This is a genomic window from Pseudomonas sp. App30, from assembly GCF_047947025.1.
Classification (GTDB): Bacteria; Pseudomonadota; Gammaproteobacteria; order Pseudomonadales; family Pseudomonadaceae; genus Aquipseudomonas.
This window is the reverse complement of the sequence record NZ_CP133165.1, coordinates 1308198-1534520: the sequence shown is the minus strand read 5'-3', so window position 1 is coordinate 1534520 and position 226323 is coordinate 1308198. Positions and strand designations below refer to the sequence as shown.

The window sequence follows — 226323 nt, the reverse complement described above, 5'->3', positions numbered from 1 at the left end:
GGGTGATCGCCGGCATCAAGGATAAACTGGCCGAATCCAAGGCGGCCTTGCCCGACAACCTCAAGATCGATTTCATCGGCGACCAGTCGCTGTTCGTCCGCGCCGCCATCAGCAGCGTGGCCCGCGAGGCGGTGATTGCCGCAGCGCTGACCAGCCTGATGATTTTGCTGTTCCTGGGCAGCTGGCGCTCGACGGTGATCATCGCCGTGTCGATCCCCCTGGCCATCCTGGCCTCCATCGCCACCCTGGCGGCGCTGGGGGAAACCCTGAACATCATGACCCTGGGCGGCCTGGCCCTGGCCGTGGGCATCTTGGTGGACGATGCGACGGTGACCATTGAAAACATCAACTGGCACCTGGAGCAGGGCAAGCAGGTGCGCGAAGCGATCCTCGACGGCGCGGCGCAGATCGTCACCCCGGCGTTCGTGTCGCTGCTGTGCATCTGCATCGTGTTCGTGCCGATGTTTTTCCTCGACGGCATCGCCCGCTTCCTGTTCGTGCCGATGGCCGAGGCGGTGATGTTCGCCATGATCGCCTCGTTCATCCTGTCGCGCACCCTGGTGCCGACCATGGCCAACTTCCTGCTCAAGCCCCACGAAGCGCACGAGGAAGGCGCGCACAAAAAGCCCTCGCGCAACCCGTTGGTACGCTTCCAGCAAGGCTTCGAGGCGCGTTTCGAACAGATACGCGAGGGCTACCATGGCCTGCTCGAACGGGTGCTGCACCGGCGTGGATTGTTCCTGCTGGCGTTTTTCGCCTTCGTGCTGCTGTCGTTCGGGCTGGCGCCGTTCCTGGGGCGGGACTTCTTTCCCAGCGTCGACTCCGGGCAGATCCTGATGCACGTCCGCGTCCCGGTGGGCACCCGCATTGAAGACACCGCACAGGTGATCTACCGCGTCGAGCAGGCCGTGCGGGGCATCGTCCCCGCCGAGGAGCTGGGCGCGGTGGTGGACAACATCGGGCTGTCGGTGAGCGGCATCAACACCGCCTACAACAACACCGGCACCGTCGGTTCCCAGGACAGCGACGTGCAGATCTCGTTGAACGAGGGCCACCGCGCCACGGCCGACTATATCCGCCAGATGCGCGAGCAACTGCCCCAGGCGTTCCCCGGCGTGGTGTTCTCGTTCCCGCCCTCGGACATCGTCGGGCAGATCCTCAACTTCGGTTCGGCCGCGCCCATCGACCTGCAGGTGTCGGGGGCCAACCTGGCCGGCAACTTCGCCTACGCCAACAGCGTGCTGCGCGAGATTCGCCGGGTGCCGGGGGTGGTGGACGCGCGGCTGCAGCAGTCTCGGCAATTGCCCAGCTTCAAGATCAACGTCGACCGTACCCGCGCGCAACTGGTGGGCATCACCGAGCGCGACATCACCAATAGCCTGGTGGTGAACCTGGCCGGTTCCAGCCAGGTGGCGCCCACCTATTGGCTGAACAACGCGAACGGCATTTCCTACCCCATCGTGCTGCAGACGCCGCAGTACAAGCTGGACACCCTGGGCGCGCTGCATGACCTGCCGCTGAGCGCCAGCGGGCAGGGTGCCAACGGGCAACTGCTGGGCGGCCTGGCGACGTTCGAGCGCAGCCAGAGCAATTCGGTGCTGACCCAGTCGGACATCCAGCCGGTGGTGGAGGTGTACGCGTCGATCCAGGGGCGCGACCTGGGCGCGGTGGCGGCGGATATCCAGGCCGTCATCGATGCCCACGGCAAAGACCTGCCCAAGGGCTCCAAGGCGACGCTGCAGGGCCAGGTGCAAACCATGAACAGCGCGTTCAACGGCATGTTCTTCGGCCTGCTGGGGGCGGTGGTGCTGATCTATCTGCTGATCGTGGTCAACTTCCAGTCCTGGCTCGACCCGTTCGTGATCATCACCGCCCTGCCGGCGGCCCTGGCGGGTATTGTGTGGATGCTGTTCGCCACCCACACCACGCTGTCGGTGCCGGCGCTGACCGGGGCGATCATGTGCATGGGCGTGGCCACCGCCAACTCGATCCTGGTGGTGAGCTTCTGCCGCGAGCGCCTCAACGAACATGGCGACTCGCTGAAAGCCGCGCTGGAGGCCGGCTACACCCGCTTCCGGCCGGTCTTGATGACGGCCCTGTCGATGATCATCGGCATGGCGCCCATGGCCCTGAGCCTGGGCGAGGGCGGTGAGCAGAACGCACCCCTGGGCCGGGCGGTGATCGGTGGGCTGGCCTTCGCCACCTGCGCCACGCTGTTCCTGGTGCCGGCCATTTTCAGCATTGTCCATGCCCGTGACGGGCGCGAGGCCGTTGCCCAGCGCAGCGGCCAGGAGGCCTGACATGTCAGCGCAGCATTCGGCAAGCTCCCGGCGCGGCCGCCTGGCACTGATCGGGGGGGTGGTGCTGGTGATTGTGGTGGTGGTCGCCGGGGTCAGCACTCGCGCCACCGAGTCGCGCAACCTCAAGGCCTGGACCGACACCCAGGCCATGCCCACGGTGGTGCTGATCGCGCCGAGCCGGCCGGACAAGGGCCCGGTGCTGAACCTGCCGGGGCGCCTTGAAGCCTGGTCGCGGGCCTCGATCTTCGCCCGGGTCAGCGGCTACCTGAAATCCTGGACCGTGGACATTGGCGGCAAGGTCAAGGCCGGGCAGTTGCTGGCCGAGATCGATGCCCCGGAGCTGGACCAGCAGTTGCTGCAGGCCCGGGCCCAGTTGGCCACCAGCCAGGCCAATGCGCAACTGGCGGCCACCACCGCCCACCGCTGGCAGGTGATGCTGGCGTCCGATTCGGTGTCGCGCCAGGACGTCGATCAACGCGTGGGAGACCTGGCGGCCAAACAGGCCGAAGTCGCCTCCGCCAAGGCCAACGTCGACCGGTTGCTGGCCACCAAGGGCTTCCAGCGGCTGGTGGCGCCCTTCGATGGCGTGGTCACCGCGCGCGCCACCGACGTCGGCGCGTTGATCAACGCCGGCAGCGGCGGCACCGGGCCGGAGCTGTTCGCGGTGTCCGACATCAGCCGCCTGCGCGTGTACGTGCAGGTGCCCCAGGCCTTTGCCGCGCAGGTGCGCGAAGGCACCAGCGCCAGCCTCACCGTGCCCGAATACCCCAAGGACAGCTTCCAGGCCAAGGTGGTGGCCCGTGCGGACGCCATCAACCCGGCGTCCGGCGCCACCCTGGTGCAACTGATGGTCGACAACAAGGCCGCGCGGCTGATGCCGGGGGCGTTCGCCAACGTGCGCTTCGACCTGCCGACCCAGGCCGACACCCTGCGCCTGCCGGCCAGCGCGCTGCTGTTCGATGACCAGGGGCTGCGCGTGGCCACCCTGGACGGCAACGATCACGTCAAATTCAAGACCGTGACCATCGCCCGCGATTTCGGCGACACGGTGGAGATCGGCTCGGGCCTGGCGCCGAATGACCGGGTCATCGACACCCCGCCCGATGGCCTGGCCGACAACGACGCGGTGAAGATCAGCCCGCCGCCCCAGCAGGGCAGCAACCATGGTTAAGCGCCTTGCGGCCCTGTGCCTGGCCGTGTTGCCCTGCGCCTGTTCGCTGGCGCCGCCTTATAAAGTGCCACCCATCGACACCGCGGCGCAGTACCGCAACGTCGGGCCCTGGGCGCCGGCGCAACCGGCCGACCAGATGAACCGCGACGGCTGGTGGACGATTTACCACGACAGCCGCCTGAACGCCCTGCAGCAGCAACTGGCCGCCAACAACCCCGACCTCAGCGCCGCCGTCGCCCACTACGCCCAGGCCCAGGCCTTCCTGGCCCAGGTGCGCTCCGACCTGTTCCCCACGCTCAAGGGCTTCGCCAATCCCCAGCGTATCCGCCAATCCGACACCCGCCCACTGCGCGCCACCGGTGGGCCCAGCGACTACAACTCGGTGACCGTGGGCGTGGAGCTGGACTACGAGGTCGACCTGTGGGGGCGGGTGCGCAACTCGGTCGACGCTGGCGCCGACGAGGCCCAGGCCGCCGCTGCCGACCTGGCGTCGGCACGGCTGAGCCTGCAGACCCAGCTCACCGACGACTACATCCGCCTGCGCGGGCTGGACCAGCAGACCCAACTGCTCAGCGCCACCACCGACGCCTTCGCCAAGGCCCTGAACCTCACCGAAGGCCTGCATGGCGGCGGCATCGTCTCCGGCCTGGACGTGGCGCGGGCGCGCACCCAGCTGTCGTCGGCCAAGTCGCAATTGTCGCAGAACCAGGCCCAGCGGGCGCTGATGGAGCACGCCATCGCCGCCCTGGTCGGCGCCCAGCCGGCGCAGTTCAGCGTGCCGGTGGACACCGCGCGCATCGAGCTGCCGGTGGTGCCCGCGGGGGTGCCGTCGGCGCTGCTGCAACGCCGCCCCGACATCGCCGCGGCCGAACGCCGGGTGGCCGAGGCCAACGCCAAGATCGGTATCGCCCGCGCCGCCTATTTCCCCACCATCACCCTCAGCCCGCAAATCGGCTACCAGAGCGACCAGTACGCCGGCCTGCTGGCGGCGCCCAACCTGTTCTGGTCCATCGGCCCCTCGCTGGTGGCCACCCTGCTCGATGGCGGCAAGCGCAAGGCCGGCGTCGACGCCGCCCGCGCCGCCACCGACGAAGCCGCCGGCCACTACCGCAGCACCGTGCTCGGCGCCTTCCAGCAGGTGGAAGACAACCTCACCCTGATCGCCGGCCTGGGCAGCGCCCTGCAGGACCAGCGCGACGCCGCCAGCGCCGCCCACGACTCGGAAAACCTCGCCCTGTCGCGTTACAAGGACGGCGCCGTGGGCTACCTCGACGTGGTCGAGGCCCAGACCGCCGCCTTGCAGGCGCAAAGCGGCGTGCTCGACCTGCAGACACGCCAGTTGAGCGCCAACGTACAGCTGGTAAAAGCCCTCGGCGGCGGTTGGAGCACACCCCTGTAGCAGCAACTGTCTTGAAACCGCGCTGCCTGCATCGCGACTAAAGTCGGCTCCTACGTCGTCCGTGGTAGGAGCCGGCCTTGGCCGCGATGCAGACGACGCGATCGAGGAGGTACGTGCCCCTGTAGCAGCGGCCGCAGGCCGCGTCCGGGGTTGAATGCGGTGCCCAGGCATGGCGGCGGCGCCTGTGACGCGGCCTTTGGCCGCTGCTACGGGCACTTCCTGGGCGGGGGGAGGGTCAATAGCTCAAGTCCCCCCGTGAAGGCCCTTGCAATGAACGCCTGGTGGCATGAAGCCTGGAACACCCTGGTCGCCGAATTCGCCGACATCACCGACGCTTCGCAACTGACCCGCGTCGCCGTGCGCCTGCTGATGGCCGGGGTGCTGGGTGGCATTCTCGGTTTTGAACGCGAGCACAAGGGCAAGGCGGCCGGGGTGCGCACGCACATGCTGGTCTCCCTGGGCGCCGCGCTGTTCATCCTGGTGCCGCAAATGGCCGGTGCCGACCCAGCGGCGATCAGCCGGGTGGTGCAGGGGCTGGTGGCGGGCATCGGCTTTCTGGGCGCGGGGACGATTCTCAAGGGCCATGCCGAGGATGCCCATCACGTGAAGGGCCTGACCACCGCGGCGGGCCTGTGGATGACTGCCGCCATCGGCGTCGCCGCCGGCATGGGGCGCGAGGCCACGGCGTTGCTCAGCACGCTGCTGGCGCTGGGCGTGCTGGCAGTCATGCCGATCGTGGTGGGGCGCTTTGAAGCCAAGGACCCTTCACCCCGCGACCCGTAGCAGGAATGTCTTGTGGGAGCTGGCTTGCCAGCGAGCTTTTATGGCCCCAACAGCTCGCTGGCAAGCCAGCTCCCACAGGACGCAGCCTGCGGGGGAGCGCGTTGTCGGGAAAAATTTCATGACCTGACAGTCACGCTTATTCCCGGCGCATCTATGCTCTCTAGTCGCTATCGCGAAAAAATCCGTTCACGTCCGTTCACAGCTGCGCCGGCGGCTCCTGGCTCGGTGGATCGCCCACGGTAGGCGGCACGGTGGGTTTCACCGGCAGCTCGTCCGGGTCCACGTTGGGGTCGGGCGGCGGCAGGGTCGGGTCGTCGATGTTGGGGTCCGGCGTTTCGGCGGGGATAGGGATATTCATGGGGTTCCTCGCAGTTTTCGGGGTACTCAGGGATCTGGACAGCAGGCAGCCGCCGATGACTCCCGGGCATCACTGCTGCTGAACTTTCAGCACCCCCATGGCTCGGAACTTAAGTCAGGCGTTGGCACCCCTGTGCCGGCGTTAACGGTAATGGATGAGCGTCCTTGGGGCGTGGAGGAGATGCTCGATGACCGCGGATCAACCCTTCGAAACCGGCCAGGCGGCCGAGCAGAGCAATGAACAGGCGCTGAGCCTGTCCCAGGCCCTGCTGTTGCCACGAATCGTGATCGAAAACACCACGCCCGCCATCGACGGCGGCCAGTTTGCGGTGAAGGCCGTCACCGGCCAGACCCTGACGGTGAACAGCAAGGTCTACGCCGACGGCCACGACAAGCTGGCCGTGGTGCTGCGCTGGCGCGCCCTGGGCTCGGACAGCTGGCACAGCGTGGGCATGAAGGACCTGGGCAACGACAGCTGGCAGGGCCACTTCAGCGTCGGCCAGGTGGGCCGCCATGTGTTCAGCATCGAGGCCTGGATCGATCACTTCGCCAGCTACCGCTACGAGCTGGAAAAGAAATACGCCGCCGGCGTGCCCATCGGCCTGGAGCTTGAAGAAGGCCGCCTGCACCTGGTGCACAGCGCCGAGAAAAGCGAGGAGGGCCTGCGCCGCCAACTGCTGCACCTGCACGATCAGTTCCAGGGCCTGGACCCGGACGGCCAGGTGGCGCTGCTGCTGCAGAAAGACACCGCCGCGCTGATGAGCCTGGCCGACCCTCAGGCCTACCTCAGCAAGAGCCAGCTGTTCCCGGTGGAAGTGGAGCGCGAGCGCGCCCAGTTCGCCAGTTGGTACGAGCTGTTCCCGCGCTCGATCACCGACGACCCGGCCCGCCACGGCACCTTCAACGACGTCCACGAACGCCTGCCGATGATCCGCGACATGGGCTTCGACGTGCTGTATTTCCCGCCCATCCACCCCATCGGCCGCAAGCACCGCAAGGGCCGCAACAACTCCCTGGAGGCCGGCCCGGACGACCCCGGCAGCCCGTACGCGATCGGCAGCGCCGACGGCGGCCACGACGCCATTCACCCGCAGCTGGGCAGCCGCGAGGACTTCCGCCGGCTGGTGGCCGCTGCCGCCGACCACGGCCTGGAGATTGCCCTGGACTTCGCCATCCAGTGCTCCCAGGACCACCCCTGGCTGGTGGAACACCCGGGCTGGTTCAGCTGGCGCCCGGACGGCACCATTCGCTACGCGGAAAATCCGCCGAAGAAATACCAGGACATCGTCAACGTCGACTTCTACGCCGCCGACGCCATTCCCAGCCTGTGGCTGGCCCTGCGCGACGTGGTGGTGGGCTGGGTGGAGCAGGGCGTGAAAATCTTCCGCGTCGACAACCCGCACACCAAGCCGCTGCCGTTCTGGCAATGGCTGATCGAGGACGTGCGCCGCGACCATCCCGAGGTGATGTTCCTCGCCGAGGCGTTCACCAAGCCGGCGATGATGGCGCGCCTGGGCAAGGTCGGTTACTCCCAGAGCTACACCTACTTCACCTGGCGCAACACCAAGGCCGAGCTGACCGAGTACTTCACCCAGCTCAACCAGCCGCCGTGGGCCGACTGCTACCGGCCGAATTTCTTCGTCAACACGCCGGACATCAACCCGTTCTTCCTGCATGAATCCGGGCGCGCCGGCTTCCTTATCCGCGCCGCCCTGGCCACCATGGGCTCGGGCCTGTGGGGCATGTATTCGGGCTTCGAGCTATGCGAGTCGGCGCCCATTCCCGGCAAGGAAGAGTACCTGGACTCGGAGAAGTACGAGATCCGCCCGCGCGACTACACCGCGCCGGGCAACATCATCGCCGAGATCGCCCAGCTCAACCGTATCCGCCGGCAGAACCCGGCGCTGCAGACGCACCTGGGCCTGCAGGTGCTGCAGTGCTGGAACGACAACATCCTCTATTTCGCCAAGCGCACCGCCGACCGCCGCAACTACATCCTGGTGGCCGTCAGCCTCGACCCCTACAACGTGCAGGAGGCGCACTTCGAACTGCCGCTGTGGGAGTTGGGCCTGGACGACAACGCCGCCACGTCGGGCGAGGACCTGATGACCGGCCACCGCTGGACCTGGTACGGCAAGACCCAATGGATGCGCATCGACCCCGGCTACCAGCCGTTCGGCATCTGGCGCATCAGCGCGGCGCTCTGAAAAGGACCTGACCCATGGCGAAGAAACCCCGCACGGCCGCGTTCATCAACGACCCCCTGTGGTACAAGGACGCGGTGATCTACCAGGTGCACGTGAAGTCGTTCTTCGACTCCAACAACGACGGCATTGGCGACTTTCCCGGCCTGATCGAGAAGCTCGACTACATCGCCGAGCTGGGCGTGAACACCATCTGGCTGCTGCCGTTCTACCCCTCGCCGCGCCGTGACGATGGCTACGACATCGCCGAATACAAGGCCGTGAGCCCCGACTACGGGACCATGGCCGACGCCCGGCGTTTTATCGCCGAGGCCCACGAGCGCGGGCTGCGGGTGATCACCGAGCTGGTCATCAACCATACCTCCGACCAGCACCCCTGGTTCCAGCGCGCCCGCCACGCCAAGCCCGGCTCGCGGGCACGGGACTTCTACGTGTGGTCGGACACCGACGACAAGTACGACGGCACCCGGATCATTTTCCTCGACACCGAAAAGTCCAACTGGACCTGGGACCCGGTGGCCGGCCAGTACTTCTGGCACCGCTTCTACTCGCACCAGCCGGACCTCAACTTCGACAACCCCCAGGTGATGAAAGCAGTGCTGGGGGTGATGCGCTACTGGCTGGACATGGGTATCGACGGCCTGCGCCTGGATGCCATTCCGTACCTGATCGAGCGCGACGGCACCAACAACGAGAACCTGCCCGAGACCCACCAGGTGCTCAAGCAGATCCGCGCCGAGATCGACGCCAATTACCCCGACCGCATGCTGCTGGCCGAGGCCAACCAGTGGCCCGAGGACACCCAGCTGTACTTCGGCGACGTCAAGGGCGACGACGGCGACGAATGCCACATGGCCTTCCACTTCCCGCTGATGCCGCGCATGTACATGGCCGTGGCCCAGGAAGACCGTTTCCCCATCACCGACATCCTGCGCCAGACCCCGGAAATTCCGCGCAACTGCCAGTGGGCGATCTTCCTGCGCAACCACGATGAACTGACCCTGGAAATGGTCACCGACCGCGAGCGCGACTACCTGTGGAACTACTACGCCGCCGACCGCCGCGCGCGCATCAACCTGGGCATCCGCCGGCGCCTGGCACCGTTGCTGGAGCGTGATCGGCGGCGCATCGAACTGCTCAACAGCCTGCTGCTGTCCATGCCCGGCACGCCGACGCTGTATTACGGCGACGAGATCGGCATGGGCGACAACATCTACCTGGGCGACCGCGACGGCGTGCGCACGCCCATGCAGTGGTCCATCGACCGCAACGGCGGCTTCTCGCGCGCCGACCCGGCCAGCCTGGTGCTGCCGCCGATCATGGACCCGCTGTACGGCTACCAGTCGGTGAACGTCGAGACCCAGTCCAACGACCCTCATTCGCTGCTCAACTGGCACCGCCGCCTGCTGGCCGTGCGCAAGCAGCAGAAGGCCTTTGGCCGCGGCACGCTGAAAATGCTGTCGCCCAGCAACCGCCGCATCCTGGCCTATATCCGCGAATACACCGGGCCCGACGGCAAGACCGAGCTGATCCTGTGCGTGGCCAACGTCTCGCGCGCCGCCCAGGCGGCCGAGCTGGACCTGTCCCAGTACGCCGGCATGGTGCCGGTGGAAATGCTCGGCGGCAGCGCCTTCCCGCCCATCGGCCAACTGAACTTTCTGCTGACGTTGCCGCCCTATGGTTTCTACTGGTTCTTGCTGGCGTCCGCCGCGCAGATGCCCAGCTGGCATGTGGAACCGGCGCAGCCGTTGCCCGATTTCCTCACCCTGGTGTTGAAGAAACGTATGGAAGAGCTCCTGGAAGAACCGTCGCGCAGCAGCCTGGAAACCAGCGCGCTGCCCCAATACCTGCCTAAACGCCGCTGGTTCGCCGGCAAGGACAGCGCCATCGAACAGGTCCGCATCGCTTACGGCGTGCGCTTCGGCACGCCTTCCGCCCCGGTATTGCTCAGCGAGATTGAAGTGCGCAGCGCCGGCACCGTCAGCCGTTACCAGTTCCCCTTCGGCCTGCTGGGCGAAGACCAGCCCAGCAGCGCGTTGCCGCACCAGCTGGCGCTGTCACGGGTGCGGCGCAACCGCCAGGTGGGGCTGATCACCGACGCCTTCGTGCTGGAAAGTTTCATTCGCGCGGTGGTGCAGGGCCTCAAGGCCAACACCGTGCTCACCTGCGACGAGGGCGAGATTCGCTTCGTGCCCACGCCGGAGCTGGCGCGCCTGAACCTGGCGGACGAGCCGGAGATTCGCTACCTGTCCGCCGAGCAGTCCAATAGCTCGGTGGTGGTGGGCGGCAGCATGGTGCTGAAGATGATCCGCAAGGTCAGCGGCGGCATCCACCCGGAACTGGAGATGGGCGCCTACCTGACGGCCGCCGGCTTCGCCAACATCTCGCCGTTGCTGGGCTCGGTCAGCCGCGTGGACCCGGAAGGCCTGCCGCACCTGCTGATGATTGCCCAGGGCTACCTGAACAACCAGGGCGACGCCTGGGCCTGGACCCAGAACAACCTGGAACGCGCGGTGCGCGACGACATGGCCATGGCCCGCTCTGACCAGGAACAGCACTACAACGCCCTGGGAGAGCTGGCCGACTTTGCCGGCCTGCTGGGCCAGCGCCTGGGCGAGATGCACCAGGTGCTGGCGGCGCCCACCGACAACCTCGACTTCAAGGCCAGCCCCAGCCGCAAGGCCGACGGCCAGGCCTGGAACGCCAGCGTCGGCGGCCAGTTGAAGCGAGCACTGCAGCTGCTGGAGCAGCATTACGACGAATTGGTGGAAGACGACCGCGGCCTGGTGGACGACCTGCTCAAACAGCGTGAGTCGCTGCTGGCGCACATCGAGCACCTCAGCCAGCAAGCCGTGGGCGGCCTCATCATGCGCGTGCATGGCGACCTGCACCTGGGCCAGGTGCTGGTAGTGCAGGGCGACGCCTACCTGATCGACTTCGAGGGTGAACCGGCGCGGCCGCTGGAAGAGCGCCGGGGCAAATACAGCCCCTACAAGGACGTCAGTGGCGTGCTGCGCTCCTTCGACTACGCTGCCGCCATGGCCATGCGCGGTGCCGAGGAAGTGGACGACTCGGTGGAAGCCGAACAGGCCCGCCAGCGCGTCGCCAAGCGTTATTTGCATGAAGCCCGTCACGCCTTTATCGAGGCCTACGGGTTGGCTACCGCCAGCCTTGCCCATGCCTGGCAGCACAGCGACGGCGAACGCGCCGCGCTGGAGCTGTTCAGCCTGGAGAAGGCCTGCTACGAAATCGCATACGAAGCCGAGAATCGCCCGAGTTGGCTGGCCGTGCCTTTGCATGGGCTATTCGGGTTACTGAGCACCAGGGGAGAGTAGTCAATGAACGCGCACAAGGAACAGGGCAAGGTCGGGGCTTTTCCGCACAAGGCGGACATCGAGGCGCTGATCCGTGCCGACCACCGCGACCCGTTCGCGGTACTGGGCCCGCACCCGGACGGTGCGGGCGGGCAATATATCCGTGCCTACCTGCCTAATGCCCTTAGCGTGCAAGTGCTCGACAAGGACAGTCAGCAGGAACGTGGCGCGCTGGAACAGGGCGAGGTGCCCGGGTTCTTCGTCGGCCATTTCCACGACCAGCGCCCGTACCTGCTGAAGGTGCAATGGGCCGGCGGTGAACAGGTCGCCGAGGACCCCTACAGCTTTGGCGAGCTGTTGGGCGAGATGGACCTGTACCTGTTTGCCGAGGGCAACCACCGTGATCTGAGCAGTGCGCTGGGGGCCCAGTGCGTCACCGTGGACGGCGTCGACGGCGTACGTTTTTCGGTGTGGGCGCCGAACGCCCGGCGCGTGTCGGTGGTGGGTGACTTCAACGTCTGGGACGGCCGCCGCCACCCCATGCGCCTGCGTCATCCGTCGGGGGTGTGGGAGATTTTCGTGCCGCGCCTGCAGCCGGGCGAGACCTACAAGTACGAGGTGCTCGGCCACGACGGCGTGTTGCCGCTCAAGGCCGACCCGCTGGCGCTGGCCACCGAGCTGCCGCCGTCCACTGCTTCCAAGGTGGCGCGCCCGCTCAGCTACCACTGGGGCGATGACGACTGGATGCAGCGCCGCGGCGAGCACCATGGGGTCAACAAGCCGCTGTCGATCTACGAGTTGCACGCCGGTTCCTGGCAGTGCGAGGTCAACGAAGAGGGCGCCATCCGTGCCTACAACTGGCACGAGCTGGCCGAGCGCCTGGTGCCCTACGTGCAGCAGCTGGGCTTCACCCACATCGAGCTGATGCCGATCATGGAGCACCCGTTCGGCGGCTCCTGGGGCTACCAGCCGCTGTCGCAGTTCGCGCCGTCGTCACGCTACGGCTCGCCGGAAGACTTCGCTGCGTTCATCGACGCCTGCCACAAGGGTGGCATTGGGGTGATCCTCGACTGGGTGCCCGCGCATTTCCCTACCGACACCCACGGCCTGGCGCGCTTCGACGGCACCGCGCTGTACGAATACGACAACCCCCTGGAGGGCTTCCACCAGGACTGGGACACGCTGATCTACAACCTGGGCCGCACCGAGGTGCACGGCTTCATGCTGGCCTCGGCGCTGCACTGGCTCAAGCATTTCCACGTCGACGGCCTGCGCGTGGACGCGGTGGCCTCGATGCTGTACCGCGACTATTCGCGCAAGGCCGGAGAGTGGATTCCCAACCGCTACGGTGGCCGCGAGAACCTGGAAGCCATCGACTTCCTGCGCCACCTCAACGACGTGGTGGCCCTGGAGGCGCCCGGCGCCCTGGTGATCGCCGAGGAGTCCACGGCCTGGCCGGGCGTGAGCCAGCCGACCCAGCAGGGCGGTTTGGGCTTTGCCTACAAGTGGAACATGGGCTGGATGCACGACACGCTGCACTACATCCAGAATGACCCGATCCACCGTACCCATCACCACAATGAAATGAGCTTCGGGCTGATCTACGCCTATTCCGAGCATTTCATCCTGCCCATTTCCCACGACGAGGTGGTGCACGGCAAGCACTCGCTGATCGACAAGATGCCCGGCGACCGCTGGCAGAAATTCGCCAACCTGCGCGCCTACCTGACGTTCATGTGGGCGCACCCGGGCAAGAAGCTGCTGTTCATGGGCTGTGAGTTCGGTCAGTGGCGCGAGTGGAACCACGACACCGAGCTGGACTGGTACTTGCTCAAGTACACCGAGCACCTGGGGGTGCAGAAGCTGGTGGGCGACCTTAACCGGCTGTACCGCGAGTACCCGGCGCTGCACGAGCAGGACTGCGTGCCCCAGGGCTTCCAGTGGCTGATTGGCGACGATGCGGCCAACAGTGTGTTTGCCTGGTTGCGCTGGAGCAAGTCGGGCGAGCCGCTGCTGGTGGTGGCCAACTTCACCCCGGTGCCGCGCGAGGGCTACCGCATCGGCGTGCCGTTTGCCGAGCGCTGGGAAGAGGTGCTCAACAGCGACGCCGAGATCTACGCCGGTTCCAACGTCGGCAACGGCGGCGCGGTGGCCACCGAGCCGGTGCACAGCCATGGGCAGCCGCTGTCGCTGTCGCTGAATTTGCCGCCGCTGGCGGTGCTGATCCTGCGTCCGCAGGTGTCATAGCGTCGACCCCATCGCGGCCAAGGCCGGCTCCTACGCCAATCGTGGTAGGAGCCGACCTTGGTCGCGATGGGCACAACGCGGCATCTCCCGCGTCACCAGCGCACCTTCACCCCCAGGTCACCAATCAACCCGTTCAGGTCATTCTGGTCGCTGGGGCTGCTGTAGTCGGCCGTCACGAAGAAACTCACCGTGGGCGTCATCCGCGCCACCAGCCCCAGGCCCACTTCCACGGTGGACGAGTTGCGGCTGCTGGTGATCTTGTCCACCGGCGCCAGGGCCACCGGGCTGTCGTTGCTGAAGGTGTAGGTCAGGCTGGTGCGCACGAACGGCTCGACGCTGGTGCTGCCCAGTTGGTAGTGGCCGGCCAGCCGCGCGCCTACCCGGCCGCTCCAGCTCGGCTCGCTGTCGTCGCTCAGCAGCCGGGGCCCTTGCCCGGCGGCACCGGGTACCAGCTGCTGGTTGATCAACTGCGCCTGGGGCTCGAACGACCAGTTTTCCCCCAGCACGAACGCCACCGTGCCGCCCAGGGCCACGGCCATGGCGCGGGCGTTGTCCGGGCGGCCGCTGTCCTGCACCTGGGAGCTGACGCTCCAGGCCACGCCCATGCCCTTGGCGAACACGGTGTACTGGCCGCCGTTGCTGGCGGGGTTCGACACGCCGGTGCTGGTGAAGGTGCGATTGCTCAGGTCCAGCGGCCCGAGCGGGTCTTCTGCGGGCTCCGCCGCTACCGCACGGGCGGGGGCGGCCAGCAGCATGGAGGCGCAGGCGGCGAAGAGGAAACGCTGTTGGAAGGTGTGCATGGCGTGGCTCCAGTGTCGTGGGTCTGGCAGGGGAGTCGCCGTGTGCGTCGCATCAAGGGCAGGGCAGCCGAAGCCAGCGCCCCAGGCTCTGCTGGGCGCGCTGAAAGGCGCGGAACAGAGGCTTGGGGCGGTGTTTTTTTGTTGTGTTGTGTTACCTGTAGCTAAGGAGAGGAGGGGGCCAGCGTCAAGAAAGCGGGGTTTTTCCTTAGCTTGCTAATCAGCGCCGGCAAGTGTTTGAAAAACCGCCGCTAATGAAATTGCTAAGCAGCTGAATATCTATGCGCGCGCCGCGCTATTCCAAAACAATCCCTACAGATGCACTTCCACCGTCAATGGCAGATGATCGGACAGATGCGTCCAGGGCTTGTTGCCCAGGATTACCGGCTCATGGCTGGTGGCGTTGCGCAGGTACACCCGGTCCAGGCGCAGCAGCGGGAAGCGCGCCGGGTAGGTGCGTGCCAGGCTGCCGTGGTGCTGCTCGAACGCCTCGTGGAGGTCCTGGGCGCGGGTGAGCGTGGCGTTGCCGCGCAGCTTCCAGTCGTTGAAGTCGCCGGCGATGATCACCGGCGCGTCCTCGGGTAGCGAGTCGAGCAGCTGGCGCAACAGCCCCAGCTGCTGCTGGCGATGGCTCTCCAGCAGCGACAGGTGCACGCAGATCGCATGCACCTCGTCATGCCCCGGTACCTGCAACACGCAGTGCAGCAGGCCACGGCGCTCGGGGCCGGTGATCGACACGTCGAGGTTGCGGTAGCGCAGAATCGGGTATTTCGACAGCAGCGCGTTGCCGTGGTGGCCGTCGGGGTACACCGCGTTGCGGCCGTAGGCGTAGTCGCTCCACATGCTGTCGGCGAGGAACTCGTACTGCGAGGTCTGCGGCCAGTTGTGGTGGCGCTCGGCGTGGCCGTCGTGCTCGCCCAGCACCTCCTGCAGGAACACCAGGTCGGCGCCGGTGCTGCGCACCGCTTCGCGCAACTCGGGCAGGATGAAACGGCGGTTGAAGGCGGTGAAGCCCTTGTGGGTATTGACGGTCAGGATACGCATCCGGTGCACCGCCAGCGGCTGCTCGGGGGGGCGGTTGCGGCGGGCCTGGCCGGTGGGGTCGGCGGTCACGGTCACTCCTTGGATCGGTGGGGCTTATTGGTTGGGACCGATGGTGTTCCTGCTCGGTTCCCCTTGCGCCACCGCGGCGCCTGCGGACGCGTTGTTTTACCCGCGTAGCAGCTGCCGCAGGCTGCGTCCGGGCGGCGCCGCGGTGTGTCTGGGTGACTGCGGCGCCTGTGGACGCGGCCTGCGGCCGCTGCTACGGGGGCGCGTTGTTTTACGCGCGTAGCAGCAACTGTCTTGAAATGGCGTCGTCTGCATCGCGACTAAAGTCGGCTCCTACACTATTCGTGGTAGGAGCCGGCCTTGGCCGCGATGCAGGCGACGCGGTCTATGGGGTATCCGCATTCGCGTAGCAGCTGCCGAAGGCTGCGTCCGGGCGGGGCCGCGGTGTGTCTGGGTGATGCGGCGCCTGCGGACGCGGCCGGCGGGGTTATCGCAGGCCTTCGTGCTCGGCCACCGACAACGGGTCGCGGCTCCACAGTTGCAGCACGAAATCCTTTTCGCGGTGTTCCAGCAGCGCGGTCATGCCCAAGCCCTCGTCCAACTGCCGGTGCACGCCGTCGCCGTCCAGGCTGCAGCCATCAATGGGCGCACGCCAGTGGCAGGCCAGCAGCTGGCCGTCGGCGGTGAGGCTGTGGCGGCAGGCGCGGATCAGTTGGGCAAGGTCTGCCGGGTCGAGGTAGTAGCACAGCTCGTTGAGCACTATCAGGTCGAAGCGCTGGGCGGGCCATTGGGCGGGCAGGCGCCATTGTTCGACGCGGGCGTGGGGGGCGTCGGCCAGTTGCTGGCGGGTGAGGGCCACGGCGCGGGCGGCGGTGTCGCAGCACAGCAGGCGGTCGCAGCGGGCGGCCAGCACCTGGCTGGTGGCGCCGTTGGCGCAGCCGGGTTCGAACACGCTGGCGTAGCGGGCGCGTGGCAGGCAGGCGGCCAGCAGGGCGCGCTTGCGCTGTTCGTACCAGCGCTGGTGCATGGCCCAGGGGTCGTCGTTGCCGGCGAACAGCTGGTCGAAGACGCTGTCGTCGACGCTCACAGGAACACCACTTCAAAGGGCTGCAGCAGGCGCTCCAGCACGTCCGGCGGCAGCACCGGCGCCAGGCCGATGGCGGCGTCGCCTTCCAGCTGGCTGGTGAACGCCTGGGCGGCGTGGCGCTTGCGCGCGACCATGGCCGGGCTCAGGGCGATCTTGCGTGCCCGTTGCCAGGGCACTCGCGGGTCCTGGGGGCGGGCCCAGTGCCAGGTCCAGATCGGCACTTCGTGGCAGCACGCGCCCACGGCCTCGGCGGCGGCGCGGCTGGCCTCGCCCACGGCCTCGTGGTCGCAGTGGCCGTCGTGGCGCCAGGTGGCGAACACCACGTCGTCGGGTTGCAGGTGCGCTTGCAGGAAGGCCTGCAGCTGAGTGCGGGCGGCGGGGACCTGACTGTCGTCCAGGCCCACCCGCAGCCAGCTCAATTGTTCAGTGTCGGCGCCCAGGCGGCGCAGGGCCTCGGCGCTTTCCAGCGGGCGCTCGGTGCCCAGCCGGGCCACCGGCCAGCGCTGCGAGCCGGGGTGGCTGGCGGTGCCGTCGGTGACGGCGACCAGCAGCACCGGCCGGCCCAGGGTGATCAGGTGCTGCAGCAGGCCGCCGCTGCCCAGCACTTCGTCGTCGGGGTGCGGCGCGACGATGACGGCCCGCGCGCCGGTCGGCACCAGGCGGTCCACTTCAATGCGCGGCAGTTGTGCCAGCAGCGGGCAGGCCTGCCAGGCGGCCAGCGGCGTGCCGTGGCCGACAATGGGATTGGCGTTCATAGGTTCCACTCGCTGGACAGGGCGTGGCGGGTCAGTTCGCCCAGGGCCGCCAGGTCACGTTCGGCGTGGCTCTGGCGCAGGAACACCGGCAGGTCGGCGGCCAGCCGGGCGAAGTGGCCGTCCTTGCAATAGGGGCTGGCGCCCAGGGCGCGGCCGACATGGCCCAGCACCTGTTCGCAGCCGTGTTCGATGACGGCGCGCGCGCGGCGTGCCAGCCATTGGCAATCGTCGGTGGGAGCGGTGTCAATGGTGCTGGCAGCCTGCTGCAGCACCGCGCGCATGGCCGCCAGGGCCGTGTCCACCGCACCCAGGTGCGCCAAGGCATGCGGGTCATCGCGTTGCAGGCAGTGGCCGTGCAGGCGCTGGGCCAGTTGCTGCGCGGCGCCGTACCAGCAGGCGGCAATGCCGATGCCGCCCTGCCAGAACCCCGGCCGGGCGATGTATTGGCCGGGCGCGCCCACCGGGGTGCCCTCGGCCTGCTCGAACAGCACCTCGACGCTACCCGTGGCGGCCATGCCCACGGCGTCCCAGCCCAGGTCGGTGACGGTGACCCCCGGTTGCCTGAGGGCCACCGCCACCAGTTGCTGTTCACCGCCTTCGTCCCAGGCCGTGAGCAGCGCATGGCTGAGCTGGCTGGCGCCCGAACACCAGGCCTTGCGCCCGTCCAGCCAATAGCGCCCCTGATGATGCCGCACACTCAGGCGCGCGCTCGGCGGTTCGGCGGCCCACATGCCCCAGGTGGTGTTGGGCGCCGGTTGCAGCGCCGCCAGCTCGGCCATGATCGCCAGGGCGTCGGTGTGCCCTTCGTACAGCTTGCACAGCCCCAGGTCCTGCCCGGCCACCCAGGCCAGGCAGCGCCAGCGCTCCAGGGTGCGACCCGTGCCGGGGCGCGGCAGCTGGTCGAGGCCCTCGGCCACCAGGGCGGCGAGGGCGTGGTGCAGGGCACTGGCGTCGAAGTAGCCCCCGGGCGGACGCTTGAGCGTCGCCGCCAGCACCCGGTTCATTCCTCCACGTCCCGGTGCAGTTCGAACAGCAGCAGCGAGCGGCCGGTGACGAGGAAGTCACTGCCGAACGGCAGTTGCTCGCGCTCACGCAGTTCGGGGCGGTTGGTGTCGATCAGGCACGTCCAGTATTGCCCTTCCGGCACCTCGGGCAGCACGAAGTTGACCACGTCGTGGTGGGCATTGACGATCAGCAGCAGGGTGGCGTCGGCCCCCGGCTTGCGGATGCCGCTGGGTTGCGCGCGGCCGTCGAGCAGCATGCCCAGGCAGCGGCCATGGCTGTCATGCCACTGCTCGGTGGTCATCTCGCTGGCGTCGGGGGCCAGCCAGGTGACGTCCTTGACGCCGATGTCCTCGTTGTAGGTGCCCACCAGGAAACGGTTGCGGCGCAGGATGGGGTAGGACATGCGCAAGCGGATCAGCCGGCGCACGAAGCGCAGCAGGCCCTTGCCGTCCTCGTCCAGGTCCCAGTTCACCCAGCCGATCTCGCTGTCCTGGCAGTAGGCGTTGTTGTTGCCGTTCTGGGTGCGGGCGAACTCGTCGCCGGCGACGATCATCGGCGTGCCCTGGGAGAACAGCAGCGTGGCGAAGAAGTTGCGCATCTGCCGCAGGCGCAACTCGACGATCTCGCGGTCGTCGGTGGGGCCTTCGACGCCGTGGTTCCAGGACAGGTTGTTGTTGCTGCCGTCCTGGTTGTTCTCGTCGTTGTCCTCGTTGTGCTTGTCGTTGTACGACACCAGGTCGCGCAGAGTGAAGCCGTCGTGGGCGGTGATGAAGTTCACCGAGGTGTAGGGGCGGCGGCCGCGCTGGTTGAACAGCTCGCCGGAGCCGGTCAGGCGCCCGGCAAAATCGGCCAGCTGGCCGTCGTCGCCTTTCCAGAAGGCGCGGGCGGTGTCGCGGAAGCGGTCGTTCCATTCCGCCCAACCGGGGGCGAAGCCGCCCACCTGGTAGCCGCCGGGGCCGCAGTCCCAGGGCTCGGCGATCAGCTTGACCTGGCGCAGCACCGGGTCCTGGCGGCAGGCCACGAGGAAGCTGTGGCGTTCGTCGAAGCCCTCGTGGTAGCGGCCCAGGATGGTCGCCAGGTCGAAGCGGAAGCCGTCCACGTGCATCTCGGTGGCCCAGTAGCGCAGCGAGTCGGTGACCATCTGCAGCACGCAGGGGTGGCTCAGGTCCAGGGTGTTGCCGGTGCCCGAGTCGTTGATGTAGAAGCGCTTGTTGTCGGGCATCAGCCGGTAGTAGCTGGCGTTGTCGATGCCGCGCATGGACAGGGTCGGGCCCTGCTCGTTGCCTTCGGCGGTGTGGTTGTAGACCACGTCGAGGATCACCTCCAGGCCTGCGTCGTGCAGGTGCGCGACCATCTCCTTGAACTCGGCGATCTTGCCGTTGGCCAGGTAGCGCGGGTGCGGGGCGAAGAAGGTAATGGTGTTGTAGCCCCAGTAGTTGTTCAGGCCCTTCTGCAGCAGGTGCTGGTCGTTGACGAAACCGTGGATGGGCAGCAACTCGATGGAGGTCACGCCGAGCTTTTTGATGTGCTCCACCACGTCCGGCACCATCAGGCCGGCGAAGGTGCCGCGCACGTCCTCGGGCACCGAGGGGTGGCGCATGCTGATGCCGCGGGTGTGGGTCTCGTAGAAGATGGTCTTGTCCCACGGCACGTTGACGCGCTGGTCGCGGCCCCAGGTGTAGGCGGGGTCGATGACCCGGCACTTGGGCACGAAGGGCGCGCTGTCGCGTTCGTCGAAGCTGAGGTCACCGTCGGGGTGGCCGATGGTGTAGCCGAACAGCGATTCGGACCATTTCAGCTCGCCGACCATCTGCTTGGCGTAGGGGTCGATCAGCAGTTTGTTGTGGTTGAAGCGGTGGCCGTTTTCCGGGTCGTACGGGCCGTACACGCGGTAGCCGTAGGTCAGCCCCGGGTGGGCGTCGGGCAGGTAGCCGTGGAAGATCTCGTCGGTGTATTCGGGCAGTTCGATGCGTTCCAGCTCGTGCTCGCCGCTGGAGTCGAACAGGCACAGCTCGACCTTGGTGGCGTTGGCCGAGAACAGCGCGAAGTTGACCCCCAGGCCGTCCCAGGTGGCGCCGAGCGGGAAGGGCAGGCCTTCACGAATGCGGGTCGGGTCGGTGCCTGGGGCGGGGGTAAAGGCTTTTTGGCGGGTCATGAGAAGGTCCTTGCACTGCGAATTCAGGGCGATAGCGGGCCGTGCCGGTACAGAGCCCGGTGAACGGGGGCGTTGAAGAGGTGGTGCACACGGGCACCCCGGGCAGCGCGTGGGCGCTAGCCGGGGGCCGGGAGCGTTGGCTGGATCAGCTGGCTGGCGGCTTTTTCGCCGCGGCCCGGGGCTTTTTCTCGGCCGCAGGCTTGTCGGCGGCGGCCTTCACCGCGGGCGCGGGCTTGGCTTTGGGCGCGGCGGCGGCAGCGGGTTTTGCAGCGACCGGCTTGGGCGCGGCAGCAGGCTTGGCCTTGGCCTCGGTGGCGCTGCCAGCCTTGGGCTTGGCGGTGGCGGCCTTGGCCTTGCCCGGCTTGGTGGGGGCCAGGGCTTCGGCTTCGGCGAGCTTGCGGGCCATTTCCCAGTGGCGCTCTTCATGCCCTTCGGGTTTGCCTTCCGATTCCCATATCTGGTAGGCGAATTCACGTATACGTTTGTCGTCAGCACTCATTTCAACGCTCCTGATCACAAGTCACTTTGTACTAAGAGATTGACCGGAAAATCCTTCAGCGCAGCGTTCAGCCACACTTCCTTATTGGGTGTGACTGCTACGTCCGAAAAAAGTCCCTTAAATGTAGGCAGAGTGTAGTTAGTCGGTAGCACCACGCGGGTATCTCCCCACTTGGGTGCCTCGATGAGCGGCTGGGCGGTGTCCCCCAGCAGCTCGCTGGCCAGGCGTGGCACGATGACGATGGCCAGTTCACCGGCATGAATCCGGGCGAAGGCCAACACGCGGTCGGCCTGTTCGCCCTGCACGGGCAAGGGTTGGTAACGGCCGCGGGCGAACAGCTCGACGTGTTCGGCGCGACGGCGCAGGGTGCGGGCAATCAGTTGCTGCTTGATATGGCCGTTGGCCCACTCCTGCACCAGCTGCGCCGGGCTGGGGTTGGCCTGCAGGGCCTGCTCACGGGCAGCGTAGTCCACCGGGCGGCGGTTGTCCGGGTCCACCAGGCTCAGGTCCCAGAATTCGGCGCCCTGGTACAGGTCGGGAATGCCCGGCACGGTCATGCGCAGCAGGGTCTGCACCAGGCTGTTCAAGGCGCCGGCGGGGCTGATGCGCTGCACCGCGGCCACCAGCGAGGCGCGCAGCTGCTGGCATTGCGGGTCCAGCAGGAGCGTTTCCAGGTAGGCCTTGCAGGCCTGTTCGTAGGGCTCGTTGGGCGCGCTCCAGCTGCTGGCCAGCTTGGCCTCGCGCAGGGCTTTCTGCTGCCACTGGTACAGGCGTTCGGCGTAGGCCTCCAGGCCTTCACGGTCGTCGGCAGTGAGCCCCAGCGGCCAGCTGCCGAGCAGCGCCTGGAACAGGATCAGTTCATCGCCAGGGCTGGGCGCGGGGTTGTCGCCGACGCTGCCACGCAGCGGTTCGGCCAGCTCCAGCCAGTGGTTGACGCGGCCGGGGTACCAGCTGCTGCGCTCGCTGAGCACTGCCAGGCGCGCGCGGCTGTCTTCGCCGCGCTTGTGGTCGTGGGTGGCGGTGGCCAGCAGGTTGTCGGGGAAGTGCGCCAGGCGCTGCTCGCAGGCCTGGTGGAAGACCTGGGGCGGGGCGCTGAAGTGTTCGGCGTCGAAGCCCACGTCGTTGCGCGACAGCAGCACCGCGGAGCGATAGAACGCGGTGTCTTCCACGGCCTTGGCGGCGGTGGGCGAGGTCAGCTGCTGGAAGCGCACGCAGGCATGGCGCAGCAGCTTGCGTGGGCGCCCCGGCGGCAGGTCGCGCCAGGGTTCGCCGCCGAGCCAGCGCGCCAGGTAGTCGAGCACCGGCCAGTCGGCCTCGCTGAGGCTGGCGCGGGCGCCTTCCAGCGCCTGCTGGAAGAAACCCTCGTCCTGTGCGGGGCGCCCGCAGGCGTTGATATAGGTGCGGTACACCGGGTAGTGCACCACCAGCGCCTGCAGGGCGCGGCGGATGGCGCCCAGGGTCAGGTCGCGGCTCATCAGGTCGCCACGGGCGACCTGCAGCAGGGCCTGGGCCACCGACTCGCAGTCGCCGGCCAGGGTGCCATTGATCACCAGGTGGCGGGCGGCGCGGGCCTCTTCCTCGAACACCGCCGGGCGCCCGCTGAGGCTGCTCCACAGCTCGGCCAGGGGCTCGGCGCCGGCCGGGTCGTGTTGCAGGCGCGAGACCTGGTTCATGAATTCGTAGCCGGTGGTGCCGTCCACCTGCCAGTCGCGGTGCAGCTGCTCGTCGGCGCCGAGGATCTTCTCCACGTAGATGGGGAAGTGCGCCAGGGCGGCCTCCGGCGGGCGCGCCGCCAGCAGCCCGTCGACCCGTCGGCGCAGCTTGCGGCAATAACCGCGCGGGTCGGCCAGGCCGTCCACGTGGTCGATGCGCAGGCCGTCGATCAGGCCCTGCTGCACCAGTTCGAAGATTTTCGCGTGGGTGGCGTCGAACACGGCCGCGCGTTCCACGCGCAGGCCGCCCAGCTCGTTGACGTCGAAGAAGCGCCGCCAGTTGATGTCATCGGCGGCGGTGCGCCAGCTGGCCAGGCGGTAGTGCTGTTTCTCCAGCAGCCGGTGCAGGCGCTTGAAGCCGTCCTCGGTGGTGGCGTCGAAGCGTTGCAGCAGGGCGTCCAGCGCGGCCTTGTGGCTGTGGCTCAGGGCCGCCAGTTCGCCGCGCAGCTCGATGGCCTTGTCGTAGGCGTGCGGGTCTTGCTCCAGGGCGCCGAAGCGGCCGCCCAGGCTGCTCAGCACCGGGTCGTCGGCAGGGCTGAGCAGGTCGGCATAGTCAGGCGGCGACACCGGGAAGCGGTGTTCGTAGTGCTCGATGTAGAACTGCCCCGCGCTCGCATCCAGGCGCACCGGGATCTCGCCGGCCTGCAGGCAGGCGCCGTAGTCGTTGCCCAGGAACGGCAGCAGCAGCTGGCCTTCGAGCAGCGGGTCGGGGGAGTGCCACTGGATGTCGAAGAACTCGGCGTAGGGGCTGCGCCGGCCCCATTCCAGCAGGTCCAGCCACCAGGGGTTGTGGCCGCCGCCGACGGCCATGTGGTTGGAGACAATGTCCAGCACCAGGCCCATGTCGTGGGCGCGCAGGGTCTGCACCAGCCGCCGCAGCGCCGGCTCGCCACCCAGCTCGGGGTTGATGCGGGTGGGGTCGACCACGTCGTAGCCGTGCATGGAGCCGGGCCGCGCCTTGAGGATGGGCGAGGCGTAGATGTGGCTGATGCCCAGCTGCTTGAAATACGGCACCCGGGCCGCGGCGTCGTCCAGGGTGAAGTCCTTGTGGAACTGCAGGCGAATGCTGCCGGTCATGGCCTTCATCGGTCACGCTCGCTGGCTTGTTGGCGGGCGCAGGCAAGCAGCTCCAGGCGCCGGGCGGCGTCTTCGTCGTCGAGCAGCGCCTGGCTGTCGCCGTTGAAGCGCCGGCGCCAGTTGGGGTGGCTGTCGATGGTGCCGGGCAGGTTGGGCTGTTCCTCCACGCCCAGGGCGTCCTCTACCGGCAGCAGCACCAGCGGCGCGCGGGTGTGGCCGAGGAAGCGCACGCAGGCATCGATGACCTGGTCGGTCTCTTCACCTTCCCCGCTGAAGTTCTGGCTGTCCTGCGCCAGCACATGGCGCAGGCCGCGGCGCTCGTGCTCGCGGGTTTCGCGCCAGTGGCGCTCGGTGTGTTCGTCGATGAGGTTGAGCTTGTGGTTCCAGTCGATGTCACGGGCCTTCCACCAGCCATGCAGGGTCGACAGGTCGTGGGTGGTGCTGGTGGCCAGGGCGTTGTCGGGCCAGTGCAGCACGGGGTGGAAGTGGCCGGGGTGAGCCTGTTCGAACAGCAGCACGCGCATGCCCAGCATGTGCCGGGCGCTGAGTTTTTCGCGCAAGCCGTCGGGCACGGTGCCCAGGTCTTCGCCGAGGACGATGGCCTGGTGGCGGTGCGACTCCAGGGTCAGCAGGCGCAGCAGGTCGTCGATGGGGTAGTGCAGGTACGCGCCCTCGCTGGGCAACGAGCCCATGGGGATCACCCACAGGCGCTGCAGGCCCATGACGTGGTCGATACGCAGGCCGCCGGCGTGGGCGAAGTTGGCCCGCAGCATTTCGATGAAGGCGCGGAAGCCGTTGCGCACCAGGCCTTCGGGGCTGAACGCGGAGATACCCCAGCCCTGGCCGGAGCGGTTGAGGATGTCCGGTGGCGCGCCCACGGTGAGGTCGGCCAGCAGCTCGTCCTGGCGGCTCCAGGCCTGGCTGCCGGCGCCGTCGGCACCCACCGCCAGGTCGGCGATCAGGCCGATGCGCATGCCGCTGGCCCTGGCGGCGTTTTGCGCGCGCTCCAGGCTGCGCGCCACCAGCCATTGGCAGAAGGCGTAGAAGCTGACCTGATCGCTGTGCTCGCGGGCGAACTCGGCGATGGCGGGGCTTTGTGGGTCGTGCCACTCGGCGGGCCACTGGCGCCAGTCCTGGCTGGCACCGCGGGCGGCGCAGTCGGCCTGCAGGGCCTCGAACCGGCAGTGATTTTCCAAGGCTTCGCCGCCAGCGTGGCGGAAGCTGGCGAAGTCGGCGGTCAGCGGGTGGTCGCCGTGGCTGAAACCGTTGTACAGCGACCGCAGCAGGGCAAACTTGGCATCGGCGGCCGCCGGCCAGTCCACCAGCGGCAGCTGCTCGAGGTGGCCGAGGGTTTCCGCCAGGCCGGCGTCATCCAGCGCCACGCGCAGCGCGCGCTCGCCCAGAATGGCGCCGGGCGCGGCGTACAGGCAGTTGAGGAACAGCCGGCTGGACGGCGAATAGGGGCTGTAGCGGTGGGCGTCGCTGCTGAACATGGCGTGCATGGGGCTGATGGCCAGGGCGTCGCAACCGCGCTCGCCAGCGCTGCGGGCAAAGGCTTCCAGTGCCTGGGTGTCGCCGAAGCCGCCGTCGCCGCTGCGCCGCAGGCTGTACAGCTGCACGCTGAGGCCCCAGGCCCGCGGCGCGGCTTCGCCCACGGCATCGCCGACGCTGTAGCAGCGCTGCGGGGCCACGGCCAGGGTGAACTGCTGGCCTTCGATGCGCACGTCCTGGTAGCCGGGCGGCAGCAGGCCGGGCAGGGCGGCGTGGGCGTCCAGGCGCAGGTCCAGGGTGGCGCCGTCTTCCAGGAATACTTGGCACGGGGTGTGGGCCGGGAAGTAGCGGCCCAGGTCCAGCGGCTGGCCGTGGTCCACGGTCAGCAGCGGCGGCAGGTGCGTGTCGCGGCGCACCCGGTTCAGGTCTTCAAGGCTGGCCGCCACGGCCTCGTCGGTGTCGGCAGGGTGGCCGAGGCCGGCCAGCACCTTGCGCAGCACCGGGTCGGCCACGGTTTGTGGCCGGCCGTTGGCGTCGGTCCAGTGCACGGCCAGGCCAGCGTGTTGCGCCAATGTCCGCAGTCGCTCATCAGTCATGCATCATCTCCGGCAGGGGTCAGGCTGACCAGGGCGCTATAAGGGGGAAGGCGGTGTGCCGGGGCCGATTCGGCGGCCGCCTGGCGGCTGTCGAACAGGCGGTGGCGTGGGTCGGGCAGTTCGGCGGCCACGGGCTCGGCGCTCAGGTTGAGGTCGATGCGCAGTTCGCTGCCATCGTTGAGCTGCCAGCGCGCGCTGACCGCGCCTTCGGCGAGCACCTGCGCGCCCAGCGAGCGGCTGCCGGGCAGGTGCTCGGTGAGGTACTCGCGGCGCAGGCCCAGCAGGGTCCGGTAGAGCACCGGCCAGGGCGCGTCCACGTCGGGAAAGCTGGGGCGCGAGGCGGCGAAGGTCTGTTCGGCGTTGGGGTCGGGGATGTGTTCGCGTTTTTCTTCGTCGGCGAATACCGCGAAGCTGGCGAACTCGTTGCGCCGCCCCTCCCGCACCGCCTTGGCCAGCTCGCCGTGGTGGTCGGTGAAGAACAGGAACGGCTCGCTGGCCGCGCCTTCGTCGCCCATGAACAGCAGCGGCACCATGGGCGACAGCAACAGTAGGGTGGTGGCCGCGCGCAGGGCGTCGCTGCTGCACAGCTGCGACAGACGTTCGCCGAAGGCGCGGTTGCCGACCTGGTCGTGGTTCTGCAGGAACAGCACGAAGGCGTTGGGCGGCAGGTGGCCGCTGGGCTCGCCACGGGGCTCGCCGTGGCGGTTGCGCTGGCCCTGGTAGATGAAGCCCTCGCTGAGGCAGCGCGCCAGTTTCTGCGTGGGCTGCTCGGCGAAGTCGCCGTAATAGGCCTCGGTCTCGCCGGTCAGCAGCACGTGCAGGGCGTTGTGGCCGTCGTCGTTCCACTGCGCGTCGTAGCCTTCTTCCAACAGGTGCGCCTGGTTCAGCTCGTTCTCCAGGGTCAGCCACACGTGGCGCGGGGCGTCGACCTGCTGGCGAATGCGCGCGGCCATCTGCTTGAGGAAATCGGGGTCTTCGATGGCGTGCACGGCGTCGAAGCGCAGGCCGTCGAAGCGGTATTCCAGCAGCCACATCAGCGCGTTGTCGATGAAGAAGTCACGCACCTGCGGGCGGCGGAAGTCGATGGCGTCGCCCCACGGGGTCTTCTGGTCGTGGCGGAAGAAGCCCTTGGCATAACGGCCCAGGTAATTGCCGTCAGGCCCGAAGTGGTTGTACACCACGTCGAGGATCACCATCAGGCCATGGCCGTGGGCGGCGTCGATCAGGTGCTTGAGCTGCTCGGGCGTGCCGTAGGAGGACTGTGGTGCGTAGGGCAGCACGCCGTCGTAGCCCCAGTTGCGGGTGCCGGGGAACTGCGCCAGGGGCATCAGTTCGATGGCGGTCACGCCCAGCTCGGCCAGGCGCGCCAGGTGTTTCTCCACGCCGGTGAAGCCGCCCAGGGCGCCCACATGCAGTTCGTAGATCACCGCCTCGTGCCAGGGGCGGCCGGCCCACTCGGTGAACTGCCAGGGGTAGGCGTTGGGGTCGACCACCAGGCTGGGGCCGTGCACGTCGCCCTGCTGGGCGCGGGACGCCGGGTCGGGTACGCGCAGTTCGCCGTCGATCTGGTACTGGTAGGCCGTGCCCGGTGGGCAGTGCGCCTTGATCACGAACCAGCCGTCGTCCTGGGGCAGCATGGGCAGTGACTGCCCATCCCCCAGTTCGACGCTGACGTGGAAGGCGTCGGGCGCCCACAGCGCAAAGCGCGTGAGGCCCGAATCCAGAAGCAGTGCACCATGTGACCAGGTTTCAGGTGTCGGTAGCGGCATCGATGAAACCTCTTCCGTTAGTGTCTACCTGATACGGCCACCGATTTGTGCACGAGTTCCGAGTAAAGCTTGGCGTAGGGTTCCACCGCCTGACTCCAGTTGAACGGCTGGGTCATGGACAGGCAGCGCATGGCGTTGAGCAGGTCGGGCTTGCTGAACACGTAGAAGGCCCGGCTCAGGGCTTCTTCGTAGCTGGCCACGGTGGACTCGTTGAACAGGAAGCCGGTGACGCCGTCCTCGATGGTGTCGGCCAGGCCGCCGGTGTTGCGTGCCACCGGCAGCGAGCCATAGCGCTGGGCGTACATCTGGCTCAGGCCGCAGGGCTCGTAGCGCGAGGGCATCAGCAGGAAGTCGCTGCCGGCGAACATGCGCCGGGCGTCGGTTTCGTTGAAGCCGATGCGCACGCTGATCTTGCCCGGGAAGCGTTGGGCCAGCTCGCGCATGGCCTGTTCCTCTTCCGGCTCGCCGCGGCCGATGATCGCGATCTGGCCCCCCTGGTTGACGATGTATTCGGCCACGCCCTGGGTCAGGTCCAGGCCTTTCTGGTACACCAGGCGCGAGACCACGGCGAACAGCGGGCCGTCGGAGTCGTCCAGCTCGAACAGCTGGCGCACGTGGTCGGCGTTGACCTGCTTGCCTTCCCAGTCGTTGAGGCTGAAGGGGCAGATCAGGTGCGGGTCGGTGGCCGAGTCCCAGCTGTCGTCGATGCCGTTGGGAATGCCGCCCAGCAGGCCTTGGTAGGCCTTGCTGCTGAGGAAGCCGTCAAGGCCGCAGCCAAATTCCGGGGTGGTGATTTCCTCGGCGTAGGTGGCGCTGACCGTGGTGATGTGGCTGGAATAGGCCATGCCCGCCTTGAGGAACGACAGCTTGCCGTAGAACTCCATGCCTTCCTGCTGCAGCGCATGCTCGGGCACGCCCAGCTCGGGGCAGCAGGCACGGCTGACCACGCCCTGGTAAGCCAGGTTGTGGATGGTGAACAGGGTAGGGGTGCTCAGGCCGCGCCAGTGCATATAGGCAGGGGCCATGCCGGCGGGCCAGTCGTGGGCGTGCACCAGGTCGGGCTTCCAGTGCACCATACCCAGGCCGGCGGCGATGTCGGCGGCGGCCAGGCCCAGGCGGGCGAAGCGGATATGGTTGTCCGGCCAGTCGCGGCCGTTGTTGGCGCCGTAGGGGGTGCCGTCGCGCTCGTACAGCTCGGGGCAGATCAACACGTAGATGACCAGCCCGTCCTTGAGGTCCATGCGCCCGATCTTGCACGGCGGCAGGGCCGCGTGGCCGCCCAGTTCGCCGACGATGTGGATGGGGTTGTCACTGTTGAGCACTTGCGGGTAACCGGGGATCAACACCCGCACATCGTGCAGGGGGCTCATGGCGCGGGGTAGCGCCTGGGAAACGTCACCCAGGCCACCGGTCTTGACCAGATCAGCGATTTCCGACGTGACGAACAATACTTTCTGGCGCTGAGAATCATGACGTGCTTCGGGTAGAAGTACCTTGCCCGTCGATGCGATCTGCGCCAGTTCAGTCGGTTCGCTTTCCTGCTGTTTAAAACGCTCTCCATGGATTTCGACAGCGGCACTGATCATTGTTCTCTCCCGTGCATTAATGCATGTGTGGCAAGCACCTGATTTTGATCCAGCGACCCCACGGCCAAGCGCACAAGCGCGACGCACGCCGGCGATCCTGCCGGTGGCGAATTGACGGGGTGGGGTTGGCCAGCCGCTGAAATGCACTCCATATCCGCGGCCTACCTTTAACCTGACCTGCCGCTAATACGGAAGTTTCGACTTTTTACGGTCGCGCCTCCCGAGCGGTGTGCGGGCTGAGTTTTGAGTGTAGGAAAAAATTCAGACTCCGTGGTCACGGCACGACTGACGGAAGGTCGGGATGCTGTTGTGGGGTGGAGCGGTTGGGGGCGGGGCCTTGAAATACGCGGGTTTGGCGGGGTGGCGGGGTTAGAATGAAATTTCTAGAAACACATCAGAACGTTGGGTTGTACGACGTTGTTGTGGGAGCTGGCTTGCCAGCGAGCTGTTGAGGCCCTAAAAGCTCGCTGGCAAGCCAGCTCCCACAAAGACATCAGCCCTGGGGCATCAGCGACGAATGATGGCTGCCGATCAGCCACTGCTTGCCGTCCCAGTCCCAGGTGTAGCTGTAGCGCGCCTGCACGGTTTCGCCGCTGGCGGCGAAGGTGAACTCGTAGACCCCGGCGTCCAGCAGCGTGTCGCACTGGCTGCGCACGCTGCGGCTGATGACGCGGCCGCTGGGGCGTTTCTGCAGGAACTGCTGGAAATATTCCAGCCGTTCGGCCTGGGTCAGGCGCACCTGGTTGGACAGGGTGGGCAGCAGCACCGCGTCGATCTGGTAGGTGGCTGCCACCAGGCCAGGGTCGCCGCTTTGCAGGGCGCCGTTCCAGCGCTCGAACAGCTGCGCAGCGTCCGCCTCGCTGGCGGTCTGGCAGGCCTGGGCGGCAACCGGGGTCAACAGCAGTGCAACCAATGCGAATCCTTTCACGTACCAATCCTCTGCAACTGGCGGCCGCCGAATGCGGCGCGCCGGGGCCAGGCACTCTAGGTGCGGGGCAGGCAGGGTTGATATCAGGAAAGGGTTCCAGCGTTGGCCGGCAGGGCGAAACCCTGCCGGGACGGGGAGGGACAGCGAATCAGGCGATCTTGGCCTGGGCGCCACCGGCAAGGCCGGTGTCCTGCTGGGACTGCAAGAGCATCATGGTCAGGTGGGCGACCTTTTTCTGCAGCTGGTCGCGTTCTTCTTTCAATTCGCGCAGTTCGTCACGACGCACCGTGACATAGAGGGTTTGGGGGGGTGTTGCTGGCAGTAAAGTTCCCATTGCTCACCTCGCAAATGGCATGTCTCACAGTGAGGATAGCCGACCTTGAGCGTTTGCCAGGCCTGTCTGTACCTCTGTCGGCGCGGATTTTGATTTCTTTTGCGCGCCAAGGGAACTTTTTTATTTTTCATGGTCGGCGTGTCTTTTTCTTCATGTGCCGGCAAGTGCCCGCAGACGTTGAAGAACGCTTGATGACAGTAGGTTTGAAGAAAAAAGTGCAGCGACGAACGGCTAAAGTCGAAACTAACTCTGGCAACCCTGTACTAAGCTTTGAGACCATTAGCGCTTTGAAGGTGTGACACACCTATTTACGCATCAGTGGAGCACCGGCATGCAATTGGGAATCGTGGGACTGGGCCGCATGGGCGGCAATATTTCGAGAAGACTGATGCGCGGAGGCCATCAGACCGTGGTCTGGGACCGCGATCAGTCTTCCGTGGCAAAACTGGGTGAAGAAGGCGCCGTGACGGCGACTGACCTGGCAGACCTGGTGCGTCAGATGGACGCACCCCGTGCAGTCTGGGTCATGCTGCCTGCGGGCGCGCCAACCGAGGACACCATCCAGCAGCTGGCTGACCTGCTGGAGCCCGATGACGTGATCATCGACGGCGGCAACACCTTCTACAAGGACGACATCCGTCGCGCCAAGCAATTGGCCGAGCGCCAGCTGCACTACGTCGACGTCGGCACCTCCGGCGGCGTATGGGGCCTGGACCGTGGCTTCTGCATGATGATCGGTGGCGAAGCCGCGATCTTCCAGCGCCTGGACCCGCTGTTCGCCTGCCTGGCCCCCGGCGTGGGCGACATCCTGCGCACCAAGGGTCGCGAAGGTGAGCACAACAACGCCGAACATGGCTACATCCACGCAGGCCCGGCCGGTTCCGGCCACTTCGTGAAGATGATCCACAACGGCATCGAATACGGCATGATGCAAGCCTTCGCCGAAGGCTTCGACATTCTGAAGACCAAGAACAGCACCGCGCTGCCGGAAGACCAGCGCTTTGACCTGAACCTGGCCGAGATCGCCGAAGTCTGGCGCCGCGGCAGCGTGGTCTCCTCCTGGCTGCTGGACCTGACCGCCGACGCGCTGGTCGGTGACCCGGCGCTGGATGGCTACTCGGGCTCGGTGTCGGACAGCGGTGAAGGTCGCTGGACCATTGACGCGGCAGTGGAGCAGGCAGTACCGGTACCGGTGCTGGCAGGTTCGCTGTTCGCACGTTTCCGTTCCCGCCAGGAAAGCACCTACGGCGACAAGCTGCTGTCGGCGATGCGCTTTGGTTTCGGCGGTCATATCGAGGTTCCTAAATGACACGGGCAAAGTCCAAGGTAGACGCAGCACCCCCCACTACGCTGTTTCTCTTTGGCGCCCATGGCGACCTGGTCAAGCGCCTGCTCATGCCGGCGCTGTACAACCTGAGTCGCGACGGTCTGCTGGACAATGGCCTGCATATCGTCGGTGTCGACCACAACGAGGTCAGCGATGCTGACTTCGCTGCCAAGCTGCACGATTTCATCATCGAGCAGGCCCGCGCGAAAAACCCGGAGGGGGCCGACAAGGCCCTCGACCCGGCGCTGTGGGCCAAGCTTGCCAAGCGCATCAGCTACATCAGTGGCGATTTTCTCGACGATGGCACCTACCAGGCGATTGGCGAGCGCATAGCCGCCAACCGCACCGGCAATGCCGTGTTCTACCTGGCCACCTCGCCGCGCTTCTTCAGTGAAGTGGCGCAGCGTCTTGGCCACGCCGGGTTGCTCCAGGAGCAGCCCGACGCCTTCCGCCGCGTGGTGATCGAAAAACCCTTCGGTTCCGACCTGCCCACCGCCGAGGCCCTCAACGCCTGCCTGTTGAGCGTCATGAGCGAGAAGCAGATCTACCGGATCGACCACTACCTGGGCAAGGAAACCGTCCAGAACATCCTCATCAGCCGTTTTTCCAACGGCATCTTCGAGGCCTTCTGGAACAATCACTACATTGACCACGTGCAGATCACCGCGGCGGAGACCGTCGGGGTAGAGACACGGGGCAATTTCTACGACAGCACCGGCGCCCTGCGCGACATGGTGCCCAACCACCTGTTCCAGCTGCTGGCCATGGTCGCCATGGAGCCGCCGGCCGCCTTTGGCGCCGATGCGGTGCGTGGCGAGAAGGCCAAGGTGGTGGGTGCCATCCGCCCCTGGTCCAAGGCCGACGCGCTGAAGAACTCGGTGCGCGGCCAGTACACGGCGGGCGAGGGCGGCAAGCCCGGCTACCGCCAGGAACCCAAGGTCGACCCGGAAAGCCGCACCGAGACCTTCGTCGCCCTCAAGGTGATGATCGACAACTGGCGCTGGGTGGGCGTGCCGTTCTACCTGCGCACCGGCAAGCGCATGAGCGTGCGCGACACCGAGATTGCCATCTGTTTCAAGCAGGCGCCCTACGCGCAGTTCCGCGATACCGAGGTGGAGCGCCTGGCGCCCAACTACCTGCGCATCCAGATCCAGCCCAACGAGGGCATGTGGTTCGACCTGATGGCCAAGCGGCCCGGGCCGGCGCTGGTGATGGAGAACGTCGAGCTGGGCTTCGCCTACAAGGATTTCTTCCAGATGCAGCCGTCGACCGGCTACGAGACGCTGATCTACGACTGCCTGACCGGCGACCAGACCCTGTTCCAGCGCGCCGACAACATCGAGAACGGCTGGCGTGCGGTGCAGCCGTTCCTGGACGCCTGGCGCGACGGCGGCAAGATCGACACCTACGCTGCCGGTGAAGACGGCCCGGAGTCGGCCGAGGAACTGCTGGCCCGTGATGGCCGCTCCTGGCATAGCCTGGGATGAGTGACGCGCCGAACGACCTCATCCGCCTGGTGCTCAGCGACATGGACGGCACCCTGTTGCTGCCCGACCACAGCGTCGGCGACCGCGTGCTGGCCGCCGTCCGGCAACTGCGCGAGGCGGGCATTGCCTTCAGCCTGGCCAGTGCGCGGCCGCCGCGGGCCATGCTGGCGATCGTCCAGCAGTTGGGCATCGACGTGCCCTTTGCCGCCTTCAACGGCGGCACCCTGGCCAACCCCGACGGCGGCGTGGTGGCGCAGCACTGCGTCGACCGCCGCGCCGTGGAGACCAGCCTGGCACTGTTCGCCCAGCACCCGGTGGCGGTGTGGCTGTTCGCTGACGACGAGTGGTACCTGACCAACCCCGACACCCAGTACCTGGGCAAGGAACTCGATGCCCTGGGCTACGGCTACGTGCAGGTCGATGACTTCACCCCGTACCTGGACCGCGTCGACAAGATCGTCGCCACCTGCGCCGACTTCGACCTGCTGGCGCGGCTGGAGCAGCAGCTCAGCGGGCTGATCAAGGGCCAGGCCCTGGCCGCCCGCTCGCAGAACTACTACCTGGACGTGACCGCGCTGCTGGCCAACAAGGGCGAGGCCCTGGCCGAACTGGCCGAGCACCTCAAGGTGCCGCTGGCGCAGACGGCGGTGCTGGGTGATGGCGGCAACGACGTGGCGATGTTCAAGCGCGCCGGGCTGTCCGTTGCCATGGGCCAGGCCGAGGACGCGGTCAAGGCCCACGCCGACCACGTCACCGCCAGCAACCGCGAGCAGGGGGTGGCCGACGCCATCCGTGACCTGATCCTGCCGAGGGCGCCGCACACCCGCTGAATTCTCCCGCACAAGGTTGACCCCACCATGGCCGCATTGATTGAAGACTATGCCTTGCTCGGCAATTGCAGGACTGCCGCGCTGGTCGACAAGCAGGGCTCGCTGGACTGGTTGTGTTTCCCCCGTTTCGACGCCCCGGCCTGCTTCGCCGCGCTGCTGGGCGATGAGCACAACGGCCGCTGGCGCCTAGCGCCCAGCGAGCCGTTCGAGGCCAGCCGCGCCTACCGCGACGGCACCCTGGTGCTGGACACCACCTTCACCACTGCCAACGGCCAGGCGCGGCTGATCGATTTCATGCCGCCGGGCGAGCACAGCAGCGTGGTGCGCATCGTCGAAGGGCTGAGCGGCGAGGTGGCGTTCGACATGGAGCTGATCATCCGCTTCGACTACGGCAGCAGCGTGCCGTGGGTGGAGCAGGCCCATGCGCAGATTCTCACCGCCGTGGCCGGCCCGGAAATGCTCGTGCTGCACAGCGCCACGGCGCTGGAGGCGGTGGACCACGCCACCGGCAGCCGCTTCAGCGTGGCCCCTGGCGAGCGCCGGGTGTTCGTGCTGACCTACCAGGATTCCATCCTGCCGGTGCGCGAGGCCTTCGACGGCGAGGCGGCGCTGGCAGAGACCGAGGCGTTCTGGCGGGCGTTCTCCGACCGCTGCCCCGACGTGGGGCCCTACACCGCGCAGGTCAAGCGCTCGCTGATCGTGCTCAAGGCGCTGACCTTTGAGCCCACCGGCGGCATCGTCGCCGCCGTCACCACCTCGCTGCCGGAGTTCCTGGGCGGCGAGCGCAACTGGGATTACCGTTTCTGCTGGCTGCGCGACGCCACCATGACGTTGCTGGCGTTCATGAACCTGGGCTATTTCGAGGAGGCCAGCGCCTGGCGCGAATGGCTGATGCGCTCGGTGGCCGGCAACCCGGAGCAGATGCAGATCATGTACGGCCTGGGCGGCGAGCGCCGCCTGCCCGAATACATCCTGCCATGGCTGAGCGGCTATGAAGGCTCGCAGCCGGTGCGCATCGGCAACGCGGCGGCCACCCAGCTGCAGCTGGACGTGTACGGCGAGGTGGCTGATGCCTTGACCCAGGCCATTCGCGGCGGCCTGCCACGGCACCCGCGCAGCCGGGCGATTTTCCAGGTGGTGATGCCGTACCTGGAAAGCATCTGGCAGCAGCCCGACGAAGGCCTGTGGGAGATCCGCGGCGAGCCACAGCACTTCGTGCACTCCAAGGTCATGGCCTGGGTGGCGTTCGACCGCTCGGCGAAGCTGCAGGCCGGCGACGGTGGCGATGCCGAGCGCAGCCAGCACTACCGGGCGGTGGCGGACCGCATACATGCCGACGTCTGCGCCAAGGGCGTGGACCCGCGGCACGGCGGCTTCGTGCAGGCCTACGGCTCCGGCCAGACCGATGCCAGCCTGTTGCAGATCGCCCTGACCGGCTTCCTGCCGGTGGACGACCCGCGCTTCCTGGCCACCCTGGCGCAGATCGAGCAGCGCCTGATGCGCAATGGCCTGCTGCTGCGCTACGACACCGCCACCGGCTGCGACGGCCTGGAGCCGGGCGAGGGGACCTTCCTGGTCTGTTCGTTCTGGCTGGCCGACGTCTACGCCATGCTCGGCCGCATGGACGACGCCCAGGCGCTGTTCGCACGCCTCAGCGGCCTGTGCAATGACCTCGGCCTGCTGGCCGAGCAGTATGACCCCCATGGCGGGCGCATGCTGGGCAACTTCCCCCAGGCGTTCAGCCACATCGGCATTATCAATACTGCACTCAACCTGCACCGTGCCCAGTGCCCGGCCCAGGAGCGCGCCAAGGCCTCATGAGCCCAAATGTGGGAGCTGGCTTGCCAGCGAGCTGTTGAGGCATTCAAAAGCTCGCTGGCAAGCCAGCTCCCACAACAGGGCATTTCGGCCAACCTGTGGAGCACGCTTTTCCTGACGCATTGTCTTGGTATAGTCCTACCCATCAATAACAAAGGACGCCCGCCATGACCGAGTACCAGGCCTTCCACGTCGAACTCAAGGGCCACGTCGCCCACGTGCAGATCAACCGCCCCGACAAGGTCAACGCCATGAACGCGGCGTTCTGGCGCGAGATCATCGAGATCTTCCAGTGGGTGGACGACACCGAGGCGGTGCGCGTGGTGGTGCTCAGCGGCGCCGGCAAGCATTTCTCCGCCGGCATCGACCTGAGCCTGCTGGCCTCGGTGGCCAGCGAACTGGGCAAGGACACCGGCCGCAACGCCCGCGCCCTGCGGCGCAAGATCCTCGAGATGCAGGCCTCGTTCAACGCCGTGGACCGCTGCCGCAAGCCGGTGCTGGCGGCGGTGCAGGGCTACTGCATCGGTGGCGCCATCGACCTGATCGCCGCCTGCGACATGCGCTACGCCGCCGCCGACGCGCACTTCTCGATCAAGGAGGTGGACATGGGCATGGCCGCCGACGTAGGTACGCTGCAACGTTTGCCACGCATCATCGGTGATGGCATCCTCAGGGAATTGGCCTACACCGGGCGCAAGGTCGATGCCGAGGAAGCGCGCAGCATCGGCCTGGTCAACCGCGTGTACCCCGACACCGCGAGCCTGCTCGATGGCGTATTTGCCATCGCTGCCGACATTGCCGGCAAGTCGCCGATCGCCATCGCCGGCACCAAGACCATGATCGGCTACATGCGCGATCACAGCATTGCCGACGGCCTGGAATACATCGCCACCTGGAACGCGGCGATGCTGCAGAGCACTGACCTGCGCGTGGCCATGGCCGCGAGCATGAGCAAACAGACACCGCAGTTCGATGACTGACATTCGATAAGGAGCCCCTGATGTCTCAACGCTGGACCACCGCTGTACTGGATACCAGCCTGTCCGGGGGCTGGGCCGTGGCCCGCTGCGCCCAGGGCTTTGCCTTCGACGCCAACGGCGTGCTGTTCCCCCGTGAATGGCTGAAGAAACAGGGGCTGGACGTGCTGGCCGAGCACGGCATCGGCCACTTCGACGGCGAGCCGGTGTACCTGCTGGAGCTGCACGGCCCCGCCGACATCGACGGCGTGCAGTGGCAGGGCCTGCGCCAGTTCATGCTGCAGGGCGACTTCGACACCTACAAGCTGCTGGCCTACGCCGCGCAGATCGGCACCTGGGCCCGCGAGCACCGCTTCTGCGGCAGCTGCGGCCAGCCCATGAGCCAGATCCACTGGGAACGCGCCATGTACTGCCAGCCGTGCGACCTGCGCAGCTACCCGCGCATCTCGCCGAGCATGATCGTGCTGATCACCCGTGGCGACGAGATTCTGCTGGCGCGCTCACCGCGCTTCGTCACCGGCGTCTACAGCACCCTGGCAGGCTTCGCCGAGCCGGGCGAGTCGGCCGAGGACTGCGTGCGCCGCGAGGTGATGGAAGAGGTGCAGGTCAAGGTTCGGAACATCCGCTACCTGGGCAGCCAATGCTGGCCGTTCCCGCACTCGATGATGCTGGGCTTCCACGCCGAGTATGAGAGCGGCGAGATCGTGCCCCAGGCCGACGAGATCGAGGACGCCCAGTGGTTCAACGTGCATGAACTGCCGCCGCTGCCGGCGTCGCGGTCGATCGCGCGGTACTTGATCGACCACTACGTGGCAGAGCGTTTAGGCCTGGCTGAACCAGTGCTGCCAGGCTAGCCGCACGGTCAGCCCCAGCACTACGGTAATGAACACCGGGCGAATGAACTTCGCCCCACCGCTGATGGCGCTGCGCGCGCCGAAGAAGGCACCGACCATCAGGCAGGTGCCCATGCTCAGGCCGATCAGCCAGTCCACGCTGCCATTGATGATGAACACCGCCAGCGCCGCCGCGTTGCTGACGAAGTTCATGGTGCGCGCCACGCCGCTGGCGCGGACCAGGTCGATGGGGTACATCAGCATCGAGCTGACCGTCCAGAACGCGCCCGTGCCCGGGCCCGCCACGCCGTCGTAGAAGCCCAGCGCCAGGCCTTGGGGCACCTGGCGTTTCTGCTTGATCTGCGCGTGGCTGTCCACCGGCCCCTTGGGCGTGCCGCCGAACAGCAGGTACACACCGCAGGCAAAGACGATCACCGGCAGCATCTTGTTCAGCCATTCCGAGGGCATGTAGTGCGCTGCCACGGCGCCCAGCAGCGAGCCCACCAGGGTAAAGATGATGGCAGGCCACCATTCCTTGGGGTGGAACAGCTTGCGGCGGATGAAGGTGAAGCTGGCGGTGGCCGAGCCGAAGGTGGAGCTCAGCTTGTTGGTGCCCAGCACCAGGTGCGGCGGCAGGCCGGCGGTCAGCAGGGCCGGGGTGGTCAGCAGCCCGCCGCCGCCGGCGATGGCGTCGATGAAGCCGGCCACGAAGGCGACCACGGCAAGGATGGCGAGGGTGGTGGGGTCGGTGCTCAGTTCGAAAGGCATGGGGCAGATCGTTGTTTTTGGCAGGGCGCGCATTTTAGCCCTTTGAGTCCCAAAAAGCTCGCTGGCAAGCCAGCTCCTACCTTTGTGGGAGCTGGCTTGCCAGCGAGCTTTAACAATCTGAAGCACAACCGATGTTTCCCGCACCGGGCACCTGTGGTTACCGTTGCCATTTTTCCCAAGGAGGCAATGGAATGCCTTGTTCAGTGATATTACGCAAAGGCCGCTTTTCAGGAGAGGGGCAAATCTACGTCTTGACTACCAATACCTTTGACCGCGAAGCGTTCTTCGCTGATTGGCGGGTGGGGCGACTGGTAGTGCGTGAGCTGATGCGAACCGAGGAAGAAGCGTGGCTGGATTCTTTGGCATGGGTGGTGATGCCGGACCATTTTCATTGGCTGGTTCAATTGCGTACAGGCAGTTTGGCGGCAGTCATGCGCAGGACTAAGTCACGATCAAGCCAGGCTGTAAATCGATTGCTGGGTCGCTCGGGGCAACTTTGGCAGCAGGGGTTTCATGATCGGGCTATTCGCAAGGAGGAAGATCTGCTGGCTTTGGCACGGTACATTGTCCGAAATCCAGTGCGGGCGGGGCTCGTGAGTCGCGTTGGGGACTACCCGCTGTGGGACGCGGTGTGGGTTTAGGAGCTCGCTGGCAAGCCAGCTCCCACAAGGGCCAGTGCAGCCTGCTGGTCTGGTGTGAATGATTGGCTCGCAGGATAGCTCTCTTACCAAGGCCAGTGCAGCCTGCCAGTTTGATGTGAAGCGCTCGCTGGCAGTGCGCCCATGTGGGAGCTGGCTTGCCAGCGAGCTGTTGGGGTCAGGACAGGAAGCCGCCGTCCACGTTCAGTGCCACGCCGGTGGTGTAGCTGGAGGCGTCGCTGGCCAGGTACAGCACGGTGCCGGCCATCTCGCTGGGGGCGGCCACGCGCTTGAGCGGGATCTGCGCCAGGGCGGTGTTGAGGATGGCGTCGTTCTTCACCAGCGCCGAGGCGAACTTGGTGTCGGTGAGGCCCGGCAGCAACGCGTTGCAGCGGATGCCGAACGGCGCGCATTCCTTGGCGAACACCTTGGTCATGTTGATGACCGCGGCCTTGGTGACCGAGTAGATGCCCTGGAACACGCCCGGCGACACGCCGTTGATGGAGGCGACGTTGATGATGCTGCCACCGCCGTGCTCGCGCATCAGCTTGCCGGCTTCCACCGACATGAAGAAGTAGCCGCGGATGTTGACGTCCACGGTCTTCTGGAACGCGCCCAGGTCGGTGTCCAGCACGTTGCAGAACTGCGGGTTGGTGGCCGCGTTGTTGACCAGGATGTCCAGGCGGCCGAACTCTTCGCGGATGCGGCTGAACACCTGGTGGATCTGCTCCATCTCGCCGATGTGGCAGGCGATGGCGGTGGCCTTGCCGCCGTCGGCGATGATGGCGTCCGCCACCTGCTGGCAGCCGTCCAGCTTGCGGCTGGAGACGATGACATGGGCGCCCTGTTGGGCCAGCAGTTTGGCGATGGCCTCGCCAATACCGCGGCTGGCGCCGGAAACGAAGGCGATCTTGCCGTCGAGGTCGAACAATTGCGTCTTGGACATCTCGGTTTCCTTACAGGGTGGAGTGCTTGATGACGTTCAGGCTCATCTGTTCCAGCAGCTTGTTCATGTGAATGAACTGGGCGAAGCGCTTGTCCTGGGTCTGGCCGTGGAAAAAGCGGTAGTAGATCTGCTGCACGATGCCGGCCAGGCGGAACAGGCCATAGGTGTAGTAGAAGTCGAAGTTGTCGATGCGGATGCCCGCGCGCTCGGCGTAGTAGTCGACGAACTCGCGGCGGGTGAGCATGCCCGGCGCGTGGCTGGGCTGGCGGCGCATCAGTTGCACCGGCGCCGGGTCGTCGGCCTGCACCCAGTAGGCCAGGGTGTTGCCCAGGTCCATCAGCGGGTCGCCCAGGGTGGTCAGTTCCCAGTCCAGCACGCCGATGATCTGCATCGGGTCGCGGGCGTCGAGGATGACGTTGTCGAAGCGGTAGTCGTTGTGGACGATGGCCGGCCTGGCGTGGTCGGCCGGCTGCTTGTCGGCCAGCCAGGCCTTGACCGTGTCCCAGGCCGGCGCGTCAGGGGTGCGGGCCTTGTCGTAGCGGTCGCTCCAGCCGCTGATCTGGCGGGCCACGTAGCCCTCGGGCTTGCCCAGGTCACCCAGGCCGCAGGCCTGGTAGTCCACCTGGTGCAGGTCGACGAACTTGTCGATGAAACTGTGGCAAAGGGCGCGGGTCTTGCCGGCGTCCAGGCCCAGTTCGGCGGGGATCTCCGAGCGCAGGATGACGCCGTTGACCCGCTCCATCACATAGAACTCGGCGCCGATCACTGCCTCGTCGGTGCAGTGCACGTAGGCCTTGGGGCAGTACGGGAAGCCGGCGTTGAGCTGGTTGAGGATGCGGTACTCGCGGCCCATGTCGTGGGCCGACTTGGCCTTGTGGCCGAACGGCGGCCGGCGCAGGACGAATTCCTGTTCGGGGTATTTCACCAGGTACGTCAGGTTCGACGCGCCACCGGGGAACTGGCTGATCACCGGTGTGCCGGCAAGGCCGGGGATGTGCGCCTTGAGGTACGGGTCGATACGTGCGGCATCGAGCTCTTCACCGCTGCGCACGGCAGTGGACTGGTCGGTAAGCGCCATGGTTATCCCTTTTGCTTATTCTGGAGGCGTCAGATCATTGAACAATCTAATGCGCGGCAGGGCAGGGGACAAGGGGAGGAGGGCGTTATAGGCGGGGGTGTTGCAGGGGGATCAGTAAGGCAGATTGTGGGAGCTGGCTTGCCAGCGAGCTTTTCAGGGGCAACTAAAAGCTCGCTGGCAAGCCAGCTCCCACAATGGCCCCTGCCCAGAGGGAGGGGCCGGTGCAGGGCTTAGTTCAGGCCCAGCTTGCCACGCAGGGTGGACAGGTCTTCGGCCAGGGTGTTGACCGGGCCGATCAGCGCCTTGCGGTCAGCGTCCTTGACCTTGTCATAGGTCTCGTAGCCGCCGTCCTTGGTCTTGTACTTGGCCAGGATCTTGTCCACGGTGGCGAAGTTCTTGTCGACCTTGCTCACGAAGGCCGCGTCTTTCTTGGCTACTTGTGGGCGGAACAGGTCGAAGATTTTCTTCGCGCCGTCAACGTTGCCCTGGAAGTCGTACAGGTCGGTGTGGCTGTAACGGTCTTCTTCGCCGGACACCTTGGTGGCCGCCACTTCTTCCATCAGTGCGGCAGCGCCGCCCACGACTTTCTCAGGCGGGAAGGTCAGGCCGGCCACACGGGCCTGCAGGTCCTTGACGTCGGTGTTCAGCTTGTCGGCCAGGCCTTCCAGGCCCTTGGTGGTCTTTTCCGAGTACAGGCTGTATTCCAGGCGGTGGAAGCCGGTGAAGTCTTCGGCGGTCACGCCTTTCTCGTGGTCGTCGACGCGGGAGTCGATCGAGGCGTCGAGGTCGCTGAACAGCTCGGCGATCGGCTCGATGGACTCATAGTGCACGCGAGTCGGGGCGTACAGCTTCTTGGCCGTTTCCAGGTCGCCTTTCTTGATGGCGTCGGTGAACTTCTGGGTTTCGGCGCCCAGTTTGTCCAGCTCTTCGGTCACGTAGATCTTGTAGTCCGAGATCGGCTGAACCAGGTCCAGCGGGGAGTTGTCGGCGGCGAAGGCCGAGACCGGTGCGTGGAGCAGGCCAAGCGACAGCAGCAAAGCGAGTGGCGACTTCTTCATGAAAGGGATCCCCGATGGTGTCAAAGACTTAAGCGTTTTTGGTTTTGGTAGCTTGCAGCAGCGAACGACCGATGTAGTCCTGGTCGTCTTTTACCCCCGGCAGGGTGAAGAAATAACCGCCGCCCATGGGCTTGAGGTATTCCTCCAGCGGCTCGCCGTTGAGGCGGGTCTGCACGGTGATGAAACCTTTTTCCAGGTTGGCCTGGTAACAGATGAACAGCAGGCCCATGTCCAGCTGGCCGTTCTTGTTCACGCCGTTGGAGTAGTTGAACGGGCGACGCAGGATCAGGTTGGCCTGGGACTCGGGGGTGCGCGGGTTGGCCAGGCGGATGTGCGAGTCCAGGCGCGTGAGCTTGCCGGCCGGGTCCTTGTGGTAGTCGGGCACGTCGTGCTCGGTGGCGCCGTCGAACGGTGCACCGGTGGTCTTCTTGCGGCCGAAGATGCTTTCCTGTTCCTGCAGCGGGGTGCGGTCCCAGCGCTCGACGAAGTTGCGGATCAGGCGCACGGCCTGGTAGCTGCCGTTGGCGGCCCAGGCCGGCTCTTCGCTGCCCGGTTGCACCCAGACAATGGCGTCCATGGCCTTGTTGTCGTTGGAGTCGGGGTTGGCCGAGCCGTCGCGGAAACCGAGGAAGTTGCGCGCGCTCTCGGCGGGGGCATCGGCCTTCTTCGGCGCCTGTGCAGGCACGGTGCCTTCTTGCTTCCAGCGCACCAGCAGCAGGTCGGGCATGTTCTTGACGATGTCACGCAGGGCGTGGATGTTGGTGTCCGGCGTGTTGGAGCAGAACTGCAGGGTCAGGTCGCCGTGGCACAGGCCCGGCTCCAGGGCGTCGTTGGGGAAACCGACCATCTGGATCAGGTGCTTGGGCTTGGCGTGTTCCAGGCCGAAGCGCTCGTCGAACAGCGAAGCGCCCACCGACACGGTGATGGTCAGGTTGTCCGGGGTCACGACCGGGCCGAGGATGCCCGAGTCCACCGGCGGCAGCTTGGGGTCTACCTGCTCGACTTCGCCGCCGGTCATCAGGAACTTGATGCGGCTGTCCAGCAGCTTGAACATCCGCTCCAGGTCCTTGCGGTCGCTGGCCAGCACGTCGAAGGCCACCATCATGCCAGCTGCCGGGCGCGGCGTGACGATGCCGCTCTGGTGCTGGCCATGGTAGTCGTGGCGGTCCTGGGTCTTTTCGCTTTTCGGCGCTTCGGCCACCTGCGCCTGGGCGGCGGCCATGGCCGGGCAGCTCAGGGCGCTGCCGGCCAGGGCGACGCCGGCGGCGCCCATGCCCATCAGCACGCGACGGCGTTGCGCGTCGACCGGGGTGTTGCTGTTCTTGGTATCGCTCATCAGTGTCGTCGTCTGTCTTTACAGGGCCGAAAGGCCGAGGGCGGGATCGATTCCGTCGAGTGCGTCGGCCAGTGCCTTGGCCTTGTCGGCGATCTGCTTGCGCTGATCCGGGCCGACCTTGTCATACGAGAGGTAGCTGTCGCCGTCGCGCAGGCTGGCCAGCTGGCTGTCCAGGTCAGCGGAAGCGGCGTCAATCTTCACCAGCAGGTCGGCGGCGGACTTGGCCAGCACCGGGCGTAGCAGGTCGACCACCTTGCGGGCGGCAGCCAGGTTGGCGGCGAAACCGTTCAGGTCGGCGTGGCTGTAGCGCTCTTCCTCGCCGTTGGTGCGCACGTCGGCCAGGCTGTGCAGGTTGCGCGCAACAATCCCGACAAGCTGCTCTGGCGGCAGGTTCTGCGCCAGCAGCTGGGTTTTCAGCTCGGCGACGTCGCTGGCCAGCTTCTGCGCCACCGGCGCCAGGCCGTCCAGGCTCTGCTGCTGGAACAGGCCGTATTCAATGCGGTGGAAGCCGCCGAAGCCTGGGTCCTGCTCGCGTTTCTCGTAGTAGTCGGCGCGAGCGTTGATGCCGTTGTCCAGCTCGGAGAAGCGCTGGGAGGCGGCAGCCAGGCCCTGGTAGGCAACGCGGGCCGGCACGTAGGCGGCGCGGGCCGCGGCCAGGTCACCGGCGGTGATGGCCTGGTTCAGGGTGTCCACGGCGCGCACCAGGGCGCTGCCCTGCAGGCTCAGGTACACGCGGAATTCGGACAGCGGGCCGACGAACGCCACCATCGACGGGCGGGCCTTGGCGTTGGCGTCGGACTCGGCGGTAGGGGTGACCTTGAGGGTGCCGCGCGGGTTGCTAAGCAGGCCGCAGGTGATGGCGTAGTCGCCGGGCGCCAGGTTGGCGTTGATCACCTGGCTCATGCCCGGGGTGATGTTCTCGCGCTCTTCCACCACCAGCACGCCGTCGAGAATTTCCCATTCCACGGCACGTTCCGACTTGTTGACGATGCGGAAGCTGGCGCGGCCGGCCGGCACGGTCAGGGCGTTGGGCTCGCAGCTGTGCGGGTGAATGTTGACGACGATTTCGTCATGGTTGGCCTGGCGCTTGGACGAGGCCACCTGGGAGGCGTAGTAGAACAGTGCGCCGGCGGCGAGCATCACCACCACGGAGCCGGCCACGGCCGCGCGCAGGACGCGCGGCGACAGGCCTGGGGCTTGATTGGACATTGACTGAAAAAGCCTTAGGAGTGAGTAGCGGGAGCTGGCTTGCGGCCCACGGGGGCGCTGGCCGGCAGGAAGAAGATCACCAGGGCGAAGACCAGGTAGAACAGGTAGGCGCCCAGCACGCTGACGGTTGGCGCGTCCTGGTAGCCGAACATGCCGGCCAGCACCGAGCCGGTCGGGCCGTCCATGGGCAGGATGGCGCTGATGTCGAACACCACGTCCTGCAGGTGGTTCCACAGGCCGGCCTCGTGCAGCGAGCGCACCGAGTTGGCCAGGATGCCGGCGGCCACCACCAGGATGAACAGGCCGGTCCAGCGGAAGAACATGGCCAGGTTCAGGCGCATGCTGCCGCTATAGATGGCCATGCCCACGGCCACGGCGACGATCAGGCCCAGCAGGGCGCCCAGTGGCGCGCCGGCGCCTTCGCTCTGCTGGAACACGGCCAGCAGGAAGAACACGGTTTCCAGCGATTCACGCGCCACGGCGAAGAACACCATGGCGATCAGGGCGAAGACCTGGTTGTTGGAGCCGGCCAGGGCCTGGTCCAGGGACTCGTGCAGGGCGTGCTTGATGGAGCGGGCCACCTTGCGCATCCAGAACACCATGGAGCTGAGGATGGCCACGGCCACCAGGCCGACCACGCCTTCGAACAGCTCCTGCTGCTTCTGCGGGAACTCGGCGCTGACCATTTCCAGGCCGCCGCCGACCAGCAGCGCCAGGGCAGCCGCCAGGAACACGCCGATCCACACGGCAGGCATCCACTGACCGCGACCGGTCTGCTTCAGGTAACTGGCAATGATGCCAACGATGAGCGCGGCTTCAATCCCTTCGCGCAGCATGATCAAAAATGGAACCAGCACTTCGCACCACAATCTTAAGAAGGATGCTAACTTGTAACATAATGAGACTTATTATTGAATACAGGGGCCATCATTTTGGATAGTTTTCCCCGAAAATTTATCTCCGCAATTGGCAAAGCCCTTGCATTGAAATGCGCCCCGTAGCAGCTGCCGCCAGGCGGCGTCCGCTGTTTTTCATGCCCGAAATATCGGGGTGGAGTGCTGGAGAGTGACGCAGCCTGCGGCAGCTGCTACGCGGTTGTGGCAGGCAAAAAGAACCCGGCTATTGAGCCGGGTGCTTTTTTGTTACCAGAGATGTATCAGCCTGGAAACAGTTCGCTCAGTTTCATCGCCAGCATCATGTCGCCTTCGGCGCGCAGCTTGCCGCCCATGAAGGCCTGCATGCCGTCGGTCTCGCCGCTGACGATGCCCTTCAGGGTTTCCTCGTCCATCACCAGGGTCACCTGGGCGTCAGGGTTTTCGCCCTGCAGCAGTTGGCAGGTTTTGTCCTTCACCACCAGCGAGAAGTTCTTGGTGTCGTCGATGCGGAAGCCGAAGACCAGGTCCAGGCCGGCAGCGGCGGACGGGTCGAACTTGGCCTGCATTGCTTCTTGGGCTTTCTCTAGGGTGCTCATGCTTCGATCCTTTTTCTCAATGGGGCTAACGACAGGTATTGCAGTGGGCCGGGCTCATCGGTAGGTGATGAACTCCGGCGCCTTCAGCAGTTGCAGGTGAGTGTGACTGTTGAAGGAAGCCAGGGCTACCTCGCGGCCGCGGAATTTCAGCTGGCTGAGCGAGGTGTTGACGATCTGCCAGTTCAGCTCGAAAGCCTGGGCGGCAGAGACGCCGGTAATCAGGTGCAGCAGGGCGGCGATGGTGCCGCCCGAGGTGAACACGGCGATGTTGGTGCCGCTGCCGGCCTGGGCCAGCAGGCACTGCAGGCCGGCCTCGACGCGGGCGACGAAGGCCGCCCAGCTTTCGGTTTCCGGGGTGGGATGCTGGCCGCCGTGCCAGCGGCCCATCAGCAGCGCGAACAGGCGCTGGAACTCGCCGCGGTTGTGCGCCGCGTTGCGCAGGATGTGCAGCGCCTCGGGCTCGTCGGGCAGCAGGTCGGGCAGCAGCGCGCGGATCACCGCCTCGGCGTCGAATTCGTTGAAGGCCGGGTCGGTCTCCACCACCAGGTCGGCCACGCCCATGGCTTCCAGCGCCAGGTGCGCGGTGGCCTGCTGGCGCCGCAGGCTGCCAGCCACGCAGCGGTCCAGGTGCAGGCCCAGGTCGGCCAGGTGCGCGCCCAGGACCTGCGCCTGGCGCATGCCCAGCGGCGACAGCACGTCGTAGTCATCGGCGCCGAAGCTGGCCTGGCCATGTCGAATCAGATAGATGCTGCCCACGTCCGCGTCGTCCCGGTACGTTGAAAGTGCCTTGGAGGTTATGAGGATGCCGGGGGCCTGTCAATGAAAAAACATACGCTTGTTTGAATTGCCATTCTGCAGCCCCTACGCCAGGCAATCACAGGCGGACAAGGCAATGCCAAGGGCATGACTGGCCCGAAACAAACGGTAGGAGCCGAGCTTGCTCGCGATGCGCCGCGCGGGCGGCGCTCGATCTTGAGATCGCCACAACAACATCGACAGGCACCTCTGGAATCCTCCGTCGACGGCAGCGGCGACAGGCTGCATGTCTTGGGTTTGCTCGGCGCTCTCGAGACCGCGCGCCGCCCGCGCGGCGCATCGCGACCAAGGTCGGCTCCTACGGTCTGTTTCGGGCCAATCCATGCCTGTGGGATCACCTCGTACGCCTTTGTTTGTCCGAGCGAAGATTCGCGTCGCGACCACCTGATTCCAAGAGTTAGACACCCGCCAGATCCTCCCCGTAGAATGACCCTTTGAAGCCTTTGAGGTACCCCCCGTGGAGTTTCTCTCCGAGTACGCGAGTTTTCTCGCCAAGACCGTCACCCTGGTCCTGGCGATCATCGTGGTGTTGACCGCCATCGCCGCCCAGCGCGGCAAGGGGCGCCGCAAGACAGCCGGCCAGTTGCAGGTAAGCAAGCTCAACGATTTCTACAAGGGCCTGCGCGAGCGCCTGGAATCGACCCTGCTGGACAAGGACCAGCTCAAGGCCCTGCGCAAGCAGGAAGCCAAGGCCGAGAAAAAGGGCAAGAAGAAAGCCGAGGCCAAGCCGCGGGTGTTCGTGCTCGACTTCGACGGCGACATCAAGGCCTCGGCCACCGAGAGCCTGCGCCACGAGATCACCGCGCTGCTGACCCTGGCCACGGCCAAGGACGAAGTGGTGCTGCGCCTGGAAAGCGGCGGCGGCATGGTGCACAGCTATGGCCTGGCCAGCTCGCAACTGGCGCGCATCCGCCAGGCCGGCGTGCCGCTGACCGTGTGCATCGACAAGGTGGCCGCCAGCGGCGGCTACATGATGGCGTGCATCGGCGAGAAGATCATTAGCGCGCCGTTTGCCATCCTCGGCTCGATTGGCGTGGTGGCGCAGTTGCCCAACGTCAACAAGCTGCTGAAGAAGCACGACATCGACTTCGAAGTGCTGACTGCCGGCGAATACAAGCGCACCCTGACCGTGTTTGGCGAAAACACCGAGAAGGGCCGGGAGAAGTTCCAGGAAGACCTGGACATCACCCACCGCCTGTTCAAGAACTTCGTGGCCCGTTACCGCCCGCAGTTGCCGATCGACGAAGTGGCCACCGGTGAAGTGTGGCTGGGCGTGGCGGCGCTGGAGAAACAGCTGGTGGACGAACTCAAGACCAGCGACGAATACCTGGCCGAGCGCGCCAAGCAGGCCGAGGTGTTCCACCTGCACTACGCCGAGCGCAAAAGCCTGCAGGAACGCGTAGGCCTGGCGGCGAGCCATTCGGTCGAGCACGTGGCGGGGAAGGTGTGGGAGAAGGTCAGCCAGCAGCGGTTCTGGTAAACGTCCGCTTGTGGTAAAGCCGGCCTTGGCCGCGATGTGCGCTTACGGGCGTCATCGCGGCCAAGGCCGGCTCCTACCGGGGGTGTTGCGGTCAGCGACGACGGAACAGCGGCAGCGGTTCGTCAGTGGCGGCCTGGTAGGTCACCGAGAAGTCTTTCAGGCTTTCCAGCGCCTCGTACGGGTCTTTGTCCGCGCGCAGGGCGAAGGCATCGAAGCCGCAACGGGCCAGGTAGAACAACTGGTCGCGCAGCACGTCGCCAATGGCGCGCAGCTCGCCCTTGAACTTGTAGCGGTCACGCAGCAGGCGCGCGTTGGAGTAGTTGCGCCCGTCGGTGAAGGCCGGGAAGTTCAGGGCAATGACCTGGAACTGGTCGACGTCCTCGCCGATTTCCTCGGCTTCTTCATCGCTGTCCAGCCACACGCCCAGGCCGCCGTCGCGGGCCTTGAGGGCGTGAGCGTGCTCGCGCCACAGGGCCAGCGGCACGATCAGGTCGTCGCAGTTGCTGATGCCGTCCAGCGTCGCGTCCTTGGGCAGCAGGTGCCAGGTTTCGTCGACGACGGCGTTGTTCTTAATGATTCGCTGCATAGACGCGTTCCTTGAACAGATCGATACCGATGCGCTGGTAGGTGTCGATGAAGCGTTCATCTTCAGTGCGTTGTTCGATGTAGACGTCGATCAGCTTGCTGATCACGTCGGGCATGGCTTCCTGGGCGAACGAAGGGCCGAGGATCTTGCCCAGGCTGGCGTCGCGGCTGGCGCTGCCACCCAGGGACACCTGGTAGAACTCCTCGCCTTTCTTGTCCACGCCCAGGATGCCGATGTGGCCCACGTGGTGGTGACCACAGGCGTTCATGCAGCCGGAGATGTTCAGGTCCAGCTCACCGATGTCGAACAGGTAGTCCAGGTCGTCGAAGCGGCGCTGGATGGATTCGGCGATCGGGATCGACTTGGCGTTGGCCAGCGAGCAGAAGTCGCCGCCCGGGCAGCAGATGATGTCGGTCAGCAGGCCGATGTTCGGCGTGGCGAAACCACCTTCGCGCAGTTCCAGCCACAGTGCGTGCAGACGGCTCTGCTCGACGTCGGCGAGGATGATGTTCTGCTCGTGGGAGGTGCGCAGCTGGCCGAAGCTGTAGCGGTCGGCCAGGTCGGCGACGGCGTCCAGCTGCTTGTCGGTCAGGTCGCCAGGGGCAACGCCGGTTGGCTTGAGCGACAGGGTCACGGCCACGTAGCCGGGCTTCTTGTGCGCCAGGGTGTTGCGCACGCGCCAGCGGGCAAAGCCTGGGTGCTCGGCGTCGAGGGCGCTCAGTTCGGCGGCGAAGTCAGGCAAGGCCTTGTACTCGGGGTCGACGAAGTGCTTGGCCACGCGTTGCAGTTCGGCTTCGGTCAGCGTGGTGCTGCCGCCGCGCAGGTGTTCCATTTCGGCATCGACCTTCTGGGCAAACACCTCGGGGGTGAGGGCCTTGACCAGGATCTTGATGCGCGCCTTGTACTTGTTGTCCCGGCGGCCATAGCGGTTGTACACGCGCAGGATGGCGTCCAGGTAGCTGAGCAGGTCTTGCCAGGGCAGGAATTCGTTGATGAACGAACCCACCACCGGGGTACGGCCCAGGCCGCCACCCACCAGCACGCGGAAGCCCAGTTCGCCGGCTTCGTTGTGCACCGGCTCAAGGCCGATGTCGTGCACTTCGATGGCGGCGCGGTCGCTGCTGGCGCCGTTGACGGCGATCTTGAACTTGCGCGGCAAGTAGGCGAATTCAGGGTGGAAGGTGGTCCACTGGCGGACGATTTCACACCATGGGCGCGGGTCGATCACCTCGTCCGCGGCGACGCCGGCGAACTGGTCGGTGGTGACGTTGCGCAGGCAGTTGCCGCTGGTCTGGATGGCGTGCATCTGCACGGTGGCCAGCTCGGCCAGGATGTCGGGGATGTCTTCCACCGCCGGCCAGTTGAACTGCACGTTCTGGCGAGTACTGATGTGGGCGTAGCCCTTGTCGTAGTCGCGGGCGATCTTGGCCATCATGCGCGTCTGGCGCGAGGTCAGCTGGCCGTAAGGCACGGCCACCCGCAGCATGGGCGCGAAGCGTTGGATATAGAGGCCATTTTGCAGGCGCAGCGGGCGGAACTCTTCTTCGCTGAGCTCCCCGGCCAGGTAGCGTCGGGTCTGGTCACGGAACTGCTTGACGCGGTCCTCGATGATCCGTTGATCGTACTCGTCGTAAACGTACATAGGTGTCCTGTTCTCAGGCTGCTTACAGCAAATCTGCGCGCACGGCCGCGCACTCCCAGCGGAGCCGACGAAAGATACCAGTTTCGGGTTATGCGCAAAAGTGATGTTTGAATATAAGGAAAGAACCAAAAGTACTAACCTTAGTACTTTAGTCTCAAGTCCTTACTTGCCGTGGGGGCAAGGCTGAACTTTACTGCACAAGCGTCCTGATAAAAATCATAAAGAGGCGAACGCACCATGAGCAACCCCGTGAAAAGCCGCAAACCCGACAGCAGCGTCGATGCCTGGGCGATTCTGTTTTTGATTATCCTCGTTGTTTCTGCCGCCGTGTTCTGGGTAAGCCACCAGTAACTTCCCCGTAGCAGCTGCCGCCAGGCGGCGTCAGGGCCTGGACGCGGCCTGGCGGCCGCTGCTACGTGGCCAGGTGGATTATCAGCTTTACCAGGCCGAACAACGCCAATGCGAACACCGCCGTGCAGACGATGCCCAGCGCAATGAAGTGCGCAGGCTTGCCGTGGGTGAAGTCGCGTTCGCGGTTCTTGTGGCTCTGCACGCCGAAGGCGGCAGCGACGATGCTGTGCAGCATCTGCCAGAGGGTAGGGGGCTTGGAGTCGGCCATGACGGGCATTCCCGGACGGATATGCCCAAGCGTAGCAGCAACTCTCCTGTGGGAGCTGGCTTGCCAGCGAGCTTTTAGGGCCTCAACAGCTCGCTGGCAAGCCAGCTCCCACACCTGTAGCAGCTGCTACAGGGGAGCGGGGCTTACGCGTCGTAGCCCAGGTTCGGCGACAGCCAGCGTTCGCTGATGGTCAGGTCCTGGCGCTTGCGGGCGCTGTACGCCTGCACCTGGTCCTTGTCGACCTTGCCCACGGCGAAGTACTGCGCCTGCGGGTGGGCGAAGTACCAGCCGCTGACGGCCGCCGCCGGGAACATGGCGAAGTGCTCGGTCAGTGTCACGCCGCTCTGGCCGTTGTGGTCCAGCAGCTCGAACAGGGTGCCTTTCTCGGTGTGATCCGGGCAGGCCGGGTAACCCGGGGCAGGGCGGATACCCTTGTACTGCTCCTTGATCAGCGCCTCGTTGTCCAGCGCCTCGTCCTTGTCGTAGCCCCAGTGCTCCTTGCGCACCTGCTGGTGCAGCCACTCGGCGCAGGCCTCGGCCAGGCGGTCGGCCAGGGCCTTGACCATGATCGAGTTGTAGTCGTCGCCCTTGTCCTGGTAGGCCTTGGCCACTTCCTCGGCGCCGATGCCGGCGGTGGTGATGAAGCCCCCCACGTAGTCGGTCACGCCGCTGTCCTTGGGCGCCACGAAGTCAGCCAGGCTGAAGTTCGGCTTGCCGTCGGGCTTGATGGTCTGCTGGCGCAGGTGGTGCAGGCGCGCCAGGGCGCGGCCGTCGTCGGCGTACACTTCGATGTCGTCGTGGTCCACCTGGTTGGCCGGCCAGAAGCCGAACACCGCGCGGGCGCTGATCAGCTTCTCGTCGATCAGCTTGCGCAGCATCACCTTGGCGTCTTCATACAGGGCCGTGGCCGCTTCGCCGACCACCTCGTCGGTGAGGATGCGCGGGAACTTGCCGGCCAGGTCCCAGGAGATGAAGAACGGCGTCCAGTCGATGTACTCGGCCAGCACGTTGAGGTCGATGTCATCCAGCACCTTGGCACCGGTGAAGGTCGGCTTGACCGGCTGGTAGCTGGCCCAGTCGAAGGTGGCCTTGGCGGCGATGGCCTGTTCGTAGCTCAGGCGCTCGGTGCGGGCGCTGCGGTTGGCGGTGCGCTCGCGCACGTCCACGTAGTCCAGGCGGGTGCGCTCGACGAAGCCGGGCTTGAGTTCCTTGGACAGCAGCTGGGTGGCCACGCCCACGGCGCGCGAGGCGTCGGTGACGTAGACCACGGCGTCGTTGCTGTACTTGGGCTCGATCTTCACCGCGGTGTGCGCCTTGGAAGTGGTGGCGCCACCGATCATCAGCGGCAGGTGGAAGCCCTGGCGCTGCATCTCGCGGGCCACGTGGACCATCTCGTCCAGCGACGGCGTGATCAGCCCGGACAGGCCGATGATGTCGCACTTCTCTTCCTTGGCCACCTGCAGAATGCGTTCTGCCGGCACCATCACGCCCAGGTCGACGATGTCATAGCCGTTGCAACCCAGCACCACGCCGACGATATTCTTGCCGATGTCGTGCACGTCGCCCTTCACCGTGGCCATCAGGATCTTGCCCTTGGCCTCGGGCTTGTCGCCCTTTTCCGCTTCGATGAACGGGATCAGGTGCGCCACCGCCTGTTTCATCACGCGGGCGGACTTGACCACCTGGGGCAGGAACATCTTGCCCGAGCCGAACAGGTCGCCGACGATGTTCATGCCCGACATCAGCGGGCCCTCGATTACCTCGATCGGGCGCTTGAACGACTGGCGCGACAACTCGGTGTCTTCGACGATGTGGGTGGTGATGCCCTTGACCAGCGCGTGTTCCAGGCGCTTGTTGACGTCCCAGGTGCGCCACTCTTCGGTCTCGGCTTCCTTGACGCTGCCGTCGCCCTTGTACTTGTCGGCGATGGCCAGCAGGGCGTCGGTGCCTTCCGGGGTGCGGTTGAGCACCACGTCTTCCACGGCGTCGCGCAGTTCCTGCGGGATCTGGTCGTAGATTTCCAGCTGGCCGGCGTTGACGATACCCATGGTCAGGCCGTTGCGGATCGCGTACAGCAGGAACACCGAGTGAATCGCCTCGCGCACCGGGTTGTTGCCGCGGAACGAGAACGACACGTTGGACACGCCGCCGCTGCTCAGGGCATAGGGCAGCTCGTCACGAATGAAGGCGCAGGCGTTGATGAAGTCGACGGCGTAGTTGTTGTGCTCCTCGATGCCGGTGGCCACCGCGAAGATGTTCGGGTCGAAGATGATGTCTTCCGGCGGGAAGCCCACCACATCCACCAGGATGTCGTAGCTGCGCTTGCAGATCTCTTTCTTGCGCGCTTCGGTGTCGGCCTGGCCGGCTTCGTCGAAGGCCATCACCACCACGGCGGCGCCGTAGCGCTTGCACAGCTTGGCGTGATGAATGAAGGCCTCTTCGCCTTCCTTCATGCTGATGGAGTTGACGATGCCCTTGCCCTGGATGCACTTGAGGCCGGCTTCGATCACTTCCCACTTCGAGGAGTCGATCATGATCGGCACGCGGGAGATGTCCGGCTCGCCGGCGATCATGTTGAGGAAGGTGACCATGGCCTTCTTCGAGTCCAGCATGCCCTCGTCCATGTTGATGTCGATCACCTGGGCGCCGGCTTCGACCTGCTGCAGGGCCACTTCCAGCGCCTCGGTGTAGTTTTCTTCGCGGATCAGGCGGGCGAACTTGGCGGAGCCGGTGATGTTGGTGCGCTCGCCGACGTTGACGAACAGCGAGTTGCGATCGATGGTGAACGGCTCCAGGCCCGACAGGCGGCAGGCCCGCGGGATGTCCGGAATGGCGCGCGGCTTGTGCTTGGCCACGGCCTCGGCGATGGCCTGGATATGGCCCGGGGTGGTGCCGCAGCAACCGCCGATGATGTTCAGGAAGCCGCTGGCAGCGAACTCCTCGACCACCACGGCCATCTCGGCCGGGGTCTCGTCGTACTCGCCGAAGGCGTTCGGCAGGCCGGCGTTGGGGTGCGCGGAGACGTGGGTGCCGGCCTTGGTCGACAGCTCTTCCAGGTACGGCCGCAGGTCCTTGGCGCCCAGGGCGCAGTTCAGGCCCACCGAGATCGGGTTGGCGTGGCGCACCGAGTTCCAGAAGGCTTCGGTGGTCTGGCCCGACAGGGTACGGCCCGAAGCGTCGGTGATGGTGCCGGAGATCATGATCGGCAGTTCAAAGCCGATTTTCTCGAACACGCCCTGCACGGCGAAGATCGCCGCCTTGGCGTTGAGGGTGTCGAAGATGGTCTCGATCAGGATCAGGTCGGCGCCGCCCTCGATCAGGCCTTCGGTGGCCTCGGTGTAGTTTTCCACCAGCTCGTCGAAGGTGACGTTGCGGTAGCCGGGGTCATTCACGTCCGGGGAAATCGAGCAGGTGCGGCTGGTAGGGCCGAGCACGCCGGCGACGAAGCGCGGCTTGTGCGGGGTTTCCAGGGTCTTGGCGTCGGCCACTTCACGGGCGATGCGCGCGCCTTCCACGTTCAGCTCGTACACCAGCGATTCCATGCCGTAGTCGGCCTGGGACACTTGGGTGGCGTTGAAGGTGTTGGTCTCGAGGATGTCGGCGCCGGCGTCCAGGTAGGCCTTCTCGATGGCGGCGATCACGTCCGGGCGGCTCAGCAGCAGCAGGTCGTTGTTGCCCTTGACGTCGCTGGGCCAGTCGGCGAAGCGCGTGCCACGATAGTCGGATTCCTCCAGGCGGTAGCTTTGGATCATAGTGCCCATGCCGCCATCGAGAATCAGGATGCGCTCTTTGAGGGCTTGCTGAAGTGCTTGGAGACGAGCGCTGCGGTCAGACATAGGGCTACCTGTCAGGACAAAAACAAAAAGAAAGCGGATAGATAAGGTGCGAAATCATAACAAACCTGCGCGCTTTTAAACGCTTCTACCTTTTACATGAATTCGGCTCATGTTGAAGGGGCGCCGCCACAGGTAGAATTGCCACTGCTATTACACAATCAGGACACCGCCACATGGTGCATCGCCTCCTTGCCGCCGCAGTCATCTTTTTTGCCTGCCTGACTGCCCACGCGCAAGCCCCCGTCGCCAGCCCGGCGATTTCGTACACCCGTGACATCCAGCCTATCCTCACCGAAAAGTGCGTGGCCTGCCACGCCTGCAACGACGCCGCCTGCCAGCTCAACCTGGGCAGCGCCGAAGGCGCCACCCGTGGCGCCAGCAAGGTGCCGGTGTACCAGGGCGACCGCAGCACGGCCGTGGCGCCGTCGCGGATCTTCTATGACGCCCAGGGCGAGGCAGAGTGGCGCCGCAAGGGCTTCTATTCGGTGCTCGACGCCCAGGGCAGCCAGGCCGCGCTGATGGCGCGCATGCTGGAGTTGGGGCACAAGAACCCGCTGCCGGCCAATTCCAAGCTGCCGGACAACATCATGCTGGGCCTGAACCGCACCAACATGTGCCCCATGCCCGGCGAGTTCGACGCCTACGCCGCTGCCCACGTGCACGAAGGCATGCCCCTGGGTGTCACCGGCCTCACCGACGCCCAGTACGCCACCGTGCAGCGCTGGATCGCCGCCGGCGCGCCGGTCGACCAGCAGGCCGTGAAGGCCAGCCCGAAAGAGGCCGCGCAGATCGCCGAGTGGGAAGCGCTACTCAACCGCCCTGGGTCCACCGAGGCCCTGGTGGCCCGCTGGCTGTATGAACACCTGTTCCTGGCGCACATCTATTTCGTTGGCGGCGAGCCTGGCCATTACTTCCAGTGGGTGCGCTCGCGCACGCCCAGCGGCAAGCCCATCGACCTGATCGCCACCCGCCGCCCCGACGACGACCCCGGCGCCGTCTTCTATTACCGGCTGATGGCGGTGCAGGGCGTGATCGTGCACAAGACCCACATCACTTACCCCATGGGCCCGGCCAAGCTGGCGCGGGTCAAGCAGCTGTTCTACAGCGGCGACTGGCACGCCACCTCGTTGCCCGGCTACGGCCCGCGCCACCGCGCCAACCCGTTCGAGACCTTCCAGGCCATCCCGGCAGTGGCGCGCTACCAGTTCATGCTGGATAACGCCGAATACTTCGTGCGCACCTTCATTCGTGGCCCGGTGTGCCGCGGGCAGATCGCCACCGACGTGATCCGCGACCACTTCTGGGCGCTGTTCCAGGAGCCGGCCCACGACCGCTACGTGACCGATGCCGTGTACCGCGCCAAGGCCACGCCGTTGCTGGAGATGCCGGGCCAGGACGACAACGTCGGCAGCATCCTGTCGCTGTGGCTGGCCTACCGCGACAAGCGCAACGCCTATGAAGACCTGCGCCGCGACGCCTACGCCGACATGCCGCCGCCCAGCTGGTCGACCCTGTGGGCCGGCAACGACAACGCGCTGCTGACCATCTTCCGCCACTTCGACAGCGCCTCGGTGAACAAGGGCCTGATCGGCGACGTGCCGACCACGATGTGGCTGTTCGACTACCCGCTGCTGGAGCGCACCTATTACCAGCTGGCGGTGAACTTCGACGTCTACGGCAACGTCGCCCACCAGGCGCAGACCCGGCTGTACTTCGACCTGATCCGCAACGGCGCGGAAATCAACTTCCTGCGCCTGATGCCGGCCGACAAGCGCGGCAAGCTGCTGGACAGCTGGTACCAGAACAGCGGCAAGGTGAAGATGTGGCTCGATTACCAGAAGATCGACACCAGCACGCCTAGCGCCATGAAGCTCAGCGAGCACGACCCCAAGCGTGATTTCGGCCTCAAGCTGATCCAGCGCGCCGGCAGCCTCAACGCCAGCCCCGACCCGATCAACCGTTGCACCGGCGCCTACTGCTCGCGCGAGGGCATCAGCGAGGAGTTCAAGAACGTCGAGCAGTCGCTGAGCCGCCTGGTCTCGCGCCCCGAGGCCGGCCTGCCGGTGATCGAGCGCATGCCCGAGGCCACCATGTTGCGCATCCAGGGCAAGAGCGGGCGCATGGTCTACAGCTTGCTGCGCAACCGCGCCCACACCAACGTGGCGTTCCTGCTGGGCGAGGCCTACCGCTACATCCCGGGGCTGGACACCCTGACCCTGTGGCCCGGCGTGCTGAGCAGCTACCCCAACTTCATGTTCAACGTGCCGGCCGACCAGGTGCCGGCGTTCGTCGATGCCATGCAGCAGTCCAGGGACCAGGCCAGCTTCGACAAGATCGTCGAGCGCTGGGGCGTGCGCCGCACCAACCCGCAGTTCTGGGATTTCTTCCATGACCTGACGCGCTACATCCAGGAGACCGAGCCGGTGGAGGCGGGGGTGCTGGACATGAACCGCTACGAGAACCTGTAACGTCTTGAAATCGCGTTGCCTGCATCGCGACTAAAGTCGGCTCCTACGCCGTCCGTGGTAGGAGCCGGCCTTGGCCGCGATGCAGGCGACTCCATTTCAGGGCAGTTGCTGCTCCGGGGATGGTGCAGACCGCCCGTCAATCCGGATGACCTTTGCCCCTTTTTTGAAGTCCGACCCTTTGAGAGTGCACCGAAAGTGCGCACGGTCAGGTTCCAAAAAAGGCGGTAAACAATGCTGATTTCGCTTCAAGCCCTCCGGGCACTGGCAGCCTGGACGGTTGTCTGCCATCACTTCATGCAGATCTTCTTCGACTTCCATGCCAGCGGCCCCATCGGCCAATTCTTCGTTGATCGCGGCGCCGTCGGCGTGGACATTTTCTTCGTCATCAGCGGCCTGGTGATCTACCTCTCCACCCAGGACAAGGACATGCCCGCCGGGCGTTTCCTCCTCAACCGCGCCATCCGTATCGTGCCCGCGTACTGGTTCTACACCCTGCTGATGGGACTGATGATCGTCGCCGTCGGCCAGCAGATGCCGCACCAGGTGGTGGACCTGCCGCATTTCATTCTGTCGCTGCTGTTCATCCCCTCGGAGAACCCCGGCGGCTACGGCCTGTACCCCACGCTGAACGTCGGCTGGACCCTGAACTACGAAATGTTCTTCTACCTGATGTTCTCGCTGGTGTTCGTGGTGCCCAAGCGGCATCGTCCTTTAGTCGTAGGCCTGGCGCTGTTCGCGGTGTGCGAAATGGTCAGCCACTATGGGGTGCTGAGCCGCTTCTACGCCAACAACATCATCTATGAATTCCTGCTCGGCATCGCCATCGGCTGGGCCTACCGTCGCGGCTGGATCGCCCAGGCGCTGTGGGTGCCGCTGCTGGTGATCGGCGCCTCGCTGGTGGCCATCTACAACCTGCCGGCCAGCGACCGGCTGTTGAACTGGGGCGTGCCCAGTGCCTTGATCGTGCTGGCCTGCGTGGCCATGGAGCCGTGGTTCAAGGGCAATCGCGTGCTCAAGACCCTGGGCGACTGCAGCTACTCGGTGTACCTGATTCACGTGATGGTGCTGTACACCGGCTGGTTCGCCAGCGAGCGCCTGAACATCAATCCGTACCTGGTTTTCGCCGTTTGCGTGCCGGTCATCGCCCTGGCTTCGTGGGCCAGTTACGTGTGGATCGAGACCCGCCTGTACCGCCGCATGAAGGGCTGGGCGGAGGCGCGCCTGGCGCCGGTGGAACGCCCCTCCATAACCTGACAAAAATACTGGGACTTTGTGCCGCGCCCGGTTTGGCGTAAACTGCCGGCAAGTCTGTGAGGAACTTACATGAGCGCCATAACGATTACCGACGCGGCACACGATTACCTGGCCGATCTGCTGGAAAAGCAGAACACCCCGGGTATCGGCATTCGCATTTTCATCACCCAGCCGGGCACCACCTACGCCGAGACTTGCATTGCCTACTGCAAGCCGGGCGAAGAGAAGCCGGAAGACACCGCCATCGGCCTGAAGAACTTCACCGCCTGGCTGGACGCGGTCAGCGTGCCGTTCCTGGAAGATGCCGTGGTGGACTACGCCACCGACCGCATGGGTGGCCAGCTGACCATCAAGGCGCCGAACGCCAAGGTGCCGATGGTCAATGAAGACAGCCCGATCAACGAGCGCATCAACTACTACCTGCAGACCGAGATCAACCCCGGCCTGGCCAGCCACGGCGGCCAGGTGACGCTGATCGAAGTGGTCGAGGACGGCATCGCCGTGCTGCAGTTCGGTGGCGGCTGCCAGGGCTGCGGCCAGGCCGACGTGACCCTGAAGGAAGGCATCGAGCGCACCCTGCTCGAGCGCATCCCGGAACTCAAGGGCGTACGCGACGTGACCGACCACTCGCAGAAAGAAAACGCCTACTACTAAGGCGTACGCTGCGAACCCGAAAAACGGCGCCCCGTGAGCGCCGTTTTTTTATGCCTGCACGCCGAAGCGCTCGGCGTAATCCTGCGGGCTGACGCCCAGGGCCTTGTGAAAGCTGCGGCGCATGCTCTCGGGGTGGCCGAAGCCGCACAGCCGCGCCACGCTCTGCACCGAGGCTTGGCCGCCTTGCAGCAGGGCGCGGGCTGATTCCAGGCGCACCTGCTCGACGTAGCGCGCCGGGGTGACCCCCAGTTCGGCCATGAACACCCGGTACAGGGTGCGCGGGGCCATGCACGCCCGTGCCGCCAGGGCTTCCAGCGACAGGTCGCCGCCCAGCTGCCCGGGTATCCACTCCAGCAGCGCGCCCAGGCGCGGCGCGCGGCAGGCCTGGGGCGCCAGGTGCGGGCTGAACTGCGCCTGGTCGCCGGGGCGCTTGAGGAACATCACCAGGCGCCGGGCCACGGCCAGGGCGATAGGCCGGCCGAGGTCGTCTTCCACCAGGGCCAGCGCCGAGGTAAAGCGCTGGCGGCTGGCGCGGCTGTAGGTGTGCAGGCGTTCGCCCTGTACATCGATGGCCGGGAAGGCCTTGAGCGCTTCCACGTCGGCCCAATGGGTGGTGGCGCGGTGGCCATCCAGCAGGCCGGCGTGGGCCAGGATCAGCGCGCCGGAGCACACCGAGCCCAGGCGTTGCACCTGCGCGGCGGCGCGGCTGAGCCAGGCCAGCAGCGGCTGGTTGGCGAATTGCGCCGCCTCGCCGCGCCCGCCGGGCACCAGCAGGGTGTCGAGGCTGGCGGGGTCGGTGTCGTGGTAGCGCTGCTCGGCATACAGGTTGAAACCTGCCGAGGTCGCCACCGGGCCGGCCTGTTCCCCCAGCATCAGCAGGGTGTAGGCGGGCGCCCGGCCCAGGCGCGCCAGCTCCTCGTTGGCCGAGGCGAACACCTGCATCGGCCCGGTGACGTCCAGGCTCATCACCTCGGGATAAATCAAACAGGCAATCCGGCGCATAAAAACTCCTGGCTCAATTCTCCGTAGCAGCGGCCACCTGTGGGAGCTGGCTTGCCAGCGAGCTTTTAGGGCCTCAACAGCTCGCTGGCAAGCCAGCTCCCACAGGGCTGCCGCTGCTACAGGGGTTGTCTGTAAAGGTGCGCGTGGCCGGCGCGGTAGAGCGCCGACTCGCCGAAACAGTCAGTGTCCAGCACCCGCCCGACGAGGATCAGCGCCGTGCGGCGGAAACCCTTCGCCGCTACCTTGGCTTCAATGTCCGCGAGGCTGCCGGTGACCCAGTCCTGGTCCGGCCAGCTGGCCTTGTGGATCACGGCGATGGGGCAGTCGGCACCATAGTGGGGCAGCAACTCCAGCACGATTTTCGACAAATGCTGCACGCCCAAATGAATGGCCATGGTCGCGCCGTGGCGCGCCAGGTCGTGCAGGGCTTCGCCTTCAGGCATCGGCGACTTGTCGGCATATCGGGTCAGGATCACCGTCTGCGACACCCCCGGCAGCGTCAGCTCGGCGCCCAGCAGGGCTGCGCAGGCGGCAGTGGCGGTGACGCCAGGGATGATTTCGAAGGGAATGCCGCGTGCGCGCAGGCAACGGATCTGCTCGCCGATGGCGCCATACAGGCTCGGGTCGCCCGAATGCACCCGCGCCACATTCTGGCCGCGGGCGTGGGCGGCGGCCAGCAGGTCGATGATCTGCTCCAGGTGCAGCTCGGCGCTGTTGACCACCTGTTCGGCCTGGTGGCCTTCGAGCACGGCGGCGGGAACCAGGGAGCCGGCGTAGATTATCACCGGGCACTGGCGGATCAGCCGCTGGCCCTTGACGGTGATCAGTTCCGGGTCGCCGGGGCCGGCGCCGATGAAGTAGACGGTCATGTGCAAATCCTGAAGAAAACGAATGCTGCTTGAGCGAAATTCAAGTGCGAGGCGGTGATTATCCGGGAATCGGGCCCGCTTGTGCCAACGCCAGGGTGGCTTTGGCGTTCTTTTGCCGGCTGACGCGCAGCTGGCTGCCGGCCCCGGCCAGCGCCAGCGCGGCGCTTTCGGCCACGCCGTGGCAGCCGGTGTGGCTGAAGGCGACGGCGGAGCGGTGGGTCAGCCGGGGCTCGAAAGGCGCGAGCTGCGCGGCGCTGAAAAGCGTCAATGGCACGTCCAGCGCCTGCGCCAGTTCCAGCAGCCCGGCCTCGTCGGCCTTCAGGTCAATGCTCGCCACGCCCGTCACGTCGCCGCGGCTCAGGCCGTGGTGGGCGAGGGTGGTGTCGAGCAGGTCGGCCAGCACGCTGGCGGGGCAGCCGCGCTGGCAGCCGAAGCCGGCGTAGAGGTCAGGCATGGGAGGCGTCCGCACATTGCAAGCCACCACTATACCCGTAGCCGCTGCCGCAGGTAGCGGCTACGGGGCGATGTTGACCTTGCCCCCCACACTGCGTAGCCTTGCACCTTCGAGGTTCTCCGCCACGCGGAGCCAAGATGGGAATGCGGTCCAAGCCGCAGCTGCCCCCGCAACTGTAAGCGGTGCGCGCCCCGGCAATGCCACTGCGTTCCACGCGGGAAGGCGCCAGGGTCGGCTTTCTAGCCCACGCCGCAAGCCAGGAGACCTGCCTCGACAGACTTCCACTACAACCGGGCGGGGTGATCCGGTGGCGAATGCACCCGCGTGCCCGGCACCCGCGGTTCTCGTCCCGTTTGCCCGCCATATTGCCAAGGGCATCCGATGAAAACACTGGCCAAGCTTCCCGTCACCATCGTCACCGGCTTCCTGGGCTCGGGCAAGACTACCTTGCTGCGCCACATGCTGGACAACGCCCAGGGCCGCCGCATCGCGGTCATCGTCAACGAGTTCGGCGAGCTTGGCATCGACGGCGAAATCCTCAAGCAGTGCACCATCGGCTGCACCGAGGAAGAGGCCACCGGCCGCGTCTACGAACTGGCCAACGGCTGCCTGTGCTGCACCGTGCAGGAAGAATTCTTCCCGGTGATGCGCGAACTGGTGGCCCGCCGTGGCGACCTCGACCACATCCTCATCGAGACCAGCGGCCTGGCCCTGCCAAAACCGCTGGTGCAAGCCTTCCAGTGGCCGGAAATCCGCAGCGCCTGCACCGTCGACGCGGTGATCACCGTGGTCGACAGCCCGGCCGTGGCCGCCGGCACCTTCGCCGCCTTCCCGGACCAGGTCGACGCCCAGCGCAAGCTGGACCCCAACCTGGACCACGAATCGCCGCTGCACGAGCTGTTCGCCGACCAACTGGCCAGCGCCGACCTGGTGATCCTCAACAAGGCCGACCTGATCGAGCCCGAGGCCCTGGCCGCCGTGCGCCGCGAAGTGGCCGAGGAACTGCCGCCGGCGGTCAAGGTCATCGAAGCCAGCAGCGGCCGCCTGCCGCTGGACGTGCTGCTGGGCCTGGGCGCCGAGTCGGAAGAGCACATCGACGGCCGCCTGACCCACCACGATCATCACCACGACGACGATGATCACGACGACCACGACCACGATGCCTTCGACTCCATCTCCATCGAGCTGCCCGAAGCGCCGGAAGCCCAGCTGCTCGACGCCCTGACCACCCTGGTGGTCAAGCACGGCATCCTGCGGGTCAAGGGCTTCGCGGCCATTCCGGGCAAGCCGATGCGCCTGCTGATCCAGGGCGTGGGCACCCGTTTCGACAAGCACTTCGACCGCGCCTGGCGCGCCGAAGAAGCGCGTAGCACGCGCCTGGTGCTGATCGGCCAGGAGCTGGACGCGGCCCTGCTGGAAAGCCAGCTGCGCGCTGCCCTGAACGGTTAAGCCATGCACCTGCTGAGAACCCAGCCCGGCGGTTTCGTGCCGGACGACAGCATCGCCGACCTGGGCCAGACACCGGCCGAGCTGGTGATTCTCTGCAGCGGTGACTCGCACCTGGCGCTGCTGGCCGAGGCCGCCCGGCAACTGCCGGACGACTTCCCCAGCCTGCGCCTGGCCAACCCCATGCAGGTACAGAACCACGCCTCCGTGGACCTGTACGTGGACGAGGTGTTGCGCCACGCCAAGGTCATCCTGATTTCCCTGCACGGCGGCATCGGCTACTGGCGCTACGGCGTCGAGCAGCTGGTGGCGCTGGCGGAACGCGGCGTGCAACTGATCCTGGTGCCCGGCGACGACCGCCCCGACCCCGAGCTCAGTGACCTGGGCACCGTGGGCCGCGAGGTGGGCGAACGCCTGTGGCACTTCCTGCGCCAGGGCGGCATGGGCAACGCGTTGTCGTTGTTCAACTGCCTGGCCAGCCAGTTTCTCGGTCGCGACTACGCTTGGGCAGAACCCCAGGCGCTGCCGCGCACCGCCATCTATCATCCGGCCCACCATGATGCCAGCCTGGCCCAGTGGCAGGCCGACTGGCAACCCGGCCAGGCCGTGGTGCCGCTGATTTTCTACCGCTCGCACCTGCAGGCGGCCAACACCGGTTTCGTCGACGTGTTCTGCCAGCGCCTGCTGGCGGCCGGCCTGAACCCGCTGCCCATGGCCGTGGCCAGCCTCAAGGAGGCCGGCTGCCTGAGCCAGGTGCAGGCTTGGATGGACGAAGTCGGCGCGGCGGTGATCCTCAACACCACCGGCTTTGCCCAGTCCAGCCCGGAAGCGCCGCACCTGCGGCCGTTCCGCCGCGACATCCCGGTGATCCAGGCCATCTGCGCCCAGGACAACCAACCCGGCTGGGAGGCCAGCGAGCAGGGCCTGGGCCCGCGCGACCTGGCCATGCACATCGCCCTGCCGGAGCTGGACGGGCGCATCATCAGCCGCCCCATCAGCTTCAAGGACCTGGCCTGGCGCAGCGAGCGCAGCCAGTCCGACGTGGTCTGCTACCGCGCGCACCCCGAGCGCATGGATTTCGTCGCCGAACTGGCGCGGCGCTGGGCCGAGCTGGCGCGCCTGCCCAACGGCCAGAAGCGCATCGCGCTGATTCTGGCCAACTACCCGACCCGCGACGGCCGCATCGGCAACGGCGTGGGCCTGGACACCCCGGCGGCGGCGCTGAACATCCTGCGTGCCCTGCACGTCGAGGGCTACCCAGTGCAGGGCCTGCCCGCCAGCGGCACGGCGCTGATCCAGCAGTTGCTGGGTGGCGTCAGCAACGACCTCGACAGCCTCGACCTGCGCCCCTGCGCCCAGAGCATGGCCATGGACGACTACCTGGCGGCGTTCGCGCGCCTGCCGCTGGCCAACCAGCAGGCGGTGCGCGAGCGTTGGGGCGAGCCAAGCGCCGACCCCATGTGCCGCAGCGGCCGCATGATGGTCGCCGGCCTGCGCTTTGGCCTGACCTTCGTCGGCATCCAGCCGGCTCGTGGCTACCAGCTGGACCCCAGCGCCGTGTACCACGACCCCGACCTGGTGCCGCCCCACGGCTACCTGGCGTTCTATTTCTGGCTGCGCCACGCCTATGGCGCCGACGCCGTGGTGCACGTGGGCAAGCACGGCAACCTGGAGTGGCTGCCGGGCAAGGGCGTGGGCCTGTCCGAGCACTGCTGGCCGGACGCGCTGCTGGGGCCGATGCCCAACGTCTACCCGTTCATCGTCAATGACCCGGGCGAGGGCGCCCAGGCCAAGCGCCGCACCCAGGCGGTGATCATCGACCACCTGATGCCACCGCTGACCCGTGCCGAAACCTATGGCCCGCTGCGCGACCTGGAGCGCCTGGCCGACGAATACTACGACGCCCAGCTGCTGGACCCGCGCCGCGCCCGCGAGCTGCAACGCGAGATCCTGGCGCTGGTGCGCGACGCGCAGATCGACCGCGAGCTGCAACTGGATGCCGGCTGGGACAGCGACGCCGACGCTGCGCTGTGGCTCCCGCGCCTGGACACCTACCTGTGCGACCTGAAGGAATCGCAGATCCGCGACGGCCTGCACATTTTCGGCGAGTCGCCCACCGGGCGCCTGCGCATCGACACCCTGGCGTCGCTGTTGCGCATCCCGCGTGGCGATGGCCGCGGCGCCCACGCCAGTCTGATCCGCACCCTCGGGCGGGCGCTGCAGCTGGGCTTCGACCCGCTGGACTGCAACCTTGGCGACAGCTGGGACGGCGCCCGACCGGCCTGCCTGCAGGCGGTCAGCGCGGACAGCTGGCGCACCGCCGGCGACACCCGCGAACGCCTGGAGCTGTATGCCGCGCAACTGATCGAACAGGCGCTGCACACGCCTGCTGCCACCGGTTGGGCTGACGTCGACCTGATTCTCGACGGCCTGCGCGACACCGTGGCGCCACGCCTGGACGCGTGCGGCCCGGCCGAGATCGGCGGCCTGCTGGCGGCCCTGGGCGGGCGCTTCGTGCCTGCTGGCGCCAGCGGCGCGCCCAGCCGGGGCCGCCTGGACGTGCTGCCCACCGGGCGCAACTTCTTCTCGGTGGACGTGCGCAACCTGCCCACCACCACCGCCTGGCGCATCGGTTTCGCCTCGGCCAACCTGATCCTCGAACGCCACCTGCAAGACCACGGCGACCACCTGCGCCAGCTGGGCCTGTCGGTGTGGGGCACCGCCACCATGCGCACCGGCGGTGACGACATCGCCCAGGCCATGGCGCTGATGGGCGTGCGCCCGGTGTGGGCCACTGGCAGCCAGCGCGTCGACGACTTCGAGATTCTGCCGCTGAGCCTGCTCGACCGCCCGCGGGTGGACGTGACCCTGCGGGTGTCGGGCTTCTTCCGCGACGCTTTCGCCAACCTGCTGCGCCTGTTCGACGCCGCCGTGCAGGCGGTGGCCGCGCTGGACGAACCGGACGACCTCAACCCGCTGGCGGCCAAGGTGCGCAGCGAGCAGCAGGCCCTGCTGGCCCAGGGCATCGACGCCGAACAGGCGCGCCGCGAAGCCGGCTGGCGCATTTTCGGCGCCAAGCCCGGCAGCTACGGCGCCGGTGTGCAGGGCGCCATCGACGGCCGCCTGTGGCAGACCCGCGAAGACCTGGCCGAGGCTTACCTGAACTGGGGCGGCTACGCCTACGGCGGCACCGACGACGGCACGCCGGCGCGGGCGCAGTTCGCCCAGCGCCTGGGCCAGGTGCAGGCCGTGGTGCAGAACCAGGACAACCGCGAGCACGACCTGCTCGATTCCAACGACTACTACCAGTTCCAGGGTGGCATGCTCGCGGCTGCCGAAACCCTGGCCGGCAAGGCGGCCGCCAGCTACCACGGCGACCACAGCCAGCCCGACCTGCCGCGCATTCGCACCTTGAAGGAAGAACTCAACCGCGTGGTGCGCGCCCGTGCGGTGAACCCCAAATGGATCGACGGCGCCAAGCGCCACGGTTATAAAGGAGCGTTCGAGCTGGCGGCGACGGTGGACAACCTGTTCGCCTTCGACGCCACCACCCATTTGATCGACGACCACCAGTACGCCTTGCTCGCCGATGCCTACGTGCTGGACGCCGACACCCGAGGTTTCATGCAGCAGCACAACCCCCATGCCCTGCGCGACATCACCGAGCGCCTGCTGGAGGCCCAGCAACGCGGCCTGTGGGGCGAGCCGGGCGACTACCGCCAGGCCCTGGAAGAACTGCTGCTGGATATAGAAGAAGATGCCTGACATGCGCGATACCCCGCATTTTCCCCTGGCTGCCGTGGTTGGCGCCGACTCGCTGAAACTGGCCCTCTGCCTGAGCGCCATTGACCCGAAAATCGGCGGCGTGCTGATTGAAGGCCCGCGCGGCATGGCCAAGAGCACTTTGGCCCGTGGCCTGGCCGACCTGCTCGCCAGCGGCCAGTTCGTCACCTTGCCCCTGGGCACCACCGAGGAACGCCTGGTGGGCACCCTGGACCTGGACGCGGCGCTGGGCGAGGGCCGCGCGCAGTTTTCCCCTGGCGTGCTGGCCAAGGCCGACGGCGGCGTGCTGTACGTGGACGAGGTCAACCTGCTGCCCGACCACCTGGTGGACCTGCTGCTGGACGTGGCCGCCAGCGGCGTCAACCGCGTGGAGCGCGACGGCATTTCCCACCGCCACAGCGCACGCTTCGTGCTGATCGGCACCATGAACCCGGAGGAGGGCGAACTGCGCCCGCAACTGCTCGACCGCTTCGGCCTCAACGTGGCCCTGGACGGCCAGCCGGCCCCCCAGGAGCGCAGCCAGATCATCCGGCGGCGCCTGGCGTTCGACGCCGACCCCTACGCGTTCTGTGACGAGTGGGCCAGCCGCCAGGACGCCCTGCGCCAGCGCTGCCAGCTGGCGCGGGAGGTGTTGGAGGAGGTGCCGCTGGACGACCAGGCGCTGGCCGTCATCACCGAACGCTGTTTCGCCGCCGGCGTCGACGGCATGCGCGCGGACCTGGTGTGGCTGCGCGCGGCACGGGCCCACGCCGCCTGGCGCGGGGCCCTGGGTATCGAGGCCATGGATATCGATGCAGTGGCCGAGTTCGCCCTGCGCCATCGCCGTCGCCAGCCCCCCGAGGCGCCCCAGGGCGAGCAGCCGTCGCCTGCCGGCGCGCAAGCGCCCCAGGCCGCCAGCGGCGAAGGCCAGTGGGGCGGCCTGCCGCCCCAGGCCACGCCCATGGGCGCGCGGCGTGACGTGCCGAGCTGGCCAAAAAAGCCCTGAGCATTCGCCCGCGCCCCGGGGCGGGTGCCAGACCCCAGGCCGGGCAGCAGCAGGGGCGCCGTGGCGCCGCGCGGGCTGCGGCTTTCGGCCGGGTGGACTGGGCCGCCACGCTGTTGCAGGGGCGGCCACGCAAGGCTGTCGACCTGCGCTGGCAGCAGCGCCGGGCCAGCGCCCATGAGCTGTGGCTGGTGGTCGTCGACGCCTCGGCGTCCACCCGCAAGCACCAGGCCCTGGCCGACGCCAAGGGCCTGCTGGCCGAGCTGTTCGACCAGGCCTACCGCCGCCGCGCGCGCCTGGCCCTGCTAACGGCCAGCGGCGAGCAGCCGCGCTGGCAGCGCCATGGCCTGAAAGCTTCCCAGGCCTTGCAGCCCTGGTTGCAGGCCTTGGGCGCTGGCGGCGGCACGCCGCTGGTGGCCGCGCTGGCCCAGGCGGGTGAGTTCCTGGTGCGCCGGGCCAAGGCCTTCCCCCATGAGCAGCAGCGCTGCCTGGTGATCACTGATGGGCGTATCAAGCGCGCAGAGGGTATCGAGCCGCTGCCGTGCCCGGCGCTGCTGATCGATATGGAAAGGGGGGCGATTCGCCTGGGCCGTGCCGTTGAATTGGCGAAACAGCTAGGCGCGGAGTATCAGCATATAGACAGTTTGCCAGGCACTTTATAAGTGCTGCGCTGTTATGCCGCAGGCAAGGCAACTCGGATTTTAATTAATTAGCCAGCTATCCGTAGTTGCCACTACTGCCACGGTGCAAAGTGACACTTATTGTTGTGGCATGCTCCAGGGTTGCAGGTCGTAACCGTCCTGGCGCAGTTCGGCGCGTACTTCTTCGAGCAGGTGGGCCCATTGCGCAGGGTCCGAATAAGTGCTGCTCGGTACTTGCTTGCGACCAATGCTGTTGCGGGTGCGGTCTACCACGGTCAGGCTCAGTTCGCCGTTGCCATCCTGTGGGGCCCAGGCCACGCACTGGAAGGGTTCGAAGGCGTGGCCGGCAATCAGAAGTGCTTCGTTGACACGCAGTGGGGCGTTCATGGGGTCAGTCTCTCTAGTGTGCCCGAAAAAGTGTGCAGGGCGGCGGCAAGGTCATTACCGATTGCGTCTGCTTGTCTGTACTGATGCTGCCAACCGGGCAACAAGTCACACGCGGGCAGGAAAATGATCAAACTTTTTTTCTCATGGGCTTTTTAGCGTTCGTTTTGACGTTGAAAAATCAACGAAATTCCCGATCGTAAAAACGTGTAACAGTTTTGTAGACCAACGGTCCTTGGCACCGTCAAGTTAATTGCTACTGTTACAGACGGGGTCGCCAACTCGCTGTTTCTAATAACTTTTATATTATTGGCGCCAAGGAGCCGGTCATGCTCGATATGGCAAACACGCGACGCCTGCTAATTGTCGACCCTTGCGACGACTGCCATCAGTTGTTGCCCGGCCTGCGCACCGTGGGCTGGGAGGTGGACAGCTGCGAGCTTGACCAGGCCTGTGACCACCCTTGCGACGTGGGCCTGCTGCGCCTGCAACCCTTTCACCTGGAGCGCCCGGAGGCGGTCAAGGAGCTGATCAGCCGCAGCAACACCGAGTGGATCGCGGTGCTCAACCAGGACGTGCTGCGCATGCAGAACGTCGGTGATTTCGTCTGCGAGTGGTTTTTCGACTTCCACACCTTGCCGTTCGACGTGTCGCGGGTGCAGGTCACTCTCGGCCGCGCGTTCGGCATGGCGCGCCTGCGCGGGCAGGGGGCGGTGCACGTCAACCAGCCCGAGCACGAACTGCTGGGCGACAGCCGCCCGATCCGCGACCTGCGCAAGCTGCTGAGCAAGCTGGCGCCCACCGAGTCGCCGGTGTTGATCCGCGGCGAGAGCGGCACCGGCAAGGAGCTGGTGGCGCGCACCCTGCACCGCCAGTCCCAGCGCCATGCCAAGCCGTTCGTGGCGATCAACTGCGGGGCGATTCCCGAGCACCTGATCCAGTCGGAGCTGTTCGGCCACGAGAAGGGCGCGTTCACCGGCGCCCACCAGCGCAAGGTCGGGCGCATCGAGGCGGCCAACGGCGGCACGCTGTTCCTCGATGAAATCGGCGACCTGCCGCTGGAACTGCAGGCGAACTTGCTGCGCTTCCTGCAGGAAAAACACATCGAACGGGTGGGCGGCAGCCAGCCCATCGCCGTGGACGTGCGGGTGCTGGCGGCGACCCACGTCAACCTGGAGTCGGCCATCAGCGCCGGGCGTTTCCGCGAAGACCTGTACTACCGCCTGAACGTGTTGCAGGTGGTGACTGCGCCGCTGCGCGAGCGCCATGGCGACCTGGCGATGCTGGCCAACCACTTCGCCCACTTCTACAGCCAGGAAACCGGCCGGCGGCCGCGCAGCTTCAGCGAGGACGCGCTGATTGCCATGGGCAAGCATGACTGGCCGGGCAACGTGCGCGAGCTGGCCAACCGCGTGCGCCGTGGGTTGGTGCTGGCCGAGGGGCGGCAGATCGAGGCCCAGGACCTGGGGTTGGCCAGCCAGACCGCGGTGGTGGTGCCCATGGGCACGCTGGAGGACTACAAGCACCGTGCCGAGCGGCAGGCCTTGTGCGACGTGCTGAACCGCCATTCCGACAACCTCAGCATTGCCGCGCGGGTGCTGGGCATCTCGCGGCCGACGTTTTACCGGTTGCTGCACAAGCACCAGATTCGTTGAGTGTGCCGGGACGCGGCCTGTGGCCGCTGCTACGGGGTTTCGTAGCAGCGGCCACAGGCCGCGTCCATTACCATCAGAAGTAATACGGGAATTTCAGGCTGAAGGTGAAGTCCGGCGCGTCATCGGTCATGCCGATGGACAGGTTCGGCACGATGGTCAGCGCATCGGTGGCCGCGATGGTCATGCCGATGTTGAAGTACCCGGCGTTGGCGTCGCTGGACGGCACGCCCTGCCAGTCGCCACCGTCCTGCTTGATCTTGGCGCGGCGCTGGATCAGGTCGGACAGCGAGAACGACATGCTCATCTTCTCGTTCAAGGCGAACGCCACGCCCATGCCTACCTGGAAGCTGTCGCCCAGGTCCACCTTGCCGCCGATGCTGGTGCCGACGTTGGGGTCGATGTCGCCGAAGCTGTTCACGAAGTTGTGGGTGTAGGAGAAGCTGCCGAACAGCACGGCCGGGTCGAAGCTCTTGATCAGCGAGATGCCCGGGGTGACCGACCACATGCCGTTGCCGGTGGGCAGTGAGTCTGGCACGGCAAGGTTGTCGTTGTTCGCCGATTTTACCAGTTTGATGCCGTATGGGTCCTTGCCGGTAGGTGCTTTCACCCGCACGCTGAATACCGCGTCGGGGCGGTAGGGGCCCTCGTCCATGAATTTGTAGGCAACGCCGGCGTTGATGTCGCCGATGGTGGGGTCGCGGCTGACCGATTCCTGGGAGATGGCAGTGGTGGAACCGCCTGCGCCTGCGGACTGGAAGGTGGAATCGCGGTAGATGACCGGCACGTTGACGTCGAACTGCCAGCGGTTGTTGATGTTGTAGCGGCCGGTCACGTCCAGGGTCCAGCTGTCGGCCTTGATGCGGTCGATGTTGATGTTGCCGAGGAAGATCGAGTCCAGGGCCAGGAAGCCGTTGAGCACCAGTTGCCGGGTGTCGTAGTGCGAATAGGTGATGCCGGTCTCGAGGCTGAACTTGCCGCCGCCGAAGAAGCCGGTGTTCTCATCGTACAGGTTGTTGACGCTCTGGGCCGGCGTGGAGTCGTCCTTGAGCGACTGGCCGTACGACGCGCCGCCTGCGGCACCACCACTGCTGGTGCCCGGGGCGCCGGTGGCGATGGTCTGGGCCTTGCTGGGCTCGGCCGGCGACTTGCTCAGGCGCTTGGGCGGTGGCGTGCCCGGGGTTTCCTCGACCTGCTTGACCCGTTGTTCCAGCACCATCAGTGCCTGTTGCTGTTGATCGTAACGTTGCTTGAGTTGCAGCAGTTCTGCCTTGAGTTCCTCGACCTGGGGGTCGGGGGCTGCCTGCAAAAGCGTTGCGGGAAGCAGAGCGCTTAAGCAGACAACCGCATTGAACGAAAACGATCGTTGCATGGTGAGCCGTCCCTGTTGACTGCATTATTTTGAGACGAAGCGTAGTCCAGATTTTCATGCAGCGTAGGTCAGTACCCCATGTTACGCAGGCCCCTGAGCTGGCTCAGGCCCGAGTCGATATTGCCGCTGGCGGGCACGTTGTTACGCATCACCACGTTGAGCTGGGTCAGGTTGCTGACCTGGTTGGAGCCCCCCAGCAGGGTAGTCAGTTGCGACAGGCCGCCCTGGCCCAGGGCTTGGCTGGTGGTGCCCTGGTTGTTGTTGGCCTGGATCGACATCTGCACGCCGCTGCCATTGCTGGCCACGGTCAGGCTGCCCGCCCCATTGGTGCCGGTAATGGTGCTGCCCGGGGCCAGGACCTGCCCTTGCGGCGCCGCCGGGGTGGGGGCGGCGCTCGCTTGGGAGACGTTGATGTCGACGTTGTTGTAGGCGCTGTTGTTATCGCCTGCGGCGCGCACCGACTGGGTCACGCCCTGGGTGGTGGTCAGGCCGGCGCCCCCGGTGACAATGCCGGTGCCGGGGTTCTGCGCCAGGTCAGCGGTGCCGCTGCCCTTGCTATTGAAGGTTTGCACGTAGAACTGCGGGGTGACGGTGGTGGACTGCACCTGCATGTTCGCCCGTGCGCCCAGCATGTCGCCGTTGGCGTTCTGCCAGGTGGTGGACATCACCACGCCGAAGCTGATGATGCGCCCGGGCATGACAAAGCGGCCGCGCAAGGTGGAAAGCTCGGAGTCCTTGACCTCTATCGGTTGGAATGCCGGCGCGGCGTGCACCGGCACACTGGCAGCCAGGCACACGGCCAGCAGCCACTGTTGAGTATTCATCGGGTGCTCCTGGAGCTTCATGCCCCTATTTATTTAGAAGAAATCACTCTGGATGAAGCCAAAGTCCATGAGATCCGCGTCTTGCACGGGCTTGAACTGATCCAGCTGGCCCTTGGCAGTCAGTGGCACGGGCGGGGTGAGCAAGGTGTTGGTCTTGTCGTAGCCCTGGCCAATGACGGCGAAAATGATCCCGTTCCAGCCTTTCACGAAGTCTTCACGGGCGTAGCGCTTGTGGCCCAGCACCGGGTCGCCGACGTAGACCCAGTCGCGTTGCACGCGCTGCATCACAACGAAATGCTTGTAGCCACGAATGTCCATCAGCACCACGACGGGAATGTTGACTTTGTCCAGGCTGTCGGCGGGTATGCGGTAGCCACGGGCACGCATGCCGATGCTTTCCACATACTTCTTCATGTCCAGCATGGAGAAGCCCTGCACCTTGACGGTGTCCTGGTCGGAATGGGCGAGCATGCCTTCGATCACCTGTTTCTCGTCGACGTCCAGCCAGTAGGCTTGGCGCAGGACCGTGGCCAGCGCGGCGGCGCCGCAACTGAAGTCGGTCTTCTGCTGGACCAGGTCGGAAAAGTGCCGCTCACGCATGCTCTGGATCGACTTGTGAATCACCGTACCGCCAGGCAGGGCAGGTATGGACATGTTCGAGGCCCAGGCAGGGCCAGCCAACAGCAGCAGTGTCAGGAGGGCAGAAGTGCGCATGGTCGAGTCGCCTTGCTTGGTGGAGCTGAAAAAGAGCCCCCTTGCGGGGGCCCTCGAGACCGTCGTGATTACATGCTGGTTTTGCCGGCAGCGATCGACAGCGAGTTGCTTTGTTGGTTGCCGATACCTGCCGAGACGTTGGCGCCGACGTTGCCGGACACGTTGTTCAGCGAGTTGTTCAGCGAAGCGGTGTTGGTCACAGGGTTGGCCCAGCCGCTTGGGGTCAGCACTTGATAGGAGGCTACGCCGCCCAGCTCGAAGCTGCCGCTTTCCTTGAATTTCAGAGGCTCGACCTTGTCGTGGTCCCTGCCGCCGCGGTTGTCCCAGCCGCCATGGGAGTCGTCGCCCACGGTGCCGGTGCCGGTGCCTTTGTAGGAGCCAGTGGCACGGAAGGAGGCGGTGAGGGTGTCCTTGGTGTAGGTACGGTCGGCGGCGTTGGCCACCACGGTGCCAGTCGAAGTCTGGTTGGCCGAGGCGCTGGCGCCGGCTACACGACCGCCGGAGACGGCGATGGCCAGGTTGTTTTTCTGTTGGTTGTAGTCGCCCGAGGTCACGTTGATGCCAATGTTGCCCGAGCTGCCGTTGGCGGTACCGTTGAGGCTGGTGTTGGTGCTGGTGGAGTAGTTGGCCACGGCGTTGCCGGTGTTGCTTTGAGTGGCCGAGGTTTGCGAGAGGGCGCTGCCGAAGATGAAGCTTTCATCGGCGGTGGCGATGGCAGCGGCGTTGTCTTGTTGGTTGGCGTCGCCGCCAGCCACGTTGATACCCAGGTTGCCGTTCGAGCCGCCAGCGGAGCTATTGACCGATGCCGAGTTCTTGGTGCCTTGGTTGACCACGGTATTGCCCGAGCTGGTTTGCGCGTCGGACACCACGGCTGCAGCACCAGCGGTCAGCTGGATTTGCAGCATGGGATCGGGTTGCTGCTGATGACCACCATGGTGCGGATCGCCATGCCCACCTTGGTTGCGATCGTCGCCCGCGTGAGCGGCGACGGCCATGACGGCAGCAAGGGCGAAGACCAGAGGCTTGAGGGCCATTGTAGGTTTCATGGTGTTTCTCCGTACTTATTTTATTTTAGTTAAGTGTTGTTTCTGTCTTGGAGGGTCAGTCAGCGACCCTTACGCTCAGGGTGTTGCCCATGCGGTTCCCCACCCCGGCGCTCTGGTTCAGCTGGATCAGTCCACGGCTTCCGGTGAAGGCCTGGTCATCGGTGTTGACCTGGCGGGAGCCGAGTGAACCTGCTGAGTCGGAGCCTCTTGCCAGCGCCACGTTCTGTTGTGACAGGGCGCTGTCGTCAACGCTGAGCGGCTGCGCACTGGTGGTCAGGCGCATGGCGTTGGCTTGCTGGTTGTTGGCGCCGGCGGTCTGGTTGATGCCCAGGGCGCCGTTGCCGTTGCTGAACGAGTTGCCCTGTATCGACGACCGGGCGTTCATCACCGGGTCGACCACGGCCTTGGAAACCTGCTTGATGTGCGTGGTGGCGCTGGCCTGGGTGCCGCTGGCGATGGCCCGGGCGTTGGCCTGCTGTTGCTGGTCGCCGGCGGCCTGGTTGACGGCCATGTTGCCGTTGTAGCCGACGCCGGCATTGCTGATCACGGCGTTGTTGACCACGGGCACGCTGCTGTCGGCGAAGGCGCTGGCGCAGCCCAGCAGGGCGATGAAGAGCAGGGTAGGTTTCATCTCACTTGCCTCCGGTCATCATCTGCAGCGGGGCCAGGCCCTGGCTGAGCGCCGAGTTCACGGTGTTGGAGATACCGCCGCCAGCGCCGCCGGAGTGGCCGGCGGAGACGCCCGGCAGGGCGCTGCCGGTGACTGCGCTGAGGCCGCGCAGGTTGCCATCGGGCATCATCAGGCGGGTGACGCTGCTGCCGGTGTTGATGCCGGCGATGTCGCCGTCGCTCAACTCGGTGTTGACCGCAGCGTTCACTTCGCGGGACATGTTGGTGTTGACGGTGACCGGGTTGGGGTCGGGGCGCATGGTCGGGCGTGTGGCGATGCGTGGCTGCACTTCGCGCTGGATGACGATGACGCCGTCGCCAGCGGCCTGGGCCGCCAGGTTGTAGCAGCATCCCAGCAGGAGCAGGCAGGCAATGCCTTGTTTGGTAGTCCCGATCATGGCCATCCCTCTTCTTGTGTTCGCCGGCCTTGTTGGCGTTGCGAGGAAGAGAGCAGGGCGTGTGCCAGTTTTGAGAATGGCTGTTAAATCAAGGTGTTGGCCTTTTAAGCGGGCAGTGCCGGATTTTTGCTGTAACAGCGCTGAGACAGTTCCAAATGAAAAGCGGTCTCAGACAATGGCCAGTGGCCGTTGTTCCCCCCAAACCTGGGTGTAACGCTGGCCTAACAAGTGGGCTGGCGTTTCGCTGCAACCCCTGCCGGCGGGCCTTGCACCTGCGGCATGTGTTTCAGAAGTGGACACTTGTTGCCGTCAGCCCAGCAATCTTTCCACTCGGGCACTGGCGGCGGCCAGCCGTTGTGGCCAGTCTCCCTCGATGACGGCGTAGGGACGCTGGTGAGCTTCCAGCCACTGCTGGCAGTCGGCGAAAAACGCCAGGCGCTGCTCCAGGTCAGGCTGACAGCGCTGCCCATCATCCACCCAAGTGATGCCCTTGGGCGACAGCAACAGGTGCAGGTGGTAGTCGCGCTCCAGCAGCGCGGGTTCGATCCAGGCCGGGCAAGCGCCGAACAGGGTGTGGCTCCACAGCAGGTTGCTGAGCAGGTGCGTGTCGAGGATCAGCAGCGACGGTTGCTGGGCACGGGCGGCATCCTCCCAGGCCAGCTGGCCCCGGGCGATGGCGGTGATATCGGCCAGGCAGGTGTCGCGGCCGCCCTGGCTGTCGATGAAGTGGCGCACGTATTCGCCCACCACCAGGCCGCCGAACCTGGCCTGCAGGGCCTGGGCCAGCACGCTCTTGCCGGTGGATTCGGGGCCGGTCAGTACCAGGACTTTCATGGGCCGGCGGACCGGCGTGGGCGTGGGGTGGGGAACATTTACCGATTCCGTGGGACAAACGTGGCGATTGTAACCGTGGCCGGGCCAACGAGGCAGGCTTTGCTCGCACCTTGATACACGAAAGTGCGGCAATAGAGCGGTTTTCATCGATTTGTCAGCGGAGTGGGCTACTGTCTTCTGATAGCATTTCGCCGCTTTTTCGGCGTGTTGTTTCACTTATAAAGAAAATCAGGAACCTGCCCATGAGCAGGCGTCCATTTGGGGGAATTGATGGATTTATGGACCGCCGCACAGGCATTGATTCTAGGGATAGTCGAGGGGCTCACGGAGTTTTTGCCCATTTCCAGCACCGGGCACCAGATCATTGTCGCTGACCTGCTGAACTTTGGTGGTGAGCGGGCCATGGCCTTCAACATCATTATCCAGTTGGGTGCCATCCTGGCGGTGGTCTGGGAGTTTCGCCAGAAGATCATCGAGATCGTCACCGGCCTGCCCACCCGGCCCCAGGCGCGGCGCTTTACTGCCAACCTGCTGATTGCCTTCCTGCCGGCGGTGGTGCTGGGGGTGATCTTCGCCGACGCCATCCACCAGTACCTGTTCAACCCGGTGACCGTGGCGGTGGCGCTGGTGGCCGGCGGTATCGTCATGCTGTGGGCTGAAGAGCGGGAGCACGTGGTGCGCGTGGAGCACGTGGACGACATGCGCTGGCACGACGCGCTGAAAATTGGTTTCGCCCAGTGCCTGGCGATGATCCCCGGCACCTCGCGTTCCGGTTCCACCATCATCGGCGGCCTGGTATTCGGCCTGTCGCGCAAGGCCGCTACCGAGTTTTCGTTCTTCCTGGCCATGCCCACCATGGTCGGCGCAGCGGTGTATTCGGGGTTCAAGTACCGCCACCTGTTCCAGGCCAGTGACCTGCCGGTGTTCGCCCTGGGCTTCGTCACCGCGTTCGTGTTCGCGATGATCGCGGTGAAGGGCTTGCTGAAGTTCATCGCCAACCACACCTACGACCTGTTCGCCTGGTACCGCATCGGTTTCGGCATGCTGATCCTGGCCACCTGGTGGTTCGGCTGGATCGATTGGGACCATGTCCAGCCGTAGTGCCGGCGCCCAGCGGGCGTCGCAACCGGTGAAGGGGCCTGGGGTGCGTTACCTCAAGTTGAAGCTGCTGGCGCTGGTGGTGCTGTGTGCACTGCCGGCCAGCGGCGTGGTGATGCAGTGGCTGCGCGGTGGCCGGCCGGTGGTACTGTTGGTGTACCTGGTAATGAGCCTGGTGACCTTCGGCCTGTACTGGCGCGACAAGCACCAGGCCCGCCGCGAAGGCCAGCGCACCCCGGAGAAGCTGCTGCATGCCGCCGAGCTGCTGGGCGGCTGGCCCGGCGCCTTGGTGGCGCAGCAAGCGTTCCGGCACAAGACGCGCAAGGTCAGCTACCAGGTGGTGTTCTGGCTGATCGTGGCGGCCCATCAGCTTGGCTGGTTGTACGTATTCACCCAGCACGCGCTGTGACGCCGCCTTCGGCAGCTGCTACGCGTCGTGTGCATCGCGGCCAAGGCCGGCTCCTACCACGCACCGCGTAACGCGGTTGCTGTAGCAGCGGCCGCAGGCCGCGTCCCAATCGCCGCCGCGTCACAGGTCCAACAACAACCCCACCTGCGTCTTCTTCGGCAACCGCCGCACCACCAGTTGGTGCGAGCGGCGCAGCAGCTCGCGCACCTCGTCGTCGCTGACCACCAGCGGCAGCGCCAGGCTCACCCAGTGTGCCCGTGCCAGGTAGGGCGCCGGGCGAAAGCCGGGGCGGTCGACATAGCCCAGGAACAGCTCCTTGCCCACCTTCAACGACAGGCTGTCACCGGCCAGGCCGAACACCGCGAACATCTTGTTGCCGGCCACCGACAGCACGCGAATCCCGCCCCACTTGTAGTCTTCCTGCGCGCCGGGCAGGCCCAGGCAATACGCGGCCAGCTGTTGCTCGTTCATCATATGAAGCGCTCCCCACATTCCTCGAGTGTCTTCACCAGGTGGTCAATCCACGCCCGCACTGCCGGCAGCACGCCGCGCCGGTGCGGGTACACCGCCTGCAGCCAGCCACCGCCCAGCGACCAGTCGGGCAGCAGTTGTACCAGCTCGCCGCTGGCCAGCTCCGCCTCGCAGTGCATCAGCGGCAGCATGGTAAAGCCCAGGCCGGCGATAGCGGTGGCCTTGCGCACCACGAAGTCCTCGATGCCCAGCCGCGCCTCCAGCACCAGGTCGCGCTTGTTGCCCTGTTCGTCCAGCAGGCGCAAATGGACCATGCGGTCGGCCTCCAGCGCGCCCATGACCGGCAGCACCACCAGGTCGTCGGGGCTGGCGATGGTGTTGCCGGCCAGCAGCGCCGGGCTGGCCACCAGTATGGCGCGGGCCTCGCGCAGGCGCCGGGTGACCAGCCCCGGGTCTTCGTCCCACGGCTCGCGCACGCGCAGAGCCACGTCGATGCCCTCGGTGATCAGGTCGACCCGGCGGTTGAGCAGCACCATGTCCAACTGCACGTGGGGGTATTCCTGCAGGAAGCTGCTGATCACCTTGGGCAGGAACTCGTGGGCCAGGCCCACCGGGCACGACACCCGCAGGCGCCCGCGCGGTTCACTGGACAGGCTGGCCACCACCTCGTCGGCCATCTCCGCCTCCAGCAGCATGGCCTGGCAATGGCGCAGGTAGCGCTCGCCGACGCTGGTGAGCTTCAGTTGCCGCGTGGTGCGTTGCAGCAACCGCGCGCCCAGGCGCTCCTCCAGTTCGGCGATGCGCCGCGACAGGCGCGACTTGGGCACGCCCAGCTGGCGGCCGGCGGCGGCGAAACCGCCGGCCTCCACCACCTTGGCGAAGTAGTACAGGTCGTTGAGATCTTGCATGGGGCGTTTTCCCGACTGTCTCATGTGTGGGACAATCTAACGCATATCAATGGACTAATCATCTATTCCACTTCCCGGTAGGATGATCACCATTCCAGCTGCCACGGCGGCTTCATAGACAGGAGATTTCCATGAAACTGTTGCACATCGATTCCAGCATTCTCGGCGACAATTCCGCTTCCCGTCAGCTGAGCCGCGCCGTGGTCCAGTCCTTCGAAGGCGCTGAAGTCACCTACCGTGACCTGGCTGCCGAAGCCCTGACTCACTTCTCGTCCGCTACCCTGGCTGGCGGCGAAGTGGAAGCCAAGCTGTCGGCTGACACCCTGGGCGAGTTCCTGGCTGCCGACGTGGTTGTGATCGGCGCGCCGATGTACAACTTCTCCATTCCTACCCAGCTGAAAGCCTGGATCGACCGCATCTGTGTGGCCGGCACTACCTTCCGTTACACCGAAGCCGGCCCTGAAGGCCTGTGCGGTGGCAAGAAAGTGGTGATCGTCTCCACGTCGGGCGGCATCCACGCTGGCCAGCCATCGGGCGTGGCCCACGAAGAGTTCCTGAAAGTGCTGCTGGGCTTCATCGGCATCACCGACATCGAAATCGTTCGCGCCGAAGGCCTGGCCTACGGTGACGAAGTTCGCACCAAGGCCCTGGCCGGTGCCCAGGCCAAGATCGATTCGAAATTGTTCGCTGCCTGATTACAACGAAACACGCTGAACCCCGGCGCCCGTGGCTGCTCAAAGCACCACGGGCGCTTTGTTTTGCGCGGCATTCGCGTATGATGCGCGGCTTTTGGCCCGGGTTATGCTTGTGCATAGCTGACTAACCTTTCATTCGGTGGCGGCCCAGACTGGACGTACACTGTGATCACTGCGAAAGGTTCCTATCAGGCGGGTAGCAAAGGTGGGCATCCCATGATGCGTCTTTGTGCAAATCTTCTCATGTGCCTGGCCATTGGCCTGGTTTCGGTGCAAGTGTCCGCGGCCCCTCCTGTGCATTGGAGCGTGGGCTTCCATCGCCTCACGTTCCTCGACCCGCTGGACCACAAGCCCATGCAGGCGCTGGCCTTCTACCCGTCGAACCAGCGCGAGCAGGTCACGGCCATCGAAGGCTACAAGGTGGAGGCCACCGAGGATGCGCGCATCGCCATGGGGCGTTACCCGCTGCTGATGCTCTCCCATGGCAACGCCGGCACGCCGCTGGCGCTGCATGACCTGATCACCGCGCTGACCCGCAAGGGCTTCGTGGTGGTGGCCGTCTACCACCCCGGTGACAATTACAAGGACCACAGCCGCCTGGGCGCGGTGAGCAACCTCTACGGCCGGCCGCTGCAGATCTCCGAGGCCATCACCTCGGCGCTGTCGGCGCCGATGCTGTCGCCCTTCATCGACCCGGCCCAGATCGGTGTGATCGGCTACTCGGCAGGTGGCGAGACTGCGCTGATTCTCTCCGGTGCCCAGCCCAACCTCGACCGCCTGCGCAAATACTGCGCCGAATTCCCCAACGACGCTGACGCCTGCCAGACCCATGGCGAGCTGGTGGTGGACCGCGACGACCTGCACGCCGCCGCCGACCCGCGGGTGAAGGCGCTGCTGCTGATGGCGCCGCTGGGCCTGATGTTCAACCGCCAGGCGCTGTCCCAGGTGCAGGTGCCCACGCTGATCTACAGTGGCGACAGCGACAAGCTGCTGGCCTTGGACAAGAACGCCGCCGCCCTGGCGCGCAAGCTGCCCAAGGTGTCGGATTACAAGCTGTTGGCCGGGGCCGGGCATTTTGTCTTCATGGCGCCCTGCGATGACGAGCAGAAAGCGCGCATGCCAGGCCTGTGCAACGACGCCGAGGGCGTCAATCGCGTGGACATCCACCGCGACCTGGTGCGCCAGGCCGGGCAGTTCTTCAGCCAGACCCTGAACGAACCGAGCCACGCCGGCATGCAGACCGCCGATCAGTGAGCCGCTGAGCGGCGCGCCAGCAACAGCACCAGGCCCAGGCCGCCCAGCGAGAGCAGCGCTGCGCAGCAGAAGATCCACGGGTAGCCCAGGTGCAGGGCGATCATGCCCATCAAGGGCCCGGCCAGCGCCAGGGCCAGGTCGAAGAACACCGCGAACGCGCTCAGCCCGGCCCCTCGGCTGGTGCTGGGCACCTGGCTGATGGCCAATACGCCCAGGGCCGGGTACACCAGCGACAGGCCGAACCCCGCCAGGCAAGCGCCCAGCAAGGTGACCGCCGTCGATGGCGCCAGCCACACCAGGGCCAGGCCCAGGGTCTCGATGGCCATGCAGGTGACCGCCACGGTAAACCCGCCCAGGCGGTTAATGGCGTTGATGAACACCAGCCGCGATACGATAAAGCTCAAGCCGAAGGCGCTCAGGCAATAGGCGGCGCCGGTCCAGCCGCGGTCCAGGTAGTACAGGGTGATGAAGGTGGTCAGGGTGCCGTAGCCGATGGACGCCAGGGTCAGGCTTACCCCATACGGCGCCACCCGGCCGAACGCTGCCCAGAACGGCAGGCGCTCGCCGCGCACTACTGGCACCGAGGGCTTGCGGCGGATGCACAGCAGGGCCAGCACCGCCAACGCTGACAAGGCCACGCCCAGGGTATTGAAACCGCCGATGTCGACCATCCACACCCCTAGCGGCGCACCCAGGGCGATGGCGCCGTAGGAGGCGATGCCGTTCCAGGAGATCACCCGCGCCGTCTGCTCGCTGCCCACCTGGCCGATGCCCCAGCTGATGGTGCCCACGCCAATCAGCCCCTGGGCGATACCCAGCAGCACCCGCGCCAGCACCAGAATACCGAGGCTGGCCAGGGGCAGGGCCTGCATTAGCGTCGACACCAGGGTCAGCAGCCCGCTGACGGCAATGCCGCCCAGCCCCAGCACGATGGCGCGCTTGGTGCCCAGGCCGTCGGCGGCACGCCCGGCCATGGGCCGGCTGAGCAGGGTGGCCAGGTACTGCGAGCCAATGGTCAGGCCGGCCACCACGGCGCTGAAGCCCAACTGGTCGTGGACATAGCCGGGCAGCACCGCGATCGGCAGGCCGATGCAGAGGAAGGCGATGAAGGTGTAGAACACGATCGAGACGATCTTGAGGGTGATGCTGAGGTTGCTGGCGGGCGGGAGCGGTTCGGCGGCAGTCATGGCAACTCGTTCGCGGGCGGGCGGTTGGAGAGTTGGATCATGATGGCGGGGTGGGGCAGGAAATGGAAGCAGGCTAACGAATCAAGCAGTGTGGGAGCTGGCTTGCCAGCGAGCTTTTGGGGTGGCCCAAAAAACTCGCTGGCAAGCCAGCTCCCACAAACGGCTTAGAAGGTCACGCCCTGGCTGCGCAGGTAGTCGTCGTAGGTGCCGCTGAAGTCCACCACGCCGCTGTCGCTCAGCTCGATGATGCGGGTGGCCAGGGACGACACGAACTCGCGGTCGTGGCTGACGAAAATCAGCGTGCCCGGGTAGTTCTCCAGCGCCAGGTTCAGCGCCTCGATGGATTCCATGTCCAGGTGGTTGGTCGGTTCGTCCATGATCAGCACGTTCGGCTTCTGCAGGATCAGCTTGCCGAACAGCATGCGGCCTTGCTCACCACCGGAGATCACCTTCACCGACTTCTGGATCTCGTCGTTGGAGAACAGCATGCGGCCCAGGGTGCCACGGATCATCTGCTCGCCCTGGGTCCACTGGCCCATCCAGTCGAACAGGGTGACGTCGGCTTCGAAGTCGTGGGCGTGGTCCTGGGCGTAGTAGCCCAGCTCCGCGCTTTCAGTCCATTTCACGGTGCCGGCGTCCGGGGCCAGCTCGCCCACCAGGGTACGCAGCAGGGTGGTCTTGCCGATGCCGTTCGGGCCGATGATGGCTACGCGCTCGCCGGCTTCGACGGTGAAGCTGAAGTTCTTGAACAGGGTCTTGCCGTCGAAGCCCTTGGACACGTGTTCCAGGGTCACGGCCTGGCGGTGCAGCTTCTTGGTCTGCTCGAAGCGGATGAACGGGCTCACGCGGCTCGATGGCTTGACCTCGGCCAGCTGGATCTTGTCGATCTGCTTGGCGCGGGAGGTGGCCTGCTTGGCTTTCGAGGCGTTGGCCGAGAAGCGGCTGACGAAGGTCTGCAGCTCGGAGATCTGCGCCTTCTTCTTGGCGTTGTCGGCCAGCAGCTGCTCGCGCGACTGGGTGGCCGCGGTCATGTATTCGTCGTAGTTGCCCGGGAACAGGCGCAGCTCACCGTAGTCCAGGTCAGCCATGTGGGTGCACACGCTGTTGAGGAAGTGACGGTCGTGGGAAATGATGATCATGGTGCTGTTGCGCGCCGTGAGGATCGTTTCCAGCCAGCGGATGGTGTTGATGTCCAGGTGGTTGGTCGGTTCGTCGAGCAACAGCACTTCCGGGTCCGAGAACAGCGCCTGGGCCAGCAGCACGCGCAGCTTCCAGCCTGGCGCCACTTCGGTCATCGGGCCGAAATGCTGTTCCAGGGGAATGCCCAGGCCCAGCAGCAGTTCACCGGCGCGGGATTCGGCGGTGTAGCCGTCCATCTCGGCGAACTCGGTTTCCAGCTCGGCCACGGCCATGCCGTCTTCTTCGCTCATTTCCGGCAGCGAGTAGATGCGATCGCGCTCGGCCTTGACCTTCCACAGCTCCTCGTGGCCCATGATCACGGTGTCGATCACGGTGAATTGCTCGTAGGCGAACTGGTCCTGGCGCAGTTTACCCAGGCGCACGTTCGGCTCCAGCATCACCTGGCCAGCCGACGGCTCCAGGTCGCCACCGAGGATTTTCATGAAGGTCGACTTGCCGCACCCGTTGGCGCCGATCAGGCCGTAGCGGTTGCCGTTGTTGAATTTGACCGAGACGTTCTCGAACAGCGGCTTGGCGCCGAACTGCATGGTGATATTTGCTGTGGAGATCAAAGGGCTTACCTATCAATAGCTTACGGAACGCTGGTTTGAGCTGATACCGTTTTGATACCAATTTGGAGCTTTTCCAGCTCGCTCCAGTCCGAGCTTGAGTTAATCCAACGCGCATACGTTGACAGCAGCATCTGCACGCTATGGCCGAGCTGCTGGGAGATGAATGCGGGGTTCAAATTCGACATTAAGCATATTGTCGCATAGGTGTGACGGCAGTTGTATGGCGGTCTGTACCGGATTCCCAGCGTTTCGAGGGTCGGGCCCCACTGCTTGTGCACGTCAGAGGTCTGTTTTACGTACTCGCTGTTCTTAGAGGGCGGGAATACGTAGGGGGTGGTGAGGATCTTGCCGGCGCCTTTTTTCCGACGTTCTGCATACTGGCGGGCGAATTCCAGGGCGTGCAGCGCCCGGTCGTTGAGCAGCACGAATCGATCCTTGCCGGTCTTGGTGCGCTCCTCTATCTCGCCCAGGGCTACCGTGCGGCACACATGTGCGTGCTTTTTGTTGAAGTCGATTGCATCCCAGCGCAGCGCTAGGGCCTCGGACAGCCGCAGCCCGGTGAAGAAGGCGAACTCGAAGAAGGCGGCGTAGATGGTGCTGGGCCATTGCCTTGCAATCCTCCTTACTCAGGCCTCGCTCGATCATCGGTGCGATCACTGGGCGGTCAGGATTGCGCTCGCGGAAGTCCTCAAAACGCCAGGCCTCTTCGGCGGTATATCCGAACACCATCACGTCATCTGGCAGCTTCCAGGTGTCTAGCAGGCGGCGCTTGAGCAGCTTGGTGCAGGGCGCGCCGTACTGGTTTTTCATGAACCGCTCACGTCGGAACACCTCGATGATGTCGGCGCCGTATTTCTCGTCCCGCAACACCGTCACCGGCCGGCCAAACCAGACTTCGCAAGCCGCCAGGAAGCGTCGATTGTCTTCGTGCTCATTGGCCAGGAAGGCATTGATGATCTGTACATCGTGGGTTGCGCCGTATTCTGCAAGGGCCAGTTTCGTGGCTACGGCTGATGCTGCGCCGCAACTGAACTGGCAGACGATACGGCAGTTTTCTGTGGGCATGGGGATACCTTCTACCTATGGCGCTTTGCCTGCATATGTTGTATTCAGTGCGTTCAGTTGATGCACATGGAGTGGTTCAGATGGCTGATGGGGCCGGTAAGAAAGCGCAGAACTGGGCGAGCAATCGCGTTAAGCACGCATTGCACCTCCCTGGCTGGGTGTTTAAGAGAGAAAACGAAACGGTATTGCGCGCTAGCGGCACGCAAGTACTTGTTTCCGAGTATGAGGCGGAAATGAAAGGCAGTATTTTCTGTCCGGAATGTTGCTGTCCCCTGTTCAGGTCTCCAGCGAAGGAAGATGCCAACAAGCGGGGGAAGAACGCTCATTATGCCCACCAGCGGAACACTGTCACAGAATGCGGTCTAAGGAGTAAAAAGGCTGAGGGTAAACGCTACGCCACGGAAGAAGATGCGGCACAGGCCATCGTTGACGGTAAATTAGTTGTTGTCGAGAGCTTCCTTAAGGACCGTCCTGTCACGCCTGAGAAAGACGCTGAAATTTACGATCAAACGGTCGTGGAGGATCAAGATGGACAGATTGCGAGCGTGCCCATCGCTAGGCATAGAGGAACGAAATTCAATCTTCCTTCCAAAATCACAACTGTGCGTGGGCTTTGCACGAAATTCGACGAAAACCTCTACAAGTATTACGTTTTCCCTGGCGCTCAGCATGCTCACTTGCTGGCTGATGCTATCCGCAACGTGGATACCTTGTCTGGTATCACCGAGATGCCAATTCTCGGGTATGGGCAGATCGTGGGTATTTATGAGCCTGGGAAGTACGCTCATAGTACAAGGTTCATCAAATTGAAGTTTGGTCATAAAGGGGGGTACGGCGACTTCTCGATCATGCTGTCGCAAGAGGAAGCTGATAAACACAACCTAAATGCAAGCTCCGTGGGGCGCTTCGCAATGTTCTACGGTCGAATTAGCGTCAACGGCACAGGGTTGAGCGTGAAAAGCTTGGGCTGGGGGGAGGTCTCACTGGTTCCGAAGAAATATGATAAATATCTAACTGAGTGAGGGCTTCAGATCAGCGCTGTTTTTTCGGGATTGAAGATTAGGCCCGGCGTACCTTGAAGCCGAACATGCACTCGATGTCGTGGTACTCGCACCGCTCGTAGGCCTTGTACTTGGCCTGCAAGGGCGTGCTGGCTAATACATCGACGATGGTGCGATTGGTTATGTCCCACCAGCCCCAGCCACTAACCAGCACCTGGTAGCGCTTCAGCGGCAGCTTTTCGGCCATCTCGCCGTACTCGATTCCGTCTTCTGGGTGGTACCGGCCTGGCTGACGCTTCGTACTCCCATCAAGCACGATGCCAATGTAGTGGCCGAAGTCTGCGGTGATGATGCCAGGCTTGCCGTAGGCGATGACTTGGCGCCCGATGCAGGCGGGAACGCCGTAGTACTTCTGCACGTATTCGCAGGGGGGGCCGATCATGGCCTTCCCTTGGTCAGGCGGCTTTCGCTTCGGTCTGCTGGGCGACTATCGCCTTGGCGGCGTGGTTGATCAGATACAGCCGGTTGATGAGGCTTTCGCGCGGCTTGTCGATGGTGATCTCCCAGTAGTCGCAGCCCAGGCCCAGCTCTTCGTAGTTATCACCCATGAAGGTACGGGCTTCCTCGGTGTAGCCGACATATCCAGCATCGCTCACTCGATCCTTCAGACCGTCCCAGAAGTCGTAACCATCCTCTCCATACTCGATAACCTCATGCCTCGCCTCGACGAATTCGCAAAGTTCGTCCCAGCGACCTGACTCCCCCATGCCGCCGTCGTTACGCATCCATTCGGGCAGAGCTGCGTACTGGTCGTCGTCATGGGTGTTCTCGCTGATCCGGTTACAGACGCCCGTCACAATCGCGGCCCGGAAGGCCTCCTCATCGAACTCGCGTTCGCGGCAGTGCTCTTCGAGCTGGGAGTGGATATAGTAGCCGATGTCATCCCCGGCCAAGAACTCAATGCCGTAGGAGAGGCCGACGCCGAAGGTCAGGCCGTCGATATCGCCGACAGTGGCGATGCCAAAGCGAGTTATGAGGATATCGAACGCGTAGCAGGTAGTGCCTGGTGCTTTGCAGCGCCACGCCTTCAGCTGATCGGTGTCAGCCAGGACTGTGTATTCGAGGTCCTTCAAGCATTTCGCCGCACGCTCGCGGCGCTTGGCTTTCTCGGTGTTGCGCTGCGCAATCCATTCCTGGTGGCGTTGTTCGTTGCTCATGGCAATCTCCATTGCATGCGCCGCCCTCCGTGGCCGGATGGTGGCAATTTGATTTGGGAGGGTCTATACGTATTGGCCGGCAATAGGCCGGAACAAGGAGTTTTAAATGGAAAAATCGGAAGCCGTTTCAATTATTGAGAGCTTGATCCATAGCCTCAAAACCGAGCCAGGTCAGTTCAATATTGAATTGAAAGTCGTTGGCCAGACCGTTTCAGTTACCAACGGAGGCATTGGCCAAATCAATGCCGTTACTGGAGGTGCTGCTGGATCTACAACTATCGGCAATAAAGTGGTGGTTGATGGCTCGTCAGTCGAAATTGCTCGCGCACGCGCGGGACAAGCGCTTGATGCTCAAATGTCAGGATTGGTGGATGCGCTTGAGAAAGTCGCTGCTGAATTCCGCTCTGAGAAGCCGGATAAAGGCGTCATTCAATCGGTAATAAAGGCAATCGGCGAGTCCTGGGTTCCCCCGCTAATTACAGGCGTAGTGAAGACTGTAGCTGGGATTTTTAGTTAATCATCCCTGCCTATCCGCAGCGCTTCACGCTGGTAGGCCAGTTCCAACCTCCGCGCCACGGCCGGCGACACCGTGATTTCGTGGCGCGGCGGTTCCAGCAACGGCAGCGCACCGGCCGGGCCCAGTTCATGCAGCCGATGAATCATCAGCGTCATCGCCTCGCCCTGTTCCTCGATCCCGGCCCATTTCATCAGTTCAGCCAGGGCCTGCTTGGTGCCAGGGCGAACCTTCAGCCTCAGATCCTCTTCCTGTAGCGCTGCTGCCTTGGCGTGGCGGCGTTCGTCACGCTGCTGCTGAGTCAGTGCCATGCTGATCTCCATTTCTCACGAAGGTGGTGCCCGGGCCGTATTCCATCAGGTCGCAAAGCCGGTTGATGATGCGCAGAGCGGCGTCGAATACCTCAGCGTCGTCCGGCTCGCGGGCCAGACGCCGCATGTTTGGCTGGTGCTCCAGACAGACCTTGTCCACCAGGCGGTAGGCCGGCGCGCGGAGTTCATCGGCGCTGTCGTGGAAGCGCAGACTCAGCGCGAACGCCAAAGCCACATCATCAGGCTGGTACTGGCCGCCGCTCCGGGTGTTGTAGAGCTTCTTCACCGACTTCATCCACGACGGAAGGGTCACGACTCCAGATGCTGTCTTTTGCATGTTGGTCTTCCTGCAGCCCACTGGGCGGTAAGTAGAGTTGGTCTTGCCGGCGGCGCTGGCGCACTCGGTTATTCAGTCGCTTCAAACCCGGCGCCCGGCGTAGGCCAGTTGCATCTGGTACTTGGCGGCGATCTGCTCTATCTGGGGTGTGGTCAGCTTCTCGCCGAGGGTGCGCAGCTTGTTGCGCAACTGGATGGCCGTGCGTGTCACCGGGCCGTGGGCCGTGTCCATAACGGCATGGGCCCGAATGAGGCCCCGCCAGATCCCGCTCCTTCTGCATGAACTCGCGGCGCGCACCGGCCCGCTGGGTCATGGCGGTGTTCCAGGACAGCGGCCGGCGGGGATGGGTTTCGCTCAGGCCGCACTGCTGGACCTGCCCGCCAGACATGAAGAAGGCCGCTTTTGCGGCCTCCAGTTCGGCTTGGCGCTGGGCGCCTGCCAGGATTTCATGATCGATCATGGGCACCTCAGAACGGTATGTCGTCGTCGAAGCTGTCGAAGTCTTGGGCTGGCTGGGCAGCGCCCTGTGGCGCGGGCCGTGATTGCTGGGTGCGCGGCGCCTGCTGCTGAGTGCGCTGCTGTTGCGGCGCCGGTTGCTGCTGGGCGGGCGGCGCGCCGGCGAACTTGATGATGATCACCGTGCCGGTGAGCTTGATACCCTGGCTGCCGTCACCTTTGGTGTAGGTCTCGACGTGGGCATCGTCGATGGTGAAATGCAGTTGCTGCCCCTTCAGCAGGTAGGGCGCCATGGCCTCGGCCTGCTTGCCCCAGAGCGTTGCGTCAATCCACTGGGTGGGGCGCTTGCCGTCCTGGCCCTTGCGGCCGTATTCGCAGGCCAGAGCCAGGTTGCACACGGCGTCGCCGTTGGGGGTATAGCGCAGTTCAGCGTCTCGGCCCAGCCGGCCGATATCGGTAAGAGTTGGCATCGTGATTCCTTGAGTTATGCGGCCAGGCCGAGCACCTTGTTCATGCGCTCGTCGAGGATTTCGTAGAAGGTGGCAACCCGTTCGGTCAGCTTGCGGATCAGCACTTCGTCGCGGTAGACGCTTGATGAACAGCGGCATGCCGGGCCAGTAGCAGACGAAGTCGATCCACTCGCGCTCGGAGACCCACAGACCGCCCTGGCACTGGGCGATGTGCTCCTTCGGGATCTCGCCGCCCAGGATCACCTCAACCTGCAGCTTCGGCAGCTTGGTCTTGATCTCGGTCAGGCCCTTGTCGCCGATGAGCGAGTCGGGCGAGTAGCCGATGCCGTGGTTCAGGATGATGCCCACCTGGTGAGCCTTCACATCCTCGCGGCTTTCGTACAGGCCGCGGGCGATGCCCTCGTACTCGTGGCCGCGCTCGGTGTGGCGGTTGCCCTGGAAAGGATCGGCGGCTTCACCGGTGATGCGCTCACCGATGAGGGTGTTCATGTAGGTGAAGGCCCCGGCGCCGAAGCCCGCTTCACCCTTGCCGTTCACCAGCAGGCTGTCCAACTCGCTGCAGGTGATGATGCCCAAGCGCAGGTCCATCCACGCTTGGGTTGCTGGCACTCGGCGGATGCGGATCCCAGGCAGTTGTACCGCAGACAGTAACGGTGGCGGCGGGGTGCCCAGCGCCTCCAGCGCCGCCGGCCTGGGCGATGCAGGAACAGTTGAACTCAGTGGAGAAGCTGGACAAGCGGTTTTCGATCTTCGCGCCGACCTCATCCGAGAGCGCTCAGCCCTGAGGGCGCTGCAGAATTATGCGAAGGTGTGCCGCCCTGGATAGTTGCGCGCCAACAACAGTAAACCATTCGAAGCTGGCTTTTCGGCACGGTTCGCATAAGAGGCTTTTCTTGTGCGCTGGAAGTGTTTGACTTCAGCTAAACTATGCCTTTATTTTAAATATATCCACTCAGGGTGGGAGTGTTGAAGATTCAAGCGCCTAGGCAGAGCAGCATGCGCATCATCCCTTAGGTCTGTGCGGGAGTTTCACCCCGGTCAAATGCATGCGGCTACATTGCGACGTTAATAGTTCTCGCCAATATGGCCATACATCTGTTATCACATGGATAAATGCAAATTCATCAAGGATAGACTGCTCGACTTGCTCCTTTACTAAATATTCGGCGACAAATAGTCCCTCAATAATTGCACAAATATCCATTTCTGGCTCTTCAACTTCTGAGTTTCTCGACCAGCGGACACCGAAATTTACCTTGACTTTGAATATTCCGTAATCTTCATCGTCACATAACTCAAAGACTTCAGATGTGTCAATGTATGATCGCGTCTGAATGTGAAGTGAGAATAGATCTGTCTCATATTTAGGGTCGAAGTCTCCCAAAATGTTTGACGTTAGGTTGGCAAGATATGCATCATGAAGCTCTAGTCTCTGGCTATGCTTAGATGCTGTGCTGATCATATGCAGCCTCACTATACTCGCGGGAAAGATAATGCTTCGAGTTTTCTTCCTCTCCATATACTCGAGGTGGCTTGCTTGGAGTGGACGCAATATTTTTTTCTGGGTATGACTCAATATTAGCCTCGGTCATATAATAATCCTGGCAAATTATGTCGTCTGTGGTGTGAATCTCTATTGTGAAGTCTCGTATGATGTGTGCTCTTGGGGCGTTAGCGTCAATGGCTGTTTCACTCGCGAAGATGCCATATGCATGGGCTTGTGTTATTGGCTGTGCATGCTTAGGTATCACATCGAAGGTCTTGGGTTTGAATATCGAAATGAAAGGATGGTCTAAATCAGGGCGCGACAATAGCCATTCTCGCGCGGAGGGGACGGACGCAGCTAGTCTAATCAAAGTATCCATTGATTCAGACTGGGTGATGTCATCATTTTCATATTTAGAGAACGCAACTGGCCCCCCCCCGAAAACATCAGCTGCTCTTGCTTGCGTCAGGTTCATAGCTGCTCGTAGGTTGGCGATCTCACGACCAGTCAGTAGCCCGTCAGCACGCTTCTTGAAAGCTGTTACTGATCTTTTGTTTATTCGGGATTGAGCAGCAGACGCCTGATCGGATCCGCAGATTGTGCACTCGGAGAAAACCATTTTGACCTCGCCTGAGCGACCCTTGTACTCGACAATCTCAAGCGATTCGCGTTCGCAGAGGTTCCCTTCGCCGCAGACGGGGCACATCTCAGCATGCGTAGTCATTTGGTTCTCCGAAAATCTTCTAGGTGACATGAGGCTACGAGCAAAATTGATCCGGTTTTTCCAATACAGAATTTGACGTAGTAAGGGCAGAGCAGTTCCTTGTGCATAGCCTCTATCCATTCGGGCCGGTTCACTGCGTAAGCATCGCATGCAGCCAGCGGGCCATTGGGTTTGTTGGTGCACCACTCTGATCCTAAGAAGGTGCCGGACCTCAGGGCATAGCTAATCAGAGCTGCGACGTCGGCGCCCTCAAAGCCAAGCTTAGCGGCATCACCGATGCATTTGGTCGACCAGAGGGTAATGTTGGGCCGGGATGCATCTACCAATGCAAGCACGTCTGCTGGCGCGTACAGAGGGCCTCCGGCTATTGCCCTATCTCCGTCATCAACGACAGGCGAGCCTTGAAAACGACTTACAATTGTACGACTTACCATCGTGGTAAGTCTAGCGCAATGCTAGCCCTGTCAGGCCATACACCTGGTACTGATGGCAAGATGACGCTCCAAATAGTGACGAATCCGGACCAATGCCTTGTACTCGGAGTCGGCATGGCGATTATGGTGTATTGCTATCCTACCCAAGGACTAGTTATTGCTCTACTAGATGGATCCGAAAAGTATTAATTTTTTGGGGGGGAGCGACGGTGCCGTGGCCGGTGAACCTCTATGTCCGCAGCATGGAGGCTCGCCGGGATCTGTGCGCTGCCCGGCAGCGTAGCGCCAGGCTGGTCATGCAGGCTGAAGAACTGGGGCGGAAGTGAGACGGACCGCGCGCCGAACCGGGCAATGTGCGGGTGCCCGCTGATGCGCAGGCTGGCCATTCGGCGGCGCCACCTGAACGTGGCGTTCGATACGAAGGTGCTCCGCGACGTGAAGCCGGTCAGTTTCGTCATTGATGTGATGGACGAGCAGGTCCCGCTGTTCAACCGCCAGTCACGGGTTGCCAGAACCAGTGCCGGCTGGCCCCTGGAGTCGTCACCGCTACCAATGCTGATGGATGTTACGTGACTCTACCGGCTTCATCCTGAAGGAGGTGGACGGCGCGCTGGATGCTCAGTCGTGGTGGTGCCGGGCGCCGTAGTCAGCCTTCTTTGCCGAGCTCTTCGAGCTCGTTACCGATCAACTTGATGTCCTCGTCCAGGCCATCCAGTGCATCTCAGGCTTTCGCCGCGGCATCATTGCCACCATTCTGCTCAGCCCAGATCGCCAGGTCTTCTATAGCAGCTCCAAGCGCCAGGTTGGATTTGACCTGAGCGACCATCAACTTCGGAAGCATTTGGATTGTGGTCATCGAATACCCTCCGTTGGTGTTCGAAGGGTAGCAGTTCAAACCGTGGTTTTGATTGAGGTTGGCACGACGGCGGGAAGGGAGTTATGCAGATTCGGCATGGAACAGCAGACGCACCGTTGATACCATTTTCGATACCAATGGGCGATTTTGGCCGGTCGTATCTGATCGTTTGTAATCATTTGGCCCAGCAAATACTGATCATCCGTAACCACCCATCGCCATTTAAGACTGCATGGTGATGTTGGCTGTGGAGATCAAAAGACTTACCTATCAATAACTTGGGGCGCAAACGTCAACAGCAGCATCAGGCCGTGGGGCCGAGCTGCGGGAAGAGGAGTGCGGGAGTCATACCGGACGTTGTGGCCATTGTCTCATAGCTGGGGCGTCAGCGCAGCGCCTGCCGAGCGCAAATGTGCCGGACGTGAGGCCGGATCAACTCACGGGCAGCGGTCAATTTCCTTGTGGGTGCCGATTCGCCGCAGCTCGGCCGTCGTTCCGACCAACTCGAAGCTGAGCTTGTGGCTGTGATTCGCGGTGATGTGGATGGTGTAGATGCCTGGCCGTTTCAGGCGGAAAGCTTTTCAAGCCGAAGCTTTTTGGGCTGCGGGTCGGTCATCAATTGCCGATAGGCTTGCTTGAATGCTGCTTTTACGTCATCCGGAAGCCCGCGGTAGGAGTTCTGGAATGATGTCCGGCCGACGTCAATGGCGGTGATGTTCAGCCTCACAGCGAGTCGAGAAAACTGTCTATTTCCTCAGGTTTACTGAGCACCTTGGGGGTATGACCCGTTTCAGCCTCTGCGTTGCTCTCCAGCACGCTCCAGCGCAGCGTTTCGGTGGCGCTATTAAGGGCGTCAAGCGCTTGGAGCAGGGCGGCGTACGCGTCGGCAACGCCATCTTCGTCACAGAGTCGCGGGTCCGATATCGCAGCCTTCATCTTGCGTGTGCAATCGGCATGCGACGCGACGAGGCTGTTCTGCAGTTTTTCCAGCACGGGGATGAGCTCTGCTTCGGGAATGACGTTTTCCGAGCTTCCCGACTGAATCGCATGGGTGATGTTCGTGAACGCCTGCTGGGCCGTTTCGAACAGCCGAGTGTGGTGCAGGAGGCTGTCGAGGGTGCCATCGATGACCCGGAGCAGGTCCAGTGAACGCACCGCTCCGGCGCCCATTAGCTCTGCGGTAGAGAGCGCATAAGCCAGTGGGTGGTGGTTTGCCGGATTCATCGTTGGCTCCTGGGGTATCCGTAGGGCTGGACCGCGATTATGGATGACTGAGGGGTAGTGTCAACGCGATTGCCGCGCCACGACACGTCTGGTCACTCATTTTATTGCAAGGTGATAGCCAGAGTTTAGATGGTCTTGGCCGTGACGCGGCCTGGCGGCCGCTGCTACAAAGAACCTGTAGCAGCGGCCGCAGGCCGCGTCCAGCACGCAGGCCTCAGACGAACGGCTGGGCGTTCGCGCTGCCGCGCGGCAGGCGGCAGGTGTTGGGCAGGGCGGTCAGGCGCTGGCGCCAGTTGGCGTGGAAGCAGAAGCCGGGCTTGGGCTGGGCCTTGGCGGCGGCCTGGGCCTGCATGCGCTGCTGGCGGATCTCGGCCAGCGAGGGGGTGGTGTTCTTCGCCGCCTTGGGCGCTGCATCGGTCTTGCCCAGGGATTTCAGGCAGGATTTGCAGGAAACTTCCTCAGGGTTCGCGCAGCTGACGACGTTGGGGGTGTTGCGGCCACAGGCGATGTCGCTGCCGTTCGGTGAGTAGTGTGTAACCAAACCGTGTTTCTCCAAGCATTTGAAATCAATGCTGATTTTCTCACATAAAGAGGTCGCCTGCCGAGTCGGGCGTGCTCAACGGTGCAATCAGCCCGGGGCCTTCGTTGCGCACGTTGCCTACCTCGCGGCCCACGCGGTACCACTGGAAGTCAGCCACGGGGCGGCCTTCGTGGCGCAGCAGGGCCTCGGCCTGGGCGGCGTCGAGCCGGGGGTCGAGCCAGGCGCGGGCGGCGTCGGGGGCCAGCACCACGGGGCGGCGGTCGTGGATGTCGACCATGCCCTGGTCGCTGGCGTCGGTGATGATGACGAAGCCGTCATGGTCGCCGCTGACCTGCGCAAGGCCGGCGAAAAACAGCGGCGCGCCGTTGTTCAGGCGGATGAACCAGGGTTGCTTGAGCTTGGGCTGCGCGGGGTTCTTCACCCATTCGTACCAGCCGTCGGCGGGCACCAGCACGCGGCCGGACGGCCACAGGGCCTTGAAGAAGCGGCTGCTCGCGACGGTCTCGACGCGGGCATTGATAGGGGCGGGGCGCTTGTCGGCTGCCCAGGCCGGGGACCAACCCCAGCGGGCAGTGTCGATGTGCAGCCCTTGCGCGTCGGCGCGCAGCAGTGGCACCCGGGTGGTGGGCGCCACGTTGTAGCGCGCCGTGGCCGGCGGGTCGCCGTGCACGGCGCGGGTGATGAATTCCAGTTCCAGCAGGTACTGGTCCATCCGTGCTGCCTGTGAGAAACGTCCGCACATCGCCTGGGCCTCCTTTATGGAGTCAAGCGTAGCAGTGCGGCGCGTCGTTCAGAGTCAGGGGTTCAACGAAACGCCTTGGCTGGCGCCCTTGGGCTGGCGATACAGGTCCAGCAGCGCCTGGTCCAGCACCGAGGACGCGCCCCAGGGTTTCGGGTCATTGAGGATGGCGACGACTGCCCAGGTGTTGCCGTTGTCGTCGCGGCTGAAGCCGGCGATGGCGCGCACGGTGTTCAGGGTGCCGGTCTTGACGTGGCCTTCGCCGGCCAGCGCGGTGGTTTTCAGGCGCTTGCGCATGGTGCCGTCGGTGCCGATGATCGGCAGCGAGCTCATGAACTCGGCGGCGTAGGGGCTTTTCCAGGCCACTTGCAGCATGGTCGCCAGCTCGCGGGCGCTGACGCGCTCGCCACGGGACAGGCCCGAGCCGTTCTCCATCACCAGGTGGCTGGCGGGGATGCCCTTGCGCGCCATCCAGGCGCGAATCACGCGTTGGGCGGCCTTGGCGTCGTCAGCGTCGGCATCGGTGCGGTAGCGCGCGCCGATGGTCAGGAACAGCTGCTGGGCCATGGTGTTGTTGCTGTATTTGTTGATGTCGCGAATGATCTCCGCCAGGTCCGGCGAGAACGCCCGTGCCAGCAGCTTGGCATCCTTGGGCACCACGGCCTCGCGGTCGCGGCCGGCGATGCTGCCGCCCAGCTCGTTCCAGATGGCGCGCACGGCGCCGGCGGTGTAGGTGGGGTGGTCGAGCAGCGACAGGTAGGTCTGCGAGCTGCAGCCTTCGCCCAGGTTGCCGCTGACCACCACGCTGATGCCGTCCGGCGCGGTCACTGGGTTGTAGCGTACGTCGCCGCCGCAGTCCTTGCTGGCCAGGGCCTTGACCTGATTGTCGACGTGGATGCTGGCGATCGGCGGTTCCACCGACACCGACACCTTGCCGCCGTCGTTGCGGGCCACGAAGCGCAGGGCCTTGAGGTTGACCATCAGGGCGTCCGGGCGCACCAGGAACGGCGCGTTCTCGTCGCCGCCGTCGTCGTCGAACACCGGCAGGGTCGGCTGGATGAAGTAGCTGCGGTCCAGCACCAGGTCGCCGGTGACCTGCTGCACGCCGTTGGCGCGCAGGTCACGCATCAGCAGCCAGAGCTTTTCCATGTTCAGCTTGGGGTCGCCGCCGCCCTTGAGGTACAGGTTGCCGTGCAGCACGCCGTTGCTCAGGGTGCCGTCGGTGTAGAACTCGGTCTTCCACTGGTAGTTGGGACCCAGCAGTTCCAGGGCGGCGAAGGTGGTGATGGTCTTCATGGTGGAGGCCGGGTTCACCGACACGTCGGCGTTGAACACGGTGGGGGTGCCGGGGCCGTTGAGCGGCACCATCACCAGCGACAGCGAGTTGTCGCCGATCTTGCTGGTCTTCAACGCCTGGGCCACCTTGGGCGGCAGGGTGGTGTTCAGCGCGGCGGCGTGGGCGGGCAGTGCCAGGGGCAGCATGAGACCTGCGAGCAGAAGGGGGCGGAACGATTTGATCATGACGAAAAAGACCCTGCGGGCGAGGGGTGAAAAAAATGAGGGCAGGAAAAGATGAAGGCCCCCGGACATAAAAGTGTCGGCATTATGCCCCAAGGTTTTAGTGCGTTGGCCCGGGCTGACCGCTAATTCATGTTTTTTTCGACGCTTGGGCGGGTTTGGCCGCAGGAAACGGGGCAGGCGGCTGCCGAAACTGGTAAAGTGCCGCGCGTTAATACTCAAGAGGATTGTTTCATGGCCACTAACCGTTCCCGCCGTCTGCGCAAAAAACTCTGCGTGGATGAATTCCAGGAGCTGGGTTTCGAACTGAACCTGGGCTTCAAGGAAAACCTGGACGACCAGGCAATCGACGCTTTCCTCGACGCCTTCCTGGCTGAAGCCATGGACGCCAACGGCCTGGACTACGTCGGTACCGATGACGTGGGCCTGGTATGCACCGTTCAGCGTGGCTCGGTCAACGAAGAGCAACGCGCTGCCGTTGAAGCCTGGCTCAAGGGCCGCGACGAGCTGACCACCATTGAAGTCAGCCCGCTGCTGGACGCCTGGTACCCGGAAAAGCCGATCAACCCGGTCGCCTGATCCGAGTCAACGAAAAAGCCGCTGCCAGCCAGCGGCTTTTTTGTGCCTGGCGTTTGCCTGCCCTTGGCCGCGACGGGGTACACGCATTCGCGTAGCAGCTGCCGCAGGCTGCGTCCGGGTTCACCGCAGCGCCTTGGACGCGGCCTGCGGCCGCTGCTACAGGCGTTTTGCGTAGCAGCTGCCGCAGGCGGCGTCCGGGTTCACCGCGGCGTCTTGGATGCGGCCTTGGCCAAGATCTGCTCGATGTCGACGCTGTCCAGCTGCTGCGCCGGCAGGTATTCGCGGGCGTAGTCCAGGTACACGCCGCTGCGCAGGAACAGCTCGAACAGCTCCGGGTCAATGTGCGCGTCGCGGCACATGAAGGCCATGATGTTCAGCGCCTCGCCCAGGGTCTTGCCCTTTTTGTAGGGGCGGTCGGCCGCGGTCAGGGCTTCGAAGATGTCGGCGATGGCCATGACCCGCGCCGGCAGGCTCATCTGCTCGCGGGTGAGGCCGCGCGGGTAGCCGCTGCCGTCCATTTTCTCGTGGTGCCCGCCGGCCATTTCCACCACGTGCTGCAGGTGGCTGGGGAAGGGCAGGCGGCCGAGCATGAGGATGGTCTGCACCATGTGGTGGTTGATGATGTAGCGCTCCTCGGCAGTCAGCGTGCCGCGGCCGATGCTCAGGTTGTACAGTTCGCCGCGGTTGAACTTGTAGGCCGGCACCTGCATGTTGAAGCCCCAGGGGTTGTCGGCGGGCATGCGTTCGCTTTCCGGGCGCTCGAACAGGTGCTCGGGGCGGTCGGCCAGCAGCGTCTCGCGTACCGGCAGCACAGGCGCCGGGCTGCGCGCCTGGCGGTGGTTTTCTTCCCAGGACACGCCCAGGCGGTCGTCCAGGGTGCGCAACCAGCTGCGCTGGGCGATGCGCGCCAGGCGTTCCAGGCTGGCGGCGTCCATGAACTCACCGCCCAGGTTGCAGCGGGCGACGAAGGCGAAGTCGTCGTCCAGCGCCTGCAGCTCGGCATCGCGGGCGCTGGCCAGCGCGGGTTCGTCGCCGCCCTCGGCGCGTTGCTGCCAGTAGCTGATCCAGGCATCGCGCTTGAGCACCTCGAAGCGGGTGCGGATCTCGTGGATGCGGTCGTACAGGGTCTCCAGCTTGGTGGCCTTGTCCACCACGTACTCGGGCGTGGTGACCTTGCCGCAGTCGTGCAGCCAGGCGGCGATGTGCAGCGCCTCCCACTCTTCCTCGCTGGGCTGGTAGGCGGCGAACGGCTCGGCCTGGCTGTCGGCGGCGGCGCGGGCGAGCATCTTGGTCAGCACCGGCACGCGCTGGCAGTGGCCGCCGGTGTAGGGGCTCTTGGCGTCGATGGCGCCGGCGATGATCTGGATGAACGCGTCGAGCAACTGCTGCTGGTGCACCTGCTGGCGCTGGCCCTCGATGCTGGCGGCGGCCACCCCCGACACGGCCTGGATGAAGGCGATGCGGTCGGGGCTGAACTTGGCCAGGTCGCTGCGGCTGCCGGTGTCGCGGTGCAGCAGCACCAGCACGCCGATGGTCTCGCCGCGGCGGTTGTGCAGGCGCACGCTGATCAGGTCCAGGCGCGGGCTGTCGAGCTTGAGCATGACCTGCTTGAGCTCGCCGGCCTGGTCGAAGCCGATGGAGGTCACCACGCTGTCGCGCTCGCTGCCCAGGGTGCGCAGCCATTCGGGGGTGTCGTCGGCGGCAAGGGCGTGGGCGCCGAGGCCGTAGTTGGCCAGGTTGCGGCGCTTGTCGTTGATGATCAGGCCGCTGGGACGCACCTCGCCGCTGGCGCTGTCATACAGGTAGATGATGCCGGCCTGGGCGCTGCTCAGGCTCACGGTTTCCTGCAGCACGCGCTTGAGCAGCGGCTCGAAGCGGGTCTCGGCGGACAGGCTGGCGGTGATCTCGAAGAAGCTGGCCAGGGTCTGCTTCATGCGGTGCATGGAATCGGTCAGTTGGTCCACCTCCAGCACCGGCGAGCGGCGCGGCGGCGGGCGCTTGAAATCGAAGCGGCGGATGGCGTCGGCTTCCTTGACCAGCGCGTACAGCGGTTTCACCAGCAACCGCGAGGTCAGCCAGCCCACCGGCAGGCACAGCAGCAGAATCGTCAGGGTTACCAGCGCGCCCTGCCAGCGTAGGCGATAGGCGTCGGCCAGCAGCTCGTCCTCGGGCACCAGCAGGGCCAGTTGCAGGCCGTCGGGCGCACCCTGGTCGATGCTGCTGCGCGCCACCACCCAGTCGCGGCCACTGGCGTGCAGGCGATTGCCGGTGCCGCTGCCGTTGGCCAGCAACGCCGCCAGGGCCGGGTCCAGGTCGGCGACCTTGACCAGCTGGGCGGTGCCGCTCTGGGTGATCAGGCGCTGGTTGTCGGGGTAGGCGACGGCGTTGCCTTCATGGTCGAACAGCGCGATCTGGGTGTGCGGCGTGACCCGGTGCTTGGCCAGGGTGGCGCTGAGGTCGTCCAGGGTCAGGTCGGCGCCGATCACCGCGTGGTCGTTGACCCGCAGCGCCAGGGTGGTGCCCACGGCGTGGCTGGAGAAAAACACGTAGGGGTCGGTGGTGATCTGCGCGCGGTCGGTCAGCGCCCGGCCAAACCAGTCGCGGCTGCGCGGGTCGTACGGGTCGTCGGCGATGTCGTGGCGGCTGATCAGGTTCAGCGCGCGGTCGAACATCAGTGACTGCGAGTGGGTGGCGCCGGTGCCGTCGTGCTCGATGCTCCACACCTGGTACAGGGCGTCGGGCGGGGCGGCGAAGTGCTGGCGCAGGGTGTCGGTGCGCAGCGGCCGCACCATGAAGAAGTCGCCGTTGCCGTAGCCGATGTACAGCGACGCCAGGTTGGGGTTGTCGACCAGCGACTGGGCCATGGGCTCGAGCAGCGCCAGGCGCTGTTCCAGGGTGGGCGTCTGCGCCGCGTCGTTGAGGGCCAGCAGGCTGAGCAGGTGGCGGATCGGCAGGTAGGTGTGGTCGATGTCCAGGCGCACGTCCTGGTCGATGCGCGAGAACAGCGCCTGGCTGCTGGCCAGGATGATCTGCGAGGTTTGCCGGTAGTTGAACAGGCCCAGCACGGTGCCGGTCAGCACCAGCAGCAGGGTGAACATGGCGCTGATGTGCACGTGCAGCGGGAAGCGGCGGTCTGTGAGCCTGGGCATCATGAATCACTCCTTGAGGATGCGTGCACCGCGTGCCCGGCAGCCGAGGCACGGCGGTGTGCAGAGCCTGATCACCGCAGCCCTTGCGAGCCGATAATGGCGAACCGGATAACGCTTTACAAGCCCGGCGCGTCAGCGCTGTGACGGGTTGGCCAAATGGTGCGCGAGGGCCTTTTCGAGCATGTCCATGGCCCGTATCACCTGGTTCGGCGAAACGTGCGGGTCGCGGTGCTTGCACGCCGCTTCCAGGGCTTCGCAGGCCTGGGTGAGGGCGCTGGCGGCAACAATTCGCGCGGCGCCCTTGATGCGGTGCGCCAGGTCGAACAGCGCGGCGTTGCCCTTGGCGGCCAGCAGGGCCTCGCGGTCGTCGATGCAGCTGCGCCGCACCTGCTCGAGCAGGCGCCGCTCCATGGCAGGGTCGCCGCCAGTCAGGGAAGCCAGTTGGCTCAGGTCGATGATGTGGTCTCGGGCGTTCACGGTCATGGTTTCCAGTGCGTGGGAAAGGTCGGTGAGGCTGATGGGCTTGAACAGGCAGTCATCCATGCCGGCGGCCAGGCAGCGTTCGCGCTCCTGGTGCTGGGCGCTGGCGGTGTAGCCCAGGATCACCCGCGGGTGCTGGCCGTGGCTCTGCTCGTGCTGGCGCAGGCGCCGGGTCAGCTCGTAGCCGTCCATGCCGGGCATGTTGCAGTCCACCAGCAGCACGTCGAACGCGCTGGCCAGGGCGGCCTGCAGGCCGGCTTCGCCGTTGTCGGCGGTGGTGGCGCTCAGGCCCAGGAAGTCCAGCTGCTGGGTCATCAGCAGGCGGTTGGCGGGGTGGTCGTCCACCACCAGCACGCGCAGGCCGTGCAGTTGGGCGGCCGGTGCCGGGGTAGGTGCCGGGGCGCTGGCCAGCGCGGGCAGCTGTTCGGCCACCAGGGTCAGGCGCACCTGGGTGCCCTGGCCTGGCTGGCTGTCGAGGGTGAGGCTGGCGCCCATCAGCTCGCCGAGGCTCTTGCTGATCATCAGCCCCAGGCCGGTGCCGCTGCGGGCCCGGCGGCTGCCGGGGTCCACCTGCACGAAGGGCTGGAACAGCCGCTCCAGGTCGGCGGCGGCGATGCCGATGCCGGTGTCGCTGACCAGCACCTGCACCTGGCGGGTGCCGGGGCGGGGGCCGGGGTCCATGCGCAAGTCGATGGTCACCTGGCCGCGGTCGGTGAACTTGATGGCGTTGCTCACCAGGTTCGACAGCACCTGCTTGAAGCGCAGCGGGTCGAGGGTGACATCCGGCTGCTCGCCCGCCGGCACCTGCACCAACAGTTGCAGGCCCTTGTCGCGTGCCAGGCCCTCGAACACCCGCGCCACGTCGCTGACCAGGCGCATGGGCTGGGCGCGCGCAAGGTTGAGCTCCAGGTGCCCGGCCTCGATGCGCGACACGTCGAGAATGTCGCCGATCAGCGCCAGCAGGTCACGGGCCGAACCGTAGGCCACCTCGATGGCGCCGCGGTCCAGCTGGTTGTGCTCGGCGCGGCGCAACGCCAGCTCCAGCATGCCGATCAGGGCATTCATGGGCGTGCGGATTTCGTGGCTCATGGTGGTCAGGAAGGTGCTCTTGGCACGGTTGGCCTGGTCGGCCTGGTCCTTGGCCTGGCTCAGGTCGTCGAGCAGTTGGCGGCGCTCGCTGATGTCTATCCAGCCGCCGATCACGCCTTGTACCTGGCCTGCCGAATCGCGGTACGGCAGTATCCAGTGGTAGATGCTCAGGGTGCGTTCGCCCAGGCGCAGCGGCCGGTCCATCAGCAACGGCTCGCCCTGGGCCATCACCTGCAGGTAGTCGAGCTGGTAGGCCCGGGCCTGCTCGGCGTCCAGCAGCACGCCTTGCTCCACGGTCTTGCCGATGACGTCTTCACGCCGGGCGTCGAAGGTCTGCAGGTAGCTGTCGTTGCAACTGAGCAGGCGCCCGTCGCGGTCGCGCACGTAGATGGGGTGCGGGGTGCCGTCGACCAGCGCGCGCATGAACTGGAACTGGTCGCCCAAGGCCCGTTCAGCGGCCACGCGCTGGCGGATCTGCCGGCGCATGTAGAGAATCCACAGCATGGACAGGGCCAGCAGCCCACCCGCCGCCGCGACAATCTGCAGGATCAGGCGGTGGTAGTTGCGCCAGTAGCCGTTGCCGGCCGGCTGCGCGTTGCGCCAGCGCGCGGTGATGGCGGTCATCTCCGCCGGGCCGATGCCCAGCAGGGCCTTGTCGAGGATGCTGCCCAGTTCGTGCGCGTCCAGTGCCGTAGCCAGGCTGAAGGTGGCGGGCACCGTGCCGACGGTGCTGCGCATGGCCAGGCGGTCCTGAAACAGCGGCGAGGCCAGCAGGTGACGGGCCACCACCAGGGCGCTGACCGCGGCCTCGGCCTGCCCCTGGGCCAGCAGGTCGAGGCTGCTAAAGGCGTCGTCGGTCTGCACCAGGCTGGCCTGCGGGTAATGCTGGTGCAGCCAGGGCACCAGCGGGTTGCCGCGGGTAATGGCCAGGCGCCCGGTGAAGGCGCCCAGCTCAAAGGGGCCCTTGGCATTGGCGGGCGTCACCAGCACATAGGAATTGCTCAGGTACGGACGGCTGAACTGCACGGCCTGCTCGCGCTCGTCACTGGGGATGATGGCGGCGATGATGTCGGCGCGGCCCTGGCGCACCCGCTCGAGCATGTCACCCACGCCGGTGGCACGCTGGATCTCGAACTGCAGCCCGGTGCGCAGGCGGATCAGTTCCAGGACGTCGGCGCTGATGCCGCGCAGGTTGCCGTGGCGGTCGAAAAAAGTCAGCGGTGCGAAGGATTCATCCACCACCACCCGCACGCTGGGGTGGGCCGCCAGCCAGCGCTCCTCGCGGGGGCTGAGCTGCAGCTTGCGGTCGGTGAGCAGCAGGTCGCTGGCTCCGCTCCAGCGCTGGAAAATGCTTTGGCGCTGCTCCAGGCTGATGGCGGCCAGGGCGCTGTTGACCTGGTTTCGCAGCGTTTGGTCGTTGCCGCGCAAGGCGAAGCTGAAGCCCGTGGGTTCGTCGCGGCTGAAGTTGGCCATGCGCAGGTTGTTCAGCAGCCCCTGGTCCATCTGGTAGTGGGTGGAGATGGTATCGCCCAGGAACACGTCCGCCTGCTCGAACGACACCGCGTTCAGGGCGTTCTGGTAGGAGGGGAAATACTGCACCTGGGCCTTGGGGTAATGCGCCTGGATGTAGCTGGCCGGCAGGTAGTGGTTGACCACGCTCAGGCGCCGCCCCGCCAACTGTTCGTCCAGCGGGCGGTCGTCGTCCACGCGGGTCACCAGCACCGGGCGGTCCAGCGCGTAGGCGGTGGACAGCGCCAGCCCGCTGCGGACCGCTTCGTAGCCGTTGGCGCTGGCCAGCAGGTCGATGCGCCCTTCGCTTAGCGCCTGGATGGCCTGCTCGCGGCTGGAGTAGCGCTGCACCGTCAGCGGGCGGCGCAGGCCCTGGGCCACCAGGGCGGCGTAGTCGGCGCTCAGCCCTTGGTATTCCTGGGCGTTGCTGATATCGAACGGTGGGTAGTCAGGGGCGGACACACCCAGGCGCAGGGGCGTCCCCTCGTTGTTAGGCAGCGCAGGCCCCAGGCGCACGTCATTGTGATCGAGCAGCACCAGCCGTTGGGTGTCCTGCGCCGCAGCCCCGGTGGCGAGGCAGCACAACATGCCGATCACGGCCAGGCGACGGGGCAGGGCATTCATACCAGGTAATTACGCTTGGCAATATCGATCAGGTCGACGAGCGAGGCCACCTGCAGTTTTTGCATCAGGCGCTTTTTATAAGTGCTGACGGTCTTGTTGCTGAGGAACATGCCTTTCGCGATTTCCTTGTTGGAGTGGCCCTGGGCAAAAAGTTGCAGCACCATCAACTCGCGGTCGTTCACCCCCTTGAATAATTCAATTTCGTCGCGCTGGCCTTCTTCGACCTTGGGTGAACTGAGCACGGTGCTGGGGAAATAACTGTACCCGGTCATGACGGCGGCCACGGCGCTTTTCAATTCCGCCAGCGCCTCGCGCTTGCACACGTAGCCGGCAGCCCCCGACTGCATGCAGCGGTGGGTGAACAGCGGCGGGGTCTGGGCGGTGAGCACCAGGATCCGCGAGCCGATGTTCATGGTCTGGAAGCGCGCCAGCACTTCAAGGCCGTCCAGCCTTGGAATACTGATGTCGAGGATGATCAGGTCCGGCGGGTTCTCGCGGATCATCTGCATGGCATCGACGCCGTTGTTGCATTCACCGATCACGGTGTAGCCCTGCTTTTCCAGGATAAAGCGAACGGCGAGGCGTATGACCGGGTGGTCGTCAACTATAAAGGCAGTGCTCATATATAACTTCCCATACAGGCGATGAAGAAAAGGCGCACATTAGCCCAGTTGCTGGGGGTGGCATATAAGCAACCACGCCATCCGCGCTATATAGGAAATTTCCTACAGAGATTGAAGTTTTAGGATACGCCAGTTTATGAGTTTGTGAAGTGTCAAGGGCGTCATTGGTTCGTCTTGTTGCAGTTTGAAAGTATGTATTTAGGGGTGGTTGTGATGATAATTAATATACGGCTTTAATGCTTCTTACACTGTTTGGGTAACTTTCCTTACAGGTGCAGATGATTATTCCCCTAACCGGCAGTTGGTGGGGAGCAGACGATTCCGAAAGTCTTGTAGGCTTTTTCCGAGCCACCCAGCCCTGAGCAGCTGCCGCCAGGCGGCGTCCGGTGCCCGCAGCTGCACCGCAGGGACCGTGACGCGGCCTGGCGGCCGCTGCTACGGTGGGCCCCCAGGTTTACAGCGGTGCGGAGCGGCCGGTCATCTCCCGGGCCATTTCGCTGGCGTAGCTGTCGGTCATGCCGGCGATGAAGTCGATCATGCGCATGAACGAGCCATGCAGCGAGCCCGCCGGGTCGGGGGCGCTGTTGCCCAGCAGGTCGAGGATGCGCCGGTTCTTGAACGACGGGGTCTTGCCGCCATGCTGCTCCAGCGCTGCGCCACACAGGGCGTTGAGGAGGATTTCCAGGGTGGTGTAGGCGCCGATTTCCTGCAGGGTCTTGCGCTTGTCCTGGAAGATCTTCTTGCGCGCCATGTCCTTGGCGCTGAGCACGCAGCGCTTGGCCGGGCCATGCATGTGCTCCACCAGGTCGCCGTGCAAGGTGCCGGCCAGCAGCGCGTCCTGCTGCTCGACGAAGGCGCGCGCGGCGGCGTTGGTCAGGTGCTCGATGGCCTTGCCGCGCAGGATCGCCAGCTTGCGCCGGCGCGAGTCCTCGCGGCCCAGCTGGCGGTAGGTCTCCGGCAGGTCGTCGCCCACCAGCCCCAGCAGCAGCGACTCCACCTCGGCGTAGTCCAGCAATTCCATCTCCAGGCCGTCTTCCAGGTCGATCAGCGCGTAGCAGATGTCGTCCGCGGCCTCCATCAGGTACACCAGCGGGTGGCGCGCCCAGCGCTGTTCTTCCAGCTGCGGCAGGCCCAGCTTGTGGGCGATCTGCTCCAGTAGCGGCAGTTCGCTCTGGTAGCAGCCAAACTTGTGCTTCTTGTAGCCCAGGGAGTCGGCGTGGCGCGCGGTCCAGGGGTACTTGAGGTAGGTGCCCAGGGAGGCATAGGTCAGGCGCATGCCGCCGTCGAACTGGTGGTATTCCAGCTGGGTGAGCACGCGGAAGCCCTGGGCGTTGCCTTCGAAGTTGAGGAAGTCCTGCTGCTGCGCCGCGGTCATGCCGTCCAGCCAGCCGCGCCCGGCGGCCTGCTGGAACCAGTGGCGAATGGCGTCTTCGCCGGAGTGGCCGAAGGGCGGGTTGCCGATGTCGTGGGCCAGGCACGCCGACTGCACCACCATGCCCAGGTCACTGGGCTCGCACCAGGCCGGCAGGCGCTCGCGCAGGGTCTCGCCCACGCGCATGCCCAGGGAGCGGCCCACGCAGCTGACTTCCAGCGAGTGGGTCAGACGCGTGTGGATGTGGTCGTTGCTGGTGACCGGGTGCACCTGGGTCTTGCGCCCCAGGCGGCGGAAGGCGCCCGAGAAGATGACCCGGTCGTGGTCCTTGTGGAAGGGGCTGCGGCCCAGTTCCTCGGGGCTGTGGAGGATCTTGCCAAGGCGTTCGCGGTTGAGCAGGGTAGGCCAATCCAAGGCGGTTTCTCCTGAAAGCATGGTTGGCCTTGAGCTTCGGGGTTTATCGCGCGCGCTGCAAGCCCCGTGTCAGGCTTTCGCAGCCCTGGCCTGGCGCTGGCTGAACCACTCATAGCCGCTGACGCAGAGGATGCCGGCGGTGACCAGCGCCGCGCCGACCAGGAAGTTGGCCTCCAGCGGCTCGTCCAGCAGCCATACGCCGAAGCCGATGCCGTACAGCGGCGTAAGGAACGCCAGCACTCCCAGGCGCGAGGCCAGGTAGTTGCGCAGCAGCCAGAACCAGGCGAGCAGGCTGGCGAACGACATCACCAGCACCTGGTAGGTCAGGTTGGCGATGACCGTGGGGGTGACGTTGACGCTGGCCTGGTGCAGCACCAGTGCCGCGGCCACCAGCAGCACGCAGGCGCCCACCAGTTGATAAAGCAGGGTCTGGCTGGCCGGCGCGCTGGACAGCCGCGTGGTGCGCACCACCACCGTGGTGGCGCCCCAGGCCGCGCCCGCGGCCAGGCCCAGGGCGTCACCGAGCAGGGTGCTGGCGCCGCCATGGCCGCTGAACGCTACCACGATACCCAGGAACGCCACGGCGATGCCGCCCCATTGCGCCGGTTTCAGGCGCTCGGCGGGCAGCTTCCAGTGCAGGCCCAGGGCGGCGAAGATGGGCGAGGTGTAGAGGAAAATCACCATGTGCGAGGCGCTGGTGTGGCGCAGGCCTTCGCCCACCAGCAGGTATTCCAGGCCGAACAGGCCGCCGATGGCCAGGCCCGGCAGCCACGCGGTCTGCCCGGCCTTGGGCTGTTCGCGGCGCCAGAACATCACGGCGGCCACCAGCAGCGCGGCCACGCCGGAGCGCACGCCAATCTGCAGGATGGGCGCGATGTCGCTGGCAATCGCCTTGATGGCCACCTGCTGCAAGCCCCAGATCGCGCACAATACCAGCATCATGCCGCTGGCCCGGCCGTCCAGCGCGCTGCGCTGTTGCATGGAGTTTCCCCTGTCGTCGGAAGTAGTGGTGGGCATTATGAGGCTGGCGGGTTTTATTGATATAGTTTTTATCTGACAGCCTATAGCTGTACTCCGCCACGTCTTGCCAGGTTGCCACCATGAAGCGCGACATCGCCCAACACCTGCAGCTGGCGCCGTTCGACTACGCGTTGCCGGCGCCGGTGTTTTTCCGCACCGCGTGCATGCCGGCGCACGCCACCTACCCGCGGCATAGCCACGCCTGGGGGGAGTTCGTCTATTCGTTCAGCGGCGTGATGGAAATCGAGATCGACAACCACCACTACCTGGCGCCGCCGCAGTACGGCATCTGGCTGCCGCCGGACGTCGAGCACATGGGCTTCAACCGCCACGAGGCCTGCCATTGCTCGGTGTACGTGGCGCCGCAGCTGTGCGCGCGGATGCCGGTGCGGCATTGCGCGCTGACGTTGGGGCCGCTGGTTCGCGCGCTGCTGGAGGAGTTGCGCCATGAGCCGCCGGGCTTGCCGCAGACCCCCGAGCAGGAGCGCCTGCTGCAGGTGCTGGTCGACCGCCTGGCTCGCGCGCCCCATGCCGGCAGCTACCTGCCCGGTTCCAGCGACGCGCTGCTGGGCCCGGTGCTGCGGGCGCTGGAAGCCAACCCGGCGGACCCGCGCTCGCTGCCGGAACTGGCGCGCACGGTGAACACCACCGAGCGCACCCTGGTGCGGCGCTGCCAGCGTGACCTGGGAATGACGTTCGCGGAATGGCGCCAGCGCCTCAAGGTGGTGGAGGCGCTGGCGCAACTGGAGCAGGGCCACACCGTGGAAGCCATCGGCCTGGACCTGGGCTACAGCAGCGCCTCGGCGTTCATCAGCATGTTCCGGCGCATGACCGGCTCCACCCCGGACGAATACCGCAAGGGCAACGCCCCGGGGCTGCTGACCTAGCCGCTACGGATTGGCGACGACCAGGGCCTTCAGCGAGGCGTCGAACTGGGCGTCCGGAGCGTGCAGCTGAGTGATATAGGTCAGGTTGGCGTCGAAGAACTGCGCCTGCACCAGGCCGCCGCTGCGGGACGCGGTCTTGAGCACCACGATCACCTGTGGGCGGGCCATCATCACCCGGTCCAGGCTGGGGTAGAACTGCACCGAGGCAAACTGCTGCTGCAGCGACCCCCGCACCGCTTCCAACGCCTTGCGGGTAGCGACGTCGTGGTGCATCAGGGCCGCCTGGGTGGTTTCGTTGAGAATCACCCCCACCGATTGCGAATGCTGCAACGCCACGTTCGACACCTGCGTCGCCGGCCTGAACATGCCTTCGTCGGCGGCCATGGCAGTGCCAGTGGCCAGGACGAGGGCGAGCAGGGCGGCGAGGGGACCTTTCATGGCATGTACTCCTGGAATGCTTGGGTGTGAGGCCATGGTGAACCTGATCGCCGGGTCAGGGAACCTGTGATTGTCAATGGTCGCTATTGACCAGGGTGATGACCGGCAACGGCTACGGGTTGCTGGCCACCAACGCCTTCAGCGAGGCATCGAAGCGTTGCAGCGCGTTGACCTGCACCTGGCGCTGGGCGTTCACCTGGTCGGCGATTTCCGGCGCACGCTTGGTGTGGGTCCACACCGGGGTCATGTTGCGGCCGTCCATGCCGCGCGCCTCGCCAATGTAGGTGAGGTTGGCGTCATAGAACTGCGCGCGCACGCTGGCCTGCACGTCGGAGCTGCGTTCGGTGGCCAGGGTGCTGCGGGTGTCCAGCACCATGATCACCTCCGGCCTGGCTGCCATGGCTGCATCCAGGTTGGGGTAGAACGCCACCGAGGCAAACTGTTGCTGCAGCGAACTGCGCACGGTGTCGATGGCCAGGCGTGGGTTGGAGCTGTCGATATAGGCCTGCTGGATCGGCGCCTGCAGCTGGTTCTGTTCCAGGCCGTTGCGGGCCTGGGCGTTGTAGGCGGCGAGGTAAGCGAGGTCGGCCTGGGTGTTGGCGTTGAAGATCACTGCCACGCGTTGCGAGTGCTTGAGGGTGAGGGTGGACACCTGGGTGGCCGGTCGCAGCATGCCGTCGGGGTTGTCACTGTAGCGCGGGGCGCCGGGGACCGAGCAACCGGCCAGGGTGATGACAAGGGCGAGCAGGGCAGCGCTTTGACCTTTCATGATGCGTGACTCCCAGGGCTTCATCAGGTGCAATCATGGTGAACCTGATTCCCGGGTCAGGGAACATGTCGTTATTGATGGTTGCTATCAACCAGGATGATGGCCAGTGGCAGTGGTAGAGTCTATGCACCGCCCACCTGTCTCAGGAGCCCTGTCATGAGTAACGTTCAATCCATTCCCGTCACCGCCATCGACGGCCAGCCACAGACCCTCAAGGCCTATGCCGGCAAGGTACTGCTGGTGGTCAACGTCGCCTCCAAGTGCGGCCTGACCCCGCAGTACGAAGGCCTGGAAAAGCTCTATGAAGCCCACCGCGCACAGGGCCTGGAAGTGCTGGGCTTTCCCGCCAACAATTTCAAGGCCCAGGAGCCGGGCACTGATGAAGAGATCAAGGCGTTCTGCAGCCTGACCTATGACGTGCAGTTCCCGCTGTTCTCGAAGATCTCGGTGGCCGGCGACGACAAGCACCCGCTGTACCAGGCGCTGACCCAGGCCATTCCCGCCGCCACCGGCGAGGGCCCGTGGCGCGAGCGCCTGACCGGCAAGGGCATCCCGGTGAACCCGGTGCCGGAGGTGCAGTGGAATTTCGAGAAGTTCCTGGTCAGCCGCACCGGCGAGGTGGTCGGGCGTTTTGCCCCGGATGTGGCGGCGGATGATCCGCGCTTGCTGCAGGCCATCGAGGCCCAGCTGGCGGTGTGAAGTTTTTTGTGGGAGCTGGCTTGCCAGCGAGCTTTTGGTGGGCCCAAAAAACTCGCTGGCAAGCCAGCTCCCACAACTTCAAGCGCCGCGCCGCACATCGCAGCGGTAAAAAATGGTCGGGTCGGCCTGCGCCTTGTTCAGTTCGCCCGCCCGCGCCGCGCACTTCTGCGCCCGGGCTTCGTCATTGAGGAACTTGGGCGCCATCCACAGAAACTGGGCAGGCATGCAATTGTCGTGGGCCGGCGTCGTGCAAACCACTGCATTGAGAAAAAAGGCCGGAAGGTTCATCGCTCACTCCTTGTGATACTGGCAACCCCTGAGAACCGCTCTAGCCCGCAGGGTTCAAGAATTTCGTGTAGCACTGGGTACGACGCCGCTTACCGTCCTGACATCACGTCGCCGGTGCCAGCAGCCGCAACATCGCATCGGCCAGCCGCGGCGCCTCCACCTTCAAGGCGTAGCTGTCGGGGTTGAGCAGCCAATGGCTGATGGTGCCTTCCACGCAGGCAATCAGGCTGCTGGCCGCCAGGGGCAGGGGCGTGCCGGGCGCCAGTTGGCCCTTGAGCCTGGCCTCTTCAAGCAACCCTTCCAGCTTGCGCTGCGCCTCGCGCTGGCGCGCGCAACGCTGCGCACGCAAATCGCAACTCTCCACAGTCAGTTCACATTTGTGCAATAGGATTTCAAATATCCGCTGGGTCCGGGCGTCGCTGGCCACTCGCTGCAGCAGCGCCACCAGCAGGGTCCGCAGGCAACCCAGGGGGTTGTCGCGGCGGGTATCGGCCGAAGCAGCCAGCAGGTGGTCGATGGGTTCGTCCAGCGAATCCAGCAGGGCCTGCACCAGGCCGGCCTTGTCCTTGAAGTGCCAGTAGATGGCACCGCGGGACAGCCCCGCGTGCTGGGCAATGTCCAGCATCGAGGTGGTGGCCAGGCCTTTCTCATGGAAGACGCATTCCGCAGCGTCAAGGATCTGCGCACGGGTGAGGAGCGCTTCTTCCCGGGTTTTGCGAACCATTAAAAATTCCTCATGTTCGCTGCATCTTTATGTTTTTTCGACACAAAACGCTGCTCTGTAGTGATTTTGATTCGGATTCGTACTTTACATACGTTCATGGATGTAAGTATATTTGTTAGCAAGCTATCTATCTAGTCGCAACGAGGACCTTTCATGAAACTCAAGCCTTGCGTGACCACACTGGTCTCGGCGGCGGCCCTTGCCTGCCTGCTCGCCGGCTGTAACAAAGAGGCGGCCGCACCCGCCCAGCAGACGCCCCAGGTCGGCGTGGTGACCCTTCACCCGCAGCCCTACGCCCTGACCACCGAAGTGCCCGGCCGCGTCACCGCGTTCCGCGTCGCCGAAGTGCGCCCGCAGGTTGATGGGGTCATCCTCAAGCGACTGTTCAAGGAGGGCAGCGACGTCAAGGCCGGGGAGCAGCTGTACCAGATCGACCCGTCGGTGTACGAGGCCACCCTGGCCAGCGCCAAGGCCAGCCTGGCCTCGGCCAAGTCCCTGGCCGACCGCTACCAGCAACTGATCGCCGAGCAGGCCGTCAGCCGCCAGGAATACGACAACGCCAAGGCCACCGAGCTGCAGGACGAAGCCGCGCTGATGACCGCGCAGATCAACATGCGCTACACCAAGGTGCTGGCGCCGATCGATGGCCGCATCGGCCGCTCCAGCGTCACCGAAGGTGCGTTGGTGACCAGCGCCCAGACCGACGCCATGGCCACCATCCAGCAGCTGGATCCCATCTACGTCGACGTCACCGAGTCCTCGGCCAACCTGCTGAAACTGCGTAAGGAGCTGGCCAGCGGGCAACTGCAGAAGGCCGGCGACAACGCCGCCAAGGTCAAGCTGACCCTGGAAGACGGCAGCAGCTTCAACCAGGACGGCACCCTGGAATTCTCCGAAGTGTCGGTGGATGAAAGCACCGGCTCGGTGACCCTGCGTGCCAAGTTCGCCAACCCCGACCACACCCTGCTGCCGGGCATGTTCGTGCATGCGCAGCTGCAGGCCGGCGTCGCCGCCACCGCCATCCTGGCGCCACAGCAGGGCGTGACCCACGACCTCAAGGGCACGCCGACCGCGCTGGTGGTGAATGCCGACAACAAGGTCGAGCTGCGTGAACTGAAGGCCGACCGCACCGCCGGCAACGACTGGCTGATCCAGGACGGCCTGCACGACGGCGACCGCATCATCACCGAGGGGCTGCAGTACGTGCACCCGGGTGACACGGTGAAAGTCACCGCGGCCAGCAACGTCGAGGCCCCGGCGAACGCCCAGGCCAGCGTCGCGGCGAAAGGGGAGTAACCCATGTCCAGATTCTTTATCGACCGGCCCATCTTCGCCTGGGTAATCGCCCTGGTGATCATGCTGGTCGGCGCCTTGTCGATCCTCAACCTGCCGGTCAACCAGTACCCCAGCATCGCGCCGCCGGCCATCGACATCACCGTGACCTACCCGGGCGCCTCGGCGCAGACCGTGCAGGACACCGTGGTGCAGGTGATCGAGCAGCAGCTCAACGGCATCGACAACCTGCGCTACATCTCCTCGGACAGCAACTCCGACGGCTCGATGACCATCGAGGCCACCTTCAACCAGGGCACCAACCCGGACATGGCCCAGGTGCAGGTGCAGAACAAGCTCAACCTGGCCACCCCGTTGCTGCCCCAGGAAGTGCAGAACCAGGGTATCCGCGTGACCAAGGGGGTGAAGAACTTCCTGATGGTGATCGGCCTGGTGTCCACCGATGGCAGCATGACCAAGGATGACCTGGCCAACTATATCGTCTCCAACATGCAGGACCCGATCTCGCGCACCAGCGGCGTGGGTGACTTCCAGGTGTTCGGTGCCCAGTACGCCATGCGCATCTGGCTCGACCCAGCCAAGCTCAACAAATACGCGCTGACCCCGGCCGACGTCTCCACCGCCATCACCAACCAGAACGTGCAGGTGTCCTCGGGGCAACTGGGCGGCCTGCCGTCGGTGGCGCACCAGGAACTCAACGCCACCATCATCGGCAAGACCCGCCTGCAGACCGCCGAGCAGTTCAAGAAAATCCTCCTCAAGGTCAACACCGACGGCTCGCAAGTGCGCATCGGCGACGTCGCCGACGTGGGCCTGGGTGGCGAAAGCTACAGCATCAGCTCCGAGTACAACGGCAAGCCCGCCTCGGGCATGGCCATCAAGCTGGCCACCGGCGCCAACGCCCTGGACACCGCCAAGGCCATCCGCGAAACCGTCAACCAGCTGCAACCCTTCTTCCCGCAAGGCGTGAAAGTGGTGTACCCGTATGACACCACCCCGGTGATCACCGGCTCGATCCACGGCGTGGTCGAGACTCTGGTGGAAGCCATCATCCTGGTGTTCCTGGTGATGCTGCTGTTCCTGCAGAACATCCGCGCCACCCTGATCACCACCATGGCCGTGCCCGTGGTACTGCTGGGCACCTTCGGCATCCTCGCCGCCGCCGGTTTCAGCATCAACACCCTGACCATGTTCGGCATGGTGCTGGCGATCGGGCTATTGGTCGACGACGCCATCGTCGTCGTGGAAAACGTCGAGCGGGTGATGGCCGAGGAGGGCCTGTCACCGAAAGAAGCCACGAAAAAATCCATGGGCCAGATCCAGGGCGCCCTGGTGGGTATCGCCATGGTGCTGTCGGCCGTGTTGCTGCCCATGGCCTTCTTCGGCGGTTCCACCGGCGTGATCTACCGCCAGTTCTCCATCACCATCGTCTCGGCCATGGCCCTGTCGGTGCTGGTGGCGCTGATCTTCACCCCGGCGCTGTGCTCCACCATCCTCAAACCGATCGCCAAGGGCAGCCACGGCAAGACCACCGGTTTCTTCGGCTGGTTCAACCGCACCTTCGACCGTGGCGTGCACCGTTACGAGCAGGGCGTGATCAGCATCCTGCGCCACAAGGTGCCGTACCTGCTGGCCTACGCGCTGATCGTCGGCGGCATGATTTTCCTGTTCACGCGCATTCCGTCCTCGTTCCTGCCCGAGGAAGACCAGGGCGTGCTGTTCTCCCAGGTCACCACGCCACCGGGCACCCCGGCCCAGCGTACGCAGCAGGTCATCGACCGCATGCGCGACTACATGCTCAAGGATGAATCGGGCGCTGTCAGCTCGGTATTCACCGTGACCGGCTTCAACTTCGCCGGCCGCAGCCAGAACTCGGGCATGGGCTTCGTCATGCTCAAGCCGTGGGACCAGCGCGACGCCTCCAACAGCGTCAGCGCCCTGGCGGCCCGTGCGCAGAAACACTTCGCCAGCTTCCGCGACGCCATGGTGTTCGCCTTCGCACCGCCTGCGGTGATGGAGCTGGGCAATGCCACCGGCTTCGACGTGTACCTGCAGGACCGTTCCGGCGTCGGCCACGCCAAGCTGATGGAGGCGCGCAACAAGTTCCTCGCCGCCGCCGCCAAGAGCCCGATCCTGTCCCAGGTGCGCCCGAACGGCCTGGACGACGAGCCGCAGTACCAGCTGGTGCTGGACGATGAGCGCACCGAGGCGCTGGGCGTCACCGTCGCCGACGTCAACGACACCCTGTCGTATGCCTTCGGTGGCAGCTACGTCAACGACTTCATCGACCGTGGCCGGGTGAAGAAGGTGTACATCCAGGGCAAGGCCGACTCGCGCATGAACCCTGAAGACCTGAACAAGTGGTACGTGCGCAACAGCGCCGGCACCATGGTGCCGTTCTCGGCCTTCGCCAGCGGCAAGTGGGTGTATGGCTCGCCGAAGCTGTCGCGTTTCAACGGCGTGTCGGCGGTGGAAATCCTCGGTGCCCCGGCCCCGGGCCACAGTACCGGTGAGGCCATGGCCGAAGTGGCGCGCATTGCCGCCACCCTGCCAAGCGGCATCGGCTATTCCTGGACCGGCCTGTCGTATGAAGAGAAGCTGTCCGGCTCCCAGGCGCCGGCCCTGTACGCGATCTCCATGCTGATGGTGTTCCTGTGCCTGGCGGCGCTGTATGAAAGCTGGTCGATCCCGATCGCGGTGATGCTGGTGGTGCCCCTGGGGATCATCGGTGCGCTGCTGGCCACCACCCTGCGCGGGCTGTCCAACGACGTGTACTTCCAGGTGGGCCTGTTGACCACCATCGGCCTGGCGGCGAAGAACGCCATCCTCATCGTCGAGTTCGCCAAGGAACTGCACGAGCAGGGCCGCAGCTACACCGAGGCGGCCATCGAGGCCTGCCGGATTCGTCTGCGGCCCATCATCATGACCTCGCTGGCGTTCATCCTCGGCGTGGTGCCCCTGGCCATTTCCCTCGGCGCGGGCGCCGGCAGCCAGCACGCCATCGGTACCGGCGTGATCGGCGGCATGCTCACCGCCACCACCCTGGCCGTGTTCTGGGTGCCGTTGTTCTTCGTCACCATCTCGTCGCTGTTTGGCGACAAGCGCAAGGCCAAGGACGAGCCCGCACCTGCCATTGAAGAGGAGACCGCACAATGATTCGTCCCCTGACGTGCCTGGCCCTGGCGGCGTTCATGCTCGGCGGCTGCTCGCTGATCCCGCACTACGACCGCCCGGCCGCCCCGGTGGCCGCGCAATTTCCCCAAGGGGCGGCCTACGCCCCGGCGCAGGAGGCGGCGGCCCAGGCCGCCGCCGAGCAGGGTTGGAAACAGGTGTTCCGTGACCCGGCGCTGCAGGCGGTGATTCACACCGCCCTGGACAACAACCGCGACCTGCGCGTGGCGGCCCTGAACGTCGAGGCTTACCGTGCCCAGTACCGGATCCAGCGGGCCGACCTGTTCCCGGCGGTGACCGCCGGCGGCACCGCCGAGCGCACCCGCACCCCGGCTGACCTGAGCACCACCGGCAAGACCGCCGTGGGCGGCGAATACACCGCCACCCTCGGCGTCAGCGCCTATGAGCTGGACTTGTGGGGCCGCGTGCGCAGCCTCAGCAAGGAGGCTCTGGAAACCTACCTGGCCAGCGATGAAGGTCGCCGCTCCACGCAGATCAGCCTGGTGGCCAGCGTCGCCAATGCCTGGTTCACCCTGGAGTCGGACAAGGAACTGCTGAAGCTGACCCAGGACACCCTGGCCACGTACGAGCAGAGCTACAAGCTCACCGCCCACAGCGGCGAGGTGGGTATCTCCACCGCGTTGGACGTCAGCACCGCGCGCATTTCGGTGGAAACCGCCAAGGTCAGCCTGGCCAAGTACCAGCGCGCCGTGGCCCAGGACATGGACAACCTGGTGTTGCTGCTGGGCACGCACCTGCCGGACAACCTGCCGGCGGCGCAACCGCTGGCCAACGACCTGGTGGCCGAAGTGCCGGCGGGCCTGCCGTCCGACCTGTTGCAGCGGCGCCCGGATATCCTTGAGGCCGAACACACCCTCAAGGCCGCCAACGCCAACATCGGCGCGGCGCGCGCAGCGTTCTTCCCCAGCATCACCCTCACGGCCAGTGCCGGTTCGGAGAGCGCCGACATGGGCCATCTGTTCAAGGGCGGGCAGGGTACGTGGACGTTCGCGCCGAGCATCAACATTCCGATCTTCAACGCCGGCAGCCTGAAGGCCAGCCTGGACTACGCGAAGATCGAGAAGGACGTGGACGTGGCCAGCTACGAGAAGGCCATCCAGACCGGCTTCCAGGAAGTTGCCGACGGCCTGGCCGCGCGCCAGACCTACAAGCAGCAGTTGCAGGCGCAGAAGGACCTGGTGCAAGCCAACCAGGACTACTACCGCCTGGCCGAGCGCCGCTACCGCACCGGCATCGACAGCAACCTGACCTTCCTCGACGCCCAGCGCTCGCTGTTCAGCGCCCAGCAGTCGGCGATCACCGATCGGTTGTCGCAATTGACGGCCGAGGTGAACCTGTACAAAGCCTTGGGGGGTGGTTGGAAGGAGTGACCATGGCCTGACGCCGCCTGCGGCCGCTGCTACGGAAGGGCGTAACGCTGATCTTCGTAGCAGCGGCCGCAGGCCGCGTCAGAGGCGGGTGGAAAGCGTCAGTTGCCGCTCGCCGACCCCTGGGTGGTGGTCGACGTGGTGCCGTAGTCACCGCTGTCGCTGGTGTCGCTGTCGTCACTGCTGGCCTGGTCGTACAGGCCGCCGGTGTTGACGGTCGACTCGGTCACTTGCGTGGCCTTCAGCGCCGCACGTGGCAGCGGGTTACTGGTGGTGGTCGACAGCTCCTGGCGGAACGGGTTGACCAGCTTGGCGTGCAGGCGAATGTCCTGGGACGAGGCGCCCAGCGACAAGTCGAAGGTGTCGGCATCGACCACCCACTGCTTGCTCTTCTCATCGAAGTAGGCCAGCGAGCGATCGTTCAGCTCGATGGTCACGCGCTTGTGCTCACCCGGCTGCAGGAACACCTTCTTGTACCCCTTCAATTCCTTCACCGCGCGGTCCACGTGCGGGTGCTGCTGGCCCACGTACAGCTCGGCCACTTCGGCGCCGGCGCGCTTGCCGGTGTTGGTCAGGTCGAACGACACCTTGATCGGCACATTGCCCACCGCGGTCCCCGGGGTGACCTTGATGTTGCTGTAGCCGAAGGTGGTGTACGACAGGCCGAAGCCGAACGGGAACAGCGGCTGCGTGTGCTTCTTGTCGTAGCCGCGGTAGCCCAGGAACAGGTCGTCCTTGTAGCTGATCTCGGTCAACGAGCCGTTGTTGTCGTAGTTCGGGAAGTCCGCGTACAGCGGGTTGTCCTGAATGCTGCGCTCGATGCTGATCGGCAGCTTGGCCGACGGGTTGACCTTGCCGAACAGAATCTCGCCCAGCGCCTGGCCGCCGTTCTGGCCCGGGTAGAAGGCGTGCAGCGCCGCGCCGACGTTGTCCACCCAGTCAGCCATCTTCAGCGCGGTGCCGCCGTGCATGGCCACCACGGTGTTGGGGTTGACCTTGGCGATGCTGTTAATCAGCTCGTTCTGGTACTCGGGCAGGTCGAAGCTGTGGTCGAACCCTTCGCCTTCGTATTCGTTGCTGTTGCCCACGGCAACCACCACCGCGTCGTACTTGGACAGGTCCTGCGGCGCCGCCAGCGAGGCCCAGGCCATCTGCACGCCGACCATGCCGCCCATGGTCGACAGGTAGCCGTCGCGGCGCGAGTACTCGAGCTTCACGTCATACGCCTTGCCGGCTTCCAGCTTGATCTTGCCCGACACCGGAATGGTCGGCGGGATGCTGTTGTCGGGCAGGTGCGTGCCGTCGCCGTTGTTGATGATCTCCTGGCCGTTGACCCACAGGCGCACGGCGCCGTCGGCACGCACCTTGAACACCTGGTCGCCGCTGGTGGTGGGCGTGACCTGGCCGGTCCAGCGCACGGAAGTGTTGGCGGTATCACCGTTGGTGGGCAGGTCGGTGTCGCTGGACCAGTCCATGTTCACGTGGGTGTCGGTGCGGGTGGCGGCTGCGGTGCCCGACCAGGTGGCGTTGGTGAAGAACTCGGCGGTCAGGCCGGTGGCGCTCTTGCCGGTGCTGCTGTCGGTGTGGGTCCAGGCCGAGGCGGTCGGGTCCAGGGACAGGCCGTCGAGGAACTCGACCTTGGCGTTGGGCGCGGTCTGGGCGATGCCCGACAGCTCGCTGATGTACTGGGTGGCCTCGACGTTGGCGCTGCCGAAACCGGTAGGCGGGGCATACTTGGCCAGGTCGCCGACCACGGCGATCTTCTTCACCTTCTTGGCGTCCAGTGGCAGCAGGCCGCCCTTGTTCTTCAGCAGCACGATGCCTTCGCGGGCGACGTTCAGCGCGGTCTTGTTGCTGGCGGCGCTGTTCATGTCGTGGGCGGTGGACGGGGTCTTGCTGTCGAACTGGAACAGGTACACCTGGCGCAGCATGCGGCGCACTTTTTCGTCGACGGTGGTCATGCTCAGCGCGCCGCTTTCCACGTACGGGGTCAGGGCGGTGGCGTTCATCTGGTAGCCCATCATGTCCAGGTCGGTGCCGGCGTTGGCGGCCGAGAGCCCGGTGATGATGGCGTTGTAGTCGCTCTGCACGAAGCCCTTGTAGCCCCATTCCTTCTTCAGGATCTGGGCGATCATGTGCTTGCTTTCGCAGGCGTAGTCACCGTTCACCTTCTGGAACGAGCACATCATCATCGCCACGTTGCCGTTCTTCGACGCCGATTCGAAGGTAGGCAGGGTCATCTCGCGCAGCACGCGCTCGGGGATGGTCTCGTTGAGGGTGAAACGGTTGGTTTCCTGGTCGTTGGCGGCGAAGTGCTTGGCCTCGGCCCACACGCCACGGGACTGGATGCCGTTGATCAACGCTGGGCCCAGGCTGGCGCCCAGGAACGGGTCTTCGCCGGACAGGTATTCGAACGCGCGGCCGCCGTACGGGGTGCGGTACAGGTTCATGCCCGGGCCGGTGACGTACTGGTAGCCACCGCTGGCGGTGTCATAGCCCAGGGCGCGGCCGTAGTCCATGGCGCGGCGCGGGTTCCAGGTGGCGGCGATGTTGGGGCCGGCGGGGTAGACCACGCCCTGCTCGTTGCCGTTGCTGGTGTAGCGCACGCCGGCGCCGCCGTCGGCACCGTAGATTTCCGGCACGCCGTACTGGGTCAGGGGCTTGAGGTCCCAGCCGCCGGTGCCGGCCAGGTAGTTGAGTTTCTCTTCCTGGGTCATCTTCGCCAGGGTCTGTTGGGCCGCCTTGTCGGCCTTGGCTTCCAGGGCCTGCTGCCGGGCCTGTTGTTGCTGAACCGAGTCGGCCGCATGCACTTGCGAAATGGCCAGGGCCAGCAGGGCGAGCGCCGACTGCGCACCCAGGTGTCTACGTGTGTTCATGTGTTACTCCAACAGCCAATGGTGGTCCATTTGCGGCGGTACACGGCAGGCTGCCGCGTACTTTTCTCCAGACAAAAGTTGGCCGTGGCCGAAACTGCTTAGTTGCAGTAACGGCTAACTGATGGCCATGTTTCAATCACGTTTAATTATCGTGAAAGTTTGTTCTGTCTATATAGGAGGTGCCATTATTACGCTATCGTTTGTACCAGGATGGGGCGGCGATAAGCGGCCAAATTAAGACAATTGTTGCCTGAACTTGTCAATCGAAAGGTTTTTTTCGCGCGTTTTTGCGATTTTGTGTCCGGATGTGTGAACCTTTGCAAAACCTACTGGTCGATGGGTTTAGCGAATTATGGCCCCTGTGCCGGGTTCGCAAGTTAAATTGTCATCCGCTGTGCGCTATTGTCGCAGGCATCTTTAAAGTGATGGCAATTTGAACTTTCAAACTTTCCCGTTGATGGAGTTACTTGTGATGAAACTGTCTTTCGCGGCCGCCTGTGCCGCCCTGAGCCTGTCGTTCGCCGGCGCCACCTTTGCCGCTGATGCCACCGACACCGCCTCGGGCGCCAGCGACTCCACCGTCATGACCCAGAGCCACGACGCCAAGGCCACCCAGAAGCACAAGAACGAATCGAAAAAGGGCGGCCGCCCGCTGAGCACCACGGCGAAGAAAACCGCCAACTGATCCTTCTCAGGCTTCACCCCGGAAGGGGCATCGCCTGATGCCCTTTCCCCGGTTCATGTAGTAGCGCACCGTGCCCGATACTCCCCTCACTGCCCCCGACGACGCCCTGGTCTGCCAATGGCTGATGCGCCATTCCGGCCTCAAGCCGGTGGACCTCGACCGTGCCCGGCGCCTGGCCGCCGAAGACGACGACAGCGAACTGCCGGCGTTGCTCACGCGCCTGGGCCTGGTCTCGGAACTGGAACTGGCCCGCGCCTGGTCGGCGCTGATGGACGTGCCGCTGCTGCTGGCCGAACAGGCACCGGCATCGCTGGACCGCGTGCCGCCACTGACCGAACGTTTTCTGCGCCATTACCGCGTGGTACCGGTGGCCTGGGACGAGGCGGGCGTGCACCTGCTGACCGCCAACCCCGGCGACCCGTACCCCTTCGAAGCCGTGGCCCACGCCTGCGACGCGCCGGTGCGCCTGGCCATCGGCCCGGGCAACGAGGTCGACAGCCTGATCGAGCGGTATTACGGGCAAGGGCGTTCGGCCATGGGTAGCCTGATCGAGACCCTGGACGAAGACAGCGGCGCGCTGGAAGACATCGAGCACCTCAAGGACCTGGCGTCCGAGGCGCCGGTGATCCGCCTGGTCAACCTGATCCTGCAGCGCGCGGTGGAACAGCGCGCCTCCGACATTCATATCGAGCCGTTCGAAAGCCAGCTCAAGGTGCGCTACCGCATCGACGGCGTGCTGCACGAGGCCGAGGCGCCGCCGGCCAGTTCGTCGGCAGCGGTGATCAGCCGGGTGAAGATCATGGCGCGCCTGGACATTGCCGAGCGGCGCCTGCCCCAGGACGGCCGCATCATGCTGCGCATCCAGGGCAAGGAGCTGGACCTGCGGGTGTCCACCGTGCCCACCAGCTTCGGCGAGTCGGTGGTGATGCGCCTGCTCGACCGCCAGACCGTGAGCTTCGACTTCCAGAGCCTGGGCTTCGATGGCGAGCGCCTGGAAGGCTTCCTCGACGTGCTGGAAAACCCCCACGGCATTTTGCTGGTGACCGGGCCCACGGGCTCGGGCAAGACCACCACCCTGTACACCGCGCTGTCGCGGCTCAACACCGCCGAGCGCAAGATCATCACTGTCGAAGACCCGGTGGAGTACCAGCTGGAAGGCATCAACCAGATCCAGGTGAAGCCGGCCATCGGCCTGGACTTCGCCGGCGCGCTGCGCTCCATCGTGCGCCAGGACCCGGACGTGATCATGATCGGCGAGATGCGCGACCTGGAAACCTGCCGCATCGCCATCCAGTCCTCGCTCACCGGCCACCTTGTGTTGTCGACGCTGCACACCAACAGCGCCGCGGCCAGTATTACGCGGCTGTTGGACATGGGCGTGGAGAGCTACCTGATCGCCTCGACGGTGAAGGGCATCCTCGCCCAGCGCCTGGTGCGGCGCCTCGACCCGGCCACGCGCATTCCTTTTGAAGCGCCGCCGGAACTGATCGCCGAGCACGGCCTCGACCGTTTCACCGAGCAGCGCCCGATCATCCTCTACCAACCTGCGGCGTCCGCCACCGGCAGCGGCTATTTCGGCCGCAGCGCCATCACCGAGCTGCTGGTGATGAACGAAGAACTGCGCAGCCTGCTGATGCGCCAGGCCGATGCCTCGACACTGGAGCAGGCGGCCCGCCGTGGCGGCCTGCGCACCCTGTATGAAGAGGGCTTGCGCCAGGCGGTGGCCGGCATCACCTCGCTAGAGGAGGTGCTGCGCGTCACGCGCGGCGAATAACTCATGGCCTATTTCAAATACCGCGCGCTGGACGCCGAGGGTGCCAGCCAGCAGGGCAGCATCGAGGCCAGCGATCAGCAGGCCGCCGTCGCGCTGCTGCAGAAGCGTGGCCTGCTGATTCTGCAGGTGGAAGCACTGGGCGGGCCGGGCCTGCGCCGGGCGCTGAACCGCGGTGCGTTGAACGGCGCGGCCTTGGTCAGTTTCACCCAGCAACTGGCGACCCTGCTGGGCGCCGGCCAGCCGCTGGAACGTTCCCTTGGCATCCTGCTCAAGCAGACCCAGGAAGCCAAGGCCCGTGCGCTGATCGAACGCATCCGCGAACAGGTCAAGGCCGGCAAGCCGCTGTCCCAGGCCCTGGAAGAAGAGGGCGGGCAGTTCTCCACGCTGTATATCAGCATGGTCCGCGCGGGCGAGGCGGGCGGTGCGTTGGAAAATACTTTACGGCAGCTCAGCGACTACCTGGAACGCAGCCAGACCCTGCGCGGCGAGGTCATCAACGCGCTGATCTACCCGGCGTTCCTGGTGGTGGGCGTGCTGGGTTCGCTGGCCCTGCTGCTGGCCTACGTGGTGCCGCAGTTCGTGCCGATTTTCCGCGACCTGGGCGTGCCGATTCCGCTGATTACCCAGGTGATCCTGGCCATGGGCGAGTTCCTCAGCGCCTGGGGGCTGGTCGTTCTCGCCGGCCTCATCGTCGTCATCTGGGGCAGCGCCATCGCCCTGCGCGACCCGGCCCGGCGCCAGCGCAACGACCTGCGCCTGCTGAAGATAAAAATCATCGGCCCGCTGCTGCAACGCATCGAGGCCGCGCGCCTGGCGCGCACCCTCGGCACCCTGCTGAGCAACGGCGTGGCGCTGTTGCAGGCGCTGCTGATCGTGCGCCAGGTGTGCAGCAACCGCGCCATCGTCGCCCAGGTGGAGCAGGCCACCGACTGGGTCAAGGGCGGCGGCACCCTGGCCAGCGGCCTGAGCCAGGAGCTCTCTGTGGGAGCTGGCTTGCCAGCGAGCCTTTCAGGGCCCCAAAGCTCGCTGGCAAGCCAGCTCCCACAACGCAGGTCGCAATTGCTGCTGCCCGAATTGGCCATCCAGATGATCGACGTCGGCGAACAGGCCGGCGAGTTGGACGGCATGCTGCTGAAAGTCGCCGAGGTGTTCGACGTCGAAGCCAAGCGCGGCATCGACCGCCTGCTCGCAGCGCTCGTGCCCACGCTCACGGTGGTCATGGCGGTGATGGTCGCCGTGATCATGCTCGCCATCATGCTGCCGCTGATGAGCCTCACCAGTAACATTTAAAGGACCACACCCCATGAAAACCATGAACACGGGCCGCCGCCAGGGCGGTTTCACCTTGCTGGAAATGCTCGCGGTGATCGTGCTGCTGGGCATCGTCGCCACCATCGTCGTGCGTCAAGTTGGCGGCAACGTCGACAAGGGTAAATACGGCGCCGGCAAGGCGCAACTGGCCAGCCTGAGCATGAAGGTCGAGAGCTACGCCCTGGACATGGGCGCGCCACCGGCCAACCTCAACCAGCTGGTGACCAAGCCTTCCACGGCGGGCAACTGGGCCGGCCCCTACGCCAAGCCGTCGGATTTGAAAGACCCGTTCGGCCATCCGTTCGGCTACCGCTTCCCCGGCGAACACGGCAGCTTCGACCTGATCTTCTACGGCCAGGACGGCCAGCCGGGCGGCGAAGGCTACAACGCCGACCTGGGCAACTGGGAATAACCATGCAGCGCGCCCGCGGCTTCACCCTGCTGGAAATGCTCGTGGTCATCGTGCTCATCGGCGTGGCTGCGGGGCTGGTGGGGTACGGCTTGCAGCGTGGGCTGCACAGCGCCGGCGAGCGCAAGGCGGTGGTGCAAGTAGTGGAGGCCCTGCGCGCCACCCGCGTGCGCGCCATCGTCACCGGGCAGCCGGCGCGCACCCAATTCGACCTGGCGGCGCGGCGTTTCCAGGCGCCGGGCAAAGCCATCGAGGCGTGGCCGGCGGACCTGCAGGTGCAACTGCACACCGCTGCCGAACTGGGCTCGGCGTTCGAGTTTTACCCCGATGGCGGCGCCAGCGGCGGCCACCTGCTGCTCAGCGATGGCGGCCAGCGCTGGCGCATCGACGTGTCGTGGCTGACCGGCACGGTCAACCTGCAGGCGCTGCGATGAAGGCGCAGCAGGGCTTCACGCTGCTGGAAATGCTCGCTGCACTGACCATTCTGGCCGTGTGCAGCGCCGTGCTGCTGATGGCCTTCGGGCAGGCGGCGCGCTCGCTCAAGCAGGTGCAGGCCAGCGACCGGCTGACCGCCGCCGGCCGCTCCATTCTCGACCAGCAGGCCGACGGCGAGTTGCAGCCGGGCAGCCGCGACGGCACCTGGGCGGGGATCCGCTGGCACCTGGACGTGCGCCAGCTGCCGGCGGCCAACCATCTGCGTCTGTTCCAGCTGGACCTGCGCGTGCGCGAAGACCAGCGCCAGGCGCACTTCGCCACGCTGACCGTGCGGGGGGCGCAGCCATGAACCGGCGCCAGGGCGGCTTCACGCTGCTGGAAATCCTCCTGGTGCTGAGCCTGCTGGGCGTGCTGCTGGCGCTGGTGGGCGGGGCGATCCTGGGCGCCAACCGCGCTGTGGCCAAGGCCCAGCACTACACCGAGCGCCTGGACGAAGTGCGCGCGGCGCAGGACTTCCTGCGCCGCGCCATCGGCCAGGCGCTGCCGCTGGACGACGGCCAGCAGCGAGTGTTCGCCGGCAGCGCCCAGGCCATGGCGTTCATGGCACCGTTTTCGGCCAATCTCGGCGGCGGCATCGTGCTGCACAGCCTGGCCCTGCATGGCCAGCGCCTGGAAGTGGCGTTGAGCCAGGGCGGCCAGCCCTGGGGCGAACCCCAAGTGCTGCTGCACCAGGTGCGCAGCCTGCAATTCACTTACCGCGGCTATTCGCCCAAGGGCGAGCTGAGCACCTGGCTGGCCACCTGGCCGTGGCCGGGGCGGCTGCCACGCACGGTGCAGATCGACGCGCAGCTGGGTGGCCCGGTGCCGTGGACCGCGGAAAGCGTGACCCTGCGCCTGGACCTGTCGACGGTGGCGGGCCAATGAAGCAACAACAAGGCGTGGCGTTGCTGCTGGTGCTGTGGGTGCTGGCGCTACTGAGCATTCTGCTGGCCGGGTTGGCCGGCTGGGTGCAGCTGGAAAGCCGCCAGGCCCTGTGGCAGCGCCAGCACACCGAGGCGCTGTTGGCCGCCGAGGCTGGCATCAACCTGACAGTGGCGGCCCTCAGCGACCCGGCGCAGAAAAACGCCTGGCCCGCCGACGGTCGTCCCCACGCGCTGGCCTTCGAGCGCGCCACCGTGCAGGTAAGCCTGTTCAGCGAACGCGGCAAGCTCGACCTCAACAGCGCCAGCACCGCCGACATCGCCCGGCTGATGCAGGCGTGCGGCGGCGCGCGCGGCGTGGCAGCGGCCCTGGACCAGCGCCGTGGCAACGGCCAGCCACCGCTGCGGGTGGTGGAGGAACTGCGCCAGCTGCCCGGCATGAACCGCAGCGTGTTCGCCTGCGCCGCCCCGCAGGTCACCTTGTGGAGCGGCCAGGAGCAGCCCGACCCGGCGTTCGCCACGCCGCTGCTGCGGCGGTTGCTGAGCCTGCCCAGCCTCAAAGTCAGCGGCGCCGACCCCGGCCCCATCCTAACCCTGGCCAGCGTCGCGCAGTTGCCTGGCGGCTTCAACGCAACGCTGGTCGTGACCCTGCTTCTCAACCCTTCCACGGAGGGGGCCCGACCGTATCGGGTCCTGCATTGGCAAGAATGAACCTGAACACCTATTACGCCCAAGGGCGCGCCGCCTTGCAGCGGCACTGGCGCGGCAGCGGCGCCCAGCGCCTGTGGCAGGCCTGGTTGGCCGAGTTGCTGGGCCTGTTGCCGCCACGCTGGCGCGCACGGCTGGCCGGCGGTGCGCCGTTGCAGGTGCTGCACTGGCCGCTGGACGAGCCGGCCGACCCCACGCCGCCGCGGGTGCTGGTGCTGCCGCGCAGCGAGGTGCTGGTGCAGACCCTGAGCTTGCCGGCGGCGGCCGCCCGCGACCTGCACAACGTGCTGGGTTTCGAGCTGGACAAATACACCCCCTACCGTGCCGAACAGGTGAGCTTCTGCGCCCAGGTGCTGGGGCAGGCCGGCAACACCATCAAGGTGCGGCTGGTGGTGATCGTGCGCGAGCGCCTGGAGCAGATCCTCGCCGCCTGCGCCGGCTTCACCCTGCACGGCGTCGACGTGCGCGACGGCGAGCGCCTGGGCATCAACCTGCTGCCCGATGCCTTGCGGCCGCAAGCCAGCAGCGGCGGGCGCCTCAACCGTGGCTTGCTGCTGACCTGCGCCGGCCTGCTGTTGACGGTGATGGTCATGTGGCTGCAATCGCGCGAGGCGCTGTTGATCGAAATGCAGGCCCAGGTGCGCCAGCAGCAGGCGCAGATCGGCCAGTTGCAGCAGGTGCGCGAGACCCTGGCCAACACCCAGGGCGCGGCGCGCTACCTGATCCAGCGCAAGGCCGCGCAGCCGGCGCTGGCCAGCGTCATCGCCGACCTCAGCCACTGCCTGCCCGAGGGCACCTGGCTGGAACAGCTGGAAGTGGACGACGGCGGCCAGGTCACGCTGACCGGCCAGAGCACCCAGGCCAGCGCCCTGATCGGCCAGCTGAAGACCTGCCACAGCCTCGACGACCCGCAGTTCCAGGGCGTGATCCAGCCCGACGGCGACACCGGCAAGGACCATTTCAGCCTGCGCGCCCACCTGCATCAGGAGGCCGCCCATGGCTCGTCCGCTGACTGAACGTGAGCGCCGTGGCGCCGCGCTGATCGCCCTGGCGCTGGTGCTGGCGGCGCTGTACTGGCTGCTGGTACAGAGCTGGTTCGCCGGCCCGCTGGGCGAGGTGAACACGCAGATCGAGCAACTGCGCGAACAGCAGCAGCGCTACGCCGGCCAGCTGGCCCAACGGCCGTTGCTCGACAAGCAGCTGGCCGCCGCCCGCCATGACCCTGCCAGCAGCCTCAGCCTGCTGCCCGGCAGCGACCCCAGCGCCGTGGCCGCCGACCTGATGCAGCGCATCGCCGACCTGATCAAGGCCAAGGCCGACGACGGCGCCGGCTGCGCGCTGACCCAGCGCATGCCCATCACCCCTGAGCAGGACAGCGCCCAGCCGTACCGGCAGATCAAGGTCAGCCTGACCCTGGAGTGCAGCATTGAGCCGCTGATGGCGCTGCTGCACACCCTGGAATTCCACCGGCCGTTCCTGTTCGTCGACAACCTCAGCGTGCGCCGCGCCAGCAGCGCGCCGGCCACGGGCGGCGCGGGGCGGCTGACCGTGCACCTGCTGGTGCGCGGCTACCTGGCCAAGGCAGCTGCGGCGCAAGGGGAGGCGCCATGAAGCTGCGCCTCACGCCGCTGCGCGCGGCGCTGCTCCTGTGCGCCGGCACTCTGGCCGCCACCGCCGCCAGCATTGCCGGCGGCCTGGGCAGCGCGCCGGGCTGGCTGCCCCCTGGGCCTGCGCACCCGTTGGCGACAGCCCATGTGGCGGCCAGCGAGCTGCCGCAGGTGAGCCTCGACAGCCTCGACGCCGCCTGGCACACGCCGCTGTTCAGCCCCAACCGCGCCCCGGACCAGAGCGCCCAGGGGCCCAGCGCCGACCTGGCCGGCCTGGTGCTGACCGGCGTGGTGGTCAACGGCGACCTCAAGCTGGCGCTGCTGCGCGACGCCAGCGGCCACCCCCTGCGCGTCCACCAGGGCCAGGCCCTGCCCAACGGCTGGACCCTGCAACAGCTTTCTCCCCTGGAGGCGCAGTTCGCCTACCAGGGCCAAACCCGCAGCCTGCGCTTGCCGGCGCCGCGTCTTCCAGCCCCTTCACGCGCGGCCATGCTCACGCTGCCGCCGGTAACCGAACCTTGAAAACACTGTTCCCTGGAGTCACACCGTTGCGCACCCCCTTGCTCTGCCTGGCCACCGCCGTCGCCCTCGGCGGCTGTGCGACCGCGCCCCACACCTTTGAAAATGACCCGGCGCTGATGCACGAGGCCCTCAACGGCACCGGCGACCAGCGCCAGCCCGTGGCCGAGGCGCCGGTGGCGCAACCTGCCAGCAACAACGCCGCGGTGATGCCCAAGCGGCAGATCATCAGCGGCAACCAGCGCTTCGTACGGCCGCCGGCGCCGGTCAAGGGCGAGGATGAACAGGGCAGCGGCGACATCGTCTTCAACTTCACCAACCAGCCCATCGAGGCGGTGATCAACACGGTGATGGGTGACCTGCTGCACGAGAACTACAGCATCGCCCAGGGCGTGAGCGGCGACGTCAGCTTCTCCACCTCCAAGCCGGTGAACAAGAAAGAAGCGTTGTCGATTCTGGAGACCCTGCTGTCCTGGACCAACAACGCCATGATCCGCCAGGGCAACCGCTACGTGATCCTGCCCGCCAGCCAGGCGGTGGCCGGCAAGCTGGTGCCGGAGATGACCGTGTCGCAGCCGTCCAACGGTCTGTCGGCGCGGCTCTACCCGCTCAAGTACATCTCGGCCACCGAGATGCAGAAACTGCTCAAGCCCTTCGCCCGTGACAACGCCTTCCTGCTGGTGGACCCGTCGCGCAACGTGTTGAGCATGTCCGGCACCCCCGAGGAGCTGGCCAACTACCAGGACACCATCGACACCTTCGACGTCGACTGGCTCAAGGGCATGTCCATTGGCGTCTACGGCCTGCAGCGCGCCTCGGTGGCCGAGTTGATGCCGCAACTGCAGAAAATGTTCGGCCCCGACAGCGGCATGCCGTTGGCGGGCATGGTCAAGTTCCTGCCCAACGAACGCACCAACTCGGTGGTCGCCATCTCGGCCCAGCCCGAGTACCTGCGTGAGGTGGGTGACTGGATCAGGACCATCGACGAGGGCGGCGGCAACGAACCGCAGATGTACGTGTACGACGTGCGCAACATGAAGGCCACGGACCTGGCCAAGTACCTGCGGCAGATCTACGGCAACGGCCAGATCAAGGACGACAGCGCCGCCAAGGTCGCGCCCGGGTTGCGCACCACCACGCTATCGTCGCTCAATGGCAGCAACAGTTCGGGTATCGGCAGCACCGGTACCACCGGGCTGACCACCACCGGCACCCAAGGCCTGAGCGGCGGCAACTCGCTGAACAACAACTCCCTGCAAAGCCCTGACGAGGACAGCGACGAGGGCGCGGACGACACCGGCAGCGCCAGCGGCGGCCAGCAGAAGAGCCTGGACGACAGCACCCGCATCACCGCGCAGAAGGCCAGCAACCAGCTGCTGGTGCGCACGCGCCCGGCGCAATGGAAAGAGATCGAATCGGCCATCAAGCGCCTCGACAACCCGCCCATGCAGGTGCAGATCGAGACGCGCATTCTGGAAGTGAAACTCAGCGGCGAGCTGGACCTGGGCGTGCAGTGGTACCTGGGCAAGCTGGCAGGCAACTCCTCCAGCACCACCGTGGCCAACACCAAGGGCAGCCAGGGTGCGCTGGGCAGCGGCGGGGCTGGGCTGGGGTCCACCGACACGGCGTTCTATTCCTTCGTCAGCAGCAATTTCCAGGTGGCGCTGCATGCGCTGGAAACCAACGGCCGCACCCAGGTGCTGTCGGCGCCGTCGCTGGTGGTGATGAACAACCAGCAGGCGCAGATCCAGGTGGGCGACAACATCCCCATCAGCCAGACCACGGTGAACACCAGCACTTCCGACACCACCCTGAGCAGCGTCGAGTACGTGCAGACCGGCGTGATCCTCGACGTCACCCCACGCATCAACCCGGGCGGCCTGGTGTACCTGGACGTGCAGCAGCAGGTCAGCGATGCTGACACCAGCAACGAAACCAGCACCCAGACCAACCCGAACATCTCCACCCGTTCGGTCTCCACCCAGGTGGCGGTGCAGAGCGGCCAGACCGTGCTGCTGGGCGGGTTGATCAAACAGGACAACAGTGAAACCGCCTCCAGCGTTCCCTACCTGGGCCGCATTCCGGGCCTGCGCTGGCTGTTCGGCAGCACCACCAAGTCGAAGGATCGCACCGAACTGCTGGTGCTGATCACCCCGCGCGTGGTCACCAGCAACAGCCAGGCCCGGCAGGTGACCGATGATTACCGGCAGCAGATGCAGCTGCTCAAACCATAACCCCGTGGCGCCCTCGGACGCGGCCTGCGGCCGCTGCTACGGGGGTTGCGGCGTAGCAGCTGCCGAAGGCTGCGTCCGGGTCAGGGGCGGGTGTCGATCATGCGCTGTACCTTGCCCACCAGGTCGCTGATCTGGAACGGCTTGATCACCAGGTCCATGCGCTCGCCGAGGAAATCCTGGCGGCTGACAGCGTCCTCGGCGTAGCCGGTCATGAACAGCACCGGCAACTCGGCGCGGTAGCGGCGGGCGATGTCGGCCAGGTCGCGGCCGTTCATCTGCGGCAGGCCGACGTCGGTCAGCAGCAGGTCGATGCTGCCATCCTCCTGCAACAGGCTCACGGCGTGGTGCACGTCGTCGGCCTGGGTGCAGCGGTAGCCGTTGTCTTCCAGCACCTCGGTGACGAACAGGCGCACGGCCGGCATGTCTTCGACGATCAGGATGTGCTCGCCACTGCCCGGCCGCGTCGGCAGCAGCGCCGGCAGGTCGGGGTGCTGGTTGGCCAGGCCGGCCGGCAGCAGCAGGGTGACCTCGGTGCCATGGCCGACCACGCTGCGAATCCGCGCGTCGCCCCCCGACTGGCGGGCAAAACCATAAATGGTCGACAACCCCAGCCCGGTGCCCTGGCCCAGCGGCTTGGTGGTGAAGAACGGGTCGAAGACCTTGCCGATCACCCCATGTTCGATGCCCACGCCGTCGTCCTGCACGCTCAGCACCACGTAGGCACCGTCGGCCAGTTTCATGTCGCCGTGGGAGTGGGCGGCGAAGGTGCTCAGGCGGATGTGCCCGCCCTGGGGCAGCGCGTCGCGGGCGTTGATCACCAGGTTGAGCACCGCGCTTTCCAGCTGGATGGGGTCGACGAGGGCGATGGCGGCCTTGCTGGTCAGCTCCAGGGTCAACTGCACCCGCTCGCCGATGGTGCGCCGCAGCAGGTCTTCCAGCGACAGGATGTGCTCGTTGACGTCGGTGGGGCGGGTGTCCAGCGGCTGCTGGCGGGCGAAGGCCAGCAGCCGGTGGGTCAGCGAAGCAGCGCTGGTGGCCGAGCCCAGGGCGGCGTCGGTGTAGCGCAGCACGGCGTCGCTGCGGCCTTCGCTGACGCGTTTCTTGATGAGCTCAAGGCCGGTGATGATGCCGGTCAGCAGGTTATTGAAGTCGTGGGCGATGCCGCCGGTGAGCTTGCCCAGGGCGTCCATCTTCTGCGCCTGCAGCAGCTGCGCCTCGGTGCGTGCGCGTTCGGCCACCTCCTTGGCCAGCTGGTCGTTGGCGCTGTCCAGTTCCTGGCGGTGCGAGCGTTCGCGCTGGCGGTGCTCGGTGACGTCCTCGATGAACACCAGGCTGTGGCCTGGGGTGCGGTACGGCGAGATCTGCCATTCGGTCTCGCGCAGCACGCCCTCCACCAACATGTTCAGGGTGCCGCGCCAGCGCTCGCCGATGGCCAGGCGCAGGCGCAGTTCGGCCAGCACCCCTTCCTGGTCAGGAGCGAAGCAGCCCTGCAGCTGTTCGTTGGTGCGGTTGTCCTGCACCAGGTCAGTGAAGGCCTGGTTGCATTCGATCACGTTCAGCGCCGCGTCCATCACCGCGATGGGCGCGCCGATGTTGACGAAAATCTCCCGGAACCGCGCCTCGCTCTCGCGCAGCGCGTGCTCGGTGTCGCGCACCCGCAGCAGGGTGCGCAGGGTGGCCAGGAGTACATCAGGGTCCACCGGGTGGGTCAGGTAGGCATCGGCGCCGTTGTCGAGGCCGGTGATGATGTCGCCGGTCTGGATCGACGCCGCCGACACGTGGATCACCGGCAGCAGCGCGGTGCGCGGTTCGGCGCGGAGCTGGCGAACGATGTCGAAGCCACTCATGTCCGGCAGGTTGACGTCCAGGATCGCCGCGTCGAACAGCTGCTCGGCCAGCAGCGCCAGGCCCTCGGTGCCGGTGCCGGCTTCAAGGATGCGGTAGCCGTGGCGCTCCAGGCGCCGGCGCAGGGCGTAGCGGGTGGCCGCGTTGTCATCGACGATCAGCAGGCAGCTGTCAGCCTTCATCGGGGGTGTCCTGGGCCAGGGCCAATGGGATGATCACGTAGAAGGTCGAGCCCACGCCCGGCTCGCTGGCGACGCCCACGCGCCCGCCCAGCAGCTCGGCGAAGCGCTTGCACAGTGACAGGCCCAGGCCGGTGCCGCGCAGGCGTTTCTGCAGCGGCGAGTCGACCTGGCTGAAGTCTTCGAACAGGGTGCCGTGCATTTCCGCGGGAATGCCGATACCGGTGTCGTTCACGGCGAAGCGTATCTCGTGCTCGTTCTCCAGGCTGGCCGACACCCGCACATGGCCGCGCTGGGTGAATTTCAGCGAGTTGGAGATGAAGTTGCGCAGGATCTGCGCCAGCTTCTTGTCGTCGCTGTACAGCCGCGGCAGGCCCACCGGCTCCTCGAACACCAGGTCCACCGCTGTGGCGTCGACGATGGGGCGGAACATGCCGCGCAGGGCCGAGAACAGGTCGAACATGTCGAACCAGGCCGGCGAGATGGTAATGCGCCCGGCTTCGATCTTGGCCAGGTCCAGCAGGTCGTCGACCATGTCGCTGAGCTCGCGGGCGGCGCCGCTGACGAAGGCCACCTGCTTGTGCTGCTCGGCGCTCAGCGGGCCGTCGAGTTCGTCCTTGAGCAGGCTGGTGATGCTCAGGATCGAGCCCAGGGGCGTGCGGAATTCGTGGCTCATGTACGACAGGAAGCGGCTTTTCAGGTCCGAGGCCTGGCGCAGTTGCTCGGCCTGGTTGTCCAGCTCCGCATACAACGCCAGCACGCCCTGGTTGGTCTCTTCCAGCTCGACCCGCAGGGCCTCGGCTTCGCGTTCCAGTTGCGCCACGCGCGCGGCCTGGGCGTTGGCGGCCAGGGAGGTGAGGTCAGGCATGGGGCATCTCCAGGTCTATGACCAGCACGGTGACGTCGTCTCTGCCGCGGCAGAAGTCACGGTGCAGCACCGTGGCAATCACGGCGGGGTGGCGGAAAATCAGGCCCGGGTAATCGTGCAGGTTCCAGCGCGATTGCAGGCCGTCGCTATACAGAATCAGGATATGGCCGCTGACCTGAGCATAGTCGAAGCTCTGTGCCTTGCGGAACTGGGCGCCGACGATGCCCGGGTGCGAGGCCAGGCCGCGGCTGCGGTCATGGCTGCGGCTGAGCAGGCTGGCACCGATGTTGCCGATGCCGATGAAGGCCAGGCGGTCGGCGCCCGGGTTGAACTGCGCCACGGCCACGGCGCCGCCGCGGCTGCCGGTCATGGCCTGGTGCAGGTCGTCCATCAGCAGCGTCGGGCTGGCGAACGGCGCCAGGGCGAAGGCGCGCACCCCGGCGCGGGCGGCGCGTTCGGCGTCCTCGCCGTGGCCCAGGCCGTCGATGACCAGGGCGCTGATGCCCTGTTCACCGATGTTGACCTGGAAGGCGTCGCCGCAGGCCGGGTCGTTGTGCAGCGAGTGCTGGGTGACGCCCACGGCCAGGTCGCGGGCCTTGTCGCCCCGGCAAAAGAAGCGCGCCAGCAGCACCGCGCCGCGGCTGTCGGCGTGCACGTCGAACACCTCGGCCTGGCGCGCCACGGCGCCCAGGCCAATGCCTTGGGTGCCGCCGGTGGAGTAGCCGTCGGTGAGGCAGGCGTGCACGTCGAAGCCGTTGCCGCGGTCCACGGCAATGGCTTCAAGGCCCTGGCCTTCGGGCCGGGGCAGGGTGCGCAGGTGCAGCTCGCCGTGGCTGGCGTGCTTGAGGATGTTGCTGCACAGCTCGGTCACCACCAGGGCCACGCGGCCGGCGTCGGCGTCGTCGAAGCCCAGGCGCTCGGCGAGCTTCTGGGCGGTGCGGCGGGCGTGGCCGATCTGGCTGCTGTCTTCGATCAGTAACACTTGAGTGATCGAACTCGGGAAGGTCAGGTCCATCGCGTGATGGTCACCCGTGTGCCCTTGCCCGGCGCGGTGTCCAGCTCGAAGTCGTCCACCAGGCGCTTGGCCCCGGTCAACCCCAGGCCCAGGCCGCTGCCCGAGGTCCAGCCGTCGGTCATGGCCAGCTTGATGTCGGCAATGCCCGGGCCTTCGTCGCGAAACACCAGGCGCAGGCCGGTGCGGTGGTTCTCTTCGACGATTTCCCAGTCCATGTCGCCGCCACCGCCGTAGACCATGGTGTTGCGCGCCAGCTCGCTGACCGCCGTCACCAGCTTGGTCAGGTCGATCAGGCGCATGCCGCAGTCCTGGGCCAGCTTGCGCGCGGTCTGGCGCGCCAATACCACGTCTTGCTCGATGCGAACCGGTTGGGTACCGCTGCTGAGCTGGGTCATTGCAGGTCCACTCGTTCGCGCAACAGCTTCATGCCGCGTTCCACGTTGAGGGCGGTGCTCACGCCGGGCAGGGTCAGGCCCAGTTCCACCAGGGTGATGGCCACGGCCGGTTGCATGCCCACCAGCACGGTCTCGGCGTCCATGATGCGTGACAGGCCAGAGATGGTGCCGATCATGCGGCCAATGAACGAATCGACGATGTCCAGCGCCGAGATGTCGATCAGCACGCCGCGCGCCGAGGTGCGGCTGATGCGCTCGGAGAGGTCGTCTTGCAGGGTAAGGGCGAGCTGGTCATGCATGTCGACCTGGATGGTCACCAGCAGGCAGTTGCCCATTTGCAGGATGGGGATGCGCTCCATGGGCTTATACCGCCTTGCTGACGGTCATGCCCAGGCGGCGCAGGGCCAGGGCCAGGGCGTCCGCCAGGTTGGCCTTGGTGACCACGCCTTGCAGGTCCAGGCCCAGGTGCACGATGGTCTGGGCAATTTGCGGGCGCACGCCGCTGATGATGCAGTCGGCGCCCATCAGGCGGATGGCGGTCACGGTTTTCAGCAGGTGCTGGGCCACCAGGGTGTCCACGGTGGGCACGCCGGTGATGTCGATAATGGCGATTTCCGACCCTGTGTCGACGATGCGCTGCAGCAGCGATTCCATCACCACCTGGGTGCGCTGGCTGTCCAGGGTGCCGATCATCGGCAGGGCCAGCACGCCTTCCCACAGCTTGACCACCGGCGTGGACAGCTCCAGCAGTTCTTCTTGCTGGCGCTTGATCACCGCCTCGCGGGACTTCTGGAAGGTGCGGATGGTGTGCAGGCCCAGGCCGTCCAGCAGCTGCGAGATCTCCCAGGTCTGCTCGGCGAGGGTGGCGGGGCTGTCTTCGTATTCACGCTGCAGCAGGGCAAACAGTGGGCCCTTGAGGGCGAAGATGAAGGTGGCGGTCTGCTGCGAGTCCTGGCCGGCCATGGCGCGGGTGTGGGAAAGCTTTTCGAGGAACTGGCGGGTGGCCTCCCAGTTGCCGGCGCCGAGGTTTTTCGAGTCGCCGTTCTGCGAACCGCTGACCAGCAGGCTGAGGAATTCGCCCTGCTGCTGGCGCACGTCCTCGTCCTTGAGATTGCGCGTCGCGCCGCTGGCTTCCTGTTCGCTGAACCACTGGGCCAGCAGCTCGGCGTGAGCCTTGTTGAGTGCGTCGAGGGTACGTTGCTGCAGTGCTGCCATGTCCATGTGCTCCAGAATGGTTTTTTCTTTTCGGTGGGCGCCGTGCGCCGCACTGATTATTAGTCAAACAGTGACAGTTGCGTGGGAAATTAGTTGTAGGGTACACAGAAAATTCCGTAGCAGCGCCCGAAGGGCGCGTCCTGGCCGCTGCGGCCCTCCAGGCACACCGCCGACGCGGCCTTTGTGGGAGCGGGCTCTGCCCGCGAAGGCCACACCGCACAGTACCTGATGTCGCGCGGCGCCCTTTTCGCGGGCAGAGCCCACTCCCACAGAAGACAGTTGCTGCTACAGGGCGGCGAGGATGGCCTTGGGTTCCAGGAAGGCCTCCAGGCCGTAGGTGCCGTATTCGCGGCCAATCCCCGACTGCTTGAACCCACCAAACGGTGCCGCCGGCTCATGCTCCAGGGTGTTCACCTGCACGCGCCCGGCCTCCAGGCGCGCGGCCACGGCGCGGGCACGCTGCGGGTCGGTGCCGAACACGTAGGCCTGCAGGCCGTAGACGGTGTCGTTGGCGATGCTGATCGCCTCTTCCAGGTCCCGGTAGGGAATGATCGCCAGCACCGGCCCGAAGATCTCCTCGCGGGCGATCACCATATGGTTATGCACGTCGCTGAACACTGTCGGGCGCACGAACCAGCCCGCGGCCACGCCATCGGGGCGGCCTTCGCCACCGGCGATCAACCGCGCCCCTTCGTCGAGGCCCTGGCGGATATAGCCCTGCACCCGCTGCCATTGCTTGCCGCTGACCATGGGGCCCACGCTGGTGTGCGGGTCGCGCGGGTCACCGGCCTGGATGCCGGCCACCTCGGCCTGCACCCTGGCCTCGAACTCGGCCAGCCGCGCGGCGGGCACCAGCAGGCGCGTGCCGGCGATGCAGGCCTGGCCGCTGTTCATGAAGCCGGCCTGTAGCGCCATGGGCACGGCGCTGTCGAAGTCGGCGTCGTCGAGGATCAGCACCGGCGACTTGCCGCCCAGCTCCAGGGTCACCCGTTTCAAGGTCTCGGCCCCGGCGCGGAGGATGCCCTTGCCCACGGCGGTGGAGCCGGTGAACGACAGCTTGGCCACGTCCGGGTGCGCGCTGATCTGCGCGCCCACCGTTTCGCCCCGGCCGGTGACAATGTTGAACACCCCGGGCGGCAGGCCCGCCTCGTGCAGCGCCTGGGTCACCACTTGGGTTTGCAGCGCGCTCAGCTCGCTGGGCTTGACCACCGCTGTGCAGCCGGCGGCCAGGGCGGCGGCCAGCTTGCCGCAGATAAAGCCGGCGTTGCTGTTCCAGGGCGTGATCAGCCCGGCCACGCCCAACGGTTGCATGATCACCTCGGCGCTGCCGGCGCGACGCTTGAACGGGTAGTCCTGCAGCACCTTGGTGGCTTCCAGCAGCACCTGGCTGGCGTGGCGGGCCATCCAGCGGCCGCGGGACACGGGGGCGCCGTACTCCAGGGTAATGGCCTCGAACAGTTCGTCTTCGCGGGCAGCGACGGCATGGTGCATGGCCATCAGCCAGTCGATGCGCTGCTGCCGGCTGGTCCGGGAAAACCCTGGGAAGGCCTGCTTGGCCGCCGCGATGGCGGTGCGCGCGTCCTCGGCGTCGGCCAGGCGCACGCGGCCCAGTAACTGCTCGGTGGACGGGTTGATCAGGTCGAACCATTCCTCGCCGTGCGGGGTGACGAACTGGCCATTGATGTAGATCGTGTCGATAAGGTGCATGGGGCGAAGTCCTGTGGGTTAGGTGCAACCACCATAGGCGCGGCGCATTGCCCGGACTAGCGGTACAATTGTGGATGAATCATTGAGTGAATCAGGACAATGAAAACCTCCGGCCTTGCCGAACTCGAAGCCGTGCTGGCCGTGGCCCGCCACCGCAGCTTCCGTGTTGCCGCCCAGGACCTGGGCCTGTCCACCTCGGCGCTCAGCTACGCGGTGGCCGGCCTGGAAGCGCGCCTGGGCGTGCGCCTGTTCAACCGCACCACGCGCAGTGTGTCGCTGTCCCAGGCGGGCGCGCAGTTCGTCGACAGCGTGGCGCCGGCGCTATCGACCATTCGTGACGCCATCGACCAGGCCGGCAGCCTGGGCGCCACGCCGTCCGGCACCCTGCGCCTGAACACCTCGGCGGGCGCGGCGCGGCAGGTGATGCCAGTGCTCATCGACTTCCTGCAGCGCTACCCGGCCATGCACCTGGACCTGGTGACCGAAGGGCGGCTGGTGGACATCGTCGCCGACGGCTTCGACGCCGGCATCCGCCTCAACGACATCGTGCCCCAGGACATGATCGCCGTGCCGTTCGGCGACCGGCAACGCTTTGCCGTGGTCGGCAGCCCGGCGTATTTCGCCCGCCACGCGGCACCCCGGACGCCGTTGGAACTCCATCAGCACCGCTGCATCCGCGCGCGCCTGCCCAGCGGCCTGCTGTATCACTGGGAGTTCGAGCGTTTCGGTGAAACCCTGCGCATCAACGGCGAGGGCGCCGTGACCCTGGATGAGCCGGAATTGATGTTGGCGGCAGCGCGGGCAGGGCTGGGCCTGGCCTACCTGACCGAATGGAACGTGGCCGCGGACCTGGCCGCCGGCACGCTGGTGCGGGTGCTGGAAGAGTGGACGCCACCGCTCGATGGCCTGTGCCTGTACTACCCGGGGCGGCGGCATGTGCCGGCGGGGCTGCGTGCGCTGATCCAGGTGATCCGCGAGCACGCGGAGGCGCGGCGGGCCTGAACTGCCCGGCCGCCGCGCACGGGGTCACGCCAGTTCGGACTTGATCATGGCGATCTTGGTGTTGATGTCCTGCTGCGCTACCTGGGCCTTTTCCTTGGTCAGGTCCGCCACCTTCTTGTCGACTTCGGCTTTTTGCTCCGGCGTCATGGCGTCGTACTCTTCCTTGGACACCCCGGTCAGCTGCTGGCGGGCTTTTTCCGCGTCGCTCTGGCTCATGTAGTCCGAGAACTCCTGGGCGGCGGAGGACGCGGTGGTGGTGCTGCTGCCCGACAGGTCGGAGGCGGCAATGGCCACGCTGGCCGAATTGGCCTGCGAGTCCGACGTGGCGGCGGTGCTGGTCGCCGTGCCGCTGTTGTCCGCTGCCGCCACGGCCGAAGCCACCGACGCCGTCGCCGCCTGGGTGGCGGTGGCGTCGTCGACGGTGCTGGCCATCGCTGCCTTCAGATTCACCATCATCCGGGCGAAGGCTTCGTCGTAGGAAGAGCTGTCGGTGCTGGACTGCGACGACGAATCGGTGCTGCTCGACGTTGCCGCTACCGGCGTGGCCGAGGTGGCGATCGTGGTGTATTGATCCGGCTGCTGCGACGACAGCGACGCAATGGCCGGCGTGACGGTTGTTGCGGTGGTGCGGTTGGTACTGTTGATAATCACCGTTCACCTCCTGTTGAGTGTAGGTGGTGGGGATTTACAGCAAGATGGGTGCCAGGGGCTGGGGCAGGGCGCAAAGGCCAATGAATACGGGGCTTGTGCTTGCGCGACGGGCATGCGAGCCGCCAAGTGGGGCGGCAGAAGCTGGCCGTTGCCGAACAGGGATTGCCGCCGGTGGGCCGCGCCAATCCTTCGTTATGCGCCAAAGGCTGCCAACGCCGATCCCAAAGCCCCTAGAACCAATACCACCGCCTCGGTTTTTCTGCGTGGGGAATACAGAGCGCTTGAAGCAAGCTGCCAACAAAAGCTGACCACCTCACGGGCTCATTTGCCAGGAAGGTATTGCTGGTAGGGTCAAGGAACAAAATCGATCCGTTGCGCGCGGTATTAAGCTGAACCATGCCCCAGAAAAACGTGACGCTTATGCTCAGCCAGTACCATCCGGTGGAGGCTTTGGGGCCTGACAGCACAATCGAGAGCCACCGGCAGCCTGCGAATCCTGCGATCGATAAAGTCAGGTAGAAGGCTGCCGTGATGAGTTCACTGCTTGTCACGTTCGTTAGCGCTCATAGGGAGCGGCCCACAGGGCAAGGCTGCTCAGGTTATGTCCTCCTTCGCTACTAAACGAAGGGTGGCGGCTGTGCGACAGTTTAGTAGACCGGGGATACTTCAGGAACCCAGCGCACACGAGGTGCCCTGCGCACAGCCACCATGACACGGAGGCATTTGCACTGAAGTCGCTCGGGCTACTAAACCCGGCCGCTGAAGGCAGCGGCGAGCGGAGAGTAGGAGTAGCAGTGGTTCAGTACAAGCGGCGAAATGTATCGGCGAATTTGAAATATCTTGTAAGTATTTCAATGCTGTAGGGTGATTATCGCAGACTTTGTGGGATGTTTCCTAGGCAGGGGTTGTTGCCTCTTGGCTGCGCTACTTATGTAGCGCCATACACCAAGGCTGGCGACACCAATCCCACAGGCCATGGCATGTTGCAACAAATGTAGATGCTGCCGCCAGGCTGCGTCGCGCCGCGCGGGCGGCGCTCGGTCTTGAGGGCGCCGGAGAGGCAATGGCATGCGCCTGGTGGCCTTGATGCAATTTTGCGACAGGCCGCCGGGCCCCCCGCAAAAGTCCGCGTAGCCGCTGCCATCAGGCTGCGCTGGCCCTGTGCCTCGCTGTAGATCTCCAGTGCACACCATGGCAGCAGCTACGGGACTGCGGTGTGGCGTGCAGGTGCATGTCTTGGGTGTTTTGGTGCGCTTGAGATCGAGCGCCGCCCGCGCGGCGCGACGCAGCCTGGCGGCAGCATCTACATTTGTTGCAACGTGCCATGGCCTGATGGATCGGCGTTGGTGGCCTTGGCGCATGGCCTAAGACCGAATGGCTGCAATTGTTACGCCTTTGAAAACAATGTTTTACCGAATGTGTAACCAAATCTTTCCTGGCCTGATGGCACTTTCCTATACACTCGCGACACTCTGCCGCACACAACCGCGCGGCAGCTGGCTGGATGCCACCTCACACCCCAAGGACGACCTGCCCGGAGACCCGTGCAGGTTTTTTTTGGTGTGTGTCTGAAACCGGTTTCAGACCAGATAAAACAGAGCTCGACGCAGCCGTGCACTGCCTGACAGGAAAAAAACCATGCAACCCCTTGATCCCGATCCTTCGCAACCTTCCCCGTGGCATGCGCCGCTCAAACGCCGCACCGTGCTCACCGCCCTGGCGGTGGCCGCCGTGCAGGCCGGCATGGCCAGCACCCTAGGCTGGTCGCCGCTGGCGCTGGCCGATGGGCCGGACGTGGACGCGCAAGGCTTCTTCACCTTGTCCCAGGTGCTGACCGGTTACGACGACCTCGACCCGCTGATTGCCGGGCGCATTGCCCGCGCGTTGATTGCCAGGCAGCCGGCCATGGCCGGTTCGCTGGCGGCGTTGTGCAAGCTGGCGGCCGTGCCGGCCAACCGTGACAGCGCCGAGGCGCTGCTGGCCTCGGCGAAGGGGATCAACGAGGGTGACGCCGCGCTGGCCGTGGTGGCTGCCTGGTTCAAGGGCACCGTTGGCCATGGCCAGGACGCGGTGCTGATCACTTACAAGGATGCGCTGATGTACCGCCCCGCCAGTGACGGGCTGATCGTGCCCACCTACTGCGGCAACGGCCCGCTGTGGTGGACCGCCGCTGTACCTGACGCGAACGCATCCATCTATGGCCCGAGGAACGCAGCATGAGAAAGCCCGTATTTGACGCCAATGGCGACGTGACCGCCGACGTGGTGGTGGTAGGTTCCGGCGTGGCCGGGGCGCTGATCGCCAACCAGCTGGTGGCCGAAGGGCACTCGGTGCTGATCCTCGAAGCGGGCCTGCGCATCCAGCGCGCCCAGGCCGTGGAGAACTGGCGCAACATGCCGTTCGACAACCGCATCGGCTCCGACTTCCAGGGCCTGTACCCGCAGGCCGAGCACGCGCCGGCGCCGCTGTACTTCCCGAAGAACAACTACGTGGGCCTCAGCGGCCCGAGCGGCAGCAGCTTCCAGCAGGGCTACCTGCGCACCCTGGGCGGCACCACCTGGCACTGGGCGGCGTCGTGCTGGCGCCACCTGCCGGTGGACATGCGCATGCAGTCCGAATACGGCGTGGGCCGCGACTGGCCCATCAGCTACGACGAGCTGGAACCCTATTACTGCCGCGCCGAGGAAGCCATGGGCGTGGCCGGCCCCAGCGACCCGGACATGCAGAGCCCGCGCGAGCGCAGCCAGCCATACCCCATGGACATGGTGCCGTGGGGCTACGGCGACAAGCGTTTCGCCGAAGTGGTCAACGCCCACGGCTACAAGCACATCCCCATTCCCCAGGGCCGCAGCACGCGCCCGTGGAAAGGCCGGCCGACCTGCTGTGGCAACAACAACTGCCAGCCGATCTGCCCGATCGGCGCCATGTACAACGCCATCCACACCATCGAGGAAGCCGAGCGCAACGGCGCCCTGGCACTGACCGAGGCGGTGGTCTACAAGATCGACACCGACGAGGGCAACCGCGTCACCGCCGTGCACTGGCTGAGCCCCGACGGCAAGTCCCACAAGGCCAGCGGCAAGGTCTTCGCCCTGGCCTGCAACGCCCTGGAAACCCCGCGCCTGTTGCTGCTGGCAGCCAACGAACGCAACCCCCACGGCATTGCCAACTCCTCCGACCAGGTGGGGCGCAACATGATGGACCACTCCGGCTTCCACTGCTCGTTCATTGCCAACGAGCCGCTGTGGATCGGCCGCGGCCCGGCGCAGAGCAGCTGCATCGTCGGCCCGCGTGACGGCGAGTTCCGCGCCAAGTACTCGGCCAACAAGATGATCCTCAACAACATCACCCAGGTCGCCAAGGCCACCGAGCAGGCCCTGGCCATGGGCCTGGTGGGCAAGGCGCTGGAGGCCGAGATTCGCCGCCGTTCCACCCACGGCGTCGACCTGTCGATCAGCCTGGAGCCGTTGCCGGACCCCAACAACCGCCTGACCCTGAGCACCACCCGCAAGGACCCCCACGGCCTGGCCTGCCCGGACATCTACTACGACGTCGGCGACTACGTGCGCAAGGGCGCGGAAGCGGCGCATGCGCAGCTGGAACACATCGGCAGCCTGTTCGGCGCCACCGAGTTCAACATCACCACCAGCCTCAACGCCAACAACCACATCATGGGCGGCACCATCATGGGCAAGGACCCGCGCGATTCGGTGGTGAACGGCGACTGCCGCACCCACGACCACGCCAACCTGTGGCTGCCCGGTGGCGGCGCCATGGCCTCGGCCAGCGTCGTCAACACCACCCTGACCATGGCGGCGCTGGCGATCAAGGCCGCCGACGACATGAGCAAAGCACTGGCGCGGGGTTGAGCGAATGACTTTCTCGATCAAAGCCCACCTGTTGGTGGCACTGCTGGCGGCCGGTGGCCTGGCCCAGGCTGAAGAAACCGTACCGGCGCCGGCGGTAACGCCGGTGGGCGGCGTGCTGTCCCAGGAAGAGCAGGGCCGCCGCCTGGCGGTGGCCGGCGACTGCATGGCCTGCCACACCGTGCCCGACAGCGGCAAATCGTTCGCCGGCGGCTACGCGATCAACTCGCCGTTCGGCTCGATCTACTCCACCAATATCACGCCGTCGAAGACTGCTGGCATCGGCCACTACACCGAGGCGCAGTTCGCCCACGCGGTGCGCGACGGCGTGCGCGCCGATGGCAGCTACCTGTACCCGGCCATGCCGTACACCTCGTACGTGCACATGAGCGACAGCGACGTGGCGGCCCTGTACGCCTACTTCATGCACGCGGTGCAGCCGGTGGACACCCCGGCGCCGACCACGGCGCTGAACTTCCCGTTCAACATTCGCCTGTCCATGGCCGGCTGGAACCTGCTGTTTCTCGACAGCCGCACCGCCACGCCAGCACCCATGCCCACCCCGGAACTGGTGCGCGGCGAGTACCTGACCAACACCCTGGAGCACTGCGGCGCCTGCCACACCCCGCGCAACCCGCTGATGGCCGAGATCAAGGACAAGGCCCTGTCCGGCGGCATGGTGGGCCCGTGGTACGCACCCAACATCACCTCCGACAAGGTCAGCGGCATCGGCGGCTGGAGCAACGACGAGCTGGTGCAGTACCTGCGCACCGGCCACGCCGAGGGCAAGAATCAGGCCGCCGGCGGCATGGCCGAAGCAGTGCAGAACAGCCTGCAGTTCCTGCCCGACAGCGACCTGGCGGCCATCGCCGCCTACCTGAAAAGCACCGCGCCGGTGCGCAGCGAAGGCGAAGTGCGCCCCGCCTACGAGTTCGGCGCCAAGCACAGCGGCGAAGACCAGGTGCGCGGCTTGGCACCCTCCAACGCCCATGACAGCGTGAACACCGGCGCCCAGCTGTACAGCGGCTACTGCGCCAGCTGCCACCAGCCGGGCGGGCAGGGCAGTGCCAACCAGGCCTACCCGTCGCTGTTCCACAACACCGCCACCGGCATGGCCAACTCGGCCAACCTGATCGCGGCGATTCTCTACGGCGTGGACCGCCAGGAGGCCGGGCACCACGTGCTGATGCCGCGCTTCGACGAGGTCAGCTACGTGGCGCAGTTGAACGACCAGCAGGTCGCCGACATCGCCAACTACGTGCTGCGCAACTTCGGCAACCCGTCCCACGAGATCAGCGCCCATGACGTGATGATTGCGCGCCAGGGCGGCGAGAAGCCGTTGCTGGCCGTGGTGCAGCCGTACATTGTGCCGGCGATGGTGATTGCGGTGCTGGTGCTGCTGGGCCTGATAGTCCTTTGGCGCCGCCGCAATCGTTGATTCCGAACCAACCGCAATCCCGTAGCCGCTGCCGCAGGCTGCGCTGGCCCCACGCCACGCTGGAGATGTGCAGCGTAAACGATGGCCAGCGCAGCCTGGCGGCAGCGGCTACGGGGTCCGTGTTGTGTATTATCCAGATGCCAACCCCGGCTGATGGGATTTGCCCGTGGATTACTTCGCCGCACTCACTGCCTTCGTCGAGGCCGCCGAAGGCAACAACTTCTCCCGCGCCGCCGAACGCCTGAATATCAAGGCCTCGACGGTGTCGCGCTACATCAAGGAGCTGGAGCATGACCTGGGCATTGCCCTGTTCAACCGCTCCACCCGCACCCTGCATCTGACCGAGGGCGGCCAGACCTTCCTGCACCACGCCCGCCGCGTGCTGGCGGAACTGGACCAGGCGCGCGCCGCCACCTCGGCGCTCAACCAACAGCCGCGCGGCCTGCTCAAGGTCAGCGTGCCACCGGCCTTTTCCCGCCACCATGTGCTGCCCTGGCTGGGCGACTTCCTGCAGCGCTACCCGGACATTCGCGTGGAACTGGTGCTGGACGAGGCGCGGGTCAACCTGATCGACGCCGGCATGGACCTGGCGATCCGCATCGGCACTTTGCCCGACTCGGGCCTCAAGGCGCGCAGGATCGCCGATCAGCAGTGGGTGCTATGCGCGGCCAAGGGCTTCGCCGCGCCACCGACAGCCCCGGCAGCGCTGGGTGATTTCCCGGCGATACTGGGCAGCCGTGATGAAGTGCTGCTGCGCAAGGGCGACCAGCACGCGACGGTCACCCTGCAAGGCGCGCTGCGCCTTAACGACCTGGACGCCCGGCGCCTGGCCGCCGAGCAGGGCCTGGGTGTGGCCCTGCTGCCGCTGTGGCTGGCCGCCGACGGCCTGCGCAGCGGCACCCTGCAACGCTGGCTGCCAGACTGGCAGGTCGCCGACGCCGAGGCGGCGTTGTGGTTCGTCTACCCGCCCAAGCGCATCGTCTCGTCGAAGGTGCGCAGCTTCATCGACTTCATGCTCGAGCGCATCGGCACGCCGCCTTACTGGCTCAGCTGAAGCGGATGTCCAGGGCGCGCAGGTGGGTTTGCAGGCCGGCGTCCTGGATCGGGATCAGGTAGGCCTCGCGCCCCGACTCGTTGTAGTGGGCGTGCCAGTAGCCGGGCGGGGTGACGAAGGCCAGGCCCGGGGTCCAGTCCACGCGGGTGGGGTTGCGGATCTGGCCGTCGTCGTCCAACTCGGTGCCCACCAGGGTGTAGCAGCCTTCGGGCGCATCGATGATGAAATCCAGGGCGATGGACTGGTGGCGATGGGGCTTCTGCACCGAACCCGCCGGCAGGATGCCGTACATGGCCCACAACACGTGGGTGACGGTGCGGGTCTGGGGAAAGTGGCGGTTGCCCAGCAGGATGCTGATGCGGCTGCGGTCCTGGGCGCGCGGGTCATCGGCGGCCTCGCGCAGCTTGGCGTTGGCCACCTCGGCGGGGTACAGGGTGGCGGTGAAGCGGTCCTCGGCCGGGCGCACGCCCAGGTAGCGCAGCAGCGGTTCGTCGTGCACGTAATAGAAGCGGCTGTCCGCGCGGGCGGTCAGCACGGTGGGCTGCAGGCCGGGCAGGGCGATGAAGCAGCCGCTGTTCCAGGCGAACTGGCTGTCGCCCTGCTGCAACTGGCCGTCGCCGGCAATCACGTACAGCACCTGGGAGGTGGCAGTGGGCGCCAGGCGCAGGCTGTCGCCGGCGTTCAGGCGAATGAAGTTGGCGCACAGGCCGGGGCCGGTGGCCGGCCCCTGGCACCCCAGCGCCTCGCTGAGGTCCAGCGGCACTACCCGCGACGGGCCGTCGGCGTACAGGGCGGCGGGGAAGCTGTGGTAGGGCACGCGGCTGATCAGCTTGGCGCTGATGGGGTTGGCCGCCTTGCTGTACTCGAAGTACTCGGCGTCCAGGGTGGCATCGGGCTTCACGGCGCTGTTCATGGGCATGGCTCTTGTTGTGGGAAGATGGGGCCACTATACGAACGGCGCGCCGCGAGAATAACCGCCCGGGCGGCACAGCAGTTATGCGAAAAAGGGCATGTCCGAAAACCCTCGGTGGTTGTCCGCTGCGCCTATCCCGTTGCCCGTCGCCAGCGCGCAAACTGGGCGCTCTTCCAAGGAGCCGTCCCCATGAGCAAGCAAGCCCTGATCCTCATCGACCTGCAGCACGATTACTTCGCCAACGGCCTGTGGCCGCTGGACAACATCGAGCCGGCCGCCGCCAATGCCGCCCGGGTCCTGGCAGCGTTCCGCCAGGCCGGCAAGCCGGTCATCCACGTGCGTCACGAATCCCTGGCGGCCGATGCGCCGTTCTTCCGCCCCGGCACCCCGGGCGCGCAGATTCACGGCGCGGTGGCCCCCGCGGCCAACGAGCCGGTGATCGTCAAACACTACCCCAACAGCTTTCGTGAGACCGAGCTGCACGCTTTACTCGCCCAGCACGGCATCGAGTCACTGGTGCTGGTGGGCGCCATGAGCCACATGTGCATCGAGGCCGCCGGTCGCGCGGCGGCGGACCTGGGTTACGGGGTAACCGTGCTGCACGACGCCTGCGCCACCCGCGAACTGGTCTTCGATGGCCACACCGTACCGGCCGCCCAGGTGCACGCCGGGGCCATGGCGGCGCTGGCGTTCGGCTACGCGCAGTTGCTGGCGACCGAGGCGTTCCTGGCCCAGGGCTGATATCGTGAAGGCTGCAATGCAACCCTGGAGCCCGGCGGTCATGGCCGACACACATGAAATCACCCTGCTGGTGTACCCCGGCGCCCAAGCGGCGGCCGTGCACGGGCTGGTCGATCTGTTCGCCGTGGCCAGCCGGTTGGGCCAGGCTTGCGGCCGCGCGGCGTTGCAGGTCAGCCAGTGGCAGCCTGGCGATGATGCAGCCGGCAGCCCGGCCGTGGTGGTGATACCGCCGTCGCTGGGCCGCTTGCCCAGTGCCGACACCGCCGCCGCCTGCCGCCCGTGGCTGCTGCAGCAACACGCTCGCGGCGCGGTGCTGGGCGCGGTGTGCATCGGCGCGTTCCTGTTGGCCGCTGCAGGCCTGCTGGACGGCCGCCGCGCCACTACCCATGCCAGCCAGGCAGCGGAATTCACCGCGCGTTTCCCAGCGGTGCGGGTGCACAGCGAAGTGCCAATCATCGACGATGGCGAGCTGCTGACCAGCGCCGGCCTGATGGCCTGGACCGACCTGGGCCTGCGCCTGGTGGCGCGGTTGTTGGGGGATGACATTGCGCGGCAGACCGCGCAGTTCCTGGCGGTGGCGGCGCCGTTGCAGGGCGAGGGGTATTTCGCGCCGGTGCTGGACCACGGCGATGCACAGGTGCTGAAGCTGCAGCATTGGCTGCAGGCCAACGGCGCCCTGGGCGTGAGCGCGGCGGCCATGGCGGCCCAGGCGGGGCTTGAGGCGCGCACCTTGCTGCGACGCTTTCGCGCGGCCACCGGGTTGTCCCCCACGCAGTACTGCCAGCAGTTGCGGGTGAATACTGCGCGGGAGTTGCTGCAGTGGACCCGCGACAGCGTCGACCAGGTGGCCTGGAGCGTGGGCTACCAGGACCCGGCGACATTCCGAATTATCTTCCGGCGCCTCACCGGCGTGGCGCCGGGGGCGTATCGCTTGCTTTCCGCACGCCGTGAACCTTCCCAGGCCACGACACCGAGCCCGTAGCCGCTGCCGCAGGCTGCGCTGGCCTTGAGCCTCGCTGGAGATCTTCAGCGTACGCGGGGGCCAGCGCAGCCTGTCGGCAGCGGCTACGCGAGCGTGTTGGCGGCGTTATCACGCCTTCCACGCCGACCCGCGAATCACCTCGCAGAAGTTGCCGCGCTGGAACAGCGGGTCCTTGCTGGCCAGCACGTCGGCCTTGACGTTGCCGAAGGTGGTCTCGGGCTTGTGTTTGATGCCGTCGTAGAACGCTTGGATGATGTCTTCCTTGAACTGCGCGCTGCGCGGGTGGGCGCTGACGATGGCGTCGCGTTCGGCGTCGCTGTACTGCGGGTAGGTCAGGCCCAGCACGTCCATTTCCACGCCCGCGGTCACCAGCGCCACCACCGGGTGCATGTGCTGGGGGATGCCGGGGGTGGTGTGCAGGGCGATGGCGGTCCACACGGTGTCGATGTCGTGCTGGTTGATGTGGTGGCCCTTGAGGAAGTCGCGGGCGGCGTTGGCGCCGTCCACCTCGAAGCGCTCGCAGGCGCTGCTGCATTGGTGCACCAGGCCCATGTCGTGGAACATGCAGCCGGCGTACAGCAATTCGGCGTCGACCTTCAGCCCGCGCTTGCGGCCGGCCAGGGCGCCGAAGTAGTACACCCGGCTGGAGTGGTGAAACAGCAGGTCCGACTCGGTGTCGCGCACCAGTTCGGTGATTTCCCGCGCCATGGCGGTGTCGGGGATCTTGATGTCGTCGAGGCTGAAGGTCATGGGGTGTCTCCGCAAGCAGTGGTGGGGGTGAAGCCAGTATCAGCTCGTCGGGGTATGGCCTCAATTGGCGCAATACGTCATATACTGCCATTTCCCTTCCCAAGCGGACGCCGTCATGACTCCCGTACGCACCATCGCCGTGGTGGCCTTGCCCAACGTGCAACTGCTCGACGTCAGCGGCCCGCTGGACGTGTTCGCCGAGGCCAACCGCGAGGCCGGCCGCGAGCGCTACCGGCTGTTGCTGGTGGGCTGCGGCAGCGGCCCGGTGACCAGCTCATCGGGCACCCGGCTGTTGCCCGAGACCAACACCGACCATGCCCTGGCCGGTATCGACACCCTGCTGGTGGCCGGCGCGCCCAATGCCCCGCACGCGCGCTTCAGCCAGGCGCTGCTGGACTGGCTGCGCCTGCATGCGCCCCAGGCACGGCGCTTCGGCTCGGTGTGCACCGGGGCCTTTGCGCTGGCAGCGGCGGGGCTGCTGGACGGCCGCCGGGTGACCACCCACTGGGTGGCCGCCGCGGCGCTGGCCAGCCGTTACCCGCAGGTGCAGGTAGACGCCGACGCCATCCATGTGCGCGACGGCAGGCTGCGCACCGCGGCCGGGGTGACTGCCGGCCTGGACCTGGCGCTGGCGCTGGTGGAAGAAGACCTGGGCGAGGACATCGCCCGGCGCGTGGCCAGCCAGCTGGTGATGTTTTTCAAGCGCCCCGGCGGGCAGTTGCAGTTCAGCCGCAAGGGCGAGTCGCTGCCAGCCGGGCGCTCGGCGCTGCAAGAGGTGCAGCGCTACGTGGCCGCGCACCCGGCCGAAGACCACAGCATCAAGGCCCTGGCCGAGCGCGCCGGCCTCAGCCCGCGGCACTTCGCCCGGCTGTTCCACCAGGAAGTCGGCGAAACCCCGGCCAGCTGGGTCGAGCAGGCCCGCATTCAGGCCGCCCGCGAACGCCTGGAGCAGGGCCATGAAACCCCCAAGCAGGTGGCCGCCCACTGCGGCTTCGCCAACGCCGACACCCTGCGCCGCGCGTTCAGCAAGGCCGTGGGCGTAAGCCCCGCCGAGTACCGCAAGCGCTTCGCCGGCCGTGGTGGAAACGTTTGATTATTGTGGGAGCTGGCTTGCCAGCGAGCTTTCGGGCCTCAACAACTCGCTGGCAAGCCAGCTCCCACATTTGGTGTGATGCGCAGCCGCAGCCTATGATGATGCACTTCTCACCGAGCAGGGGCGCACCATGAGCATTCACCACGCCGCCGAAGGCTACGACACCCGGGCCACCGCCGACACCTACGCCCGCGGCCGCCCGGACTACCCGCCGGCGCTGGATGCCTGGCTGCGCGACACCCTGGGCCTGCACACCGGCAGCACGGTGCTGGACCTGGGCGCCGGCACCGGCAAGTTCACCCCGCGGCTGCTGGCCACCGGCGCCCGCGTGGTGGCGGTGGAGCCGGTGGCGGCCATGCGCGAGAAACTGCACGCCAGCTACGGCCACGTGCAGGCGCTGGACGGCCGCGCCGACGCCATCCCGCTGCCCGATGCCTCGCTGGACGCGGTGGTGTGCGCGCAGTCGTTCCATTGGTTCGCCACCCCCGAAGCCCTGGCCGAGATCCGCCGCGTGCTCAAGCCCGGCGGCCGCCTGGGCCTGGTGTGGAACCTGCGTGACAACAGCGTGCCGTGGGTGGCGCGCCTCGATACGCTGGTCAACCACTACGAAGGCGACACGCCGCGCTACTACAGCGGCGCCTGGCGCCAGGTGTTCCCCGCGCCCGGCTTCAGCACGTTGCAGGAAGCCCATTTTGGCAACGGCCACACCGGCAGCCCCGACACGGTGATCATCGACCGCGTGCGCTCCACCAGTTTCATCGCAGGGCTGCCCGCTGCCCAGCGCGAAGCGGTGGACGCCCAGGTGCGCGCACTGATCGCCAGTGAACCTCTGCTGGCCGGCAAGGCCGAAGTCACTGTCCCTTATACGACCGCTGCCTTCTGCGCAGTTAAATCGGAGACTCCATGATCAAACGAATGGCCCTTGCGCTGTTGCTGGTGTCGGGCCTGGCCCACGCCGCCGACCCCGTGCTGCACACCGACCTGCCGCTGAAATACCTGGAGCAGGCGCCGACGGTCACGCGCGACAAGCCGCTGGTGATTTTCCTGCATGGTTACGGCAGCAACGAGGCCGACCTGTTCGAGCTGAAAGACTCGCTGCCCGATGGCTACACCTACCTGTCGGTGCGCGCGCCGCAGACCCTGGAAGAGGGCAGCTACCAGTGGTTCCACCGCCAGGGCGATGGCCCCTACGACGGCGTGACCGCAGACCTGGCCAGCAGCCGTCAGACGCTCAAGGACTTCATCAGCCAGGCGGTGGCCAAGTACCACACCGACAAGTCGAAGGTGGTGCTGATCGGCTTCAGCCAGGGCGCCATCATGAATTACGAGCTGGGCCTGCGCGAACCGCAGGCGGTACGGGGCATTGCGGTGCTGAGTGGCAAGATCCTGCCGGTGCTGCGCAGCGAACTGAAGCCGGACCCGGCGCTGAAGTCGCTGGCGATTTTCATCGGCCATGGCGTGGACGACCCGCAGGTGCCGTTCACCGATGCCAGCGAGGCCCAGCGCATTTTGCATGAGCTGGGCCTGGAGCCGGATTTCCACGCTTATGCCGACTTGAAACATTCCATCAGCAAGACCGAAATCGAGGACCTCAACGCCTGGCTAGGCGACGTGCTGGCCCCCCAAACCCTGTAGCGGCGCCTGTCTTCCGTGGGACTGGGTTCTGCCCACGAAACGGGCACCTCACGGCATCAGGTTGTGATTTGTTCGTGATCTTGATCTTGATCTTGATCTTGATCTTGATCTTGATCTTGATCTTGATCTTGATCTTGATCTGGTTTTTGATCTTGATTGTATGCCCCGTAAAGCGCCCGGGCCGACTGGAGGCGTTGCCCAGGCGGCAGCCCGCAGGGCCCTTCGGCGCAGCCGAAGGAAACGGCAACCCGCAGGCTTCTATAGCGGGGGCCGTTTGCCGCCTGGGCGACGCCGGAAGGAGGGGACCCGTAGCGCAGCGGAGGGCCCAAGCAGGGGCAAGCCCTTTTTGGTGACTTTTTGGGGCGACTGCCAAAAAGTTACTCGGCGTAAGGCCGAAACGGTCGGTGGTCTCACCGCGAAAATGGATATGCTCGAAATCGCCGAAGCGGGATACAGAATCTGTGCACATATCCATTTTCGATGGGTGATGCAAAATCACCTTTCCGCCCTTACGGCGGCTCACTTTTTGTCAAACGCCACAAAAAGTAAGCAAAAAAGGCTTGCCCCTGCTTGGTCCCTCCGCTTCGCTGCGGGTCCCCTCCTTCCGGCGTCGCCCAAGCGGCCGACGGCCCGGAATAGAAGCGCCTCCGGTTCCGTCTTCCCCGGCTACGCCGTGGACCGCTCGGCCAACGCCTCCAGTCGGCCCTGGCGCTTTATGGGGCACACAATCAAGATCAAGAGCCGCACGGGATCAAGATCAAGGGCGCGGGGTCCTCTGCAGTGCGACCTTCGCGGTCAGACCCCGCTCCCGCAGGGAGCGCCGTAGCGACAGCCAGGCCGCGTCAGTGGCGCACCGGAATCGCGTGATGGTGCGCTTTAACCGCCTCATCGGCCTTCGCCACCTCCCACGCGTCACGCGGTTCATCCAGGTCGCGGTTCAGGGTTTCCGGGGTCTTGAACGTGGTGTACAGCGTGGTCGCGGTCAGCAGCGCCAGGTAGCAGGCAATCGGCACCCAGGCGCCGATGCCGGCGTTGCTGTCGCCTTCATGGGTGGCCATGACCACGGCGATGATACCCGCGCCAATCATCGGCGCGATACCGCCGGCGATCACCGCCGACACTTCCCGCGCAATCGACACGCCCATGTAGCGGTGGCGTGAGCCAAACAGCTCGGGCATCAGCGCTGCCTGGGTGCCGAACATGCCCCAGGTGCCAATGCCCAGGGCGATGGAGATGGCAACGATGCTGGCGACGATGTTGCCCAGGCTCAACACCCACCACACCGGGAACGCCAGCGCCAGTTGCAGCAGGGCGAAGGCGCGGTACACCACCACGCGGCCGAAGCGGTCGCTGAGCTTGCCGGCAATGGGCACGGTCAGCGCGCCCAGGCTGGCGGCGCAGATCAGCGTCAGCACGCCCACCGGGCCCTTGAGGCCGACCACGCCGACGATGTAGCTCACCGCCAGGGCCTGGTAGATGGACGAACCGCCGTTTTCCGCCAGGCGCAGGCCGATGCCCAGCAGCAGGGTCGGCTTGGAGTGGGTCATGGCGCTTTTCAGCGGGTTGGCGCATTCACGCTTCAGCGCCTTGAGGCGCACGAAGGTCGGCGACTCCTTGAGCTTGAGGCGCATGTACAGGCCCAGCGCGACGATGATCACGCTGATGAAGAACGGCACGCGCCACAGGTTGGTCTGGGTGATGTTGTCGTTGCCGCTGACCACCAGGAAGTACACCAGGGCGGCCATGATGGTGCCCAGCTGGATGCCCAGGAACGGCAGCGCGGCGTAGAAGCCGCGACGGCCCTTGGGCGCGTACTCGGTCATCATCACCGCCGCGCCGGCCTGCTCGGCGCCGGCGCCCAGGCCTTGCAGCAGGCGCAGCACCACCAGCAGCACCGGCGCCAGGTAGCCCACCTGGTGAAAGGTGGGCAGGGCGCCGATCAGGGTGCTGGACACGCCCATCAGCAGCACCGTGGCCGAGAGCACGAACTTGCGCCCCACGCGGTCGCCGATCATGCCGAACAGCACGCCGCCCAGGGGGCGGATGGCAAAGCCGAGGAAGTAGGTGCCGAAGCTGGCGATCAGGCTCATGGCGCGGGTCTGCTCGGGGAAGAACAGCGGCCCGAAGATCAGTGCCGACGCCAGGGTGTACAGGGCGAAGTCGTAGTACTCCAGGGCGCTGCCCAGGGAGCAGGCCCAGGCGGCGCGGTGCAGGTCTTTCTTCACCTGCGGGTCAACCGGTTCAGCGGTGTCGGACGGGGAGCGGGCGTGGGTCATGTTCGTTCCTCCAGGCGCCTTCATGGCGTCTTGTTATTGATAGGCAACCGGGATGGGTTACAGGTTCAACCGCTGGATTTCCTGGAGCATGGCCTGCTCCATCACATCGATGGGCGCGTCGTGGCCGGTGTACAGCTCGATCTGCCGGCAGGCCTGGTGCACCAGCATGCGCGTGCCCGCCACGGTGCCGCAACCCAGGGCGCGGGCCTGGCGCAGCAGCGCGGTCTGCACCGGCATGAAGGCCACGTCCATGACGATCAGGTGGCTTTGCAGGCGGCCGTCCAGCGGGTTGCTGTCGGGCTGCTTGAAGCCCACCGAGGTGGCGTTGATGACGATGTCGAAGGCCTTGGCGTCGAAACGCTCCACCGCACCGCCCCAGCGCGCTTTCAGCGACTGGGCCAGCTCGCTGCCGCGCTCGGCGCTGCGGTTGAACACGGTGACCTGGGCGCCGGCTTTCACACAGCCGTAGACCACCGCGCGGGAGGCGCCACCGGCACCGATCACGGCAATGCGCTTGTCGTTCAGGCGGGTGACTTCCTGCAGCGCGCGCACGGCGCCCAGGTAGTCGGTGTTGTAGCCGGTGAGCACGCCGTCGACGTTGTTGATGGTGTTGACCGCGCCAATCACCTGGGCCGACTCGTCGATGGCGTCCAGGTGCGGCATGACCGCCTGCTTGTAGGGCATGGACACGTTCATGCCGCGCACGCCCAGGGTGCGGATGGCGCCGACGGCGGCCACCGGGTCTTCGACGCCGAAGCACACGAAGGTGTAGTCCAGGCCCAGGGCGGCGTAGGCGGCGTTGTGGATCTTCGCCGAGAGCGAGAACGGCGAACCCATGATCGAGCCGCACAGGGTAGGGAGTGATTGAGGCATGGTGGCATCCTTGGAAAAAGTGGGTCAGACGACGCAGGTCAAGCCGCCGTCGACGAACAGGGTCTGGCCGTTGATGAAGTCGGCGGCGGGCGAGGCCAGGAACACGGCGGCGCCGCACAGCTCCTCGACCTTGCCCCAGCGCCCGGCGGGTGTGCGTTTCACCAGCCAGTCGTCGAACGCCGGGTCGTCGGCCAAAGCCTGGTTCAGTTCGGTACGGAAATAGCCGGGGGCCAGGGCGTTGATCTGCAGGCCATGGCCGGCCCAGTCGGCGCACATGCCGCGGGTGAGCATGCGCACCGCGCCCTTGCTGGCGGCGTAGGGGGCGATGGACGGGCGGGCCAGTTCGCTCTGCACCGAGGCGATGTTGATGATCTTGCCGCTCTGGCGCGCGATCATGTGCCGGGCCACGGCCTTCGATACGTTGAACACGCCGTCGAGGTTGGTGCTCATCAGCCGGTGCCAGTCCTGGCTGCTGAAGTCCTGCAGGGCCTGGCGGTGCTGGATGCCGGCGTTGTTGACGAGAATATCGATAGCGCCCAGGCGCTGTTCCAGGGCATCGATGGCCTGGGCGCTGGCGTCGTGGTCGGCGACGTCGAACACCGCGTATTCGGCGGCCAGGCCTTCGTCGCGCAGCAAGGCGCAGGCGGCCTGGGCGCGCTCGGCGTCGCGGCCGTTGAGCACCACCTGGGCGCCGGCCTGGGCCAACCCGCGGGCCAGGGCCAGGCCGATGCCGCGTACCGAGCCGGTAATCAGTGCGCGCCGGCCGTCCAGGCGAAAGCTTGCTGTCATGTGAGTCTCCCGGTATTGGATTTATGGAATAGGGATGGCGCTACTTTCAACCGCTATCGCCGGGGCCTGCCAATCGTTTATGGTGATGCCGTGATCACCGTTCGTGATCACCAGCAATGGAGGCTTTGTGGAACTCAAACACTTGCGGGCCTTTGCGGCCCTGGCCGAGGAACTGCATTTCGGCCGCGCGGCCGAGCGCCTGCACATCGTGCAGCCGGCGTTGAGCGCGCAGATTCGCGCGCTGGAAGAGGACGTCGGCGCGCAGCTGTTCGAGCGTGACCGCCATGGCGTGGAGCTGACCGAGGAGGGCGCGTTGTTCCTGCCCGAGGCCCTGGCTACCCTGCGCCAGGCCGGGCGTGCGCGCGAGGTGCTGCAACAGGCGGCGGCCGGCGAGGTGGGCGTGGTGCGCCTGGCGTTCGTGTCGTCGGTGCTGTCGCAACTGTTGCCCGACCTGGTGCGGCAGATGGAACAGCGCTACCCGCGCATCGAGCTGGAACTCAAGGACATGCCCTCGCTGCTGCAGGCCCGGGCGCTGCAGGACAACGCCCTGGATTTCGGCCTGGTGCGCCTGCCGCTGAGCGTGCCCGGGGTGCACACGCGCATGCTCTTCGAGGAGTCGCTGGTGGTGGCACTGCCGGCGGGCGATCCGCTGTGCGCCCAGCGCCGCCTCCAGCCCCAGGACCTGGCCGGGCGCCCGGCGCTGGTGCTGGCGCGCAAGTACGCGCCGGGGCTGCATGACCAGATGCTGGTGGGCTTTCATCGGCGCAAGGTGACGTTGACCATTGCCCGGGAGATGGGCGAGTTCACCACCTTGCTGGCGCTGGTGGCGGCGGGGCTGGGCGTGGGCATCGTGCCGGCGGGCGCGGCGTCGGCACTGCCCGCCGGGGTGGTCACCCGGCCGCTGGCGCTGGCCATGAGCGGCGCCGGCATCGGCGTGGCCTGGACCGGCCTGGAAAGCCCGCGCAAACGGGCGCTGATGCAGGTGCTGGATGAGCTCTATCCCCTTGACCCGTAGCAGCGGCCGCATCCTGTGGGAGCTGGCTTGCCAGCGAGCTGTTGAGGCCATAAAAGCTCGCTGGCAAGCCAGCTCCCACAAGACAGTTGCTGCTACGGGTCTATGCGGTGCCGGGGGTGAAGACCATGGCTACGCCATTCATGCAGTAGCGCAGCCCGGTCGGCGCCGGGCCGTCGTCGAACACATGGCCCAGATGCCCGCCGCAGCGGTGGCAATGCACCTCGTTGCGCTCCATGCCCAGCGTGGTATCGCGGCTGACGTTGACCGCGCCCGGCAACGGCGCGGTAAAGCTCGGCCAGCCGGTGCCGCTGTCAAACTTGGCGCTGGAAGAAAACAGCGGCAGCTGGCACCCCGCGCAGGCAAAGCGGCCGCTGCGGTGCTCGTTGTTCAGCGGGCTGCTGTAGGGGCGCTCGGTGCCCGCGCGGCGCAGCACGTCGAACGCTTCGTCGCTGAGCAGTTGGTGCCACTGTTCATCGCTGTGCTGCACGGCGAAGGTCTCGCCCGGCGTGCTGTCCGCCGCCATGGCCAGGCGCATGCGGCCGCTCATCAGCGCGTAGGCGGCCAGCGAGGTCACTGCCGCGGCCTGGATCAAAAACCATCGTCTGGATTGCATGGTGGCGCTCCTGGTGGGCCGAATCATGGGGCCAGTGTCGGCCGCGGCCGTTCGCCAAGTCCTCACGCAGGGTTAAACGTTTTGTGACACCTTTCGCATTTCCCTCGCATTTCGTCAGGAAGCGCCGAGCGGTCGGCGAAATTCCGAGGTCACAGTCCTAGAATCTTGGGATCCAGGGATCAAGGAGGCCGTCATGGACATGTCAGCCACACAGCTTGCCAGCGTGGTGAGCCTGAAATCCGAGGCACCGACGGGCACGGGTTGTATCGACAAGGTGTTGCGGGCGTTGCGCACCCATCTGGGCATGGACGTGGCGTTCGTCTCGCAATTTCGCACCAGTGACCGGGTGTTCATCCACGTCGACACCGACGGCGATGGCCCGATCCGGCCGGGCGATGCGCTGCCGCTGGACGTGGGCTACTGCCTGAAAGTGGTGGAGGGCGAGTTGCCCGAGCTGATCGCCAACACTGGCGAACTGCCCGAGGCGCTGGCCATCCCGGAAACCCTGGCGCTGCCCATCGGTTCGCACATGAGCGTGCCTATTTACCTGAGCGACGGCCGGCTGTACGGCACCTTCTGCTGCTTTGGCTACAGCGCCGACAGCAGCCTGGGCCAGCGCGACCTGCTGGTGATGAAGGTGTTCGCCGAGCTGATCGCCGACCGCATCGAGGGCGACCTGACCCTGGTGCGCGACCGCGTGGCCAAGCACCGACGCATCTCCGCGGTGCTGGCCAGCCAGCAGCCGAGCATCGTCTACCAGCCGATCTTCGACTTCCAGGGCATGAGCATCTGCGGCTGGGAGTGCCTGTCGCGCTTCAACCTGGTGCCGGTGCGCAGCCCCGACCAATGGTTCAAGGAAGCCGCCGAAGCCGGCCTGGGCGTGGAGCTGGAGTGCCACGCCATCGCCGCCGCCCTCAAGGGTATGGACGCGCTGCCCTCGGGCACCTACCTGACCATCAACTGCTCGCCGCAGCTGATGCTCAGCGGCCGCCTGACCGACCTGCTCAGCCCGTGCCCGGCCAGCCGCCTGGTGCTGGAAATCACCGAGCACGCCATCGTCAATGACTACACGGGGCTACTCAAGGCCCTCAAGCCCCTGCGCCAGAACGGCGTGCGCGTGGCCATCGACGACGCCGGCGCCGGCTACGCCAGCATGCGCCACATCCTGCAACTGCGCCCGGACATGATCAAACTGGACATGAGCCTGACCCAGGGCATCGACCACGACCCACAGAAACGCGCCATGGCCTCGGCGCTTATCGCCTTTGCCCGCGAGACCGGCAGCACCATCGTCGCCGAAGGGGTGGAAACCCAGTCGGAACTGGACGCGTTGCGCTTGCTGGGGGCGAACAAGGTGCAGGGGTATCTGCTAGGGCGGCCGTTGAGCCTGATCGATGCCTTGGCGCTGGTGGAGCGGGTGGCGGTGAACAGTTTGGATGATTCCATGGCATCGTCGGCCTGAGCTACCGCGGCGGCCCGGGACGCGGCCTGCGGCCGCTGCTACGCAGGATGTGGTGGAATGGCCGGCTTTGTGGGAACCCTAACCCCTACGTGTAGGAAGCGTCAATTATCGCCTCGCTGCCTTGTCTGAGTCGGCTGTTTTCCATACCCTCCCTCCGTCGCTGAACCCTTCGGCGATCGGGTTTGGTAGCCCGATTTAGATCAAGGCGCTCAAGGATATCGATGATATGGATAAGCTGACGCCAGTTACTTCATCTACAAATCTGCACGCCCCCCGCACCGCCAGTTGCACCTTCGGCCCCCTCGACGACAACGACGAACCGCTGTTCCAGGTACGCGCAGGCGTGAAGGCTGAAACGGCGTTGGCGCAGTTGGCGTTGCTGCTCAAATGTGCTCATGAAAGCGCGTACGAGCTGACGGACAACGGTTGCGGGTGCCAAGGCCTAGTGTGGTCTGTGGTGCAGTCAGTGGAAAGCGCGCAGGCGCTGTTGGACGCCGTGTTGAAAGGCGCGGCACACAACCCGTAGCAGCAACTGTCTTGTGGGAGCTGGCTTGCCAGCGAGCTTTTATGGCCCTAACAGCTCGCTGGCAAGCCAGCTCCCACAGGATGTAGCAGCGGCGGGGTTATGCCATGAAGGCGGCTTCCAGGAGCTGGCGGGTGTAGGGGTGCTGCGGGGCTGAGAACACTTGCGCTGCGGGGCCTTGCTCCAGCACCTGGCCTGACTTGATCACCACCAACTGATGACTCAAGGCCTTGACCACCGCCAGGTCATGGCTGATGAACAGGTAGGTGAGGTTGTATTTCAGCTGCAGCGAGCGCAACAGTTCCACCACCTGCCGCTGCACGGTGCGGTCCAGCGCCGAGGTCGGTTCGTCCAGCAATATCAGCGCCGGCTTGAGCACCAGCGCCCGGGCGATGGCGATGCGTTGGCGTTGGCCGCCGGAGAATTCGTGGGGGTAGCGGTGGCGGGTGGCGGGGTCCAGGCCCACTTCCTGGAGCGCTTCGATGATGGCGTGTTCCTGCTCGGCAGGCGTGCCGATACCGTGGATGCGCAAGCCCTCGCCGACGATCTGCGCCACGCTCATGCGCGGGCTGAGGCTACCGAACGGGTCCTGGAATACCACCTGCATCTGCCGGCGCAGGGGGCGTATCTGTTCGCGGTTGAGGCGCTCCAGCGGCTGGCCGTGGAAGCGGATCGCGCCCTGGCTGGCGATCAGCCGCAGGATGGCCAGGCCGAGGGTGGATTTGCCCGAGCCGCTTTCGCCGACGATGCCCAGGGTCTGCCCGCGCGGCAGGCTGAACTGGATGCCGTCCACGGCCTTGACGTAGTCGGTGGTGCGTTTGAACAGGCCTTTCTTGATCGGGAACCACACCTTCAGGTCGTCGACTTCCAGCATCGGCTCACCCGCCACGGTGGCGGCCGGCTCGCCGCGCGGTTCGGCGCCCAGCAGTTCGCGGGTGTAGGGGTGTTGCGGGTGGTTGAACAACTGCTCGCAGTCGCCCTGTTCGACGATGCAACCCTGTTGCATCACGCACACCCGCTGGGCCACGCGCTTCACCAGGTTGAGGTCGTGGGTGATCAGCAGCAGGGCCATGCCCAGGCGCTGTTGCAGGGACTTGAGCAGTTCGAGGATTTTCAGCTGCACGGTGACGTCGAGGGCGGTGGTGGGCTCGTCGGCGATCAGCAGTTGCGGCTCGTTGGCCAGGGCCATGGCGATCATCACGCGCTGGCGCTGGCCGCCAGACAGCTCGTGGGGCAGGGCCTTGAGGCGCTGGCGCGGCTCGGGAATGCCGACCATCTCCAGCAGCTCCAGGGTACGCGCGGTGGCGGCCTTGCCGGTCAGGCCCTTGTGCAGGCCGAGCACTTCGTTGATCTGCTTCTCGATGCTGTGCAGCGGGTTCAGCGAGGTCATGGGCTCCTGGAAGATCATGGCGATGCGGTTGCCGCGAATCTGCCGCAGGCGCTTTTCGTCCATGTGCAGCAGGTCCTGGCCCTCGTACATCACCGTGCCGCTGGGGTGGCTGGCGATGGGGTAGGGCAGCAGGCGCAGGATGGAATGCGCGGTAACCGACTTGCCCGAGCCGCTTTCGCCCACCAGCGCCAGGGTCTCGCCGCGGCGGATGTCGAAGTTCACGCCTTCCACCACCCGGGCCGAGCGTTCGTTGTTGTCGAATTGCACCGCCAGGTCGCGGATTTCGATCAGGTTGTCAGGGTGCATGTCATTTCCTTGGATCGAACGCGTCGCGGGCGGCTTCGCCGATGAACACCAGCAGGCTCAACATCAACGCCAGCACGGCAAAGGCGCTGATGCCCAGCCACGGCGCCTGCAGGTTGGACTTGCCCTGGGACACCAGTTCGCCCAGGGACGGCGAGCCGGCGGGCAGGCCGAAGCCCAGGAAGTCGAGGGCGGTGAGGGTGCCGATGGCGCCGGTGAGAATGAACGGCATGAAGGTCATGGTCGAGACCATGGCGTTGGGCAGGATGTGCTGGAACATGATGCTGGCGTCGCGCATGCCCAGGGCGCGGGCGGCGCGCACGTACTCCAGGTTGCGGCCGCGCAGGAACTCGGCGCGCACCACGTCCACCAGGCTCATCCACGAGAACAGCAGCATGATGCCCAGCAGCCACCAGAAGTTGGGTTGCACGAAGCTGGCCAGGATGATCAGCAGGTACAGCACCGGTAGCCCCGACCACACCTCCAGGAAACGCTGCCCGGCCAGGTCCACCCAGCCGCCGTAGAAGCCCTGCAGGGCGCCGGCGATGACGCCGACGATGGAGCTGAGGATGGTCAGGGTCAGGGCGAACAGCACCGAGATGCGGAAGCCGTAGATCACCCGCGCGAGCACGTCGCGGCCCTGGTCGTCGGTGCCCAGCCAGTTCTGCGCCGACGGCGGCGCTGGCGCTGGCACCTTGAGGTCGTAGTTGATGCTCTGGTAGCTGAACGGAATGGGCGCCCACAGCGTCCAGCTGTCCTTGGCCTTGAGCAGCTGCTGGATGTACGGGCTCTTGTAGTTGGCCTCCAGCGGGAATTCGCCGCCGAAGGTGGTTTCCGGGTAGCGCTGGAAGGCCGGGAAGTACCAGCTGCCGTCGTAGTGCACGGCCAGGGGCTTGTCGTTGGCGATCAGTTCGGCGCCCAGGCTGGCCACGAACAGAATCATGAACAGCCACAGCGACCACCAGCCGCGCTTGTTGGCCTTGAACCGCTGCAGGCGACGGGCGTTGAGGGGGGAAAGGCTCATCTCAGTGCTCCCGGCGTTCGAAGTCGATGCGTGGGTCGACCAGGCTGTAGGTCAGGTCGCCGATCAGTTTCACCAGCAACCCCAGCAGGGTGAAGATGAACAGGGTGCCGAAGACCACCGGGTAATCGCGGTTCACCGCGGCCTCGAAACTCATCAGGCCGAGGCCGTCGAGGGAGAAGATCACCTCAACCAGCAACGAACCGGTGAAGAAGATGCCGATGAACGCCGAGGGGAAGCCGGCGATCACCAGCAGCATGGCGTTGCGGAACACGTGGCCGTAAAGCACGCGGTTGTTGCTCAGGCCCTTGGCCTTGGCGGTAACCACGTACTGCTTGCCGATCTCGTCGAGGAAGCTGTTCTTGGTCAGGAAGGTCATGGTGGCGAAGTTGCCGATCACCAGGGCCGTCACCGGCAACGCCAGGTGCCAGAAGTAGTCCAGCACCTTGCCGCCCAGGCTCAGCTGGTCGAAGTTGTTGGAGGTCAGGCCGCGCAGCGGGAACCAGTCCAGGTAGCTGCCGCCGGCGAACACCACGATCAGCAGGATGGCGAACAGGAACGCCGGAATGGCGTAGCCGACGATGATCGCCGAGCTGGTCCACACGTCGAAGTGGCTGCCGTGGCGGGTGGCCTTGGCGATGCCCAGGGGGATGGACACCAGGTACATGATCAGCGTGCTCCACAGCCCCAATGAGATGGAGACCGGCATCTTCTCCAGGATCAGGTCGGTGACCTTGGCGTCGCGGAAGAAGCTGGAGCCGAAGTCGAAGTGGGCGTAGTTCTTGATCATGATCCACAGGCGCTCGCCCGCGGGCTTGTCGAAGCCGTACTGTTTTTCGATCTCCTTGATCAGCGCCGGGTCCAGGCCCTGGGCGCCACGGTAGCTGGAGCCGCCCATGGACACCTCCGAGCCGCCACCGCTGAAGCGGCTGGTGGCGCCCTCGAAGCCTTCAAGCTTGGCGATGGCCTGCTCCACCGGGCCGCCGGGGGCGGCCTGGATGATCAGGAAGTTGATGATGAGGATGCCGAACAGCGTCGGGATGATCAGCAGCAGGCGCTTGCAGATATAGGCCAGCATCTCAGCGCTCCTTGCCCTGCGAGTCGGTGTCGGTGGTGATGGGGATGGCCGGCTTGACGTCCGGCTTGGCCCACCAGGTCATGGTGCCGACGTCATAGCGCGGCGACACGGCCGGGTGGCCCAGGTGGTTCCAGTAGGCCACGCGCCAGGTCTTGATGTGCCAGTTGGGCACCAGGTAGTAGTTGTTCAGCAGCACCCGGTCGAGGGCGTGGGAGTGGGCGATCAGGCTCTTGCGGGTGTCGGCGTTGATCAGGCTTTCGGTGAGCTGGTCCACGGCCGGGTCCTTGATGCCCATGATGTTGTAGCTGCCGCTGCGGTCGGCGCTGCTCGACTCCCAGTACTCGCGCTGTTCGTTGCCCGGCGAGTCTGACTGCGGGAAGCTTGAGACCATCATGTCGAAGTCGCGGTTGCGCCGGCGGGTGACGTACTGCGAGGCGTCGACGCGGCGCAGCACCAGTTCGATGCCGAGGTCGGCGAGGTTGCGCTTGTAGGGCAGCAGCACCCGCTCGAACTCGGGCTGGGCCAGCAGGAACTCGATGCTCACCGGCTTGCCGCTGGCGTCCACCATGCGGTCGTTGACCACGTGCCAGCCAGCCTCCAGCAGCAGCTTGTAGGCCTGGCGCTGCTGGTCGCGGATCATGCCGCTGCCGTCGGTGACCGGGTTCTTGAACGGCGTGGTGAACACCGCGTCGGGGACCTTGCCGCGCAACGGTTCGAGGATTTTCAGCTCTTCGGCGTCCGGCAGGCCGGAGGAGGCCAGGTCGGAGTTTTCGAAGTAGCTGTCGGTGCGCGTGTAGGCGCCATTGAACAGCTGGCGGTTGCTCCATTCGAAGTCGAACAGCAGGCCCAGCGCCTGGCGCACGCGCACGTCCTGGAACAGCGGCCGGCGCAGGTTAAAGACAAAGCCCTGCATGCCCACCGGGTTGCCGTTGGGCAGCTCTTCGCGGATCAGGCGTTTCTCGCGCACCGCCGGTACGTCATAGGCGGTGGCCCAGTTCTTCGCGGTCATCTCCAGCCAGTAGTCGAAGGCGCCGGCCTTCAGCGCTTCCAGGGCCACGTTGTTGTCGCGGTAGTAGTCGGTGGTCAGCACGTCGAAGTTGTACGAGCCGCGGTTGATGGGCAGGTCCTTGGCCCAGTAGTCCTTGACCCGCTCGTAGCGCACCGAGCGCCCGGCGTTTACCGCCGCCACCTTGTAGGGGCCGCTGCCCAGGGGGAATTCGAGGTTGGCGCGGCTGAAGTCGCGGGTGGCCCAGTAGTGCTTGGGCAGCACCGGCAGCTGGCCGAGGATCACCGGCAGCTCGCGGTTGTCGCGGGTCTTGAAGTCGAAGCGTACGTGCAGCGGGTCTTCGGCTTCCACCTTGGCGACGTCGGCGTAGTAATTCCTGTACAGCGGCGAACCGTCCTTCATCAATAGGTTGAAGGTGAACACCACGTCGTCGGCGCGCATGGGCTGGCCGTCGTGGAAGCGCGCCTCGGGGCGCAGGGTGAAGCGCACCCAGCTGTTGTCGGGGGCCTTCTCGATGGTCTTGGCCACCAGGCCGTATTCAGTCAGCGGCTCGTCGAGGCTCTGGCGCGCCAGGGTGTCGTAGATCAGGCCGATGTCGTCGGCGGGCACGCCCTTGCTGATGAACGGGTTGAAGCTGTCGAAGCCACCCGAGGCGGCGTTGCGGAAGGTGCCGCCCTTGGGCGCGTCGGGGTTCACGTAGTCGAAGTGCTGGAAGTCGGCCGGGTACTTGGGGGGCTCGTTGTACAGGGTCACGGCGTGCTGCGGGGCGGCGCAGGCCAGCCCGCTCAGCAGCAACCCGTAGGCGGCCGGCAACAGGGCGCGTAGGCGCGTCATGGGTGAGTCTCCACAGGCTTGAGCCACCACGTGTTGAGGCCCAGGGTGTAGGGCGGCGTGGTGACGAAAGCGAAACGGTTGCGGTAGGCCAGACGATGGGCGTCCAGGTACCAATTGGGAATCATGTAGTGCTGGGCCAGCAGCACGCGGTCCAGGGCGCGCGCAGCGGCTACCTGGTCATCGCGGCTATGGGCGGCCAGCAGGTCGTCGAGCAGGTGGTCGACCACCGGGTTGGCGATGCCGGCGTAGTTCTTGCTGCCCTTGACCGTCGCCTGGCTGGAGTGGAAGTACTGCCACTGCTCGAGGCCGGGGCTGAGGGTCTGGTTGAGGGTCATCAGAATCATGTCGAAGTCGAATTGGTCCAGCCGCTGCTTATACTGGGCGCGGTCGACGGTGCGCAAGCGCGCATCGACGCCGATGCCGCGAAGGTTTTCGACATAAGGTTGCAGGATCCTTTCCAGCCCCGGGTTCACCAGCAGCAGTTCCAGGCGCAACGGCTGCCCCTGGGCATTGAGCAGGCGCTGGCCGTCGAGCTTCCAGCCGGCGTCGGCCAACAGCCCCAGGGCGCGGCGCAGGGTCTCGCGCTCGATGCCGCGGCCCTGGGTGACGGGCACGTTGTACGGCTGGGTGAACAGCGTGGCGGGCAGTTGCTGACGGTAGGGTGCCAGCAGCAGGAACTCCTTGCCGGCGGGCAGGCCGCTGGCGCTGAATTCGCTGTTGGGGTAGTAGCTGGTGGCGCGACGGTAGGCGCCGTTGAACAGGGCGCTGTTGGTCCATTCGAAGTCCAGCAGCAGGCCCAGGGCCTCGCGCACGCGCACATCGGCCAGGGCCGGGCGCCGGGTGTTGAAGAACAGGCCCTGGGTCTGGGTGGGGATCTGGTGCTGGATCTGCGCCTTTATCACGTCGCCGCGCAGCACGGCGGGGTAGTTGTAGCCGTTGGCCCAGTTCTTCGCCTGGTGTTCCAGGTAGATGTCGAACTCGCCGGCCTTGAAGGCTTCGAAGGCCACGTCGTTGTCGCGGTAGAACTCCACCTCCACGCGGTCGAAGTTGTACTTGCCGCGGTTCACCGGCAGGTCCTGGCCCCACCAGTCCTTGACGTGCTCGAACACCAGGCGCCGGCCGGGCACCAGCTGGGTGATGCGGTAGGGGCCGCTGGTGACCGGTGGCTCAAAGGTGGTGGCCTGGAAGTCGCGGCCTTGCCAGTAGTGCTCGGGCAGCACCGGCAGCTCGCCCATGCGCAGAATCAGCAGCGGGTTGGCGCTGCGCTTGAACACGAAGCGGATGCGCTGGGGGCCCAGAATGTCCACGCGCTGCACTTCCTGCAGGCTGGTGCGGTACTGCGGGTGGCCTTCCTTGAGCAGGGTGCGGTAGGAGAAGGCCACGTCGCGGGCGGTGATCGGCACGCCGTCGTTGAAGCGCGCCTCGGGGCGCAGGTTGAACACCACCCAGCTGCGATCTTCGCTGTACTCCACGCTTTTGGCGATCAGGCCGTAGCTGGACGTGGGCTCGTCGCCGGACGGGTCGTACTGGCCGGTGCCGACCATCAGGGTTTCGTTCTGCTCGCTGACGCCGTACTGGATAAAGTTCGGCGTGCTCACCGGGCTGCTGCCCTTGAAGGTGTAGGGGTTGAGCGTGTCGAAGGTGCCGAACGCCATCACCCGCAGGGTGCCGCCCTTGGGCGCCTGGGGGTTGGCCCAGTCGAAATGGGTGAAGCTGGCCGGGTACTTGAGGGTGCCGAACTGGGCGTAGCCATGGCTCTGGAACACCGTCGCGCCAGCGTGACAGCTCAGGACCAGGCCTAGTGAGAGCAGGAGCGAACGCATCAAGTCAGAGATCCGATTTATTACCGGTACAGTAACAGTTTGTCTCTGGTTGAAGAAGAGTCCGCCGGGCTTACTCGGTGGCGGCCGGAGGTTGGGTAATGGCCTTGACCTTGGCTTCGATGTCCAGCCGCTCTTGCTGGCTGAGCACGCCGCGGTCCCACAGCTCCATGGCGGCGGACAGCACCCAGCCGTGGTAGAAGGCGCGGGACACGTCGCGAGTCTCGGCGGCCAGGGCTTCGAGGACGGCGTCGAGGTGGGCGAGTTTGCGGGCTTTTAGCGCTTCAGGGGTTTCGGTGGTCATGGAGATGCCTTGCGTAAAAAGTTTCACGTAGGAGCCGACCTTGGTCGCGATGGTAGCGCCGCGGTGTGTCAGGCACGGCCTCATCGCGCGCAAGCGCGGCTCCTACGGGGGTGTCGGGGTATCAGCGGTCGCGGTAGACGACCAGGGTCTGGCCTGGCTTCAGCGCGCGTGCGGTGTTGGGGTTCCAGCGCTTGAGGTGGTTGACCTCGACGTTGAAGCGCTGGGCCACCACGTACAGCGAGTCGCCCTTGCGAATCTTGTAGCGGGTGGCGACCTGGCCGCTCTTGCCGCCTTTGCTGGTGCGTGCGCTGGCCACGGCGGTGGTCTTGCCACGGGCCTTGGTGGCAGGGCGGCTGTTGTCCTGCATCACCAGGGTCTGGCCGACCTTCAGGTGCATGCCCGACAGCTTGTTCCAGTGCTGCAGGTCTTTTACGTCAACCTTGTTGGCGCGGGCGATCAGGCCCAGGTTGTCACCGCGCTTGACCTTGTAGGTGCGGCGGCGTGCCGGCATGTCCACGCGCGCCACGTCTTCGACGAGCTTGCGCTTGGGCGCCAGGGTCAGCAGTTCCTCGGGGCCCATCTTGGCCAGGCTCTCCGTCAGCAGGTGGGCCTTGGCGGTCGGCACCAGCAGGTGCTGGGGGCCGTCCACGGTGACGCGCTGCTTGAGGGCCGGGTTGAGCTGGAACAGCTCGTCCTCGTCGATGTTGGCCAGCGCCGCGACGCGGCCCAGGTCCATCTGCTGGTTGACCTCCACCACCTCGAAATAGGGCTGGTTGGCGATGGGGTTGAGGTTCACGCCGTAGGCCTCGGGGGACATCACCAGCTCCGACAGTGCCAACAGCTTGGGCACGTAGTCGCGGGTTTCCTGGGGCAGCGGCAGGTTCCAGTAGTCGGTGGGCAGGCCCAGCTTCTCGTTGCGCTCGATGGCACGGCTGACCGTGCCTTCGCCGGCGTTGTAGGCCGCCAGGGCCAGCAGCCAGTCGCCGTTGAACATGTCGTGCAGGCGGCTGAGGTAGTCCAGTGCAGCGGCGGTGGACGCGGTCACGTCGCGGCGGCCGTCGTAGAAACGGGTCTGGCGCAGGTTGAAGTAACGGCCGGTGGAGGGGATGAACTGCCACAGCCCGCTGGCATCGCTGCGCGAATAGGCCATGGGGTTGTAGGCGCTTTCGATCACTGGCAGCAGGGCCAGCTCCAGCGGCATGTTGCGTTCTTCCAGGCGCTCGACGATGTAGTGCATGTACAGGCTGCCGCGGCCGCTGGCGTTTTCCAGGAAGGACGGGTTGCTGACGAACCACAGGCGTTGTTGCTCGACCCGCGGGTTCACCGCCACGCCATCCTGCAGCTGGAAGCCCTGGCGCATGCGTTCCCAGACGTCCTGGGGCGCTTGCTGGTGGGCCTGTTGGGCATCCGGGAAGATGGGTTTCTGCTTGATGCGTGCGTTCAGGCTGTGCAGCCTGACGCTCTCGGCATCCGGAACCTGGCCCGTGCTTTGGCAGCCCGCCAGAATCACCGGCAGGGTCAGCGCGATGGCCTGTGCCAACCGCGTCAATGCGTCTGAATTGAAGGGCTTTCGAGTGTTGGACGACATTGGCTGGGAAGGTGATCCGGGCAAAAATGTCGGGCGATTCTAGAAACTGCCCACCCCCGGGTCAACCTTTCAGAATTTTTGGACGCAAGCGCGAGGGCTTTAGAACTTATCTTTCCATGCCCTAAGCGCAGCAAAAACGGCCACGGGAGAAGGGTTTACGACGCCTGTCCGTTCGTCTGCTTTTTTTCTGACACCTGCTTCATTGACACGCAAAAACGGGTTGGTCTGCAATTCCAGGGCCATGCTTGATGGCAAGGTGATGCGATTTTGCTCGCGCAGGGCGGTAACGTCAGCGAAACGTTGGGCAAGCTGCGGGTTTTGCGGTTCCACCGCGCAGGCGAAGCGCAGGTTGCTCAAGGTGTATTCGTGGGTGCAGTAAACCGCAGTGGCGGCGGGCAGGGCGGCCAGGCGCTGGAGCGAATCATGCATCTGCGCCGGCGTGCCCTCGAACAGGCGGCCGCAACCGCCGGCGAACAGGGTGTCGCCGCAGAACAGCAGCGGCGTCTCTGCCTGGGCGTGGTAATAGGCGATGTGGCCCAGGGTGTGGCCAGGTACGGCCATCACGTCGAAGCCCAGGCCCAGCACCTCGATGCGGGCGCCGTCGTCCAGGGCCACGTCGCGGGCCGGAATGGTTTCATTCGCGGGGCCGTACACCGTGGCGCCGGTGGCCTGCTTGAGCTCGGCCACGCCGCCCACGTGGTCGTGGTGGTGATGGGTGACCAGGATGTCGCTCAACTGCCAGCCCGGGTGGGCGGCCAGCCAGGCCAGCACCGGGGCGGCGTCGCCCGGGTCGACCACGGCGCAGCGCTTGCTTGCAGTGTCTTGTAACAACCACAGGTAGTTATCGGTGAAGGCTGGCAGTGCGTCGATCTGTATCATGGCGCGATTCGCTAAGCGTTGAATAATGGTGCATCTTAGAACCTGTTGGGGCTATTGGTGAACCTCTTCGATGGGAGAAGGCAATGACCGATAAAGCGTTTGCGCAGGCCGACCCGGAGTGGCTGGAGTTGATCGGCCAGGCCAGGGACTGGTTCGAGGGCCCGTTGGGCCAGTTCCTGCTTACTGAAGAGCAGGCGTTGCTGGAGGAAGAACTGGGCCGTTTCTTCGGCGGCTACCTGGTGCATTACGGCCCCAGCGCCCAGTTGCCACCCCAGGCCCCGCAGGTGCAGCGCAACGTACGCCTGGGGGCGCCGCTGCCGGGGGTGGAGATTGTCTGCGAGGAGCAGGCCTGGCCGTTGAGCGAGCACGCCGCCGACGTGGTGGTGCTGCAGCACGGCCTGGATTTCAGCCTGTCGCCCCACGGCCTGCTGCGCGAGGCGGCCAGCGCCGTGCGCCCCGGCGGGCACCTGATCATCGTCGGCATCAACCCCTGGAGCGCCTGGGGCCTGCGCCGTGCCTTCGCCCATGATGCCCTGCGCAAGGCGCGCTGCTTTTCCGCCTCGCGGGTGGGCGACTGGCTCAACCTGCTGGGCTTTGCGCTGGAGAAACGCCGGTTCGGGTGCTATCGTCCGCCGCTTGCGTCCCCCGCCTGGCAGGCACGCCTGGCCGGCTGGGAGCGCCGCGCCGGCCACTGGCAAAGTGCCGGTGGCGGCTTCTATATATTGGTCGCGCGCAAACTGGTGGTGGGCCTGCGCCCGCTGCGCCAGGTGCGTCGCGAACCCATGGGCAAGTTGATTCCGTTGCCGATGGCCAAGGTCAATCGACGCAACAGCGAACCCTGACATCGACGGATAGGTAGTAATGAGCGATAGCGTTGAAATCTTCACCGACGGCGCCTGCAAGGGCAACCCGGGCGTCGGTGGCTGGGGCGCCCTGCTGGTATGCAAGGGCGTTGAAAAGGAACTGTGGGGCGGCGAGGCGGCCACCACCAACAACCGCATGGAGCTGATGGCGGCCATCCGCGGCCTGGAAGAACTCAAGCGCCCCTGCGAGGTGCTGCTGGTGACCGACTCCGAGTATGTGATGAAGGGCATCAACGAGTGGATGGTCAACTGGAAGAAGCGCGGCTGGAAGACCGCCGCCAAGCAGCCGGTGAAGAACGCCGACCTGTGGCAAATGCTGGATGAGCAGGTGGGGCGCCACACCGTGACCTGGAAATGGGTACGCGGCCATACGGGCCACCATGGCAACGAGCGGGCCGACCAGCTGGCGAACCGTGGGGTGGATGAGGTTCGCGCGCTCAAGCGCTGACGTGTAGCAGTTGTGGGAGCTGGCTTGCCAGCGAGTTTTCAGGGCGTCAAAAGCTCGCTGGCAGGCCAGCTCCCACAGAATGTGGCCGCGGCTACATCAATTGCGGGCCTTCAGCGCCCGCTCCATCCGTGCAATCCCTTCCTCCAGCAGCGCCCGCGGGCAACCGAAGTTCAAGCGCACGAACTGCCCACCCACCGCGTCATCGAAATCGGTGCCTGGGCTCAGCCCCACCTTGGCTTCCTTGAGGAAGAAGGCGTGCGGGTCGTTCAGCCCCAGCGCCGTGCAGTCCAGCCACGCCAGGTAGGTGCCCTGGGGCAGCGTCATGGTCACGCCCGGCAGCCGGGTGGCCACGGCGTTGGCCAGGTAATCCCGGTTGGCCTGCAGGTAGGCGGTCACCTCGGCCAGCCATGCGCCGCCATGGGTGAAGGCCGCCTCGGTGGCCACCAGGCCCAGGGTGCTGACGCTGTCGACCATGCCCAGCCGCGCGTTGTTGAAGCGGTGGCGCAGTGACGGGTTCTTGATCACTGCAAAGGCGTTCTTCATGCCGGCGATGTTGAACGCCTTGGTGGCCGACATCAGGGTGATGGTGCGCTGGGCGATGTCATCGTTCAGGCTGGCGATGGGGATGTGCTTGCGCCCGTCGAACAGGATCTGCGCGTGGATCTCGTCGCTGATCAGCAGGGTGTCGTGGGCCACGCAGGCGTCGGCGATGGCCTGCAGTTCAGCGCGTTCGAACACCTTGCCCAGCGGGTTGTGCGGGTTGCTGAGGATCATCGCCCCGGCCTGGCCCAGGGCCTGGTCCAGCGCCTTCAGGTCAGTGGGGTACAGGCCGTTGGCGTCCACGTGGAACGGCAGGTCGATGCGCGGCTGGTTCCAGTGCCCGGCGGCGTTCAGCAGCGGCCGGTAGTTGGGCGTCTGCACCACCACCCCAGCGCCGGGCGCCAGCAGGCCATTGAGCGCCATGTTCACGCCGCCTTCCACGCCGGGCAGGAACACCAGCTCCTCGGGCGCCACCTGCCAGTCGAACAGCTCGCGCAGAGCCTTGACCAGGGTGCCGCGCAGGCTCTCCTGGGCCACGCTGTAGCCCAGCATCGGGTGCATCAGGCGCTCCTGCAGGGCCTGGACAATGCCCGGCGCCACGGCGAAGTCCATGTCGGCCACCCACATGGGCAGCACGTCGGCGGGGAAGCGGCTCCACTTGGTGCTGCCGGTGTTGTGGCGGTCGTGGACGGTGTCCAGGTTGAATGTGTTGGCCACGCGGGTCTCCATGGGTTGGGCGGGCGAGGGCGATAATATGCGGTATTTTTGCCGGTGCTGCACTTGTGGAGACGGCTACCGGCCTCGGACGCCGCCTGGCGGCAGCTGCTACGGAGACATCTCCTCTAACAAAGCAATCGTTGCCTGGTTGTCCCTGATTGGTAGGCTCGACGCCTGACAAACGGGAAGCGCCATCGTGACTTCAACAAACATCTCCACACTCCGTGCACAAGACCGCACCAATAGTATGATAATCTGCGACAGCAGAATCAGACCCTTAGGTGGAATCATGGCCACGGTACGCAAAACCATCACCCTGACCGACGCGCAGGACAGCTGGATCAAGGCCCAGATTGATTCTGGGTTATACACCAACGACAGTGAATGCATCCGCGACCTCATTCGTCGCGAGCAGGAATATCGGCATAGTCGCGACGCCATTCGTGCCGCGCTCATTGTCGGTGAGGCCAGCGGAGAGCCTCAGCCCTTCGACGCCGAAGCGTTCAAGCAAAGAATGACCACCACACGTGCCTGAATACCGTCTGACGCCAGCTGCCGTGGTGGATCTCGAAGGCATATGGCGGTACACGGAGCAACGGTGGGGCGTTGAGCAGGCCAACGCTTACACAGATGCACTGACACGAGCGTTCGGTGACTTGGCAGCTCGTCCATCCAAAGCAAGGGCGTGCAATGAAATTCGAGAGGCTTACCGCCTTATCACGATCGAGCATCATACGGTCTACCTGACGGTACAGATTTATGGCATCGCCATTGTGCGGATCCTGCACAAGGCAATGGACGCACCGCGACACCTCTAACAGCCCCCACTTATGCTAAAGTGCGCGGCTGTCCCCGCTGTTGAAATGACGAGAGTGTTGCACCCATGGCGACGAGATACGTAGTCCTCGATACCGAAACCACCGGCATGCCGGTCACCGATGGTCACCGGATCATCGAAATCGGTTGTGTCGAAGTCATCGGCCGGCGCCTGACCGGGCGCAATTTCCACGTCTATTTGCAGCCGGACCGCTCAAGCGACGAAGGCGCGATCGGCGTGCACGGCATCACCGACCAGTTCCTGATCGGCAAGCCACGCTTTGCCGAGGTGGCCGAGGAGTTCTTCGAGTTCATCAAGGGCGCCGAGCTGATCATCCACAACGCGGCGTTCGACGTTGGTTTCATCAACAACGAATTCGCCTTGATGGGCCAGCAGGACCGGGCCGACGTCACCACTTATTGCACGGTGCTCGACACCCTGGCCATGGCCCGTGAGCGCCACCCCGGCCAGCGCAACAGCCTCGACGCCCTGTGCAAGCGCTATGGCGTGGACAACTCCGGCCGTGAGCTGCACGGCGCGTTGCTCGACTCCGAGATTCTGGCGGACGTCTACCTGGCCATGACCGGTGGCCAGACCAGCCTGTCGCTGGCCGGCAACTCCAGCGACGGCGCCGGCGATGGCTCGGGCAACCAGGGCAGCGAAATTCGCCGCCTGCCCGCCGACCGCCGCCACGCCCCGGTGATTCGCGCCAGCGAGGCCGAGCTGGCCGAGCACGAGGCGCGCCTGGCGATCATCGCCAAGTCGGCCGGCGCCCCGGCGCTGTGGAGCCAGCTGCTGGAAGCGGAGCAGGGCGCACCCGCCTGATAGCGCTTTGCCCCTGAATTATCCAGGGGCGACCTTTTATTACACCCGCACCGTCTTGCCTGACACGCAGGCCGCCAACCTTCTACCCTGAGACCATGGGCCGCCTTTTTGCGGCCGTCTCGGGGCTGCCTGCGATGTACAAAGACCTGAAGTTTCCCGTGCTGATCGTGCACCGCGACGTCAAGGCCGACACCGTGGCCGGCGCGCGGGTGAGGGGCATTGCCCAGGAGCTCGAGCAGGAAGGCTTCAGCATCCTGCTGGCCACCGACGACGCCGAAGCGCGGCTGGTGGCCGCCACCCACCATGGCCTGGCCTGCATGCTGATTGCCGCCGAGGGCGCGGGCGAGCACACCCACCTGCTGAAGAACATGGTGACGTTGATTCGCCTGGCGCGGGTGCGCGCGCCAAACCTGCCGATCTTCGCCCTGGGCGAGCAGGTGACGCTGGAGAATGCCTCGGCCGATGCCTTGAGCGAACTCAACCAGCTGCGCGGCATCCTTTATCTGTTCGAGGACACCGTGCCGTTCCTGGCCCGGCAGGTCGCCCGCGCCGCACGCAATTACCTGGATGGCCTGCTGCCACCGTTCTTCAAGGCGCTGGTGCAGCACACCGCGCAATCCAACTATTCCTGGCACACCCCCGGCCACGGCGGTGGCGTGGCCTACCGCAAGAGCCCGGTGGGCCAGGCGTTCCACCAGTTCTTCGGGGAGAACACCCTGCGCTCGGACCTGTCGGTGTCGGTGCCCGAGCTGGGCTCGCTGCTCGACCACACCGGGCCGCTGGCCGAGGCCGAGGCGCGGGCCGCGCGCAACTTCGGCGCCGACCACACCTTTTTCGTCATCAATGGCACCTCCACCGCCAACAAGATCGTCTGGCACGCCACCGTCGCCCGCGGCGACCTGGTGCTGGTGGACCGCAACTGCCACAAGTCGGTGCTGCACGCCATCATCATGACCGGCGCCATCCCGCTGTACCTGACGCCGGAGCGCAATGAACTGGGCATCATCGGCCCCATTCCCCTGGGCGAGTTCAGCCCGGCGTCGATCCAGGCCAAGATCGCCGCCAACCCGCTCACCCGCGGGCGGCCGCCCAAGGTCAAGCTGGCGGTGGTCACCAACTCCACCTACGACGGCCTGTGTTACAACGCCGAGCTGATCAAGCGCACCCTGGGCAACAGCGTCGAGGTGCTGCATTTCGACGAGGCCTGGTATGCCTATGCCGCCTTCCATGAGTTTTTCGCCGGCCGCTACGGCATGGGCACTACCCGCAGCGACGACAGCCCGTTGGTATTCAGCACCCACTCCACCCACAAGCTGATGGCCGCGTTCAGCCAGGCATCGATGATCCACGTGCAGGACGGCGGCCTGCGCCAACTGGATCGCGACCGCTTCAACGAAGCCTTCATGATGCACATCTCTACCTCGCCGCAGTACAGCATCATCGCCTCGCTGGACGTGGCCTCGGCGATGATGGAAGGCCCGGCCGGGCGCTCGCTGCTGCAGGAAATGTTCGACGAGGCCTTGAGCTTCAGGCGTGCCCTGGCCAACCTGCGGCAGTCGTTCGGCGCCGATGACTGGTGGTTCAGCATCTGGCAGCCGCCGGGGGTGGAGGGCGCGGAACAGGTCAGCACCGGCGACTGGCTGCTGGCGCCCGAGGCCGACTGGCACGGCTTTGGCGAGGTGGCCGAGGACTATGTGCTACTCGACCCCATCAAGGTGACCCTGGTGATGCCGGGGCTGACCGCCTCGGGCGCCTTGAGCGAGCACGGCATACCGGCGGCAGTGGTCAGCAAGTTCCTCTGGGAGCGCGGGCTGGTGGTGGAGAAGACCGGGCTGTATTCGTTCCTGGTGCTGTTCTCCATGGGCATCACCAAGGGCAAATGGAGCACGCTGCTCACCGAGCTCCTGGAGTTCAAGCGCAGCTACGACGCCAACGTCGAGCTGATGCAGTGCCTGCCCTGCGTGGCGCGCCTGGACCCGGTGCGCTACCAGGGCATGGGCCTGCGCGACCTGTGCGACCAGCTGCACGGCTGTTACCGCAGCAACGCCACGGCCAAGCACCTCAAGCGCATGTACACGACCTTGCCCGAAGCGGCCATGAGCCCGGCCGACGCCTACGACGCGCTGGTGCGCGGTGAAGTGGAAGCGGTACCCATAGACGAGTTGCCGGGGCGCATCGCAGCGGTCATGCTGGTGCCTTACCCGCCGGGCATTCCGTTGATCATGCCGGGGGAGCGCTTCAGCGATTCCACGCGCTCGGTGATCGACTACCTGGCCTTCGCCCGCGCGTTCGACCAGGGCTTCCCCGGCTTTGTCGCCGACGTGCACGGCTTGCAACACGAATACGGCCCTTACACGGTCGACTGCATCAAGGAGACCGAGAAGTCATGAGTACGGTCAACCCGGCCATTGCCGTGCGCCTGGCGGATGACGCCTTCGCGCCTTATGTGCTGGACAGCGAATACGCCTTTGAGGTACGCGGTTATGCGTGCCCGCAGATCGGCAAGCCCGTGGCCCAGTGGCCAGTGCAGGCGGTGGCGCCGTACCAGAAGTGCTACGGCATCGACCCGGACGAATTCCGCAGCTACCGCGACAAGGACGACAGCGCGATTTTCGTCGCCTGGCTGGACGGCCGCCCGGTGGGCCACGTGGTGGTGAGCACCAACTGGAACGGCCTGGCCCACGTCGACGAACTGGCGGTGCACGCCCCGGCCCGCCGCCATGGCGTGGCCCGCGCCTTGCTGGGGGTGACGCAGTGGTGGGCGCGCAAGAAGCGCCTGCCGGGAATCATGCTGGAAACCCAGAACAACAACCTGGCGGCGTGCCGCTTGTATGAAGGCTTCGGCTTCGAACTGGGCGGCATCGACCACCTGCGCTACCGCGGCATCGACCCGCAGACCAGCGAGGTGGCGATGTTCTGGTATTTGATGTTTTAGCCCTTGGACGCGGCCTGCGGCCGCTGCTACGAGGACTGCCGTCCCGTAGCAGCGGCCGCAGGCCGCGTCATGGGTTCAACATCCCCTGGGCCTTTTGCTCGACGATTTCCAGCAACGCTTTCAACGCCGCACTCGGCTCGCTGCCCTTGAGCGTCAGCGCGTACAAGGTCACCGGCACCGCCGGCGAGATCGGGCACACGTCCAGCCCGGCCTCGCGCGCACCTGCCGCAGTGAACGGGTCCACCACCGCCAGGCCTTCGCCGGCCTCGACCATGCTGCGCATCATCGAGTAGTTCTGCACCCGGGTCTGCACCTTGGGCGCCGGGCGCAGCGCTTCCAGTTTGGCGTCCAGCCTGAGGCTGAGCGGGTCCTGGCCTTCGAGGCCGATCATGGCCTGGCCGGCCAGCTCCTGGATGCCGATGTACTTGTGCTTGGGCGACAGCCAGCCGTGGGGCGCCAGCAGTTGCACCTTGCCCTCCAGCAGCGCCGTGCAGTCGATGTCGGGATGGTGCGGTGGGTGCAGGCTCAGGCCCAGTTCGCCTTCGCGCAGCAGCAGGCTGCGGACGATGCTGGCGGTGGGCTGGCTGAGCAGCTGGCAGGGCGTGTCCTGAAAGCGTCGGCGCAGGGCGGCCAGGCTTTGCGGCAGCAGGCGGTGGGCCAGGGCTTCGGTGCAGATTACCCGCAGGGGTGTTTCCTGGTGCAGGCGCAGGTCGGCGGCCTGGCGGCGCAGCTGTTCCAGCGGCGCGTCCAGCAGGTCGAGGGTGGCGGCCAGCGCCAGGGCCTCAGCAGTGGGCTGGAAACGCCCGCGCACGCGCGCGAACAGCAACAGGCCGCTCTGGGTCTCGGCGTCCTGCAGCGTGGCGTTGAGGGTGTCCTGGGGAAGTTGCAGCAACTCGGCGGCAGCGCTGAGGCTGCCGCCGTGCATGAGCGCCTGAATCACTTCAATGTGGCGTAGTCGCATGAGTGCAATCCGTGCCCGGTGAGGGGAGCCGGCCGGCTCGATGGGGCATTATGCCGGGCGTTGCGCGACCACTGCCAGCGACGCGGGAAGGGCTCACGGGATACGGATGATCTCGACGCCGCTCTGGACCAGTTCGAAACGGTCATCACCCAGGTGGTTGACGCGGTCGCCAATGGCCAGACGATAAGTGGTTCTAGGGGCCGAGCCGCTGCTGCCGTCCGCCTCCAAGGTGGCTTCCTGGAATTCATGCACCGGGTAGATCCGACCTTCGGCATCCCGCGCATGAAACTGTCCAACGAGTACTGCAGCCATTGAATTACAACCTCTGAATATATCCACGTGTGAAACTTGCGCCCTGTAGACCACTGTTTTACCTGGGAAGTTTTACCGTTGATGAAAAAAAACCGTCTCCCGGAACGTCGCGAGGCAAACCACGCCAGGCTCATCTATACCTACACCTCCTTTTGCCGGAAATGTTGGAGCAGTCATGAGCAAGGTGTACTCCGTCGCCGTCCTGGTCGGCAGCTTGAGAAAAGCATCCCTCAACCGCAAGGTCGCCCAGGCCTTGATCGCCCTGGCACCACCGAGCCTGTCATTGAAGATCATCGAAATTGGCGACTTGCCGCTTTATAACGAAGACATCGATGGTACACCACCGGCGGCCTATACGGCCTTTCGCAATGCCCTCGGTTCGTCGGATGCCGTGTTGTTCGTCACCCCCGAATACAACCGTTCGGTGCCGGCGCCGTTGAAAAATGCCATTGACGTAGGCTCAAGGCCGTATGGCAAGAGTTCCTGGGCAGGCAAGCCGGGTGCGGTGATCAGCGTGTCGCCGGGGGCCATTGGCGGCTTTGGCGCCAACCATCACCTGCGCCAGTCCCTGGTATTCCTGAATGTGCCGTGCATGCAGCAACCCGAGGCGTACGTGGGCAATGCGGGGGCGTTGTTCGATGACAGCGGGGCGCTGGCGGAGAAGAGCAAGCCGTTCCTGCAGGGCTTCATCGATGCGTATGCGAAGTGGGTGGAGCGGTATCACGCCTGACCTGTAGCCGCTGCCGCCAGGCTGCGCCGGCCCTGGACCACACTGAAGACCTCCAGCGTACGTCAGGGCCAGCGCAGCCTGGCGGCAGCGGCTACAAGGCGTGCAGGATTACGCGCTTTGCGGCATCTCGCCGGCGGCGAGGCGGCGGTTGATGTCGGCGATCACGTCCGGCAGCTCGTTGATGGTGTCGATCAGGTAGTGCGGGCGCGAGCCTTCGAACAGCGCGTGGATGCGCTTGCGCTCGCTGTCCAGCTTCTCCGGCGCCAGCGCCTTGTAGCCTTCGTAGGTCAGGCCCAGGGCGTTGCCCGAGCACACCAGCGCCACGGTCCACATGCCGGCGCGACGGCCTTCGAGGATGCCCGGCACGGTGTCGTCGACCTTGACGCAGGCGGCGACGTCGTCGATGCCCAGGGCAATGACGTTGGCCAGGGCCTGGGACGGCCATGGGCGGCCATTGGGGACTTCGTCGGTGGCCACCACGTGGTCGGCGACGTAGCCGTTCTGCTTGGCCAGTTCGACCACCTTCGCCATCACCACGGCCGGGTAGCCGGAGCACGAGCCGATCTTCAGGCCGTCGTTGCGCAGCGCGGTGATGGTGTCCAGCGCGCCGGGGATCAGCGCCGAGTGAGTGGCGATCTTTTCGATCTGCAGCGGCATGAAGCGGTTGTAGATGGCGGTCACGTCGTCGTCGGTCGGCGCGCGGCCGAACACCTTGGCGTAGCGCTCGCTGATGGCCGGTACGTTGCACAGGGTGCGGATGTGGTCCCACTTGCCCATGCCCATGGGGCCGCGGGCTTCCTCGATGGACACTTGCACGTCGAACTCGCCGAAGGCCTCGACGAAGATCTGGGTAGGGGCGAACGAGCCGAAGTCGACCACGGTGCCGGCCCAGTCGAGGATCACGGCCTGGGTTTTGCTGGGGTTGCTGTAGTTCATGGGTACGTCCTGATCAATACTTCAAATAGAGGGAGAGAGGTCAGATATCCAGCACTTCCATTTCGCGCAGCACCTGGGCCACGGCGTCCACGGCGGCCTGCATGCCGCTGCGGTCCACGCAGCCGATGCAGCCGACGCGGAAGGTTTCGACCTGGGTCAGCTTGCCCGGGTAGAGGATGAAACCCTTGGCCTTGACGCGCTCGTAGAACTCCTTGAACTGGTAACGCGGGTCTTGCGGGGCGTGGAAGGTGACGATGATCGGCGCCTGGATGGCCGCCGGCAGGAAGCTGCGCAGGCCAATGGCGTCCATGCCGTCCAGCAGCGCCTGGCAGTTGTCGGCGTAGCGGGCGTGGCGCGCGGCCAGGCCGCCTTCTTCGTTGTATTGCAGCAGGGCTTCGTGCAGCGCCGCGACCACGTGGGTGGGCGGGGTGAAGCGCCATTGGCCGGTCTTGGCCATGTACTGATACTGGTCGTGCAGGTCCATGGCCAGCGAGTGGCAGTTGCCCTCGGCCTGGGCCAGCGCGGCCTTGTTGGCGAACACGAAGCCCATGCCCGGCACGCCTTCCAGGCACTTGCCGGAGGCGGCGATCAGGGCGTCGAACGGCACCTTGGCGGCGTCGATCGGCAGTGCGCCGAAGCTGCTCATGGCGTCGATGATCAGGCGTTTGCCGTGGCCGGCCACGACTTGGGCAATCTCTGGCAGCGGGTTGAGGATGCCGGTGCTGGTCTCGCAGTGGATCAGCGCCACGTGGCTGATGCTGGGGTCTTCGCCCAGCAGGCGGTCGACGTCAGCGGCGGTGGTGGGCTCGTCCTCGGCGGTCTCGAAGGTGCTGAAGGCGCGGCCTAGTACCTTGCAGATCTTGGCCAGGCGCTGGCCGTAGGCGCCGTTGATCAGCACCAGTACCTTGCCGTCGCGCGGTACCAGGGTGCCGATGGCGGCTTCCACGGCGAAGGTGCCGCTGCCTTGCAGGGGTACGCAGTGGTGGCTGGCGGCGCCGTTGATGATGGTCAGCAGTTGTTCGCAGACACTGGCGGTGAGCTGGTTGAAGCTGGCATCCCAGGAGCCCCAATCCATCATCATTGCCTGACGGGTGCGGGCCGAAGTGGTCAGTGGACCAGGGGTAAGCAGGATCGGGGCAGTGGTGCTCATGGTGTTCCTCGCAAGCGGTGGGCTGAACTTACGGCGCCTAAGTTGCAATTCCATGAAGCATCAATCAAATTGTTTATTGTTATCCCAACTATAAGTCAGGCCGATTCATGAACCTTTTCCAGCTGCGCGCATTCGACGCCGTGGCCCGCGAGGGCAGCTTCACCCGCGCCGCCGAGCGCCTGTTCATCAGCCAGCCGGCGGTCACCGGGCACATCAAGGCGCTGGAGGAGCACTACCAGCTGACGCTGTTGCGGCGCACCGCCCGACGAGTGGAACTGACCGAGGAGGGCACCAAGCTGGCAGCCATCACCCGGGCCATGTTCAGCCTCGCCGAGGAGGCCCAGGCGATGTTGGAGGCCAACCGCCAGTTGCTCACCGGGCGCCTTGAGGTGGCCGCCGATGGCCCGCACCGGGTGATGCCGATGCTGGCCAGCTTGCGCGAGCGGTACCCAGGCATCACCGTCAACCTGCGCCTGGGCAACGCCCAGGAAACCCTGGCGGCGCTGACCGCTGAGCACGCTGACGTGGCGGTGATGACCGAGGTGGAGCCGCGCAAGGGCCTGCACCTGCAGGCGTTGAGCCCGTCGCAGATCTGCGCGCTGGTGCCGGCGGGGCATGAGTGGGCCGGGCAGGCCATCGACCTGGCGCAGTTGCACGAGCAGATCATGGTGCTGCGCGAGCCCCATTCCATCACCCGCCGCACCTTTGACCAGGCGTGCGCCGAGGTTGGGGTGGCGCCGCGGGTGCTGCTGGAGCTGGACAGCCGCGAGGCAGTGACCGAGGCGGTGGCGGCGCAGCTGGGGGTTGGCATTGTCTCGTCGGTGGAGGTCAGCCACGACCCGCGGGTGGTGGCGGTGCCGGTGCGCGGCGAGGGGCTGGTCAACCGGCACATGATCGGCTGCCTGGAACGCCGGCGCGAGCTGCGGCTGATTCGCGCCTTCCTCGACCTGGCCCCACCCCCGTAGCAGCAACTGTTTTGAAATGGCGTCGTCTGCATCGCGACTAAAGTCGGCTCCTACCGCGTACGTGGTAGGAGCCGGCCTTGGCCGCGATGCAGGCAACGCGGTCCAAGCGGTATACGCATTCGCGTAGCAGCCGAGGGTTACAGGCTCTCGCGCATGATGTCCAAGAACGTTGCCACCACCCGGCGGTTGCTTTGCTCCTTCAGGCACACCAGGTTTTCGGTCAGGCGCCGGGTGCAGTCCAGGATCGGCAGCACGCACACCCGCGAGTCGGCACCAAACTCGGCGGCCGACACCACGCCCACGCCAATCCCCGCCACCACCGCTTCGCGCGCCGCCTCCCGGCCTTCCACCTGGATGGCCGCGCGCACCCGCAGGCCGCGGCCGTGCATCTCCGCCTCCAGGGTCTGGCGGGTGACCGAGCGGGTTTCGCGCAGCACCATCGGCGTGTCGTCGAGGTCGGCGAGGTGAATGGCCTGGCGCCCGGCCCAGGGATGGCTGTGGGCCACGAACGCCACCATGGGCGCATCGCGCAGGGGTATGACCAACAGGCGCTCGTCGTCCACGTCGCGGCCCAGCAGCGCCAGGTCGGCCTGGTAGCTGAACAGGCGGGTGAGGGCGTCGTCGGTGTTGCCGGTCTCCACCTTGACGTTGATGCCGGGGTAGCGCTGGCAGAACCGTGCGATCTGCGGCAGCACGTGCACCGGCGCGTCCACCGCCAGCACCAGGCTGCCGGTCTGCAGCGCCTGGGAGGCCTGCAGCAGCTCCTGGGCCTCGTTCTCGCAGGCGAACAGGCGCTGGGTAACGCCCAGCAGGCGCTCGCCCAGGTCGGTGAGGCGCACCGAGCGCTTGTTGCGGTGAAACAGCAGCACGCCAAAGCGCTCCTCCAGCTTGCGCACCTGGTCGGAGATGGCCGGCTGGGTCAGGAACAGCCGCTCGGCGGCCCGGGTGAAGCTGCCGTGGACCGCCACGGCATGGAACGCCTTGAGTTGTGCGTTGGAGACGGCCATGGTGTGCACCTTAGAAGCTGGGCTTATGTGTGAAATACGATAAATCGATTTCCCTTATGGTTATGGAATTGTTTCCATCATGTCCAGCCCGATTGTCCGACGCAGAAATCGCAACGGGCCGGGGGCGCCCACGCGCCTCCTCTGACCAGGTGCGGGCCCGCCCCTGAAGTGCGCAACACAATAAGAACGAAGGCAATTTTTCTTCAATTCTGCCGGCACACTCATCCCCGAGGTCAGACTCACATGACTCAGCACATCGCAACCATCAAGCGTTGGCGTATGCAGATCTTCGCCATCACCTGGTTGGCCTACGCCGCTTTCTACTTCACCCGCAAGGCCTTCTCGGTGGCCAAGCTCGGCATCGCCGACGACCCTACCTTTCACCTCGACAAGATGGCCATGGCCAACCTCGACGGTATCTACCTGGCGGCCTACGCCGTGGGCCAGTTCACCTGGGGTATGCTCGCCGACCGCTTCGGGCCGCGGGTGGTGGTGCTCGGCGGCCTGTTGATTTCTGCCGCCGCGGCCCTGGTGATGGGCACCTGGGCGACCTTCCCGGTGTTCGCCAGCTGCATGCTGGTGCAGGGCCTGGCGCAGTCCACCGGCTGGTCGGGGCTGTGCAAGAACATCGGCAGCTTCTTCCCGGCCCGCGAGCGCGGCCAGGTGCTGGGTTGGTGGAGCTCGTGCTACGCCTTCGGCGGCCTGGTGGCTTCGCCGTTCGCCGGCTGGTGGGCCTACGACGTGTTCGGCAACTGGGAGGCGGCGTTCATCAGCTGCGCCGTGGTGGTCGCCGGCGTCGCGCTGCTGTTCTTCATCTTCCAGCGCAACAAGCCCGAGGACGTCGGCCTGCCGGCGGTGGAACCGGAGCCCGAGCGCCAGGCCGCTGCCCACGTCAGCAGCGTCTGGGCGCCGTTGCGCGAGGTGCTGCGCAACCGCACCGTGCTGGTCCTGGGCCTTGCGTATTTCATGCTCAAGCCGGCGCGCTACGCGATTCTGCTGTGGGGGCCGGTGATCGTCTTCGAGCAGATGCCGTCGGTGGGCAAGGTCGGTGCGGCCATCGTGCCGACGGCCTTCGAGCTGGCCGGGCTGCTGGGGCCGATCATGATCGGCCTGGCCTCGGACAAGCTGTTCGGCGCGCGGCGCATGCCGGCCTGCGTGCTCAGCCTGCTGGCGCTGACCGTGACGTTGGCGCTGTTCATGGGCGCCATGCACACCGGCAGCGTGCTGCTGGTGGTGAGCCTGCTGTTCGTGATGGGCCTGACCCTGTACGGCCCCGACTCGATGATCAGCGGCGCCGCCGCCATCGACTTCGGCACCGCCAAGGCCGGCGCCACCGCTGCCGGCTTCGTCAACGGCTGCGGCTCGGTGGGCGCGGTGCTGGGCGGGCTGTTGCCCGGCTATTTCGACACGGTGACGGTGTTCATCGTCTTTGCCGGCTGCGCGCTGTTCGCCGCCGCGGTGCTGGTGCCGCACTGGAACAGCCGCCCGGCGGCGCTCAGCCAGGAGCCCCTGGCCAGCGCGCCGACGCCGCTGGCGGCCAAGGCCCTGCGCACCTGAAGGTTCAAGCGCGGTGACGTTGCCCGGTCAGGTCTCGGCAGACTGACCGGGATTTTTTGTCGATTGCCGGTTTAAGGGCGTATAAACTGGCGCCATGCGCTGATCGATACCGGTATCGGCGCCAGAGAAAGAGAGTTGAAATGGGCGCACAGTGGAAAGCTAAACACAGAGAAGCAGCAGCCAACGCCAAAGGGCGTATCTTCGGCAAGCTGTCCAAGGAAATTTCGATTGCCGCGCGGGCCGGTACCGACCCCGACACCAACGCGCGCCTGCGCCTGGTCATCGAGCAGGCGAAGAAAGCCTCCATGACCCGCGAGACCCTGGAACGTGCCATCAAGAAAGGCGCGGGCATCGGTGGCGAAGCGGTCAACTACACCCTGGTCAAATACGAAGGCTTCGCCCCGCACCAGGTGCCGGTGATCGTCGAGTGCCTGACCGACAACGTCAACCGCACCGTCTCGCAGATCCGCGTGCTGTTCCGCAAGGGCACCCTGGGCGCCGAAGGTTCGGTGTCGTGGGACTTCAACCACGTGGGCATGATCGAAGCCACCCCGGCCAGCGCCGACGCTGACCCGGAAATGGCCGCCATCGAAGCCGGCGCGCAGGATTTCGAAGCGGGCGAGGAAGAGGGTTCGACCCTGTTCGTCACCGACTTCGCCGACCTGGACGCGGTGTGCAAGGCCCTGCCGGAGCAAGGCTTCAACGTGGTATCGGCGAAAATCGGCTATATGCCGAAGAACCCGGTGTCCGGCCTGAGCGACGAGCACATGGCCGAAGTCGAGGCGTTCCTGGAAGCCATCGACGAGAACGACGACGTGCAGAACGTGTACGTGGGCCTGGCCGGCTAAACCTGCCGCAACCCCGCCGCAACTGCCCACCTGTAGCCGCTGCCGAAGGCTGCGCTGGCCCTTGTCCACGCTGGAGATCTCCAGCGTACTCAGCGGCCAGCGCAGCCTGCGGCAGCGGCTACGCGTTCGTGGTGGTTACGCCAATACCGTGGTGAGGGCATTGAAGTCCGGGCGTGCCAGCACGTCGGGCTGCACGCACGCCTGCTGCAACGCCACCCAGCGCTGATCCACTCCCTCGCAGCGCTCGATCAATTCCCCCAGCCAGATCCCGAACGCCCGCACCTCGATGCGTTGCAGCGTCGCGGCCAGCTGGCTGCCGTCCTGCGGGTAGAACGAGGCGGCGCCAAAATCCCCCAGCAAACAGTCGCCCTGGGCGTTGTACAGGGTGTTGTGCCCGTACAGGTCGCCGTGGTTGATGCCGTGCCGGTGCAGGTGCGCCGCCACCGAGGCCATGCCTTGGGCCATGGCCAGCAAGGTCTGCGGGGTGAACCGCGTGCCCTCGGGGTACACGTCGCGGCTGCAGGTGTCGAAGCTGGGCAGCGCGGCCAGGTTGATGAACGCCGGGCCGATCAGGTCCATCACCAGGCCCGCCACGCCTTCGGGGTGGCCCTTGAGCTTGCCTTCGATACGAATCAGGTTGGGGTGCAGGCCGGCGGCAATGCAGGCGTTCATCTCGTTCAGCGGCGTGCCGTCGCTGGTGATGTCGCCCTTGTACAGCTTGACCGCTACCGGCGTGTCGCCCCATTGCGCCTGATGGATGATGCCCGAGGCGCCTTCGCCCAGTTTCTGCTCCAACTGCAACTGCTGCCAGGCGATGTCGGCGGTGATGCCGTCCTCGTCGTGGGGCGTGGTGAACGCGGCGCTCATCGGGTTACCGGCCCAGGCCAGCCAGGCCAGGCTCGGCAGGCTGTGCAGCCAGTCGGGCAGGGCGGCCAGGCGGTTGGCGGACAGGCGCAGCAGCTCCAGCTTGTGCAGCTTGGCCATGCTCGCCGGCAACTGCGTCAGGCGGTTGCCGGCCAGCATGAATTTCTGCATCAAGTGGCAGTCGCCGATCTCGTCCGGCAACGCCTCGATGCAGTTGTCGGTCAGGATCAGCCAGCGCAGCTTGGGCCCCAGCGCGGCGGCCGGCACCTGCGCGATACGGTTGGACTTGAAGCCCACCATGCTCAGCTGCGGGCACTGGCCGATGCAGGCCGGCAGCTCGGTGAACTGGTTGCTGGAGCAGAACAGAATCTTCAGCCGGGCCAGCCGGTGCAGGTCGTCGGGCAGGCTGCGCAGGGCGTTGCCCGTGAGGTTGAGCACCTCCAGGGTGTCGGCCAGCTCGAAGATCTCGCGGGGGAACTCGGTCAGGCCACAGGCCAGGTCCAGGCGGGTGCTGCCGGCCAGTTTGCCGGCCTTCAGAAGGGCAAGGGTATCCATAGGGCTCGTCTTGGAAAATTCGCGATGCCCATCATAGCGGCCATACTCAGCTTTCGCCCGTCCCATAACAACAATCCAGGACAGGATTCATGAACTATCAGCACGCCTATCGACAGTCGCTCGCCGACCCTGCCGCCTTCTGGGCCGCGCAGGCCCAGCGGGTGGCCTGGTTCCGCGCCCCCACGCAAATCCTTCACGAACGCCCCGACCGCACCCATGAATGGTTTGCCGACGGCCGCCTCAACACCAGCTACCTGGCCCTGGACTACCAGGTGGAGCAGGGCCGTGGCGAGCAGACCGCGCTGGCCTATGACTCGCCGGTGTCCGGCAGCCAGCAGCGTTTTAGCTTCCGCCAGCTGCGCGACGAGGTGGCGCAACTGGCCGGCTGGATGCGCAGCCTGGGGGTGGGCAAGGGCGACACGGTGATCCTGTACCTGCCGATGATTCCCCAGGCCGCCATCGCCATGCTGGCATGCGCGCGCCTGGGCGCGGTGCACTCGGTGGTGTTCGGCGGCTTCGCTGCCAACGAGCTGGCGGTGCGCATCGACGACGCCCGGCCGGTGCTGATTCTCACCGCCAGCTGCGGCCTGGAGTTTGACCGCGTGGTGCCCTACAAGCCGCTGCTGGACAGGGCCCTGGAACTGGCCCGGCACCAACCCGTGCGCGTGGCGCTGTGGCAGCGCCCGCAACTCACCGCCAGCCTGGCGCCGGGGCGGGATCTGGACTGGCAACGCGAGGTGCAGGACGCCCAGCCGGTAGGTCCGGTGGAGCTGGCCAGTGGCGACCCGCTGTACATCATGTACACCTCCGGCACCACAGGCCGGCCCAAGGGCATCGTCCGCGACAACGGCGGCCACGCGGTGGCCATGCGTTTCGCCCTGGAGCAGGTCTACGGCCTGCAGGCGGGAGATGTGTGGTGGGGCATCTCCGACGTCGGCTGGGTGGTGGGCCATTCGCTGATCGTCTACGGGCCGCTGATGGCCGGCTGCACCAGCGTGATGTACGAGGGCAAGCCGATCCGCACCCCGGATGCCGGCAGCTACTGGCGCATCATTGAGCAATACCGGGTGAATGCGTTGTTCTGCGCGCCCACGGCCCTGCGCGCGATCCGCAAGGAAGACCCCGATGGCCTGCTGCTGGCGCGCCACGACCTGAGCACGTTGCGCTGCCTGTACCTGGCCGGGGAAAAACTCGACTCCAGCACCCACGCCTGGCTGGAAGCCATCACCGGCAAGCCGGTGCACGACCACTGGTGGCAGACCGAGACCGGCTGGCCGGTGACCGCGCCCTGTGCACGGCTGGACGGTTCCGGCGCCCGCGCCGGTTCCAGCAACCGCGCGGTGCCCGGTTATGCGGTGCGGGTGATGGACGAAGCAGGCCGCGAGTGCGGGCCGGGGCAGCAGGGCGACATCGTCATCGCCCTGCCGTTGCCGCCCGGGTGCTGCCAGACCCTGTGGCGCGACCACGAACGCTACCTGCAAGCGTACCTGCGCGCCTATCCCGGGCACTATCACACCGGTGACGGCGGCTACCTGGACGCGGACGGTTTCGTCTACATCATGGGTCGCACCGATGACGTCATCAACGTGGCCGGGCACCGCCTGTCGACCGGCGAGATGGAAGACCTGGTGGCGGCGCACCCGGCGGTGGCCGAGTGCGCGGTGTTTGGCGTGCACGACGACATCAAGGGCCAGGTGCCCATGGCCCTGGTGGTGCTCAAGGACGGTGTCGACGCCAGCGGCCTGCAAGAGGCGCTGGTGGCCCAGGTGCGCGAGCACATCGGCGCGCTGGCCTGCCTGCGCCGGGTGCAGGTGGTCAAGCGGCTGCCCAAGACCCGCTCGGGGAAGATTTTGCGCGCGGTGTTGCGCAAGATCGCCGACGGCGAGGTGTTCGCGCCGCCGCCGACCTTGGACGATCCGCTGATCCTGGAGGAGATCGCGGCAGTGCTAGGCCGTGGTTGACGCCACGTTGAAGCCTTCCTCGGCCGCGGGTGCGCTGAAGTAACGGCTGATCAGCTCGAATTGCGCGTCGCTGGCGGCGAACGCGTGTTCGCCGCTGGCGTTGCGTGCGCGCAGGCGTGCCTTGCACACCTCGTCGGGCACTTGCAGCACATGCAGCAGGTGCTCGGCGCCGCTGCGCTCGAACAGGCCGCGCATCCACAGGCGGTTGGCCGGGGTATTGGCGGGGAAGTCGAGCACCACGTTGACGCCCAATTGCAGCAGGGACTCCACGTGGGGGCCGATGGCGTCGCGCAGCAGGGCGGCGCAGCGCACGTAGTCGCTGACGTCGTGCAGCTGGTCCTTGTACAGCCGGGCCAGCCACACGTCTTCGCTCAGCCGCACGGTGTTCGGCGCCTCGGTGAGGCGCGTGGCCAGGGTGGATTTGCCGGAAGCGATCTTGCCGCAGAGCAGGTGCAGGGTGGCCATGGGGTGTTCGTCCTTGGAAGTGGGAGCTGGCTTGCCAGCGAGCTTTTCAGACGCCAACGGCTCGCTGGCAAGCCAGCTCCCACAATGTCACGGGACTGCGTGCTCCTGAAGCTGGCCGAGCCGGCTGCGTGTGCGGGCCAGGTCAATGGCCTGGCCGGCGAGGCTTTCGGCCAGCGGCCGCTCGCTGATCAGCATCAGGCGCTTGTCCTGATCGTACAGCACGTCGATCAGGTTGATGAAGCGCTGTTGCACGGCAATCGAGCACTCGTCCAGCAGTGGCAGGTGGTCGATGATCCAGGTGTCGAAGCGCCCGCTCAGGTCCAGGTAGTCCATCACCGCGGTAGGCTGCTCGCAGATGTCGTCGAAGGTGAAATGAATGGTCCGCTCATGGCTCATGCGCGCCCGCAGCTGGCGCTTGCCCACGGCCAGGGGGAAGGGCGGCAGGTCGGCGGCCGGCAGCTTCAGCGCCTGGCGCTGGGCCGCAGTGCCCGGCCACACGTAGTGCCCCAGGGTGAATTGCTGCTCGCTGGCGGCGCTGGGCAGGGCGCGGTAGTCCTGGGCGCCGCCCACTTCCATGACCTGCATCTGCGCGTTGATCAGGCGGATCACCGGCAGGAAGCGTTCGTGGTACAGCGGGTTGGGCAGCAGGCCCTCGGGCGGGTAGTTGGACGTCACCATCAGGAAGATGCCGCGCGCATCCAGCGCCTTGAACAGGCGGGTCAGCAGCATGGCGTCGCCGATGTCGTGCACGTGGAACTCGTCGAAACACAGCACCCGGCAGTCGCTGAGCAGCTCGTCCAGAGTGGTTTCCAGGGCATTGGCCTGCTCGCGGTTGCGGAACATGCCTTCGTGCAGCCGGGCGAAGAAGTCATGGAAATGCAGGCGGCGTTTATGGGCCATCGGCAACGCCTGGTAGAAACCATCCAGCAGCCAGCTCTTGCCGCGCCCCACGGCGCCGTACAGGTACAGGCTGCGCGGCTGCGCCACGTCGTCCTGCAACAGCGGCTCCACGCGCTCGGCCATGCTGTCGATGACCTGCTGCTGGCCGTGGCTCAGGGTATAACCCTGCTGTTGGGCCTTGTGCTGGAAGTACTCGGTGATCTGCGCCCCGCGCCCCAGGTGGCGGCGGCCCAGGGCGTTGCCCAGGCGGGACTTGAACCAGGATTTCTTTGGCGGTAACGCGGCCAAGGGGCTTTCCTCATACTGGACAGGAGGCCCACGGTGGGCCGTGGCGGGTATTTAAGCAAAAGCGGCGGGGTGGGGGCCAGCGCGGTGGGTGAAGGGGTGGGCGATAGTCGGACTTCGCCCCCCAAACAGGTTCCAGGTGTGGTGTTATTGGTACAAAACGGAAGCCCGTGACGCGGTAATCAAACCGGAAGCAGATGGTAAGCAACTGTTGGAACCGGCTGGTCAGGACCGCCGATGTGCCAGATATACGCAAAAGATATGAGTGTTTTCTCCGAATTGGCAGACGCTTCCGCCACTTCAGATGAAAGCCTGAAAGAGTCGTGCGCCACTTGATGCACCTCGTTTTGCTGGCCCAGGTCTCGATTGATTTCGTCAAGTCTCTTGGACAACCGTGCAAACCGATGAGCCGAGACAATTCCCGATAGAATGGAGATGCGATTACCTCTCGTAAATAGCAACATTTTTTTCCAATCTTCCCTTAGTTGCTCAATTGATGCGCCTGTTCCTTTCAACTCAATGGCAAAGTCAATGGAAGCGTTGCAAGGGCCAACGGTCAGGTCCATGCGGCGCCGACTGTTTGGATAGGAGGCCTCTTTGGTCGAGACGAAGGACGTGGATAGCAGGTCGATCAGTACCTCTCGCAGCGCCTGGCGAATGACAAACTCATCGATGACATGGCTCGCGTCAGCGCCTGCCTCGAAATGTACCGCCATGACCTTTGCTGCCAACCGGGTGGCCACGTGACGCCACTTCAGTTCGAGCCTGGCTGACGGGCGGACATGGTCATTATCCGAGTTCATCATGGTATCCCCACGCAAGAACTTCGGGGGCGAGATTGCAGATCTTTGCTGCACTGTGCCACGAGATACGCGCGTCATGGCCCGGCCAGCCATGAGCGTTGAAAAGCACCTGGTTTACCGTGTAGCTGTCGATCCAGGTATCCGTCCCCGTGGGGTAGTGTTCGAACCATAGCAACGGACCTTGAAGCTCAAGTGCCGCAATCACCGCGTCGCGGATATCCACCACGCCCAAAGTAACCGATGTGCCGTAGTTGTCAGGCCGCTCGCTGCAGACGACACATGCGGTGCCATCTGACTGGCGCAAGACTACCAATACACTGCAGGTGCAGACGATTTGCGGATGAGGCCGCTTGAATTCGAAGTGCTTGCATTCCTTGCACCATTCCACATCGTCGAATGATTGTTCAATTGTTTCGAAGGTGTTCACGTCGATATCCTGTCTCGGTGGGTGCACGCAGGTTATCGGTGATGGACGGGTTTACCTATCCCGACGTGGTCTGAAAAATGTGTAGGAATATTTTCCAAGGCCTGGCACCTGTAGCAGCCACCAGGCCAACGCCAGCAGCGCCACCGCGGCGCCCAGCGCGCACACCGCCAGCCAGCCCCACTGCGCATACACCTGGGTGGCCGCCAGCGCCCCCAGCGCGCTGCCCACCGAATAGAAACACATGTACGCGCCGATCAGCTGGCTTTGCCCCTGGGATGGCTCCGCCAGCAGCAGGCTCTGGTTGGTGACGTGCACCGCCTGCACGGCGAAGTCCAGCATCAGCACGCCCAGCAGCAACGCCCAGAGGCTGGACGGCGCCCAGGCGATCGGCAGCCAGGCGCCGGCCAGCAGCACCAGGGCCCAGCCGCTGGTGCGGCGGGCCAGGCCGGCGTCGGCCCAGCGCCCGGCCCGGGCCGCACCCAGGGCGCCGACGATGCCGGCCAGGCCGAACAGGCCGACCTGGAAGTGGTTGAGTGACCACGGCGGGGCGCTGAGGGGCAGGACCATGCTCGACCAGAGGATGCTGAAGTCGGCGAACACCAGCATCGCCAGCACACCGCGCTGGCGCAGCAGGCGGTGGTGCAGGAACAGCCGGGCCATGGTGCGCAGCAATTGCCCATAGGTCTGCCGTGTGGCCACGGCGGCCGGCCCGGGCATGGCCTTGCCCAGCAGCAGCGCCATGCCCAGCATCAGCCCGGCGAAGCCGGCGAACGCCAGGCGCCAGCCACCCACGTCGGCGACCGCGCCCGACAGCAGGCGGGCCAGCAGTATGCCGACGACGATGCCGCTGGTGACCGTGCCAATCACCTGGCCCCGTTGCGCCGGGTTGGCCAGGCTGGCGGCGTAGGCCACCACCACTTGCACCACCACGGCCATCAGCCCCACCCCCAGCATGGCCGCCAGCAGCAACCACCACTGGCCCGCCTGCGCACCCAGCACCAGTGCCGCGCAGGAAAGCAGCAGCTGGCCGATGATCATGCGCCGGCGGTCCAGGCGCTCGGCCAGCGGCACTATCAACAGCAGCCCGGCGCCGTAGCCGCATTGGGTGAGGGTGACCAGCAACCCCAGCTCTCCAGGCGCCACGCCCAGGCTCTCGCCGATCGAGCGGAGCAGCGGCTGGATGAAGTACACGGTGGCGACCGCCAGGCCGGCGGTCAGCGCCAGCAGCCAGGTGAGGCGCGGTGAGAGCTGAGTCATGGCGGGGCTGTCCTGTCTGGTAATGAGGTTTCAAAAAGAAACCAGATTTTGCGTTTGTAGCAATTCTGGTTTTAATATGCAACCACATGCACCCGACCGGTACCCTGCCATGACCTCACCCAGCGCCCCGCAACAAGCCCAATGCCCCGTGTATCGCAGCCTGGAGGCAGTCGGCGAGCGCTGGTCGCTGCTGATCGTGCGCGATGCCTTCGACGGCCTGCGACGCTTCGGTGAGTTCCAGCGAAGCCTGGGCCTGGCGAAGAATATCCTGGCCGCGCGGCTCAAGGCGTTGGTGGAGGCGGGGGTGTTCGACCTGTGCCCGGCGTCGGACGGCAGCGCCTACAAGGAATACGTGCTGACGGCCCAAGGGCGGGCGCTGTTTCCCGTGGTGGTCGCGCTGCGTCAGTGGGGCGAGCAGCACCTGTATCAGGCGGGGGAAGCCCATTCCCTGCTGCTGGACGCCGACGCCCGCCAGCCGCTGGCGCCCCTGCAGGTGCGTTCGCAGCAGGGGCGGCTGGTGGCGCCGGAAGACTGCGTGCGCACGCCGGCGGTTTAACGCCCGTCCAGATGCGTAAGGCCGGTCAGCGTATCGGCGATTTTCTTGGTCCGCTGGGACGTGCCCTCGGTCATCCGGCTTGAATTCTCCAGGTCGCCGAGCAGCTCGCGCAGGGTGCCCACGGCCGTGGACTGCTCCTCGATCTGCAACGCCACGTTCTGGATCTCCCCGGCCAGGGCGTCGATGTCCACGCCGATCTCGCCGGCGTTCTTGCGGGTGATCTCCGCCAGCTTGCGCACCTCATCCGCCACCACCGCGAAGCCACGCCCGGTCTCGCCGGCACGCGCGGCTTCAATGGCGGCGTTCAGGGCCAGCAGGTTGGTCTGCCCGGCGATCTGCTGGATGACCTGGACGATGGACTGGATACGCAGGCTCGACTGCGCCAGGTCACGGGCGCTGCCCACCACCTGGTCGGCGTGGCTGGATAGCCCGGCCACGGTGTTGCCGGCCTGGGCGGTGACGCTGTTCTGCTGGTTGATGGTGCCGGTCAGCTCGTCCATGGACAGGTGCAGCTCGCCGGAGTAGTGCTGCAGCTGCCGGGCAATCTCTTCCTGCTGGTGGGTGGCCTGGGACAGCACCATGCCCAGGTCGGCGAGGCCGTCGAACACCGGCAGCACGCTGGCGTCCAGGCCGTGGGTGTCGAGGCTGCTGGTGAATTGCTGGTGCTTGAAGGCGTCGATCTGCTTGACCACCACGCGGTTCAAACCCGCCAGCTTCTGGATCTGCCGGCGCAGGAAGAAGGCCTTGAACTCGCCGTAGTGGCTGGCGAAATTGTCGATGTAGTCGTCGCTGAACGTGGCGTCGTTGGCCACCTTGAAAAAGAAGATCGCGGTCAGCGTCTGGTTCAGGTTCAGCCCCAGGATCTCGCCGAAGGTGGAAAAGCCGGCCACCGGCACGTCGCCGAACACCCCGGTCATCTCGCCCAGTTTGCCGGCGTTGTTGGCCCGGCGCAGGATGCAGTCGTTGAGCAGGCCCACCAGCGGCTGGCCGCCCTTGCCCTGCAGGAAACGCTGGAAGTCGCGCTGGGTAGAATCGCGCAGCGAGGTGCGCTTGACCATCACCAGCTCTTCGCCGGGGGCCACGTCGCAGAACAGGTGCACGGTCTCGCGGGCGTAGTCGATGCGGGCGATGGAGCGCACGAACAGCTCCTCGCCCACGCGAATGGCGAAGGAGTATTCGGCCAGGTATTTGTCCAGCTGGTTGGGGGCGCATTTGAACGCGTCGCACAGGGCCGCGACCATGGTCTTGATGTTGCCGGCGGCGTCGAACACCTGGTGGATGTAGCGCTCTTCCAGCGACGCGGTAAGCACGCTGAACGACAGCTTCGTGGGCTCGAAATTCTGGCTCTTGAACACGCCGAAGCGCACCTGTGGCGCACACTTGAGGAAGACGATCTGCGCGTGGTTCTGGTAGCTGCGCTGGCCGTCGTGCAACAGGGTGGCCTTGAAGTCGTCCTTGCCGCCCGCCGAGCCGCCGACGAACAGGCAGGGGAAGCGCCCGGACTCGTACAGCGCCTCCATGAAGAACGATTCCGAGGCGGACAGGCCGTCGAACAGCACGTAGGCGAGGGTGTCGCGGTTGTCGATGGGCAGGCTGACCCGCGTGCGCTTGAGGGTGGCCGCCAGGCTGGCGATGCGTTCGCGCATGGGCAGGCGCTTGCCACCGGCGCGGATGTCTTCGGACAGCAGCGGCACGCTGACCAGCTCGGCGCTGGCGATGACGCTGGCGTCGAACAGTTGCAGCACGATGCGGTCCCACTGGCCCTGGGCGTTGCAGTACAGCGCGTCACTGGCGCTGCACAGCTCGCCGGCGGTGGTGCACAGGCTCAGGGTGGCCTGGGGGAAGCGCTGGCGCAGTTGCCGGGCCACGGCGTCGAGGTCCAGGTGCGGCGAGATGAAACCGGCGATGAACGTGGGCGTCAGCTTCACGCCTTGCAGCGTGCTGCCCAGCGCGTTGAAGGTGCACAGCACGCTGGCGGTCCCGGGGGCGTTCGATGTGGCCTGGCGGAGAAAGCGGAAAGGGTTCATCGGGTTCGGGACCTTTGGGCGGCAGATTTTTAATGGGGTGCCTGATCAGTGCATCGACCTGTTGCGCCAGGACTTGACCGGATCAGTACCAAGGTATGACAGCTGGTAGCTGAAACGTTTTACCCGGTGCATCAAGACGACGATTGCCTCTGGCGCGTCACGCATCAACTTTGACAAAAAGGGCTGAAAACCCGCTGCTGGCGCGCGCCAGGCAAGGCTTGTGCGTGTATCAATACGCTGACCGAAGTGGCAACTTCTGCCTCGAATGCTAGCCTCCAGTTCACGGATGCGCCTCGCAAGGAGTGAGGGTGTGAAGGGATTAGCGATCGCCGCGCTGTCGAGCCTGATGCTCGGCGGCCCGGCACTGGCCACGGAGTTGCAGGTCGAGGTGCGCGTGAACGTGCAGCGCGGCTGCGTGCTGCTGGGCCAGGTGCGCGACGCTGGCCCGCAACACCTGGGGCTGCTGGATTTCGGCAGCGCCGCGCGCCTGGACGACCCCGCTGGCCCACTGTCGGCGCAACTGCCCCGCACCCGCCTGCCGCGCCTCGAATGCAACCCCGACACCTCTTATCAGGTGCAGGTCGACGGCGGCCAGCACGGCGGGGTGGGCGACGTGCGCTACCTGGCCAGCGCTGCTGGCAACGCCATTCCCTACCGCCTCTATAGTGACCCGGCGCGCCGCGTGCCTTTTGCTGTCGATCAGCCGCTAAGCGGCCGCGTGCCGGCCACCGGCACCATCGAACTGCCGCTGTACGCCCGCATCGAACCGCTGGCCCAGGTGCCCCGTGCCGGGCAATACAGTGACCTGTTGAAGGTGACCGTGACATGGTAGGCCACTGGCTGGCCGCCGTGCTCGCGCTGTTGTGGGCCGGCCATGCCGTGGCCGCGGTCAATGGCGTCAGCGGGCAGATCCAGGCGCGCCTGGTGATCACCGCCGGCTGTGAGGTGCAAAGCGCCGGCAGCACCCTGGCCACCGGCTCGCTGGGCGCCCTGGATTTCGGCGACCAGGGCCCTACCTGGAACGCGCCCATCGGCGCCAACGTCGCCAACGGCGGCAGCGCCCTGCAGGTGGCTTGCAACCCGACGGTCACCGGCTTCAGCGTCACCATCGATGGCGGCGCCAACGGCGACGGCACCACCCGGCGCCTGAGCAACGGCAGCCGCACCATCCCATACCAGCTGTATCAGAACGCCGCCGGCACCGAGCGCTACAGCATCGGCGAGCAGAAGACCTTCGCCGTCAGCAGTGGCGGGCAAATCCCCATCCCGATCTTCGGCGCCGTGGTGGCCAACCCCCGCGCGCTGCCGGCGGGCATCTACCGCGACACCCTGCGGGTGACCCTGAACTGGTAACACAAGCACTGGTAACACAAGGAGTGAATCATGCACGCACAGGCTTTTCGTTCTGCCGCCCTGTTACCGGCCCTGGCCTTGCTGGCTGCGCTGACGCCCGCCGCCCAGGCCGCCACCACCGTCACCGGCCAGGTTACCGCCAGCCTGGTGCTGACCAGCAGCTGCCTGGTGAACGGCGTGGCCGGCAGCACCAATATCAATTTCGGTAGCTTGAACTTCGGCACCACCAGCAGCCTGTTCACCCAGGCCAGCAGCCAGGTGCTGGGCGGTGGCGGCGGGGCCATGTCGATACTCTGCTCGGCCGGCACCGTGCCGGTGGTCAAGGTGCGCGCCGGCAGCCATGACGGCCAGGCCACCGGTGGCGCCCGGGCGCTGGCCGACGGCGCCGGGCATTTCGTGCCCTACGACTTCTTCACCGACACCGGCTTCTCCAACCTGCTGGCCATTGACGGCACCATCAGCCTGGCGACCAGCACCGGCGTGGCGCAGACGGTCAACCTTTATGGCCGCGCCATCGGCGTCGCCGGGCTGCCGGCGGGCACCTACACGGACACGGTCGCGGTCGAGCTGACGTTCTAGCCATGGTCGGCCTCAAGGGCGCGCTGTTGCTGGCGAGCCTGGCGGCGCCCTGGCCGCTGGACGCCGCCACCACCAGCACCTTCCTGGTCAACGCCGCCATCACCAGCGGTTGCCTGGTGGTGGGTGGCGGCAGCAACTACGGCAGCCTCAACTTCGGCAGCTGGTCGGCGCTGGCCACCGGCACGGCAACGGCGGCGGTGCCCGGCACCGGGGTGAAGCTGCAGTGCACCCCGGGGGTGACCCTGAACATGAAGGTGGACGGCGGCCAGAACGCCGGCACCTCGCGCAACCTCAAGGCCGGCAGCGCGCTGGTGGCCTACCAACTGTTTCGCGACGCGGCCTACAGCCAGGCGCTTGGCATCAGCCAGAGCGTCACCGTGGCGTACAGCGATTCAACCAACATCAGCCTGCCGATCTATGGCCGGCTGAGCCTGCCGGGCAATGTGCCGGCGGGCAGCTACAGCGATGTCTTGCAAGTGGAATTGTCCTGGTAAGCCGGGGCGCCCTCGAATGTTGGCGGTGGAGTGAATGTATGTGGCGTTGGGGCAGTGTGTGTTGTGGGGTGCTGTTGCCGTTCGCGGTGCAGGCGGCCAGTTCGGTGCTGATCTGGCCCATCGACCCGGTGCTGGAGGCCGACCAGCAGGCCAGCGCGCTGTGGTTGGAGAACCGTGGCAGCGAGCCGGCCGATTTGCAGATCCGCGTGTTCGGCTGGAGCCAGAGCGGTTTCGATGACCAATACCAGAACCAGCGCGACGTGATCGGCAGCCCGCCGGTGGCGCACATCGCGCCCGGCCAGAAGCAGCTGGTACGGCTGACCCGCACCCGGGAAATACCGCCGGGCCAGGAGCAGGCCTACCGCATCATCATCGACGAGATTCCCGCTGCCCAGGCGCCGGGGCCGGACGGCCAGGGCAAGACTGCCGCGGCCATCCGTTTCCAGATGCGCTATTCAGTACCGCTGTTCGCCTACGGCGCCGGCCTGTGGAGCAAGCCCGACCCCAGCCGCGAGCGCGACCCCAAGGGCGCGGGCGTGCCGGCGTTGACCTGGCGCACGGTCAGCGAGGGCGGCAAGGACTTCGTCGAGATCCGCAACCAGGGCCCGGTGCACGCGCGCCTCACGGACGTGGCGCTGCAGCAGGGCGCGCAGCGCCGGGCGTTGGGAGAGGGCCTGCTGGGCTACGTGCTGCCGGGGGCGAGCATGCGCTGGCCGCTGCCGGCAACGGCGCAGGTGTCGGCGTTGCAAGGCCGGGTCAATGGCGGTGACGCGCCGCAAGCCCTGGCGCCTGCGCGCTGAGCGGCGTTTTCGTGGTTGGCTTGATAAGGGAGATGCCCCATCGATCGGCACGGATGCCCCTCGACACTGACGTGGTTCACCCTGGGGTGGCTGTTGTACCCCTGTGCCGCGCTGGCCGGGGAGCTACCGCCGCCGCCCACCGGCCAGGAGGCTGTGCCCGATGCGTCGCTGTACCTTGAACTGGTGGTCAACCAGATGAGCACGGGCCGCGTGGTGCAGGTGCAACAACGGGCCGGGCAACTCTACCTGCCGCTGTCGGACCTGCAGGCCGCCGGGCTGAAACTGTCGGGTGTCGCTGGCCCCGAGGTGGCGCTGGACAGCGTGCAGGGCCTGCACACCGACTACGACAGCCAGGCCCAGCGCCTGCTGCTGGACGTGCCGCCCGACTGGCTGCCGGCCCAGCGTATAGGCAGCAGCCAGGCCTACCCGCGCAGCCAGGCCATGAGCAGCTTCGGCGCGCTGCTCAACTACGACCTGTACCTGAACGACACCGACGACCTGGGCCGCTACCTGGCGGCCTACAACGAGCTGCGCATTTTCGACAGCTGGGGCACGGTGTCCAGCACCGGGCAGCTGCGCCAGAGCCTGTCGGGCAATGCCTACGCGGACACCAGCCGTTTCCGCCGTTACGACACCACCTGGCGCTACAGTGATGACGAGCGCCTGCTGACCGTGGAGGCCGGCGACCTGGTCAGCGGTTCCTTGCCGTGGAGCAACTCGGTGCGCCTGGGCGGCGTGCAGCTGTCACGGGACTTTTCCGTGCGCCCGGACCTGGTCACCTACCCATTGCCGGCGTTTGCCGGCGAGGCGGCGGTGCCGTCGTCGGTGGACCTGTTCATCAACGGCTACAAGAGCACCAGCGCGCAATTGCAGCCTGGCCCCTACACCCTCACCAACATCCCCTACATCAACGGGGCCGGCGAGGCGGTGGTGGTGACCACCGACGCCTTGGGGCGGCAGGTGTCCACCACCTTGCCGTTCTACGTCACCAGCACTTTGTTGCAGCAAGGCCTGATGGATTTCTCCGTGGCGGCGGGCAGCGTGCGCCGGGACTACGGCCTCAAGGATTTTGCCTACGGCCCCGGCGCCTCCACCGGCAGCGTGCGCTATGGCCTCAGCGACTACCTGACCCTGGAGGGCCACGCCGAAGCGGCGCAGTCCCTGAACCTGGGCGGCGTGGGCGGCAACCTGCGCCTGGGCAAACTCGGCGTGCTAAACACCGCCGTCAGCCAAAGCCGCTACGACGGCCTCGGCGGCCAGCAATACAGCCTGGGCTACCAGTACAACAACTCGCGTTTCAGCTTCAATTACCAACGCCTGCAACGTCGCGACGACTATGCCGACCTGACCCTGGTGGACTCGCCCTACACGCGCATGAGCCAGCGCAGCCAGCAGGCCACCCTCAGCGTCAACCTGGACCGCTACGGCAGCCTGGGCGCCGGCTATTTCGACGTGCGCGCCGGCGACGATTCGCGCACCCGGCTGCTCAACCTCACCTGGAGCAAACCGCTGTGGGGCAACAGCAGTTTCTACCTGTCGGCGAACCATGAAATCGGCGCCAGCAACTGGGCCGTGCAAGCGCAGGTGACCATACCCATCGACCTGCGCGGCAACCTCAGCGTTGGCATCGAGCGCAACCAGCAGGGCCAGACCCAGCAACGGGTCAACTACAGCCGCGCGGTGCCCACCGAGGGCGGCGTCGGCTACAACCTGGGCTACTCGCGCGGCGACCAGCAGACCTACCGCCAGGCCGATGCGACCTGGCGCTTGCAGTCGGTGCAATTGCAGGTGGGCGCCTATGGCACCAGCGAGCAGACCACGCGCTGGGCCGACGCCGCTGGTTCGCTGGTGTGGATGGACGGCAGCCTGTTCGCCGCCAACCGCATCGACGACGCCTTCGTGCTGGTGAGCACCGACGGCTACGGCGGTGTGCCGGTGCGCTACGAAAACCAGCGCGTCGGCGACACCGACCGCAGCGGGCACCTGCTGGTGCCGTGGACCAGCGGCTACTACCGCGGCAAATACGAGATCGACCCGCTCAACCTGCCGGCCAACGTACGCAGCCCATCGGTAGAACAGCGCGTGGCCGTGCGCCGCGGCAGTGGCTACCTGCTGGAGTTCCCGCTGACCCGGGTCGTGGCCGCCAGCCTGGTGCTGGTGGACGCCAACCAGCAACACCTGGCCCTGGGCAGCAACGTGCTGCACGAACAGAGTGGCGCGCGCACCGTGGTCGGCTGGGACGGCCTGGTGTACCTGGAAAACCTGGCGGCGCACAACAGCCTGGTGGTGGAGCGGGGCGACGGCAGCCAGTGCCGGGTGCAGTTCGACCTGGACGTGCAGCAGCAGGGCGAGGTGCCCCTGTTGGGGCCGTTGGTGTGCCAGTGAAGGCGTGCTTGGCGGCGGGCCTGGCGCTGCTGGCGGCCGGCACCGGGGCCCAGGCTGCCTGCGCGATCTCGACGCCAACGCCGCCCACCTTTGGCCAGGTCAGTTCGGTGCTGCTGCGCACCACGGTGCAGTCCACGTCCACCACCAATGGCGCGCTGACTTGTACCGGGTCGTTGCTGAGCCTGCTGGGCAGTGGCGATCACTTCTACCTCACCGTGACCTCCAGCCAGGCCGGCCTGCAGGTCGGTAGCAGCGGCGCGGTGATCGGCTACACCGTCTACGCCAACGACAGCACCAGCTACCCGCTGACCCGCGGCGTGGCCTACGACTTTGCGCGCAACTCGATCATCGACGCCCTGGGCCTGCTGGCCGGCTCCTCGCCCAAGTCGGTGCCGCTGTACCTCAAGACCATCATCGGCAGCAACGTGCCGGCGGGCATCTACACCGAAACCCTGAACCTGGCGTGGAGCTGGAATTATTGCTCGGGCATCGGCATTGGCGCCATCTGCCTGGGCCGCGACATCGGTTCGGGCGCCACCACTATGCAGGTCACTCTGCAAGTCACCAACGACTGCCAGATCACCGCGCCCAACCTCGACTTCGGCAGCGCGCCGCTGGTGCTGGGTTTTGCCACGGTGAACAGCAGCATCAGCGTGGCCTGCACCCTGGGCAGCGCCTACACCGTGGGCCTTAGCGATGGCGGCTACCCGCTTAGCGCCGGCGGGCGGCGGCGCATGATCTCCGGCAGCAACTACCTGGCCTACGACCTGTTCAAGAGCGCCGGCAGCGTGCGCTGGGGCAGCACCGGCGCGGCGCGGCGCAGCAGCAGCGACGCCGAAGTGAACCCGGGCAACGGCACGGGGACGGGGAGCCAGGTGTTCAACTTCAATGGCAAGGTGTACACCGACCAGGTAACGCCGCCGGTGGGGGGGTATCAGGACAGTGTGGTGGTGGATGTGGCGTTCTAGCGGACACCAGTCCCCGTAGCAGCTGCCGAAGGCGGCGTCCGGTCACGCCGCGGTGTACCTGAAACCGCGCGCTGACGCGGCCTGCGGCCGCTGCTACAGGAACCGCGTAGCAGCTGCCGAAGGCGGCGTCCGGCCACGCCGCGGTGTATCTGGAAAACCGCGCGCTGACGCGGCCTGCGGCCGCTGCTACAGGTTTTGCAGGGTCTTCGGCGCAATGTCGACCGGGGCCACCACGGCGTAGTTGTACCCAGGGCCCGACCAGTAGTCCGCCTGCAAATTGCCTTCACGCCGCGAACCGCGTGGCAGCAGGTTGTTGTCCGGGCCTGGCGGGCGGATGTAGAAGGTGACCCGCGCGCCGCGCACGTCCTGGTACAGCACCATGGCGGCCGGGCCCTGGTCGGTGCTGAGCAGTCGCGCGCCCACCGGCTTGAAGCCGGCCTGGCTAAGGTCGGGCAGGCGTTTGGCGTTGGTGAAGTTGCGGTCCAGCCAGGGTTGCAGGGCGGTGGCGTCGCTGACCTTGAAGTCAGCGGGCAGCACGTCTTTCTGCGCGAATAGGCGGTAGGCCTGCAGGGCATCGGTCATCGGCGCCACGCTGGGGTGGCGGGCCTCGTGGGCCTGCCAGCCGCCCAGGCCGCCCAGGCCCACGGCGAGCACCAGCACGGCGGCGCGGGCCAGGTGTTGCTGGTAACGGTGGCGGCGGCGCACGCGCAGGGTGGCCGGGTCCAGCGCCGGGTTGTCGGCCAGGGGCGAGCTGCCCAGCACCGAGCGCAGCAGGCGCGCATCTTTCTGCCAGCCTTTCACTTGGGCGGCGGCTTCGGGATGGCTGTTCAGCCAGGTCTCCAGGCGCTGGCGGTCGGCGGGGTTCAGGCGCAGGTCCACGTAGGCGTGGAGGTCGTGTTCGGTCGGCGGCAAGGTAATCATTTCAATATCCGCAGGGCAGGGCGATGGATCTCGCCTTCGTTGAGCTGGCGCAGCGCCTGGCGGGCGCGCGACAGGCGCGACATGACGGTGCCGATGGGCACTTGCAACACCGTGGCGGCCTCCTGGTAGCTCAGGCCTTCCACGGCCACGGCGTGCAGCAGCGCGCGCTGCTCGTCACTGAGGCGGTCGAACGACTGCAGGGCCGATTGGGCCATGACCGTGCGCTCCACCGACGGCTGATAGTCATCGCGGCCGGTGAAAAACTCCAGCAACCGCGCATAGCGGCGCGCGCGCCGGTGGTTGTCGACAAACTGGCGGTACAGGATCTGGAACAGCCAGGCGCGCAACTCACCCTCGGCGTCCTTGCTGGCGCGCCGGCTCAAGGCCTTTTCCAGGCAACTCTGCACCAGGTCGTCGGCGCTACTGGGCTCGCGAGTCAACGACAACGCGAAACGGCGCAGGCGCGGCAACAGGATACGCAATTGATCATCAAACTCGTTCATGGCGGCCTGCACGGTGGGGCTCTGTTTCAAGATTAGGCTCTGTACGAGATGTATTCCAGCGAAGGCCAGGCAAGGCGAAAACAGGCGAGGAAGCGGAGTTTACGGGTTGTAAATGAGCATTCCGAGCCTGTTTTCAACGCAGCATGGGCGAGCTGGGATGCATTTCGTACAGAGGCTAGCAAGACGAATGACGGGGCGTTTTATTCCAACTTGCCTAACCTCAAATTATTCAGCGGCGGGACAGGGAATAAATCGCGCTGGCCTTCGTCTCATAGCACCCCACCGATTCTGGAGTCGCTCATGCCTGATCCAACGCCCCCACCCTTGACCCTGTTCGACAAGGCCGTGCGCCTGTTGGGCATCGCCGCGATCCTGGCCGTTGCCGTGGCCGCCTTTGCCTATGTCAGCGGGCGCCTGGACCCGGACCGGCTCAAGCCCCGCGACCTGGTCAACGCGCTGCAGACCAACAACGGCGTGCACCCCGGTTACCGTCGCAACCACGCCAAGGGCGTGTGTGTGATCGGCTATTTCGAGGGCAACGGCCAGCTGCAGGCGCTGTCCAGCAGCAGCGTGTTCGCCCAGGACCGCACGCCGGTGGTCGGGCGTTTCGCCTTGCCCAGCGGCAACCCCTATGCGCCGGACAGCAGCGTGCCGTTGCGCAGTTTCGCCTTGCGCTTCAACCTGGCCAACGGGCAGCAGTGGCGCACGGGCATGAACAGCATGCCGGTGTTCCCGGTGGGCACGCCCGAAGCCTTCTACGCCATGCTCAAGGCCGGCACCCCGGACCCGGCCACCGGCAAGCCCAAGCCTGACGCCATGCCGGCGTTCTTCGCCGCCCACCCCGAGACCGGACCGTTCCTGGCCTGGGTCAAGGGCGCCAAGCCGTCGGCCAGCTACGCCACGGAAACCTATAACAGCATCAACGCCTTCTACCTCGACAACGCCGACGGCCAGCGCCAGGCCGTGCGCTGGTCGGTGGTGCCCGAGGCGACCGACAGCACCCCGGCCGGCCCCAACGCCGGCGCCGATTTCCTCCAGGCCGACCTGGCCCAGCGCCTGGCCGGTGGCCCGCTGCGCTGGACCCTGCGCATGACCCTGGCCGAACCGGGCGACCCGGTGGACGACGCCAGCAAGGCCTGGCCCGCCGGGCGCAAGACCGTGGACGCCGGCACCCTGGTGGTGGAGCGCATGCAGCCGCAGATCACAGGGCAGTGCCGCGACGTCAACTATGACCCGACCATACTGCCCAGCGGCATCGAGGCGTCCAACGACCCACTGCTGGCCGCGCGCTCGGCGGCCTACGCCAGCTCGTACCTGCGCCGCACCTCGGAAGTCGATCAACTCAGCGCCAATGCGCCCGCCGCGGAGGCCAAGCCATGAAAGCCCGCCCTGAACATTTCGCCCCGGCTGCCCGGGTGTTGCACTGGGTGATGGCGATCCTGCTGATTGCCATGCTGTTCATTGGCGTGGGCATGGTCAGCACCGTGTCCGAGCGCCATGAGTGGCTGCTGCACCTGCACAAGCCCCTGGGCATCGCCATCCTGGCGCTGGTGATCGTGCGCCTGCTGGTGCGTTGGTGCACCCGCCAGCCGCCACTGCCGGCCGACCTGCCGGGCATCCAGAAGCTGGCGGCCAAGCTATCGCACTGGCTGCTGTATGCGTTGATGTTGGTGCTGCCGCTGGTAGGCTGGGGCATGCTCTCGGCGGCCGGCGACCCGGTAATGCTGGGCGCCTCGCTGCACCTGCCGCCGATACTGCCGGCCGAGCCGCATACCTACGCGCTGTTGCGCAAGGCCCACGGGCTGCTGGCGTACCTGCTGTTCCTGACGGTGCTGGCGCATCTGGGCGCGGCGCTGTACCACGGCTGGATCCGCCGCGACGGGGTGTTGCAGAGCATGACCTCGGGGGACAAGGCCAGTCGCCCATGACGCGGCCTTCGGCCGCTGCTACGAGGTCATTCCCGTAGCAGCTGCCGCAGGCTGCGTCCGCAGTTACCGCAGGTCGCGAGCCATTTTCGCAATCACGCTCAACACGTCCTTGCCCAACTGCGCCGAGCGCTTGCCTGACCAGCCGGTGACCGCGTCGGGGTTGTCGTCGTGGTCCTTGAACGGCATTTCCAGGGTCAGCGACAGGCAGTCGAACTTCGCTCCCACGGCGTTGCACGCAAGCGTCATGTTGGCCTGGCCCGGCTCGTCGCGGGTATAGCCGTGCACCTGCTGGAAGTCGGCGGTCTGCTGGCACAGCAGGTCGCGGAAGCGCTGCTCGAGCTGGGCGATGCGCGGGGTGTACTGCGGGTTGCCTTCGCAGGCGGCGGTGAACACGTGAGGAATTTCCTCGTCGCCGTGGGCGTCGATGAACAGGTCCACGCCGTATTTCTGCATCTGCTGCAGGGCGAAGAACACCTCGGGGCTGAACTCGGCGCTGGCGTCCTGCCAGGCGCGGTTGAGGTCCTTGCCCTTGGCGTTGGTGCGCAGGTGGCCGTGGAACGAACCGTCGGGGTTCATGTGCGGGATCAGGTACAGGTCGGCTTCGGCGAGCAGCGCGTTCAGCTCGGCATCATCACGCTGCTTGAGGCGCTCGATGATGCCTTCCATGAACCACTCGGCCATGTGCTCGCCGGGGTGCTGCTGGGCAATCAGCCAGACCTTTTTCTTGCCTTCGCTGCCGTCGCCCTTGCGCAGCAGTTGCAGGTCGCGACCCTCGGCACTCTTGCCCACCGCCAGCAACTGCAGGCCGGCCTGGGTCACGGCCTCGCTGATCAGCCAGTCGTGGCGTTCGCGGCTGTAGGGTTCGAAATAGGCGAACCAGGCCTGGGGCTGTTCGGGTTCGAAGCTGAAGGTCAGCGCCTGGCCGTCGAACTGGCTCGGCACGCGGAACCAGGTCTTCTGGTCGTAGGAAGCCACGGCGTTGTAGCCGGCCCAGGCGTTCTTGTAGGAGGACTGCCCGGCGTTGGTCAGGCTGAAGCCGTGGGGCTGGCCAGGCGCCAGGCCATCGACCTTGAAATGAAACCACTGGAAATGGTCGCTGTGGGTGTCCGGGCGGATCGCCAGGCGCACCTGCCGTGGGTCGCTGGCGTCGAGCAGCTGGATGTTGCCGCTGTCGAAATCAGCGCTGAAGGTGAGGGGGGCCGCGGCCATTGTTCGCTTCCTTATAAAGTCGAGGACGCTCGTACTTTACACGCAAGCGTGGCGCCAGTCAGATCCAGCCGGCCAGCCCGCCCAGCAGCAGTGCCCCCAGCAGCGCCATGCCCCAGCCCAGCAGGCCGGTGTGGCGGCGGCGATGCTGCCAGCCCGACTCGCCCAGGTGCCTGGCGGCGGCCAGCAGTTGCCGCCAGCGCAGTTCGGTGGCGTGGAAGGCTTGCAGGTGGGTGGCGTCGGCGTCCAGCCAGCGGCGGAAGTCGATGCGTTCGCTGGCGGTGGTGTGCGGGTTCTGCAGCTTCACGTACCAGGCGCTGGCCGCCTGGCTGCCAGCGGGGCTGCGGCATTGTTCGAGCACCTGCAGCATGTCCCGTTCGACGTGCTCCACGCTCAGGTCCAGGCGCTGGGCAATGGCCGGGTAGGGCAGGTCATCCAGGCGGCTGAGCAGGAACACCTGCTGCACGCGGCGGGGCAACTTCTTCAGGCGCAGGTAGAGCGCATCCTGGCCCTGGTCGACCGGCTGGTGCTGGAAAAGGTTGTGCAGGGGCGTGAGCAGATGGGTCATCGAAACGTCCTCCTGGCCGCCATGGGCCTGGTCGATTGCGGGCTGCGAACGCATCCGTGAGGGGGCGTCTTCCCTGACGCAGGCGCAGCTTAGTGTATTTGAGAGTTATTCTCAAGAAACGATTTGCCACAATTCCGGCTAAATAGCTGATTTGCTAGCTGAAAATTAGCGATGAGCGCTTTCCTCGAGCAATAGTCCTTTGCTATCATGCGCGCCATCGAATTCAAGCAACACCCTTCTTCATTAGCCTGAAGAAACTAAAAAAAAGACCCGGCAAAAAGCCGGGTCAAAAACCGTGATTAGCCTGATGAGGAGATAATTCGAAAGTCCGACCTAAGGCCTTTCGGATTACCCAACCGATCTCGCGATCAGTTGGCTCAATAATAATCGTTATCATTTGCAAGTCAAATGATTTCTTGCCGCGTTTGTGAAAAATTATTTCGCTCAATCCAGCGGCAGTTCCGTGGTGCGTTTCACCTCGCTCATGGCGATGTTGGAATGCGCCTCCTGCACATGCGGCTTCTGCAACAGATGGTCGCGCAGGAAACGTTCGTAGGCCCCAATGTCCTGGGCCACCACCTTGAGCATGTAATCCATCCCGCCGGCCATGGTGTAGCACTCCAGCACCTCCGGGTAGCCGGTGATCGCTTCCTCGAACTCCGCCAGGTAACGCCGCCCGTGTCCCGATAGCTTGACGTTGACGAATACGGTCATGGTCAGGCCCAGCTTCTGCGGGTTGAGCAGGGCGACCTTGCGCTCGATCAGGCCTTCCTCCTGCATGCGGTGAATGCGCCGCCAGCACGGTGACTGCGACAGTTCCACGCGCTCGGCGATTTCGGCGGCCGACAGGTCGGCGTCGTGCTGGATCAGGCGCAGGATGCGGCGGTCGAGGGCGCTCAGTTTGGACTGCATGATCATTTCCCTTTTCTTGTTTTTAGCGCAACGTTCATGCGCCATAACAGCAGAAATGCCCGAATTTAGAAAGAAAAAGCCTCACTCCGAAAGGCATATTTTTAGCCACTGACTGATGAGTCATGGCCGCCATAAAAATAACAGGAGTGCCGCATGTCCCTAGCCGACGTCCGCCTGGACGACAAGTACCGCCTCGCCACCGGGCACCTGTACCTCACCGGTACCCAGGCCCTCACGCGCCTGCCCATGCTGCAGAAACAGCGCGACGAGGCCCGTGGCTTGAACACCGCAGGCTTCATTTCCGGTTACCGGGGCTCGCCCCTGGGCAACCTTGACAAGAGCCTGTGGGAAGCCCGCGACTACCTGCAGAAACACGCCATCCATTTCCAGCCCGGCGTCAACGAAGAGCTGGGCGCTACCGCCGTGTGGGGCAGCCAGCAGGTCAACCTGTTTCCCCAGGGCAAGTACGACGGCGTGTTCGCCCTGTGGTACGGCAAGGCGCCGGGGGTGGACCGCTGCGGCGACGTGTTCAAGCACGGCAACTCGGCCGGCGTGGCGCCCCACGGCGGCGTGCTGGTGCTGGCCGGCGACGACCATGGCTGCAAGTCCTCGACCATCGCCAGCCAGAGCGAGCACGCCTTTATCGCGGCGATGATCCCGGTGCTCAACCCCAGCAACGTCCAGGAGATGCTCGACTACGGCATCATCGGCTGGGAGCTGTCGCGCTACAGCGGCTGCTGGGTGGCGATGAAGACGATTGCCGAGAACGTCGATTCCTCGGCGGTGGTGGAGGTCGACCCGCTGCGGGTGCAAACCTGCGAGCCCGCCGATTTCGTCCTGCCCGAGGGCGGCCTGCACATTCGCTGGCCCGACCCGCCCCTGGCCCAGGAAGCGCGCCTGAACACCTACAAGATCTACGCCGCCCGCGCCTTTGCCCGCGCCAACCAGCTGAACAAGGTGGTGCTCGATTCGCCGCAGCCGCGGCTGGGCATCGTCACCACCGGCAAGTCCTACCTGGACGTGCGCCAGGCCCTGGAAGAGCTGGGCCTGGATGAAACGCTCTGCGCCAGCGTGGGCATCCGCGTGCTGAAAGTCGGCATGAGCTGGCCACTGGAACCGGTGTCGGTGCACGACTTCGCCCAGGGCCTGGACGAGATCCTGGTGGTGGAGGAAAAACGCAGCGTCATCGAGGACCAGCTCACCGGCCAGCTGTACAACTGGCCCGTGGACAAGCGCCCGCGCGTGGTCGGCGAGTTCGACGAGGAAGGCCGCTCGCTGCTGCCCAACCTCAGCGAGCTAACGCCGGCGATGATCGCCCGGGTCATCGCCAAACGCCTGGCACCCATCTACAGCAGCCCGCAGATCGAGGCGCGGCTGCGTTTCCTGCAAGACAAGGAACAGGCCCTTCAGGCCCCTCTGCACAACGTGCAGCGCACCCCGCATTTCTGCTCTGGCTGCCCGCACAACAGTTCCACCAAGGTGCCCGAGGGCAGCCGCGCGCTGGCCGGCATTGGCTGCCACTACATGACCATCTGGATGGACCGCGAGACCGATACCTTCACCCAGATGGGCGGCGAGGGCGTGACCTGGATCGGCCAGGCGCCGTTCACCGAGACCGCCCACGTGTTCCAGAATCTGGGCGACGGCACCTATTTCCACTCCGGGCACCTGGCGGTGCGCGCGGCGGTGGCGTCCGGGGTCAACATCACCTACAAGATTCTCTACAACGACGCCGTGGCCATGACCGGTGGCCAGCCCATCGACGGCATCCTGCGGGTCGACCAGCTCAGCCGCCAGGTGTTCGACGAAGGCGTGCAACGCATCGCCTTGGTCAGCGACGAGCCGGACAAATACCCCAGCCGCGCCGGCTTTGCGCCGATTACCACGTTCCATCACCGTCGCGACCTGGACGCAGTCATGCGCGAGTTGCGCGAGTTCAAGGGCGTGTCGGTGATCATCTACGACCAGACCTGCGCCACGGAAAAACGCCGCCGGCGCAAACGCGGGACCATGCCCGAGGTGAACAAGCGCGCGCTGATCAACCCGGCGGTGTGCGAAGGGTGTGGCGACTGCGGGGTGAAATCCGGTTGCCTGTCGGTGTTGCCGCTGGAGACCGCCCAAGGGCGCAAGCGCGAGATCGACCAGCACGCCTGCAACAAGGATTTCAGCTGCGTGGAAGGCTTCTGCCCCAGCTTCGTCACCGTGCACGGCGGGCAGCTGCGCAAGCCGCAGTTGCCCAGCCGTGACCAGGCCTTCGCGGCGCTGCCGGCGCCGCTGCTGCCGAGCCTGGAGCGCCCGTTCAATATCCTCCTGCCCGGCGTCGGTGGCACCGGCGTGACCACCGTGGGCGCCCTGCTGGGCCTGGCGGCGAACCTGGAAGGCAAGGGCTGCAGCGTGCTCGACCAGGCCGGCCTGGCGCAGAAGTTCGGCCCGGTGGTGACCCACATTCGCATCGCCGCGCGCCAGGCAGACCTGTTCGCCGTGCGCATCGCCGCTGGTGATGCCGACCTGCTGCTGGGCTGCGACCTGCTGGTGGCGTCAGGGCCTGACGCGCTGGCGAAGCTGAGCCTGGACAAGTCCCATGCGGTCATCAACAGCCAGCAGACCCCAACGGCGGCGTTCACCCGCGACCCGGATGCGCAGTTCCCGGTCGCAGCCATGACCCAGGCGATCAGCGACGCGGTGGGCGCCGACAAGACCCATTTCGTCGAGGCCACGCGCCTGGCGGTGGGCCTGCTGGGCGACAGCATCGCCAGCAACCTGTTCATGCTCGGCTACGCCTACCAGTTGGGGCTGATTCCACTGACGGCCGAGGCCATTGAAAAGGCCATCGAACTCAACGCCGTGGCGGTCAACCTCAACCAGCAGGCCTTCCTCTGGGGGCGCCGCGCGGCCCATGACGCACGGGCGGTGGAAGCGGTGCTCAAGCCAGCGGTGCAGGTGCCGGTGGAGCAGACCCTGGACGAGCGCCTGGCCGCCAACGCGGCGACCCTGCGCGCGTACCAGAACCAGGCCTATGCCGACCGTTACCTGGCGCTGGTGGAGCAGGTGCGTGCCAGTGAAGCCCGCCAGGTGCCCGGCCAGCCCCTGGCGCTGACCGAAGCCGTGGCCCGCTACGCGTTCAAGCTGATGGCCTACAAGGATGAATACGAGGTGGCGCGGCTGTACAGCAACGGCGAATTCACCCGCCAGTTACAGGGGCAGTTCGAAGGCGACTACCGCCTGGAGTTTCACCTGGCGCCGTCGTGGCTGGGTAAGCAGGGCAAGCAGGGCAAGCGCAGTTTCGGCCCGTGGATGCTCAAGGCGTTCGGGCTGCTGGCGCCGTTCAAGTTCCTGCGCGGCACGCCGCTGGACCCGTTCGGCTATACCCAGGAGCGGCGCCAGGAACGGGCGTTGATCGAGGCTTACCAGGCTGACATCGCCTTGATTCTTCAGCACCTGACCCCAGCCAACCGCCACACGGCGCTGAGCCTGGCACGGCTGCCGGAGCAGATTCGTGGGTACGGGCACGTGAAGGACAAGGCGGTGGGCGTGGCCGAGCAGGAAGCGCAGCGCTTGCGCCAGTGTTTGCGCGACGGTGAGGCTGCGGTGGTGAAGCTTTACGAAGTGGCTGCCTGAAAAGAGACGCGGCCTTCGGCCGCTGCTACGGATCTTCTGTAGCAGCGGCCGAAGGCCGCGTCCAATCACCCGGATTGCATTTCTACCAGCACATCCCCCTCCGCAACCATCTCGCCCTCCTGGCAATGCAACGCCTTCACCACCCCCGCCTCCGGCGCGCGAATGCTGTGCTCCATCTTCATGGCCTCCAGCACCACCAGCGGCGTACCGGCCTCCACCTGCTCACCGACGCCCACCAGCACCCGCACGATGCTGCCGTTCATGGGCGCGTTCAGGCCGCCCTGCTGGCCGTGGCTGGCGTCGGCTTCGGCGATGGCGTCAACGCGGGTCACCGGGTGAACTTCGCCGTTCCAGCGCAGGTACAGGGTGTCACCGCGCAGGAAGGCTGGCGCCGCAGGCGGGGACGGTTGCAGGTGCACCACCTGACGCTGGTCGCGGCAGCGCAGGTGCACCACCGTCTGTGCTGGCAAGCCCAGGCGCAGGCCATTGGCCGCGGCCCAGGCGTCACTGCCGGTCGGGCGCACGAACGCGGCAGCCGCGGCCTGCCAGAACGCTTCTGGCAGTTCGGCCGAAGCGGGCAGCAGCTCGGCCTGGTGACGGGGAATGAAGCCAGTGTCCAGCTCGGCGGCGGCGAACGCCGGGTGGCCGATGATGCGCCGCAGGAACGCCAGGTTGGTGCGCACGCCGCCCACGGCGAACTCATCGAGCATGGCCAGCAGGCGCAGCCGCGCCTGTTCGCGGGTCTCGCCCCAGGCAATCAGCTTGCCCAGCATGGGGTCGTAGAACGGCGACACGCTGTTGCCCTCGCTGACGCCGCTGTCCACCCGGCGGCCGGGGCCTGGGGCGCTCTCCTGGTACAGCGCCAGGGTGCCGGTGGCGGGCAGGAACTCGTTGTCCGGGTCTTCGGCGTACAGCCGCACTTCCATGGCGTGGCCGTGCAGCGGCACCTGGGCCTGGGTGAGGGGCAGCGGCTCGCCCTGGGCCACGCGAATCTGCCAGGCCACCAGGTCCAGGCCGGTGATGGCCTCGGTGACTGGGTGCTCCACTTGCAGGCGGGTGTTCATCTCCATGAAGAAAAACTCGCCGCGGGCGTCCAGCAGGAACTCGACGGTGCCGGCGCCGACGTAACCGATGGCCTGCGCGGCCTTCACCGCGGCCTCGCCCATGGCCTGGCGCAATGGTGGGGAGAGGCCTGGCGCCGGGGCCTCCTCGACGACTTTCTGGTGGCGACGCTGGATCGAGCAGTCGCGCTCGTTGAGGTACAGGCAGTGGCCGTGCTGGTCGGCGAACACCTGGATTTCCACGTGGCGCGGCTGCAGCACGTATTTTTCCACCAGCATGCGCGCATCGCCGAATGACGACTGGGCCTCGCGCTGCGCCGAGGCCAGGGCGTCGGCCAGTTCGCTCTCGCGCTCCACCACCTTCATGCCCTTGCCGCCGCCGCCAGCGGTGGCCTTGAGCAGCACCGGGTAGCCGATGCGCTGGGCGGCGGCGCGGAAGGTCTCCAGGTCCTGGGCCTGGCCGTGGTAGCCGGGCACCAGCGGCACGCCGGCGGTTTCCATCAGTGCCTTGGCGGCTGACTTGCTGCCCATGGCGTCGATGGCCGCAGCCGGCGGGCCGAGGAATATCAGCCCGGCCTGTTCGATGGCGCGGGCGAATGCGGCGTTCTCCGAAAGAAAGCCGTAGCCGGGGTGGATAGCCTGGGCGCCGCTGCTGCGGGCGGCGGCGATGATCTTGTCGATGTCCAGGTAGCTGTCGCTGGCCTTGCTGCCGCCCAGGTCCACGCACACATCCGCCTCGCGGCTGTGGCGGGCGTCGCGGTCGATGGCGCTGTGCACGGCCACGGTGGTCAGGCCCATGGCCTTGGCGGTGCGCATCACCCGGCAGGCGATTTCACCGCGGTTGGCCACCAGCAGGGAGGTGAGGGTGGTCATTGTGGTTGCTCCTGCCAGGCCGGGGTGCGTTTTTCCAGGAAGGCGCGCAGGCCCTCCTGGCCCTCGCCGCTGACGCGAATGCGGGCGATGGCGTTCTCGCAGTAACGCCGCACGGCGGCGGTGGTTTCGCCGTGGGCGACTTCACGCAGCAGCTCTTTGCAGGCGCGCATGGCCTGCGGGCTGTTGAGCAGCAGGTTGTCCACCCAGTGCGCCAGGCGCTGTTCCAGTTCGGCGCTGGCGCAGGTCTCGGCCAGCAGGCCCAACTCATGGGCGCGCTGGCCATCGAAGCGTTCGGCGGTCAGCGCGTAGCGCCGCGCGGCGCGTTCGCCGATGGCCTTGACCACGAAGGGGCTGATGACCGCAGGGGTCAGGCCAATGCGCACCTCCGACAGGCAGAACTGCGCATCCACCGTGCCCAAGGCCATGTCGCAGCAGCTGATCAGCCCCAGCGCGCCACCGTAGGCCGCGCCGTGGACGACGGCCAGGGTCGGCAGCTTGAGCTTGCCCAGGTTGTACATCAGCTCGGCCAACTGGCGGGCATCGTCCAGGTTGGTGTTGAAATCCAGCTGCGCCGACGCCTGCATCCAGGCCAGGTCGGCGCCGGCGCAGAAGTGCTTGCCGCGGCCGCGGATCAGCAGGAAGCGCAGGCTGGCGTCGGCGGCCACGCTGTCCAGCGCCAGGATCAGTTCGCGGATCATCTGCGCGTTGAAGGCGTTGTTTTTTTCGGGGCGGTTGAGCCACAGGGTGGCGAAACCGCGCGGGTCGCGGGTCAGTTCCAGGGTATCGAAATCGTTCATGGTCACATCCGGAAGATGCCGAAGCGGCTGGGTTCGATGGGCGCGTTGAGGGCGGCCGACAGGGCCAGGGCGAGGATGTCGCGGGTCTGCGCCGGGTCGATCACGCCGTCGTCCCACAGGCGGGCGCTGGAGTAGTAGGGGTGGGCCTGGCGGTCGTATTGTTCGAGGATCGGCTGCTTGAGCGCCGCTTCTTCCTCGGCGCTGAAGCTGCCACCGGCGCGTTCGCTCTGCTCGCGCTTGACCTGCACCAGCACGCCGGCGGCCTGTTCGGCACCCATCACGCCGATTCGCGCGTTGGGCCACATCCACAACAGGCGTGGGTCGTAGGCGCGGCCGCACATGCCGTAGTTGCCGGCGCCGAAGCTGCCACCGATGATCACGGTGAATTTCGGCACCCGCGCGCAGGCCACCGCGGTCACCAGCTTGGCGCCGTGCTTGGCGATGCCGCCGGCCTCGTATTTCTGCCCGACCATGAAGCCGGTGATGTTCTGCAGGAACAACAGCGGGATGCCGCGCTGGCAGGCCAGCTCGATGAAGTGCGCGCCTTTTTGCGCGGCCTCGGCGAAGAGGATGCCATTGTTGCCGAGGATGGCGACAGGCATGCCGTGCAGGTGGGCGAAGCCGCACACCAGGGTGGTGCCGAACAGCGCCTTGAACTCATCGAACACCGAGCCGTCCACCAGCCGCGCGATCACTTCGCGCACATCGAAGGGCTGCTTGGCGTCGGCCGGGATCACGCCGTACAGCTCGTCGGCCGGGTAGAGCGGGGCGATTGGCGCCTGGCACTGCAGCTGGCCCAGCTTGCGCCAGTTGAGGTTGGCCACGCAGCGCCGGGCAATGGCCAGCGCGTGCTCGTCGTTGTCAGCGTAGTGGTCGGCCACGCCCGAGACTTTGCAATGCACGTCGGCGCCGCCCAGGGCCTCGGCGGTCACCACCTCGCCGGTGGCGGCTTTCACCAATGGCGGCCCGGCGAGGAAGATGGTCGCCTGCTCGCGGACCATGATGGTCTCGTCCGACATGGCCGGCACGTAGGCACCGCCTGCGGTGCAGGAGCCCATGACCACGGCGACCTGGGGGATGCCCTGGGCGCTCATGGTGGCCTGGTTGAAGAAGATCCGGCCGAAGTGCTCGCGGTCGGGGAACACCTCGTCCTGGCGCGGCAGGTTGGCGCCGCCGGAGTCCACCAGGTACACGCACGGCAGGCGGTTTTCCTGGGCGATGGCCTGGGCACGCAGGTGTTTCTTTACGGTCAGCGGGTAGTAGCTGCCGCCTTTGACCGTGGCGTCGTTGGCGATGATCATGCATTCCACGCCTTCGATGCGGCCGATGCCGGCGATCACGCCAGCGGCCGGCACGGCTTCGTCGTACACCTCATGGGCGGCCAGCTGGCCGATTTCCAGGAACGGCGAGCCGGCGTCCAGCAGGCGGTTGATGCGCTCGCGCGGCAACAGCTTGCCGCGTGAGGTGTGGCGTTGCTGGGCCTTGGCGCCGCCGCCTTCGTGCACCTGGGCGAGCAGGCTGCGTAGGGCGCCAACTTGTTCGAGCATGGCCGCGCTGTTGGCGATGAAGTCGGCGGCGCGCGGGTTGAGTCGGGTGTGCAGGGTAGCCATGGGGCGCGCTCCGTCAGCGGGTTTCGTTGAACAGCTCGCGGCCGATCAGCATGCGGCGGATCTCGCTGGTGCCGGCGCCGATCTCGTACAGCTTGGCGTCGCGCAGCAGGCGCCCGGCGGGGAATTCGTTGATGTAGCCGTTGCCGCCCAGGATCTGAATGGCGTCCAGGGCCATCTGCGTGGCGCGCTCGGCGGTGTACAGGATCACCCCGGCGGCGTCCTTGCGCGCGGTCTCGCCGCGCTCGCAGGCCTGGGCCACGGCGTACAGGTAGGCGCGGCTGGCGTTGAGCTGGGTGTACATGTCGGCGACCTTGCCCTGGATCAGCTGGAACTCGCCGATGCTCTGGCCGAACTGCTTGCGGTCGTGGATGTAGGGCACGATCAGGTCCATGCAGGCCTGCATGATGCCGGTGGGGCCGCCCGAGAGCACAACGCGCTCGTAGTCGAGGCCGCTCATCAGCACCTTCACGCCGCCGTTGAGCACGCCGAGGATGTTCTCTTCCGGCACCTGCACGTCGTCGAAGAACAGCTCGCAGGTGTTGGAGCCGCGCATGCCCAGCTTGTCGAACTTGTTGCTGCGGGTGAAGCCGGCCCAGTCGCGCTCGACGATGAAGGCGGTGATGCCGTGGGCGCCTTTTTCCAGGTCGGTCTTGGCGTAGATCACATAAGTGTTGGCGTCGGGGCCGTTGGTGATCCAGGTCTTGCTGCCGTTGAGCACGTAATGGTCGCCACGCTTGTCGGCGCGCAGCTTCATCGACACCACGTCGGAGCCGGCGTTGGGCTCGCTCATGGCCAGGGCGCCGACGTGCTCGCCGCTGATCAGCTTGGGCAGGTACTTGAGCTTCTGCGCGTGGCTGCCGTTGCGGTTGATCTGGTTCACGCACAGGTTGGAGTGTGCCCCGTACGACAACGCCACCGACGCCGAGGCGCGGCTGATTTCCTCCATGGCTACCACGTGCGCCAGGTAGCCCAGGCCGGCACCGCCGTATGCTTCGGGCACGGTAACACCCAGCAGGCCCATGTCGCCGAACTGGCGCCACAGGTCGGCGGGGAACAGGTTGTCACGGTCGATCTGCGCGGCGCGCGGGGCGATCTGGGCGGCGGCGAAGGCCTGCACCTGGTCGCGGAGCATGTCGATGGTTTCGCCCAGGGCGAAATTCAGGGTCGGGTAGCGCATGGGTGGCCCTTCATGGATTGTTTTTATGAAATGAATGCTGACCTTTACGTTAACGTAAACCTGCTGGCGCGGGCTGTCAAATCGGTGCGGTGGGAAGGGGGAGGGAATAAATCGCGGAAAGCACTGAGGGGAGCCGAAGCTCCCCTCAAGGTCTTGTTGCTTGCTCTTTTTTATTATTGAGGGGCGGCCTGTTGTTGTTTTTGGCGACCGTGACCCTTTACCGCTGTTTCGTGTGACCCACATCCTGGGTCAAGAGCAAACGTATTTTTTTGAGCGCTGATTCGCCTGTCACCGGTACGTCGCTGCCTCGGGGCAGTTTTGTTGTTCTGTGTACGGTGTGGGGCAAGCCCCGGTGGCGCATCTTCTCCAAAAAAATCTGTTAGCTTCGCCTCTGCCGCGATTGTTCTTGTTATGCCAGAGCCGTTACGTGTTGTTTTTATTGGGTACTGCCGTTTTATTGTTTTTGTTGTACGAGAGATATAGCAGGTCCCGTGCCAACTTTTCAAAACCCAATGAATTCGGGGCTTTCGCCGTTTTCAGGAATTTTTCACCGGGTTTTCACACCCCCGATGTGTTTCCCTGTTACCCGTTTCGTGGGGAAGTGTGCGGGTGAGGTGACACTTTGTCGCACCCCTGTGCGGGTTGTCAAATTCGTCCGAGCAGCGGCCACACACGGTTTTTCGTAGCAGCGGCCGCCAGGCCGCGTCATGGGCACTGCGGTTCAGCGGGTAAACGGAGGGAGGCGGACGCAGCCTTCGGCAGCTGCTACGGGGGAAGTGGGGAATGCCGGAAAGCACTGAGGGGAGCCGAAGCTCCCCTCAAGGTCTTGTTGCCTGCTCTTTTTTTATTATTGAGGGGCGGCCTGTTGTTGTTTTTGGCGACCGTGACCCTTTACCGCTGTTTCGTGTGACCCACATCCTGGGTCAAGAGCAAACGTATTTTTTTGAGCGCTGATTCGCCTGTCACCGGTACGTCGCTGCCTCGGGGCAGTTTTATTGTTCTGTGTACGGTGTGGGGCAAGCCCCGGTGGCGCATCCTCTCCAAAAAAATCTGTTAGCTTCGCCTCTGCCGCGTTTGTTCTTGTTATGCCAGAGCCGTTACGTGTTGTTTTTATTGGGTGGTACTGAGTTTTTTGTTTTTGTTGTGCAAGAGATAAAGCAGATGCCGTGCCAACTTTTCGAAGCCCAATGAAAACGGGGGTTTGGTCGCTCCAAGGCACGCGGGTGTCGGAAAAGGAACGCTCAAAGTGTTTCCCTGATACTCGGAAAACGCGGGAGGGGTAACACCCCTCAGCCACACCGGCGCGCTTGTGCTACCCGCGAGCCGTTGGCGCGGCCCAGCTGCTGGCTGATGCGCTCGCCCACGGCAATCACCCGGTCCAGGTCGATGCCGGTCTGGATACCCAGGCCCTGCAGCAGGTACAGCACGTCCTCGCTGGCGACGTTGCCGCTGGCGCCCCTGGCGTACGGGCAGCCGCCCAGGCCGGCCACGGAGCTGTCGAACACGCTGACGCCTTCCAGCAACGCCGCGTAGATATTGGCCAGGGCCTGGCCGTAGGTGTCATGGAAGTGCCCGGCCAGCTGCGCCAGCGGCACCTCCCGGGCCACGGCCTGGAACAGGTTGCGGGTAGCACCGGGGGTGCCGACGCCGATGGTGTCGCCCAGGGAGATTTCCCGGCAGCCCATGGCGTGCAGCTCGCGCGCCACGGCGGCCACCTGGGCGGGGGCGATGGCGCCTTCGTAGGGGCAGCCGAGCACGCAGGACACGTAGCCGCGCACCGGCACACCGGCGGCCTTGGCCGCTGCCATCACCGGCGCGAAGCGTTCCAGGCTCTGCGCAATGGAGCAATTGATGTTGCGCTGGGAAAAGCTCTCGGACGCTGCGGCGAACACCGCCACCTCGTGCGCGCCAGCCGCCAGTGCCGCCTCGAAGCCTTGCAGGTTGGGCGTCAGCGCGCCGTAGGTCACCCCTGGCACGCGCTGGAGGCTGGCGAACACCTCGGCAGAGCCAGCCATTTGCGGCACCCACTTGGGCGAAACGAAACTGCCGGCCTCTATATAGGCATAGCCACAGGCGGCCAGCTCGTTCACCAGCTGTGCCTTGTCGATGACACTGATGGGGCTAGCCTCGTTCTGCAGGCCGTCGCGGGGGCCGACTTCGACCAGGCGCACGCTGTGGGGCAGGGCCATGGTGTTACTCCTGGGCGGTAACAGGGTGGGCGCCGAGCTCGGCAAGGGCCTGGGTGCAGCGCTCCTCGGCGGTGTCCAGTTCCAGTTGCATCTGCTGGATGTCGAGCAGTTGCTGGGCCAGTTGCGCGCGGCGCTCGGTGATTTTGGCGAGCATGCTGGCCAGCTGCTTGTGATTGCCGCTGGGGTCGTACAGCTCGATCAGCTCGCGGCACTCGGCCAGGGAGAAACCGATGCGCTTGCCGCGCAGTATCAGCTTCAGGGTGACCTTGTCCCGCGGTGAGTAGATGCGTTCCTGGCCACGCCGTTCGGGGCTGAGCATGCCTTGCTCCTCATAGAAGCGGATGGCGCGGGTGGTGATGTCCAGTTCGCGGGACAGGTCGGAGATGCTGTACGTCATGGTCAGGCTCGGCAGGATGGTTGACGTCAACGTAAACCCTGCTTGACGTTAACGTCAAGCAGGGCCGTTAGGTAATTACCACCTGGCACGCCGGGCAGCCGGGCCCAATGGGCGCTCATTCCCCTGCAAGGACTGCAGCCCATGACCGATCTACCGCTTGCTCCCCCCGCGCTGCTGTTTGGCGCCTTTGCCGAAGAAATCGACCCGTACTGGCGTGATTGGCAAGTCAGCCAGCAGCAGGCGGCCGTCCGCGCTACTGTCGGTGACAATGCCGACTTGAAGTCGGCGCTATGGCGCACCCTTCGCGGTTACCAACAGGCGATCGGGGCCGCGCGTGAGGCCTGCCTGTTGGCCGCGCGTCCGCTGCTCGGCCGCAGCGACGCCTGGGCTGAGCTTGCCCCTGGCCATATCCTCTTCGACACCCTCAGCGCGGCCCACGCCAAGGCCCTGCGCGCCGAGTTCGATATGATGCAGGCGCTGGGGCAGCTCAAGGGCGAGCAGGCCAGCCGCCTGGAAGCGTTGCTGGACCACCCGGACGATGCCGAGCGGCCCGTCGGTAACACCCTGGTTGCCGATGTGGCGTTGCTGGGTGCCGATGGCAACGATGTGCTGGCTGGGGTCATGGTCATTACCCATGCCAGCGCCGTGCATGACACCGCCGGCACCTGGGGCGTGCAGGTGTATTGGCCCGGCACCCACGGCGGCCTGGCGTATTTCGAGTCGCTGGACGCCTTCCAGATGGCCGTGCTGGAGGGGCTTGCCGAGGCCGACCCGACGTTGCCTGCGCAGGTGTCGTTTTCCTACGCACCTATCGTGGGTAACGCCTTCGATGTAGGCCTCAAGCGCCAATGGCGCCAGTTGCATCAGCATGCCTTGGCCATCGAGCAGGGCAAGTGCTTCTACGCTGACGCCGACTCGCCCGCAGCGTCGATGCAGCGTTGGCGCCAGGAAGCCTTGCAGGCGCTGGAGGCGCCCCGCCACGACGCGCGTGACCAGGCGTTCCTCGACGTGCTGTTCGAGCACGAGACCGTAACCCTGGCCGAGGGCTTGCCAACCTGGTTGCGCGGGTTGAACCCGCAGGCCCAGGAAGAGTTGAGCCAGCGCCTGGCCGACTACCTCGCCGCCCTGGACAAGGCACAGGGGGTGCTGGCGCGCGACGTGCCGCCGCGCGACGAGTTCGCGGGCGCAGCCCTCGCGCAGCGCCTGCAAAAGGATTTCGGTCTGCAACCGGAAAACCTGGTCATCGACCTGCCCGTCTCGCTGGCCACGGTGCGCGAGACGGTCCCCGGCTCAGGGGCGCCCGGTACCCCGTTGATCATGATCACCCGGCCCAGCGAGGCTCGTGAGCAACTGTCCCTGGTGCAGTTGGCGCTTGCCGGCATAGACGAAGAAATCGCCAAGCGCCTGCATTTTGCTCACGTTGAATCGCGCGGCGTGGCGGCCAGCGTGGCGCTGCCGACACTGGCGCAACTGCGGGTGCTGTTCGAGGAACTGGATCTGCCGGCTCGCTACGAGCGCAGCCTGCGCGATGCCTTCAAGGGCTTGCCCGGTGAAAGCCAGGAAGCCATCCTGGCCCGCCGCACTGCCTTGCTGGCACCTTGGCAGGCCAGCCTGCGCCTGCACGGCCAACTGGCCCTGCGCCGCTCGCGGCTCGATGCCCAGGCGCTGGCGTTGCTGGACAACCCTGCGGCCCGGTTGCACTGGGTGCTGTTCAAGGGCACCGGCACGCCCGCTGGCAGCGCCTTGGCCGGGGCGGTGTTGATCAACGACCCGGGCACCGGGCTGACGGTGCTGTACCTGCCTGACGCGCCCAACGGCCAGGTGCTGACCCAGCACGGGAGCATGGCCGAGGCTTGCCGCCGGCTGGTGCAGATGAGCCTGGAGTCACGCATGGTCGACTATCTGGCAGCGCTGGTCACCAGCGGGCTGGCCAGCGACCACGGCGCCTACATCCGTGAGGCCCAGCTACGCAACTTCGATGGCTGGCTGGTGCCCGGCGAGCGCATCGGCGTGGCCAGCAGCGTGGCCGAGTACCAGCTGAACCTGCAGATGGGCCGCCTGATCAGCAATCACCGCGCCACCGCGCGCTCCCAGGACCAGTTGTGGCTCGAAGCCGCCGCGCGCAGTCACGACAGTATTTTCATGGTTATCAAGGTGTTGGTCGGGCTGCTGCCATTCGCCGGCTCCGTGGTGGCGGTCTACGACGCTTTCGACAGTGCCGTCGAAGCGGTCAAGGCGTTCCGCCGCGGTGAGGGGGCGAACGGTCTGCTGGAGCTGGAAAACATGCTGGCGTCCCTGGTGGGCGCGGCCATGGACATACTGCCCGGTACCGTGGCCGGCGGCCTTGGCAACGTGAAGGGGCTGCGTGCCAGTGTCCGTGCCCGCCAGGCCCAGGCGGTGGCGCGCCTGGCGCCGCTGGATGGCCCAGGCCATGTGTCGGCGTTTCGCGGTTATGAAAGCGACCTGGCGATTGCCTTGTTGCAGACAGCCGAGCAAGGGATTTACCGCTATGCCGGTGGGCAGTACATCCTGCGCGGTGGGCATGCGTACGCGGTGCAATGGGACGTTACTTACCACACCTGGAGGTTGCGCGGCACCGCGTTGAAAACCTACCGCCAGCCAGTCAGGCTGGATGCCCGTGGCCAGTGGCAAACCCACGGCGCAATTTCCGGACGCCTGGTGGACGGCGGGCTGGCAGGGGGCGGTGCGGCGGTCAGCGCGGTGGCCGACAGCCTGGTGGAACGCCTGCCCCTGGCGATCCAGGCGCGGTTGCCGCGTTGGCTAGGCGACGCCATGGTGCGCCGGCAACGGCGGATTTTCAGCCGGCTGATCGCCGACGAGCGTGACACCACCCAACGGCTGCGTGCCACCGAAGCGGCTCGCTCACGTTTTGCCGCGGCCGGTGTACCCGACGAGGCGCTGCGCAAGACCGTGGTCGACCTGGCCATTCAAGAGGTGAAAGCCTGCGAACGTTACCTTGCAAGCCTTGCGGAGCACCGCGCGTACCTGCCCGAGGGCGTCTATCGCCGCGCTTACCAGGGCACCCGTTACCAGGGCATGGACCGCATGCAGTTGCTGATACGCATGGGCAAGATTCGCCGCCAGGCAGTGCGCGAAGAGTTCGGCGTACGGCAGGCGGCGCACCAGACCCTGATCGACGCGGCAGAACGCGGGGAGCTGACCCTCGGCGCCTTTACCGATGCCATGAACCGCACGCTGGGGGCCACCCAGGAGGTGCGGATCAAGCTGCTGGAAATTGCCGATTTCATTCATGAATGGAGCGCGCGGTTTGAAAGTGAGTGGCACAGCGCTTCGCTGGATGCGCCACGGCGGGCGGAAATCGGGCGCCTGATGCGCGAGGGCGGTTACGATTACCGACCCCGGATGGACGGTGCGGTCAAGGCAGAAATACTGCTCAAGCTGGTGCTCAAGCCGCAGCTGTCCACCAGCCCGGAGCGCTTGCTGCTGGGCGAGCTGGTGATACGCGATGTGCGTCAGCTGGATATTCTGCTCGCCACCTGGCGCGACACCGAGGTGGTCGATCTCAGTGCTGCCCAGCGCCAGCGCGTGCTGTCACAGTTTGCCACGGCCACGGAGCTGTTCCGCTGGCGGCTGGAGGAGTGGACCAGTGTCTACGCCCAGTACATCGACCTGCGTTACCAGAAGCGCCTGGTCAATCACCTCAAGGCGTTGGTGGATGAGGCCACGCGCGGGCTGGCGGCAAGCCCCGAGCGGCCACGCCGCCCGCAGCCGGAGGGCGGCCCGCGCAGGCGGGTGTTCGAAACGGTGGATGACGAGGTGTTGATCGGCACCGAAAGTGGCACGGGGGCCCAGCGCTCCATGGCCGTGGAACTGGGCGATGGCACGGTACGCCATTACGACCTTGAAGCCGACAACCGCTGGGCCCTGCGCCAAGCGGCGGCCACCCAGGCGCGCCTGGCGGACCTGCAGGCACAGGCACGGGTGCAGCTCGACAGCAGCGAGGCCCTGGTGCTGCGCGCCGAAGGCTACGCCCGACGTGGCATGGTCCTGGCGAGCATCGATGACCTGATCAGCAACGAAGGCCGCAGGCTGCTGCAGCTGGCGACGAGTATTGAACGCCTGTCCACCGCCGCCGATGACACGGTGGCACTGGTGGAGCGCTTGCGGGGGCGGGGCACGGAGCTAGTCGCCCAGGCCACGCGCCTGCGCATTCGCCTGACCAAGGCCATGCCGCATCCCACCATGGCGCACGCCGAGTACCTGCTGGGCCAGCAGGCCATTCGCCTGGAGCGCCGTGCAGGGCGGGTGCCGGAACTGGACACCCAGCAATTCCTGCAGGAATACGTGATGGTCGACGTGGCCAGCGGGGGGGACCTGTGGGTGGCGCATTTCCACTACGGCAAGCTGCGCTACGCCTTCGACAACTTCGCCGCGGCCCATGTGAAGCGGGCTGACCAGGCGCGGTTGGGGGCGCAATGGGAAGCGCAGAATGCACCGGCCAGGGTGTGGCGCAGCCCCATCAGCCCGGCCCAGGCGCGCCAGTATTTCCAACCCCTGGAACCGTGACCGCCGTGGCCGTCAGCGCCCGGCGCTGGCGGCCTGGGGCAGGTGGTCGGCGCGGCTCACCAGTTGGCCCAGTTCGATCATCTGCTCGCGCATCCAGCGGTTGGCCGGGTCCTGGTCGGTGCTTTCGTGCCAGTACAGGTGGGTTTCCACCGGCGGCACGTCGTTCACCGGCAGGGCCACGTAGTTGAGGTCGTGGCGGCGGGCGAAACGCTCGGGCACGGTCATCACCATGTCGGTCTGCTGCAACACCTGGGAGGCCATCAGGTAATGCTGCGAGCGCAAGGCAATCTTGCGCTGCAGGCCCATCTTGCCCAGCGCCAGGTCCACGTAGCCCAGGCCGTTGCGGCGGCTGGAGATGTGGATGTGGGTGAGCGCCAGGTAGTCGTCCAGGGTGATCTTTTCCTTGTTCAGCGGGTGGCCCTTGCGCAGGGCGCACACGTACTGGTCCTCCATCAGCTTGACGTGGCGCACCTGCGGGTCGGTGTTCAACGGTGCGTCCACGGCGAAATCCAGGCGCCCGGCGGCCAGCTCCTTGGTGGTCTCGCGGCGCTTGCACAGGAAGCTTTCGATCACCACGGCGGGTGCCAGGCGGCGCAGGCGCTGGAACATCGGCGGCAGGATCACCGCCTCGGTGAGGTCGGTCATGCTGATGCGGAAGGTCTTGCTGGCCTGCAACGGGTTGAAGATGCGGCTTTCCTGCACCGACACGCGCAACAGGGACAGGGCGTTGCGCACCGGGCCGATGATGTTCTGCGCCATGGGCGTGGGCACCATGCCCTGGGCGGTGCGCACGAACAGCGGGTCATTGAAGGTTTCGCGCAGCCGGGCCAGGGCGTTGGACACCGCCGGCTGGGTGATGCCGACGATCTGCCCGGCGCGGGTAAGGTTGGCCTCGGTGTAGATGGCGTCGAAGACGATGAACAGATTCAGGTCGACCTTGCTCAGATTCATGTGGCAGCGCTCTTGTTGTGGTTGTGCCGATGCATCGCGTCATCCTATATCGGTGATGAATGATAATAGACGCCGAGAATAGGTTAGATAAATCTTGGTGCCTGTTCTAGCATCGAATCCATGCCCACGACAACCCTTGCTCAAAGGTAGCTGCCCCATGGATTTCGCTTATTC

General features: G+C 65.8%; 200 protein-coding genes, 4 pseudogenes and 1 riboswitch (2 of these 205 running past the window's edge). Of the genes and pseudogenes, 88 read left to right on the top strand and 116 right to left on the bottom strand.

Features of this window, described 5'->3' with window-relative positions; translation table 11 throughout:
• From RAM80_RS06785 to RAM80_RS06770, 4 genes are all read left to right on the top strand, one after another.
• Positions 1 to 2300, top strand: partial view of an efflux RND transporter permease subunit gene (locus RAM80_RS06785; protein ID WP_416425455.1) — the 3' portion only. It extends 886 nt beyond the left edge of the window; the window shows 2300 of its 3186 coding nt (coding positions 887-3186); the start codon falls outside the window, past its left edge; it ends in the stop codon at positions 2298 to 2300.
• A gap of 1 nt (position 2301) precedes the next feature.
• A complete protein-coding gene (locus RAM80_RS06780) occupies positions 2302 to 3471 on the top strand; it encodes an efflux RND transporter periplasmic adaptor subunit (protein ID WP_416425454.1) in 1170 nt (389 codons plus the stop codon).
• Positions 3464 to 4870 carry an efflux transporter outer membrane subunit gene (locus RAM80_RS06775; protein WP_416425453.1) on the top strand — a complete coding sequence of 469 codons (1407 nt, stop codon included), beginning with the start codon at positions 3464 to 3466 and terminating at the stop codon, positions 4868 to 4870. Before RAM80_RS06780 ends, RAM80_RS06775 begins: the two co-directional genes overlap by 8 nt.
• 270 nt (positions 4871 to 5140) lie before the next feature.
• Positions 5141 to 5653 (top strand): MgtC/SapB family protein, encoded by a 513-nt coding sequence (locus tag RAM80_RS06770; protein WP_416425452.1) that lies wholly within the window; start codon positions 5141 to 5143, stop codon positions 5651 to 5653.
• Positions 5654 to 5849: 196 nt separating this feature from the next.
• On the opposite strand, the gene RAM80_RS06765 is transcribed toward RAM80_RS06770, so the two are convergent.
• Positions 5850 to 6011, bottom strand: a complete 162-nt coding sequence (locus tag RAM80_RS06765; protein ID WP_416425451.1) for a hypothetical protein — start codon at positions 6009 to 6011, stop codon at positions 5850 to 5852.
• A gap of 187 nt (positions 6012 to 6198) precedes the next feature.
• On the opposite strand from RAM80_RS06765, the gene RAM80_RS06760 reads away from it, so the two are divergent.
• Genes RAM80_RS06760 through glgB form a run of 3 tightly spaced genes read left to right on the top strand, consistent with a single transcriptional unit; the run spans position 6199 to position 13775 of the window.
• Positions 6199 to 8217, top strand: coding sequence for an alpha-1,4-glucan--maltose-1-phosphate maltosyltransferase (locus tag RAM80_RS06760; protein WP_416425450.1), 2019 nt, complete (start codon positions 6199 to 6201; stop codon positions 8215 to 8217).
• A 14-nt stretch (positions 8218 to 8231) separates the two neighbouring features.
• Positions 8232 to 11549, top strand: coding sequence for a maltose alpha-D-glucosyltransferase (gene treS / locus RAM80_RS06755; RefSeq protein ID WP_416425449.1), 3318 nt, complete (start codon positions 8232 to 8234; stop codon positions 11547 to 11549).
• Between the two features lie 3 nt (positions 11550 to 11552).
• Positions 11553 to 13775 (top strand): 1,4-alpha-glucan branching protein GlgB, encoded by a 2223-nt coding sequence (gene glgB / locus RAM80_RS06750; RefSeq protein ID WP_416425448.1) that lies wholly within the window; start codon positions 11553 to 11555, stop codon positions 13773 to 13775.
• 92 nt (positions 13776 to 13867) lie between these two features.
• Here the strand turns inward: glgB and RAM80_RS06745 are convergent, their stop codons facing one another.
• The 13 genes from RAM80_RS06745 to RAM80_RS06685 form a co-directional block, all read right to left on the bottom strand.
• Entirely contained in the window at positions 13868 to 14575 is a 708-nt protein-coding gene (locus RAM80_RS06745; protein ID WP_416425447.1) for an autotransporter domain-containing protein, read from the bottom strand.
• Positions 14576 to 14884: 309 nt separating this feature from the next.
• On the bottom strand, positions 14885 to 15616 hold the full coding sequence (locus RAM80_RS06740) for an endonuclease/exonuclease/phosphatase family protein (RefSeq protein WP_416427428.1): 732 nt from the start codon (positions 15614 to 15616) through the stop codon (positions 14885 to 14887).
• Positions 15617 to 16109: 493 nt separating this feature from the next.
• Complete coding sequence (locus RAM80_RS06735) at positions 16110 to 16709, bottom strand: SAM-dependent methyltransferase (RefSeq protein ID WP_416425446.1); 600 nt, start codon at positions 16707 to 16709, stop codon at positions 16110 to 16112.
• Positions 16706 to 17464 (bottom strand): PIG-L deacetylase family protein, encoded by a 759-nt coding sequence (locus tag RAM80_RS06730; RefSeq protein ID WP_416425445.1) that lies wholly within the window; start codon positions 17462 to 17464, stop codon positions 16706 to 16708. Before RAM80_RS06730 ends, RAM80_RS06735 begins: the two co-directional genes overlap by 4 nt.
• Positions 17461 to 18468, bottom strand: coding sequence for an acyl-CoA dehydrogenase (locus tag RAM80_RS06725; protein ID WP_416425444.1), 1008 nt, complete (start codon positions 18466 to 18468; stop codon positions 17461 to 17463). Before RAM80_RS06725 ends, RAM80_RS06730 begins: the two co-directional genes overlap by 4 nt.
• The gene (gene glgX, locus RAM80_RS06720) at positions 18465 to 20624 is read right to left on the bottom strand and encodes a glycogen debranching protein GlgX (RefSeq protein WP_416425443.1); all 2160 of its coding nucleotides are present in this window, start codon (positions 20622 to 20624) and stop codon (positions 18465 to 18467) included. Before glgX ends, RAM80_RS06725 begins: the two co-directional genes overlap by 4 nt.
• 145 nt (positions 20625 to 20769) lie before the next feature.
• Complete coding sequence (locus RAM80_RS06715; protein ID WP_416425442.1) at positions 20770 to 21123, bottom strand: DUF2934 domain-containing protein; 354 nt, start codon at positions 21121 to 21123, stop codon at positions 20770 to 20772.
• Positions 21124 to 21137: 14 nt separating this feature from the next.
• On the bottom strand, positions 21138 to 23921 hold the full coding sequence (locus RAM80_RS06710) for a malto-oligosyltrehalose synthase (protein ID WP_416425441.1): 2784 nt from the start codon (positions 23919 to 23921) through the stop codon (positions 21138 to 21140).
• Positions 23918 to 25999, bottom strand: a complete 2082-nt coding sequence (malQ, locus tag RAM80_RS06705; protein WP_416425440.1) for a 4-alpha-glucanotransferase — start codon at positions 25997 to 25999, stop codon at positions 23918 to 23920. Before malQ ends, RAM80_RS06710 begins: the two co-directional genes overlap by 4 nt.
• Positions 25996 to 27768 carry a malto-oligosyltrehalose trehalohydrolase gene (gene treZ, locus RAM80_RS06700; RefSeq protein WP_416425439.1) on the bottom strand — a complete coding sequence of 591 codons (1773 nt, stop codon included), beginning with the start codon at positions 27766 to 27768 and terminating at the stop codon, positions 25996 to 25998. The genes malQ and treZ overlap by 4 nt, the downstream gene beginning before the upstream one ends.
• Positions 27769 to 27785: 17 nt before the next feature.
• Positions 27786 to 29354, bottom strand: coding sequence for a glycogen synthase GlgA (gene glgA / locus RAM80_RS06695; protein ID WP_416425438.1), 1569 nt, complete (start codon positions 29352 to 29354; stop codon positions 27786 to 27788).
• A 493-nt stretch (positions 29355 to 29847) separates the two neighbouring features.
• Positions 29848 to 30282: a DUF4440 domain-containing protein gene (locus RAM80_RS06690; RefSeq protein WP_416425437.1), complete on the bottom strand. Its 435-nt coding sequence runs from the start codon at positions 30280 to 30282 to the stop codon at positions 29848 to 29850.
• 148 nt (positions 30283 to 30430) lie between these two features.
• On the bottom strand, positions 30431 to 30616 hold the full coding sequence (locus RAM80_RS06685; RefSeq protein ID WP_416425436.1) for a DUF6026 family protein: 186 nt from the start codon (positions 30614 to 30616) through the stop codon (positions 30431 to 30433).
• Here RAM80_RS06685 and RAM80_RS06680 point away from each other — a divergent pair.
• The 7 genes from RAM80_RS06680 (at position 30592) to nudC (ending at position 37909) form a co-directional block, all read left to right on the top strand.
• Positions 30592 to 30915 (top strand): hypothetical protein, encoded by a 324-nt coding sequence (locus tag RAM80_RS06680; protein WP_416427613.1) that lies wholly within the window; start codon positions 30592 to 30594, stop codon positions 30913 to 30915. The two genes, RAM80_RS06685 and RAM80_RS06680, sit on opposite strands and share 25 nt — an antisense overlap.
• Positions 30912 to 31925, top strand: a complete 1014-nt coding sequence (gene gnd, locus RAM80_RS06675) for a phosphogluconate dehydrogenase (NAD(+)-dependent, decarboxylating) (RefSeq protein ID WP_416425435.1) — start codon at positions 30912 to 30914, stop codon at positions 31923 to 31925. The genes RAM80_RS06680 and gnd overlap by 4 nt, the downstream gene beginning before the upstream one ends.
• Complete coding sequence (zwf, locus tag RAM80_RS06670) at positions 31922 to 33430, top strand: glucose-6-phosphate dehydrogenase (protein WP_416425434.1); 1509 nt, start codon at positions 31922 to 31924, stop codon at positions 33428 to 33430. The genes gnd and zwf overlap by 4 nt, the downstream gene beginning before the upstream one ends.
• Positions 33427 to 34260, top strand: a complete 834-nt coding sequence (locus RAM80_RS06665; protein ID WP_416425433.1) for an HAD family hydrolase — start codon at positions 33427 to 33429, stop codon at positions 34258 to 34260. Before zwf ends, RAM80_RS06665 begins: the two co-directional genes overlap by 4 nt.
• Before the next feature lie 27 nt (positions 34261 to 34287).
• Positions 34288 to 36081, top strand: coding sequence for a glycoside hydrolase family 15 protein (locus RAM80_RS06660; protein WP_416425432.1), 1794 nt, complete (start codon positions 34288 to 34290; stop codon positions 36079 to 36081).
• 164 nt (positions 36082 to 36245) lie between these two features.
• Positions 36246 to 37058, top strand: coding sequence for a crotonase/enoyl-CoA hydratase family protein (locus tag RAM80_RS06655; RefSeq protein WP_416425431.1), 813 nt, complete (start codon positions 36246 to 36248; stop codon positions 37056 to 37058).
• Between the two features lie 20 nt (positions 37059 to 37078).
• Positions 37079 to 37909, top strand: coding sequence for an NAD(+) diphosphatase (gene nudC, locus RAM80_RS06650; RefSeq protein ID WP_416425430.1), 831 nt, complete (start codon positions 37079 to 37081; stop codon positions 37907 to 37909).
• On the opposite strand, the gene RAM80_RS06645 is transcribed toward nudC, so the two are convergent.
• The gene (locus RAM80_RS06645; RefSeq protein WP_416425429.1) at positions 37877 to 38656 is read right to left on the bottom strand and encodes a TSUP family transporter; all 780 of its coding nucleotides are present in this window, start codon (positions 38654 to 38656) and stop codon (positions 37877 to 37879) included. The genes nudC and RAM80_RS06645 overlap by 33 nt on opposite strands.
• A gap of 191 nt (positions 38657 to 38847) precedes the next feature.
• On the opposite strand from RAM80_RS06645, the gene RAM80_RS06640 reads away from it, so the two are divergent.
• Positions 38848 to 39297, top strand: coding sequence for an REP-associated tyrosine transposase (locus RAM80_RS06640; RefSeq protein ID WP_416425428.1), 450 nt, complete (start codon positions 38848 to 38850; stop codon positions 39295 to 39297).
• Positions 39298 to 39472: 175 nt separating this feature from the next.
• Here the strand turns inward: RAM80_RS06640 and RAM80_RS06635 are convergent, their stop codons facing one another.
• The 8 genes from RAM80_RS06635 to RAM80_RS06600 all read right to left on the bottom strand — a co-directional run bounded on the left by RAM80_RS06635 (position 39473) and on the right by RAM80_RS06600 (position 47148).
• On the bottom strand, positions 39473 to 40240 hold the full coding sequence (locus tag RAM80_RS06635) for an SDR family oxidoreductase (protein WP_416425427.1): 768 nt from the start codon (positions 40238 to 40240) through the stop codon (positions 39473 to 39475).
• A gap of 10 nt (positions 40241 to 40250) precedes the next feature.
• A complete protein-coding gene (locus RAM80_RS06630) occupies positions 40251 to 41318 on the bottom strand; it encodes a phosphotransferase family protein (protein ID WP_416425426.1) in 1068 nt (355 codons plus the stop codon).
• A gap of 230 nt (positions 41319 to 41548) precedes the next feature.
• Positions 41549 to 42376 (bottom strand): iron uptake system protein EfeO, encoded by an 828-nt coding sequence (gene efeO, locus RAM80_RS06625; RefSeq protein ID WP_416425425.1) that lies wholly within the window; start codon positions 42374 to 42376, stop codon positions 41549 to 41551.
• Between the two features lie 28 nt (positions 42377 to 42404).
• Positions 42405 to 43712, bottom strand: a complete 1308-nt coding sequence (gene efeB, locus RAM80_RS06620; protein WP_416425424.1) for an iron uptake transporter deferrochelatase/peroxidase subunit — start codon at positions 43710 to 43712, stop codon at positions 42405 to 42407.
• A gap of 18 nt (positions 43713 to 43730) precedes the next feature.
• Positions 43731 to 44921 carry an iron uptake system protein EfeO gene (gene efeO / locus RAM80_RS06615; RefSeq protein WP_416425423.1) on the bottom strand — a complete coding sequence of 397 codons (1191 nt, stop codon included), beginning with the start codon at positions 44919 to 44921 and terminating at the stop codon, positions 43731 to 43733.
• Positions 44922 to 44935: 14 nt separating this feature from the next.
• Positions 44936 to 45778 (bottom strand): iron uptake transporter permease EfeU, encoded by an 843-nt coding sequence (gene efeU / locus RAM80_RS06610; protein WP_416425422.1) that lies wholly within the window; start codon positions 45776 to 45778, stop codon positions 44936 to 44938.
• A gap of 299 nt (positions 45779 to 46077) precedes the next feature.
• Complete coding sequence (locus RAM80_RS06605) at positions 46078 to 46392, bottom strand: SCP2 sterol-binding domain-containing protein (RefSeq protein ID WP_416425421.1); 315 nt, start codon at positions 46390 to 46392, stop codon at positions 46078 to 46080.
• Between the two features lie 54 nt (positions 46393 to 46446).
• The gene (locus RAM80_RS06600; RefSeq protein ID WP_416425420.1) at positions 46447 to 47148 is read right to left on the bottom strand and encodes a histidine phosphatase family protein; all 702 of its coding nucleotides are present in this window, start codon (positions 47146 to 47148) and stop codon (positions 46447 to 46449) included.
• A 517-nt stretch (positions 47149 to 47665) separates the two neighbouring features.
• Here RAM80_RS06600 and sohB point away from each other — a divergent pair.
• Positions 47666 to 48688, top strand: a complete 1023-nt coding sequence (gene sohB / locus RAM80_RS06595) for a protease SohB (protein ID WP_416425419.1) — start codon at positions 47666 to 47668, stop codon at positions 48686 to 48688.
• A 91-nt stretch (positions 48689 to 48779) separates the two neighbouring features.
• Here the strand turns inward: sohB and RAM80_RS06590 are convergent, their stop codons facing one another.
• From RAM80_RS06590 to metH, 4 genes are all read right to left on the bottom strand, one after another.
• Entirely contained in the window at positions 48780 to 49274 is a 495-nt protein-coding gene (locus RAM80_RS06590) for a DUF934 domain-containing protein (protein WP_416425418.1), read from the bottom strand.
• Complete coding sequence (locus RAM80_RS06585) at positions 49258 to 50916, bottom strand: nitrite/sulfite reductase (RefSeq protein WP_416425417.1); 1659 nt, start codon at positions 50914 to 50916, stop codon at positions 49258 to 49260. The genes RAM80_RS06590 and RAM80_RS06585 overlap by 17 nt, the downstream gene beginning before the upstream one ends.
• Positions 50917 to 51328: 412 nt before the next feature.
• Positions 51329 to 51535, bottom strand: coding sequence for a DUF2970 domain-containing protein (locus RAM80_RS06580; RefSeq protein ID WP_416425416.1), 207 nt, complete (start codon positions 51533 to 51535; stop codon positions 51329 to 51331).
• 143 nt (positions 51536 to 51678) lie between these two features.
• Positions 51679 to 55371 carry a methionine synthase gene (metH, locus tag RAM80_RS06575; RefSeq protein ID WP_416425415.1) on the bottom strand — a complete coding sequence of 1231 codons (3693 nt, stop codon included), beginning with the start codon at positions 55369 to 55371 and terminating at the stop codon, positions 51679 to 51681.
• Positions 55372 to 55544: 173 nt separating this feature from the next.
• Here metH and RAM80_RS06570 point away from each other — a divergent pair, with 173 nt between their 5' ends.
• From RAM80_RS06570 to nfuA, 3 genes are all read left to right on the top strand, one after another.
• Entirely contained in the window at positions 55545 to 57839 is a 2295-nt protein-coding gene (locus RAM80_RS06570; RefSeq protein WP_416425414.1) for a fatty acid cis/trans isomerase, read from the top strand.
• A gap of 231 nt (positions 57840 to 58070) precedes the next feature.
• Positions 58071 to 59093, top strand: coding sequence for an acyltransferase family protein (locus RAM80_RS06565; protein WP_416425413.1), 1023 nt, complete (start codon positions 58071 to 58073; stop codon positions 59091 to 59093).
• 69 nt (positions 59094 to 59162) lie between these two features.
• The gene (gene nfuA, locus RAM80_RS06560; protein WP_416425412.1) at positions 59163 to 59747 is read left to right on the top strand and encodes a Fe-S biogenesis protein NfuA; all 585 of its coding nucleotides are present in this window, start codon (positions 59163 to 59165) and stop codon (positions 59745 to 59747) included.
• A gap of 48 nt (positions 59748 to 59795) precedes the next feature.
• Here nfuA and RAM80_RS06555 read toward each other — a convergent pair whose 3' ends face one another.
• From RAM80_RS06555 to RAM80_RS06545, 3 genes are all read right to left on the bottom strand, one after another.
• Entirely contained in the window at positions 59796 to 60749 is a 954-nt protein-coding gene (locus RAM80_RS06555; RefSeq protein WP_416425411.1) for a GlxA family transcriptional regulator, read from the bottom strand.
• Between the two features lie 116 nt (positions 60750 to 60865).
• Positions 60866 to 61618: a precorrin-4 C(11)-methyltransferase gene (gene cobM / locus RAM80_RS06550; RefSeq protein WP_416425410.1), complete on the bottom strand. Its 753-nt coding sequence runs from the start codon at positions 61616 to 61618 to the stop codon at positions 60866 to 60868.
• A gap of 58 nt (positions 61619 to 61676) precedes the next feature.
• The gene (locus RAM80_RS06545) at positions 61677 to 62072 is read right to left on the bottom strand and encodes a cobalamin biosynthesis protein (RefSeq protein WP_416425409.1); all 396 of its coding nucleotides are present in this window, start codon (positions 62070 to 62072) and stop codon (positions 61677 to 61679) included.
• Positions 62073 to 62167: 95 nt separating this feature from the next.
• A riboswitch (cobalamin riboswitch) is annotated at positions 62168 to 62360 on the top strand.
• A gap of 93 nt (positions 62361 to 62453) precedes the next feature.
• Between RAM80_RS06545 and cobW the strand changes: the two genes are divergently transcribed.
• The 4 genes from cobW to RAM80_RS06525 are packed head-to-tail and all read left to right on the top strand — an operon-like array spanning position 62454 to position 68945.
• Entirely contained in the window at positions 62454 to 63521 is a 1068-nt protein-coding gene (cobW, locus tag RAM80_RS06540) for a cobalamin biosynthesis protein CobW (protein ID WP_416425408.1), read from the top strand.
• A gap of 3 nt (positions 63522 to 63524) precedes the next feature.
• Complete coding sequence (gene cobN / locus RAM80_RS06535) at positions 63525 to 67283, top strand: cobaltochelatase subunit CobN (protein WP_416425407.1); 3759 nt, start codon at positions 63525 to 63527, stop codon at positions 67281 to 67283.
• A 1-nt stretch (position 67284) separates the two neighbouring features.
• Entirely contained in the window at positions 67285 to 68286 is a 1002-nt protein-coding gene (locus RAM80_RS06530) for an ATP-binding protein (RefSeq protein ID WP_416425406.1), read from the top strand.
• A complete protein-coding gene (locus RAM80_RS06525; RefSeq protein WP_416427427.1) occupies positions 68268 to 68945 on the top strand; it encodes a vWA domain-containing protein in 678 nt (225 codons plus the stop codon). Before RAM80_RS06530 ends, RAM80_RS06525 begins: the two co-directional genes overlap by 19 nt.
• A gap of 96 nt (positions 68946 to 69041) precedes the next feature.
• Here RAM80_RS06525 and RAM80_RS06520 read toward each other — a convergent pair whose 3' ends face one another.
• On the bottom strand, positions 69042 to 69311 hold the full coding sequence (locus RAM80_RS06520) for a hypothetical protein (RefSeq protein ID WP_416425405.1): 270 nt from the start codon (positions 69309 to 69311) through the stop codon (positions 69042 to 69044).
• A gap of 326 nt (positions 69312 to 69637) precedes the next feature.
• Between RAM80_RS06520 and RAM80_RS06515 the strand changes: the two genes are divergently transcribed.
• Positions 69638 to 70963 carry a sigma 54-interacting transcriptional regulator gene (locus RAM80_RS06515; protein ID WP_416425404.1) on the top strand — a complete coding sequence of 442 codons (1326 nt, stop codon included), beginning with the start codon at positions 69638 to 69640 and terminating at the stop codon, positions 70961 to 70963.
• A gap of 73 nt (positions 70964 to 71036) precedes the next feature.
• On the opposite strand, the gene RAM80_RS06510 is transcribed toward RAM80_RS06515, so the two are convergent.
• The 7 genes from RAM80_RS06510 to RAM80_RS06480 all read right to left on the bottom strand — a co-directional run bounded on the left by RAM80_RS06510 (position 71037) and on the right by RAM80_RS06480 (position 76817).
• Positions 71037 to 72332: a hypothetical protein gene (locus RAM80_RS06510; RefSeq protein ID WP_416425403.1), complete on the bottom strand. Its 1296-nt coding sequence runs from the start codon at positions 72330 to 72332 to the stop codon at positions 71037 to 71039.
• Positions 72333 to 72400: 68 nt separating this feature from the next.
• A complete protein-coding gene (locus RAM80_RS06505) occupies positions 72401 to 73156 on the bottom strand; it encodes a hypothetical protein (protein WP_416425402.1) in 756 nt (251 codons plus the stop codon).
• 33 nt (positions 73157 to 73189) lie between these two features.
• Positions 73190 to 73870: a C39 family peptidase gene (locus RAM80_RS06500; protein ID WP_416425401.1), complete on the bottom strand. Its 681-nt coding sequence runs from the start codon at positions 73868 to 73870 to the stop codon at positions 73190 to 73192.
• 68 nt (positions 73871 to 73938) lie between these two features.
• Positions 73939 to 74916, bottom strand: coding sequence for a heme utilization protein (locus RAM80_RS06495; protein WP_416425400.1), 978 nt, complete (start codon positions 74914 to 74916; stop codon positions 73939 to 73941).
• A 55-nt stretch (positions 74917 to 74971) separates the two neighbouring features.
• The gene (locus tag RAM80_RS06490; protein WP_416425399.1) at positions 74972 to 75547 is read right to left on the bottom strand and encodes an adhesin; all 576 of its coding nucleotides are present in this window, start codon (positions 75545 to 75547) and stop codon (positions 74972 to 74974) included.
• A gap of 1 nt (position 75548) precedes the next feature.
• Complete coding sequence (locus RAM80_RS06485; protein ID WP_416425398.1) at positions 75549 to 75983, bottom strand: hypothetical protein; 435 nt, start codon at positions 75981 to 75983, stop codon at positions 75549 to 75551.
• A 309-nt stretch (positions 75984 to 76292) separates the two neighbouring features.
• Positions 76293 to 76817 (bottom strand): AAA family ATPase, encoded by a 525-nt coding sequence (locus RAM80_RS06480; RefSeq protein WP_416425397.1) that lies wholly within the window; start codon positions 76815 to 76817, stop codon positions 76293 to 76295.
• A 270-nt stretch (positions 76818 to 77087) separates the two neighbouring features.
• On the opposite strand from RAM80_RS06480, the gene RAM80_RS06475 reads away from it, so the two are divergent.
• Together RAM80_RS06475 and RAM80_RS06470 are read left to right on the top strand one after the other, a co-directional pair.
• Positions 77088 to 77918, top strand: a complete 831-nt coding sequence (locus RAM80_RS06475) for an undecaprenyl-diphosphate phosphatase (protein ID WP_416425396.1) — start codon at positions 77088 to 77090, stop codon at positions 77916 to 77918.
• Positions 77905 to 78324, top strand: coding sequence for a DUF1294 domain-containing protein (locus RAM80_RS06470; protein ID WP_416425395.1), 420 nt, complete (start codon positions 77905 to 77907; stop codon positions 78322 to 78324). Before RAM80_RS06475 ends, RAM80_RS06470 begins: the two co-directional genes overlap by 14 nt.
• Positions 78325 to 78444: 120 nt before the next feature.
• Here the strand turns inward: RAM80_RS06470 and RAM80_RS06465 are convergent, their stop codons facing one another.
• Positions 78445 to 78795 (bottom strand): MmcQ/YjbR family DNA-binding protein, encoded by a 351-nt coding sequence (locus RAM80_RS06465; protein ID WP_416427426.1) that lies wholly within the window; start codon positions 78793 to 78795, stop codon positions 78445 to 78447.
• The gene (locus RAM80_RS06460) at positions 78795 to 79703 is read right to left on the bottom strand and encodes a LysR substrate-binding domain-containing protein (protein ID WP_416425394.1); all 909 of its coding nucleotides are present in this window, start codon (positions 79701 to 79703) and stop codon (positions 78795 to 78797) included. The genes RAM80_RS06465 and RAM80_RS06460 overlap by 1 nt, the downstream gene beginning before the upstream one ends.
• Positions 79704 to 79834: 131 nt before the next feature.
• Between RAM80_RS06460 and RAM80_RS06455 the strand changes: the two genes are divergently transcribed.
• Together RAM80_RS06455 and RAM80_RS06450 are read left to right on the top strand one after the other, a co-directional pair.
• The gene (locus RAM80_RS06455) at positions 79835 to 80398 is read left to right on the top strand and encodes an FMN-dependent NADH-azoreductase (protein ID WP_416425393.1); all 564 of its coding nucleotides are present in this window, start codon (positions 79835 to 79837) and stop codon (positions 80396 to 80398) included.
• A 216-nt stretch (positions 80399 to 80614) separates the two neighbouring features.
• Positions 80615 to 81652, top strand: a complete 1038-nt coding sequence (locus tag RAM80_RS06450) for an alpha/beta hydrolase family protein (RefSeq protein ID WP_416425392.1) — start codon at positions 80615 to 80617, stop codon at positions 81650 to 81652.
• On the opposite strand, the gene RAM80_RS06445 is transcribed toward RAM80_RS06450, so the two are convergent.
• From RAM80_RS06445 to RAM80_RS06430, 4 genes and pseudogenes are all read right to left on the bottom strand, one after another.
• Complete coding sequence (locus RAM80_RS06445; protein ID WP_416425391.1) at positions 81646 to 82839, bottom strand: MFS transporter; 1194 nt, start codon at positions 82837 to 82839, stop codon at positions 81646 to 81648. The genes RAM80_RS06450 and RAM80_RS06445 overlap by 7 nt on opposite strands.
• A 164-nt stretch (positions 82840 to 83003) precedes the next feature.
• Entirely contained in the window at positions 83004 to 84590 is a 1587-nt protein-coding gene (locus tag RAM80_RS06440) for an ABC-F family ATPase (RefSeq protein WP_416425390.1), read from the bottom strand.
• A gap of 20 nt (positions 84591 to 84610) precedes the next feature.
• A pseudogene (locus RAM80_RS06435) lies at positions 84611 to 85195 on the bottom strand (site-specific integrase); the annotation flags it as partial.
• Positions 85188 to 85655: pseudogene (locus RAM80_RS06430) on the bottom strand (hypothetical protein); the annotation flags it as partial. The pseudogenes RAM80_RS06430 and RAM80_RS06435, both read right to left, overlap by 8 nt.
• 80 nt (positions 85656 to 85735) lie before the next feature.
• On the opposite strand from RAM80_RS06430, the gene RAM80_RS06425 reads away from it, so the two are divergent.
• Positions 85736 to 86677, top strand: a complete 942-nt coding sequence (locus tag RAM80_RS06425; RefSeq protein WP_416425389.1) for a hypothetical protein — start codon at positions 85736 to 85738, stop codon at positions 86675 to 86677.
• Between the two features lie 37 nt (positions 86678 to 86714).
• Here RAM80_RS06425 and RAM80_RS06420 read toward each other — a convergent pair whose 3' ends face one another.
• Positions 86715 to 87098: a hypothetical protein gene (locus tag RAM80_RS06420; RefSeq protein WP_416425388.1), complete on the bottom strand. Its 384-nt coding sequence runs from the start codon at positions 87096 to 87098 to the stop codon at positions 86715 to 86717.
• A 13-nt stretch (positions 87099 to 87111) separates the two neighbouring features.
• The gene (locus RAM80_RS06415; protein ID WP_416425387.1) at positions 87112 to 87873 is read right to left on the bottom strand and encodes a hypothetical protein; all 762 of its coding nucleotides are present in this window, start codon (positions 87871 to 87873) and stop codon (positions 87112 to 87114) included.
• Between the two features lie 106 nt (positions 87874 to 87979).
• On the opposite strand from RAM80_RS06415, the gene RAM80_RS06410 reads away from it, so the two are divergent.
• A complete protein-coding gene (locus RAM80_RS06410; protein WP_416425386.1) occupies positions 87980 to 88390 on the top strand; it encodes a hypothetical protein in 411 nt (136 codons plus the stop codon).
• Here RAM80_RS06410 and RAM80_RS06405 read toward each other — a convergent pair.
• The 5 genes and pseudogenes from RAM80_RS06405 to RAM80_RS06385 form a co-directional block, all read right to left on the bottom strand.
• Positions 88387 to 88698 (bottom strand): hypothetical protein, encoded by a 312-nt coding sequence (locus RAM80_RS06405; protein ID WP_416425385.1) that lies wholly within the window; start codon positions 88696 to 88698, stop codon positions 88387 to 88389. The two genes, RAM80_RS06410 and RAM80_RS06405, sit on opposite strands and share 4 nt — an antisense overlap.
• Positions 88673 to 89035 (bottom strand): hypothetical protein, encoded by a 363-nt coding sequence (locus RAM80_RS06400; protein WP_416425384.1) that lies wholly within the window; start codon positions 89033 to 89035, stop codon positions 88673 to 88675. Before RAM80_RS06400 ends, RAM80_RS06405 begins: the two co-directional genes overlap by 26 nt.
• 81 nt (positions 89036 to 89116) lie before the next feature.
• Positions 89117 to 89266, bottom strand: coding sequence for a hypothetical protein (locus tag RAM80_RS06395; protein WP_416425383.1), 150 nt, complete (start codon positions 89264 to 89266; stop codon positions 89117 to 89119).
• A 236-nt stretch (positions 89267 to 89502) separates the two neighbouring features.
• Positions 89503 to 89931 (bottom strand): annotated as a pseudogene (locus RAM80_RS06390) (single-stranded DNA-binding protein); the annotation flags it as partial.
• Between the two features lie 44 nt (positions 89932 to 89975).
• Positions 89976 to 90549, bottom strand: a pseudogene (locus RAM80_RS06385) (lambda exonuclease family protein).
• On the opposite strand from RAM80_RS06385, the gene RAM80_RS06380 reads away from it, so the two are divergent.
• Entirely contained in the window at positions 90527 to 90787 is a 261-nt protein-coding gene (locus tag RAM80_RS06380; RefSeq protein ID WP_416425382.1) for a lysis system i-spanin subunit Rz, read from the top strand. The pseudogene RAM80_RS06385 and the gene RAM80_RS06380 overlap by 23 nt on opposite strands.
• A 177-nt stretch (positions 90788 to 90964) precedes the next feature.
• Here RAM80_RS06380 and RAM80_RS06375 read toward each other — a convergent pair whose 3' ends face one another.
• Together RAM80_RS06375 and RAM80_RS06370 are read right to left on the bottom strand one after the other, a co-directional pair.
• Positions 90965 to 91423: a hypothetical protein gene (locus RAM80_RS06375; protein ID WP_416425381.1), complete on the bottom strand. Its 459-nt coding sequence runs from the start codon at positions 91421 to 91423 to the stop codon at positions 90965 to 90967.
• Complete coding sequence (locus RAM80_RS06370; protein ID WP_416425380.1) at positions 91404 to 92171, bottom strand: type II toxin-antitoxin system MqsA family antitoxin; 768 nt, start codon at positions 92169 to 92171, stop codon at positions 91404 to 91406. The genes RAM80_RS06375 and RAM80_RS06370 overlap by 20 nt, the downstream gene beginning before the upstream one ends.
• A gap of 803 nt (positions 92172 to 92974) precedes the next feature.
• Between RAM80_RS06370 and RAM80_RS06365 the strand changes: the two genes are divergently transcribed.
• The gene (locus RAM80_RS06365) at positions 92975 to 93178 is read left to right on the top strand and encodes a hypothetical protein (RefSeq protein ID WP_416425379.1); all 204 of its coding nucleotides are present in this window, start codon (positions 92975 to 92977) and stop codon (positions 93176 to 93178) included.
• A 148-nt stretch (positions 93179 to 93326) separates the two neighbouring features.
• On the opposite strand, the gene RAM80_RS06360 is transcribed toward RAM80_RS06365, so the two are convergent.
• The 6 genes from RAM80_RS06360 to dacB form a co-directional block, all read right to left on the bottom strand.
• Positions 93327 to 93461 carry a hypothetical protein gene (locus RAM80_RS06360; protein WP_416425378.1) on the bottom strand — a complete coding sequence of 45 codons (135 nt, stop codon included), beginning with the start codon at positions 93459 to 93461 and terminating at the stop codon, positions 93327 to 93329.
• 565 nt (positions 93462 to 94026) lie between these two features.
• Complete coding sequence (locus RAM80_RS06355; protein WP_416425377.1) at positions 94027 to 94188, bottom strand: hypothetical protein; 162 nt, start codon at positions 94186 to 94188, stop codon at positions 94027 to 94029.
• Positions 94185 to 94685 (bottom strand): hypothetical protein, encoded by a 501-nt coding sequence (locus RAM80_RS06350; protein WP_416425376.1) that lies wholly within the window; start codon positions 94683 to 94685, stop codon positions 94185 to 94187. The genes RAM80_RS06355 and RAM80_RS06350 overlap by 4 nt, the downstream gene beginning before the upstream one ends.
• 214 nt (positions 94686 to 94899) lie before the next feature.
• On the bottom strand, positions 94900 to 95226 hold the full coding sequence (locus tag RAM80_RS06345) for a hypothetical protein (protein ID WP_416425375.1): 327 nt from the start codon (positions 95224 to 95226) through the stop codon (positions 94900 to 94902).
• Positions 95227 to 95266: 40 nt separating this feature from the next.
• Positions 95267 to 95968 carry an SOS response-associated peptidase gene (locus RAM80_RS06340; RefSeq protein WP_416425374.1) on the bottom strand — a complete coding sequence of 234 codons (702 nt, stop codon included), beginning with the start codon at positions 95966 to 95968 and terminating at the stop codon, positions 95267 to 95269.
• 54 nt (positions 95969 to 96022) lie between these two features.
• Positions 96023 to 97486 carry a D-alanyl-D-alanine carboxypeptidase/D-alanyl-D-alanine-endopeptidase gene (dacB, locus tag RAM80_RS06335; RefSeq protein WP_416425373.1) on the bottom strand — a complete coding sequence of 488 codons (1464 nt, stop codon included), beginning with the start codon at positions 97484 to 97486 and terminating at the stop codon, positions 96023 to 96025.
• Between the two features lie 231 nt (positions 97487 to 97717).
• Between dacB and RAM80_RS06330 the strand changes: the two genes are divergently transcribed.
• On the top strand, positions 97718 to 98062 hold the full coding sequence (locus RAM80_RS06330; protein ID WP_416425372.1) for a YggL family protein: 345 nt from the start codon (positions 97718 to 97720) through the stop codon (positions 98060 to 98062).
• 200 nt (positions 98063 to 98262) lie between these two features.
• Here the strand turns inward: RAM80_RS06330 and RAM80_RS06325 are convergent, their stop codons facing one another.
• The 5 genes from RAM80_RS06325 to RAM80_RS06305 form a co-directional block, all read right to left on the bottom strand.
• Positions 98263 to 101211: an HD domain-containing phosphohydrolase gene (locus RAM80_RS06325; protein ID WP_416427425.1), complete on the bottom strand. Its 2949-nt coding sequence runs from the start codon at positions 101209 to 101211 to the stop codon at positions 98263 to 98265.
• Between the two features lie 132 nt (positions 101212 to 101343).
• On the bottom strand, positions 101344 to 104913 hold the full coding sequence (locus tag RAM80_RS06320) for a transporter substrate-binding domain-containing protein (protein ID WP_416425371.1): 3570 nt from the start codon (positions 104911 to 104913) through the stop codon (positions 101344 to 101346).
• Positions 104910 to 105536 (bottom strand): response regulator, encoded by a 627-nt coding sequence (locus RAM80_RS06315; RefSeq protein ID WP_416425370.1) that lies wholly within the window; start codon positions 105534 to 105536, stop codon positions 104910 to 104912. Before RAM80_RS06315 ends, RAM80_RS06320 begins: the two co-directional genes overlap by 4 nt.
• Before the next feature lie 454 nt (positions 105537 to 105990).
• Entirely contained in the window at positions 105991 to 107322 is a 1332-nt protein-coding gene (locus tag RAM80_RS06310) for a deoxyguanosinetriphosphate triphosphohydrolase (protein WP_416425369.1), read from the bottom strand.
• A 69-nt stretch (positions 107323 to 107391) separates the two neighbouring features.
• A complete protein-coding gene (locus RAM80_RS06305) occupies positions 107392 to 108303 on the bottom strand; it encodes a DMT family transporter (RefSeq protein ID WP_416425368.1) in 912 nt (303 codons plus the stop codon).
• 119 nt (positions 108304 to 108422) lie between these two features.
• On the opposite strand from RAM80_RS06305, the gene RAM80_RS06300 reads away from it, so the two are divergent.
• Entirely contained in the window at positions 108423 to 109229 is an 807-nt protein-coding gene (locus RAM80_RS06300; protein ID WP_416425367.1) for a helix-turn-helix domain-containing protein, read from the top strand.
• A 3-nt stretch (positions 109230 to 109232) separates the two neighbouring features.
• Here RAM80_RS06300 and RAM80_RS06295 read toward each other — a convergent pair whose 3' ends face one another.
• On the bottom strand, positions 109233 to 109667 hold the full coding sequence (locus RAM80_RS06295) for a hypothetical protein (protein WP_416425366.1): 435 nt from the start codon (positions 109665 to 109667) through the stop codon (positions 109233 to 109235).
• A 112-nt stretch (positions 109668 to 109779) separates the two neighbouring features.
• Positions 109780 to 110436 carry an ATPase gene (locus RAM80_RS06290; protein WP_416425365.1) on the bottom strand — a complete coding sequence of 219 codons (657 nt, stop codon included), beginning with the start codon at positions 110434 to 110436 and terminating at the stop codon, positions 109780 to 109782.
• A 156-nt stretch (positions 110437 to 110592) separates the two neighbouring features.
• On the opposite strand from RAM80_RS06290, the gene RAM80_RS06285 reads away from it, so the two are divergent.
• A complete protein-coding gene (locus RAM80_RS06285) occupies positions 110593 to 111135 on the top strand; it encodes a glutathione peroxidase (protein WP_416425364.1) in 543 nt (180 codons plus the stop codon).
• Positions 111136 to 111213: 78 nt separating this feature from the next.
• Here RAM80_RS06285 and RAM80_RS06280 read toward each other — a convergent pair whose 3' ends face one another.
• Both RAM80_RS06280 and RAM80_RS06275 read right to left on the bottom strand, forming a co-directional pair.
• Complete coding sequence (locus RAM80_RS06280; RefSeq protein WP_416425363.1) at positions 111214 to 111423, bottom strand: hypothetical protein; 210 nt, start codon at positions 111421 to 111423, stop codon at positions 111214 to 111216.
• A 103-nt stretch (positions 111424 to 111526) separates the two neighbouring features.
• The gene (locus RAM80_RS06275; protein ID WP_416425362.1) at positions 111527 to 112147 is read right to left on the bottom strand and encodes a TetR family transcriptional regulator; all 621 of its coding nucleotides are present in this window, start codon (positions 112145 to 112147) and stop codon (positions 111527 to 111529) included.
• A gap of 153 nt (positions 112148 to 112300) precedes the next feature.
• Between RAM80_RS06275 and RAM80_RS06270 the strand changes: the two genes are divergently transcribed.
• Genes RAM80_RS06270 through adeC form a run of 3 tightly spaced genes read left to right on the top strand, consistent with a single transcriptional unit; the run spans position 112301 to position 118002 of the window.
• Positions 112301 to 113443 carry an efflux RND transporter periplasmic adaptor subunit gene (locus RAM80_RS06270; protein ID WP_416425361.1) on the top strand — a complete coding sequence of 381 codons (1143 nt, stop codon included), beginning with the start codon at positions 112301 to 112303 and terminating at the stop codon, positions 113441 to 113443.
• A gap of 3 nt (positions 113444 to 113446) precedes the next feature.
• On the top strand, positions 113447 to 116596 hold the full coding sequence (locus tag RAM80_RS06265; RefSeq protein WP_416425360.1) for an efflux RND transporter permease subunit: 3150 nt from the start codon (positions 113447 to 113449) through the stop codon (positions 116594 to 116596).
• Positions 116593 to 118002: an AdeC/AdeK/OprM family multidrug efflux complex outer membrane factor gene (gene adeC / locus RAM80_RS06260; RefSeq protein ID WP_416425359.1), complete on the top strand. Its 1410-nt coding sequence runs from the start codon at positions 116593 to 116595 to the stop codon at positions 118000 to 118002. Before RAM80_RS06265 ends, adeC begins: the two co-directional genes overlap by 4 nt.
• 98 nt (positions 118003 to 118100) lie before the next feature.
• Here adeC and RAM80_RS06255 read toward each other — a convergent pair whose 3' ends face one another.
• A complete protein-coding gene (locus tag RAM80_RS06255) occupies positions 118101 to 120875 on the bottom strand; it encodes a glycoside hydrolase family 3 C-terminal domain-containing protein (RefSeq protein ID WP_416425358.1) in 2775 nt (924 codons plus the stop codon).
• Positions 120876 to 121347: 472 nt separating this feature from the next.
• On the opposite strand from RAM80_RS06255, the gene RAM80_RS06250 reads away from it, so the two are divergent.
• The 12 genes from RAM80_RS06250 to gspD all read left to right on the top strand — a co-directional run bounded on the left by RAM80_RS06250 (position 121348) and on the right by gspD (position 131477).
• Positions 121348 to 121560 (top strand): hypothetical protein, encoded by a 213-nt coding sequence (locus RAM80_RS06250; RefSeq protein ID WP_416425357.1) that lies wholly within the window; start codon positions 121348 to 121350, stop codon positions 121558 to 121560.
• Positions 121561 to 121684: 124 nt separating this feature from the next.
• A complete protein-coding gene (gene gspE, locus RAM80_RS06245) occupies positions 121685 to 123334 on the top strand; it encodes a type II secretion system ATPase GspE (protein ID WP_416427424.1) in 1650 nt (549 codons plus the stop codon).
• A 3-nt stretch (positions 123335 to 123337) separates the two neighbouring features.
• Complete coding sequence (locus tag RAM80_RS06240; RefSeq protein ID WP_416425356.1) at positions 123338 to 124624, top strand: type II secretion system F family protein; 1287 nt, start codon at positions 123338 to 123340, stop codon at positions 124622 to 124624.
• A gap of 22 nt (positions 124625 to 124646) precedes the next feature.
• Positions 124647 to 125057, top strand: coding sequence for a type II secretion system major pseudopilin GspG (gene gspG, locus RAM80_RS06235; protein ID WP_416427423.1), 411 nt, complete (start codon positions 124647 to 124649; stop codon positions 125055 to 125057).
• A gap of 2 nt (positions 125058 to 125059) precedes the next feature.
• Positions 125060 to 125488, top strand: a complete 429-nt coding sequence (locus tag RAM80_RS06230) for a pilus assembly FimT family protein (protein WP_416425355.1) — start codon at positions 125060 to 125062, stop codon at positions 125486 to 125488.
• Positions 125485 to 125838, top strand: a complete 354-nt coding sequence (locus tag RAM80_RS06225; protein WP_416425354.1) for a type II secretion system protein — start codon at positions 125485 to 125487, stop codon at positions 125836 to 125838. The genes RAM80_RS06230 and RAM80_RS06225 overlap by 4 nt, the downstream gene beginning before the upstream one ends.
• Positions 125835 to 126413: a prepilin-type N-terminal cleavage/methylation domain-containing protein gene (locus RAM80_RS06220; protein WP_416425353.1), complete on the top strand. Its 579-nt coding sequence runs from the start codon at positions 125835 to 125837 to the stop codon at positions 126411 to 126413. Before RAM80_RS06225 ends, RAM80_RS06220 begins: the two co-directional genes overlap by 4 nt.
• Entirely contained in the window at positions 126410 to 127120 is a 711-nt protein-coding gene (locus tag RAM80_RS06215) for a type II secretion system minor pseudopilin GspK (protein ID WP_416425352.1), read from the top strand. The genes RAM80_RS06220 and RAM80_RS06215 overlap by 4 nt, the downstream gene beginning before the upstream one ends.
• Positions 127117 to 128133: a PilN domain-containing protein gene (locus RAM80_RS06210; protein ID WP_416425351.1), complete on the top strand. Its 1017-nt coding sequence runs from the start codon at positions 127117 to 127119 to the stop codon at positions 128131 to 128133. The genes RAM80_RS06215 and RAM80_RS06210 overlap by 4 nt, the downstream gene beginning before the upstream one ends.
• Positions 128114 to 128728, top strand: coding sequence for a type II secretion system protein GspM (gene gspM / locus RAM80_RS06205; protein ID WP_416425350.1), 615 nt, complete (start codon positions 128114 to 128116; stop codon positions 128726 to 128728). The genes RAM80_RS06210 and gspM overlap by 20 nt, the downstream gene beginning before the upstream one ends.
• Positions 128725 to 129246 carry a hypothetical protein gene (locus tag RAM80_RS06200; RefSeq protein ID WP_416425349.1) on the top strand — a complete coding sequence of 174 codons (522 nt, stop codon included), beginning with the start codon at positions 128725 to 128727 and terminating at the stop codon, positions 129244 to 129246. The genes gspM and RAM80_RS06200 overlap by 4 nt, the downstream gene beginning before the upstream one ends.
• A complete protein-coding gene (gene gspD, locus RAM80_RS06195; protein ID WP_416425348.1) occupies positions 129243 to 131477 on the top strand; it encodes a type II secretion system secretin GspD in 2235 nt (744 codons plus the stop codon). Before RAM80_RS06200 ends, gspD begins: the two co-directional genes overlap by 4 nt.
• Positions 131478 to 131557: 80 nt before the next feature.
• Here gspD and RAM80_RS06190 read toward each other — a convergent pair whose 3' ends face one another.
• The 7 genes from RAM80_RS06190 to RAM80_RS06160 all read right to left on the bottom strand — a co-directional run bounded on the left by RAM80_RS06190 (position 131558) and on the right by RAM80_RS06160 (position 138701).
• Positions 131558 to 133504 carry a response regulator gene (locus RAM80_RS06190; protein ID WP_416425347.1) on the bottom strand — a complete coding sequence of 649 codons (1947 nt, stop codon included), beginning with the start codon at positions 133502 to 133504 and terminating at the stop codon, positions 131558 to 131560.
• Entirely contained in the window at positions 133494 to 134369 is an 876-nt protein-coding gene (locus RAM80_RS06185; protein WP_416425346.1) for a sensor histidine kinase, read from the bottom strand. Before RAM80_RS06185 ends, RAM80_RS06190 begins: the two co-directional genes overlap by 11 nt.
• Positions 134362 to 135384, bottom strand: coding sequence for an ATP-binding protein (locus RAM80_RS06180; protein ID WP_416425345.1), 1023 nt, complete (start codon positions 135382 to 135384; stop codon positions 134362 to 134364). Before RAM80_RS06180 ends, RAM80_RS06185 begins: the two co-directional genes overlap by 8 nt.
• Entirely contained in the window at positions 135375 to 135779 is a 405-nt protein-coding gene (locus RAM80_RS06175) for an ATP-binding protein (RefSeq protein WP_416425344.1), read from the bottom strand. The genes RAM80_RS06180 and RAM80_RS06175 overlap by 10 nt, the downstream gene beginning before the upstream one ends.
• Positions 135776 to 136138, bottom strand: a complete 363-nt coding sequence (locus RAM80_RS06170) for an STAS domain-containing protein (protein ID WP_416425343.1) — start codon at positions 136136 to 136138, stop codon at positions 135776 to 135778. Before RAM80_RS06170 ends, RAM80_RS06175 begins: the two co-directional genes overlap by 4 nt.
• Positions 136139 to 136142: 4 nt before the next feature.
• Positions 136143 to 136994: an STAS domain-containing protein gene (locus RAM80_RS06165; protein ID WP_416425342.1), complete on the bottom strand. Its 852-nt coding sequence runs from the start codon at positions 136992 to 136994 to the stop codon at positions 136143 to 136145.
• Between the two features lie 285 nt (positions 136995 to 137279).
• Entirely contained in the window at positions 137280 to 138701 is a 1422-nt protein-coding gene (locus tag RAM80_RS06160) for an aldehyde dehydrogenase family protein (protein WP_416425341.1), read from the bottom strand.
• A 99-nt stretch (positions 138702 to 138800) separates the two neighbouring features.
• Between RAM80_RS06160 and RAM80_RS06155 the strand changes: the two genes are divergently transcribed.
• Positions 138801 to 139703: a LysR family transcriptional regulator gene (locus tag RAM80_RS06155; RefSeq protein ID WP_416425340.1), complete on the top strand. Its 903-nt coding sequence runs from the start codon at positions 138801 to 138803 to the stop codon at positions 139701 to 139703.
• A 24-nt stretch (positions 139704 to 139727) separates the two neighbouring features.
• Here RAM80_RS06155 and RAM80_RS06150 read toward each other — a convergent pair whose 3' ends face one another.
• Entirely contained in the window at positions 139728 to 140354 is a 627-nt protein-coding gene (locus RAM80_RS06150; protein WP_416425339.1) for a hypothetical protein, read from the bottom strand.
• A gap of 1638 nt (positions 140355 to 141992) precedes the next feature.
• Here RAM80_RS06150 and RAM80_RS06145 point away from each other — a divergent pair.
• The 4 genes from RAM80_RS06145 to RAM80_RS06130 all read left to right on the top strand — a co-directional run bounded on the left by RAM80_RS06145 (position 141993) and on the right by RAM80_RS06130 (position 146712).
• Positions 141993 to 142574, top strand: coding sequence for a sugar dehydrogenase complex small subunit (locus tag RAM80_RS06145; protein WP_416425338.1), 582 nt, complete (start codon positions 141993 to 141995; stop codon positions 142572 to 142574).
• Entirely contained in the window at positions 142571 to 144223 is a 1653-nt protein-coding gene (locus RAM80_RS06140) for a GMC family oxidoreductase (protein ID WP_416425337.1), read from the top strand. Before RAM80_RS06145 ends, RAM80_RS06140 begins: the two co-directional genes overlap by 4 nt.
• Positions 144224 to 144227: 4 nt before the next feature.
• The gene (locus RAM80_RS06135) at positions 144228 to 145658 is read left to right on the top strand and encodes a c-type cytochrome (RefSeq protein ID WP_416425336.1); all 1431 of its coding nucleotides are present in this window, start codon (positions 144228 to 144230) and stop codon (positions 145656 to 145658) included.
• Positions 145659 to 145824: 166 nt separating this feature from the next.
• On the top strand, positions 145825 to 146712 hold the full coding sequence (locus RAM80_RS06130; RefSeq protein ID WP_416425335.1) for a LysR substrate-binding domain-containing protein: 888 nt from the start codon (positions 145825 to 145827) through the stop codon (positions 146710 to 146712).
• Here the strand turns inward: RAM80_RS06130 and RAM80_RS06125 are convergent.
• The gene (locus tag RAM80_RS06125) at positions 146705 to 147625 is read right to left on the bottom strand and encodes a cupin (protein WP_416425334.1); all 921 of its coding nucleotides are present in this window, start codon (positions 147623 to 147625) and stop codon (positions 146705 to 146707) included. The genes RAM80_RS06130 and RAM80_RS06125 overlap by 8 nt on opposite strands.
• 189 nt (positions 147626 to 147814) lie before the next feature.
• Between RAM80_RS06125 and RAM80_RS06120 the strand changes: the two genes are divergently transcribed.
• Positions 147815 to 148366, top strand: a complete 552-nt coding sequence (locus RAM80_RS06120; protein ID WP_416425333.1) for a cysteine hydrolase family protein — start codon at positions 147815 to 147817, stop codon at positions 148364 to 148366.
• Between the two features lie 40 nt (positions 148367 to 148406).
• Positions 148407 to 149348 (top strand): GlxA family transcriptional regulator, encoded by a 942-nt coding sequence (locus RAM80_RS06115; protein ID WP_416425332.1) that lies wholly within the window; start codon positions 148407 to 148409, stop codon positions 149346 to 149348.
• A gap of 108 nt (positions 149349 to 149456) precedes the next feature.
• Here the strand turns inward: RAM80_RS06115 and RAM80_RS06110 are convergent, their stop codons facing one another.
• Positions 149457 to 150098: an HD domain-containing protein gene (locus RAM80_RS06110; protein WP_416425331.1), complete on the bottom strand. Its 642-nt coding sequence runs from the start codon at positions 150096 to 150098 to the stop codon at positions 149457 to 149459.
• 115 nt (positions 150099 to 150213) lie between these two features.
• Between RAM80_RS06110 and RAM80_RS06105 the strand changes: the two genes are divergently transcribed.
• From RAM80_RS06105 to RAM80_RS06095, 3 genes are all read left to right on the top strand, one after another.
• Positions 150214 to 151191 carry a GlxA family transcriptional regulator gene (locus RAM80_RS06105; RefSeq protein WP_416425330.1) on the top strand — a complete coding sequence of 326 codons (978 nt, stop codon included), beginning with the start codon at positions 150214 to 150216 and terminating at the stop codon, positions 151189 to 151191.
• Between the two features lie 130 nt (positions 151192 to 151321).
• Positions 151322 to 152098: a class I SAM-dependent methyltransferase gene (locus RAM80_RS06100; protein WP_416425329.1), complete on the top strand. Its 777-nt coding sequence runs from the start codon at positions 151322 to 151324 to the stop codon at positions 152096 to 152098.
• Complete coding sequence (locus tag RAM80_RS06095; RefSeq protein WP_416425328.1) at positions 152095 to 152826, top strand: alpha/beta hydrolase; 732 nt, start codon at positions 152095 to 152097, stop codon at positions 152824 to 152826. Before RAM80_RS06100 ends, RAM80_RS06095 begins: the two co-directional genes overlap by 4 nt.
• Positions 152827 to 153668: 842 nt before the next feature.
• On the opposite strand, the gene RAM80_RS06090 is transcribed toward RAM80_RS06095, so the two are convergent.
• The 3 genes from RAM80_RS06090 to RAM80_RS06080 are packed head-to-tail and all read right to left on the bottom strand — an operon-like array spanning position 153669 to position 156764.
• Positions 153669 to 155102: an MFS transporter gene (locus tag RAM80_RS06090; protein WP_416425327.1), complete on the bottom strand. Its 1434-nt coding sequence runs from the start codon at positions 155100 to 155102 to the stop codon at positions 153669 to 153671.
• Positions 155103 to 155159: 57 nt separating this feature from the next.
• The gene (gene aroE / locus RAM80_RS06085) at positions 155160 to 155975 is read right to left on the bottom strand and encodes a shikimate dehydrogenase (protein ID WP_416425326.1); all 816 of its coding nucleotides are present in this window, start codon (positions 155973 to 155975) and stop codon (positions 155160 to 155162) included.
• A gap of 24 nt (positions 155976 to 155999) precedes the next feature.
• The gene (locus tag RAM80_RS06080) at positions 156000 to 156764 is read right to left on the bottom strand and encodes a glucose 1-dehydrogenase (protein ID WP_416425325.1); all 765 of its coding nucleotides are present in this window, start codon (positions 156762 to 156764) and stop codon (positions 156000 to 156002) included.
• 127 nt (positions 156765 to 156891) lie between these two features.
• Here RAM80_RS06080 and RAM80_RS06075 point away from each other — a divergent pair, with 127 nt between their 5' ends.
• Positions 156892 to 157779, top strand: a complete 888-nt coding sequence (locus RAM80_RS06075; protein WP_416425324.1) for a LysR substrate-binding domain-containing protein — start codon at positions 156892 to 156894, stop codon at positions 157777 to 157779.
• 100 nt (positions 157780 to 157879) lie between these two features.
• Here RAM80_RS06075 and msrB read toward each other — a convergent pair whose 3' ends face one another.
• The gene (msrB, locus tag RAM80_RS06070) at positions 157880 to 158392 is read right to left on the bottom strand and encodes a peptide-methionine (R)-S-oxide reductase MsrB (protein WP_416425323.1); all 513 of its coding nucleotides are present in this window, start codon (positions 158390 to 158392) and stop codon (positions 157880 to 157882) included.
• 199 nt (positions 158393 to 158591) lie between these two features.
• Here msrB and RAM80_RS06065 point away from each other — a divergent pair, with 199 nt between their 5' ends.
• Together RAM80_RS06065 and RAM80_RS06060 are read left to right on the top strand one after the other, a co-directional pair.
• Positions 158592 to 159854 carry an EAL domain-containing protein gene (locus RAM80_RS06065; protein WP_416425322.1) on the top strand — a complete coding sequence of 421 codons (1263 nt, stop codon included), beginning with the start codon at positions 158592 to 158594 and terminating at the stop codon, positions 159852 to 159854.
• A gap of 226 nt (positions 159855 to 160080) precedes the next feature.
• Positions 160081 to 160380: a DUF3077 domain-containing protein gene (locus RAM80_RS06060; RefSeq protein ID WP_416425321.1), complete on the top strand. Its 300-nt coding sequence runs from the start codon at positions 160081 to 160083 to the stop codon at positions 160378 to 160380.
• 97 nt (positions 160381 to 160477) lie between these two features.
• Here the strand turns inward: RAM80_RS06060 and RAM80_RS06055 are convergent, their stop codons facing one another.
• The 8 genes from RAM80_RS06055 to gloB form a co-directional block, all read right to left on the bottom strand.
• Positions 160478 to 162073: an ABC transporter ATP-binding protein gene (locus RAM80_RS06055; RefSeq protein WP_416425320.1), complete on the bottom strand. Its 1596-nt coding sequence runs from the start codon at positions 162071 to 162073 to the stop codon at positions 160478 to 160480.
• A gap of 1 nt (position 162074) precedes the next feature.
• Positions 162075 to 163094, bottom strand: coding sequence for an ABC transporter permease (locus tag RAM80_RS06050; RefSeq protein ID WP_416425319.1), 1020 nt, complete (start codon positions 163092 to 163094; stop codon positions 162075 to 162077).
• A gap of 1 nt (position 163095) precedes the next feature.
• Positions 163096 to 164169, bottom strand: a complete 1074-nt coding sequence (locus tag RAM80_RS06045) for a microcin C ABC transporter permease YejB (RefSeq protein WP_416425318.1) — start codon at positions 164167 to 164169, stop codon at positions 163096 to 163098.
• Position 164170: 1 nt separating this feature from the next.
• Positions 164171 to 166009: an extracellular solute-binding protein gene (locus tag RAM80_RS06040; RefSeq protein ID WP_416425317.1), complete on the bottom strand. Its 1839-nt coding sequence runs from the start codon at positions 166007 to 166009 to the stop codon at positions 164171 to 164173.
• Positions 166006 to 167832 carry an extracellular solute-binding protein gene (locus tag RAM80_RS06035; protein ID WP_416427422.1) on the bottom strand — a complete coding sequence of 609 codons (1827 nt, stop codon included), beginning with the start codon at positions 167830 to 167832 and terminating at the stop codon, positions 166006 to 166008. Before RAM80_RS06035 ends, RAM80_RS06040 begins: the two co-directional genes overlap by 4 nt.
• A 70-nt stretch (positions 167833 to 167902) precedes the next feature.
• Entirely contained in the window at positions 167903 to 168133 is a 231-nt protein-coding gene (locus RAM80_RS06030) for a hypothetical protein (RefSeq protein WP_416425316.1), read from the bottom strand.
• A 121-nt stretch (positions 168134 to 168254) separates the two neighbouring features.
• The gene (locus RAM80_RS06025; protein WP_416425315.1) at positions 168255 to 169721 is read right to left on the bottom strand and encodes a transglycosylase SLT domain-containing protein; all 1467 of its coding nucleotides are present in this window, start codon (positions 169719 to 169721) and stop codon (positions 168255 to 168257) included.
• A 99-nt stretch (positions 169722 to 169820) separates the two neighbouring features.
• The gene (gloB, locus tag RAM80_RS06020) at positions 169821 to 170600 is read right to left on the bottom strand and encodes a hydroxyacylglutathione hydrolase (RefSeq protein WP_416425314.1); all 780 of its coding nucleotides are present in this window, start codon (positions 170598 to 170600) and stop codon (positions 169821 to 169823) included.
• Positions 170601 to 170683: 83 nt separating this feature from the next.
• On the opposite strand from gloB, the gene RAM80_RS06015 reads away from it, so the two are divergent.
• On the top strand, positions 170684 to 171442 hold the full coding sequence (locus RAM80_RS06015) for a class I SAM-dependent methyltransferase (RefSeq protein ID WP_416425313.1): 759 nt from the start codon (positions 170684 to 170686) through the stop codon (positions 171440 to 171442).
• Positions 171443 to 171461: 19 nt separating this feature from the next.
• Positions 171462 to 171911, top strand: a complete 450-nt coding sequence (gene rnhA, locus RAM80_RS06010) for a ribonuclease HI (RefSeq protein WP_416425312.1) — start codon at positions 171462 to 171464, stop codon at positions 171909 to 171911.
• Positions 171912 to 172007: 96 nt separating this feature from the next.
• Here the strand turns inward: rnhA and RAM80_RS06005 are convergent, their stop codons facing one another.
• Positions 172008 to 173180 (bottom strand): MalY/PatB family protein, encoded by a 1173-nt coding sequence (locus tag RAM80_RS06005; protein WP_416425311.1) that lies wholly within the window; start codon positions 173178 to 173180, stop codon positions 172008 to 172010.
• 277 nt (positions 173181 to 173457) lie between these two features.
• Between RAM80_RS06005 and RAM80_RS06000 the strand changes: the two genes are divergently transcribed.
• The 5 genes from RAM80_RS06000 (at position 173458) to RAM80_RS05980 (ending at position 177745) form a co-directional block, all read left to right on the top strand.
• The gene (locus RAM80_RS06000) at positions 173458 to 173703 is read left to right on the top strand and encodes a type II toxin-antitoxin system ParD family antitoxin (RefSeq protein ID WP_416425310.1); all 246 of its coding nucleotides are present in this window, start codon (positions 173458 to 173460) and stop codon (positions 173701 to 173703) included.
• On the top strand, positions 173696 to 173986 hold the full coding sequence (locus RAM80_RS05995; protein ID WP_416425309.1) for a type II toxin-antitoxin system RelE/ParE family toxin: 291 nt from the start codon (positions 173696 to 173698) through the stop codon (positions 173984 to 173986). Before RAM80_RS06000 ends, RAM80_RS05995 begins: the two co-directional genes overlap by 8 nt.
• Before the next feature lie 65 nt (positions 173987 to 174051).
• Entirely contained in the window at positions 174052 to 174810 is a 759-nt protein-coding gene (gene dnaQ / locus RAM80_RS05990) for a DNA polymerase III subunit epsilon (protein ID WP_416425308.1), read from the top strand.
• A gap of 134 nt (positions 174811 to 174944) precedes the next feature.
• Positions 174945 to 177200, top strand: coding sequence for an Orn/Lys/Arg decarboxylase N-terminal domain-containing protein (locus tag RAM80_RS05985; RefSeq protein ID WP_416425307.1), 2256 nt, complete (start codon positions 174945 to 174947; stop codon positions 177198 to 177200).
• Positions 177197 to 177745 (top strand): GNAT family N-acetyltransferase, encoded by a 549-nt coding sequence (locus tag RAM80_RS05980; RefSeq protein ID WP_416425306.1) that lies wholly within the window; start codon positions 177197 to 177199, stop codon positions 177743 to 177745. The genes RAM80_RS05985 and RAM80_RS05980 overlap by 4 nt, the downstream gene beginning before the upstream one ends.
• A gap of 67 nt (positions 177746 to 177812) precedes the next feature.
• Here RAM80_RS05980 and RAM80_RS05975 read toward each other — a convergent pair whose 3' ends face one another.
• Both RAM80_RS05975 and RAM80_RS05970 read right to left on the bottom strand, forming a co-directional pair.
• Complete coding sequence (locus tag RAM80_RS05975; protein ID WP_416425305.1) at positions 177813 to 178706, bottom strand: LysR substrate-binding domain-containing protein; 894 nt, start codon at positions 178704 to 178706, stop codon at positions 177813 to 177815.
• A gap of 93 nt (positions 178707 to 178799) precedes the next feature.
• Positions 178800 to 179018, bottom strand: coding sequence for a hypothetical protein (locus RAM80_RS05970; protein ID WP_416425304.1), 219 nt, complete (start codon positions 179016 to 179018; stop codon positions 178800 to 178802).
• A gap of 175 nt (positions 179019 to 179193) precedes the next feature.
• Here RAM80_RS05970 and RAM80_RS05965 point away from each other — a divergent pair, with 175 nt between their 5' ends.
• Complete coding sequence (locus RAM80_RS05965) at positions 179194 to 179748, top strand: NADPH-dependent FMN reductase (RefSeq protein WP_416425303.1); 555 nt, start codon at positions 179194 to 179196, stop codon at positions 179746 to 179748.
• Positions 179749 to 179856: 108 nt separating this feature from the next.
• Here RAM80_RS05965 and phnX read toward each other — a convergent pair whose 3' ends face one another.
• Positions 179857 to 180684: a phosphonoacetaldehyde hydrolase gene (gene phnX / locus RAM80_RS05960; RefSeq protein WP_416425302.1), complete on the bottom strand. Its 828-nt coding sequence runs from the start codon at positions 180682 to 180684 to the stop codon at positions 179857 to 179859.
• A 40-nt stretch (positions 180685 to 180724) separates the two neighbouring features.
• Positions 180725 to 181834, bottom strand: a complete 1110-nt coding sequence (locus RAM80_RS05955; protein WP_416425301.1) for a 2-aminoethylphosphonate--pyruvate transaminase — start codon at positions 181832 to 181834, stop codon at positions 180725 to 180727.
• A gap of 107 nt (positions 181835 to 181941) precedes the next feature.
• On the opposite strand from RAM80_RS05955, the gene RAM80_RS05950 reads away from it, so the two are divergent.
• Positions 181942 to 182799 carry a LysR substrate-binding domain-containing protein gene (locus tag RAM80_RS05950; protein ID WP_416425300.1) on the top strand — a complete coding sequence of 286 codons (858 nt, stop codon included), beginning with the start codon at positions 181942 to 181944 and terminating at the stop codon, positions 182797 to 182799.
• Positions 182800 to 182936: 137 nt separating this feature from the next.
• Here the strand turns inward: RAM80_RS05950 and RAM80_RS05945 are convergent, their stop codons facing one another.
• A complete protein-coding gene (locus tag RAM80_RS05945) occupies positions 182937 to 183806 on the bottom strand; it encodes a LysR substrate-binding domain-containing protein (protein WP_416425299.1) in 870 nt (289 codons plus the stop codon).
• 243 nt (positions 183807 to 184049) lie between these two features.
• Between RAM80_RS05945 and RAM80_RS05940 the strand changes: the two genes are divergently transcribed.
• A complete protein-coding gene (locus tag RAM80_RS05940) occupies positions 184050 to 185363 on the top strand; it encodes an MFS transporter (RefSeq protein WP_416425298.1) in 1314 nt (437 codons plus the stop codon).
• 140 nt (positions 185364 to 185503) lie between these two features.
• Entirely contained in the window at positions 185504 to 186211 is a 708-nt protein-coding gene (locus RAM80_RS05935; protein ID WP_027978204.1) for a YebC/PmpR family DNA-binding transcriptional regulator, read from the top strand.
• A gap of 135 nt (positions 186212 to 186346) precedes the next feature.
• On the opposite strand, the gene RAM80_RS05930 is transcribed toward RAM80_RS05935, so the two are convergent.
• On the bottom strand, positions 186347 to 187630 hold the full coding sequence (locus RAM80_RS05930) for a leucine-rich repeat-containing protein kinase family protein (RefSeq protein ID WP_416425297.1): 1284 nt from the start codon (positions 187628 to 187630) through the stop codon (positions 186347 to 186349).
• An 89-nt stretch (positions 187631 to 187719) separates the two neighbouring features.
• Here RAM80_RS05930 and RAM80_RS05925 point away from each other — a divergent pair, with 89 nt between their 5' ends.
• Positions 187720 to 189591 (top strand): AMP-binding protein, encoded by a 1872-nt coding sequence (locus tag RAM80_RS05925; protein WP_416425296.1) that lies wholly within the window; start codon positions 187720 to 187722, stop codon positions 189589 to 189591.
• On the opposite strand, the gene RAM80_RS05920 is transcribed toward RAM80_RS05925, so the two are convergent.
• From RAM80_RS05920 to RAM80_RS05900, 5 genes are all read right to left on the bottom strand, one after another.
• The gene (locus RAM80_RS05920; RefSeq protein ID WP_416425295.1) at positions 189577 to 190056 is read right to left on the bottom strand and encodes an AAA family ATPase; all 480 of its coding nucleotides are present in this window, start codon (positions 190054 to 190056) and stop codon (positions 189577 to 189579) included. The genes RAM80_RS05925 and RAM80_RS05920 overlap by 15 nt on opposite strands.
• An 87-nt stretch (positions 190057 to 190143) precedes the next feature.
• The gene (zapE, locus tag RAM80_RS05915) at positions 190144 to 191244 is read right to left on the bottom strand and encodes a cell division protein ZapE (RefSeq protein WP_416425294.1); all 1101 of its coding nucleotides are present in this window, start codon (positions 191242 to 191244) and stop codon (positions 190144 to 190146) included.
• Positions 191245 to 191423: 179 nt separating this feature from the next.
• On the bottom strand, positions 191424 to 192047 hold the full coding sequence (locus tag RAM80_RS05910) for a hypothetical protein (RefSeq protein ID WP_416425293.1): 624 nt from the start codon (positions 192045 to 192047) through the stop codon (positions 191424 to 191426).
• The gene (locus RAM80_RS05905; RefSeq protein ID WP_416425292.1) at positions 192031 to 192471 is read right to left on the bottom strand and encodes a hypothetical protein; all 441 of its coding nucleotides are present in this window, start codon (positions 192469 to 192471) and stop codon (positions 192031 to 192033) included. Before RAM80_RS05905 ends, RAM80_RS05910 begins: the two co-directional genes overlap by 17 nt.
• 51 nt (positions 192472 to 192522) lie before the next feature.
• A complete protein-coding gene (locus RAM80_RS05900) occupies positions 192523 to 193728 on the bottom strand; it encodes an MFS transporter (protein WP_416425291.1) in 1206 nt (401 codons plus the stop codon).
• A 109-nt stretch (positions 193729 to 193837) separates the two neighbouring features.
• On the opposite strand from RAM80_RS05900, the gene RAM80_RS05895 reads away from it, so the two are divergent.
• Positions 193838 to 194284, top strand: a complete 447-nt coding sequence (locus RAM80_RS05895; RefSeq protein WP_416425290.1) for a winged helix-turn-helix transcriptional regulator — start codon at positions 193838 to 193840, stop codon at positions 194282 to 194284.
• Here RAM80_RS05895 and RAM80_RS05890 read toward each other — a convergent pair.
• Complete coding sequence (locus RAM80_RS05890; protein ID WP_416425289.1) at positions 194281 to 196311, bottom strand: methyl-accepting chemotaxis protein; 2031 nt, start codon at positions 196309 to 196311, stop codon at positions 194281 to 194283. The two genes, RAM80_RS05895 and RAM80_RS05890, sit on opposite strands and share 4 nt — an antisense overlap.
• Positions 196312 to 196657: 346 nt before the next feature.
• Between RAM80_RS05890 and RAM80_RS05885 the strand changes: the two genes are divergently transcribed.
• The 7 genes from RAM80_RS05885 to RAM80_RS05855 all read left to right on the top strand — a co-directional run bounded on the left by RAM80_RS05885 (position 196658) and on the right by RAM80_RS05855 (position 202890).
• On the top strand, positions 196658 to 197143 hold the full coding sequence (locus RAM80_RS05885; protein ID WP_416427421.1) for a spore coat U domain-containing protein: 486 nt from the start codon (positions 196658 to 196660) through the stop codon (positions 197141 to 197143).
• Positions 197137 to 197664 (top strand): spore coat U domain-containing protein, encoded by a 528-nt coding sequence (locus RAM80_RS05880; protein WP_416425288.1) that lies wholly within the window; start codon positions 197137 to 197139, stop codon positions 197662 to 197664. The genes RAM80_RS05885 and RAM80_RS05880 overlap by 7 nt, the downstream gene beginning before the upstream one ends.
• A 30-nt stretch (positions 197665 to 197694) precedes the next feature.
• Positions 197695 to 198243 (top strand): spore coat U domain-containing protein, encoded by a 549-nt coding sequence (locus RAM80_RS05875; RefSeq protein ID WP_416425287.1) that lies wholly within the window; start codon positions 197695 to 197697, stop codon positions 198241 to 198243.
• A 2-nt stretch (positions 198244 to 198245) separates the two neighbouring features.
• Positions 198246 to 198737, top strand: coding sequence for a spore coat U domain-containing protein (locus tag RAM80_RS05870; RefSeq protein ID WP_416425286.1), 492 nt, complete (start codon positions 198246 to 198248; stop codon positions 198735 to 198737).
• A gap of 38 nt (positions 198738 to 198775) precedes the next feature.
• Positions 198776 to 199537, top strand: coding sequence for a molecular chaperone (locus tag RAM80_RS05865; protein ID WP_416425285.1), 762 nt, complete (start codon positions 198776 to 198778; stop codon positions 199535 to 199537).
• Positions 199538 to 199630: 93 nt separating this feature from the next.
• The gene (locus tag RAM80_RS05860; RefSeq protein ID WP_416425284.1) at positions 199631 to 201922 is read left to right on the top strand and encodes a fimbria/pilus outer membrane usher protein; all 2292 of its coding nucleotides are present in this window, start codon (positions 199631 to 199633) and stop codon (positions 201920 to 201922) included.
• Entirely contained in the window at positions 201919 to 202890 is a 972-nt protein-coding gene (locus tag RAM80_RS05855; protein WP_416425283.1) for a spore coat U domain-containing protein, read from the top strand. The genes RAM80_RS05860 and RAM80_RS05855 overlap by 4 nt, the downstream gene beginning before the upstream one ends.
• A gap of 186 nt (positions 202891 to 203076) precedes the next feature.
• Here RAM80_RS05855 and RAM80_RS05850 read toward each other — a convergent pair whose 3' ends face one another.
• Complete coding sequence (locus RAM80_RS05850; RefSeq protein ID WP_416425282.1) at positions 203077 to 203811, bottom strand: anti-sigma factor family protein; 735 nt, start codon at positions 203809 to 203811, stop codon at positions 203077 to 203079.
• Positions 203808 to 204314: a sigma-70 family RNA polymerase sigma factor gene (locus RAM80_RS05845; protein WP_416427420.1), complete on the bottom strand. Its 507-nt coding sequence runs from the start codon at positions 204312 to 204314 to the stop codon at positions 203808 to 203810. Before RAM80_RS05845 ends, RAM80_RS05850 begins: the two co-directional genes overlap by 4 nt.
• Positions 204315 to 204614: 300 nt before the next feature.
• Here RAM80_RS05845 and RAM80_RS05840 point away from each other — a divergent pair, with 300 nt between their 5' ends.
• Together RAM80_RS05840 and RAM80_RS05835 are read left to right on the top strand one after the other, a co-directional pair.
• Positions 204615 to 205694: a catalase family peroxidase gene (locus tag RAM80_RS05840; protein WP_416425281.1), complete on the top strand. Its 1080-nt coding sequence runs from the start codon at positions 204615 to 204617 to the stop codon at positions 205692 to 205694.
• Positions 205691 to 206242 (top strand): cytochrome b, encoded by a 552-nt coding sequence (locus tag RAM80_RS05835; protein WP_416425280.1) that lies wholly within the window; start codon positions 205691 to 205693, stop codon positions 206240 to 206242. The genes RAM80_RS05840 and RAM80_RS05835 overlap by 4 nt, the downstream gene beginning before the upstream one ends.
• 63 nt (positions 206243 to 206305) lie before the next feature.
• Here RAM80_RS05835 and RAM80_RS05830 read toward each other — a convergent pair whose 3' ends face one another.
• From RAM80_RS05830 to RAM80_RS05820, 3 genes are all read right to left on the bottom strand, one after another.
• Positions 206306 to 207451, bottom strand: coding sequence for a M14-type cytosolic carboxypeptidase (locus tag RAM80_RS05830; RefSeq protein ID WP_416425279.1), 1146 nt, complete (start codon positions 207449 to 207451; stop codon positions 206306 to 206308).
• 58 nt (positions 207452 to 207509) lie between these two features.
• Positions 207510 to 208016: a sigma factor-like helix-turn-helix DNA-binding protein gene (locus RAM80_RS05825; RefSeq protein ID WP_416425278.1), complete on the bottom strand. Its 507-nt coding sequence runs from the start codon at positions 208014 to 208016 to the stop codon at positions 207510 to 207512.
• 444 nt (positions 208017 to 208460) lie between these two features.
• Positions 208461 to 208928, bottom strand: a complete 468-nt coding sequence (locus RAM80_RS05820; RefSeq protein WP_416425277.1) for an Lrp/AsnC family transcriptional regulator — start codon at positions 208926 to 208928, stop codon at positions 208461 to 208463.
• A gap of 153 nt (positions 208929 to 209081) precedes the next feature.
• Here RAM80_RS05820 and RAM80_RS05815 point away from each other — a divergent pair, with 153 nt between their 5' ends.
• Positions 209082 to 212546 (top strand): indolepyruvate ferredoxin oxidoreductase family protein, encoded by a 3465-nt coding sequence (locus RAM80_RS05815; RefSeq protein ID WP_416425276.1) that lies wholly within the window; start codon positions 209082 to 209084, stop codon positions 212544 to 212546.
• 65 nt (positions 212547 to 212611) lie between these two features.
• On the opposite strand, the gene RAM80_RS05810 is transcribed toward RAM80_RS05815, so the two are convergent.
• From RAM80_RS05810 to RAM80_RS05785, 6 genes are all read right to left on the bottom strand, one after another.
• Positions 212612 to 214480, bottom strand: a complete 1869-nt coding sequence (locus RAM80_RS05810; protein ID WP_416425275.1) for an acetyl/propionyl/methylcrotonyl-CoA carboxylase subunit alpha — start codon at positions 214478 to 214480, stop codon at positions 212612 to 212614.
• Complete coding sequence (locus RAM80_RS05805; protein WP_416425274.1) at positions 214477 to 215277, bottom strand: gamma-carboxygeranoyl-CoA hydratase; 801 nt, start codon at positions 215275 to 215277, stop codon at positions 214477 to 214479. Before RAM80_RS05805 ends, RAM80_RS05810 begins: the two co-directional genes overlap by 4 nt.
• A 2-nt stretch (positions 215278 to 215279) precedes the next feature.
• Positions 215280 to 216887: a carboxyl transferase domain-containing protein gene (locus RAM80_RS05800; RefSeq protein WP_416425273.1), complete on the bottom strand. Its 1608-nt coding sequence runs from the start codon at positions 216885 to 216887 to the stop codon at positions 215280 to 215282.
• Between the two features lie 13 nt (positions 216888 to 216900).
• A complete protein-coding gene (locus RAM80_RS05795) occupies positions 216901 to 218064 on the bottom strand; it encodes an isovaleryl-CoA dehydrogenase (protein ID WP_416425272.1) in 1164 nt (387 codons plus the stop codon).
• 1289 nt (positions 218065 to 219353) lie between these two features.
• The gene (locus tag RAM80_RS05790) at positions 219354 to 220253 is read right to left on the bottom strand and encodes a hydroxymethylglutaryl-CoA lyase (protein WP_416425271.1); all 900 of its coding nucleotides are present in this window, start codon (positions 220251 to 220253) and stop codon (positions 219354 to 219356) included.
• A gap of 4 nt (positions 220254 to 220257) precedes the next feature.
• Positions 220258 to 220656, bottom strand: a complete 399-nt coding sequence (locus RAM80_RS05785; RefSeq protein ID WP_416427419.1) for a MerR family transcriptional regulator — start codon at positions 220654 to 220656, stop codon at positions 220258 to 220260.
• A gap of 135 nt (positions 220657 to 220791) precedes the next feature.
• On the opposite strand from RAM80_RS05785, the gene RAM80_RS05780 reads away from it, so the two are divergent.
• The gene (locus tag RAM80_RS05780; protein ID WP_416425270.1) at positions 220792 to 225198 is read left to right on the top strand and encodes a hypothetical protein; all 4407 of its coding nucleotides are present in this window, start codon (positions 220792 to 220794) and stop codon (positions 225196 to 225198) included.
• 12 nt (positions 225199 to 225210) lie between these two features.
• Here RAM80_RS05780 and RAM80_RS05775 read toward each other — a convergent pair whose 3' ends face one another.
• Positions 225211 to 226149, bottom strand: a complete 939-nt coding sequence (locus RAM80_RS05775) for a LysR family transcriptional regulator (RefSeq protein WP_416425269.1) — start codon at positions 226147 to 226149, stop codon at positions 225211 to 225213.
• A 157-nt stretch (positions 226150 to 226306) separates the two neighbouring features.
• On the opposite strand from RAM80_RS05775, the gene RAM80_RS05770 reads away from it, so the two are divergent.
• Positions 226307 to 226323 carry the 5' end (the start) of an acyl-CoA dehydrogenase gene (locus RAM80_RS05770; RefSeq protein ID WP_416425268.1) on the top strand. The gene runs 1222 nt beyond the window's last position, so the window shows 17 of its 1239 coding nt (coding positions 1-17); its start codon is at positions 226307 to 226309; its stop codon lies off the right edge, out of view.

Bases quoted from the DNA above. Each gene is read 5' to 3' on its own strand.
- RAM80_RS06780 (WP_416425454.1), top strand. From the start codon at position 2,302: ATGTCAGCGCAGCATTCGGCAAGCTCCCGGCGCGGCCGCCTGGCACTG.
- RAM80_RS06775 (WP_416425453.1), top strand. From the start codon at position 3,464: ATGGTTAAGCGCCTTGCGGCCCTGTGCCTGGCCGTGTTGCCCTGCGCC.
- RAM80_RS06770 (WP_416425452.1), top strand. From the start codon at position 5,141: ATGAACGCCTGGTGGCATGAAGCCTGGAACACCCTGGTCGCCGAATTC.
- RAM80_RS06765 (WP_416425451.1), bottom strand. From the start codon at position 6,011: ATGAATATCCCTATCCCCGCCGAAACGCCGGACCCCAACATCGACGAC.
- RAM80_RS06760 (WP_416425450.1), top strand. From the start codon at position 6,199: ATGACCGCGGATCAACCCTTCGAAACCGGCCAGGCGGCCGAGCAGAGC.
- treS (WP_416425449.1), top strand. From the start codon at position 8,232: ATGGCGAAGAAACCCCGCACGGCCGCGTTCATCAACGACCCCCTGTGG.
- glgB (WP_416425448.1), top strand. From the start codon at position 11,553: ATGAACGCGCACAAGGAACAGGGCAAGGTCGGGGCTTTTCCGCACAAG.
- RAM80_RS06745 (WP_416425447.1), bottom strand. From the start codon at position 14,575: ATGCACACCTTCCAACAGCGTTTCCTCTTCGCCGCCTGCGCCTCCATG.
- RAM80_RS06740 (WP_416427428.1), bottom strand. From the start codon at position 15,616: ATGCGTATCCTGACCGTCAATACCCACAAGGGCTTCACCGCCTTCAAC.
- RAM80_RS06730 (WP_416425445.1), bottom strand. From the start codon at position 17,464: ATGAACGCCAATCCCATTGTCGGCCACGGCACGCCGCTGGCCGCCTGG.
- RAM80_RS06725 (WP_416425444.1), bottom strand. From the start codon at position 18,468: ATGAACCGGGTGCTGGCGGCGACGCTCAAGCGTCCGCCCGGGGGCTAC.
- glgX (WP_416425443.1), bottom strand. From the start codon at position 20,624: ATGACCCGCCAAAAAGCCTTTACCCCCGCCCCAGGCACCGACCCGACC.
- RAM80_RS06715 (WP_416425442.1), bottom strand. From the start codon at position 21,123: ATGAGTGCTGACGACAAACGTATACGTGAATTCGCCTACCAGATATGG.
- RAM80_RS06710 (WP_416425441.1), bottom strand. From the start codon at position 23,921: ATGAAGGCCATGACCGGCAGCATTCGCCTGCAGTTCCACAAGGACTTC.
- malQ (WP_416425440.1), bottom strand. From the start codon at position 25,999: ATGACTGATGAGCGACTGCGGACATTGGCGCAACACGCTGGCCTGGCC.
- treZ (WP_416425439.1), bottom strand. From the start codon at position 27,768: ATGCCGCTACCGACACCTGAAACCTGGTCACATGGTGCACTGCTTCTG.
- glgA (WP_416425438.1), bottom strand. From the start codon at position 29,354: ATGATCAGTGCCGCTGTCGAAATCCATGGAGAGCGTTTTAAACAGCAG.
- RAM80_RS06685 (WP_416425436.1), bottom strand. From the start codon at position 30,616: ATGGGAACTTTACTGCCAGCAACACCCCCCCAAACCCTCTATGTCACG.
- zwf (WP_416425434.1), top strand. From the start codon at position 31,922: ATGACACGGGCAAAGTCCAAGGTAGACGCAGCACCCCCCACTACGCTG.
- RAM80_RS06665 (WP_416425433.1), top strand. From the start codon at position 33,427: ATGAGTGACGCGCCGAACGACCTCATCCGCCTGGTGCTCAGCGACATG.
- RAM80_RS06660 (WP_416425432.1), top strand. From the start codon at position 34,288: ATGGCCGCATTGATTGAAGACTATGCCTTGCTCGGCAATTGCAGGACT.
- RAM80_RS06655 (WP_416425431.1), top strand. From the start codon at position 36,246: ATGACCGAGTACCAGGCCTTCCACGTCGAACTCAAGGGCCACGTCGCC.
- nudC (WP_416425430.1), top strand. From the start codon at position 37,079: ATGTCTCAACGCTGGACCACCGCTGTACTGGATACCAGCCTGTCCGGG.
- RAM80_RS06645 (WP_416425429.1), bottom strand. From the start codon at position 38,656: ATGCCTTTCGAACTGAGCACCGACCCCACCACCCTCGCCATCCTTGCC.
- RAM80_RS06640 (WP_416425428.1), top strand. From the start codon at position 38,848: ATGCCTTGTTCAGTGATATTACGCAAAGGCCGCTTTTCAGGAGAGGGG.
- RAM80_RS06635 (WP_416425427.1), bottom strand. From the start codon at position 40,240: ATGTCCAAGACGCAATTGTTCGACCTCGACGGCAAGATCGCCTTCGTT.
- RAM80_RS06630 (WP_416425426.1), bottom strand. From the start codon at position 41,318: ATGGCGCTTACCGACCAGTCCACTGCCGTGCGCAGCGGTGAAGAGCTC.
- efeO (WP_416425425.1), bottom strand. From the start codon at position 42,376: ATGAAGAAGTCGCCACTCGCTTTGCTGCTGTCGCTTGGCCTGCTCCAC.
- efeB (WP_416425424.1), bottom strand. From the start codon at position 43,712: ATGAGCGATACCAAGAACAGCAACACCCCGGTCGACGCGCAACGCCGT.
- efeO (WP_416425423.1), bottom strand. From the start codon at position 44,921: ATGTCCAATCAAGCCCCAGGCCTGTCGCCGCGCGTCCTGCGCGCGGCC.
- RAM80_RS06605 (WP_416425421.1), bottom strand. From the start codon at position 46,392: ATGAGCACCCTAGAGAAAGCCCAAGAAGCAATGCAGGCCAAGTTCGAC.
- RAM80_RS06590 (WP_416425418.1), bottom strand. From the start codon at position 49,274: ATGCAGCGAATCATTAAGAACAACGCCGTCGTCGACGAAACCTGGCAC.
- RAM80_RS06585 (WP_416425417.1), bottom strand. From the start codon at position 50,916: ATGTACGTTTACGACGAGTACGATCAACGGATCATCGAGGACCGCGTC.
- RAM80_RS06580 (WP_416425416.1), bottom strand. From the start codon at position 51,535: ATGGCCGACTCCAAGCCCCCTACCCTCTGGCAGATGCTGCACAGCATC.
- metH (WP_416425415.1), bottom strand. From the start codon at position 55,371: ATGTCTGACCGCAGCGCTCGTCTCCAAGCACTTCAGCAAGCCCTCAAA.
- RAM80_RS06570 (WP_416425414.1), top strand. From the start codon at position 55,545: ATGGTGCATCGCCTCCTTGCCGCCGCAGTCATCTTTTTTGCCTGCCTG.
- RAM80_RS06565 (WP_416425413.1), top strand. From the start codon at position 58,071: ATGCTGATTTCGCTTCAAGCCCTCCGGGCACTGGCAGCCTGGACGGTT.
- nfuA (WP_416425412.1), top strand. From the start codon at position 59,163: ATGAGCGCCATAACGATTACCGACGCGGCACACGATTACCTGGCCGAT.
- RAM80_RS06555 (WP_416425411.1), bottom strand. From the start codon at position 60,749: ATGCGCCGGATTGCCTGTTTGATTTATCCCGAGGTGATGAGCCTGGAC.
- cobM (WP_416425410.1), bottom strand. From the start codon at position 61,618: ATGACCGTCTACTTCATCGGCGCCGGCCCCGGCGACCCGGAACTGATC.
- RAM80_RS06545 (WP_416425409.1), bottom strand. From the start codon at position 62,072: ATGCCTGACCTCTACGCCGGCTTCGGCTGCCAGCGCGGCTGCCCCGCC.
- cobW (WP_416425408.1), top strand. From the start codon at position 62,454: ATGAAAACACTGGCCAAGCTTCCCGTCACCATCGTCACCGGCTTCCTG.
- cobN (WP_416425407.1), top strand. From the start codon at position 63,525: ATGCACCTGCTGAGAACCCAGCCCGGCGGTTTCGTGCCGGACGACAGC.
- RAM80_RS06530 (WP_416425406.1), top strand. From the start codon at position 67,285: ATGCGCGATACCCCGCATTTTCCCCTGGCTGCCGTGGTTGGCGCCGAC.
- RAM80_RS06520 (WP_416425405.1), bottom strand. From the start codon at position 69,311: ATGAACGCCCCACTGCGTGTCAACGAAGCACTTCTGATTGCCGGCCAC.
- RAM80_RS06515 (WP_416425404.1), top strand. From the start codon at position 69,638: ATGCTCGATATGGCAAACACGCGACGCCTGCTAATTGTCGACCCTTGC.
- RAM80_RS06510 (WP_416425403.1), bottom strand. From the start codon at position 72,332: ATGCAACGATCGTTTTCGTTCAATGCGGTTGTCTGCTTAAGCGCTCTG.
- RAM80_RS06505 (WP_416425402.1), bottom strand. From the start codon at position 73,156: ATGAATACTCAACAGTGGCTGCTGGCCGTGTGCCTGGCTGCCAGTGTG.
- RAM80_RS06500 (WP_416425401.1), bottom strand. From the start codon at position 73,870: ATGCGCACTTCTGCCCTCCTGACACTGCTGCTGTTGGCTGGCCCTGCC.
- RAM80_RS06495 (WP_416425400.1), bottom strand. From the start codon at position 74,916: ATGAAACCTACAATGGCCCTCAAGCCTCTGGTCTTCGCCCTTGCTGCC.
- RAM80_RS06490 (WP_416425399.1), bottom strand. From the start codon at position 75,547: ATGAAACCTACCCTGCTCTTCATCGCCCTGCTGGGCTGCGCCAGCGCC.
- RAM80_RS06485 (WP_416425398.1), bottom strand. From the start codon at position 75,983: ATGATCGGGACTACCAAACAAGGCATTGCCTGCCTGCTCCTGCTGGGA.
- RAM80_RS06480 (WP_416425397.1), bottom strand. From the start codon at position 76,817: ATGAAAGTCCTGGTACTGACCGGCCCCGAATCCACCGGCAAGAGCGTG.
- RAM80_RS06475 (WP_416425396.1), top strand. From the start codon at position 77,088: ATGGATTTATGGACCGCCGCACAGGCATTGATTCTAGGGATAGTCGAG.
- RAM80_RS06470 (WP_416425395.1), top strand. From the start codon at position 77,905: ATGTCCAGCCGTAGTGCCGGCGCCCAGCGGGCGTCGCAACCGGTGAAG.
- RAM80_RS06465 (WP_416427426.1), bottom strand. From the start codon at position 78,795: ATGAACGAGCAACAGCTGGCCGCGTATTGCCTGGGCCTGCCCGGCGCG.
- RAM80_RS06460 (WP_416425394.1), bottom strand. From the start codon at position 79,703: ATGCAAGATCTCAACGACCTGTACTACTTCGCCAAGGTGGTGGAGGCC.
- RAM80_RS06455 (WP_416425393.1), top strand. From the start codon at position 79,835: ATGAAACTGTTGCACATCGATTCCAGCATTCTCGGCGACAATTCCGCT.
- RAM80_RS06450 (WP_416425392.1), top strand. From the start codon at position 80,615: ATGATGCGTCTTTGTGCAAATCTTCTCATGTGCCTGGCCATTGGCCTG.
- RAM80_RS06445 (WP_416425391.1), bottom strand. From the start codon at position 82,839: ATGACTGCCGCCGAACCGCTCCCGCCCGCCAGCAACCTCAGCATCACC.
- RAM80_RS06425 (WP_416425389.1), top strand. From the start codon at position 85,736: ATGGCTGATGGGGCCGGTAAGAAAGCGCAGAACTGGGCGAGCAATCGC.
- RAM80_RS06420 (WP_416425388.1), bottom strand. From the start codon at position 87,098: ATGATCGGCCCCCCCTGCGAATACGTGCAGAAGTACTACGGCGTTCCC.
- RAM80_RS06415 (WP_416425387.1), bottom strand. From the start codon at position 87,873: ATGAGCAACGAACAACGCCACCAGGAATGGATTGCGCAGCGCAACACC.
- RAM80_RS06410 (WP_416425386.1), top strand. From the start codon at position 87,980: ATGGAAAAATCGGAAGCCGTTTCAATTATTGAGAGCTTGATCCATAGC.
- RAM80_RS06405 (WP_416425385.1), bottom strand. From the start codon at position 88,698: ATGGCACTGACTCAGCAGCAGCGTGACGAACGCCGCCACGCCAAGGCA.
- RAM80_RS06400 (WP_416425384.1), bottom strand. From the start codon at position 89,035: ATGCAAAAGACAGCATCTGGAGTCGTGACCCTTCCGTCGTGGATGAAG.
- RAM80_RS06395 (WP_416425383.1), bottom strand. From the start codon at position 89,266: ATGGACACGGCCCACGGCCCGGTGACACGCACGGCCATCCAGTTGCGC.
- RAM80_RS06380 (WP_416425382.1), top strand. From the start codon at position 90,527: ATGATGCCCAAGCGCAGGTCCATCCACGCTTGGGTTGCTGGCACTCGG.
- RAM80_RS06375 (WP_416425381.1), bottom strand. From the start codon at position 91,423: ATGATCAGCACAGCATCTAAGCATAGCCAGAGACTAGAGCTTCATGAT.
- RAM80_RS06370 (WP_416425380.1), bottom strand. From the start codon at position 92,171: ATGACTACGCATGCTGAGATGTGCCCCGTCTGCGGCGAAGGGAACCTC.
- RAM80_RS06365 (WP_416425379.1), top strand. From the start codon at position 92,975: ATGCGCAGGCTGGCCATTCGGCGGCGCCACCTGAACGTGGCGTTCGAT.
- RAM80_RS06360 (WP_416425378.1), bottom strand. From the start codon at position 93,461: ATGACCACAATCCAAATGCTTCCGAAGTTGATGGTCGCTCAGGTCAAA.
- RAM80_RS06350 (WP_416425376.1), bottom strand. From the start codon at position 94,685: ATGAATCCGGCAAACCACCACCCACTGGCTTATGCGCTCTCTACCGCA.
- RAM80_RS06340 (WP_416425374.1), bottom strand. From the start codon at position 95,968: ATGTGCGGACGTTTCTCACAGGCAGCACGGATGGACCAGTACCTGCTG.
- dacB (WP_416425373.1), bottom strand. From the start codon at position 97,486: ATGATCAAATCGTTCCGCCCCCTTCTGCTCGCAGGTCTCATGCTGCCC.
- RAM80_RS06330 (WP_416425372.1), top strand. From the start codon at position 97,718: ATGGCCACTAACCGTTCCCGCCGTCTGCGCAAAAAACTCTGCGTGGAT.
- RAM80_RS06325 (WP_416427425.1), bottom strand. From the start codon at position 101,211: ATGCCCAGGCTCACAGACCGCCGCTTCCCGCTGCACGTGCACATCAGC.
- RAM80_RS06320 (WP_416425371.1), bottom strand. From the start codon at position 104,913: ATGAATGCCCTGCCCCGTCGCCTGGCCGTGATCGGCATGTTGTGCTGC.
- RAM80_RS06315 (WP_416425370.1), bottom strand. From the start codon at position 105,536: ATGAGCACTGCCTTTATAGTTGACGACCACCCGGTCATACGCCTCGCC.
- RAM80_RS06305 (WP_416425368.1), bottom strand. From the start codon at position 108,303: ATGCAACAGCGCAGCGCGCTGGACGGCCGGGCCAGCGGCATGATGCTG.
- RAM80_RS06300 (WP_416425367.1), top strand. From the start codon at position 108,423: ATGAAGCGCGACATCGCCCAACACCTGCAGCTGGCGCCGTTCGACTAC.
- RAM80_RS06295 (WP_416425366.1), bottom strand. From the start codon at position 109,667: ATGAAAGGTCCCCTCGCCGCCCTGCTCGCCCTCGTCCTGGCCACTGGC.
- RAM80_RS06290 (WP_416425365.1), bottom strand. From the start codon at position 110,436: ATGAAAGGTCAAAGCGCTGCCCTGCTCGCCCTTGTCATCACCCTGGCC.
- RAM80_RS06285 (WP_416425364.1), top strand. From the start codon at position 110,593: ATGAGTAACGTTCAATCCATTCCCGTCACCGCCATCGACGGCCAGCCA.
- RAM80_RS06280 (WP_416425363.1), bottom strand. From the start codon at position 111,423: ATGAACCTTCCGGCCTTTTTTCTCAATGCAGTGGTTTGCACGACGCCG.
- RAM80_RS06275 (WP_416425362.1), bottom strand. From the start codon at position 112,147: ATGGTTCGCAAAACCCGGGAAGAAGCGCTCCTCACCCGTGCGCAGATC.
- RAM80_RS06270 (WP_416425361.1), top strand. From the start codon at position 112,301: ATGAAACTCAAGCCTTGCGTGACCACACTGGTCTCGGCGGCGGCCCTT.
- RAM80_RS06265 (WP_416425360.1), top strand. From the start codon at position 113,447: ATGTCCAGATTCTTTATCGACCGGCCCATCTTCGCCTGGGTAATCGCC.
- adeC (WP_416425359.1), top strand. From the start codon at position 116,593: ATGATTCGTCCCCTGACGTGCCTGGCCCTGGCGGCGTTCATGCTCGGC.
- RAM80_RS06255 (WP_416425358.1), bottom strand. From the start codon at position 120,875: ATGAACACACGTAGACACCTGGGTGCGCAGTCGGCGCTCGCCCTGCTG.
- RAM80_RS06250 (WP_416425357.1), top strand. From the start codon at position 121,348: ATGAAACTGTCTTTCGCGGCCGCCTGTGCCGCCCTGAGCCTGTCGTTC.
- gspE (WP_416427424.1), top strand. From the start codon at position 121,685: ATGCGCCATTCCGGCCTCAAGCCGGTGGACCTCGACCGTGCCCGGCGC.
- RAM80_RS06240 (WP_416425356.1), top strand. From the start codon at position 123,338: ATGGCCTATTTCAAATACCGCGCGCTGGACGCCGAGGGTGCCAGCCAG.
- gspG (WP_416427423.1), top strand. From the start codon at position 124,647: ATGAACACGGGCCGCCGCCAGGGCGGTTTCACCTTGCTGGAAATGCTC.
- RAM80_RS06230 (WP_416425355.1), top strand. From the start codon at position 125,060: ATGCAGCGCGCCCGCGGCTTCACCCTGCTGGAAATGCTCGTGGTCATC.
- RAM80_RS06225 (WP_416425354.1), top strand. From the start codon at position 125,485: ATGAAGGCGCAGCAGGGCTTCACGCTGCTGGAAATGCTCGCTGCACTG.
- RAM80_RS06220 (WP_416425353.1), top strand. From the start codon at position 125,835: ATGAACCGGCGCCAGGGCGGCTTCACGCTGCTGGAAATCCTCCTGGTG.
- RAM80_RS06215 (WP_416425352.1), top strand. From the start codon at position 126,410: ATGAAGCAACAACAAGGCGTGGCGTTGCTGCTGGTGCTGTGGGTGCTG.
- RAM80_RS06210 (WP_416425351.1), top strand. From the start codon at position 127,117: ATGAACCTGAACACCTATTACGCCCAAGGGCGCGCCGCCTTGCAGCGG.
- gspM (WP_416425350.1), top strand. From the start codon at position 128,114: ATGGCTCGTCCGCTGACTGAACGTGAGCGCCGTGGCGCCGCGCTGATC.
- RAM80_RS06200 (WP_416425349.1), top strand. From the start codon at position 128,725: ATGAAGCTGCGCCTCACGCCGCTGCGCGCGGCGCTGCTCCTGTGCGCC.
- RAM80_RS06190 (WP_416425347.1), bottom strand. From the start codon at position 133,504: ATGAAGGCTGACAGCTGCCTGCTGATCGTCGATGACAACGCGGCCACC.
- RAM80_RS06185 (WP_416425346.1), bottom strand. From the start codon at position 134,369: ATGCCTGACCTCACCTCCCTGGCCGCCAACGCCCAGGCCGCGCGCGTG.
- RAM80_RS06180 (WP_416425345.1), bottom strand. From the start codon at position 135,384: ATGGACCTGACCTTCCCGAGTTCGATCACTCAAGTGTTACTGATCGAA.
- RAM80_RS06175 (WP_416425344.1), bottom strand. From the start codon at position 135,779: ATGACCCAGCTCAGCAGCGGTACCCAACCGGTTCGCATCGAGCAAGAC.
- RAM80_RS06170 (WP_416425343.1), bottom strand. From the start codon at position 136,138: ATGGAGCGCATCCCCATCCTGCAAATGGGCAACTGCCTGCTGGTGACC.
- RAM80_RS06165 (WP_416425342.1), bottom strand. From the start codon at position 136,994: ATGGCAGCACTGCAGCAACGTACCCTCGACGCACTCAACAAGGCTCAC.
- RAM80_RS06160 (WP_416425341.1), bottom strand. From the start codon at position 138,701: ATGCACCTTATCGACACGATCTACATCAATGGCCAGTTCGTCACCCCG.
- RAM80_RS06155 (WP_416425340.1), top strand. From the start codon at position 138,801: ATGAAAACCTCCGGCCTTGCCGAACTCGAAGCCGTGCTGGCCGTGGCC.
- RAM80_RS06145 (WP_416425338.1), top strand. From the start codon at position 141,993: ATGCAACCCCTTGATCCCGATCCTTCGCAACCTTCCCCGTGGCATGCG.
- RAM80_RS06140 (WP_416425337.1), top strand. From the start codon at position 142,571: ATGAGAAAGCCCGTATTTGACGCCAATGGCGACGTGACCGCCGACGTG.
- RAM80_RS06135 (WP_416425336.1), top strand. From the start codon at position 144,228: ATGACTTTCTCGATCAAAGCCCACCTGTTGGTGGCACTGCTGGCGGCC.
- RAM80_RS06125 (WP_416425334.1), bottom strand. From the start codon at position 147,625: ATGAACAGCGCCGTGAAGCCCGATGCCACCCTGGACGCCGAGTACTTC.
- RAM80_RS06120 (WP_416425333.1), top strand. From the start codon at position 147,815: ATGAGCAAGCAAGCCCTGATCCTCATCGACCTGCAGCACGATTACTTC.
- RAM80_RS06115 (WP_416425332.1), top strand. From the start codon at position 148,407: ATGGCCGACACACATGAAATCACCCTGCTGGTGTACCCCGGCGCCCAA.
- RAM80_RS06110 (WP_416425331.1), bottom strand. From the start codon at position 150,098: ATGACCTTCAGCCTCGACGACATCAAGATCCCCGACACCGCCATGGCG.
- RAM80_RS06105 (WP_416425330.1), top strand. From the start codon at position 150,214: ATGACTCCCGTACGCACCATCGCCGTGGTGGCCTTGCCCAACGTGCAA.
- RAM80_RS06100 (WP_416425329.1), top strand. From the start codon at position 151,322: ATGAGCATTCACCACGCCGCCGAAGGCTACGACACCCGGGCCACCGCC.
- RAM80_RS06095 (WP_416425328.1), top strand. From the start codon at position 152,095: ATGATCAAACGAATGGCCCTTGCGCTGTTGCTGGTGTCGGGCCTGGCC.
- RAM80_RS06090 (WP_416425327.1), bottom strand. From the start codon at position 155,102: ATGACCCACGCCCGCTCCCCGTCCGACACCGCTGAACCGGTTGACCCG.
- aroE (WP_416425326.1), bottom strand. From the start codon at position 155,975: ATGCCTCAATCACTCCCTACCCTGTGCGGCTCGATCATGGGTTCGCCG.
- RAM80_RS06080 (WP_416425325.1), bottom strand. From the start codon at position 156,764: ATGACAGCAAGCTTTCGCCTGGACGGCCGGCGCGCACTGATTACCGGC.
- msrB (WP_416425323.1), bottom strand. From the start codon at position 158,392: ATGCAATCCAGACGATGGTTTTTGATCCAGGCCGCGGCAGTGACCTCG.
- RAM80_RS06065 (WP_416425322.1), top strand. From the start codon at position 158,592: ATGTCAGCCACACAGCTTGCCAGCGTGGTGAGCCTGAAATCCGAGGCA.
- RAM80_RS06060 (WP_416425321.1), top strand. From the start codon at position 160,081: ATGGATAAGCTGACGCCAGTTACTTCATCTACAAATCTGCACGCCCCC.
- RAM80_RS06055 (WP_416425320.1), bottom strand. From the start codon at position 162,073: ATGCACCCTGACAACCTGATCGAAATCCGCGACCTGGCGGTGCAATTC.
- RAM80_RS06050 (WP_416425319.1), bottom strand. From the start codon at position 163,094: ATGAGCCTTTCCCCCCTCAACGCCCGTCGCCTGCAGCGGTTCAAGGCC.
- RAM80_RS06045 (WP_416425318.1), bottom strand. From the start codon at position 164,169: ATGCTGGCCTATATCTGCAAGCGCCTGCTGCTGATCATCCCGACGCTG.
- RAM80_RS06040 (WP_416425317.1), bottom strand. From the start codon at position 166,009: ATGACGCGCCTACGCGCCCTGTTGCCGGCCGCCTACGGGTTGCTGCTG.
- RAM80_RS06035 (WP_416427422.1), bottom strand. From the start codon at position 167,832: ATGCGTTCGCTCCTGCTCTCACTAGGCCTGGTCCTGAGCTGTCACGCT.
- RAM80_RS06030 (WP_416425316.1), bottom strand. From the start codon at position 168,133: ATGACCACCGAAACCCCTGAAGCGCTAAAAGCCCGCAAACTCGCCCAC.
- RAM80_RS06025 (WP_416425315.1), bottom strand. From the start codon at position 169,721: ATGTCGTCCAACACTCGAAAGCCCTTCAATTCAGACGCATTGACGCGG.
- gloB (WP_416425314.1), bottom strand. From the start codon at position 170,600: ATGATACAGATCGACGCACTGCCAGCCTTCACCGATAACTACCTGTGG.
- RAM80_RS06015 (WP_416425313.1), top strand. From the start codon at position 170,684: ATGACCGATAAAGCGTTTGCGCAGGCCGACCCGGAGTGGCTGGAGTTG.
- rnhA (WP_416425312.1), top strand. From the start codon at position 171,462: ATGAGCGATAGCGTTGAAATCTTCACCGACGGCGCCTGCAAGGGCAAC.
- RAM80_RS06005 (WP_416425311.1), bottom strand. From the start codon at position 173,180: ATGGAGACCCGCGTGGCCAACACATTCAACCTGGACACCGTCCACGAC.
- RAM80_RS06000 (WP_416425310.1), top strand. From the start codon at position 173,458: ATGGCCACGGTACGCAAAACCATCACCCTGACCGACGCGCAGGACAGC.
- dnaQ (WP_416425308.1), top strand. From the start codon at position 174,052: ATGGCGACGAGATACGTAGTCCTCGATACCGAAACCACCGGCATGCCG.
- RAM80_RS05985 (WP_416425307.1), top strand. From the start codon at position 174,945: ATGTACAAAGACCTGAAGTTTCCCGTGCTGATCGTGCACCGCGACGTC.
- RAM80_RS05980 (WP_416425306.1), top strand. From the start codon at position 177,197: ATGAGTACGGTCAACCCGGCCATTGCCGTGCGCCTGGCGGATGACGCC.
- RAM80_RS05975 (WP_416425305.1), bottom strand. From the start codon at position 178,706: ATGCGACTACGCCACATTGAAGTGATTCAGGCGCTCATGCACGGCGGC.
- RAM80_RS05970 (WP_416425304.1), bottom strand. From the start codon at position 179,018: ATGGCTGCAGTACTCGTTGGACAGTTTCATGCGCGGGATGCCGAAGGT.
- RAM80_RS05965 (WP_416425303.1), top strand. From the start codon at position 179,194: ATGAGCAAGGTGTACTCCGTCGCCGTCCTGGTCGGCAGCTTGAGAAAA.
- phnX (WP_416425302.1), bottom strand. From the start codon at position 180,684: ATGAACTACAGCAACCCCAGCAAAACCCAGGCCGTGATCCTCGACTGG.
- RAM80_RS05955 (WP_416425301.1), bottom strand. From the start codon at position 181,834: ATGAGCACCACTGCCCCGATCCTGCTTACCCCTGGTCCACTGACCACT.
- RAM80_RS05950 (WP_416425300.1), top strand. From the start codon at position 181,942: ATGAACCTTTTCCAGCTGCGCGCATTCGACGCCGTGGCCCGCGAGGGC.
- RAM80_RS05945 (WP_416425299.1), bottom strand. From the start codon at position 183,806: ATGGCCGTCTCCAACGCACAACTCAAGGCGTTCCATGCCGTGGCGGTC.
- RAM80_RS05940 (WP_416425298.1), top strand. From the start codon at position 184,050: ATGACTCAGCACATCGCAACCATCAAGCGTTGGCGTATGCAGATCTTC.
- RAM80_RS05935 (WP_027978204.1), top strand. From the start codon at position 185,504: ATGGGCGCACAGTGGAAAGCTAAACACAGAGAAGCAGCAGCCAACGCC.
- RAM80_RS05930 (WP_416425297.1), bottom strand. From the start codon at position 187,630: ATGGATACCCTTGCCCTTCTGAAGGCCGGCAAACTGGCCGGCAGCACC.
- RAM80_RS05925 (WP_416425296.1), top strand. From the start codon at position 187,720: ATGAACTATCAGCACGCCTATCGACAGTCGCTCGCCGACCCTGCCGCC.
- RAM80_RS05920 (WP_416425295.1), bottom strand. From the start codon at position 190,056: ATGGCCACCCTGCACCTGCTCTGCGGCAAGATCGCTTCCGGCAAATCC.
- RAM80_RS05910 (WP_416425293.1), bottom strand. From the start codon at position 192,047: ATGATGAACTCGGATAATGACCATGTCCGCCCGTCAGCCAGGCTCGAA.
- RAM80_RS05900 (WP_416425291.1), bottom strand. From the start codon at position 193,728: ATGACTCAGCTCTCACCGCGCCTCACCTGGCTGCTGGCGCTGACCGCC.
- RAM80_RS05895 (WP_416425290.1), top strand. From the start codon at position 193,838: ATGACCTCACCCAGCGCCCCGCAACAAGCCCAATGCCCCGTGTATCGC.
- RAM80_RS05890 (WP_416425289.1), bottom strand. From the start codon at position 196,311: ATGAACCCTTTCCGCTTTCTCCGCCAGGCCACATCGAACGCCCCCGGG.
- RAM80_RS05885 (WP_416427421.1), top strand. From the start codon at position 196,658: ATGCTCGGCGGCCCGGCACTGGCCACGGAGTTGCAGGTCGAGGTGCGC.
- RAM80_RS05880 (WP_416425288.1), top strand. From the start codon at position 197,137: ATGGTAGGCCACTGGCTGGCCGCCGTGCTCGCGCTGTTGTGGGCCGGC.
- RAM80_RS05875 (WP_416425287.1), top strand. From the start codon at position 197,695: ATGCACGCACAGGCTTTTCGTTCTGCCGCCCTGTTACCGGCCCTGGCC.
- RAM80_RS05870 (WP_416425286.1), top strand. From the start codon at position 198,246: ATGGTCGGCCTCAAGGGCGCGCTGTTGCTGGCGAGCCTGGCGGCGCCC.
- RAM80_RS05865 (WP_416425285.1), top strand. From the start codon at position 198,776: ATGTGGCGTTGGGGCAGTGTGTGTTGTGGGGTGCTGTTGCCGTTCGCG.
- RAM80_RS05850 (WP_416425282.1), bottom strand. From the start codon at position 203,811: ATGATTACCTTGCCGCCGACCGAACACGACCTCCACGCCTACGTGGAC.
- RAM80_RS05845 (WP_416427420.1), bottom strand. From the start codon at position 204,314: ATGAACGAGTTTGATGATCAATTGCGTATCCTGTTGCCGCGCCTGCGC.
- RAM80_RS05840 (WP_416425281.1), top strand. From the start codon at position 204,615: ATGCCTGATCCAACGCCCCCACCCTTGACCCTGTTCGACAAGGCCGTG.
- RAM80_RS05835 (WP_416425280.1), top strand. From the start codon at position 205,691: ATGAAAGCCCGCCCTGAACATTTCGCCCCGGCTGCCCGGGTGTTGCAC.
- RAM80_RS05830 (WP_416425279.1), bottom strand. From the start codon at position 207,451: ATGGCCGCGGCCCCCCTCACCTTCAGCGCTGATTTCGACAGCGGCAAC.
- RAM80_RS05825 (WP_416425278.1), bottom strand. From the start codon at position 208,016: ATGACCCATCTGCTCACGCCCCTGCACAACCTTTTCCAGCACCAGCCG.
- RAM80_RS05820 (WP_416425277.1), bottom strand. From the start codon at position 208,928: ATGCAGTCCAAACTGAGCGCCCTCGACCGCCGCATCCTGCGCCTGATC.
- RAM80_RS05815 (WP_416425276.1), top strand. From the start codon at position 209,082: ATGTCCCTAGCCGACGTCCGCCTGGACGACAAGTACCGCCTCGCCACC.
- RAM80_RS05810 (WP_416425275.1), bottom strand. From the start codon at position 214,480: ATGACCACCCTCACCTCCCTGCTGGTGGCCAACCGCGGTGAAATCGCC.
- RAM80_RS05805 (WP_416425274.1), bottom strand. From the start codon at position 215,277: ATGAACGATTTCGATACCCTGGAACTGACCCGCGACCCGCGCGGTTTC.
- RAM80_RS05800 (WP_416425273.1), bottom strand. From the start codon at position 216,887: ATGGCTACCCTGCACACCCGACTCAACCCGCGCGCCGCCGACTTCATC.
- RAM80_RS05795 (WP_416425272.1), bottom strand. From the start codon at position 218,064: ATGCGCTACCCGACCCTGAATTTCGCCCTGGGCGAAACCATCGACATG.
- RAM80_RS05790 (WP_416425271.1), bottom strand. From the start codon at position 220,253: ATGGCCCTGCCCCACAGCGTGCGCCTGGTCGAAGTCGGCCCCCGCGAC.
- RAM80_RS05780 (WP_416425270.1), top strand. From the start codon at position 220,792: ATGACCGATCTACCGCTTGCTCCCCCCGCGCTGCTGTTTGGCGCCTTT.
- RAM80_RS05775 (WP_416425269.1), bottom strand. From the start codon at position 226,149: ATGAATCTGAGCAAGGTCGACCTGAATCTGTTCATCGTCTTCGACGCC.